Source organism: Qipengyuania pacifica, assembly GCF_019711555.1.
Classification (GTDB): domain Bacteria; phylum Pseudomonadota; class Alphaproteobacteria; order Sphingomonadales; family Sphingomonadaceae; genus Qipengyuania; species Qipengyuania pacifica.
The window spans coordinates 54,731-281,457 of sequence record NZ_JAIGNQ010000004.1; the positions used below are offsets into that span (position 1 = coordinate 54,731).

235 protein-coding genes, 2 tRNA genes, 1 other RNA gene and 1 pseudogene (2 of these 239 running past the window's edge) are annotated in these 226,727 nt (G+C 60.0%); 129 read left to right on the forward strand and 110 right to left on the reverse strand.

The genetic code is table 11. The annotated features are described in order from the left end of the window. Together K3177_RS12860 and cobS are read right to left on the reverse strand one after the other, a co-directional pair. Positions 1-270, reverse strand: the start of a protein-coding gene (locus tag K3177_RS12860; protein ID WP_221598574.1) for a transglycosylase domain-containing protein. Its footprint begins 1,923 nt before the window's first position; 270 of the gene's 2,193 nt are visible here — the first part of the coding sequence; the start codon lies at positions 268-270; its stop codon lies off the left edge, out of view. A gap of 49 nt (positions 271-319) precedes the next feature. Next, positions 320-1,312 (reverse strand): cobaltochelatase subunit CobS, encoded by a 993-nt coding sequence (gene cobS, locus K3177_RS12865; RefSeq protein ID WP_221598575.1) that lies wholly within the window; start codon positions 1,310-1,312, stop codon positions 320-322. Positions 1,313-1,418: 106 nt separating this feature from the next. On the opposite strand from cobS, the gene K3177_RS12870 reads away from it, so the two are divergent. Continuing rightward, positions 1,419-2,264 (forward strand): oxygenase MpaB family protein, encoded by an 846-nt coding sequence (locus K3177_RS12870; RefSeq protein ID WP_221598576.1) that lies wholly within the window; start codon positions 1,419-1,421, stop codon positions 2,262-2,264. Positions 2,265-2,285: 21 nt separating this feature from the next. On the opposite strand, the gene K3177_RS12875 is transcribed toward K3177_RS12870, so the two are convergent. The 3 genes from K3177_RS12875 to K3177_RS12885 form a co-directional block, all read right to left on the reverse strand. Continuing rightward, a complete protein-coding gene (locus K3177_RS12875; protein ID WP_221598577.1) occupies positions 2,286-2,945 on the reverse strand; it encodes a hypothetical protein in 660 nt (219 codons plus the stop codon). Then, the gene (locus tag K3177_RS12880; protein WP_103024332.1) at positions 2,942-3,148 is read right to left on the reverse strand and encodes a helix-turn-helix transcriptional regulator; all 207 of its coding nucleotides are present in this window, start codon (positions 3,146-3,148) and stop codon (positions 2,942-2,944) included. The genes K3177_RS12875 and K3177_RS12880 overlap by 4 nt, the downstream gene beginning before the upstream one ends. Positions 3,149-3,261: 113 nt before the next feature. Next, positions 3,262-3,954, reverse strand: coding sequence for a winged helix-turn-helix transcriptional regulator (locus K3177_RS12885; protein ID WP_247714485.1), 693 nt, complete (start codon positions 3,952-3,954; stop codon positions 3,262-3,264). Positions 3,955-4,184: 230 nt separating this feature from the next. Between K3177_RS12885 and K3177_RS15635 the strand changes: the two genes are divergently transcribed. From K3177_RS15635 to K3177_RS12955, 15 genes and pseudogenes are all read left to right on the forward strand, one after another. Further along, positions 4,185-4,910: a DUF1428 domain-containing protein gene (locus K3177_RS15635; RefSeq protein WP_221598578.1), complete on the forward strand. Its 726-nt coding sequence runs from the start codon at positions 4,185-4,187 to the stop codon at positions 4,908-4,910. A gap of 3 nt (positions 4,911-4,913) precedes the next feature. After that, positions 4,914-5,105, forward strand: a pseudogene (locus tag K3177_RS15380) (thioredoxin domain-containing protein); the annotation flags it as partial. A gap of 61 nt (positions 5,106-5,166) precedes the next feature. Further along, entirely contained in the window at positions 5,167-5,565 is a 399-nt protein-coding gene (locus K3177_RS15385) for a glutathione binding-like protein (protein ID WP_247714486.1), read from the forward strand. After that, the gene (locus K3177_RS12900) at positions 5,558-6,334 is read left to right on the forward strand and encodes a VOC family protein (protein ID WP_221598579.1); all 777 of its coding nucleotides are present in this window, start codon (positions 5,558-5,560) and stop codon (positions 6,332-6,334) included. Before K3177_RS15385 ends, K3177_RS12900 begins: the two co-directional genes overlap by 8 nt. 3 nt (positions 6,335-6,337) lie before the next feature. Beyond that, positions 6,338-6,967: a glutathione S-transferase family protein gene (locus tag K3177_RS12905; protein WP_221598580.1), complete on the forward strand. Its 630-nt coding sequence runs from the start codon at positions 6,338-6,340 to the stop codon at positions 6,965-6,967. Next, positions 6,960-7,439 carry a VOC family protein gene (locus K3177_RS12910; protein WP_221598581.1) on the forward strand — a complete coding sequence of 160 codons (480 nt, stop codon included), beginning with the start codon at positions 6,960-6,962 and terminating at the stop codon, positions 7,437-7,439. Before K3177_RS12905 ends, K3177_RS12910 begins: the two co-directional genes overlap by 8 nt. Positions 7,440-7,443: 4 nt before the next feature. Then, entirely contained in the window at positions 7,444-8,118 is a 675-nt protein-coding gene (locus K3177_RS12915; protein ID WP_221598582.1) for a dihydrofolate reductase family protein, read from the forward strand. After that, a complete protein-coding gene (locus tag K3177_RS12920; RefSeq protein WP_247714487.1) occupies positions 8,118-8,777 on the forward strand; it encodes a glutathione S-transferase family protein in 660 nt (219 codons plus the stop codon). Before K3177_RS12915 ends, K3177_RS12920 begins: the two co-directional genes overlap by 1 nt. An 85-nt stretch (positions 8,778-8,862) precedes the next feature. Beyond that, the gene (locus K3177_RS12925; protein ID WP_221598584.1) at positions 8,863-9,297 is read left to right on the forward strand and encodes a hypothetical protein; all 435 of its coding nucleotides are present in this window, start codon (positions 8,863-8,865) and stop codon (positions 9,295-9,297) included. A gap of 92 nt (positions 9,298-9,389) precedes the next feature. After that, complete coding sequence (locus K3177_RS12930) at positions 9,390-9,590, forward strand: hypothetical protein (protein WP_221598585.1); 201 nt, start codon at positions 9,390-9,392, stop codon at positions 9,588-9,590. A gap of 91 nt (positions 9,591-9,681) precedes the next feature. Then, positions 9,682-10,047, forward strand: a complete 366-nt coding sequence (locus K3177_RS12935; protein ID WP_221598586.1) for a cupin domain-containing protein — start codon at positions 9,682-9,684, stop codon at positions 10,045-10,047. A gap of 193 nt (positions 10,048-10,240) precedes the next feature. Next, entirely contained in the window at positions 10,241-10,399 is a 159-nt protein-coding gene (locus tag K3177_RS12940) for a hypothetical protein (protein WP_221598587.1), read from the forward strand. A gap of 532 nt (positions 10,400-10,931) precedes the next feature. Beyond that, a complete protein-coding gene (locus tag K3177_RS12945; RefSeq protein WP_221598588.1) occupies positions 10,932-11,399 on the forward strand; it encodes a hypothetical protein in 468 nt (155 codons plus the stop codon). Positions 11,400-11,645: 246 nt separating this feature from the next. Further along, positions 11,646-11,858, forward strand: a complete 213-nt coding sequence (locus tag K3177_RS12950; protein WP_103024320.1) for a cold-shock protein — start codon at positions 11,646-11,648, stop codon at positions 11,856-11,858. A 90-nt stretch (positions 11,859-11,948) separates the two neighbouring features. Continuing rightward, positions 11,949-12,164: a hypothetical protein gene (locus K3177_RS12955; RefSeq protein ID WP_196845741.1), complete on the forward strand. Its 216-nt coding sequence runs from the start codon at positions 11,949-11,951 to the stop codon at positions 12,162-12,164. A gap of 80 nt (positions 12,165-12,244) precedes the next feature. Here the strand turns inward: K3177_RS12955 and K3177_RS12960 are convergent, their stop codons facing one another. Then, positions 12,245-14,341 (reverse strand): malate synthase G, encoded by a 2,097-nt coding sequence (locus tag K3177_RS12960; RefSeq protein ID WP_221598589.1) that lies wholly within the window; start codon positions 14,339-14,341, stop codon positions 12,245-12,247. Positions 14,342-14,475: 134 nt separating this feature from the next. On the opposite strand from K3177_RS12960, the gene K3177_RS12965 reads away from it, so the two are divergent. The 4 genes from K3177_RS12965 (at position 14,476) to K3177_RS12980 (ending at position 18,343) form a co-directional block, all read left to right on the forward strand. Next, positions 14,476-15,684: a hydrolase gene (locus tag K3177_RS12965; RefSeq protein ID WP_221598590.1), complete on the forward strand. Its 1,209-nt coding sequence runs from the start codon at positions 14,476-14,478 to the stop codon at positions 15,682-15,684. Further along, complete coding sequence (locus K3177_RS12970; protein ID WP_221598591.1) at positions 15,681-16,697, forward strand: arginine N-succinyltransferase; 1,017 nt, start codon at positions 15,681-15,683, stop codon at positions 16,695-16,697. The genes K3177_RS12965 and K3177_RS12970 overlap by 4 nt, the downstream gene beginning before the upstream one ends. Further along, positions 16,694-17,947 carry an N-succinylarginine dihydrolase gene (locus K3177_RS12975; RefSeq protein WP_221598592.1) on the forward strand — a complete coding sequence of 418 codons (1,254 nt, stop codon included), beginning with the start codon at positions 16,694-16,696 and terminating at the stop codon, positions 17,945-17,947. The genes K3177_RS12970 and K3177_RS12975 overlap by 4 nt, the downstream gene beginning before the upstream one ends. 144 nt (positions 17,948-18,091) lie before the next feature. Then, the gene (locus tag K3177_RS12980; RefSeq protein WP_221598593.1) at positions 18,092-18,343 is read left to right on the forward strand and encodes a hypothetical protein; all 252 of its coding nucleotides are present in this window, start codon (positions 18,092-18,094) and stop codon (positions 18,341-18,343) included. A gap of 54 nt (positions 18,344-18,397) precedes the next feature. Here the strand turns inward: K3177_RS12980 and ssrA are convergent. Together ssrA and mscL are read right to left on the reverse strand one after the other, a co-directional pair. Next, positions 18,398-18,741: a transfer-messenger RNA gene (gene ssrA, locus K3177_RS12985) on the reverse strand. 79 nt (positions 18,742-18,820) lie between these two features. Next, on the reverse strand, positions 18,821-19,297 hold the full coding sequence (gene mscL / locus K3177_RS12990) for a large conductance mechanosensitive channel protein MscL (RefSeq protein WP_221598594.1): 477 nt from the start codon (positions 19,295-19,297) through the stop codon (positions 18,821-18,823). 151 nt (positions 19,298-19,448) lie between these two features. Between mscL and K3177_RS12995 the strand changes: the two genes are divergently transcribed. From K3177_RS12995 to K3177_RS13015, 5 genes are read left to right on the forward strand one after another with little or no spacing between them, the layout of a single operon-like run. After that, complete coding sequence (locus tag K3177_RS12995; protein ID WP_103024312.1) at positions 19,449-20,072, forward strand: LemA family protein; 624 nt, start codon at positions 19,449-19,451, stop codon at positions 20,070-20,072. Positions 20,073-20,083: 11 nt separating this feature from the next. Continuing rightward, positions 20,084-20,926 (forward strand): TPM domain-containing protein, encoded by an 843-nt coding sequence (locus tag K3177_RS13000; RefSeq protein ID WP_221598595.1) that lies wholly within the window; start codon positions 20,084-20,086, stop codon positions 20,924-20,926. Continuing rightward, on the forward strand, positions 20,926-21,600 hold the full coding sequence (locus K3177_RS13005) for a TPM domain-containing protein (protein ID WP_221598596.1): 675 nt from the start codon (positions 20,926-20,928) through the stop codon (positions 21,598-21,600). Before K3177_RS13000 ends, K3177_RS13005 begins: the two co-directional genes overlap by 1 nt. A 2-nt stretch (positions 21,601-21,602) precedes the next feature. After that, entirely contained in the window at positions 21,603-22,148 is a 546-nt protein-coding gene (locus K3177_RS13010; protein WP_221598597.1) for an NUDIX hydrolase, read from the forward strand. 2 nt (positions 22,149-22,150) lie between these two features. Beyond that, a complete protein-coding gene (locus K3177_RS13015; RefSeq protein WP_221598598.1) occupies positions 22,151-22,933 on the forward strand; it encodes an SDR family oxidoreductase in 783 nt (260 codons plus the stop codon). A 105-nt stretch (positions 22,934-23,038) separates the two neighbouring features. Here the strand turns inward: K3177_RS13015 and K3177_RS13020 are convergent, their stop codons facing one another. The 3 genes from K3177_RS13020 to K3177_RS13030 are packed head-to-tail and all read right to left on the reverse strand — an operon-like array spanning position 23,039 to position 23,527. Then, on the reverse strand, positions 23,039-23,260 hold the full coding sequence (locus K3177_RS13020) for a PspC domain-containing protein (RefSeq protein WP_221598599.1): 222 nt from the start codon (positions 23,258-23,260) through the stop codon (positions 23,039-23,041). Next, on the reverse strand, positions 23,257-23,373 hold the full coding sequence (locus K3177_RS13025) for a recombination protein F (protein WP_221598600.1): 117 nt from the start codon (positions 23,371-23,373) through the stop codon (positions 23,257-23,259). Before K3177_RS13025 ends, K3177_RS13020 begins: the two co-directional genes overlap by 4 nt. Before the next feature lie 34 nt (positions 23,374-23,407). Then, positions 23,408-23,527, reverse strand: a complete 120-nt coding sequence (locus K3177_RS13030) for a recombination protein F (RefSeq protein ID WP_221598601.1) — start codon at positions 23,525-23,527, stop codon at positions 23,408-23,410. Between the two features lie 231 nt (positions 23,528-23,758). Here K3177_RS13030 and recF point away from each other — a divergent pair, with 231 nt between their 5' ends. Further along, positions 23,759-24,838: a DNA replication/repair protein RecF gene (gene recF / locus K3177_RS13035; protein ID WP_196845729.1), complete on the forward strand. Its 1,080-nt coding sequence runs from the start codon at positions 23,759-23,761 to the stop codon at positions 24,836-24,838. Here the strand turns inward: recF and K3177_RS13040 are convergent. Continuing rightward, positions 24,835-25,536 carry an arylesterase gene (locus K3177_RS13040; protein ID WP_221598602.1) on the reverse strand — a complete coding sequence of 234 codons (702 nt, stop codon included), beginning with the start codon at positions 25,534-25,536 and terminating at the stop codon, positions 24,835-24,837. The two genes, recF and K3177_RS13040, sit on opposite strands and share 4 nt — an antisense overlap. 47 nt (positions 25,537-25,583) lie before the next feature. Between K3177_RS13040 and K3177_RS13045 the strand changes: the two genes are divergently transcribed. Together K3177_RS13045 and K3177_RS13050 are read left to right on the forward strand one after the other, a co-directional pair. Further along, the gene (locus K3177_RS13045) at positions 25,584-26,273 is read left to right on the forward strand and encodes an ABC transporter ATP-binding protein (protein WP_345725406.1); all 690 of its coding nucleotides are present in this window, start codon (positions 25,584-25,586) and stop codon (positions 26,271-26,273) included. Further along, positions 26,270-28,777: an ABC transporter permease gene (locus K3177_RS13050; RefSeq protein ID WP_221598604.1), complete on the forward strand. Its 2,508-nt coding sequence runs from the start codon at positions 26,270-26,272 to the stop codon at positions 28,775-28,777. Before K3177_RS13045 ends, K3177_RS13050 begins: the two co-directional genes overlap by 4 nt. A 208-nt stretch (positions 28,778-28,985) precedes the next feature. On the opposite strand, the gene K3177_RS13055 is transcribed toward K3177_RS13050, so the two are convergent. Then, positions 28,986-31,652 carry a TonB-dependent receptor gene (locus tag K3177_RS13055; protein WP_196845725.1) on the reverse strand — a complete coding sequence of 889 codons (2,667 nt, stop codon included), beginning with the start codon at positions 31,650-31,652 and terminating at the stop codon, positions 28,986-28,988. A 260-nt stretch (positions 31,653-31,912) separates the two neighbouring features. On the opposite strand from K3177_RS13055, the gene typA reads away from it, so the two are divergent. After that, entirely contained in the window at positions 31,913-33,733 is a 1,821-nt protein-coding gene (gene typA, locus K3177_RS13060) for a translational GTPase TypA (protein WP_221598605.1), read from the forward strand. A 127-nt stretch (positions 33,734-33,860) separates the two neighbouring features. On the opposite strand, the gene K3177_RS13065 is transcribed toward typA, so the two are convergent. Further along, a complete protein-coding gene (locus tag K3177_RS13065) occupies positions 33,861-34,703 on the reverse strand; it encodes an outer membrane protein (protein ID WP_103024302.1) in 843 nt (280 codons plus the stop codon). Between the two features lie 211 nt (positions 34,704-34,914). Here K3177_RS13065 and putP point away from each other — a divergent pair, with 211 nt between their 5' ends. Continuing rightward, entirely contained in the window at positions 34,915-36,396 is a 1,482-nt protein-coding gene (gene putP, locus K3177_RS13070) for a sodium/proline symporter PutP (RefSeq protein ID WP_221598606.1), read from the forward strand. Between the two features lie 40 nt (positions 36,397-36,436). Then, positions 36,437-38,221: a gamma-glutamyltransferase gene (ggt, locus tag K3177_RS13075; RefSeq protein ID WP_221598607.1), complete on the forward strand. Its 1,785-nt coding sequence runs from the start codon at positions 36,437-36,439 to the stop codon at positions 38,219-38,221. A 30-nt stretch (positions 38,222-38,251) separates the two neighbouring features. Here the strand turns inward: ggt and K3177_RS13080 are convergent, their stop codons facing one another. The 3 genes from K3177_RS13080 to K3177_RS13090 are packed head-to-tail and all read right to left on the reverse strand — an operon-like array spanning position 38,252 to position 41,807. Beyond that, on the reverse strand, positions 38,252-40,438 hold the full coding sequence (locus K3177_RS13080) for a TonB-dependent receptor (protein ID WP_221598608.1): 2,187 nt from the start codon (positions 40,436-40,438) through the stop codon (positions 38,252-38,254). Positions 40,439-40,458: 20 nt separating this feature from the next. After that, a complete protein-coding gene (locus K3177_RS13085; protein ID WP_221598609.1) occupies positions 40,459-40,653 on the reverse strand; it encodes a hypothetical protein in 195 nt (64 codons plus the stop codon). Then, positions 40,650-41,807, reverse strand: coding sequence for a PepSY-associated TM helix domain-containing protein (locus tag K3177_RS13090; RefSeq protein WP_196847942.1), 1,158 nt, complete (start codon positions 41,805-41,807; stop codon positions 40,650-40,652). The genes K3177_RS13085 and K3177_RS13090 overlap by 4 nt, the downstream gene beginning before the upstream one ends. Before the next feature lie 165 nt (positions 41,808-41,972). Between K3177_RS13090 and K3177_RS13095 the strand changes: the two genes are divergently transcribed. Then, entirely contained in the window at positions 41,973-42,641 is a 669-nt protein-coding gene (locus K3177_RS13095) for an extensin family protein (RefSeq protein WP_221598610.1), read from the forward strand. Here the strand turns inward: K3177_RS13095 and K3177_RS13100 are convergent. The 7 genes from K3177_RS13100 to K3177_RS13130 all read right to left on the reverse strand — a co-directional run bounded on the left by K3177_RS13100 (position 42,638) and on the right by K3177_RS13130 (position 48,835). Then, positions 42,638-43,279 (reverse strand): response regulator transcription factor, encoded by a 642-nt coding sequence (locus tag K3177_RS13100; RefSeq protein ID WP_221598611.1) that lies wholly within the window; start codon positions 43,277-43,279, stop codon positions 42,638-42,640. The genes K3177_RS13095 and K3177_RS13100 overlap by 4 nt on opposite strands. A gap of 133 nt (positions 43,280-43,412) precedes the next feature. Then, positions 43,413-44,159, reverse strand: coding sequence for a proteasome-type protease (locus tag K3177_RS13105; RefSeq protein ID WP_103024294.1), 747 nt, complete (start codon positions 44,157-44,159; stop codon positions 43,413-43,415). Between the two features lie 22 nt (positions 44,160-44,181). Next, positions 44,182-44,997, reverse strand: a complete 816-nt coding sequence (locus tag K3177_RS13110; protein WP_221598612.1) for a transglutaminase family protein — start codon at positions 44,995-44,997, stop codon at positions 44,182-44,184. After that, positions 44,997-45,941, reverse strand: coding sequence for an alpha-E domain-containing protein (locus tag K3177_RS13115; protein ID WP_103024292.1), 945 nt, complete (start codon positions 45,939-45,941; stop codon positions 44,997-44,999). Before K3177_RS13115 ends, K3177_RS13110 begins: the two co-directional genes overlap by 1 nt. 16 nt (positions 45,942-45,957) lie before the next feature. Beyond that, entirely contained in the window at positions 45,958-47,385 is a 1,428-nt protein-coding gene (locus K3177_RS13120) for a circularly permuted type 2 ATP-grasp protein (protein WP_103024291.1), read from the reverse strand. An 81-nt stretch (positions 47,386-47,466) separates the two neighbouring features. Further along, a complete protein-coding gene (locus K3177_RS13125) occupies positions 47,467-48,234 on the reverse strand; it encodes an esterase/lipase family protein (protein WP_221598613.1) in 768 nt (255 codons plus the stop codon). Between the two features lie 55 nt (positions 48,235-48,289). Then, positions 48,290-48,835 (reverse strand): DUF3617 domain-containing protein, encoded by a 546-nt coding sequence (locus tag K3177_RS13130; RefSeq protein WP_196847937.1) that lies wholly within the window; start codon positions 48,833-48,835, stop codon positions 48,290-48,292. Between the two features lie 97 nt (positions 48,836-48,932). Between K3177_RS13130 and uvrB the strand changes: the two genes are divergently transcribed. The 3 genes from uvrB (at position 48,933) to K3177_RS13145 (ending at position 53,348) form a co-directional block, all read left to right on the forward strand. Next, positions 48,933-51,128: an excinuclease ABC subunit UvrB gene (uvrB, locus tag K3177_RS13135; protein WP_221598614.1), complete on the forward strand. Its 2,196-nt coding sequence runs from the start codon at positions 48,933-48,935 to the stop codon at positions 51,126-51,128. Positions 51,129-51,197: 69 nt separating this feature from the next. Beyond that, on the forward strand, positions 51,198-52,715 hold the full coding sequence (locus tag K3177_RS13140) for a S10 family peptidase (RefSeq protein ID WP_420493676.1): 1,518 nt from the start codon (positions 51,198-51,200) through the stop codon (positions 52,713-52,715). A 54-nt stretch (positions 52,716-52,769) separates the two neighbouring features. Continuing rightward, positions 52,770-53,348: a hypothetical protein gene (locus K3177_RS13145; protein ID WP_103024287.1), complete on the forward strand. Its 579-nt coding sequence runs from the start codon at positions 52,770-52,772 to the stop codon at positions 53,346-53,348. Here the strand turns inward: K3177_RS13145 and K3177_RS13150 are convergent. Continuing rightward, on the reverse strand, positions 53,296-55,401 hold the full coding sequence (locus tag K3177_RS13150) for a protein-disulfide reductase DsbD family protein (RefSeq protein ID WP_345725407.1): 2,106 nt from the start codon (positions 55,399-55,401) through the stop codon (positions 53,296-53,298). The two genes, K3177_RS13145 and K3177_RS13150, sit on opposite strands and share 53 nt — an antisense overlap. A gap of 25 nt (positions 55,402-55,426) precedes the next feature. Here K3177_RS13150 and K3177_RS13155 point away from each other — a divergent pair, with 25 nt between their 5' ends. Then, the gene (locus tag K3177_RS13155; protein ID WP_221598616.1) at positions 55,427-56,641 is read left to right on the forward strand and encodes an FAD-dependent monooxygenase; all 1,215 of its coding nucleotides are present in this window, start codon (positions 55,427-55,429) and stop codon (positions 56,639-56,641) included. On the opposite strand, the gene K3177_RS13160 is transcribed toward K3177_RS13155, so the two are convergent. From K3177_RS13160 to hemC, 3 genes are read right to left on the reverse strand one after another with little or no spacing between them, the layout of a single operon-like run. Beyond that, positions 56,638-57,525, reverse strand: coding sequence for an MICOS complex subunit MIC60 (locus tag K3177_RS13160; protein WP_221598617.1), 888 nt, complete (start codon positions 57,523-57,525; stop codon positions 56,638-56,640). The two genes, K3177_RS13155 and K3177_RS13160, sit on opposite strands and share 4 nt — an antisense overlap. 52 nt (positions 57,526-57,577) lie before the next feature. Beyond that, positions 57,578-58,264 (reverse strand): uroporphyrinogen-III synthase, encoded by a 687-nt coding sequence (locus K3177_RS13165; protein ID WP_221598618.1) that lies wholly within the window; start codon positions 58,262-58,264, stop codon positions 57,578-57,580. Further along, positions 58,261-59,190, reverse strand: coding sequence for a hydroxymethylbilane synthase (gene hemC, locus K3177_RS13170; RefSeq protein WP_221598619.1), 930 nt, complete (start codon positions 59,188-59,190; stop codon positions 58,261-58,263). The genes K3177_RS13165 and hemC overlap by 4 nt, the downstream gene beginning before the upstream one ends. Before the next feature lie 45 nt (positions 59,191-59,235). Here hemC and tsaD point away from each other — a divergent pair, with 45 nt between their 5' ends. From tsaD to K3177_RS13220, 10 genes are all read left to right on the forward strand, one after another. Beyond that, a complete protein-coding gene (gene tsaD / locus K3177_RS13175) occupies positions 59,236-60,264 on the forward strand; it encodes a tRNA (adenosine(37)-N6)-threonylcarbamoyltransferase complex transferase subunit TsaD (RefSeq protein WP_221598620.1) in 1,029 nt (342 codons plus the stop codon). Next, positions 60,261-61,268 carry an NAD(P)H-dependent glycerol-3-phosphate dehydrogenase gene (locus tag K3177_RS13180; protein ID WP_221598621.1) on the forward strand — a complete coding sequence of 336 codons (1,008 nt, stop codon included), beginning with the start codon at positions 60,261-60,263 and terminating at the stop codon, positions 61,266-61,268. The genes tsaD and K3177_RS13180 overlap by 4 nt, the downstream gene beginning before the upstream one ends. Beyond that, entirely contained in the window at positions 61,265-62,770 is a 1,506-nt protein-coding gene (locus tag K3177_RS13185; RefSeq protein WP_196847930.1) for a lipopolysaccharide biosynthesis protein, read from the forward strand. The genes K3177_RS13180 and K3177_RS13185 overlap by 4 nt, the downstream gene beginning before the upstream one ends. Positions 62,771-63,067: 297 nt before the next feature. Continuing rightward, a complete protein-coding gene (locus tag K3177_RS13190; RefSeq protein WP_247714488.1) occupies positions 63,068-64,552 on the forward strand; it encodes a vWA domain-containing protein in 1,485 nt (494 codons plus the stop codon). Positions 64,553-64,576: 24 nt separating this feature from the next. Further along, positions 64,577-65,335: an OmpA family protein gene (locus tag K3177_RS13195; protein WP_247714489.1), complete on the forward strand. Its 759-nt coding sequence runs from the start codon at positions 64,577-64,579 to the stop codon at positions 65,333-65,335. Positions 65,336-65,445: 110 nt separating this feature from the next. Then, positions 65,446-65,931: a hypothetical protein gene (locus K3177_RS13200; protein WP_221598623.1), complete on the forward strand. Its 486-nt coding sequence runs from the start codon at positions 65,446-65,448 to the stop codon at positions 65,929-65,931. A 63-nt stretch (positions 65,932-65,994) separates the two neighbouring features. Next, a complete protein-coding gene (locus tag K3177_RS13205; RefSeq protein WP_234003206.1) occupies positions 65,995-66,357 on the forward strand; it encodes a response regulator in 363 nt (120 codons plus the stop codon). 166 nt (positions 66,358-66,523) lie between these two features. Then, positions 66,524-67,699, forward strand: coding sequence for an acyl-CoA dehydrogenase (locus K3177_RS13210; protein ID WP_221598915.1), 1,176 nt, complete (start codon positions 66,524-66,526; stop codon positions 67,697-67,699). Further along, complete coding sequence (maiA, locus tag K3177_RS13215; RefSeq protein WP_221598916.1) at positions 67,699-68,340, forward strand: maleylacetoacetate isomerase; 642 nt, start codon at positions 67,699-67,701, stop codon at positions 68,338-68,340. The genes K3177_RS13210 and maiA overlap by 1 nt, the downstream gene beginning before the upstream one ends. A gap of 21 nt (positions 68,341-68,361) precedes the next feature. Continuing rightward, complete coding sequence (locus K3177_RS13220; RefSeq protein WP_221598624.1) at positions 68,362-69,372, forward strand: fumarylacetoacetate hydrolase family protein; 1,011 nt, start codon at positions 68,362-68,364, stop codon at positions 69,370-69,372. Positions 69,373-69,413: 41 nt separating this feature from the next. On the opposite strand, the gene K3177_RS13225 is transcribed toward K3177_RS13220, so the two are convergent. The 6 genes from K3177_RS13225 to K3177_RS13250 all read right to left on the reverse strand — a co-directional run bounded on the left by K3177_RS13225 (position 69,414) and on the right by K3177_RS13250 (position 73,963). Beyond that, on the reverse strand, positions 69,414-69,968 hold the full coding sequence (locus K3177_RS13225) for a DUF421 domain-containing protein (protein ID WP_221598625.1): 555 nt from the start codon (positions 69,966-69,968) through the stop codon (positions 69,414-69,416). 4 nt (positions 69,969-69,972) lie between these two features. Continuing rightward, the gene (locus K3177_RS13230) at positions 69,973-70,578 is read right to left on the reverse strand and encodes a DUF1989 domain-containing protein (protein WP_221598626.1); all 606 of its coding nucleotides are present in this window, start codon (positions 70,576-70,578) and stop codon (positions 69,973-69,975) included. Further along, a complete protein-coding gene (gene gntA, locus K3177_RS13235) occupies positions 70,575-71,261 on the reverse strand; it encodes a guanitoxin biosynthesis heme-dependent pre-guanitoxin N-hydroxylase GntA (RefSeq protein ID WP_221598627.1) in 687 nt (228 codons plus the stop codon). Before gntA ends, K3177_RS13230 begins: the two co-directional genes overlap by 4 nt. Before the next feature lie 83 nt (positions 71,262-71,344). Beyond that, entirely contained in the window at positions 71,345-71,779 is a 435-nt protein-coding gene (locus K3177_RS13240; RefSeq protein WP_103024271.1) for a DUF983 domain-containing protein, read from the reverse strand. Between the two features lie 214 nt (positions 71,780-71,993). After that, positions 71,994-73,157 (reverse strand): acyl-CoA dehydrogenase family protein, encoded by a 1,164-nt coding sequence (locus K3177_RS13245; RefSeq protein ID WP_103024270.1) that lies wholly within the window; start codon positions 73,155-73,157, stop codon positions 71,994-71,996. A 44-nt stretch (positions 73,158-73,201) separates the two neighbouring features. Then, positions 73,202-73,963 (reverse strand): crotonase/enoyl-CoA hydratase family protein, encoded by a 762-nt coding sequence (locus K3177_RS13250; RefSeq protein WP_247714491.1) that lies wholly within the window; start codon positions 73,961-73,963, stop codon positions 73,202-73,204. Between the two features lie 115 nt (positions 73,964-74,078). On the opposite strand from K3177_RS13250, the gene K3177_RS13255 reads away from it, so the two are divergent. The 5 genes from K3177_RS13255 (at position 74,079) to K3177_RS13275 (ending at position 78,761) form a co-directional block, all read left to right on the forward strand. Next, complete coding sequence (locus K3177_RS13255) at positions 74,079-75,347, forward strand: acetyl-CoA C-acetyltransferase (RefSeq protein ID WP_221598628.1); 1,269 nt, start codon at positions 74,079-74,081, stop codon at positions 75,345-75,347. Between the two features lie 57 nt (positions 75,348-75,404). Then, positions 75,405-76,460 (forward strand): GTPase ObgE, encoded by a 1,056-nt coding sequence (gene obgE, locus K3177_RS13260; RefSeq protein ID WP_103024267.1) that lies wholly within the window; start codon positions 75,405-75,407, stop codon positions 76,458-76,460. Between the two features lie 75 nt (positions 76,461-76,535). Next, positions 76,536-77,654, forward strand: coding sequence for a glutamate 5-kinase (proB, locus tag K3177_RS13265; protein WP_221598629.1), 1,119 nt, complete (start codon positions 76,536-76,538; stop codon positions 77,652-77,654). Beyond that, positions 77,651-78,562, forward strand: coding sequence for an NAD-dependent epimerase/dehydratase family protein (locus K3177_RS13270; protein WP_221598630.1), 912 nt, complete (start codon positions 77,651-77,653; stop codon positions 78,560-78,562). The genes proB and K3177_RS13270 overlap by 4 nt, the downstream gene beginning before the upstream one ends. A 123-nt stretch (positions 78,563-78,685) precedes the next feature. Beyond that, a tRNA-Thr gene (locus K3177_RS13275) sits at positions 78,686-78,761 on the forward strand. A 179-nt stretch (positions 78,762-78,940) separates the two neighbouring features. On the opposite strand, the gene K3177_RS13280 is transcribed toward K3177_RS13275, so the two are convergent. Then, positions 78,941-79,381, reverse strand: coding sequence for an anthrone oxygenase family protein (locus K3177_RS13280; RefSeq protein ID WP_221598631.1), 441 nt, complete (start codon positions 79,379-79,381; stop codon positions 78,941-78,943). A 346-nt stretch (positions 79,382-79,727) separates the two neighbouring features. Here K3177_RS13280 and K3177_RS13285 point away from each other — a divergent pair, with 346 nt between their 5' ends. Then, positions 79,728-79,964, forward strand: coding sequence for a hypothetical protein (locus K3177_RS13285; protein WP_221598632.1), 237 nt, complete (start codon positions 79,728-79,730; stop codon positions 79,962-79,964). Between the two features lie 1,348 nt (positions 79,965-81,312). Here the strand turns inward: K3177_RS13285 and K3177_RS13290 are convergent. Further along, positions 81,313-81,849 (reverse strand): hypothetical protein, encoded by a 537-nt coding sequence (locus tag K3177_RS13290; protein WP_221598633.1) that lies wholly within the window; start codon positions 81,847-81,849, stop codon positions 81,313-81,315. A gap of 176 nt (positions 81,850-82,025) precedes the next feature. Between K3177_RS13290 and K3177_RS13295 the strand changes: the two genes are divergently transcribed. After that, the gene (locus tag K3177_RS13295; RefSeq protein ID WP_221598634.1) at positions 82,026-82,556 is read left to right on the forward strand and encodes a GNAT family N-acetyltransferase; all 531 of its coding nucleotides are present in this window, start codon (positions 82,026-82,028) and stop codon (positions 82,554-82,556) included. Positions 82,557-82,913: 357 nt separating this feature from the next. Next, entirely contained in the window at positions 82,914-83,333 is a 420-nt protein-coding gene (locus K3177_RS13300; RefSeq protein ID WP_221598635.1) for a hypothetical protein, read from the forward strand. Positions 83,334-83,390: 57 nt separating this feature from the next. Here the strand turns inward: K3177_RS13300 and K3177_RS13305 are convergent, their stop codons facing one another. The 9 genes from K3177_RS13305 to K3177_RS13345 form a co-directional block, all read right to left on the reverse strand. Next, on the reverse strand, positions 83,391-84,146 hold the full coding sequence (locus K3177_RS13305) for a phosphoadenylyl-sulfate reductase (protein ID WP_221598636.1): 756 nt from the start codon (positions 84,144-84,146) through the stop codon (positions 83,391-83,393). Beyond that, positions 84,143-84,568 carry a DUF934 domain-containing protein gene (locus K3177_RS13310; RefSeq protein WP_103024256.1) on the reverse strand — a complete coding sequence of 142 codons (426 nt, stop codon included), beginning with the start codon at positions 84,566-84,568 and terminating at the stop codon, positions 84,143-84,145. Before K3177_RS13310 ends, K3177_RS13305 begins: the two co-directional genes overlap by 4 nt. Next, positions 84,561-86,195, reverse strand: coding sequence for a nitrite/sulfite reductase (locus K3177_RS13315; RefSeq protein WP_221598637.1), 1,635 nt, complete (start codon positions 86,193-86,195; stop codon positions 84,561-84,563). Before K3177_RS13315 ends, K3177_RS13310 begins: the two co-directional genes overlap by 8 nt. Further along, positions 86,195-86,491: a DUF2849 domain-containing protein gene (locus K3177_RS13320; protein ID WP_103024254.1), complete on the reverse strand. Its 297-nt coding sequence runs from the start codon at positions 86,489-86,491 to the stop codon at positions 86,195-86,197. Before K3177_RS13320 ends, K3177_RS13315 begins: the two co-directional genes overlap by 1 nt. Further along, a complete protein-coding gene (cobA, locus tag K3177_RS13325; RefSeq protein WP_221598638.1) occupies positions 86,488-87,246 on the reverse strand; it encodes a uroporphyrinogen-III C-methyltransferase in 759 nt (252 codons plus the stop codon). The genes K3177_RS13320 and cobA overlap by 4 nt, the downstream gene beginning before the upstream one ends. Positions 87,247-87,343: 97 nt before the next feature. Beyond that, positions 87,344-88,411 carry a mechanosensitive ion channel family protein gene (locus tag K3177_RS13330; RefSeq protein ID WP_196847906.1) on the reverse strand — a complete coding sequence of 356 codons (1,068 nt, stop codon included), beginning with the start codon at positions 88,409-88,411 and terminating at the stop codon, positions 87,344-87,346. Positions 88,412-88,413: 2 nt separating this feature from the next. Further along, on the reverse strand, positions 88,414-89,625 hold the full coding sequence (gene metC, locus K3177_RS13335) for a cystathionine beta-lyase (protein ID WP_221598639.1): 1,212 nt from the start codon (positions 89,623-89,625) through the stop codon (positions 88,414-88,416). A gap of 2 nt (positions 89,626-89,627) precedes the next feature. Beyond that, entirely contained in the window at positions 89,628-90,461 is an 834-nt protein-coding gene (locus K3177_RS13340; protein WP_221598640.1) for a sulfurtransferase, read from the reverse strand. 37 nt (positions 90,462-90,498) lie between these two features. Further along, positions 90,499-91,293, reverse strand: a complete 795-nt coding sequence (locus K3177_RS13345) for a hypothetical protein (RefSeq protein WP_221598641.1) — start codon at positions 91,291-91,293, stop codon at positions 90,499-90,501. Between the two features lie 414 nt (positions 91,294-91,707). Here K3177_RS13345 and queF point away from each other — a divergent pair, with 414 nt between their 5' ends. The 3 genes from queF to K3177_RS13360 all read left to right on the forward strand — a co-directional run bounded on the left by queF (position 91,708) and on the right by K3177_RS13360 (position 94,328). Further along, positions 91,708-92,166, forward strand: a complete 459-nt coding sequence (gene queF / locus K3177_RS13350) for a preQ(1) synthase (RefSeq protein ID WP_103024249.1) — start codon at positions 91,708-91,710, stop codon at positions 92,164-92,166. A 15-nt stretch (positions 92,167-92,181) separates the two neighbouring features. Then, the gene (locus K3177_RS13355; RefSeq protein ID WP_221598642.1) at positions 92,182-93,789 is read left to right on the forward strand and encodes a phytoene desaturase family protein; all 1,608 of its coding nucleotides are present in this window, start codon (positions 92,182-92,184) and stop codon (positions 93,787-93,789) included. A 116-nt stretch (positions 93,790-93,905) separates the two neighbouring features. Beyond that, positions 93,906-94,328 (forward strand): response regulator, encoded by a 423-nt coding sequence (locus K3177_RS13360; RefSeq protein ID WP_221598643.1) that lies wholly within the window; start codon positions 93,906-93,908, stop codon positions 94,326-94,328. 21 nt (positions 94,329-94,349) lie between these two features. On the opposite strand, the gene K3177_RS13365 is transcribed toward K3177_RS13360, so the two are convergent. Next, positions 94,350-95,540 (reverse strand): sensor histidine kinase, encoded by a 1,191-nt coding sequence (locus K3177_RS13365; protein ID WP_221598644.1) that lies wholly within the window; start codon positions 95,538-95,540, stop codon positions 94,350-94,352. Between the two features lie 290 nt (positions 95,541-95,830). On the opposite strand from K3177_RS13365, the gene K3177_RS13370 reads away from it, so the two are divergent. Continuing rightward, positions 95,831-96,013 carry a hypothetical protein gene (locus K3177_RS13370; RefSeq protein WP_221598645.1) on the forward strand — a complete coding sequence of 61 codons (183 nt, stop codon included), beginning with the start codon at positions 95,831-95,833 and terminating at the stop codon, positions 96,011-96,013. 9 nt (positions 96,014-96,022) lie between these two features. Here K3177_RS13370 and K3177_RS13375 read toward each other — a convergent pair whose 3' ends face one another. From K3177_RS13375 to K3177_RS13410, 8 genes are all read right to left on the reverse strand, one after another. Continuing rightward, a complete protein-coding gene (locus K3177_RS13375; RefSeq protein ID WP_158246642.1) occupies positions 96,023-96,175 on the reverse strand; it encodes a hypothetical protein in 153 nt (50 codons plus the stop codon). A gap of 44 nt (positions 96,176-96,219) precedes the next feature. Then, entirely contained in the window at positions 96,220-96,486 is a 267-nt protein-coding gene (infA, locus tag K3177_RS13380; RefSeq protein WP_103024406.1) for a translation initiation factor IF-1, read from the reverse strand. Between the two features lie 490 nt (positions 96,487-96,976). Beyond that, complete coding sequence (locus tag K3177_RS13385) at positions 96,977-99,952, reverse strand: sensor histidine kinase (RefSeq protein ID WP_221598646.1); 2,976 nt, start codon at positions 99,950-99,952, stop codon at positions 96,977-96,979. A 46-nt stretch (positions 99,953-99,998) separates the two neighbouring features. Further along, positions 99,999-100,634 (reverse strand): response regulator, encoded by a 636-nt coding sequence (locus tag K3177_RS13390; RefSeq protein ID WP_221598647.1) that lies wholly within the window; start codon positions 100,632-100,634, stop codon positions 99,999-100,001. A 137-nt stretch (positions 100,635-100,771) separates the two neighbouring features. Next, on the reverse strand, positions 100,772-101,407 hold the full coding sequence (locus tag K3177_RS13395) for a M17 family peptidase N-terminal domain-containing protein (protein ID WP_221598648.1): 636 nt from the start codon (positions 101,405-101,407) through the stop codon (positions 100,772-100,774). Positions 101,408-101,712: 305 nt separating this feature from the next. Further along, positions 101,713-102,273 (reverse strand): helix-turn-helix domain-containing protein, encoded by a 561-nt coding sequence (locus tag K3177_RS13400; RefSeq protein WP_345725408.1) that lies wholly within the window; start codon positions 102,271-102,273, stop codon positions 101,713-101,715. A 160-nt stretch (positions 102,274-102,433) separates the two neighbouring features. Further along, complete coding sequence (locus K3177_RS13405) at positions 102,434-103,633, reverse strand: MFS transporter (protein WP_247714492.1); 1,200 nt, start codon at positions 103,631-103,633, stop codon at positions 102,434-102,436. Positions 103,634-103,733: 100 nt separating this feature from the next. After that, positions 103,734-104,546, reverse strand: a complete 813-nt coding sequence (locus K3177_RS13410; protein ID WP_221598649.1) for an alpha/beta fold hydrolase — start codon at positions 104,544-104,546, stop codon at positions 103,734-103,736. 194 nt (positions 104,547-104,740) lie between these two features. Between K3177_RS13410 and K3177_RS13415 the strand changes: the two genes are divergently transcribed. Beyond that, on the forward strand, positions 104,741-105,844 hold the full coding sequence (locus K3177_RS13415) for an NADH:flavin oxidoreductase/NADH oxidase (RefSeq protein ID WP_221598650.1): 1,104 nt from the start codon (positions 104,741-104,743) through the stop codon (positions 105,842-105,844). Positions 105,845-105,850: 6 nt separating this feature from the next. Here K3177_RS13415 and K3177_RS13420 read toward each other — a convergent pair whose 3' ends face one another. After that, positions 105,851-106,747, reverse strand: a complete 897-nt coding sequence (locus K3177_RS13420; protein ID WP_221598651.1) for a LysR family transcriptional regulator — start codon at positions 106,745-106,747, stop codon at positions 105,851-105,853. 118 nt (positions 106,748-106,865) lie between these two features. On the opposite strand from K3177_RS13420, the gene K3177_RS13425 reads away from it, so the two are divergent. Beyond that, positions 106,866-107,564 carry a pirin family protein gene (locus K3177_RS13425; protein WP_221598652.1) on the forward strand — a complete coding sequence of 233 codons (699 nt, stop codon included), beginning with the start codon at positions 106,866-106,868 and terminating at the stop codon, positions 107,562-107,564. 68 nt (positions 107,565-107,632) lie between these two features. On the opposite strand, the gene K3177_RS13430 is transcribed toward K3177_RS13425, so the two are convergent. Continuing rightward, positions 107,633-108,229, reverse strand: a complete 597-nt coding sequence (locus tag K3177_RS13430; protein ID WP_221598653.1) for a TMEM175 family protein — start codon at positions 108,227-108,229, stop codon at positions 107,633-107,635. Positions 108,230-108,241: 12 nt separating this feature from the next. Beyond that, on the reverse strand, positions 108,242-108,829 hold the full coding sequence (locus K3177_RS13435) for an NADPH-dependent FMN reductase (RefSeq protein ID WP_247714493.1): 588 nt from the start codon (positions 108,827-108,829) through the stop codon (positions 108,242-108,244). Between the two features lie 168 nt (positions 108,830-108,997). Between K3177_RS13435 and K3177_RS13440 the strand changes: the two genes are divergently transcribed. The 11 genes from K3177_RS13440 to K3177_RS13490 all read left to right on the forward strand — a co-directional run bounded on the left by K3177_RS13440 (position 108,998) and on the right by K3177_RS13490 (position 118,877). Further along, entirely contained in the window at positions 108,998-109,654 is a 657-nt protein-coding gene (locus K3177_RS13440; protein WP_221598654.1) for a hydrolase, read from the forward strand. A 52-nt stretch (positions 109,655-109,706) separates the two neighbouring features. Continuing rightward, on the forward strand, positions 109,707-109,964 hold the full coding sequence (locus K3177_RS13445; protein WP_221598655.1) for a DUF1427 family protein: 258 nt from the start codon (positions 109,707-109,709) through the stop codon (positions 109,962-109,964). 92 nt (positions 109,965-110,056) lie between these two features. Beyond that, positions 110,057-111,901: an amidohydrolase gene (locus K3177_RS13450; RefSeq protein ID WP_221598921.1), complete on the forward strand. Its 1,845-nt coding sequence runs from the start codon at positions 110,057-110,059 to the stop codon at positions 111,899-111,901. 3 nt (positions 111,902-111,904) lie between these two features. After that, a complete protein-coding gene (locus K3177_RS13455; protein ID WP_221598656.1) occupies positions 111,905-112,336 on the forward strand; it encodes a DoxX family protein in 432 nt (143 codons plus the stop codon). A 73-nt stretch (positions 112,337-112,409) separates the two neighbouring features. Continuing rightward, positions 112,410-113,696: an alginate export family protein gene (locus K3177_RS13460; RefSeq protein WP_247714495.1), complete on the forward strand. Its 1,287-nt coding sequence runs from the start codon at positions 112,410-112,412 to the stop codon at positions 113,694-113,696. Between the two features lie 15 nt (positions 113,697-113,711). After that, entirely contained in the window at positions 113,712-114,416 is a 705-nt protein-coding gene (locus K3177_RS13465) for a YoaK family protein (RefSeq protein ID WP_221598658.1), read from the forward strand. A gap of 98 nt (positions 114,417-114,514) precedes the next feature. Then, positions 114,515-115,477 carry an alpha/beta fold hydrolase gene (locus tag K3177_RS13470; protein ID WP_247714496.1) on the forward strand — a complete coding sequence of 321 codons (963 nt, stop codon included), beginning with the start codon at positions 114,515-114,517 and terminating at the stop codon, positions 115,475-115,477. Positions 115,478-115,598: 121 nt separating this feature from the next. Then, complete coding sequence (locus K3177_RS13475) at positions 115,599-116,027, forward strand: DoxX family protein (protein ID WP_221598659.1); 429 nt, start codon at positions 115,599-115,601, stop codon at positions 116,025-116,027. A 65-nt stretch (positions 116,028-116,092) separates the two neighbouring features. Further along, a complete protein-coding gene (locus tag K3177_RS13480) occupies positions 116,093-116,599 on the forward strand; it encodes a DUF6438 domain-containing protein (RefSeq protein ID WP_221598660.1) in 507 nt (168 codons plus the stop codon). Positions 116,600-116,721: 122 nt separating this feature from the next. Continuing rightward, entirely contained in the window at positions 116,722-117,228 is a 507-nt protein-coding gene (locus K3177_RS13485; protein ID WP_221598661.1) for a Dps family protein, read from the forward strand. Beyond that, on the forward strand, positions 117,225-118,877 hold the full coding sequence (locus K3177_RS13490) for an FAD-dependent oxidoreductase (RefSeq protein WP_221598662.1): 1,653 nt from the start codon (positions 117,225-117,227) through the stop codon (positions 118,875-118,877). Before K3177_RS13485 ends, K3177_RS13490 begins: the two co-directional genes overlap by 4 nt. Before the next feature lie 116 nt (positions 118,878-118,993). Here the strand turns inward: K3177_RS13490 and K3177_RS13495 are convergent, their stop codons facing one another. Beyond that, on the reverse strand, positions 118,994-120,007 hold the full coding sequence (locus K3177_RS13495; protein ID WP_221598663.1) for a hypothetical protein: 1,014 nt from the start codon (positions 120,005-120,007) through the stop codon (positions 118,994-118,996). 787 nt (positions 120,008-120,794) lie between these two features. On the opposite strand from K3177_RS13495, the gene K3177_RS13500 reads away from it, so the two are divergent. The 5 genes from K3177_RS13500 to K3177_RS13520 all read left to right on the forward strand — a co-directional run bounded on the left by K3177_RS13500 (position 120,795) and on the right by K3177_RS13520 (position 125,008). Next, complete coding sequence (locus tag K3177_RS13500) at positions 120,795-121,688, forward strand: 3'-5' exonuclease (protein WP_221598664.1); 894 nt, start codon at positions 120,795-120,797, stop codon at positions 121,686-121,688. Positions 121,689-121,784: 96 nt separating this feature from the next. Beyond that, complete coding sequence (locus tag K3177_RS13505; RefSeq protein ID WP_221598665.1) at positions 121,785-122,693, forward strand: 3'-5' exonuclease; 909 nt, start codon at positions 121,785-121,787, stop codon at positions 122,691-122,693. Beyond that, positions 122,690-123,271, forward strand: coding sequence for a hypothetical protein (locus tag K3177_RS13510; protein WP_221598666.1), 582 nt, complete (start codon positions 122,690-122,692; stop codon positions 123,269-123,271). Before K3177_RS13505 ends, K3177_RS13510 begins: the two co-directional genes overlap by 4 nt. Positions 123,272-123,519: 248 nt before the next feature. Beyond that, on the forward strand, positions 123,520-124,221 hold the full coding sequence (locus K3177_RS13515; protein ID WP_221598667.1) for a hypothetical protein: 702 nt from the start codon (positions 123,520-123,522) through the stop codon (positions 124,219-124,221). Next, positions 124,208-125,008, forward strand: coding sequence for a hypothetical protein (locus tag K3177_RS13520; RefSeq protein WP_221598668.1), 801 nt, complete (start codon positions 124,208-124,210; stop codon positions 125,006-125,008). The genes K3177_RS13515 and K3177_RS13520 overlap by 14 nt, the downstream gene beginning before the upstream one ends. 91 nt (positions 125,009-125,099) lie before the next feature. Here K3177_RS13520 and K3177_RS13525 read toward each other — a convergent pair whose 3' ends face one another. The 3 genes from K3177_RS13525 to K3177_RS13535 all read right to left on the reverse strand — a co-directional run bounded on the left by K3177_RS13525 (position 125,100) and on the right by K3177_RS13535 (position 126,642). Further along, complete coding sequence (locus tag K3177_RS13525; protein ID WP_221598669.1) at positions 125,100-125,615, reverse strand: helix-turn-helix domain-containing protein; 516 nt, start codon at positions 125,613-125,615, stop codon at positions 125,100-125,102. A 376-nt stretch (positions 125,616-125,991) separates the two neighbouring features. Beyond that, the gene (locus tag K3177_RS13530; protein WP_221598670.1) at positions 125,992-126,192 is read right to left on the reverse strand and encodes a DUF6961 family protein; all 201 of its coding nucleotides are present in this window, start codon (positions 126,190-126,192) and stop codon (positions 125,992-125,994) included. Positions 126,193-126,285: 93 nt separating this feature from the next. Further along, complete coding sequence (locus K3177_RS13535; protein ID WP_221598671.1) at positions 126,286-126,642, reverse strand: thermonuclease family protein; 357 nt, start codon at positions 126,640-126,642, stop codon at positions 126,286-126,288. A gap of 238 nt (positions 126,643-126,880) precedes the next feature. Here K3177_RS13535 and K3177_RS13540 point away from each other — a divergent pair, with 238 nt between their 5' ends. From K3177_RS13540 to K3177_RS13550, 3 genes are all read left to right on the forward strand, one after another. After that, complete coding sequence (locus K3177_RS13540) at positions 126,881-127,045, forward strand: hypothetical protein (protein WP_221598672.1); 165 nt, start codon at positions 126,881-126,883, stop codon at positions 127,043-127,045. A 58-nt stretch (positions 127,046-127,103) separates the two neighbouring features. Beyond that, a complete protein-coding gene (locus K3177_RS13545; RefSeq protein ID WP_221598673.1) occupies positions 127,104-127,493 on the forward strand; it encodes a helix-turn-helix domain-containing protein in 390 nt (129 codons plus the stop codon). A 411-nt stretch (positions 127,494-127,904) separates the two neighbouring features. Further along, positions 127,905-128,624 (forward strand): thermonuclease family protein, encoded by a 720-nt coding sequence (locus tag K3177_RS13550; RefSeq protein ID WP_221598674.1) that lies wholly within the window; start codon positions 127,905-127,907, stop codon positions 128,622-128,624. Between the two features lie 244 nt (positions 128,625-128,868). Here K3177_RS13550 and K3177_RS13555 read toward each other — a convergent pair whose 3' ends face one another. Both K3177_RS13555 and K3177_RS13560 read right to left on the reverse strand, forming a co-directional pair. Continuing rightward, positions 128,869-131,142 (reverse strand): putative bifunctional diguanylate cyclase/phosphodiesterase, encoded by a 2,274-nt coding sequence (locus K3177_RS13555; protein WP_221598675.1) that lies wholly within the window; start codon positions 131,140-131,142, stop codon positions 128,869-128,871. A gap of 61 nt (positions 131,143-131,203) precedes the next feature. Beyond that, positions 131,204-132,478 (reverse strand): FecR family protein, encoded by a 1,275-nt coding sequence (locus tag K3177_RS13560; protein ID WP_221598676.1) that lies wholly within the window; start codon positions 132,476-132,478, stop codon positions 131,204-131,206. A 148-nt stretch (positions 132,479-132,626) separates the two neighbouring features. On the opposite strand from K3177_RS13560, the gene K3177_RS13565 reads away from it, so the two are divergent. Further along, complete coding sequence (locus K3177_RS13565) at positions 132,627-134,267, forward strand: ShlB/FhaC/HecB family hemolysin secretion/activation protein (protein WP_221598677.1); 1,641 nt, start codon at positions 132,627-132,629, stop codon at positions 134,265-134,267. Here K3177_RS13565 and K3177_RS13570 read toward each other — a convergent pair. Then, positions 134,264-135,586 (reverse strand): HAMP domain-containing sensor histidine kinase, encoded by a 1,323-nt coding sequence (locus K3177_RS13570; protein WP_247714497.1) that lies wholly within the window; start codon positions 135,584-135,586, stop codon positions 134,264-134,266. The two genes, K3177_RS13565 and K3177_RS13570, sit on opposite strands and share 4 nt — an antisense overlap. A gap of 492 nt (positions 135,587-136,078) precedes the next feature. Between K3177_RS13570 and K3177_RS13575 the strand changes: the two genes are divergently transcribed. After that, entirely contained in the window at positions 136,079-136,345 is a 267-nt protein-coding gene (locus tag K3177_RS13575) for a hypothetical protein (RefSeq protein WP_196847752.1), read from the forward strand. Positions 136,346-137,112: 767 nt separating this feature from the next. Then, entirely contained in the window at positions 137,113-137,469 is a 357-nt protein-coding gene (locus K3177_RS13580; RefSeq protein ID WP_221598678.1) for a hypothetical protein, read from the forward strand. A gap of 796 nt (positions 137,470-138,265) precedes the next feature. Here K3177_RS13580 and K3177_RS13585 read toward each other — a convergent pair. The 11 genes from K3177_RS13585 to K3177_RS13635 all read right to left on the reverse strand — a co-directional run bounded on the left by K3177_RS13585 (position 138,266) and on the right by K3177_RS13635 (position 151,197). Beyond that, positions 138,266-140,062 carry a sensor domain-containing diguanylate cyclase gene (locus K3177_RS13585; RefSeq protein ID WP_221598679.1) on the reverse strand — a complete coding sequence of 599 codons (1,797 nt, stop codon included), beginning with the start codon at positions 140,060-140,062 and terminating at the stop codon, positions 138,266-138,268. A gap of 956 nt (positions 140,063-141,018) precedes the next feature. Beyond that, positions 141,019-142,332: an oxygen-independent coproporphyrinogen III oxidase gene (gene hemN / locus K3177_RS13590; protein WP_221598924.1), complete on the reverse strand. Its 1,314-nt coding sequence runs from the start codon at positions 142,330-142,332 to the stop codon at positions 141,019-141,021. Positions 142,333-142,570: 238 nt separating this feature from the next. Continuing rightward, positions 142,571-142,723 carry a cbb3-type cytochrome oxidase assembly protein CcoS gene (gene ccoS, locus K3177_RS13595; RefSeq protein ID WP_221598680.1) on the reverse strand — a complete coding sequence of 51 codons (153 nt, stop codon included), beginning with the start codon at positions 142,721-142,723 and terminating at the stop codon, positions 142,571-142,573. Then, the gene (locus K3177_RS13600) at positions 142,720-144,843 is read right to left on the reverse strand and encodes a heavy metal translocating P-type ATPase (protein WP_221598681.1); all 2,124 of its coding nucleotides are present in this window, start codon (positions 144,841-144,843) and stop codon (positions 142,720-142,722) included. Before K3177_RS13600 ends, ccoS begins: the two co-directional genes overlap by 4 nt. After that, positions 144,840-145,289: a FixH family protein gene (locus K3177_RS13605; RefSeq protein ID WP_345725409.1), complete on the reverse strand. Its 450-nt coding sequence runs from the start codon at positions 145,287-145,289 to the stop codon at positions 144,840-144,842. The genes K3177_RS13600 and K3177_RS13605 overlap by 4 nt, the downstream gene beginning before the upstream one ends. Then, the gene (gene ccoG / locus K3177_RS13610) at positions 145,286-146,869 is read right to left on the reverse strand and encodes a cytochrome c oxidase accessory protein CcoG (RefSeq protein WP_221598682.1); all 1,584 of its coding nucleotides are present in this window, start codon (positions 146,867-146,869) and stop codon (positions 145,286-145,288) included. The genes K3177_RS13605 and ccoG overlap by 4 nt, the downstream gene beginning before the upstream one ends. After that, on the reverse strand, positions 146,856-147,767 hold the full coding sequence (gene ccoP / locus K3177_RS13615) for a cytochrome-c oxidase, cbb3-type subunit III (RefSeq protein WP_221598683.1): 912 nt from the start codon (positions 147,765-147,767) through the stop codon (positions 146,856-146,858). Before ccoP ends, ccoG begins: the two co-directional genes overlap by 14 nt. Beyond that, entirely contained in the window at positions 147,757-147,921 is a 165-nt protein-coding gene (locus K3177_RS13620) for a cbb3-type cytochrome c oxidase subunit 3 (RefSeq protein WP_221598684.1), read from the reverse strand. Before K3177_RS13620 ends, ccoP begins: the two co-directional genes overlap by 11 nt. Continuing rightward, complete coding sequence (gene ccoO / locus K3177_RS13625) at positions 147,918-148,682, reverse strand: cytochrome-c oxidase, cbb3-type subunit II (RefSeq protein ID WP_221598685.1); 765 nt, start codon at positions 148,680-148,682, stop codon at positions 147,918-147,920. Before ccoO ends, K3177_RS13620 begins: the two co-directional genes overlap by 4 nt. Before the next feature lie 12 nt (positions 148,683-148,694). Next, complete coding sequence (ccoN, locus tag K3177_RS13630; protein WP_221598686.1) at positions 148,695-150,368, reverse strand: cytochrome-c oxidase, cbb3-type subunit I; 1,674 nt, start codon at positions 150,366-150,368, stop codon at positions 148,695-148,697. Between the two features lie 79 nt (positions 150,369-150,447). Further along, positions 150,448-151,197: a helix-turn-helix domain-containing protein gene (locus K3177_RS13635; RefSeq protein ID WP_221598687.1), complete on the reverse strand. Its 750-nt coding sequence runs from the start codon at positions 151,195-151,197 to the stop codon at positions 150,448-150,450. Between the two features lie 93 nt (positions 151,198-151,290). Here K3177_RS13635 and K3177_RS13640 point away from each other — a divergent pair, with 93 nt between their 5' ends. Both K3177_RS13640 and K3177_RS13645 read left to right on the forward strand, forming a co-directional pair. Continuing rightward, on the forward strand, positions 151,291-151,959 hold the full coding sequence (locus tag K3177_RS13640; RefSeq protein WP_221598688.1) for an OmpW/AlkL family protein: 669 nt from the start codon (positions 151,291-151,293) through the stop codon (positions 151,957-151,959). A 97-nt stretch (positions 151,960-152,056) separates the two neighbouring features. Beyond that, positions 152,057-152,416, forward strand: coding sequence for a carboxymuconolactone decarboxylase family protein (locus K3177_RS13645; protein ID WP_221598689.1), 360 nt, complete (start codon positions 152,057-152,059; stop codon positions 152,414-152,416). Positions 152,417-152,755: 339 nt separating this feature from the next. Here the strand turns inward: K3177_RS13645 and K3177_RS13650 are convergent, their stop codons facing one another. Further along, on the reverse strand, positions 152,756-153,385 hold the full coding sequence (locus K3177_RS13650; RefSeq protein ID WP_221598690.1) for a TetR/AcrR family transcriptional regulator: 630 nt from the start codon (positions 153,383-153,385) through the stop codon (positions 152,756-152,758). Between the two features lie 122 nt (positions 153,386-153,507). Here K3177_RS13650 and K3177_RS13655 point away from each other — a divergent pair, with 122 nt between their 5' ends. From K3177_RS13655 to K3177_RS13665, 3 genes are all read left to right on the forward strand, one after another. Further along, positions 153,508-154,527: an NADP-dependent oxidoreductase gene (locus K3177_RS13655; protein WP_345725410.1), complete on the forward strand. Its 1,020-nt coding sequence runs from the start codon at positions 153,508-153,510 to the stop codon at positions 154,525-154,527. Positions 154,528-154,610: 83 nt separating this feature from the next. Further along, positions 154,611-155,009 carry a nuclear transport factor 2 family protein gene (locus K3177_RS13660; RefSeq protein WP_221598692.1) on the forward strand — a complete coding sequence of 133 codons (399 nt, stop codon included), beginning with the start codon at positions 154,611-154,613 and terminating at the stop codon, positions 155,007-155,009. Positions 155,010-155,060: 51 nt separating this feature from the next. Beyond that, positions 155,061-155,801, forward strand: coding sequence for an SDR family NAD(P)-dependent oxidoreductase (locus K3177_RS13665; protein WP_247714499.1), 741 nt, complete (start codon positions 155,061-155,063; stop codon positions 155,799-155,801). A 444-nt stretch (positions 155,802-156,245) separates the two neighbouring features. On the opposite strand, the gene K3177_RS13670 is transcribed toward K3177_RS13665, so the two are convergent. Continuing rightward, positions 156,246-156,992, reverse strand: a complete 747-nt coding sequence (locus K3177_RS13670; protein ID WP_221598694.1) for an SDR family oxidoreductase — start codon at positions 156,990-156,992, stop codon at positions 156,246-156,248. Positions 156,993-157,021: 29 nt separating this feature from the next. Continuing rightward, positions 157,022-157,888, reverse strand: coding sequence for an SDR family oxidoreductase (locus K3177_RS13675; RefSeq protein WP_221598695.1), 867 nt, complete (start codon positions 157,886-157,888; stop codon positions 157,022-157,024). Positions 157,889-157,992: 104 nt separating this feature from the next. On the opposite strand from K3177_RS13675, the gene K3177_RS13680 reads away from it, so the two are divergent. Continuing rightward, positions 157,993-158,898: a LysR family transcriptional regulator gene (locus K3177_RS13680; protein WP_247714500.1), complete on the forward strand. Its 906-nt coding sequence runs from the start codon at positions 157,993-157,995 to the stop codon at positions 158,896-158,898. 995 nt (positions 158,899-159,893) lie between these two features. Here K3177_RS13680 and K3177_RS15390 read toward each other — a convergent pair. Next, positions 159,894-160,079 (reverse strand): SOS response-associated peptidase, encoded by a 186-nt coding sequence (locus K3177_RS15390; RefSeq protein WP_247714501.1) that lies wholly within the window; start codon positions 160,077-160,079, stop codon positions 159,894-159,896. 511 nt (positions 160,080-160,590) lie between these two features. After that, the gene (locus tag K3177_RS13690; protein ID WP_221598696.1) at positions 160,591-160,764 is read right to left on the reverse strand and encodes a hypothetical protein; all 174 of its coding nucleotides are present in this window, start codon (positions 160,762-160,764) and stop codon (positions 160,591-160,593) included. 140 nt (positions 160,765-160,904) lie between these two features. On the opposite strand from K3177_RS13690, the gene K3177_RS13695 reads away from it, so the two are divergent. Then, positions 160,905-161,096 carry a hypothetical protein gene (locus tag K3177_RS13695; protein WP_103022866.1) on the forward strand — a complete coding sequence of 64 codons (192 nt, stop codon included), beginning with the start codon at positions 160,905-160,907 and terminating at the stop codon, positions 161,094-161,096. A gap of 260 nt (positions 161,097-161,356) precedes the next feature. Here K3177_RS13695 and K3177_RS13700 read toward each other — a convergent pair whose 3' ends face one another. Together K3177_RS13700 and asd are read right to left on the reverse strand one after the other, a co-directional pair. Next, positions 161,357-162,589: a cation:proton antiporter gene (locus tag K3177_RS13700; protein ID WP_221598697.1), complete on the reverse strand. Its 1,233-nt coding sequence runs from the start codon at positions 162,587-162,589 to the stop codon at positions 161,357-161,359. A gap of 131 nt (positions 162,590-162,720) precedes the next feature. After that, complete coding sequence (gene asd / locus K3177_RS13705) at positions 162,721-163,572, reverse strand: archaetidylserine decarboxylase (RefSeq protein WP_221598698.1); 852 nt, start codon at positions 163,570-163,572, stop codon at positions 162,721-162,723. A 380-nt stretch (positions 163,573-163,952) separates the two neighbouring features. On the opposite strand from asd, the gene K3177_RS13710 reads away from it, so the two are divergent. Continuing rightward, on the forward strand, positions 163,953-164,564 hold the full coding sequence (locus K3177_RS13710; RefSeq protein WP_221598699.1) for a flavodoxin family protein: 612 nt from the start codon (positions 163,953-163,955) through the stop codon (positions 164,562-164,564). Then, complete coding sequence (locus K3177_RS13715) at positions 164,561-165,082, forward strand: CinA family protein (RefSeq protein ID WP_221598700.1); 522 nt, start codon at positions 164,561-164,563, stop codon at positions 165,080-165,082. The genes K3177_RS13710 and K3177_RS13715 overlap by 4 nt, the downstream gene beginning before the upstream one ends. Before the next feature lie 173 nt (positions 165,083-165,255). Here K3177_RS13715 and K3177_RS13720 read toward each other — a convergent pair whose 3' ends face one another. The 4 genes from K3177_RS13720 to K3177_RS13735 are packed head-to-tail and all read right to left on the reverse strand — an operon-like array spanning position 165,256 to position 170,001. Further along, a complete protein-coding gene (locus K3177_RS13720) occupies positions 165,256-166,044 on the reverse strand; it encodes an SDR family NAD(P)-dependent oxidoreductase (protein ID WP_221598701.1) in 789 nt (262 codons plus the stop codon). Beyond that, positions 166,041-167,234: a zinc-dependent alcohol dehydrogenase gene (locus K3177_RS13725; RefSeq protein ID WP_221598702.1), complete on the reverse strand. Its 1,194-nt coding sequence runs from the start codon at positions 167,232-167,234 to the stop codon at positions 166,041-166,043. Before K3177_RS13725 ends, K3177_RS13720 begins: the two co-directional genes overlap by 4 nt. After that, positions 167,234-167,890: an SRPBCC family protein gene (locus K3177_RS13730; protein WP_221598703.1), complete on the reverse strand. Its 657-nt coding sequence runs from the start codon at positions 167,888-167,890 to the stop codon at positions 167,234-167,236. Before K3177_RS13730 ends, K3177_RS13725 begins: the two co-directional genes overlap by 1 nt. Before the next feature lie 17 nt (positions 167,891-167,907). Next, a complete protein-coding gene (locus K3177_RS13735) occupies positions 167,908-170,001 on the reverse strand; it encodes a catalase (RefSeq protein ID WP_221598704.1) in 2,094 nt (697 codons plus the stop codon). A 318-nt stretch (positions 170,002-170,319) separates the two neighbouring features. On the opposite strand from K3177_RS13735, the gene K3177_RS13740 reads away from it, so the two are divergent. After that, the gene (locus K3177_RS13740; protein WP_221598705.1) at positions 170,320-171,036 is read left to right on the forward strand and encodes a Crp/Fnr family transcriptional regulator; all 717 of its coding nucleotides are present in this window, start codon (positions 170,320-170,322) and stop codon (positions 171,034-171,036) included. A 936-nt stretch (positions 171,037-171,972) separates the two neighbouring features. Continuing rightward, positions 171,973-173,772 (forward strand): sensor histidine kinase, encoded by a 1,800-nt coding sequence (locus tag K3177_RS13745; RefSeq protein ID WP_221598706.1) that lies wholly within the window; start codon positions 171,973-171,975, stop codon positions 173,770-173,772. Positions 173,773-173,778: 6 nt separating this feature from the next. Here the strand turns inward: K3177_RS13745 and K3177_RS13750 are convergent, their stop codons facing one another. Continuing rightward, positions 173,779-174,120 carry a response regulator gene (locus K3177_RS13750; RefSeq protein ID WP_420493677.1) on the reverse strand — a complete coding sequence of 114 codons (342 nt, stop codon included), beginning with the start codon at positions 174,118-174,120 and terminating at the stop codon, positions 173,779-173,781. Positions 174,121-175,243: 1,123 nt separating this feature from the next. On the opposite strand from K3177_RS13750, the gene K3177_RS15600 reads away from it, so the two are divergent. From K3177_RS15600 to K3177_RS13765, 3 genes are all read left to right on the forward strand, one after another. Further along, positions 175,244-175,384: a DUF6471 domain-containing protein gene (locus tag K3177_RS15600; RefSeq protein WP_420493680.1), complete on the forward strand. Its 141-nt coding sequence runs from the start codon at positions 175,244-175,246 to the stop codon at positions 175,382-175,384. Beyond that, positions 175,342-176,193 (forward strand): hypothetical protein, encoded by an 852-nt coding sequence (locus K3177_RS13760; RefSeq protein ID WP_221598708.1) that lies wholly within the window; start codon positions 175,342-175,344, stop codon positions 176,191-176,193. Before K3177_RS15600 ends, K3177_RS13760 begins: the two co-directional genes overlap by 43 nt. Positions 176,194-176,508: 315 nt before the next feature. After that, positions 176,509-177,423, forward strand: coding sequence for a DNA N-6-adenine-methyltransferase (locus tag K3177_RS13765; protein WP_221598709.1), 915 nt, complete (start codon positions 176,509-176,511; stop codon positions 177,421-177,423). Positions 177,424-177,672: 249 nt separating this feature from the next. Here K3177_RS13765 and K3177_RS13770 read toward each other — a convergent pair whose 3' ends face one another. After that, a complete protein-coding gene (locus tag K3177_RS13770; protein ID WP_345725411.1) occupies positions 177,673-178,044 on the reverse strand; it encodes a cupin domain-containing protein in 372 nt (123 codons plus the stop codon). A 133-nt stretch (positions 178,045-178,177) separates the two neighbouring features. On the opposite strand from K3177_RS13770, the gene K3177_RS15560 reads away from it, so the two are divergent. Further along, positions 178,178-178,954: a helix-turn-helix transcriptional regulator gene (locus K3177_RS15560; RefSeq protein WP_221598710.1), complete on the forward strand. Its 777-nt coding sequence runs from the start codon at positions 178,178-178,180 to the stop codon at positions 178,952-178,954. On the opposite strand, the gene K3177_RS13780 is transcribed toward K3177_RS15560, so the two are convergent. Together K3177_RS13780 and K3177_RS13785 are read right to left on the reverse strand one after the other, a co-directional pair. After that, the gene (locus tag K3177_RS13780) at positions 178,951-180,264 is read right to left on the reverse strand and encodes a tyrosine-type recombinase/integrase (protein WP_221598711.1); all 1,314 of its coding nucleotides are present in this window, start codon (positions 180,262-180,264) and stop codon (positions 178,951-178,953) included. The two genes, K3177_RS15560 and K3177_RS13780, sit on opposite strands and share 4 nt — an antisense overlap. A 159-nt stretch (positions 180,265-180,423) precedes the next feature. Further along, positions 180,424-180,513, reverse strand: a tRNA-Ser gene (locus K3177_RS13785). Positions 180,514-180,674: 161 nt separating this feature from the next. On the opposite strand from K3177_RS13785, the gene hspQ reads away from it, so the two are divergent. Then, entirely contained in the window at positions 180,675-181,055 is a 381-nt protein-coding gene (gene hspQ, locus K3177_RS13790) for a heat shock protein HspQ (protein ID WP_221598712.1), read from the forward strand. 16 nt (positions 181,056-181,071) lie between these two features. Here hspQ and K3177_RS13795 read toward each other — a convergent pair whose 3' ends face one another. Then, positions 181,072-181,971: an ABC transporter permease gene (locus tag K3177_RS13795; protein WP_221598713.1), complete on the reverse strand. Its 900-nt coding sequence runs from the start codon at positions 181,969-181,971 to the stop codon at positions 181,072-181,074. A gap of 71 nt (positions 181,972-182,042) precedes the next feature. Here K3177_RS13795 and K3177_RS13800 point away from each other — a divergent pair, with 71 nt between their 5' ends. Continuing rightward, entirely contained in the window at positions 182,043-182,732 is a 690-nt protein-coding gene (locus K3177_RS13800; protein WP_221598714.1) for a GcrA family cell cycle regulator, read from the forward strand. Positions 182,733-182,929: 197 nt separating this feature from the next. Beyond that, the gene (locus tag K3177_RS13805; RefSeq protein WP_221598715.1) at positions 182,930-183,451 is read left to right on the forward strand and encodes a DUF1993 domain-containing protein; all 522 of its coding nucleotides are present in this window, start codon (positions 182,930-182,932) and stop codon (positions 183,449-183,451) included. Here K3177_RS13805 and K3177_RS13810 read toward each other — a convergent pair. The 7 genes from K3177_RS13810 to K3177_RS13840 all read right to left on the reverse strand — a co-directional run bounded on the left by K3177_RS13810 (position 183,441) and on the right by K3177_RS13840 (position 190,136). Then, complete coding sequence (locus tag K3177_RS13810) at positions 183,441-184,127, reverse strand: spermidine synthase family protein (protein WP_221598716.1); 687 nt, start codon at positions 184,125-184,127, stop codon at positions 183,441-183,443. The two genes, K3177_RS13805 and K3177_RS13810, sit on opposite strands and share 11 nt — an antisense overlap. A gap of 73 nt (positions 184,128-184,200) precedes the next feature. Further along, positions 184,201-184,953, reverse strand: coding sequence for a hypothetical protein (locus K3177_RS13815; protein WP_221598717.1), 753 nt, complete (start codon positions 184,951-184,953; stop codon positions 184,201-184,203). Between the two features lie 151 nt (positions 184,954-185,104). Next, a complete protein-coding gene (gene pnp / locus K3177_RS13820) occupies positions 185,105-187,396 on the reverse strand; it encodes a polyribonucleotide nucleotidyltransferase (protein ID WP_103024239.1) in 2,292 nt (763 codons plus the stop codon). Between the two features lie 173 nt (positions 187,397-187,569). After that, positions 187,570-187,839: a 30S ribosomal protein S15 gene (gene rpsO, locus K3177_RS13825; protein WP_103024238.1), complete on the reverse strand. Its 270-nt coding sequence runs from the start codon at positions 187,837-187,839 to the stop codon at positions 187,570-187,572. Between the two features lie 5 nt (positions 187,840-187,844). Further along, positions 187,845-188,843, reverse strand: a complete 999-nt coding sequence (gene truB / locus K3177_RS13830) for a tRNA pseudouridine(55) synthase TruB (protein ID WP_221598718.1) — start codon at positions 188,841-188,843, stop codon at positions 187,845-187,847. After that, positions 188,840-189,532, reverse strand: a complete 693-nt coding sequence (locus K3177_RS13835) for a site-2 protease family protein (RefSeq protein WP_103024236.1) — start codon at positions 189,530-189,532, stop codon at positions 188,840-188,842. Before K3177_RS13835 ends, truB begins: the two co-directional genes overlap by 4 nt. Positions 189,533-189,557: 25 nt before the next feature. Next, positions 189,558-190,136 (reverse strand): thymidine kinase, encoded by a 579-nt coding sequence (locus K3177_RS13840; RefSeq protein ID WP_196847890.1) that lies wholly within the window; start codon positions 190,134-190,136, stop codon positions 189,558-189,560. Positions 190,137-190,253: 117 nt separating this feature from the next. On the opposite strand from K3177_RS13840, the gene K3177_RS13845 reads away from it, so the two are divergent. Further along, on the forward strand, positions 190,254-191,867 hold the full coding sequence (locus K3177_RS13845) for an AbgT family transporter (RefSeq protein WP_247714502.1): 1,614 nt from the start codon (positions 190,254-190,256) through the stop codon (positions 191,865-191,867). Positions 191,868-191,870: 3 nt separating this feature from the next. Here K3177_RS13845 and rbfA read toward each other — a convergent pair whose 3' ends face one another. The 7 genes from rbfA to pspF form a co-directional block, all read right to left on the reverse strand. Further along, complete coding sequence (gene rbfA, locus K3177_RS13850) at positions 191,871-192,269, reverse strand: 30S ribosome-binding factor RbfA (RefSeq protein WP_103024233.1); 399 nt, start codon at positions 192,267-192,269, stop codon at positions 191,871-191,873. After that, positions 192,269-192,679, reverse strand: a complete 411-nt coding sequence (locus K3177_RS13855) for a PaaI family thioesterase (RefSeq protein ID WP_247714503.1) — start codon at positions 192,677-192,679, stop codon at positions 192,269-192,271. Before K3177_RS13855 ends, rbfA begins: the two co-directional genes overlap by 1 nt. Next, on the reverse strand, positions 192,679-195,231 hold the full coding sequence (gene infB, locus K3177_RS13860; RefSeq protein ID WP_221598720.1) for a translation initiation factor IF-2: 2,553 nt from the start codon (positions 195,229-195,231) through the stop codon (positions 192,679-192,681). The genes K3177_RS13855 and infB overlap by 1 nt, the downstream gene beginning before the upstream one ends. A 50-nt stretch (positions 195,232-195,281) precedes the next feature. Next, positions 195,282-195,980: a DUF448 domain-containing protein gene (locus K3177_RS13865; RefSeq protein WP_196847887.1), complete on the reverse strand. Its 699-nt coding sequence runs from the start codon at positions 195,978-195,980 to the stop codon at positions 195,282-195,284. Further along, on the reverse strand, positions 195,961-197,622 hold the full coding sequence (gene nusA, locus K3177_RS13870) for a transcription termination factor NusA (RefSeq protein WP_103024230.1): 1,662 nt from the start codon (positions 197,620-197,622) through the stop codon (positions 195,961-195,963). The genes K3177_RS13865 and nusA overlap by 20 nt, the downstream gene beginning before the upstream one ends. Next, a complete protein-coding gene (gene rimP, locus K3177_RS13875) occupies positions 197,622-198,188 on the reverse strand; it encodes a ribosome maturation protein RimP (RefSeq protein ID WP_103024229.1) in 567 nt (188 codons plus the stop codon). Before rimP ends, nusA begins: the two co-directional genes overlap by 1 nt. 135 nt (positions 198,189-198,323) lie before the next feature. Then, entirely contained in the window at positions 198,324-199,346 is a 1,023-nt protein-coding gene (gene pspF, locus K3177_RS13880) for a phage shock protein operon transcriptional activator (protein ID WP_103024228.1), read from the reverse strand. A gap of 167 nt (positions 199,347-199,513) precedes the next feature. Here pspF and K3177_RS13885 point away from each other — a divergent pair, with 167 nt between their 5' ends. The 13 genes from K3177_RS13885 (at position 199,514) to K3177_RS13945 (ending at position 203,942) form a co-directional block, all read left to right on the forward strand. Continuing rightward, positions 199,514-199,666, forward strand: a complete 153-nt coding sequence (locus tag K3177_RS13885) for a hypothetical protein (RefSeq protein ID WP_221598721.1) — start codon at positions 199,514-199,516, stop codon at positions 199,664-199,666. 2 nt (positions 199,667-199,668) lie between these two features. Beyond that, positions 199,669-200,559 carry a phage shock protein PspA gene (pspA, locus tag K3177_RS13890; RefSeq protein ID WP_397491197.1) on the forward strand — a complete coding sequence of 297 codons (891 nt, stop codon included), beginning with the start codon at positions 199,669-199,671 and terminating at the stop codon, positions 200,557-200,559. A 3-nt stretch (positions 200,560-200,562) separates the two neighbouring features. Continuing rightward, positions 200,563-200,859: an envelope stress response membrane protein PspB gene (pspB, locus tag K3177_RS13895; protein ID WP_103024226.1), complete on the forward strand. Its 297-nt coding sequence runs from the start codon at positions 200,563-200,565 to the stop codon at positions 200,857-200,859. Continuing rightward, a complete protein-coding gene (gene pspC / locus K3177_RS13900) occupies positions 200,856-201,233 on the forward strand; it encodes an envelope stress response membrane protein PspC (protein ID WP_103024225.1) in 378 nt (125 codons plus the stop codon). Before pspB ends, pspC begins: the two co-directional genes overlap by 4 nt. A 23-nt stretch (positions 201,234-201,256) precedes the next feature. Beyond that, complete coding sequence (locus tag K3177_RS13905; RefSeq protein ID WP_103024224.1) at positions 201,257-201,565, forward strand: hypothetical protein; 309 nt, start codon at positions 201,257-201,259, stop codon at positions 201,563-201,565. Further along, the gene (locus K3177_RS13910) at positions 201,565-201,873 is read left to right on the forward strand and encodes a hypothetical protein (protein ID WP_196847886.1); all 309 of its coding nucleotides are present in this window, start codon (positions 201,565-201,567) and stop codon (positions 201,871-201,873) included. The genes K3177_RS13905 and K3177_RS13910 overlap by 1 nt, the downstream gene beginning before the upstream one ends. After that, the gene (locus K3177_RS13915) at positions 201,873-202,187 is read left to right on the forward strand and encodes a hypothetical protein (protein ID WP_221598722.1); all 315 of its coding nucleotides are present in this window, start codon (positions 201,873-201,875) and stop codon (positions 202,185-202,187) included. Before K3177_RS13910 ends, K3177_RS13915 begins: the two co-directional genes overlap by 1 nt. Beyond that, entirely contained in the window at positions 202,184-202,471 is a 288-nt protein-coding gene (locus K3177_RS13920; protein ID WP_221598723.1) for a hypothetical protein, read from the forward strand. Before K3177_RS13915 ends, K3177_RS13920 begins: the two co-directional genes overlap by 4 nt. Positions 202,472-202,506: 35 nt before the next feature. Next, positions 202,507-202,731 (forward strand): hypothetical protein, encoded by a 225-nt coding sequence (locus K3177_RS13925; RefSeq protein WP_247714544.1) that lies wholly within the window; start codon positions 202,507-202,509, stop codon positions 202,729-202,731. Then, a complete protein-coding gene (locus tag K3177_RS13930) occupies positions 202,728-202,904 on the forward strand; it encodes a hypothetical protein (RefSeq protein WP_196847883.1) in 177 nt (58 codons plus the stop codon). Before K3177_RS13925 ends, K3177_RS13930 begins: the two co-directional genes overlap by 4 nt. A gap of 41 nt (positions 202,905-202,945) precedes the next feature. Beyond that, positions 202,946-203,353 (forward strand): SufE family protein, encoded by a 408-nt coding sequence (locus K3177_RS13935; protein WP_221598724.1) that lies wholly within the window; start codon positions 202,946-202,948, stop codon positions 203,351-203,353. A 6-nt stretch (positions 203,354-203,359) separates the two neighbouring features. Beyond that, positions 203,360-203,710, forward strand: coding sequence for a YbaN family protein (locus K3177_RS13940; protein WP_221598725.1), 351 nt, complete (start codon positions 203,360-203,362; stop codon positions 203,708-203,710). A gap of 73 nt (positions 203,711-203,783) precedes the next feature. After that, entirely contained in the window at positions 203,784-203,942 is a 159-nt protein-coding gene (locus tag K3177_RS13945) for a YqaE/Pmp3 family membrane protein (protein ID WP_103024218.1), read from the forward strand. A 36-nt stretch (positions 203,943-203,978) separates the two neighbouring features. Here K3177_RS13945 and K3177_RS13950 read toward each other — a convergent pair whose 3' ends face one another. Beyond that, complete coding sequence (locus tag K3177_RS13950) at positions 203,979-204,497, reverse strand: sterol desaturase family protein (protein WP_103024217.1); 519 nt, start codon at positions 204,495-204,497, stop codon at positions 203,979-203,981. A gap of 52 nt (positions 204,498-204,549) precedes the next feature. Continuing rightward, complete coding sequence (locus tag K3177_RS13955) at positions 204,550-204,975, reverse strand: acyl-CoA thioesterase (protein WP_103024216.1); 426 nt, start codon at positions 204,973-204,975, stop codon at positions 204,550-204,552. A 91-nt stretch (positions 204,976-205,066) separates the two neighbouring features. On the opposite strand from K3177_RS13955, the gene leuC reads away from it, so the two are divergent. The 11 genes from leuC (at position 205,067) to K3177_RS14010 (ending at position 213,345) form a co-directional block, all read left to right on the forward strand. Beyond that, the gene (gene leuC / locus K3177_RS13960) at positions 205,067-206,518 is read left to right on the forward strand and encodes a 3-isopropylmalate dehydratase large subunit (protein ID WP_221598726.1); all 1,452 of its coding nucleotides are present in this window, start codon (positions 205,067-205,069) and stop codon (positions 206,516-206,518) included. Positions 206,519-206,531: 13 nt separating this feature from the next. After that, positions 206,532-206,690, forward strand: a complete 159-nt coding sequence (locus K3177_RS13965; protein WP_103024214.1) for an isopropylmalate isomerase — start codon at positions 206,532-206,534, stop codon at positions 206,688-206,690. Positions 206,691-206,760: 70 nt separating this feature from the next. Beyond that, positions 206,761-207,351, forward strand: a complete 591-nt coding sequence (leuD, locus tag K3177_RS13970; protein ID WP_221598727.1) for a 3-isopropylmalate dehydratase small subunit — start codon at positions 206,761-206,763, stop codon at positions 207,349-207,351. 12 nt (positions 207,352-207,363) lie between these two features. Then, positions 207,364-208,362: an NADPH:quinone oxidoreductase family protein gene (locus K3177_RS13975; protein ID WP_221598728.1), complete on the forward strand. Its 999-nt coding sequence runs from the start codon at positions 207,364-207,366 to the stop codon at positions 208,360-208,362. Positions 208,363-208,429: 67 nt separating this feature from the next. After that, the gene (locus K3177_RS13980) at positions 208,430-208,756 is read left to right on the forward strand and encodes a DUF1476 domain-containing protein (protein ID WP_103024211.1); all 327 of its coding nucleotides are present in this window, start codon (positions 208,430-208,432) and stop codon (positions 208,754-208,756) included. A gap of 5 nt (positions 208,757-208,761) precedes the next feature. After that, on the forward strand, positions 208,762-208,995 hold the full coding sequence (locus K3177_RS13985; protein WP_103024210.1) for a BolA/IbaG family iron-sulfur metabolism protein: 234 nt from the start codon (positions 208,762-208,764) through the stop codon (positions 208,993-208,995). A 34-nt stretch (positions 208,996-209,029) separates the two neighbouring features. Continuing rightward, positions 209,030-209,359, forward strand: coding sequence for a Grx4 family monothiol glutaredoxin (grxD, locus tag K3177_RS13990; protein WP_221598729.1), 330 nt, complete (start codon positions 209,030-209,032; stop codon positions 209,357-209,359). Between the two features lie 358 nt (positions 209,360-209,717). Then, a complete protein-coding gene (locus tag K3177_RS13995) occupies positions 209,718-210,500 on the forward strand; it encodes an NUDIX domain-containing protein (protein ID WP_221598730.1) in 783 nt (260 codons plus the stop codon). Positions 210,501-210,638: 138 nt separating this feature from the next. Beyond that, a complete protein-coding gene (locus K3177_RS14000) occupies positions 210,639-211,649 on the forward strand; it encodes a LacI family DNA-binding transcriptional regulator (protein ID WP_103024208.1) in 1,011 nt (336 codons plus the stop codon). Between the two features lie 237 nt (positions 211,650-211,886). After that, the gene (locus K3177_RS15400; RefSeq protein ID WP_221598731.1) at positions 211,887-212,477 is read left to right on the forward strand and encodes a carboxylesterase family protein; all 591 of its coding nucleotides are present in this window, start codon (positions 211,887-211,889) and stop codon (positions 212,475-212,477) included. Further along, on the forward strand, positions 212,470-213,345 hold the full coding sequence (locus K3177_RS14010; RefSeq protein ID WP_221598732.1) for an endonuclease/exonuclease/phosphatase family protein: 876 nt from the start codon (positions 212,470-212,472) through the stop codon (positions 213,343-213,345). The genes K3177_RS15400 and K3177_RS14010 overlap by 8 nt, the downstream gene beginning before the upstream one ends. A gap of 4 nt (positions 213,346-213,349) precedes the next feature. Here the strand turns inward: K3177_RS14010 and K3177_RS14015 are convergent, their stop codons facing one another. Then, a complete protein-coding gene (locus tag K3177_RS14015; RefSeq protein WP_221598733.1) occupies positions 213,350-214,834 on the reverse strand; it encodes a glucoamylase family protein in 1,485 nt (494 codons plus the stop codon). A 67-nt stretch (positions 214,835-214,901) separates the two neighbouring features. Next, positions 214,902-217,955: a TonB-dependent receptor gene (locus tag K3177_RS14020; protein ID WP_221598734.1), complete on the reverse strand. Its 3,054-nt coding sequence runs from the start codon at positions 217,953-217,955 to the stop codon at positions 214,902-214,904. A gap of 200 nt (positions 217,956-218,155) precedes the next feature. Between K3177_RS14020 and bglX the strand changes: the two genes are divergently transcribed. Both bglX and K3177_RS15500 read left to right on the forward strand, forming a co-directional pair. Then, the gene (gene bglX / locus K3177_RS14025; protein WP_221598735.1) at positions 218,156-220,489 is read left to right on the forward strand and encodes a beta-glucosidase BglX; all 2,334 of its coding nucleotides are present in this window, start codon (positions 218,156-218,158) and stop codon (positions 220,487-220,489) included. Between the two features lie 4 nt (positions 220,490-220,493). Beyond that, a complete protein-coding gene (locus tag K3177_RS15500) occupies positions 220,494-220,616 on the forward strand; it encodes a hypothetical protein (RefSeq protein WP_282099670.1) in 123 nt (40 codons plus the stop codon). A gap of 24 nt (positions 220,617-220,640) precedes the next feature. Here the strand turns inward: K3177_RS15500 and K3177_RS14030 are convergent, their stop codons facing one another. Beyond that, on the reverse strand, positions 220,641-222,695 hold the full coding sequence (locus K3177_RS14030; RefSeq protein ID WP_221598736.1) for a glycoside hydrolase family 97 protein: 2,055 nt from the start codon (positions 222,693-222,695) through the stop codon (positions 220,641-220,643). A 133-nt stretch (positions 222,696-222,828) separates the two neighbouring features. Between K3177_RS14030 and K3177_RS14035 the strand changes: the two genes are divergently transcribed. Beyond that, positions 222,829-224,127, forward strand: coding sequence for a sugar MFS transporter (locus tag K3177_RS14035; RefSeq protein WP_103024144.1), 1,299 nt, complete (start codon positions 222,829-222,831; stop codon positions 224,125-224,127). A gap of 117 nt (positions 224,128-224,244) precedes the next feature. Beyond that, on the forward strand, positions 224,245-226,727 hold the 5' portion of the coding sequence (locus K3177_RS14040; protein WP_221598737.1) for a PAS domain S-box protein. The gene runs 1,414 nt beyond the window's last position; only the first 2,483 of its 3,897 coding nucleotides appear in the window; the start codon lies at positions 224,245-224,247; the stop codon falls past the right edge of the window.

Genomic DNA, 226,727 nt, shown 5'->3' on the forward strand with positions numbered 1-226,727 from the left:
CGCCAGCCATGCGACCAGCAGTATGAACAGGCCGATGATGGCGGCAAGGATGTGGCTGGCCCACCAGCGCTTGCGGCGGCCAAGCCAGTAATCGCGCTGCCACCACCGCCGGCGCCGCTTCTCCTCGGCATCGAGAGCATAGTCGACCCGATCCAGCCGATCGTCCCAGTCGTCGTAATCGAGAGCGTCATGCGTCGCGTAATATCCGCGATGCGGCGGGTGGTCCGCCTCCGGAGCGGATCTGCGCAAAAGGGAATCGAGAACGCCCATCGCCTACTGTGTTAACCCAACAACACAGTCAATGATAGGGGGCGCAAGCTTAACTCTTGCCGACTACGCTTTCGGGCAGGTCCTCGCCGAAAACGCGCTGGTAATATTCGGCCACCAGCATCCGTTCCTCCTCATCGCATTTGTTGAGGAAGCTGAGGCGGAAGGCCAGGCCGACATTCTTGAAGATCGCTGCATTCTCCGCCCATGTTATCACGGTACGCGGGCTCATGACGGTCGAAATGTCGCCATTGATGAAGCCCTGCCGCGACAGGTCGGCAACCTTGATCATGTCGGCAACCAGCTTGGGATCGGTTTCGGGGTTCTTCGCTTCGACGATCTTCTGTTCGGTTTCGGCCGGCAGATAATTCAGCGCGACCACGATGTTCCAGCGGTCCATCTGCCCCTGGTTGATCTGCTGCGTGCCGTGATACAGGCCCGACGTGTCACCCAGGCCAACCGTATTGGCGGTGGCGAACAGGCGGAAATTCGCATCGGGGCGGATCACGCGATTCTGGTCGAGCAGGGTAAGTTTGCCCTGCTGTTCAAGCACGCGCTGGATCACGAACATCACATCCGGGCGGCCAGCATCATATTCGTCGAAGACCAGCGCGACCGGGTGCTGCAGCGCCCAAGGAAGCAGACCTTCGCGGAATTCGGTAACCTGCAGCCCGTCGCGCAGCACGATCGCATCGCGACCGACCAGGTCGATACGGCTGATATGCGCATCGAGGTTGATGCGGATGCACGGCCAGTTGAGACGCGCGGCAACCTGTTCGATATGCGTCGACTTGCCCGTACCGTGATAGCCCTGCACCATCACGCGCCGATCATGTGCAAATCCGGCCAGGATCGCCAGGGTCGTGTCCGGGTCGAAAACATAGTTTTCGTCCAGATCGGGCGTGCGTTCGTCGGGCTTTGAAAACGCCGGAACCTGCCAGTCGATATCGATCCCGAAGGTCTCGCGAACGTCCACGGTAATGTCGGGCGCGGCGAGCACGGTTTTTGCGGATGCGTCGAAGGTCTTGTCGGTCATGTCATTCATCTTGTTGGCGGTTAGACGGATGGATAGGTGGCTGCAAGCAACGAAATCGCTGTGGGCCCCAAGCCGCTCTCGACTCGCCGTCCGCCCCGCCGCATAATCGCCCGCGATGCCACCGACCCCGCTTTCCGAACGTCTGCGCCTCAAGCTGGTCGAGCGTGTACGCGGCGTTTTCAACGATGTCGAAAGCGGCCAGCAGCCGGTGCCGACATCCGATGAAGCGCTGTTTCCAAAGGATTCGCCGATCCGGATGGTCCATGCCGACATCGTCGCCATGATGGTCGGCGGGGTGCGCGGACTTCTGCTGCAGATGCTCCATCCCCATGCGCTGCAGGGTGTGCTCGATCATTCGAACTTCCGCACGGACATGCATGGTCGGCTGCGCCGGACCGCGCGTTTCATCGCTGTGACGACCTTCGGCCATCGGGACGATGCGATGGCCGCGGTCGACCGCGTCAACCGCATTCACGCCAAGGTCGGCGGCACCCTGCCCGACGGCACGGCATACTCCGCTACCGATCCCCGCACGCTCGCCTGGGTCCATGTTGCGGAAGCGACCAGCTTTCTGGCGGCCTATCTGCGCCACGTCCGCCCCGACATGCCCGGCAGCAAACAGGATGAATATTATCGCCAATTCGCTGTGATCGCCCGGGCTCTGGGCGCCGATCCGGTGCCGATCGACCGACGCGAGGCCGAAGCGATCTTTCGCGACCTGCGCGCCGATCTCACCGCTTCGCCGGCGGCACGCGAAATCGCCCAACTGGTCCTGACGCAGAAGCCGCCAGGTTCGCCCCCTGCTGTTCAGGCCCTGCTGGGTGCAGAAGCGGTTGCGCTCTTGCCCCCGTTTGCGCGATCGATGCTTGCGCTGGAACGTCCAGGCCTTGCCGCCATCCCTGCCCGCGCTGCGACCTGGGGCATGGGCAAGACCCTGCGCTGGGCTTTCCGTCAGTCCTGACGGAAAGCCCCCTTCGGGCTGTTACCTGACGCCGAGCATCCCGCGTTTTGCGCACACGCCGAACGTGGCAATGATCAGTATGGCCCAGATCAGCGTCAGAATGTCGATCATCTGGGGCTGCGGCATAAAACCGAAGATCGAAAGCGCCGCCCAGCCGCCTATCAAAAGCAAGACGAGGTAAAAGGCGGTAGATCCCGCCTGACGCGAAACCGTGCGCATCAATTCATCGGAATGTTTCATCGATCGCACGGATGCAAGCGTCACGATCACCAGGAGGACACCTGCCGCGACAGCGCCTGCCATGGGCGCAAGCACAGCACCGGGACCGGTCAGGGCGAGAACTGCGAGCACCCCGCCAAAGGCTAGGCTTCCAATTCCGCTAGCCAAAAGGCTTTGCCTCATTTCACGCAATTCCTCGGCATCCTGAACGTTGAGGAATCGCGCTCCAAGGCGCGGCGACAATGCACCGAAGCCAACGAGCACGCCCATGAAGCCATACAGCATCGCCACCAGCAATGCGATCTCGCGCGAAGGGCCGAGCGAGCCTAGCGCACCGCTATCAATGAGCGTCATCAGTCCAAGCGCCCCGAAAAAGCCGGTCAGCGCGCCGCCGCCGATCATCAGCGCAAGTTTACGCCCCTTGTGCGGGGGCTGGGAAAGGTCTGTCGATGCAATGTTCATGGCTGTGGCTCCCAGTCGTCGATGAAAAGTTCCGGCACCGGCACGCCGAACAGTTTCGACATGCGCAGCGCCAGAGGCAGGGACGGATCGTATTTGTCGGTTTCGACCGCATTGATCGTCTGCCGGGACACACCCAGCCGGCGCGCGAGTTCACCCTGGCTCCAGCCATGTGTTTCGCGAAATTCCTTCAAGCGGTTTTTCAACGACTCATCCTTCTGCCTGACAAGAGCTCTTTACTGTAAAGACTTCTTGTCAGTCAAGACCTCTTTACAGATGCAGGAGCCATAATGCCCCGATCCTTTACAGGGAAAGGGGATCAGCCGATCTTCTCGGGCAGTTCGAATATGTCCATGAACCGCTCCGCCAATTCAGGATCGCCATCCAGACGGATGCCCACGTCGGCCAGTGGCATGCCGACATAGAATGCCCCGGCCAGCGCCGGCCCGTCGGGCGCATGGAAGACCACGTCGCACCCGTCCGCCTCGGTCCGGGAAACCGCCATGGCACCGTCTTCCAGATCGGCCACCAAACTCACATCCGGGAACTTGAAACCCACCCGCATCGCCAGTCCAGCGGCCCTGTCCTTATCGAACATCGTGCGCAGCGACAGCAGGAAGCTGGTGGGCGAGAGCGGCAATGTCGGGTCGTGCTGCGAAGATTGCGCGGCCCAGCGTCCCAATTCCTGGATTAGCGGTTCGGCCGCGTAGCCCCACCGGGTCAGCTCATAGACTCGCGCGCTCGACGGCGCTGGCAGAGTGCGATGGACCAGAACACCCGCCCCCTCGAGCTTTTCCAGCCGCTCGGTAAGCACTTTGGCCGAAATACCGGGCAGATTGGCGCGAAGGGCGGAAAACCGCAGTGCGCCGAACATCAATTCCCTTACGATCAGCAACGACCACCGTTCGCCGACCAGTTCCATTCCGAACGCCGTGCCGCAGGCGTCATTGTACCACCTTCCATGCACATCGGCATCCGGCCGACGCGGTTTAGTTTCTTTTTGTAACTTCATAGTTGCTTTTAGTAACTCACAGGTGCACCAATCGCAAGTCGCGAGTCGGCCAGAGAGGGAGAGGCATCGATGACCCGGAGGAAATTCGCAGACCTGCCAGAGGGGCGCGTCGCGCGACCCTGTTCCAGGCGCCCCCGCACTCTTGGAATAGTCGCGCATGAGGGGCCGTCCGCCAAACCATAGCCAACGATAATAAACGGCCCCGCGCCCCATCCCCGAGGAGAGAGATGATGAGTTATTTCGACGGTTTCGTGCTTGCAGTGCCCACCGCCCACAAAGACAAGTTCATCGCCCACGCCACGCTGGGCGACGCCGTGTTTCAGGATGAAGGGGCCCTTCGCATCGTGGAAGCCTGGGGCGACGATGTGCCCAAGGGCAAGGTCACCGATTTCCAGGGCGCCGTGCAGGCAAAGGACGACGAGACGATCGTCTTCGCGTGGGTCGAATGGCCCGACAAGGCCCACCGGGACGATGTGATGGCGCGTTCGGAAGAGTGGATGGCAGATCCGCGCATGGATCCCGAAAACAACCCCATGCCCTTCGATGGCAAGCGGATGATCTACGGCGGCTTCGACACGCTGGTCGACGAAGGCGATGGCGGCGGCGACTATGCCGATGGCTATCTCGTCCCCGTGCCCGAAACGCGCAAGGAGGATTACCGCGCGCTCGCCGCCAGGATGGCGCCCGTCTTCCGCGGCTATGGCGCCACCCGCGTGGTCGAAGCGTGGGGCGACGATCTGCCCGACGGCAAGCTCACCGATTTCCGCCGCGCCGTTAAGGCGGAAGATGGCGAGAACGTCGTCTTCTCCTTCGTGGAATGGCCCGACAAGGCGACCCGGGATGCCGGTTGGGCAAAAATGATGGAGGAGGATGGCCCCGACGGTGACATGCCGTTCGACGGAAAACGCATGTTCTGGGGCGGTTTCCGGCCCGTAGTCGACCTGCAGGGTAGCTGACGCATGGCCGACCCCGTCACCATCTGGACACTCGACTGGGTGCCCGAAACGCCGCGCGGCTTCGTGCGCGACCTGCGGCTGCGCTGGGCGTGCGAGGAGGCGGGCCTTCCCTATCGCATCGCCACCGTTGCGTTCGACGATCGCGAGACCAACCATCTCGACCGCCAGCCCTTCGGCCAGGTGCCGATGCTGGAGGACGGCGATCTGCGCCTGTTCGAAAGCGGGGCCTGCGTCATCCACCTCGCGCAAAGGCGGCATGCTGATCCCGGCCGATCCCAAGGCCGAGATCGAGGTTCTGCAGTGGATCATGGCCGCGCTCAATTCGATCGAGATGGTGACCATGCCCTGGGTGGTGCTTACATGGTCGGACGAGGAATTCGCCGGCATCACCGGCTGGCTCGACAAGCGGCTGGCGCAGATCGAAGCCGTGCTGGCCGGTCGCGAATGGCTGGTGGGCGACACCTTCACCGCCGCCGACCTCATCATGGCCGACGTGCTGCGCGTCGATCTGGTGCGCAAGCACGGCGATCGCCAGGCAAGCGAAGCCTATGTCCGCCGCGTCACCGACCGTCCCGCCTTCCGCAAGGCGCATGCCGACCAGCTGGCCCATTTCGCGGTCGCCGATGCAAACCGAGAGGAGAAGTCCGATGGCTGACAATCAGGGTGATTTCGTCTGGTACGAACTGATGACCAGCGATGCGGATGCCGCGCAGGCATTCTACGAACCGCTGCTGGGGTGGAAATTCGCCGGCAGCGGCATGTCCGACATGGACTACCGGCTTGGCAGCGCCAACGGCGTGGAGGTAGTCGGCCTGCTCGAACTGACGCAGGACATGATCGGCGGCGGCGCACGGCCGGCGTGGATCGGCTACATCGCGGTCGCCGATATCGACGCCGCGCTGACTAGGCTCAAGGAACAGGGCGGCCAGCTGTTCATGGGGCCCAACCGTCTCGAAGGCGTCGGCCGCATGGCCATGGTCGCCGATCCGCAAGGTGCGCCCTTCTATCTCATGCAGCCCGAAGGCGAAGCCAGCCAGTCCTTCGCCAAATACGAACCGCGCCCTGGCCATTGCGCGTGGAACGAACTGATGAGCGGCGACCGGCAGGGCGCGCACGAATTCTACACCGACCTGTTTGGGTGGGAGAAGGCCGACAGCATGGATATGGGCGAGATGGGATCCTACGACATGTACCGCGCAGGCGATTACATGCTGGGTGCGATCATGCAGAAACCGGACGACATGCCCGCCAGCCTGTGGAGCTATTACTTCCGCGTTCCCGAAATCGAGCCTGCGGCAGACTATGTGCGGTCCAACGGCGGCCAGGTGATCAACGGCCCGATGGAAATCCCGGGCGGCGAGCACGTGTTCAACGCCATCGACCCGCAAGGCGCGATGTTCAGCCTCATCGGCAAAGGAGCTTAAGCCATGGCAGACTATACCCTTTTCACCAATCCGATGAGCCGCGGCCAGATCGCGCGCTGGGCGCTGCACGAGGCGGGCGCTGACTACGATACCCAGCTTGTCGAATGGGACGACAGGCCGCAGGCCCTGCTGGATGCCAATCCGATGGGCAAGATCCCCACCCTCATCCACCACCACAACGGGCACGATCACGTCATCACCGAATGCGCGGCGATCTGCCATTACCTGGGCGCGATGCAGGCCCCCGAACTGACCCCGAAGGCGGAAGAGACGGCGGATTATTTCCGCTATTTCTTCTTCGTCGCCGGCCCGGCCGAACAGGCCATCACCACGCGCGCCATGGGCTGGTCTGCCGAGGATCCGCAAAAGCAGATGATGCTCGGCTACGGCACCTTCGACAAGGCGATGGACACGTTCGAAACGCTGATGACGGGCCGCGATTATGTCTGCGGCGACCGCTTCACCATGGCCGATGTCTATGTCGGCAGCCAGGTCGACTGGGGGCTGACCTTCGGGTCGATGCCCAGCCGCCCCGCGTTCGAGGATTACGCCGCCCGCCTGCGCGAACGCCCGGCCTACAAGGAAGCCAAGGCGATCGACGCCAGACTGATCGAGGAGCGGCAGAATGGCTGACAAGCTCACCACCGTCCTCTGGTTCGATGGCGATGCCGAGGAAGCGGCACGCTTCTACGCCGATACCTTCCCCGACAGCGCCGTGGGCACGATCTTTCGCGCGCCATCCGATTTCCCCGGCGGGAAACAGGGCGATGCGCTGACGGTGGAATTCACCGTCTGCGGCCGCGCGTTTTCCGGCCTCAACGGCGGCGACATGTTCAAGCCCAACGAAAGCGTCAGCTTCATGGTGGTGACCGAAGACCAGGCCGAAACCGACCGCTACTGGGATGCCATCACCGGCAATGGCGGCCAGGAAAGCGCCTGCGGCTGGTGCAAGGACAGATGGGGGTTCAGCTGGCAGATCACCCCGCGCACCCTGCTGCAATCGCAGGCAGCTGGCGGCGAGGAGGCCCGCCGCGCCTTCGAAGCCATGATGACCATGCACAAGATCGACGTCGCCGCCATCGATGCGGCACGCAAGGGGGACTGATCCGATGACACGCAAACTGACCGGCGCCGCCTTCGTCTCGCTCGACGGGGTGATGCAGGCCCCCGGCGGCCCGACCGAAGACCCCACCGGCGGCTTCGACGAAAGCGGCTGGGTCTTCCGCATGGACGACGACGGCATAAACGATACGCTCGGCGCGCTGTTCGGTGCGCCCTACGATCTGCTGCTGGGGCGCCGCACCTACGATATCTTCGCGGCCTACTGGCCCTATGTCGAAGGCGAAAATGCCTTCATGGGCGAATCGCTCACGCAGGCGGGCAAATACGTCCTCACCAGCAGCGACGCGCCGCTCGAATGGGAAAACTCGCACCGCCTGTCCGCCATCGACAAGGTGCCCGCCCTCAAACAGAGCGACGGCCCCGACCTGCTGATCCAGGGTTCGAGCACGCTCTATCCGCAATTGCTGGATGCGGGCCTGCTCGACCGGCTGGTGCTGATGACTTTCCCCATCGTGCTGGGCAAGGGCAAGCGCCTGCTCGATGGCGCAATGTCCGCCGGCAGGCTCAAGCTGGTCGACCACCGCGTCACAGGCAAGGGGACCGTCATCACCACTTACGAGCCGGACGGCACCATCCCGCCCATGCCCGCCAACGCCCCCGAACCTTCCACCAGCGAGCGCGAGATGGCGCGGCGGGCGCGGGTCGAGGCGGGGACCTGGTGATGCCGGCGCTCTACGGCCACCGCTTTTCCTCCTACACGTGGAAAGCGCTGATCCCGCTCTACGCCAACGGCACCGAATTCGAATTTCGCGATGTCGATCCCGGCGCGCCCGATGGCCCGGCCAATATGGATTTCGTGCGCAAGGCCCACCCCGCGGGAAAATTCCCGGTGCTGGCGGACGGCGATGCCAGCGTTATCGAAGCCACCGCGATCATCGAATACCTCGCCGTGCACCACCCCGGCCCGGCCCCGCTCATCCCCGCCGATCCGGCAGAGGCCGCCACCGCCCGGATGATGGACCGGGTGTTCGATAATTACGTGATGGGCACCGCGCAGCTCGTCGTGAACGCCTACATCGCCGATGCGCAGAACCCCGATCCGGAGCAGCTCGACCTCGGGCGCACCGGACTGCTGCGCGCCTATCGCTGGCTCGAAGGCTGGCTGGCCGATCACACCCTGCCGCCCCACGTCAGCCTCGTCACCTGTGCGGCAGCCCCCGCGCTCTTCTATGCCGACTGGGTCGAGCGCATCCCCGAAGATTGCCCCCGCGTCGCCGCCCTGCGCGCCGAAATCCTCGCCCTGCCCCCGGTCGCCCGCTGCATCGACGACGCGCGCCCCTACCGCCACTACTTCCCCCTCGGCGCCCCCGATCGGGACTGACCGCATTCGAGCGTTCCGTTCTGGAAGCAGACGGGCAGATAACGACCCCATTGCGGACCTGCGGTTCATTTGCCAATCAAGGTTTATGAGGCTTGCCGCGATATTTTTAGGTATAACGGTTATTTCAGCTTGCTCTGACAAACCGACAGTCGATGAGCGAGCAACATTGATTGCCGATGCCGAAAATCGGGTGGTCCTGCCAGAAGGCTCTGGGAGCCTCGCGTGTTATAAGCGTGTTTATTCTATCGTGGATGTTCCAAATAGCTATTTCGGAAAGAGATACCTAGTTGGAGAATACCATCTAGCAACGCCTTACATGGGTGAAGCACCCGGAGAGTATGAGCCCGGGGTGAGCTGGCAAGAACGCGAAGATCTAACAATGGGTTTCTTAGATCAAGGGTGCCGAACGCTTTGGTTTCAGTACGCAATAGACGATATTGATCGAAGCGTTCAAGCAGTATGCGCACCCACTATAGATGGGTCAATTCCTGCAAAAGTTGATCCACCCGTGGATTGTTGAGGTCGAGCTTCCGCTAAAGATCGTAATGTCAGTTTCCCACCCCAAAAGCAGTCGCTCTTGTGTAACGAGAGATACTATTTTATTTTGTGCGAATGGATCAGGAAAAGCGCGAGCTTCGTCATCAGTTGAAGAATGCCGAGCAGGAAAAACTCGCGCTTAAAGGCTTGGTGAAACGAGCCGCAGACGAGCTCGATGATCTGGCAGAAGCAGATTGCTCGGAAGAGGCCATTGATAGCGCAAAGGCGCAGGCTGAGCGGTTTCGAAAGGTCATCGACTCCAAATCCGAGCAGTGATGGCTGTCCACCCGCGTCCGCAAGACCGGCGTGTATGATCTTGAGCCAGGGCGTGATCCGGTTTCGACCCTGCGTAATCCCGGAGGTTTGAATGCTATCGCCAACAACGCTTGCCGCCGCATTCGACCGGGTGTCGGAATACTGGTCGCCCAAGGTGATCGGTCAGGTCAACGATCAGCTTCTCAAGGTCGCAAAGCTCAAGGGCGAATTCGTGTGGCATGCGCACGAGGGGCAGGACGAGCTCTTTTACATCGTCAAAGGATCGCTTCGAATCGAGTTTGAGGACGAAGCCGTCGATCTGGAGCAGGGCGACTTCCTGACCGTACCCAGCGGCGTCCGCCACAATCCTGTCGCGCGGGAGGAATGCTGGGTGCTGCTGATCGAGCCAGCTGCAACAAAGCATACTGGTGAAGAGATCACATCGCGCACCCGCAGCCTTCAGGAACAGCTCGGCTAATAGCCGTACGGCTGCCTCGCCCCCAGCACTCCTCGAAATTGGCTACTCCGGTTCCACCAGCCCTCGTCATTCCCGCGCAGGCGGGAATCCAGCTTGGTCCGGCGCGTCATCACCGTCTCGCCAATGACTGCAGCCGTCCCAGCCACAAGTCGTAGGACCCCCTCTCGAACAATCCTATTTCTGCGCTAAATACTTGACTTTCATAAACCTTTTCGGCATAGACCCCGCCGGATCGGGAGGGCGCGAAAGCTGGTGCACCCCCTTCCTTGCCCCCATGGCCCGCGACGGCGGTGTCCGGAAGGGCGACGCGGCCGGTGCGAAAGGCGCGGGCGTCCAGATCGGGATCGGATGACCTCATCCGGATCGCAAGGACACCTCTCCTCCTTCACCGGATGCGGCAGGCAGTACGATAGCGGTTGCGGGGCCCTTTCGCCCGCGCGGACAGCGGCAGGGGCTCCACGCTTTGTAAGGCGAACCCTCCCCGTCGCACCGATTGCCCATGTCGCACTCGAGTATAATCGGGGTTCAGGTTCGTGTTCATGCCTTGCCGCCTCAAGGCTCCGGCAGTGCATGAAATATCCGTGCGATACGGCTTTACCGCCCTGTCGCACGAGGCCCGGCAGGCAGCCACGCGAACCGCGCCGATACTACCCGGCCACCGCCATCCCGCTCCCGGGCTACGCCGCGCGTCTCGCGCAAGGTTCGCCCCGGCCGCGTGATCTTTATCTGTCGCGCTACCGCCTTCGGCTGCTTGAGCGCGTGATACAACAGGCGTCACAGTCCGGGCTCGCCGCCGGATGCTGTCGTGTGTCCGGAAACAACCTCATTGCCGAGCAGCTTGAGATTCGCGCATAAGGAACCTCTGTCACACGCGGGAGGCGCCTATGCATTTCATGCAGCTTCTGAAGTCGCTCGATGAACTTCTCTACGAGGTCATGAGCTGGCTGGTCTTCTTCCCGCTCACGCTCTGGCGAACACTTACGCAGCCCATCACGATGATGGAGTATGCGGACAGCGAACTGCATGATCCCGAAGAACAGCAATATGAGGATGCGCTCAGTCCGCCACTGTTCCTCCTTCTCGCGATACTGATCACCCAGGCCATTTCCATGTCGGTCGACTCCGGCACGAACATCCCGCCGCTCCACTCGCGCGGTCAGGATAGCTGGTGGAACCTCGACGCGGTCGTCGCCACGCGCGACACGATCACGGCGCAATATCGTCTCAACGGGCTCAACAAGCCCAAGCTTTCGATCGACCGCAGAAGCGGACGCATCTCCATCCGGGGGGCCTCCGATTATGCTTTTTCGGGGAGTTGCGACACGGTGGATAGCGAGCAGCGGCGCTTCTGACGGCTGCTCCTTTCCCGCCGCCGATCCAGGCCCGGGAATTGAAATTAGGTAATCCGGCCCGCCCGTGCTACAACGCAGTTGCTGACGTCGAATTATGCGACGGACTTCGGATTTTGACGACCGCCGCTTGCTTTCGATAGCCCCGGCGCAAACCAGACGACGACTTCCTTTCATCGGACGATTCTAAGCACGACCTTGCCGCATGCTGCGGCGGGGCAACCCCATGCGTTCTTGAAAGGAACTATCATGAGCAAGACCGGAACCGTAAAATTCTTCAACACCGACAAGGGCTACGGCTTCATCCAGCCCGACGACGGTTCGGACGACAGCTTCGTTCACATCAGCGCCGTACAGGCTGCTGGCATGAACTCGCTCGATAAGGACCAGCGCCTCAATTACGAAGTCGAAACCGGCCGTAATGGCAAGGCCAGTGCGATCAATCTGTCGGCTGCCGACTAAGCACCTGCCAAGGTCTCTTCCGCGTGCTCGTGCGACCCTGCACGCGGAAGGGGCACCCTACCCGATGACCACACTTTGCGGAGCGCTATCATGAGCCAGACATTCGAATTCTACGATACCCGTGCCCGCGAAGCTGCCGTCGAAGCAGAAGCGGCCACGCTCGACAACGTCAAGGAACGCAGCCTTCGCGCTGAAAAGACCTGGCGCGGCTTGGCCAATCAGGCCCGCAAAGTGAAAGCGGACCGCGAAAGGCACGAGAGCGAACGCCTCGCCGCCCGCCAGCTGGCCGAAAGCGCCAGCCAGTAAACGGCGCCCTATCGGGCCGAGCGCGTCAGCCGGAAGCTTTGTTCCGGCATACGGCCCGCCCCGTTAGCCGACGTTAGCGTCTACCCCGACGCCTTCGCTTTCCGGCGCCAGGCATGCAGCAGCGGTTCGGTGTAACCGCTCGGCTGCTCGACACCCTTGAAGATCAGATCCTTTGCCGCACTGAAAGCGGGACCGTCCTCGTTTTCCAGCAGCGGTCGGTAGAAGGGATCGCCAGCATTCTGGCCGTCGACCTTGGCGGCCATCCGGCGCAGGCTGTCCATCACCTGCTCTTCGGAAATCACGCCGTGCAGCAGCCAGTTGGCGATATGCTGGCTGGAAATGCGCAGCGTCGCGCGGTCTTCCATCAGGCCGACATCGTTGATGTCGGGCACCTTGGAACAGCCGACGCCCTGATCGATCCAGCGCACCACATAGCCCAGCAATCCCTGGCAATTATTGTCCAGTTCCTCGCAGATTTCATCCTGCGACCAGTTCGTGCCGTCCGCCAGCGGAATGGTCAGCAATTCGTCCAGCTTCGCCGCGGCAGGCAGGCCCTTCTGTATCTCGAACACGTCCTCGCGGTGATAATGGATCGCGTGCAGCGTCGCGGCGGTCGGGCTCGGCACCCAGGCCGTGTTCGCCCCGGCGCGCAAATGCCCGATCTTCTCGATCATCATCTGCCCCATCAGATCGGGCGCGGCCCACATGCCCTTGCCGATCTGTGCCCGGCCCGACAGGCCGCATGCCAGACCGATCCCGACATTGCGCGCTTCATAGGCCTTGAGCCAGGCGGAGTTCTTCATTGCCCCCTTGCGCATCATCGGCCCCGCCCGCATCGAGGTATGGATCTCATCGCCCGTGCGGTCGAGGAAACCCGTATTGATGAAGACGATCCGGTCCTTCACCGCGTGGATGCAGGCGGCGAGATTGGCCGATGTGCGCCGTTCCTCGTCCATCACGCCGACCTTGATCGTGTGCCGTTCAAGCCCCAGCAAATCCTCCACCGCATCGAACAGATCGTTGGTGAAGGCGCATTCTTCCGGCCCATGCATCTTGGGCTTCACGATGTAGATGCTGCCGCAGCGCGAATTGCCATGGCGGGCCAGCTTTGCCACGTCCTGCGCGCCGATCGCGCTGGTGACGACGGCATCCATGATGCCTTCGGGGATTTCCTTCCCGTCCCAGCGCATCGCCGGGTTGGTCATCAGATGCCCGACATTGCGCACGAACATCAGGCTGCGGCCGGGCAGCGAATGCTGTGCCCCCTTTTCGTCGGTCCAGACCACATCGCTGGCGAGTTCGCGCGTGACGGTGCGCCCGCCTTTTTCGAAACTCTCCGACAGGTCGCCGCGCATGATGCCCAGCCAGTTGCGATAGGCCACCAGCTTGTCCTCGGCATCCACTGCCGCGACCGAATCCTCGCAATCCGCGATCGTCGTCAGCGCGGCTTCGAAAACGATATCCGCAATGCCGAGCCGGTCCGTCTTGCCGACCTGGCTGTCGGGGTCGACGACCAGTTCGATATGCAGCCCGTTATGCCGGAACAGCGGCCCGCGATCCGTCCTGCCGATGTGCTGTGCCGGATCGGCGAGTTCGATGGCATCGAGGTCTGCGAGATCGGCCCAGCCCCCGCTGGCGAGCGGCACGATCTCGTCGAGCAGCCTGCGCCCTTCGGCAATCACCGCAGCGCCGCGCTCCTCGTCGTAGCCGCCCGGCTTCGCAGGCGCCGCATCCAGCACATCGGTGCCGTAAAGCGCATCGTACAGGCTGCCCCAGCGCGCATTGGCGGCATTGAGCAGGAAGCGCGCATTGAGGATCGGAACCACCAGCTGCGGCCCCGCCATGGTCGCGATCTCGGAATCGACGTTCCGTGTGCCGATGGTGAAATCACCCGGTTCGGGGACGAGATAGCCGATCTCCTGCAGGAATGCGCGATAGGCGCCGCCATCGTGCGGCTTGCCCGCATGTTCGCCGTGCCAGGCATCGATCTGCGCCTGCAAATCCTCGCGCCTGGCAAGCAAGGCGGCGTTGCGCGGCGCGAATTCCTCCAGCAGTGCGGCAAAGCCCTGCCAGAACCCGTCGACATCGCGGCTCAGCGGGCCAAGCACTTCGGTTTCGATGAAATCGGCAAGCTTGGGGTCGGCTTCGATCCCGGCGCGCGTTACGTATTGTGTCATGAAACTCCTCGGGGGCAGATGCAGTCGTGGCAATGTCGGACCCGGGGAGGAACGGCACGGTCTATGCCGCCAGCCGTTGATCAATGCAAGGCGCGGGGTGGACTCGGGCTTGCTCGGGATTAAGGACGTTGCACATGAAACCTGATATTGCACCGCAAGCCCTGCTCGACACGATTGATGCCGATACGATGCTGCGCGAAGTGCAGGACTGGGCGGCCATCAATACCGGCACTGCCAATATCGAAGGGCTGGATCGCATGGCCGGCATCCTGGCCGATGCTTTCAGCGTCCTGCCGGGCGACGTCGAACTGATCGACCCTGCGACCGTAACTGCCATATCCGCAGAAGGGCGCGAATTCGAAAAACCGCACGGGCGGCACATGGTGCTGCGCGTCCGGCCCGATGCGGAACGGCGCTTCGTGCTGACCGGCCACATGGACACGGTCTTCCCCGTCGATCACCCGTTTCAGGAGGTCAGCTGGATCGACGATGACACGATCAACGGCCCCGGCACTGCCGATATGAAGGGCGGCCTCGATGTCATCCTCCATGCGCTGAAGACGTTCGAGACGATGGAGAGCGCCCCGCGGGTCGGATACGATGTGATGATCAACTCGGACGAGGAAACCGGCAGCCTCGCCAGCCGCTCCCTGATCGAGGAACTAGCCCGCGGAAAATATGCCGCGCTCACCTACGAACCCAGCGCCCTGCCCGATGGAACGCTGGCCCATGCGCGCGGCGGTACGGGTAATTATTCGATCACCTTCACGGGCAAGTCCGCCCATGCCGGGCGCAATCCGCACGACGGGCGCAATGCCATCGTCGCCGCATCCGATCTCGTATTGCGGATCAAGGCCCTCGAGGCAGACGACATCACCGTCAACCCCGCCAAGATCGAAGGCGGCAGCGCGAACAATGTCGTGCCCGACCTTGCCATCCTGCGGTTCAACATTCGCCCCAAATCGACCGACGCCATGAACCGGTTCGATGGACAGCTCGATGCGGCTCTCGCTGCCATCGAGGCCGATCATGAAGTCGGCATCCACCGTCACGGCGGGGTGACCCGTCCTCCCAAACCGGTCGATGAAAAGGCGCAGCGCCTGTTCGATCTCGTCAAGGCATGCGGCGCGGAACTCGGGCAGGACATCGGCTGGAAACCGACCGGCGGCGTGTGCGATGGCAACAATATCGCTGCCACCGGCGTACCCGTGGTGGACACTATGGGCGTGCGCGGCGGCGCCATTCATTCGCCCGACGAATTCATGATCGTTCCTTCGCTTCGCGAACGCGCCGCGCTTAGCGCGCTGGTTCTCGCCAAGCTATCTTCCGGAGACCATCTGTGACTTTTCGCCTGCGCGCCGCGCATATCAGCGACCTCGAACACCTCTACGAGATGGCCAAGCTGACCGGCGGCGGTTTCACCAATCTGCCGGCTGATCGCGCAGCACTGACCAAGAAGCTTGAACGGGCGGATGATGCCTTTTCGCGCGATGCCGACGAACTCGGCGACGACCAGTTTACGCTCGTGCTGGAAAATACCGAAACCGGGCAGGTGCGCGGCACCTGTCAGCTTTTCAGCCAGGTCGGCCAGCAATGGCCGTTTTACAGCTATCGCCTCAACACGCTGACCCAGCACAGCCAGGAACTCGATCGCACCGTGCGGGCCGAACTCCTCAGCCTAGTTACCGATCTGGAGGGGTCGTCCGAAGTGGGCGGTCTGTTCCTCCACCCGGGAGAACGCGCAGGCGGGCTCGGCCTGCTGCTGGCACGCAGCCGCTATCTGTTCATCGCCATGCACCGCCACCGCTTCGCCAATCGCATTTTAGCCGAATTGCGCGGCGTGATCGACGATCGCGGCGGCTCGCCCTTCTGGGACGGCGTGGCCGGCCGCTTCTTCGGCATGACCTTTCAGGAAGCCGACTATTTCAATGCCATCAACGGCAATCAGTTCATTGCCGATCTGATGCCCAAGCACCCCGTCTATGTCGCCATGCTGGATGACGAAGCGAAGAAGGTTATCGGCGTCCCCCACCCGTCGGGCCGCGCCGCCATGCGGATGCTGGAGAACGAAGGCTTCGCCGCGGAAGGCTATGTCGACATCTTCGATGGCGGCCCTTCCATGACGGCACGCACCGACAATGTGAAAAGCATCGCCGGGTCCACTCCGGGCCGGGTCTCCGCGACCGATCTCGACATTGGCGAGCGTGCGCTGATCGCCACCGGCACGCTGGGTACGTTCCGCTGCGCCTACGGCATGCGTGAGACAGGCGAGGACGGATCCGTCGCCATCGACGCGATCTGTGCCGAAACACTCGAAGTCGGCGAAGGCGACGAGGTGTGGAGCGTGGCGCGATGAACAAGCTGGTCGAAATCAATTTCGACGGGATCGTCGGACCCAGTCACAATTATGCCGGCCTCAGTCTCGGCAATATTGCCAGCGCCAGCCACAAGGGCAACGCTTCCTACCCGCGCGCGGCAGCGCTGCAGGGGATCGCGAAGATGCGCGGCAATTTGGAGCGCGGGCTTGCACAGGGCTTTTTGCTTCCCCTTCCCCGGCCCAATTTCGGTCTGCTGCGCGATCTGGCGGTAGGCGACGAAACCAACCCGGCGCTCATGGCCGCTGCATGGTCGGCCAGTTCGATGTGGACTGCCAATGCCGCCACCGTCAGTCCCGCGCCGGATACCGGCGATGGCCGCTGCCATCTGACGCCAGCCAATCTGGTCACCATGCTGCACCGCGGCCAGGAATGGCGCGATACGCAGGCGCAGCTGAAGATCGCATTCGGTGATCAGCGGCATTTCGCGGTACACGATGCGGTCCCGTCCAGCTTCGGCGACGAAGGTGCGGCCAATCACATGCGGTTCTGCGACAGTCACGATGCGCCCGGCGTGGAGGTGTTCGTCTATGGCCGCCCCGGCGGGCGCTTTCCCGCGCGCCAGCACGAACAGGCAAGCCGCGCCGTCGCCCGGCTGCATGGACTCGAGCCCCGGCGCTGCGTTTTCATCGAACAGAACCCCGCGGCCATCGAGGCCGGAGCCTTTCACAACGACGTCGTCGCCGTGGCGAACGAGAAGGTCCTCTTCACGCACGATCAGGCCTTTGCCGACCAGATCGACGCTTACGAAGCCATCCGGGCCGTATTCCCCGACCTCCATGTCGTGGAAGTGCCGGAAAGCCAGGTTACTCTCGAAGAGGCGATCCGCACCTATCTCTTCAATGCGCAGCTCGTGACATTGCCCACCGGCGAAATGGCGCTGGTCGTCCCCAGCGAATGCCAGGAAAGCGCCAGCGTCTGGTCCTGGTGCGAACGCATGCTCGCGTCCAACGGTCCGATCCGCCACGTCATCCCCGTCGATGTGCGCCAATCGATGGCGAATGGCGGCGGCCCGGCCTGCCTGCGGCTGCGCGTGGTGGCAGATCCTGCGACGGTCGACGCGCGGTTCATGCTGGACGAGGCGAAGGCCGAACGGCTCGAGGCGGTGATTGCCCAGATGTGGCCGGAAACAATTCAGCCCGATGAAATTGGAACCGAAGCTCTCGCAGCGAAGGTCATCGAAGCGCGCGAAGCCCTGCTGGCCGTATTGTCGCTGGACGAGCTGGCATAATTTCCACCGCCCCAGATTGGGGCGTGCGGATACATCGTCGGGCACTTTTACACTTCTTCGCGCATTAACTAGGCGAACCCGCAGATTCGCGCCGCTGGCACGCGAATTGCATCGCGGGGCGTTAAGAAACGGAGTGAGGCGCGCGTGCTGAAGAAGGTGAAACGGCTGTTCGTGATCAAGACGCGCTTCGAGGCCTATCTGATCATCTTCGCCCTGGCACTTGGCGCAATGACCCGCGGCGCCGATTACACGCTGCAATATCCCGGCGTGGGCGGCTATCTGCTCTTCGCAGCGACATCGGGCGCAGTCTTCCTCGGCGGCGCGAAGATCCTCGACGCCTTGCGCTACGAACGCGAAGCGCAGGAAGCAGTGCCGGGTGAACCCGAGTCCGAATAAAGCCGTTCGATGAAATGGGTGGGGGTTTCTGTTGCTAGCTACCCCCGGAGCCCCGGAATCCGCTTCTGTTGCCCGGTGGGTCCAACCGCGCTTTAGCTTTGTAAGATCAGGGCGTTAGCCCATCAGATTACGCTGCGAGAGCGAGTGCTTCGTTATCGTTGGCACTTGTGTGTTGTGAACAGTTTTACGGGTTACTCAGCCCGGGCGAAAACACTGCCTTTCAGCACACGTCGATCCTAGTTCGGCCCCGTCATAACCCGCCGGAAAAGGCGGTTTGTGGTGGAGCCGCCGGGTACTGCCCCCGGGTCCGTTGTACCTATTACACAGCGCAGTTTATCGCCATATCCGGCCGAAGCCGACAGCCTCTATATAGCGATGCGGAGCTTAATGTGAAGTGAGCGGAGCGCGCCTTTTGCCTTGGCAGTGTCGCGCCCCGCCCTTTCTTCGAGCGTACCCCTTCCGATGCAGGCCCTTGCCCTAGGCCGCGCCGCCATCCTTGCGCAGTTCCGCCAGGATTTTCTTCAGCACGTCGAGTTCGGGATTCGTCGGCACGTCTGCGTTCTTCGAGCTGTCCTCGGTCGCGGCGGCCTTGCGCTGCATGTCTTCGGTGATCTTGTTCACGCTGCGAACGAGCATGAAGAGCGCAAAGGCGACGATGAAGAAATTGATCACGGCGGTGATGAGCGCGCCGTACCCGATCATCGCCACGCCTGCTTCCTTGAGCTGCTCGTAATTGTCGAGCGCGCCTTCATAGCCTTCCGGTATCTCGCCCAGCTGCAGGAACCAGTTGGAAAAGTCGATGTCGCCGAAGATCCAGCCGATCAGCGGCATTATTATCGCTTCGGTCAGCTGCGTAACGATACCGCTGAACGCGGCGCCGATTACGACACCGACTGCCAGATCGACAACATTCCCGCGCGCGACGAACTTCTTGAATTCTTTTCCCAGGCTCATGGCGGTATGATTCCCTTAACCCTTAAAACTGGCGCCTTCCCTGCCATGATGGTTTGGCAGTCACAAGCGGGCGTTAATCTTGAACCGGCGCCATGGTGTGCTATCTAGATAAAGCAGTACGTCCCCCGACTCCCTAAGAAGGATTCTTGAAATGAACCGATTCGCCGCTTTCCGTGCCTCGATCGTCGCCGCCGCTGCGCTGGCGATATCGGCCTGCGGGATCAACTCGGTGCCTGCTGCTGAAGAAACGGCAAAGGCCAAGTGGGCCGATGTGGAGGCCGCTTTCCAGGAACGCGCCAATCTCGTTCCCAACCTCGAACAGATCGTGATGAGTTCCGCTGAACAGGAGCGTGCGACGCTTGAATCGGTCATACAGGCCCGCGCATCCGCCACCCGTCCGGAAATCCAGCTCGATGGCAACGATCTGAGCGACGCGGACAAGATGGCCCAGTATCAGCAGGCGCAGAACACCTTCGGCGGCGCGCTGTCGCGGCTGATGGCCAATGTGGAAGCTTATCCCGAACTGCGCAGCCAGGACAATTTCGGCCGCTTCATGACCCAGATCGAAGGTCAGGAAAACCGGATCCGCGTCGCCATTCGCGACTATAACGAAGCGGTGCGCGCCTATAACACGACGATCCGCACCTTCCCCGATACCATCGGCGCCAACATCATTCACGGTGCAGAACCCATGGTTCCCTACGAAGCCGTGACGCAGGGTGCAGAAGTCGCTCCAACCCTGGACATGCGTTCGGATAGCAGCGCCGCAAACTGAGCGGCACAAACATGCGCCTGTTTCTCTCAGTAATCCTGCCGGTGGCGGCGGCGCTGGGCTTTGCCCTGCCCGCCGCTGCCCAGACCTTTCCCGAACGCGGCACAGCGCCGGTGGTGGACGCTGCGAACATCATCGATGACGCAACCGAAGCCGCTCTGACCGAAAAGCTGGACGCGTTCGAGCAGCGCAACCAGCGTCAGTTCGTGATCGCGACGATCCCCGATCTCGAGGGTTACGACATTTCCGACTATGGCTATCGCCTTGGCCGGGAATGGGCGCTGGGCGATGCGGAGCGTAATGATGGCATCATTCTGATCGTCGCTCCGAACGAAAAGAAGATGCGCGTCGAGGTCGGCTACGGCCTGGAGGGCGTCATCCCCGACGGGCTTGCTTTCGAATATGTCGAAGGGATGAAGCCATTTTTCCGCGATGGCGACTATTCCGGCGGGATTAGCTGGGGTGCAGACCAGATCATCAAACAGCTCGAACTGCCTCCTGAAGAAGCGGCCAAGGTGGCCCAGCAGGTGAGCGAACAGCGCGAAAGCGACGGCGGCTTCCCCATCGGCGCGCTGATCTGGCTCGGCTTTATCTTTTTCTTCTTCGTGCTACCCATGCTGAGCGGGCGCGGCCGGCGGCGGCGTTATCGCAAGGGACCGTGGGGCAATGCCGCACGCGACATCATTCTCTGGGAAGCCGGCAAGGCGATCGCACGCGGTCTCACCGATGACGACTGGGGCGGCGGTGGCGGCTGGGGCGGAGGCGGCGGCTTCGGCGGAGGCGGTGGCTTCGGCGGCGGCGGCTTTGGCGGCGGCGGCGGCAGTTTCGGGGGCGGTGGCGCCTCCGGGGGGTGGTAATGGGCTATCTTTCTCAATCCGATCACAAGATAGTATCCGATGCCGTCGCGGCGGCCGAACTTACCACCAGTGGCGAAATCGTGACCGTTCTGGCCGATCGCAGCGATGGCTATTCGGATGTCGTGCTGGTGTGGGCCGTGGCGCTGGCCTTCACGGCCATGAGCCTGTTTGCGGTGATCCCGCAGCCCTTCATGGATCTGTGGGATTCGCTCGTCGGTGGCTGGATGCACGAATGGACGACCGGTGAACTCGCCAGCATGACCATCGCCCTGGGGCTGGTCGCCTTCACGCTGGGATGGCTGTTGCTGAGCTGGGACCCGCTGCGCTTCGCCCTTACCCCCGGCCCGGTTAAGAGTGCCCGCGTTCACAGCAGCGCAATCAGGCATTTCAAAGTCGGCGCGGAACAGCGCACGCATGGCCGCACGGGCGTACTTCTCTATCTGTCCATGCGCGAACACCGCGCGGAAATCGTTGCCGACCAGCCCATTGCCGCAATTGTGCCGGCAGAAGTCTGGGGCGAAGCGATGGCGGACATGCTGGAAGAGCTCAAACAGGGCCACATCGCCGAAAGCCTGGCCATCGGGGTACGCGACGTCGGCATGGTACTGTCAGAACATTTCCCGCGCGCCGATGACGACCGCAACGAGCTTCCCGACCGACTGATAGAAGTCTGACCATGCCCGTCCCCGATCACGATGCGGACGAGAAGATCGTCTGGCAGGGCAAATACATCACCGCCAAAACGCGCGGTCGATGGGAATATGTGGGTCGTCCCCGCAACATCCGCGCGGCGGTGATCCTTGCCGTCGACGAAGACGACCACGTGCTTCTAGTAGAGCAGTACCGGGTGCCGCTTGGCCGGCCCTGTATCGAGCTACCGGCGGGTCTCATCGGCGACGAGGCTGATTTCGAAGGCGAAGACCCTCTCGTTGCTGCCGGGCGGGAACTGGTAGAGGAAACGGGCTATCGCGCCGATGTGCTCGAAGATCTGGGCACGTTCTGGTCCTCTCCCGGAATGGTCAGCGAAAGCTTCACTCTGGTCCGCGCCAGCCAGCTGGCGAAGGTCGGCGAAGGCGGCGGGGTCGGCGGAGAGAACATCACCGTTCACCGTGTCGCCCTATCCGACATTGCCGCTTTTACCGCCGCCAAACGCGCCGATGGTTGCGGGATCGATGTGCGCGTGCTCATGCTGCTGGGACAGGGAATATTGGCAGGAGAGTGACGATGGCAGGACGGTGTGCAGGCAAGCTGGCACTGGTGACAGGCGCGGCGCAGGGGCTCGGCCGGGCCCATGCAACCCGGCTGGCCGAAGAGGGCGCGCGGGTGCTGTGCACCGATATCAACGGTGATGGCGCTGCCGAAACCGCCTCGCTCATCAATGCGGATCTGGGTGACGGCACCGCCCATGCGATCCGGCACGACGTTACCGATCCCATTGACTGGGAAGCCGCCGTGGACGCTGCGCGCGAGAATATCGGCGGTCTCAACGTCCTGGTGAACAATGCCGGTATCGGCGTGGGCGGCAATATCGAAACCTGCGATTTCGACGATTGGAAACGCTGCTTTGCGATCAATGTCGATTCCATTTTTCACGGCTGCCAGAAGGCGCTGCCGCTGATGCGCGAGCATGCACCCGGCTCGATCGTGAACATTTCCAGCATTGCGGGGCTGATCGCCAGCGACACCATGCCCGCCTACAACTCGTCCAAAGCCGCGGTCTGGATGCTGACCAAATCGATCGCGCTGCACTGTGCGAAGAAGAATATGCAGATCCGCTGCAATTCCGTGCACCCGACCTTCGTCGATACGCCGATCCTCGATGGCACGGCGCTCAATCACAATCTCGACAAGTCTGTATTGCTGGAAAAGCTGGCGCGGCAAATTCCGCTCAAATTCGTGGGCGAGCCCAACGATATCGCCAATGCCGTGGTCTATCTCGCCAGCAACGAGAGCCGCTTCATGACCGGTGCCGAGCTCAAGCTCGATGGCGGCATTTCCGCGATGTAATTCCACGACTGCAGAATCAAGAGAGGGGCCATGCGGCCCCTCCCGGTTCTCTTTGTGTGAGCCACGGCCGGCACGAAAACCGGGACGGTAGGCGCGGGGCCGTGGTCAGTCTGCGATCAGTGCGATCGCCAGGTAAAGCAGGATGAAGCTGCCAAATCCGAGTAGTGTTCCTGCGACGAAGCCGAGGCGGACCCAGGTGGCGTCGATGTCGAAATAGCGCCCGATGCCGGAGCAGACCCCCATCATCTTGCCATTCGTGCGATCGAGCGCAAAGCTCTTGGCTGGACGGACGGCATCGTCCCCTTCGCGGAATTTCAGATTGCTCATGCGATAAGTCCATTGGGCGAGGCAGGTAAGATGGCGGTGGCGAAAAAGAGGGCTGAAAGGGCCAGTGAAAAGGCGGCTGCGAAGAGCTTGTGGCCGTTGTCAGAGTTGAACATGTTTTCCTCCTGAAGAATGTGGGCGGTTGGCCGATCAGGCGACGAGACCGGCGGGGCTTGCGGGGATGATGGCGGCGGCCATGAACATTGCCGAGACACCCAGGGCGAAGACGGCGGCGAGTGCACGGTTGCTGGCATATTCGAAGATGGACATTGTGTTGCTCCTTGATCCTTGGTTCGTTTTTCCCGGACCATCCGGGATGCCAAGTACTTTGCAACGGGTGTGCCAAACTCGAAAAATGACGGAATTCCGTCAATTTTTCCTGAACCATGAGAGCAAACATCGTTCACCAATCCGAAAGGTTGGGGAATTTCCCCAACTGTTGGAAATGATATGTTTTGAAGTGGCGGGCATGGCGACGGCGCGCTATCGAACGCTCACCTCATGGCGCTCGATCGCATCTCCCTGACCGACTTTCGCAACCACGGTTCGACCGAACTGGGCGATACCGCCCAGTTCAATCTGCTCGTGGGCGAAAACGGTGCGGGAAAGACCAATATTCTCGAAGCGCTTTCCCTGCTTGCCCCAGGGCGCGGCCTGCGCCGCGCTGCCTTGTGCGACATGGTCCGCAATGGCAGCGATGCTGGCTTCGGCGTGGGCGCCAGCCTGCTGCAGGATGGTGAAGCCGTACGGCTCGCCACATATTCGGAAAGCGCCAACCCGGGCCGCCGCCGCGTCCGGATAAACGGGGCGGAAAGCAGTGCGACCAGCCTCGGGGAATGGCTCGCGGTGACATGGCTCACTCCCGCCATGGATGGCTTGTTCACCGGCGCCGCCGGCGACCGCCGCCGCTACATGGACCGGCTGGCGCTTGCGCTCGAACCAGCGCACGCCAGTCATGCAGCCCGCTACGAAGGTGCCCTGCGCGAACGCAATCGCCTGTTATCCGATCTGCGAGAGCCTGAGAGCGCCTGGCTCGATGCCATCGAAGCCCAAATGGTTCAGCATGGCTCCGCCCTAATGGCAGGCCGCGCGCGGCTCGTCGAAACACTGGCGGTAAGGCTGGCGGAAATGCCTGCCGAACCGTTCGCTCGCCCCGCCCTTACCTATGCCCCGAGCGCGCCCGATCATTCGGATGGTCTGTCGCAAGCGCTCTATGACAACCGCAAGCGCGACCGCGCCGCACAGCGCACCCTGCTCGGCCCGCATCGCGACGAGCTTGAAGTCATCCACGCAGCCAAGCGGGTCCCCGCTGCGCAAAGCTCGACAGGTGAACAGAAAGCGATGCTGGTCGCCATGACGCTGGCCCATGCCGGGCTGGCGGCACAAGGGCGGGCAGGCTTGCTTTTGCTGGACGAAGTGGCCGCGCATCTCGATCCCGTTCGCCGCGCCGCTCTTTTCGAACAATTGCGCAGCAGTGGAGCGCAGGTTTGGATGACCGGAACCGAGCCAGCCCCTTTCAGCAGCATAGCGACGGAATCCGCCGTCTGGGCTGTAACGGCGGGATCGGTGACGCGCGCCTAGGGCTTCGGCGGTAGCGCCTTTTCCACATCGCCCATGGTATTGCGCACCAGAGCCGCAATTCCATCAGCCGTGGGATGGATGCGGTCGTCGAGGAAGAGGCTATGGTCCTCATAGATGCTCTCGAGCCAGAACGGGATCAAAGCCGCATCGTATTGGCTGGCAAGCTCGCTATACAGGCTGTCGAACTGCTGCTGGTATTCCGGCCCGTAATTCGGCGGCGCCCGCATACCCATCAGCAGGACAGGGATCTCTCGCTGGCTCAGTTCCTGCAGCATCGCTTCGAAATTGGCGCGTGTCTGTCCAGGCTGGATACCGCGCAGCATGTCATTGCCGCCAAGTTCGAGGATGACGAGATCGGGTTTGACCTCCTGCGCATCGAGAGTGAAGGCCAGCCGCTGCAGACCGGCTGCACTGGTATCTCCCGAAACGCCGGCATCGATCACCCGCGCGTTGATTCCGTCCTTGCGCAGTGCATCTTCAAGCTGTTCGGGATAGCCCTCGTTCTCTTCCAGCCCATAGCCTGCGAACAGGCTGTCGCCGAAAGCCAGTATGCGCCTCTCCGGCCCTTCGACAGCGATATCGGCCGCAGGGGTTTGCTGGCTCGCTTCCGCTTCGGTTGATGGCGCCGCATCTTGCGCGCCGCCGCAAGCGGACAGTGCCATGGCGGCGAACAGGATCGACAAATGCCGCAAACGCATCGGCGAGTTTCCTTGTGCAGTTTTTCGCTCCATGCCATCGCAGTACCGTGACGAACTCTCAAGCAGCGATTTCCGCCCGCAACCTCACCCTGACCCTCGGCTCCAGCGATGCTCCCGTCGAAATCCTTCGCGGGATCGATCTCGACATTGCGCGTGGATCGACTGTCGCACTGCTCGGTCCTTCCGGCTCGGGCAAAAGCTCGCTGATGGCCGTTCTTTCGGGCCTCGAGCGTGCCAGCGGGGGAACCCTGGTCGTAGCGGGTGAAGATTTCGCGACGCTGGACGAGGATGCTCTTGCGCATGCCCGGCGCGGGCGCATTGGCATCGTGTTGCAGGCGTTCCACCTGTTACCGACCATGACCGCGCTGGAAAACGTCGCCACCCCGATGGAACTGGCTGGCGAACGCGACGCCCAGGCGCGGGCCAAAGCCGAACTCGAAGCGGTTGGCCTTGGCCACAGGCTGGATCATTACCCGCAGCAATTGTCCGGCGGCGAACAGCAGCGTGTCGCCATCGCCCGTGCAATCGCTCCGCGTCCCGACCTGATCTTCGCCGATGAGCCTACCGGCAATCTCGATGCCGCCACGGGTCACGAAATCGTGGAACTTCTCTTCAACCGCCGCGTCGAAACCGGAGCGACATTGCTCGTCATTACGCACGATCCTGAACTTGCCGAGCATTGCGAGCGCGTGCTGCAGCTCGGTGATGGCCGCATCGCCAGCGACACTGCGGCGTGACCTGGGCGATTGCCTGGCGGATCGCGCGCCGCGATCTCAACGCTCGCTTTCGCGGCTTGCGCCTTCTACTCGTTTGTCTGTTTCTCGGCACGGGAGCATTGGCAGCGATCGGATCGCTGACGGCAGCGATAGAGCGCGAGATCGAAACCAACGGCCGGACCTATCTCGGCGGCGATCTGCAGATCGAACTCTGGCAGCGTGACCTTACCGATGAAGAACGCGCTGCACTCGGTCAGCTTGGCGATGTTTCAGCCGGAACCCGCATGCAGGCCATGGCGCGATTTGGCGAGCAGGCCGCACCGATCGAACTGAAGGCCGTCGATAAGGCCTATCCGCTTTATGGCCATTTGACCCTCGAGGACGGCCGTACGGTGGGCGCTCCAGGTTCCGACGAAGCCTGGCTGTCGCAGGGCGCAGCCGATCGCTTGGGCGTCGCGCCGGGCGACACTATCGACATCGGCACGGAGAAGTTGTCGATCGGCGGGATCATCGCCGATGAACCCGATCGTCTCGGTGAAGGTTTTCAATTGGGTCCGACAATCATCGTGGCAGAGGATCTCCCCATCCGCGCCGGGCTGATCGCGCCAGGATCGATGTATCAGTCCAAGACTAGGGTTCGCTTCACGCAAAGCCGCGATACCGAGGCGGTCGGCGAAGAACTGAAGCAGCAATTTCCCGACGCCGGCTTCGATATCGATACGGCGGACCGCGCTGCACCCGGCACCGACCGGTTCGTGGACCGCATGAGCGAGTTCCTGACGCTTGTCGGCCTCGCGGCGCTGGTTATTGCCGGTATCGGTATCGGAGGGGGCGTCACATCCTATCTCGACGCGCGCAGGCAGGGGATCGCCACCCTCAAGATCCTCGGCGCGACCAGCAATGACATCGCACGTATCTACGCACTGCAAATCGTCGCGGCTACGCTGGCGGGCAGCCTTGCAGGGATTGCCGCCGGCATCGCCATCGTTCCGCTTCTGGCAACGGCGTTGCAGGGTCTCCTGCCCGTTTCCAGCGGAGTGATCATCGATCCCGGCGCGATCTTGTTGGCTGTGGCCTATGGCATGCTGGTGGCGCTGGTATTCGCGGCCCCGCCCTTGCTGCGCGCACGCAATTTCCCGGCCATGGCGCTGATGCGCGCCCGCGTCGCGCCGCTGGCGCGCGATCCACGCGCACTGGCTTTGGTCGGCGGGGGTCTCGCCGCCATCGTCGCCCTCGCCCTGCTGACATCCGACAACCCCATGCTTTCGGGCAGCTTCCTGGCCGGAGCCGCCGCCATACTCGGCCTGCTCGCCTTGCTCGGCCTTGGCATTCGCCGGCTCGCCGCCGCCCTTCCCCGGCCGCGCAACCCGGTCGCGCGCAATGCGCTTGCCAACCTGCATCGCCCGGGCTCATCCACCGGCGCGCTGGTAACCGCCCTCGGTTTCGGACTTTCGGCCTTTGTCCTGCTGGCAGCGGTTCAGAGCGCCATCGACGGCAATATCGCCAAACGCGTGCCGGACCGTGCGCCCGACTATTTCGTGCTCGATATCCCGCGCGACCGGGTGGACGACTTCGAGACGTTGGTCCGCAATGCGGATCCGGGTGCAAGCTGGCGCACGGTCCCTGCACTGCGTGGCTCCGTGCTCGCATTCGGCTCCGAAGGGGCAATGACCCGCACCGCCGATCTGGACGAAATTCCGGATGGTGCGTGGGCCCTGCGCGGGGAACGCGGCCTGACCTATGCCGATCGCCTGCCGGAAGGCAACGAGTTGACCGAAGGCACGTGGTGGGGACCAATGTATGCAGGCGAGCCGCTGGTTTCGGTCGACGAGGATTTTGCCGACGCCGCAGGCCTGAAGGTCGGCGACATGCTGACCTTTGGTGTACTCGGCGTAGAGCGGACCGCCCGCATCGCCAATCTGCGCCGCATCGACTGGGAAAGCATGGGCTTCAACTACGTCTTCGTGCTCAGTCCCAACGCCCTTCAGGATGCACCGCATAATCTCGCGGCGACCGTCGAGCTCAGCCGGGGCACGCCGACCGGCCCACTTCTGCAATCGCTGGTGGCAGCCCTCCCCTCGACTTCGGTGATCGAGGTTGGCGGTGTGCTGGAACAGGCTCGGACCATCCTGGAACAGGTCGGCTTTGCCACGCTTGCCGCGGCCAGCGTCGCGGTCCTTGCCGGTCTTGCCGTTTTGCTGGGCGCCATTGCTGCCGCGCGCGCATCGCGGACGTACGATACCGTCATCCTGAGGGTGCTAGGTGCCGATCGCCGCCAGATCATTGCTATGCAATTGATCGAATACGTCGCCCTGGCGGCAACGCTTGCGGTCGTGGCGCTTGGCATCGGCAGCCTTGCTGCATGGCTGGTCATCACGCAGTTGTTCGAATTCGACTGGCTGCCGGATTGGGGCCAAGTGCTTGCCGTGCTTGGCCTCGGCGTCTTCGTCGTTCTGGCTTTCGCTCTTGGCGCTTCGTTGCCGCTACTGCGTGCCAAACCTGCGCAGGCGTTGCGGGACCTCTAAAAGCCCAGGCGATTCAAAAAAAAGCCCCGCGAGAACGCGGGGCTCTAAGATAAAGCGCTCGGTGCAATGCACGAGCCCTTCGGGTCGCATCTGCGATATATCACGCATCCAGCTGGACTACCGCGTAATGCGTATATGCTGTGCCGAAATGGGACAAAGATAAAGGGGGCCGCGCGGGCCCCCTTCTCCATTCGAATATTTCCCACGATCAGAAGCGATAGCGAACCGTAGCGCCATAAGTGCGTGGCTGGTTGGGATAGCCAGAGATCGTACCCGGCTGTGCAACACCCGGGAAGATCTGCGACAAATAGCGCTGATTGGTCAGATTACGGACAAAACCGCTGATTTCGAACCCGTTTTCGAGCGCGAGGGTCAGCGACCCGTTTACCTGATTTACTTCGCGGCGATAGTTGCGCGCAAGGGCGATCGGATCCGGAGCGTCCGGTACGCCGTCAAGGATCTGAGTGTTGCTCTCGTGATAATAGTCCAGGCGACCAATCAGCAGATTGCCCGTATTGCCGAACTCGTGCGTGTAGGTTGCCGACGTCGCAATGGTGAATTCCGGAACACCGGCGACCTGCTGTCCGGAAAGGTCACCAACGACCGATCCGGGGAAGCTGTCATACTTCGAATCCAGATAGGTCAGTGCGAAGGTGAACACGAGCGGATCGATCGGCGTGAGCGTCGAATCGAATTCGAAACCACGGACCGACTGCGATCCGGCGTTGACCAGCGCGAAACCTGTGCCGGTGAAGGCGTTCGACTGGAAACCGTCGATGGTCTGATCGAACAATGCCAGGTTGAAGGCCATCCGGTCGAAATCGGCCTTGAGGCCCACTTCGTAAACTTCTGATTCCTCCGGAGCCGCGAAGCGCGAACCGGTGGAAAGGTTCGGCACCGCAATACCGGCATCGCGGATCGGCGAAGATGGCGCGAGGATGGTCGAACCGAAAGGACCAGGCGTGTAATCGGCGTTGGTCGGGCGGCTGTCGCGTGACAGGTTGACCGAGCTGGCCTTGAAGCCCGTCGCATAGGTGAAATAGGCATTCACGCGATCGCTGACGTCGTAAGCCACACGAAGCGTATAGCTCAGATTGTCATCATTCGTCCTGCCCGGCTCTACTGCGTTGGGCACCGCCAGGAACGGCGGCAGGAACTGCAGCGCCTGGAGGGGGAGCAACTGGTTACAGGCGGGCGGCGGCGAACCGGCCGAGCACGGCGTGGTCGCAATCGCCGCGATCTGCTGGAAGCCGGCCGGCTGGGCAGCAGCGAACTGCTGGATCACGCCGGGCGTCACCTGTGAGGTGGGGATCTGCAGCGCCTGCGCGATACCGCCAACGATGACAGCATCGACGAAGTTCACATTCGCCAGCGGATCGAAGGAATCCTGACGGAGCGAGAAATCCTTCCTGTCGTCGGTGTAGTTGAAGCCGGCGGTGAGGGTCAGGCGATCCGTCACTTCGAAATCGACCTGCCCGAAGACCGAGTAGGATTCGTTATCGAGCGTGAAGAATTCGCGGGTCGAAGGACCTTCTGCGAAGGTAGCGCCGACCGGAATGCCGAGCTGCGATTCAACGAAGGACAGCGTGCCGGGAGTGCCGCCTCCTGCCAGCAGATCGAAGAACGCGCGCGCATCTTCGCCATTGTCGAGACCGCTGTTCTGCTTTGCCTTCTCGTTGAAGTAATAGCCACCGAGCAGGAAGTTCACCGGACCGTCGAAGTCGGACGCGACGCGCAGTTCCTGCGTGAAGGTGTCGACCGCCTGGTTGCGGAACTCGCTGACCACGGCCGCGCTGGAGAAGTCCACGTCCTGCTGGTTGAATGCGCGCAGTTCGCGATAGGCCGTGATCGACGTCAGCGTCAAAGAGCCGAGGTCGAGGTCGGCCTGGACCGAACCGCCGTAGTTCTCGATGTCGTTGACCGGCAGCGTGTCGAGGAAGGCACGGTCGGAAAACACGTCTTCGACTGCCAGCTGCCCGCCAACGGCGAACAGCAGCGGGACGGTCGGACCGGCAAGAACGTTGCCGGCATAGCAGCACAGTTCGTCGATCTTGGAATAGTCGCCGATCGCGCGAACCCTAAGCGGGCCACCATTGTCGAACAGCAACTGGCCGCGAACGACGTAGCGATCGCGTTCATTGATCTTCTCATCGAGGTTCACGACGTCGACGAAACCGTCGCGCTTGTTGTAGGTGCCGTCGAGAGAGAAGGCGATCGAGTCAGTCAGCGGGCCGGTAATGTCGGCCTTGGCGACGATCTGGTCAAAATTGCCGTAGGTGAAGCTGGCCGAACCGCCGAACTCGAACTGCGGCTCACGGGTAACGACCGAGATGACGCCGGCGCTGGCGTTCTTGCCGAACAGCGTGTTCTGCGGTCCACGCAGCACTTCGATGCGGCTCACATTGGCGAGGTCGTTGATCGAGGATGCCGAGCGCGAACGATAGACGCCGTCGATGAATACGCCGACGGACGGTTCGATACCGACATTGTTGGCGCCGTTGCCGAAGCCGCGAATGATGAAGGTGGTGTTCGCCGAGCTCTGAAGCTGGCTGACGCGCAGCGACGGGGCCACGGTCTGAAGGTCCTGCAAGTCGCGGATTTCCGCACGCTCCAGCGTTTCGCCGCTGGTGACGCTGACCGAGACGGGCGTTTCCTGAAGGGTCTGCTCGCGCTTGGTGGCGGTAACGATGATGACATTGCCGGTCGAGGCATCGGCAGCATCGGGGATGTTGTCGCCGTCGCTGTCGGTCTGCTGCTGGACCTCTTCGAGATCTGTATCTTGTGCCGAAACGCTCGCCGGGATCGCAACAGCGGCTACCCCTGCAAGCATGACGGTACGGACGGTCGCGGTGCGGCCGAAAGCGGTGAATTTCATGAAAGGTCCTCTTCTCTCAAGACGTATCTTGGTACGCTGCGCGGCTCCCAAAAAATGCGCGCATGCAAGGGCGCAACTACCAGACTCCCCCGCCCTCTCAAGCATTTAGCGGACCAACGCCATAGCTGACTCGACGACTGTGCCTTTCGCGTTACACCGCAACACCTTGCCGCATTGCAGCATCTCCGCTAGGGGCGCCACCGAAACAAGCAGTGCCACTGGGCGCTGACGCTACGGCACCCTAATCGAAAGCACACTTCATGTCCCGCGACCTGCGCAACGTGGCGATCATCGCCCACGTCGACCATGGCAAGACCACTCTTGTCGACCAGCTTTTCCGCCAGTCCGGCACCTTCCGCGAAAACCAGCGCGTGGAAGAACGCGCGATGGATTCGAACGACCTGGAAAAAGAACGCGGGATCACGATCCTTGCAAAGTGCACCAGCGTCGAGTGGAACGGAAAGCGCATCAACATCGTCGATACCCCGGGCCACGCCGATTTCGGCGCCGAGGTCGAGCGTATCCTCTCGATGGTCGATGGCGTGATCCTGCTGGTCGACAGCGCCGAAGGCCCGATGCCGCAGACCAAGTTCGTTACCGGCAAGGCACTCGCTCTCGGTCTGCGTCCGATCGTTGTGGTCAACAAGATCGACCGCGGCGATGCGCGTCCCCAGGAAGTTCTCGACGAAGTCTTCGATCTCTTCGCTTCGCTCGATGCCAATGACGACCAACTCGATTTCCCCAGCCTGTGGGCTTCGGGTCGCGATGGTTATGCCAGCGATGACGAGCACGCCCGCGACGGCAATCTCGAACCGCTGTTCCAGTTGATCGTCGACCACGTACCCGCGCCGGGCCTCGATGCGGAAGCGCCTTTCAGCTTCCTCGCCACTCTGCTCGACCGCGATAATTTCATGGGCCGTGTTCTGACCGGACGCGTTCAGTCGGGCAAATTGAATGTCAACGATCCGATCCATGCGCTCGATTCAAAGGGCAATGTGATCGAAGTCGGCCGCGCGACGAAGCTGCTGAGCTTCGATGGCCTCGACCGCGTGCCGGTCGATAGCGCCGAAGCGGGCGACATCATCGCTCTTGCAGGTCTGGAAAAGGCCACGGTGTCGAACACCGTCGCAGATCCGAGCGTAAAGACGCCGATCGAAGCCCAGCCGATCGATCCGCCTACGCTCGCCATGCAGTTCTCGGTCAATGACAGCCCCCTCGCCGGTCGCGAAGGCAGCAAGGTTACCAGCCGCATGATCCGCGATCGCCTTTACCGCGAAGCGGAAACCAATGTCGCCATCCGCATCACGGAAAGCGAAGACAAGGACAGTTTCGAAGTCGCCGGTCGCGGCGAACTCCAGCTCGGCGTGCTCATCGAAACGATGCGCCGCGAAGGATTCGAACTCGGCATCAGCCGCCCACGCGTGCTGTTCCGCACCGAAGATGGTCAGCGTATGGAGCCATTCGAAACGGTCGTCATCGACGTGGACGACGAACACTCCGGTACCGTCGTCGAGAAGATGCAGCGCCGTAAAGCAGAGCTTACAGAGATGCGCCCGTCGGGCCAGGGCAAGACACGCATCACCTTCTCCGCTCCCAGCCGCGGCCTTATCGGCTACCACGGCGAATTTCTGTCCGACACGCGCGGCACGGGCATCATGAACCGCCTGTTCGAGAAGTACGATACCTATCGCGGCCCCATCGAAGGACGCCAGAACGGCGTGCTTATCTCGATGGTCCCGGGTGAAGCGGTCCCCTATGCGCTTAACGCGCTGGAAGACCGCGGCGAATTGTTCATCCGGGGCGGCGCCAAGATCTATGAAGGCATGATCATCGGCGAAAATGCCAAGCCGGACGATCTCGAAGTGAACCCGATGAAGTCGAAGCAGCTGACGAACTTCCGTTCGACCGGCAAGGACGACGCCATCCGCCTGACTCCTCCCCGCGTCATGACGCTGGAACAGGCCATCGCCTATATCGATGACGACGAAATGGTCGAAGTCACGCCCGAAAGCATTCGCCTGCGCAAGGCGATCCTCGATCCGCATGAACGCAAGCGCGCCAAGCGCGCAGCGCAGAGCTAAGCTCTTCGCCGAAGCTACCGCCGGCATTGGCTACGGAAAGTAGCCCGGCGGCACTAGCAAATCGGACATACAAAAAGGGCGGCCGCAGCGATGCGACCGCCCTTTCTATTTTAGCTTGTGACCTGGATCAGAAGCGGAAGTTGAGACCCGCACGGAACGAGTTCACTTCGAGCTGACGTCCGGTCGAACGCAGGTTCGTTTCGCCCGAGTCGAGCAGGAACGGGTTGGTTGCAGGAGCCGAACCGGCGCCGACTACAACGTAATAATCGTCCTTTTCGAAGTGGGTACGAAGGTATTCCACGTTCAGGCTGATGCTGTCGGTCAGGTAGATTTCTGCACCTGCGCCGTACTGTGCACCCCACAGCCACTCATCGCCGTTCACCGGGGTGAAGCTGTTGGCAGTGTTGGTCGTGGTGAATTCGTGATCGATCCGGCCATACGTCACACCACCGGTGGCGTAGAGAAGACCGCGGCCATCACCGGGCGAGATACCGAGGCGTGCGCGAAGAGCGCCAGCATAATCGATCTCACGGGCAATGGTGTAGCTCGCAGGCGTCGTGCTGAACCCGGTGGTGTAATCGGTAGCGTTCGACTTCGAACCTTCCAGCACCACACCGGCTACGAACATGTCGCCGATGCGACGGTCCATACCGATCTTGATAGCGTAGCCCAGTTCCTGTTCGTCGTCGCTGCAGGTCGGCGTAGCCGGACCGGCATTCGGCCGACCGTTGCACAGACCGGGCGAGAACGCATCTGCACCGGTAATGGTGCGTACGACATCGTTGTATTCACCGTCGCCGTCGGTGTCGAAAGCCAGACCTTCGTCCTTGCCATCGTCGATGGATTCGACGCTGAGCGTGCCGCCGACATAGACGCCGTTAAAGTAGTCCGGATTGCTGTCCTGCGCGAAGGCAGGCTGAGCGATTGCGCCCGCCAGAACGGCGGTTGCCAGAAGTGTCGATTTTTTCATTGAGAAACCCTGTAACTGTTTGACCCTGTTGCAACACAGACGCCCGAGGCTGGCCCGCGTTCCCTTGCTAAATGCAGCTTTTCTGAAGTGTCGCTTTCAAGTCACACTCGGGTTTTCGCATCGGCGCGGTATCGATGACGCACAGCGGCGGTTTTCCACCCGAAACCCGTGCAGTGGCCATTGGTCCGCGGTTCTGTTAAAGGGCGCACCCATGCCAACGGGAACATATATTTCACTCGCCTTATATTTTATTCTCATGATCGCGATCGGTCTGTGGGCTTGGAAACGCTCCACCGATACCAGCGAAGGGTATCTCCTCGCCGGTCGCAATCTGCACCCTGCGGTGGCCGCGCTTTCGGCTGGCGCTTCGGACATGAGCGGCTGGTTGCTGCTCGGCCTGCCCGGCGCGCTCTATGCCAGCGGCCTGGTCGAAGCATGGATCGGCATCGGTCTTTTCATCGGCGCACTGGCCAACTGGTTCATCGTGGCGCCGCGTCTGCGCGAACAGACCGAGAGCTACGGCAATGCGCTGACCATTCCGGAATTCCTCGCCAATCGCTTCCCTGATAGGGCCGTGGCGCTGCGGGTCGTGTCGGCTTTGATCGTGGTGGTCTTCTTCGCGGTCTATACCGCTGCAGGACTTGTCGGTGGCGGCAAGCTGTTCGAAACAAGCTTTGCAGGACTGTTCGGCGATGTGGGCATGTCCGATTACATGCTGGGCATCTGGATCACGGCGCTTGTGGTGCTTGCCTATACCATGGTTGGCGGTTTCCTGGCTGTGAGCCTGACGGATTTCGTCCAGGGCCTCATCATGGTCGTCGCGCTGGTTGTAATGCCCTTGGTCGTGATGTTCGGCGAAGGTGGCAGTGCGGGCGGTTCGCTCACGCAGGTTCCTGTCGAAGGCTTTCTCAGTCTTACCAACGGCCTGACCGTTCTTGGCTTCATCAGCGCTGTAACCTGGGGTCTCGGATACTTCGGTCAGCCGCATATTATCGTGCGCTTCATGGCAATCGATACGGTGGCGAAGGTTCGGCCCGCTCGTAACATCGGCATGACGTGGATGGGCGTGGCACTGCTCGGCTCCATCGGCATCGGGATCGCGGGCCGCGCCTTTACGCAGCGCAACGGCATTGTCGTCGAAGATCCCGAAACGATCTTCATCGTCCTGGCGAACCTGCTGTTCCATCCACTGGTGACCGGCTTCCTTCTGGCTGCGCTTCTAGCGGCCATCATGTCGACGATTTCCTCCCAGCTGCTGGTCGCCTCCAGTTCGCTGACCGAGGATTTCTACAAGCTCTTCTTCCGCAAGAATGCTTCCGAACGCGAAAGCGTGAATGTGGGGCGCATCTGCGTCGCTCTCGTGGCGATCGCGGCCATCATCATAGCCAGCGACCCCGAGAGCGAGGTGCTCGGCCTCGTTTCCAACGCATGGGCCGGCTTCGGCGCGGCGTTCGGGCCGCTTATCATCCTGTCGCTGACGTGGGATCGCATGACGGGCACCGGTGCAGTTGCCGGTCTCGTTACTGGTGCTGCCGTTGTCATGGCCTGGATCGCGCTCGGCTGGAATTCGGCCCTGCCGGGAATGAATCAGGGCCTGTACGAGATCGTTCCCGGCTTCATTGCCGCCTGGATTGCAATCGTCATGGTGAGCAAGGCAACGTCGGGAACGACCGAGCGCCCCTTGCCAGCCTGACACGCTTTCTTCACACGTCTCCCAAACGGAGGAGACGAATATGAAAGCGTTACTGGCCGGCGCTGCCGCCCTTGCCCTGACCGTGAGCCCTGCCACAGCGCAGGTCTCCGCGGATAAGCCCTCTGTCGAGCAGCAGATTGGCGCCGGCGGCCGTCCGGTCGGCGCGAACTGGTCGCGCAGTCCGGTAATCGCACAGCATGGCATGGCGGCCACCGCGCATCCCCTTGCCACGCAAGTCGCGCTCGACGTTCTCAAGGATGGCGGCAACGCGGTCGATGCGGCGATTGCCGCCAATGCCGCGCTCGGCCTGATGGAACCCACGGGCAATGGCATAGGCGGCGATCTGTTCGCGATCATCTATGATCCCAAGAGCGGAAAGCTTTACGGCATCAACGGTTCGGGCCGCAGCCCGAAGGGCCAGACGCTCGACCAGCTCAAGCAGAAACTGAACGGCGCCGATGCCCTGCCTCCCTATGGCGCCTTGCCGATTACCATTCCGGGCACGGTCGATGCGTGGTTTGCCATGCACGAGCGGTTCGGCAAGCGTCCGATGGCCGATAACCTCGCGCCTGCCATACGGTATGCCCGCGAAGGCCACCCCATCGCCCCGGTCATCGGAATGTATCTCGACCGGGCGTTCAAGGCCTACTCCGCGCGCGAGGATGAATTCGATTTCTCCAATGCGCGCAAGGTCTGGTTCGCCGACGGCGCCGCCCCCGAGGCTGGGGAGATTTTCCGCAACCCCGACCTTGCCAATGCGCTCGAGACCATCGCCCGCGAGGGGCGTGACGCCTATTACGATGGTGCGCTCACCGATGTCATGGTGGACTATCTTCAGGCTCAGGGCAGCGCCTTCACCCGCGAAGATTTCGCCTCCCATCACAGCGAGTGGGTCGAGCCTGCCTGTGCGGAATACAAGGATGGCTACGAACTGTGCGAATTGCCACCGAACAGCCAGGGCTTTGCTGCTTTGCAGATGGTCAACATTCTCAAGAATATCGACCTGTCGCAGTGGGAGCGTGGCAGTCCCGAAGCGATGCACTATCTCGTGGAAGCGAAGCGCCTCGCTTACGCTGACGTTGCACGTTTCTACGCCGATCCGGATTTCAGCCCGTTCCCGCAGGCCTTGCTATCGGACGAATACGGTGCGGAGCGGTTCGGACTCATCGATCCGGCTCGTGCCACTCCGGAATTCGGACCGGGCGAGCCGAAGCTGGAGGGCGAAGGCGATACCACCTACATGACAGTGGTGGACGGCGATGGCATGATGGTCAGCCTTATCCAGTCGAACTATCGCGGCATGGGCGGCGGGCTGGTTGCGCCCGGCACCGGCTTCATGTTCCAGGATCGCGGCGAACTATTCAGCATCGATCCCGCGCATCCCAATGCCTACGAACCCGGAAAGCGCCCCTTCCAGACGATCATCCCGGCGTTCGTGAAGAAGGATGGCCAGCCCTACATGACCCTTGGCCTGATGGGCGGCGGCATGCAGCCGCAGGGCCATGTGCAGGTACTGGTCAACATCGTCGATTACGGCATGAACCTGCAGGAAGCAGGCGATGCCGCGCGCTTCAACCACGATGGTGGCCCACAGCCGACAGAGGCGCTGAATGGTCCCTTTGCCGACCCGCTCGGCACCCTGTTCGTCGAACCCGGCATTCCCGCCGAAACAGTGGAGCGGTTGCAGGCCATGGGCCACAAGGTCGAAGTGATCGACAACGGCATCATGTTCGGCGGATATCAGGCAATCGCCCGGGATCCCGAAACCGGCGTGCTGACCGGCGCAACCGAAATGCGCAAGGATGGGCAGGCCAGCGGGTACTGATCCCGCCCCGGCCTGCCCCTTCCGGCAACCTTAGAAGTCGATCGAGACCGATCCCCGGAAGGTACGCGGGCGCCCCTGCAGCAGCCGCGCCGTGTCTCCCGATGCGAACGCACTGTATGACGAGCTCCAGAACCGTTCGTCGGTCACATTGTCGACTCCGAAGCGCAGGGTGATCGGCGCGCCGCCCGCTGCAAGCACATAGCGGGCTCCGAGGTCGAGCGTGGTCCAGTCGTCAAGATAGCTGGTATTGGTCACGTTTGCAGCCTGCTCACCCGTATGGATAGCGCGTCCGGTCAAGGTGAAACCGGGCACGAAGGGCACGTCCCATTCGACATTGGCGTTCAGGGTGTAGTCGGGCACACCCAGCGCATCGTTGCCTTCGTTCACGCCTCCAGGGGTGCGCTTGAGCTTCGCATCGACCACCGACCCGCCGGCTATCAGGCGCAGTCCATCGGTCGGCTGGACCGTAAAGAACAGCTCGATCCCACGGTTGCGCTGCTCGCCATATCGGCCGAACCGCAGCTGCCCCGGCACGTCGGGATCAATCGCGAGATAGCTGCTGGGCTGTTCGATCGTGAATAGCGCAAGGCTTGCCTGTACACGATCCAGCCCAACCTTGCCGCCGACTTCATATTGCACGGACCGCGCCGGTGCGAGCGCCTGTCCACCATTGATAACCGGCAATTCTCCCGATCCGGGATTGTCAGGATCGATACCGCTGACAGGCGCGCGGGCGCCGGGTTGCAGCCCCTCGATACGGTTGGCGAACAGCGAAATTCGCTCGGTCGGCTTGACCACCAGGCCGACAACCGGGGTAATCGCAGAGGTGCTGAGCCGGCCCGTGAAGTCACCGGTCACAACGTCGTAGTTCTTCTGCGTGATTTCCTGAAGCCGCAACCCACCCGTCAGCAGGATGCGATCGTTCCAGAAACCGATGGTGTCGGAAGCAAATGCGCTAAGCTGGACCGAACGCGAATTGAGCTTTGGATCGTCCAGATCTCCGCTGGCAAAAGTGCTGACAGGGGAAATGGGCGCGTCCACAGGATCATAAAGATTGGTGTCGTACCCCGCGCGGAAATCGAAGGCGGTACGGAATTGCTGCCAGTTGATATTGCCGCCGAAGTTGATTTCGTGCGTCACGGCCTCGCCCAGTTTGACGCGCAGCCCCGCTTCCACTGCCTCATTGTTGATACGCGCGGGAATGATGGACGGGCCGATCGTGCCAGCACCCGTTTCGGCATCGGTTATGGTGATCCCGCCGTAAGTGCCCTCCTCATTGCCATCCAGCGCGCCGCCACTGACATAAAGCATGGCATTATCGGCTACATCGTATTCGATTCGGGCAAGGCCGAAAATGTCCTGCAGCTCGGTACGGGCGAAAGACGGACCATAATTGAGATCCGCCTCGGGCACTTCGGGAATTGCGCCGTTGCCGATCACTACCTGCGGGCGAAGATGGTTCACCTCATAACGCTGATAGGCGCCATCCAGCGTGACCCGCAGATTATCGGTAGTCCAGTCGAACGATACGCCGCCAACGATTGTGCGGCGAAACTCGTCGTTCACTGCGACATCGCCGCTGCGATAGGCACCGTTGACCCGCACACCGAACTGGTCATTTTCGCCAAACCGGCGCGCAATGTCTGCGCTGCCGCCGAAGTGGCTATCGGATAGATAGCTTGCCGTGACCCGCGTCAGCGGGCTGTCACCTGCACGCTTCAGCTGCAGGCTCACATTGCCGCCGATCCCGGTTCCGCCCGGCGCCGCGCCATTCAGAAATGCGTTCGCCCCGTTCAGCACCTGAACACCCGAATACAGCTCGGGCGCGATCAGCTGGCGTGGGCTGATGCCGTAAAGACCGTTCATCCCGATATCGTCGCCGTAAAGCGGGAAACCGCGGATCACGAACTGTTCCGCTGCATTTCCGAACGCATAGGTAGTCCGGATCGAAGGGTCGTTTTCCAGAACCTCGCCCAACGTCAGCGGTTGCTGGTTCAGGATCAGGCTTTCATCGAATGTGCGCACCACGAACGGTACGTCCAGAGCATCCTTGGCGCCCAGAACTCCCAGCGTTCCGCCCGCGATGACTTCCGTCTGATTGGCCCGCTGGGCGGAAACGACGATCACTTCCTGTGACGTCCCCTCCTGCGCCTGCGCAGGGGCAGCAATGACTGAGGCAATGGCAAGTGCCGGAAGCGGGAGGAGGTGCAGTTTCATCATTGGTTCTTTCATCGGTTCTAGCGGGAAGTACGGCGCACCAGCGCCGCGAAAATGACGGCCGGGGCAATGCCGACCAGAATCCAGGCTAAAAGGTCTCGCGTGCCATCGCCGGTCAGTCCGAGTACGAGTCCGGCGATGGAAGCCACGCCGATCGCAATCGGCCAGCGAAACACCGTGGCAGTGCTCTGACGATGCCGCGTCCTGTGGCTCATGCGCGCATCTCCTTGCGTGCACCAAGGGCGATCTCATCGACGCGGCGGTCGATCTCCCCGCCACGGCGGCGTAGCCAAAGAAAGATGCCGGTCCACAGCACCCAGATCGTTGCCAGCGTCAGCAGCGCCCACAGGATTTTGAGCGGCAAGCCACCATAATCGCCGAAGTGCAGCGGCTTGGACATCATCAGTGCCTGATTAATTGCAGGCATGGTCCGCGCATCCGTGAGTTCGCCCGTCGCAGCATCGACTAGCGCCGGGGTCAGCAGGTGTTCCGTGACAGGGCGGTCGCCCTGAAAGAAAATCGCATAGTGATGACCGGAACTCCACGATCCGCCGGGAAATCCGATAAACTGCGGGTTACGGCCGGGCAGTGCGTCCTGCGCCGCAGCCATGGCCTTGTCGATCGAACCGTAATCTGCGGGCGCCAAGGGCTGCGAACTGGCATAGGCGGCCGTCATTTCCGCAATTTCGCCATTGCGCCACGCGTCCGTCAGCGGATCGGCAAAGGCATTGATCGCACCCGTCGCGCCTACGACGAGCGCCCAGACCAGCGTGACGATACCAAGGAAATTATGCCGATCGAGCCGTTTGACGCGGAGGCTGCGTCGCGTGCGCAGCGTGCCGAACCGCAGTCGGCGCATGAATGGTGCATACAGTACCGTGCCGGATATCAGGGCGACGATGAAGCTGATGCCCATTACGCCGAGAAAAAGCATCCCGGGCAGGCCGAGAAACATGTCCGTATGCAGTTGAAGCAGAAAGTCGAGCAGCGGATTGACCGGCGCAGGCCCCAGCGCTTCGCCTGTAACGCGATCGAGAAATTGGAGATGCATGTCACCGCTTGCCGCATCCGGCGCTGGGCCGGTCGTAACGGTCAGCAGCGGGCTGTCCTGACTGAACGCCATGAACAGAGGGACTTCACCGGGCCGTTCCGCCAGGGCGCGGTCCAGCATCGTATCCAGCGGTAGTCCGCCTTCCGACGAAGCGACGCCCGACAGCGATTTCTCCGTATCGAAGCCCATGGCGGCATCGATCTCGTCGTGAAAGATCAGCGGCAGTCCGCTGACGCACAACATGAGCAGGAACGCCGTCGGGATGAGGCTGCTCCATTTATGGATCAGATACCAGATTCGGATAGTCGTGCGGCTCACGCCCCGCCCGTTACGAACTCATGGCCGGATTGGCAATGATAATCATTTGCAATAGCATGGCGGCGTGTTTGCGTTGCCGAATTTCTACACTTGCGACGATCGGGTGCATCTCTTTTCAAAGTCCGTTAGGACGAGATTAACCATGTCTGGTAAATACTTCCCTCGATGCGATTGCAGCCTGCCTTCTTAGCCTTTCTCCTTCTGACCCTGGCGGGTTGCGGCGCAGTACCTGGTTCCAAGCCGACTGAACGGGTCGGGCGGCAGGCAGGGTCCGTCCCTGTTGCTGTTGCGCGACCCGAAGTTCGCCAGTGCCAGGTCGAATTGGGGCAGACGGGGTCGCGCTTCTCTCCTTTGACGGACAGGTTTTACGGAGCTGGCTGCTCGACGACGAACAGCGTGAGTTTGCAGGGCGTCGGCGGCGACCGAGGCGAATTTACTGTTACCAATCTGGGCGCTGTGGCCTGTCCGCTCGCCAATACCTTTGCCGCCTGGGCGCGGTACGGGGTTGATCGTGCAGCACGCCAGATCCTTGGCAGCCCGCTGGTTCGCATCGAAACCATGGGCAGCTACTCCTGCCGCAATGTCGCCGGAACCGGCCGTTTGAGCGCCCATTCGCGCGCCGAAGCGATCGATGTCTCCGCTTTCGTCTTGGCCGACGGACGCCGTATTTCGGTATTATCGGGCTGGAACGCCTCGCGCCAGGAACGCGAATTCCTGCAGGTAATCCATAAAAGCGCATGCAAGCGCTTCGGTACCGTACTGGGTCCCGATTACAATCGGGCGCATCACGACCACTTCCATCTGGAACATGGAACAGGAAGTTTCTGCCGCTAGGCCGCGTTGGCCCCGATCTCTGGTGTTGGATCGTCACCCAGCCGCGCTTCGAAAAACAGCTTCACCGCCTTGGCCAGATGATCGGCATCGAGCTTCGTCATCATGTTGGCCCGGTGGATTTCCACCGTGCGCGGACTGATATGGAGCTCGCGCGCAATGACCTTGTTGCTGCACCCTTCGGTCAACCAGTCGAGCACCTGCCGCTCGCGCGGAGACAGGTTGGCGATCCTGTCGCGCGCTTCCGCAATTCTGCGCCGTGCCATCACGTGATTGTCGGCATCGGTCAAAGTGCGCGAAATCGCTCGGGTGACCCTCTCGCCGCGCAGTGGCAGCTTCATATAGTCCAAAACGCCCGCCTTGATCGCTTCCACCACATGGGTCGGCCGTGGTTCCTGGGACGTTGCTATGACAGGGATCCAGTACCCTTCGTCTGACAAAGTCTTGAGGACGTACGCAGCGCTTTCGCCCTCCGGATCGTCATAGGCCAGGACTATGCCTGATTGAGGGGGACGCTCCATGAGCTCGGCGACATTAGCATAGATTTCGGAATGAAGCCCAAGACTGTAAATCAGATGAGCCTGCTCCGCCCTGCATCTGCTATTACCACCTACGATATGTACCGTATGTCGTTCGTTCATGATTGACGAGGTGAGGGAATCCGGCACCAACCGTATATCCGTAATATTACGGGTGCGGATTATTACCGAGGCAACAGACCCCTGATCGGGTAATTTTACCTAGTCGATACGCTATAGTAAAACCCTGTTTTCGTTAATCTTCTCGGTAAAAGCTGTAATCGGGCAGGGAATGAAAAGCGTTTTTGAGCGCGTCGCCCCAGCTCGAAGAGATCGCCTGGAAGTACGGATCGTCATGCGTGATGCGATGTTCGTGCTTCGGTTTGAACCCGTTGCGTTCGATCACCTGCAGATCCAGCGGCAAACCGACCGAAAGGTTCGCCTTCAGCGTGGAATCGAAACTGACCATCAGCAGTTTCACTGCATCTTCCATGCTCATCTCCGGATCATAGCCGCGGATGATGATCGGTCGGCCGTATTTGGTCTCGCCGATCTGGAAGAACGGGGTGTCCCGGCTCGCCTCGATGAAGTTGCCTTCGGGGTAGACCATGAACAGCCGCGGCTCCATGCCGGCAATCTGCCCTGCGACGATGATCGACGCCGTGAAGCGCCCCCTGCCCTTCACCCCGTTCGAATCCTGGCGTTCCGCGATGATCGTTCGCAGCAGCTTGCCGATTTCGGTCGCGACCTGGAACATGGTCGGCGATTTGAGGATGATATTGTCCCGCTCGTCCGGTTCCTTCATCCGTTCCTCGAGCTGGCTGATCACCGCCTGCGTACTGGCCAGATTGCCGGCCGTCAGCAGCGTGATGATCCGCTCGCCCGGGACGTTCCAGGTGAACATCTTGCGAAAGACCGAGATATTGTCGACGCCGGAATTGGTGCGCGTATCGCTCATCAGGACGAGTCCCTTGTCGAGCATCATGCCCACACAATACGTCATCTGGATTTTCCTCTCGGCAGGTTTACTGCTGCACTTGCTGCTGCTCTACCGCCACATCGACTTCGAGCACGGTTGACGTGGTGCCGAAACTGATTCCGGTCACAGGCGCGGCATCGCGATAATCGCGGCCGGTTGCAACCCGTACATATCGTTCGTCCGGGCTGATCCCGTTGGAAATATCGAATCCGACCCAGCCGAGTTCATCGACATAGGCTTCCGCCCAGGCATGGCCCGCCTCCTGCTCGACCCGGTCGTTCATCATCAGATAGCCGCTGACATATCGCGCCGGAATGCCCAGCGATCGGGCGATGCCGATGAAGATATGCGCGTGGTCCTGGCACACGCCGTTTGCCGCCGCATAGGCCTCTTCGGCAATGGTCCGCGAATGGGTCGTCCCGGTCTTGTATTCGACCTGGTCGAGGATCGCGCTGGACAGGTGATGCAACGTATCGAGGCGACTTTCGCTGCGCTTGCCCACTTCGCCGGCCAGCTTGCGCATACCGGGGCCCGGCGTCGTCTGCGGCGTCTGCGCAAGAAAGCTCCACAGCGGAAGATGTCCTGCATGGCGCCCGATCACGCCCGCATGATCGTGGGTATCCACCCGCCCGCGGCAGGTGACGGTCACTTCCTGCGCCCCGGTTTCGACCGAGACCAGGTTTACCGTGTTGTGATGCTGATCCTCGTAAACGAACTCGGGATGGGCGTTGTGGTATTCCATCTCCCATTCGAGGATTTCCTGCCCCTGCGTCTGCTTCGGGGTCAGCCGCAGGCGCTGCAGCGCATGAACCACGGGCGTGTCGAAGAGATAGCGAGTCGTATGACGGATAGAGAGGCGCATCAGGCAAGGAACCTGTAATCTGTGGCGATCGCTTGTCCGATCGCGACGTTCGACGCCATGAAGTCGACAAGGAACTCGTGCAGCCCCTGATCGAAGACGTCCTCGATGGTAAGGTCGGCTATTCGCGTATCCGCCTCGCGCATCAGGCTGTTGCTGACGCCTTCCTGGCCGTGCAGCCGGGCCAGCGCTGCAAGATTGGCGCGCAGTTCGGAATGGCAGAACGCCAGGCTGCGCGGGAATCCGTCGTCCAGTATCAGGAATTCGCAGATCCCGCGGGCATCGATCTGTCCGGCGTTGAGCCAGCGATAGGCGCGGTCCCCGGAAACGGAGCGCAGGACCTGATCCCACTGTCCTGTATCAAGGCTCGATCCGACGTAGGAAAGCGACGGTAGCAACAGGTAGTATTTGATGTCGAGGATGCGGGCGATGCTGTCGCCGCGCTCGATGAAGGTGCCGGCCTGTGCGAAATGGTACCCTTCGTCGCGCAGCATGGAACCTTCCATCGCCCCGTGTGCCAGCGTGCCGGCGCGCCGGATGGTGGCGACCGTATCCATGACGCGGTTCTCGCCTACCGGCTTTGCCAGCTGGTCCTTGATCTCCAGCCAGGGTTCGTTGATCGCTTCCCACAACTCGCTGCTGATCGCATTGCGCGCCTGCCGCGCATTCTGGCGAACCTGCCCGAACATGGCAAGGATCGAGGACGGATTGTCCTTGTCCCGAAGAATGTGGTTCCAGGTCTGCATGCCCGTATATGTCGCATGCTTCGCCTCGTATCCGACGCGCTGGCCGGCCGTGGCGATGACCGATCGCCATTCTTCCTCCGCGGTCACCAGATCGCGGGTCAGCGCCATGCGCAGACCGGCATCGAGAAGACGCGCCGTGTTTTCCGCCCGCTCGAGATAGCGGAACATCCAGAACAGGCCGTTGGCAGTCCGCCCTAACATGATGAATACCCGCGCATCAGTCTTTCAGCACCCAGGTATCCTTGGTGCCCCCGCCCTGGCTTGAATTCACGACGAGCGAGCCTTCTTTCAGCGCGACACGCGTGAGCCCACCGGGCGTAATGTCGATCTTGTCCGGGGAAACCAGCACGAAGGGCCGCAGATCGACGTGGCGCGGCACCAGCCCCTTCTTCGTAAAGATCGGGCAGGTCGAAAGCGCCAGCGTCGGCTGGGCAATGTAATTCCACGGCTTGTCGACGATCTTGCGCCGGAATTCCTCGATTTCCTTCTTGGTCGCGGTCGGACCGATCAGCATTCCGTACCCGCCGGAACCGTGCACTTCCTTCACCACCAGCTCGGCCAGATTGTCGAGCACGTATTTGCAGGATTCCTCATCTGCGCAGCGATGGGTTTCGACATTGGGCAGCAACGGCTTTTCGCCGGTATAGAACTCGACGATTTCGGGCATGAAGGAATAGATCGCCTTGTCGTCGGCAACGCCCGTCCCCGGCGCATTGGCGATGGTCACGCCGCCGCTGCGATAGACATCCATGATGCCCGGCACGCCCAGCACGCTGTCCTCGTTGAAGGTCAGCGGATCGAGGAATTCGTCGTCTACCCGCCGGTAAATCACATCGACGGGCTGGTAACCATGGGTGGTGCGCATCGCCACTCGACCGTCGACTACCCGCAGGTCGCTTCCTTCGACCAGTTCGGCACCCATCTGGTCGGCCAGAAACGCATGCTCGAAATAGGCGGAATTGTAGATGCCCGGCGTCAGCACCGCGACGACCGGTTTGCCGCGCGTGCAATCGGGCGCACAGGCAGCAAGGCTCTTGGCCAGGCGGCGTGGATAGTCCGATACCTGCTCCACCGGGACGCGCATGAACAGCTCGGGGAACATGGCCATCATCGTCTCGCGGTTTTCCAGCATGTAGCTGACACCGGACGGCGTGCGGGCATTGTCTTCCAGCACGTAAAATTCATCGGGCCCGGTTCGCACCAGATCGATACCGACGATATGGGTGTAAATTCCGCCGGGCGGCGTGAATCCGACCATGTGCGGCAGCCATGCGGCATTATTGCTGAACAGTCGTTCGGGTATGCGGCCCGCACGGATGATTTCCTGCCGATGATAGAGATCGTGCATGAATGCGTTGAGCGCCGATACGCGCTGCTCGATCCCGCGGGTGAGCTTGCGCCACTCGGCCGCGCTGATGACGCGCGGCACCATGTCGAACGGGATCAGCCGCTCTTCGGCTTCATTCTCGCCGTACACATTGAAAGTGATGCCGGTCTTGCGGAAATTGGTCTCGGCTTCGGCATGTTTGCGCCGAAGCAAGGCATTGTCCTGTCCGTCGAACCATTGGCAATAGCCTGCGTAGGCATCTCTCACGCCGCCATCCGGCTTGCGCATTTCGTCGAAATAATCGGCGCTGCCGGTCATGGGTCCCCGAACTGGATGTGCATGTCGTCCTTGGACAAGACGACGCGAGGGCAGGAAGCCCCCCTTCAAGGGAACAAGTATCTAATCCCTATCCAGTTCCCCCAGCACCGCTTCGACCGCTTCATTTGTCAGCACGAAGCCCATGTGCGAACAGCGCAACGCGCGTGCACGGTCACGCTCCCCCGGCTTGCCGCAGGCAGCGCGCGGATCGACGATCCCGTCGCACGGGCTCCAGAAAGCTACCGTTTCGACGGGGGGTTTCTCATGTACCACGGTATCGATCTCGGGTTCATCGACCCGGTGGCCGGCAATCGCCTGATAGGCACGCCAGCCATTGTTCGCTCGCGGGCTGCCTGAAAACGGCGATCCCATCGTGACGACCTTTGCAACCTTGTCCGGATGGGCCTTTGCCAGTTCGCGCGCCATGACGCCGCCCAGGCTCCACCCGACCAGATAGATGGGCGTGCCGGTCCGGCGATAGATATCGACCAGACGGCGCTCGACCATCTGGAACCGCGCCTGGGTGGCACCGAAATTATAGCCCAGCCCCCATTTCTTGGTGATGTGCCCGGCCTTTTCCAGCTTGCGCGCCATCCACCGCATACGGATGGGATGTGCGCCAAACCCGGGCAGCAACATCACGGTCTTCGGGGTTTGGGCCGCGGGGATCTCCAGCGGCGGGCCTACCAGACGGCGCAACGGTTCGATCGGCCACAGGAATTCCCGCAGCATCAGCTGCCAGCGCGGTCCGCACGCATCGTCGGGGCATGGCTCGGCAGCCAAGGCCCAACGTCGCGCGATTTCCTCGCGGTGCGTGATCACGGTGTCTTTGAACGGTAACGTTGCCATCACCGCGTAATAATGCGCGAAGCCGATTAATGGCTCCCGAATTTCAATTCGTCATTCAAGCGTCGCAATCACCCAGGCGCTGCTGCGAACTTTTCATCGTCATGGTCATGGTCTGACCGTCCGGCCCTTCGCCGTTCATGGTCATGTTCATTTCCGACGATGTTTCGGTGCCGGTTCCCGTCATGACCATGCGGGCCGTGCCCTGTCCTTCCGCCTTGCAGTTCATGACCGCATCGATGCTGCCGCCATCGACATCGAATTTTTCGAATGTGCAATCCGAATTGCTGTCCTGCGCCTGCCGGGCCATTTCCTCGAAGCCCTTGTCCGCTTCTTCCTTGGTCAGGCAGTATTCGTGCGATTGCGCTTCCTTGTCGAACATGCTGCGCATCATGTCCTGTACCTGCTGGGGCGCTCCGGGCATGGATACGTCGACGAATTCTACCGTTGCGCGATACTTGCCCGGCTGCGGCCGGACCATGTCGGCCGACCTTGCGGCTGCCTCTTCCATACTGATCTCGCCATCGCCATCGGCGTCCGCATTGCTGCCTCCACAGGCGGCGAGAGTCAGGCTGGCGGCAGCGGCAATCACGAAACGGCGCATCGAATATTCTCCCGAATTGGTGCCCGAAAGCTAGCAGTCGGATCGCCCTTGGCAAGCACCGTTGCGCCTTGCCCCCATGTTCCCCATATGTGCGCATATGAGTGAACTCGTCATCCGCCGCGGCCTTGAAGAACCCGACACAACCGGCGAATTCGTCCCTCACAAACCTGCCCGCCCGGAAAAGTCGATGGGCGGCAAGAAGTTCAAGCTTGTCAGCGAATATACGCCCGCCGGCGATCAGCCTACTGCGATTGCCGAACTGACTGGCGCCGCCAAGGATGGCGAACAGACGCAGGTGCTCCTCGGCGTTACCGGATCGGGCAAGACATTCACCATGGCCAAGGTGATCGAGGAATTGCAGCGCCCCGCGCTGATCCTCGCGCCGAACAAGATTCTGGCTGCGCAGCTCTACGGCGAATTCAAGAGCTTCTTCCCCGAAAATGCCGTCGAATATTTCGTATCCTATTACGACTATTACCAGCCCGAAGCCTATGTCCCGCGGTCCGACACCTACATCGAGAAGGAAAGCTCGGTAAACGAAGCGATCGACCGGATGCGCCACTCGGCAACGCGCGCCTTGCTTGAACGTGACGACGTGATCATCGTCGCCTCCGTGTCCTGCCTCTACGGTATCGGTTCGGTCGAAACCTATTCCGCGATGATCTTCGACATCAAGAAGGACACGCAGGTCGACCAGCGCGAGCTCATCCGCAAGCTCGTGGCTTTGCAGTACAAGCGCAACGATGCGGCTTTCGCACGCGGCAATTTCCGCGTCCGCGGCGACAATCTCGAAATCTTCCCGTCCCACTATGAAGACATGGCCTGGCGCGTCAGTTTCTTTGGCGACGAGATCGAGGAGATCAGCGAATTCGACCCGCTGACCGGCAAGAAGGGCGCCAGCCTCGACAAGGTGCGGGTCTATGCGAACTCGCACTACGTCACGCCGGGGCCGACGATGAAACAGGCCGCCGAAGCCATCAAGTTCGAATTGCAGGAACGGCTGAAGGAACTGCACGAAGAAGGCCGGCTGCTCGAAGCTCAGCGCCTCGAACAGCGGACCAATTTCGATCTCGAAATGATTGCCGCAACGGGCAGTTGCGCCGGGATCGAGAATTACAGCCGCTTTCTCACCGGCCGCCTGCCCGGCGAACCGCCGCCGACCCTGTTCGAATATCTGCCTGAAAACGCCCTGCTGTTCGTCGACGAAAGTCACCAGACCGTGCCGCAGATCGGCGCGATGGCGCGCGGGGACCATCGCCGGAAGATCACCTTGGCCGAATACGGTTTCCGGCTGCCGTCGTGCATCGACAACCGCCCGCTGCGGTTCAACGAATGGGACGCGATGCGCCCGCAGACCTTCGCGGTCAGCGCCACGCCGGGCACGTGGGAAATGGAACAGACCGGCGGCGTTTTTGCCGAACAGGTCATCCGCCCCACCGGCCTGATCGACCCTCCGGTCGAAATCAAGCCGGTCGAAGATCAGGTTCAGGACTGCATCGAAGAATGCAAGGCGACGGCCGCCAAGGGCTATCGCACGCTTGTCACCACGCTGACCAAGCGCATGGCGGAAGATCTGACCGAATTCATGCACGAAGCGGGCGTTCGCGTGCGCTACATGCACTCCGACGTCGAAACGCTGGAACGTATCGAGCTGATCCGCGACCTGCGTCTTGGCGTCTACGATGTGCTCGTTGGCATCAACCTTTTGCGCGAAGGTCTCGACATTCCCGAATGCGGCCTCGTCTGTATCCTCGATGCCGACAAGGAAGGCTTCCTGCGCAGCGAAACCAGCCTCATCCAGACCATCGGCCGTGCCGCGCGAAACGTGGAAGGGCGCGTCATCCTTTATGCCGATCGCATCACCGGCAGCATGGAACGGGCGATGGCCGAAACCGACCGGCGTCGGGAAAAACAGCGCGAATACAACGAGGCACACGGCATCACGCCGCAGACCATCAAGCGCCAGATCGCCGATATCGTCGCCCATACCGCCGCTCAGGACGGCGTCACCGTCGATACGGGCGATGACGAGCGCAACAATCTCGTCGGCCACAATCTGCGGGCCTACATCGAAGATCTCGAAAAGCGCATGCGTACGGCTGCTGCCGATCTCGAATTCGAAGAGGCCGGGCGCCTGCGCGACGAAATCCGCCGCCTCGAGAATGACGAGCTCGGCCTCGGAGACGAGGAAAAGAAAGCTCCGCGCGTCGGTCGCAGCGATGCCGGGCGTCCGGGAACGCGCAAGACGCGCTACGGAAAGACCCGCTATAAACGGATGGGCGGCAAACCCTGATCGACGGACGTATTTGACGCGGCTTCGCCTCCCCCCTCATAGACTGTCCGACAAGGGGGACCGAACACCGTGACAAAGAACCGTATTCTCGCCGGCCTGTGCGCCGCCACCGCCCTGACGCTGGCGCCGCAGGCCGTCGCTGCACAGGACAGCACCGACGCCGCGGCGGCTGCCGAGCAGCCCCTCACCATCGAACCGCAGGTCCGCACCCGCGACATGACGGGCACGTTCGGCGGGCAGCGCGTTTCCTACAGGGCCACCATCGCCGAGACCGTGCTCAAGGCCGACGACGGCAAGCCGGAAGCGGTCATCGTCACCACCAGCTACGTGAAGCAGCCCCGCGACACCGCGCGCCCCGTCTTCTTCCTCTTCAACGGCGGCCCGGGCTCGGGCTCGGTATGGCTGCAAATGGGTGCCTTTGGCCCCAAACGCGTCGCGATCCCCTCCGACGCGCGTGACGATGGCGCGCCGCCCTACCCGCTGCTCGACAACCCCGACAGTCTGCTCGACGTCGCCGATCTCGTCTTCATCGATCCCCCCGGCACCGGCTTCAGCTATCTGACCGAGGGCACCGATCCGAAGAAGTATTACGGGCTGGAACCCGACGCAGAGGCGGTCGCCAAGGTCATACGCCTGTGGCTCAACAACAACGGCCGCTGGAACAGCCCGAAGTATCTCGGCGGCGAAAGCTACGGCACCACACGCTCCGCGATGGTGGCGCGCGAACTGGAAGGCGCGACGTACAACGATGTCGGGCTTAACGGGCTGATCCTGATCTCGACGATCCTCGATTTCGCAGGACGCGAGCCCACACCGGGCAATGAGATGGCCTATGTGGTCACCCTGCCCAACATGGCGGCGGCGGCCTATTATCACGGCAAGGTCCAGGCCCCCTCGGTCGAAGCGATCGTGGAGGAAGCGCGCCAGTTCGCGATCGGGCCGTTCGCAACCGCGCTGCTCAAGGGACAGGATCTTCCCGATGCGGAACGAGCATCCGTCCGTGCCGAACTGTCGCGCCTGACCGGCCTGTCCGAGCAATATCTGGACAATGCCGACCTGCGCGTGACGGACCAGCGTTTCTACAAGGAACTGCTGCGCGACCGGGGCCTCACCATCGGGCGGCTCGATTCCCGCTATACCGGCCAGGATTACGACAATGCGGGCGAGTACCCTGACGACGATCCCAGCTTCTATGGCATCGATGCAGGCTACACCGCGGCAATCAACAGCTGGGCACGCGACACATTGGGCTTCGAAACCGATCGCGAATACCAGTCCATAGGTCGAGAACCGGGCCGCAACTGGCAGTGGACGCTCAATCAGGGACGCGGTGCCTATCTCAACGTCGCCCCCTTCATCGGGCAGGCCATGCGACAGAACTCCGGCCTCAGGACATTCGTCGCGCAAGGATATTACGATTTCGCCACCCCCTTTTTCGGTGCGGAATACTCCCTGAACCGGACGGGCATTCCGCAGGACCGGGTAGAGTTTCATTATTACGATGCCGGCCACATGATGTATGTGCGCGACGAGGATCGGGCCAAGCTGTCGAGCGATATTCGCGCCTTCATCCGCAGCGGACGCTGAGGATAGCTTCGGCTGGCAGCTTGAACGCCGTCACGCCTGTGTCATAGGCCGAAAATGCGTCGCACACTCGCCCTCCTTCCGCTCGCGATTCTGGCCGCTTGCAAACCGCCGGCTTCGGACGACTATATCGAGCGTGCGAGGATCGACGAGCCCGCCGAGGGCCCGTCGGAACCGATCGATTCCCCCGACACGGACGACGCGATCTGGGCACCGGCCGAAGAAGGCGCACGGCTGCTCTACGGCAATCCCGGCGAACACCCCCTGTTCGCAATCGAGTGCCTCAGCGACGGCACCGAGCCCATGCTCGGCTATACGCGCTTCGCCCGGGCGGATGCCCATGCCAAGGCGATCCTTGCGCTGATCGGCAATGGCCACGTTTCGCGGCTCAATATCGATGCTGTGCAGATCGGCGATATATGGCGCTGGGAAGGCGCCATAGAAGCGGACGACCGGCGGCTCGACGCGTTGACCGGACGGCGCGAGGTAGAAGCGACGGTGCCCGGCGCGGGAAGCGTCATTCTCAATGCGAGTGCGTTGCCCGGCGAATTGGTCGAACGCTGTCGAAATCTTACCGAACCGCTTACTGCGGAGCAGCCGATGCCTGCGCCTTCTTCACCAGAAGATCCGGCGTAAGCACCTGCGGCAACTGCTCGGCATCGCCGCCGGGTTCGTACCAAAGATAAAGCGGCACGCCGGCGGCTCCCTGCTCGTTCAGCATCCGGCTGATTTCCTCGTCGGGCTGAGTCCAATCTCCGCGCATGGCAACGACCCCGGCCTGCTCGAAAGCAGCTCGAGTAGCCTCGCGTTCGATGGCTACACCCTCATTGACCTTGCAGGTGACGCACCAGTCGGCGGTAAACCATACGAACACGGGCTTGCCCGCCGTTCGCGCCTCGGTCAGCGCCGCTTCGCTATACTCGACCGGATCAAGCAGGCTTGCCTCGGACGCCGCCTGCGCTTCGGGCTTCGGCAATACCACTATGCCCAAAGCCATTACGGCAAGCAGCGCCACCATCGCCATTCGCACGCTGCCGCGACCGGTCCGTTGAAAACGGCCGATCACCGCCAGACCCACAAGCACGAGCACGGCCAGCGATGCCACGAGCGCCAGATATCCCGCCCCCCCGATCCGCCACACCAGCCATGCCAAGGCGATTGCCGTGAGGCCCATTGGCAAGGCCATCCAGCGACGGAAGGTTTCCATCCAGCTTCCCGGTTTCGGCAAACGGCGACGGATAGCAGGAACGAAGCCGATCAGCAGAAACGGTAGCGCCAACCCGACGCCAAGTGCGACAAAGACGAGCAAACCATAAATCGGTTGAATAACGAGCGCAGTACCAAGCGCCACGGCCATGAATGGTCCCGTACAGGGTGTCGCGACGAAAGCGGCCAGCAAGCCGGTCGAGAACGAGCCGCCGCGGGACGGCGCTCCGCCCGAAATCGCTACTCCCGGCACTTCGAACAATCCGGCGAAATTGGCGGTGATCGCCAGAGATAGCAAAAACAGGCCGACCACTACGATCGGCTGCTGCAACTGGAATGCCCAACCCACCTGTTCACCCGCCGAACGGAGTAACAGGATTGCAGCCCCCAACCCAGCACAGGCGATCACTACGCCGGCTGTATACGCAAGAGCATCGCGCCGCGCCCCGCGTTCTTCGCCACCGGCCTTGGCCAGTGCCAGCGCCTTGAGGCTGAGGATCGGAAAGACGCAGGGCATGACGTTCAGCAACAGACCGCCTGCCAATGCAGCGAGAAGCAATTGCCAAAGCACCGGTTCCGCATCACCGCCACGGATCGGCTTTGCCCCTTCTAGCGGCACGTCCCCCGGCTTCGCAGTGAAGCGCACTCCGCGACCCTCGCCCAGATCGAGTATGCCGCCGATCGTTGCGGGTCTTGGATCGGCACCCGGGTTGGCACTGCTTGTCTGTGCCAGGCGCTCGATCGGAATTTCTGCAACCAGTAGATTGCCTTCGCTGATGAAAGTTTGCGTCGCGGTGTAAATGGGCCTGTCGCCCTCACCCAGTTCGCCCGTGCCGAGAAAAACATGCAGATCGCCGAGCGCTGTTTCGGACGGAATGGGAATTCCAACACGCAGATGCGTCGCCGTGAATTCGAAATGCGCAGGGCTGTCGAGTTGCGGCACGATAGCGGATTGCCAACCGGCAAAGCGCGGATCAGCCGAAATGCTCGAGGGATCCAGCGAGAGCCTCGCCTGCTGGGGGACGCAAATAGTATCCGTGCAGGCGAGATAGCTCGCCGTAACCGCGATCGGACCGGCCTTGCCCACGTCAGCGCCCGACGGCACCGAAACCGGTACCAGCACGGCGTATTCGCCCTCGTACACGTGGTTCATAAGGCCGCCGATTACCAACCGATGCGGTAAAGGATACAGCGCATCACCCGCCTCCCATCCGTCCGGAAGCTGCCATTCGAGCTGCATACCAAGGCCGGCATCGCCCGGGTTTGACCAGTAGCCGTGCCATTCGGACGTCGATGGTGAAAAATGTAGCGCGACCATCCACGTATCGCCGGGCACCGGCGCACCGTCCGCCGCGATTTCCACCGGCATCCGGTCGCTGCCGGGCCCGCGAATTTGCTGTTGCGCACTGGCCGGCAGCGCGAGCGCCAGCAAAACCAGTATCGCCAGTGCGGCAAGCCGCTCCATAATCCTTGCGTGGGTCACGTCCGCCGCTCTAGGGACACACCCTATGACAGACAAGCGAGACCTGCTGATCCTGGGCGGCGGCCTGGTGGGCATGACACTGGCGATGGCCGCTGCGAAAAAAGGGCTGTCCAGCCATCTTGTCGATCGGGCCGATCCGGCGAGCCTGACCGCAGAAGGTTTCGACGGTCGCGCATCCGCGATTTCCACCGCCAGCTGGCGTCTTTTTCGTCATCTCGGGCTTCACGAAGTCCTTGAACCGCATGGGTGCGACATCGCAGCCATTGCCGTCCTGGACCAGATGAAATCCGGTCGGCTGGACTTCAGGCCTGAACCGCACGAGGGCACGCTGGGCCGGATGTTCGCCAACCGCCAGCTGCGCCTTGCCCTGCACGAAGCGGCAGCGAAAGAACCATTGATCGAATGGCATGCACCAGTTGAAATCGTCTCACGCGAACGGGGCGAGTTCGGCGTGTCGGCCACCCTGGGTGATGGCCGCGTACTCGAAGCAGCCTTGATGGTTGGTGCCGAAGGCCGGGGATCGCCCAGCCGCGATGAGGCAGGGTTCAAGATGGCGAGCTGGGACTACAGCCACCGCGCCATGATCGCCGGCCTGGACCACAGCAAGCCTCATGAGAACGTGGCATGGGAGATATTCTACCCTGATGGTCCGTTCGCTCTGCTGCCTATGCTCGATGGACCGGACGGCCAGCATCGCAGTGCACTGGTGTGGACGGTCGACGAGAAGGATGCGGCGGGTGTATTGAAACTGTCCGATCGCGCCTTCCTGGCCGAAGTCCACAAACGCATGGGCGACCTGCTCGGCGAACTGACGCTCAACAGTGGACGGTCGTCCTATCCACTCAGCTTCCAACATACGGCCAAGATCGTCGAGCATCGCCTCGCGCTGATCGGCGACAGCGCGCATGGTATGCACCCGATTGCGGGTCAGGGCCTCAATCTGGGCCTCCGAGACGTCGGAGCGCTGGTCGAAGTGCTCGACGAGGCGATCCGGCTCGGTCTCGATCTTGGGGATGCACAGGTGCTCAAGAAATATGAAGAATGGCGGGCGCTGGATGCCTTGATGGTCATGGGCGCGACCGACAGCCTGACACGGATTTTCGGTGTACCCGGCAAATCGGCAAGCGCCGTACGCCGTCTGGGCATGGCCGGAATTCAGCGTTCGGGCTGGCTCAAGCGCTTCTTCATGGACGAAGCCCGCGGTATTTCGGGAAAGCTTCCCGATCTGCTCAAAGCCTAGCTTTCGTCAGCGGGGCTCGGCTGTTCGATCCTGTTCCCCGCCCCGTCGCGTAGCCGGCGAGGCTCTAGCACCGCAGCGGTTTCGATAAGATCGAGCGCACGCTGCACAGCGGCATAGCGCTCTGCATCGCGGATCCAACCTTCCGCGCTGCTGGCGCCGGGCAGATTGCGAACCTCGGCAATAGCGGAATCCGTCCGCCCGCTTTCGAGGAACAAACGCGCCCGATCAAGCCGGCGCTGCGGTTGCGGAGACGGCGCGCTTTCCCGGCGCACAACGAATAGCTGCGAAAGTTCCTCGCTCAGGCGCGCAAAGCCGAACTGACCGTTGGTTTCGGAAAGCCGCGGCGAAAGTCCTTCAAGCCGCGCTATCAGCTGGTCCAGCGTAATCGGATTGCGGCTGGTGCGGATGATCGTGTCCACTGCATTGGGCATCGCATCGCCAAAGCGCAATCTCAACTGGTCGGAGAGGTAACCGAGCTCCGCGCCTTTTTCGAGAGCGCGGCGCGTGGCGAAGGCGATCAGCAATCCTTCAGCGCGGGCCGTGTTGCCGGCCGCGGCCTGAGCCTGCAGGTCCAGCCGCGCGAGCCGCTGCTCCGCTGCAGCCAGCCGGCTGTCGATACCGCCCTGCTGTTCGGCAACACGCTGTACCGCTTCCCGTGCCGCCTGACTTGCCGTCGCCTTGGGGGTGGGTACGGGAGACGAAGCCGGACTGGACAGCGTTTGGGGCTTGGATGGGGCGTTACCGGTTGCGGCGGGTGTGCGGTCCGTCATGGAGTAGACGGCATAACCTGCCACGGCCCCGCCCAGCAGGAAACTTGCAAGCACGGCCACAAGCACGGGCTTCGCCGAAGGCCCCTTGCGCCGGGTACTGGTGTAATCGTTCATGTGCTTCCGTTCTGCGACCCACTCGTCCCGCTGACGCGGACCCTCCAGCCCATTACTCGTCGGTCTGGCACAAAGCTCGCGCCAAGGCCAGTAGCTCGCTGTCTCCGGGCGCGTCTGCAATTTCGACGGATCGCCAACCCTCGCCCGCCATTTCCGCGACACGGGGCCCGATCACTGCCAGATCGACCTGTGATCGCTCCATTTCATGGCGGTCGAATTCAACCTGCAGTCGCTCGGCCGCGGCGCCGGAATGCAACGCAACAACGCCGCCCGTGCGCAGCCGCGCGATGTCGTCGTCCGTCATGCTCTGCGGGACAGCTCGATAGACGATCTTCGTCTCCATCCTGATCTTTTCCGGCAGACGCAAGGTTACGCGGTCCTCGCCCGCAAGCCGCAGCAGATGGAGTTCGCGGCCATCCAGTTCGTCCAGCAGGGATTGCAATCCGCCCCGCCCTGTCCGGCCGATCAGAAAACCCGCATTTCGCGCAGCGTCGGCGGTTGCATCGCCCACTGCGTGAACCGGCAATTTGGTCAGCCGGTCGATCTGCTTTCCACCGTGACGGAACACATTGGCACTGCCAACCAGCAGGCCGTCGAACTGTTCGGGATCCGGCACTTCCCAACCGACGGGTTCGACCGTGAACAACGGCGCTCCCGATACATCGAGGCCCATGTCCAGCGCCGTTTTCGAACTGACCGACCAACCCGGCTCCGGCCGAAAGAGAAACAGTGTCTTCATGTCGCTTCCCCGAAATGTTCGGCAACTTCGGGCGGCGCATTGTTCAGCAACGTCCGCGCAAGTTCGAGCGGGGCCTGATCGTCGCCAACCTCGAATTCGGCGGCATCGGCAATACGCACAGTGCCGTCGGGACTGAAGATTGCCGCATTCAATTCGATCCGCCCCGCAGATATCCGCGACAGCGCCGCGATCGGACTGCTGCACGATCCCCCGAGCCCTTCGAGCAGGCGGCGTTCCGCAGCGATTTCCGCATGACTTTTCACGTGATCGATACCAGCCAGCAATTCGCGCGTTCGCGCATCGTCACGCCGGCATTCGATCCCAATCGCGGCCTGCGCTGGAGCAGGCAACCAGACCTGTGGGTCTAGCCGCACGCCTACATCGTCTTCTCCGAGCCGATCGAGACCGGCCGCTGCCAGAAATGTTGCGTGAGCCTCCCCGGCTTTCAATTTCGCCATACGCGTGGCCACATTGCCGCGAATGCCGACTACCGTCACATCCGGGCGCAGATGCAATAGCTGTGCCGCGCGGCGCGGCGCACTGGTACCGACCCGTGCGCCTGCCGGAATTTCGGCTATCGAGGCAGCACCCAGCAATCGGTCCGCCTTGTCCGCCCGAGGCAGGATCGCTGCAATAGCGATGACGTCGGGTCGAATGGTTTCGACATCTTTCATCGAATGGACCGCGGCATCGATACGCTCTTCCACCAGCCATTGATCGAGTTCCCGGGTCCAGAGCGCCTTGCCACCGATTTCGGCCAGGGGACGATCCTGCACCTTGTCGCCGCTCGCCACGACCGGGACCAGTTCGACTGCCGATTCGTCCCAGCCATGAGCGGCGCACAGCCTTGCACGCGCCTCGTGCGCCTGCGCCATGGCAAGCGGTGAGCGGCGGGTTCCAAGTCGGAGAATAGGTTGGACTGGCATAGGGTCCGCTTGCCCTAGCGAGCCATGCCGCTAAGGGAAAGCGGGATGGCACTGGTTCTCGGCATAGAAAGTTCGTGCGACGAAACCGCAGTCGCACTCGTCGACAGCGATCGTCGCATCGTGGCGCAGCGCATCGCATCGCAGGATGCGGAACATGCGCCGTTCGGCGGCGTCGTCCCGGAAATTGCCGCGCGCGCCCATGCCGAACGGCTCGCTCCGATGATCGACGGCGTACTGGCCGATGCCAATATTTCGCTGACGGATTGCGATGCGATTGCCGCCACCGCCGGGCCGGGCCTCATCGGGGGGGTCATGGTCGGCCTGGTCAGCGCGAAGGCACTGGCAATGGCCACCGACATTCCCCTCATTGCGATAAACCACCTCGAAGGCCATGCTTTGAGCCCCCGCCTTGCCGACGAAAGCATCGACTTTCCTTATGCCCTGCTCCTCGTATCCGGCGGCCATTGCCAGATCCTCAGGGTTGACGGCGTAGGCAAATATCGTCGACTCGCCACCACCATCGATGACGCGCTGGGCGAGGCTTTCGACAAGACGGCAAAAATCCTGAAGCTGGGATTTCCCGGCGGCCCGGCGGTCGAGCGCAAGGCGATGGAGGGTAATCCCCGCGCCGTTCCGCTCCCCCGTCCGATGGTCGGCAGCGGCGAACCGCACTTTTCGTTTGCCGGGTTGAAGAGCGCGGTCCTGCGCGCGCACGAAAGCGGCCGGTACGAAGTGGCCGACATAGCTGCCAGCTTCCAGCAGGCTGCCGTGGACTGTGTAACCGATCGGTTGCGTATCGCGCTTCGATCCATGATTGGCGTGGATACGCTCGTTGTAGCAGGGGGCGTCGCCGCGAACGCCACCGTTCGGGGCGCATTGGAAAAGCTGGCAGCCGATCACGGGATGCGCTTCGCGGCCCCGCCGCCAGCACTATGTACCGATAACGCAGCAATGATCGCGTGGGCAGGGATCGAACGCCTCGGACAGTCGGACCCCCTTGATATTTCCGCCCGTCCCCGCTGGCCGCTCGATCCCGACGCAGAGCCGGTACGCGGCGCAGGAGTAAAGGCGTGAGTGGCGGGCAAAACGGTCGCGTCGGCGTTCTCGGAGCGGGCGCCTGGGGCACGGCGCTTGCCCAAATGCTGGCGAGCGATGGACGGAAGGTGCTGATATGGGCTCGCGAGCGAGAACTCGTCGACGAGATCAATTCAGCGCGCTCGAATTCGATTTATCTGCCCACTGCCACCTTGGCAGATACCATCCACGCAACCGGCGATCTGGTCGATATGGCCAAACTCGATGCTCTGCTTGTGGTGACGCCGGCCCAGCATATGAGGAGTGTGCTCGCTGCCATGCCTGCTCACCCGCATGATCTCGTACTTTGTTCGAAAGGCATCGAAGCCGGCAGCGGGCGACTGATGAACCATGTCGCAAAGGATGTTGCCACGGGCAGCGCCATCGCGATCCTGTCCGGACCGACCTTCGCACATGAGGTCGCAGCGGGACTGCCGACGGCGGTAACCCTCGCTTGCGATGGGGGAGAGAAACAGTGGAACCGTATTTCTGCGATGATCGCACGGCCAACCTTCCGCCCCTATTACTCCGATGACATCATCGGCGCGGAAATTGGCGGTTCTGTAAAGAATGTTCTCGCCATCGCCTGCGGCGTGGTCGACGGACTCGGTCTTGGCCAGAATGCACGCGCAGCGCTCATTGCTCGGGGCTACGCCGAAATGCTCCGTTTTGGCGAAGCACTCGGCGCTCGGCCAGAGACCTTGGCGGGATTGTGCGGTTTGGGCGATCTCGTTTTGACTTGCTCATCCACTTCCAGTCGCAACTTCTCGCTCGGCAAGGCGCTGGGGGAAGGCATGAGCGCCGATACTCTAATGGCGGATCGCCGCACCGTTGCAGAAGGTGCCCATACCGCACCCGTGCTCGTCGAACTCGCCGAGCAGCGGGGCGTTGCGATGCCCATTGTCGAAGCGGTGCACAGTTTGCTCACGGGCGGGGCACCGCGCGAAGTCGTCTCCGATCTCTTGTCCCGGCCACTACGGGCAGAACAGGGACCTGCCGGGTGACAGCGGAAAAACCGGACGAAGACCTCTCCGCCTTGGCAAAAGGTGGGCGGCAGAATTTCTTCGGCTTCATTCTGCGCCTTGTCGCGCGTCTGCCGTTCCTCTTCATCGCGGGACGCCTCTACGGCCCGGACGCCCTGGGTCGCTTCGCGTCGGCGCTGGTCGTGGTCGAACTGGTCGCGTTGATCTGTGCGATGGGCGAAAAGCGGGGCCTTGCGCAGCGTCTTTCCGATGGCGAGGGAGTGCATCCGGCGAACCTCGTTTACGATGGGATGCTGCTCGCAGTCCTATTTGCGTCGCTGGCTGCCGTATTCTTCTGGTTCGTCCCTGCTCCCTTATTTCCCAGTGGGGAATATACCGAACTCGATCGGTTCATCGTCCTTGCGATCCCCGGCTACGCGTTGACGGAAATCGTCCTGGCAGCACAGGCGTACAAGTACGATATTGCTACCACAGTTCGCGCACGCGCCGTGGTCGAACCCTGGACCATCTCGATCATGGCAGGGGCGTTCTATTTTGTGCCGTCGATGAGCGAATCCGGACTTTCGATGGCATATCTGGCTTCGATCTACGCGGGCTTGGCTACCGGGCTCTGGTCTTTCTTTCGCAGCTATGGTCCCCCGAAAGAATGGCGCCCCCACCCCACTTATATGAGCAAGATGACCGCGCGGGCTCTGCCACTGGCAACTGCCGATGCGATTGAATGGGGCACTCGGCGCGTCGACATCTTTATCCTTGGCCTCTTCGCGGCTCCTGCCGCAGTGGGCGTTTATTATATTGCACAGCAGGTCGCCAGCCTTCCGCAAAAGCTCAAGACCAGTTTCGAACCGATCCTCGGCCCCGTCATTACAAAGAACCTGAAGACCAAGAACTACAAAGCCATCGCAAGCCAGATCTGTCAGGTTGGTTTTTGGATCGTGGCGATGCAGGCAGGTATCGCGCTCGCACTGGGTGTCCCAGGTGAAGCGGTAATGGGGTTGGTCGGGCCGGAATTCGTCGGCGGGACGGGCGCCCTCGCATTCCTGCTCGCGGCAGAAGTCGTCGCTGCTACCGCTGTCGTATCGGAAGCGGTACTGGTTTATGTCGCTAGAGTGCGCAATTTGTGGATATCGATCGCCACTATTGCACTGCAGGCGATACTGACGGTCGTGCTAATCGAGGCTATGGTCGCTGGCGGCTACGGCGAACCTTTCAAGGCAGCTGCTGCGGCAATTGCGCTCATGCTGGCTCTGGGCACTGCCAGCCTGGTCAAGGCCATGCTGCTGTCGAAAATTCTCGGCCAGCGGATCAACACCTTCCGCTGGCCGCTGGTATGGGCAGCAGCCCCCGCCGTCCTTGTTGGTTGGCTCGCCACGCGATTGCCCGAATGGGCCGAACTGATCATCGGCATCCCTGCAATCCTCGGCGTTTACGGTTTTATTATTTGGCGACGTGGCTTCGGGCCGGAAGATCGTGTCCTGTTCAAGCGAAATCTGGATAAGGAAGAAGCGGCTGCTGCGGATTGACGGCTTTCGTCGCTGACAGGAAACGTTCAGTCCGCATTAACCCCTCGATGATGTAACTTTGTATCAAGCCAACTGTCTTGGGGAGGACATCATATGCGTTTCGCCAATCTTGCCGCCGCTTGCGCTGCTGCCGCACTCATCGCGGGTTGTGCGTCAAAGCAAGGTGGCGAACAAATCGTCACAACCGGCGCCCGTACCGCTGCTACGGATGGCAAACTTCCTCCGCCGCCACCCCCGCCTCCGCCACCTCCGCCATCGCTCATGGCGCCGCAGGCTGTGATAGTTTCCGGCTCTCGAATGGCGCAAGAAACGGCTCCGGATACGACTGAAACATCCATTGCAGACGCTAACTACCGTTATTTTCCGCCGGTGTTCGTTCCGACGCCGCCCAGCCGGGACCAATATGACGGTGACGAGGTCTCGTCGGTCAAGGTTGTAGCCAACGAACCCGTATCCACCTTCTCGGTCGATGTGGATACTGGCGCCTACACCAATGCGCGTCGCTTTATATCGGAAGGAAGCTTGCCGCCCAAAGGCGCGGTTCGGACCGAGGAATTAATCAACTACTTCCGCTACGATTATGAACGCCCGGACAGCATCGCGCAGCCCTTTACCGTCAATACCGATGTCGCTGTAACACCTTGGAACAGCAGTTCACACCTCTTGCGGATCGGGCTGGCTGGCTACGAGATGCCCAAACAGGAACGGCCGGCCGCAAACCTCGTCTTCCTGCTGGATGTATCCGGGTCCATGTCCAGCCGCGACAAGCTGCCGCTGGTCAAGACCGCCATGCGTCAGCTTGCGGGCATGCTGAGCGACAAGGACCGCGTCTCGATCGTCGTTTATGCGGGCGCCGCCGGTCTCGTTCTCGAACCCACGAATGACGAACGCAAGATCAAGGACGCGCTCAACCAGCTGGAAGCTGGCGGGTCGACGGCCGGCGGAGCGGGCATCGAACTTGCCTACCGCGTGGCCGAAGCGAACCGGATCGATGTCGGCGTCAACCGCGTAATCCTGGCGACAGATGGCGATTTCAATGTCGGCACTTCCGATAGGGAATCTCTGATCGAACTGATCGAGAAAAAGCGCGAAACCGGCGTCACGCTATCTGTACTCGGCTTCGGCCGCGGCAATCTGAACGATGCGATGATGGAGCAGGTGGCCAATAACGGCAACGGCAACTACTCGTATATCGACAGCGCGTTGGAAGCCCGCAAGGTCTTGGGCGATGAAATGGGCGCCACGCTCTTTACCATCGCCAAGGATGTGAAGATCCAGGTCGAATTCAATCCGGCAGTGGTCAGCCAGTACCGCTTGGTTGGTTACGAAAACCGCATCCTGCGCGAAGAGGATTTCGACAACGATGCGATCGATGCGGGCGATATCGGCGCCGGCCATCAGGTCACGGCAATTTACGAGGTGGTCCCGGTTGGCGGCAAGGGTTGGATCCCGGCGCGTCGATACGAAGACCAGCCAGATGCAAAGGCCAGCCAACTCGCCGCCGAAGCGGCCTTCATCAAGTTGCGGTACAAACGGCCCGACGGCGACACGTCCACGCTGATCACCAGCACGCTGCCCAGCTCATCTTTGCAGACCACTCGCTCGCCAAGTGGTGATTTCGCATTTGCCGCTGCCGTAGCGGCATTCGGTCAGAAGCTGCGCGGCGATCCCATGTTGTCCGATTTTTCTTATCCGCAAATCGCCGCGCTTGCTGGCGAACAGACCGATTTCTGGCGGCAGGAGTTTGTTCAGTTGGTAAGGACGGCCGACGGGCTGGAATAGCGTCCTTGGCAGGAAGGGCGGATGATGGCTAAGAGCCATGCCATGCCGATCCGCCCATCCCTTGTCATCCTTGCCGGAGCCATATTGACCGGCGCCAGCGCCTATCTGCTGGCCGAACCTATGGCACCCGGCTTCATCGAAGGTCTGGAAACAAAATCGGCGGCCGCTATCGAACAGGCAGGTGGCGGGAAGGTAACTGCCCGGTTTGCAACGGAAAGTGGTCTTCCCACGCGCCATCCCATCCTGTCAGGGGGCGAAACGCTCAACGATTCCACGCGCGCCGATGTCGCACAGGCCGTCTACGCCGTCCCCGGCGTTGGCGGCGTCAGATGGAGTGATGGTTCCAGCAGGGCGGAAAGCCGCGAACAGGTCTATCAACCGCTGCACTGCCAGGAAGACGTCGAAGGGTTGCTGCGCAGCAGATCCATACGGTTCGAGGAAGCCAGCACCGCGCTTCTGCCTGCCAGTCAGGTCCTGATTGACGAGGTGGCCGAAGCGCTGCGACCATGTCTCGGCTCTCTCATCGCCGTGACCGGGCACACCGACCAGCAAGGAAGTGATGAGGTCAATCTGGCACTCAGCGTGGAACGGGCCGAGGTCGTTCGCGAAGCACTGGTTCGCCGCGGTATCCCCCGCGATGGCTTGCGGGCAACCGGAGTGGGTTCGCGCCAGCCCGTCGAAGGGCTGACGCCCAGCGACCCAGCCAATCGCCGCATCGAATTCTCCGTTATTCGCACAGAACCCGTCCGCCCCACCCCGGTCGACACTCCGGGAGCACGCTGACATGCCATTGTGGTTCGAACTCGCTGCCCTGATGATCGCCGCCTACGGTGCCGGGATCGGCATCGGTTGGGTCATCTGGGGCAATCACGACCAAGACGAGGAATAGATCGATGAACGAATTACTCCAGACCTACTGGCCCCTGATCGTTGCCGCACTGCTGGTCGGCTTGGTCATCGCCTGGTACGTGTTCGGTGCTTCTCGCCGCACGCGTGTGACCGGCGCCAGCCGCGATGTGCTGGACGAAGGTGCGGCACCTGCAGAACGTAACAAGGCGCTAATCGACAGCGCGCCTGCCGCAAGTCCGATGCAGCCTGCTGCAGGTGTTCCAACGATGTCGACACCGGCACCATCGGCTGGCGACGACCTCACCCGGATAAAGGGTCTGGGTCCAAAGCTGGCCGCGACGCTGCAAGATATGGGCGTGACCACCCTATCGCAAATCGCGCAATGGGATGACGCAGAGATCGATCGCATCGATGCCAATCTTGGCCGCTTCCAGGGCCGCATCCGCCGCGACAACTGGGTAGACCAGGCTAAATATCTATCTGTCGGAGATGAGGCAGGGTTCGTCGAACGTTTTGGCAAGCTCTCCTGAAATTCGGAACGAATCGATTGGTGTGGTATTCCTTTACTTGGGTCGAACACGAGGAGACCAAGGATGGGACAGCGATTGCGCGTGCTCGTTGCCGAAGACGAGTTCATAATCGGCTGTGACCTGTGTCACACAGTCGAAGAAGCCGGGTATATCGTCGAAGGCCCGTTCGAAGATCTGTCCTCCACTATGCTGGCTTTTCAGAAGAACAAGCCGGACATCGCCATTCTGGACGTTCAGCTCGAAGACGGCATCGTCTACCCCCTCGCCGAGCAGATGATCGCGGAGAACGTGCCGGTGATCTTCCATTCGGGTGAAATGACCCCGGCAGAAGTGGCCCGTCGGTTCCCCAGCGCGCTGGCGTTAGCCAAGCCCTGTCCTCCGGCCGAAGTCATCGATTCGATCCAGCGCGCCACACATCACGGCTAACGGCCGTTTTGTGTTTCCCTGGGCCCCGCCCCGGGCGACGTTCGCTTCGGTGGCTTGATGCGTACGCTCGATGCGCATGCGATCCCGCTGATCGGCCACACCTCTTGCTCCCGCCATGCAACCCTGCCACTGGCAATCGCATAACAGAGGAGATTACATGGCTGGAATGGTGCCGTTTGCCTGGGACGATCCCTTCAACCTCGACGATCAGCTGACCGAGGAAGAGCGGATGATCCGCGACGCCGCCCACGCTTTCGCGCAGGGCGAGCTGCAACCGCGCGTGATCGAGAATTTCAGCAACGAAGTCGACGATCCCGAACTGTTCCCCATGATGGGCGAAGCAGGCCTGCTGGGCGCAACCGTGCCCGAAGAATACGGGGGCGCCGGCGCCAGCTACGTCGCCTACGGCCTGATCGCGCGCGAGATCGAACGCGTGGATTCCGGATACCGTTCGATGGCCTCGGTCCAGTCGAGCCTCGTGATGTTTCCGATCCATGCCTACGGTTCCGAAGAACAGCGCAGGAAATACCTGCCCGGCCTCGCCAGCGGCAAGCTGATCGGGTGCTTCGGCCTGACCGAACCCGATGCGGGCAGCGATCCCGGCGGCATGAAGACGACCGCCAAGAAGGTCGACGGCGGTTATGTCCTCTCGGGCTCGAAGACCTGGATTTCCAACGCCCCCTTCGCCGACGTCTTCGTCGTCTGGGCGAAGAGCGAAGCGCATGGCGGCGGCATTCGCGGCTTCGTGCTGGACAAGGGGATGAAGGGCCTGTCCGCCCCCAAGATCGAAGGCAAGCTGTCGCTGCGCGCATCGACCACCGGCATGATCGTGATGGACGAAGTCGAGGTGGGCGAAGACGCGTTGTTGCCCGATGTGCAGGGCCTCAAGGGTCCGTTCGGCTGTCTCAACCGCGCACGCTACGGTATCAGCTGGGGCGCGATGGGTGCCGCCGAATTCTGCCTGCATGCCGCGCGCCAGTACGGGCTCGACCGGCACCAGTTCGGCGTCCCGCTCGCCAGCAAGCAGCTCTACCAGCTCAAGCTCGCCGACATGGTGACCGAGATTTCGCTGGGCCTGCAATCCTCGCTGCGGGTCGGCCGCCTGATGGACGAAGGCAAGTTCGCGCCCGAGATGATCAGCATCGTGAAACGCAACAATGTCGGCAAGGCGCTGGATATCGCCCGCAAGTCGCGCGACATGCACGGCGGCAACGGCATTTCGGAAGAATACCAGGTCATCCGCCACATGGTGAACCTGGAAACGGTCAACACCTACGAAGGCACGCATGATGTCCATGCGCTGATCCTGGGACGGGCCATTACCGGGATCGCCGCGTTTTGATCCGCCTGCACGGCTACTACCGCAGCTCGACCAGCTACCGCCTGCGCATCGCGCTGGAACTGAAGGGGCTGGATTACGAATACGTGCCGGTGAACCTGCTGACGTCCGAGCAGAAGGGCGCGCCGTTCACCGCGCGCAACCCCTTCGGCTCGGTCCCGCTGCTGGAAGTCGACGGCAAGGACTACGTCCAGTCGATGGCGCAGATCGAATGGCTCGACGAAGCCTTTGCCGATCGCCCGCTGCTGCCGTCCGACCTGCACGATCGCTATATCGCGCGCGAACTGGCCTATGCCATCGCCACCGAACTGCACGCGCCATTGAACCTTCCGGTGCTGAAATACCTGAAGGACCAATACGGCAAGTCGCAGGACGAAATCGGCGTGTGGTATCGCCACTGGCTCGCCCGCACGCTCGCCCCGCTGGAGGCGCGCCTGGCGCAGCTCGGCACGGGCGATTTCCTGTTCGATGCCCCCGGCTTCTTCGAAGTCTGCCTGTTGCCGCAGGTCTACAACGCAAGGCGGTTCGAATTCGATTTTTCGGACATGCCGCACATCACCCGGATCGAAAGCGCCTGCCTCCCCCTGCCGGAATTCCAGCGCGCCCATCCTGACAACCAGTCCGACAATCCCGAGAACACATAAGCCCCGAGAGGAACCCCATCCATGAAGCTCGCAACGATCCAGGACGGCACCCGCGACGGCAAGCTGGTGGTCGTGTCGAAAGACCTCACCCGCTACTGCGCCGCCGACAACATCGCCCCGACGCTGCAGGCCGCGCTCGACAACTGGGACGAAATCGCCCCGAAGCTGGAAGCGCTCTACACCGATGTCGAACACGAGGCGGTGCCGTGCGAGCGGTTCCATGAACGCGAGGCGCATTCGCCGCTGCCGCGCGCCTACCAGTGGGCCGACGGCAGCGCCTACATCAATCACGTCGAACTGGTGCGCAAGGCCCGCGGCGCCGAGGTGCCCGAGAGCTTCTATCACGATCCGCTGATGTACCAGGGCGGCAGCGACACCTTCCTGCCCCCGCGCGCCGACATTCCGCTGAAGGACACCAGCTGGGGCTGCGACATGGAAGGCGAGATCGCGGTCGTCACCGACGATGTGCCGATGGGCGTGTCGAAGGAAGACGCGGCCGGCCACATCAAGCTGGTCATGCTGGTCAACGACGTGTCCCTGCGCGGACTGATCCCGGGCGAACTGGCCAAGGGCTTCGGCTTCTTCCAGTCCAAGCCCGCCAGCGCGTTCAGCCCCGTCGCGGTCACGCCCGACGAACTGGGCGATGCCTGGCAGGGCAGCGTCATCCACCTGCCGCTGATGGTGGACTACAACGGCCAGCCCTTCGGCCGCGCCAATGCGGGCGTCGATGCGACATTCAGCCTGGCCGAACTGGTCGCCCACGCCGCCAGGACGCGCGACCTGGGCGCCGGGACGATCATCGGATCGGGCACGGTGTCAAACCAGGGCCCCGACGGCGACCCGGGCAAGCCGGTGGCCGAAGGCGGCCTCGGCTACAGCTGCATCGCCGAAATCCGCATGATCGAGACGATCGCAGACGGCGAGGCCAAAACCCGCTTCATGGAACCCGGCGACACCGTGCGCGTGGAAATGAAGGACAAGGATGGCCATTCCATCTTCGGCGCGATCGAACAGAAGGTCGTCGAAGCCTGAACATGAATCAGAGCGGGGTCACATGGGCCCCGCTCCCCCAATCATTTCCCGCGAGCGACGTGGCGTTTCAGCGGACCGTGACAGCAGTCTACTTCCTGCATCACTTCTTCGGTCGGTTCTTCGGTACCGGAGATGATCGAAATGTCGCCCGTGCTCTCCAACACCATCGACCGCACGTCCGCCAGGTCTGATATTCCTGCGCTGCGGATCTTGTTGAGAATATCGCTTTCGGACACGCGCGTTTCGGCAAGCGCCCCTTCCAGGATTTTACCGTCATACATCAGCATGGTCGGATCGTTTTCCAGCAACAACTGGAACCTGCGTGATCCGCGCCGCAGCCGCGCCAGAACTAGCTGCGCCACCAGCAAAGCCATTATAGCGCTGAGCGCCTGTACGAGCGCAGTCCATTCGGTAACCGTTGCTGCCGAAGCGAGGAGCGATCCGGTCGCCAGTGTGACGACGAAATCGAAAGCCGTCATCTTGGAGAAAGTACGCAGGCCGATTGTGCGCACCAGCACGATGACCCAGATCAGCGCGATCACCCCCAGTGCCACGCCTCGCAGGATGGCGTCGGGATATTCGGAAAGACCGAACATGGCTTTACGTCACTCCTGCGGTGGGCCGGTCGATAGCGTAATCGATCGGCTTGAAGGTTCCACCACAGGAATCATAAGCGGAACAGGCCGTCAGCCCGATGATCAAGGGGGACAAGGCTCGCATGGAAATGTGGTCTCCCGATTTGGAAACGGGCGGCTCTACCGCCAAGCGTCCGGTCGCGCCGTCGACCGGCACGTTCATGAATAGGTTGAAAGCTGTCGGGATCATGTCCGCTTCGACACCATAGGGCGACAGCGCTTCGGCCAGATTGCCGAAACAGCCGCGATGCACGGGCTTGTCGGCATAGAAATGGCGAAAGGTCGCCTCGCTGCACGGCGTCAGCAGAAAATCGTGCCGCCCGACCGTGTCCTCGACAATTTCGAGCATGGGTTTGGACCGGTTCGACCATAAGCGATTACCCTGCCCCAAGGAGATGGTCTCCTCGTAATCGAAAGTGCGCCCATTCGAGATAACTTCCCGCACATCGTCCGCATTGAAAGCAAGCAGGTCGGAAACCTGGCCACCTTGCGGGTCGACGACAGTCAAGGTTTCGCCCTCCTCCAATCGAAAGGCGACCCCGGAACGCGGGGCAATGCGGTTGGGGTTCATGCAGCCCTCGTGTCGCTGAATGGGCAGACCCAATCCTCATCGACCACCCGCCCGCTATATTGCGCAGCGGGGCTGGCTTCACCGTGGCGTGCCAGCATCGGATTGGGCGAACCGGCCAGCGCAATGTCGCGATCGATGATCGTTTTGCGCATCTTCTCATACCGCCCCTGTTCGCGCAGAGCTTCGAACTGGTCGTGCAAGTTGAAAACCAGTGTCGGAAAGGCAAACCGGCGCGCAACGCGCGATGCCCTCGGATGTAGCCCCACAACGAAATAGGCTTCCCCACCGAAACTGAGCGAGAAGTGTGGATCGTCCGGATCGGAGCTGACACGCGGATCGCGCGGCTGGTCGCACCAGATGTCCTTATCGCTGAGCGACTGGATGCGGTCCCATAGCGCCTGCTCGAACCGTTCCTCGCTCAAGTCTTCAGGCCCTTCGAACACCACCGCAAGGCTCCTCAGTCCGCTTTCGATACGCTCCTCGCGATACCGGTCGCTCCATTCGACCAAGGCGCGGTGAATTTCGAGGTCGTTCCAGGCGCTGGTGATATCGCGAGCATGAACCACGCTCAGATTGCCTTTGGCCAGTGCCGACTTGGCACCGACGCAGGGGAAGCCTGCTTCGCGTATGTGGGTTTCAAGAGCATGCGCACTCGGCGCGTCGGCGGGGGTGACAACTTGCATGATTGGCGAATGTTTGACCGAACGGATCGTTGCATCACCAAATATATATCAATCGCTTTTCATCCATTCGACGTATCGCGACGTCAATCTCTCTCCTCGCGCTGTTTCACCTCGTCTTCCCGCGCATGCATGTCGCGCCAGAGCTTTTCCGTCCCCGCTTCCTGCGCCTTGTTCACGAACTGCGAAGCGACTAGCCAGCCCTTGATAGGGCGAAGCGGCAGAACGCATCCAATGGCCATCAGCGGGATCGCGATCGCAAGCAGGACGATCAGCGGAAGTTCCAGCGAAACCTGCAACCAGACGATGAAGAACAGCAGCGGGAACGCCACGAACGTCAGAGAGAAAAAGGCCGGGCCGTCATCCGGTGACGCGAACCGGTAATCCAGTCCGCACACTTCGCATCGGTCGCTGACTTTCAGCCACGACTTGAACATTTTGCCCTTACCGCATCGCGGGCACAGTCCTTTCCATCCGGATTTGAAAATCCAGGCAGTCTTTTCGCTGTCGTCAAGTTCCATAGATGGTTCCAAAATTCCAAAGGCATGCGGGCGCACACAGAAACCCATGTTCGTTCCCTACCTCAGGATCGGTGTTGCAAGGTCGCCGAACAAGCGAATTAATGTGCATGCAGGTTGCGATAGGAGCACGTCAGCGCGCAAACGAGTTCTTACGCCGCCGGTTTAGAACCCCGGCAGTGTCTCTAATTCGCCGGATCGTCCGTTCGCGCTGCTGCTACATCGATCGGGCGATGACCATCTTCATGACCTCGTTCGACCCGCCGAAAATCCGCGTGATACGGCTATCGCGATACATGCGAGCGATCGGATAATCGTTTATGAAGCCCGCACCGCCATGGAACTGCAGGCATTTGTCGACCACTTCGCCCTGTAATTCCGTGACCCAGTATTTGGCCATGCACGCAGTCGGCACGTCAAGCTCGCGCTTCAGGTGCTTGGCGATGCAGTCATTGACGAAAATCTTCGCTGCGGTCGCGCGGGCCTTGAGGTCCGCCATGACGAATTGCGTGTTCTGAAAATCCCAGATGGTCTGGCCAAAAGCCTTGCGATTCTTGACGAAGTCCAGGGTCGTCTCCAGCGCCTTTTCGATGCCTGTCATGGCACCCATCGCAATGATAAGGCGTTCCTGAGGAAGCTCGCCCATCAACTGGTAGAAGCCTTTGCCCTCTTCCCCGCCCAGCACATTCTCCGCCGGTACGAATACATCGTCGAAAAACAGTTCCGACGTATCGGACGCGTCCAGTCCTATCTTGTCGAGCTTCTTGCCGCGTTGGAATCCTTCTGCGCCTTCGGTCTCGAGCAGCATCAGCGAAATGCCCTTGGCCCGTTCATTGGGATCGGTCTTGGCGACGACGATGATGAAATCCGCGGTCTGGCCGTTGGAGATGTAGGTTTTCGCGCCGTTGATGCGATAGCCGTTCCCATCCTTCAGCGCAGTCGTCGTGACGCTCTGCAGATCGGACCCTACGCCGGGCTCGGTCATGGCAATCGCGCTGACCAGTTCGCCGCTTACCAGCTTTGGCAGATACTTCTTTTTCTGCTCTTCGGTGCCATGCCGCACCAGATAGGGCAGGATCACGGTGTTGTGCAGCGATGCGGCGAAGCCCTCCACTCCGTGCTTCGCCTGCTGGTCGATTACGACCATTTCGTGCCGGAAGTCCCCGCCATGGCCGCCGTATTCCTCGGGCACCGATACACCCAGCAGTCCCGCCTGTCCCGCTTCGTTCCAGAATTCGCGTTCGACCTGTCCATCCTCGCGCCATTTAAGGACACGTTTTTCAGGGGCATGCTGCTGATAGAACTTGCCGACCGCGTCGGCGAAGATCGAGATTTCCTCGTCCTCCATGAATTCAGGCTGGGGTACGTTGATTGCGGGCATTTGTCTGGTCCTCTCCGGATATTGTTATGGCGCGCTGAAGGGTCTTATTTGCCCTTCCAGTTGGGCGCGCGTTTTTCGGCGAAGGCAGCGGCCCCTTCGCGCGCATCTTCCGATATGAATACGGGCGCAATAAGCTGGGTCTGGCGCGTATAGCGCTCATCCATGGGCCAGCCGCGCGACTGCTTGATTACCTGCTTGGACACACGCACGGCTAACGGCCCGTTGGCGACGATGCTGGCGGCCAGTTCCTTCGCCGCCGCAAGTGCCTCGCCGTCGGTTATCCGGTTGATGAGACCAAGCTCATACGCACGGGCCGCATCGATGAAGTCGCCGGTCAGCGCCAATTCCATGGCGATCCGTTCCGGGATCTGGTCGGGCAGCATCATCACCCCGCCCGCTGCAGCCACCAGGCCACGTTTTACTTCGGGGATGCCGAATTTGGCACCCGTATTGGCCACTACCAGATCGCATGCGATCATCAGTTCCAGCCCGCCTGCCAGAGCATATCCTTCCACCGCAGCGATCAGCGGCTTTTCCGGTGGCTTCTGGACGATGCCGCCGAACCCACGCCCTTCGATACTGGGCGATTCCCCGCGCAGGAAACCCTTCAGGTCCATGCCCGAACAGAATGTTCCGCCGGCTCCGGTCAGGATACCGACGCGCAGATTATCGTCGCTGTCGAGCCGGTCCATGGCCGCGGCTATGCCTTCCGCCGCAGCCTTGGTCATGGCGTTCTTCGCCTCGGGACGATTTATGGTGACGATCAGAATGCCGTCCTCCTCGCTCGTCAGGACTTCCTCGGACATCGCGCTCTCTCCCATTGCAAATCGAAACTTGTCTTGCGCCCTTGCTGCGTCACGTTTACGCAAACGTCAACCGGCATTCGCCGCAAGAATCGAAAAGTGGAGAGGAGTTTACGCCATGGCCGAAGCCTACATCATCGATGCCGTCCGGACCCCGCGCGGGATCGGTAAACAGGGCAAGGGATCGCTGGCGCACATGCATCCGCAGCACCTTGCGGCCACCTGCCTCAAAGCCATCAAGGATCGCAACGATCTCGACACCTCCACGGTCGATGACGTGATCTGGTCGGTCAGCACACAGGATGGCATGCAGGCGGGCGATCTGGGCCGCATGGCAGCGCTCGACGCCGGATATGACGTCACGTCCTCCGGCACCACGCTCGACCGGTTTTGCGGCGGCGGGATCACCAGTGTGGCGCTCGCTGCGGCACAGGTGATGAGCGGGATGGAAGACTGCGTCGTTGCGGGCGGCACCGAGATGATGAGCCTCACGGCACAGATGTCCAAGGACAAGATGGCCGCTGGCCTCAAGCCGCCGATGATGGGCAGCTATAACGAACGTCTCATGCGGACACATCCGCAAAGCCATCAGGGTGTTTGCGGCGATGCCATCGCCACCATGGAAGGCTTCAGCCGCGAAGAACTGGACGAGGTCGGATATCGCAGCCAGCAGCGCGCCGCCAAGGCTATCGAGGAAGGGCGTTTCGACAAGTCGCTCGTCCCGGTAACCGACGACGATGGCAATGTCGTTCTCGACAAGGAGGAGTTCCCTCGGCCGCAGACCACCATGGAAGGTCTTGGCGAACTGGAACCCGCTTTCACCAAGATCGCCAACGTCGCGCTCGACAAGGCCGGCACCACTTTCTCCGGCCTGATCAACGCCAAATATCCCGACGTCGATATCAAGCACTTCCATCACGCGGGCAACAGTTCAGGCGTAGTCGATGGCGCGGCAGCGGTGCTCGTGGCAAGCAAGGATTATGCGCAAAAGCATGGGCTCAAGCCCCGCGCGCGCATCGTCGCCACCGCCAATATGGGCGACGATCCGACGCTCATGCTCAACGCCCCGGTTCCGGCGGCGAAAAAGGTCCTGTCGAAGGCAGGCCTGACGACTGACGACATCGATCTTTACGAAATCAACGAAGCCTTTGCCGTCGTCGCAGCCAAATTCGTTCGCGATCTCGATCTCGATTGGGACAAGGTCAATGTGAACGGCGGCTCCATCGCACTCGGTCACCCGATCGGTGCCACCGGTTCGATCCTCATCGGCACGATGGTCGACGAATTGGAACGCCAGGGCAAACGCTATGGCCTCGTGACCATGTGTGCAGCCGGTGGCATGGCTCCCGCCATCATCGTCGAACGGGTCGACGATTTCGTCGATTGATCCCGACCTGACATGCGCGCCCTCGCCTATGGCGAAGAAAGCGGCTAGAGGGCGCGCATGCATTTCCTCGACCAAGCCAAGATCTACCTCAAGTCCGGCGGCGGCGGCCCCGGTGCCGTCAGTTTCCGGCGCGAAAAATACGTTGAATACGGCGGCCCCGACGGCGGTAACGGTGGCAAGGGCGGCGACATCGTATTCGTGGCCGTTCAGGGCCTCAACACGCTGATCGACTTTCGCTATTCGCAGCACTTCAAGGCCAAGCGCGGCAATCATGGCCAGGGCAAGGACCGGACCGGCGCTGGGGCGCCGGATCTGGTTATCGAGGTGCCGGTCGGCACGCAGGTCCTGTCGGAAGACAAGGAAGAGGTGCTGGCCGATTTCACCGAAGTGGGCCAGCGGGTCGTCTTTCTCGAAGGCGGTATGGGCGGGCGCGGCAATGCCAGCTACAAAACCAGCACCAATCGCGCCCCGCGCCAGCACCAGCCCGGCATTCCGGGCGAGGAAATGTGGGTGTGGCTGCGGCTGAAGCTGCTCGCCGATGTCGGCCTCCTGGGCCTGCCCAATGCGGGCAAAAGCACTTTCATCAACCAGGTTTCCAACGCCAAGGCCAAGGTCGGGCACTATGCCTTCACCACCTTGGTCCCCAAGCTCGGCGTCGTGACCCACAAGAACCGCGAATTCGTGCTGGCCGACATTCCGGGCCTGATCGAAGGCGCCGCCGATGGCGCTGGCATCGGGGACCGGTTCCTTGGCCATATCGAACGCTGCCGCGTGCTCATCCACCTGATCGATATTTCGGGCGATGATCCGGCAGAAGCCTACAGCACGGTCAATGCCGAACTCGAAGCCTATGGCGGCGGTCTTGCGGACAAGCCGCAGCTCGTGGCGCTGAACAAGCTCGATCTGGCAGACGACGAACTCGGTCAGGGCTTTGCAGAAGAACTGCTGGCCGCCGGCGCGGACAAGGTTTTCACCATTTCCGGCGCTACGGGCGCGGGGATTCCCGAACTGCTCGACGGCGTGCTGGGCTATCTTCCCGACCGTACGTCGACGGAAACCCACGCCGAAGAAGTGGAAGACGAAGACGATACGGCCGAATGGTCGCCTCTCTGAGCGCGAAGTCGTGCTTCGGGCCCGCCAAGCGAAGCCGGCTTCCGCGTGCCGCTACCTTTGCCTAGTCGGTCGACGATGACCATTGCCGCCCTCGCAGACCTGCGCAACGCGCGCCGCCTTGTCATCAAGGTCGGCTCGGCTCTGCTCGTGCAGGATGGAAAGCCGCGCACACAGTGGCTGGTGACCCTGGCCGCCGAAATCGCGGATATGCGCCGGAACACCGAAATCATCGTCGTTTCCTCGGGCGCGATTGCCCTCGGCGCGGCGAAACTCGGGCTGGCAAAGGGCGGACGCGGCAGTCTCGCCGATGCACAGGCCTCCGCCTCTGTCGGTCAGGTCGAACTCGCCCGCCTGTGGTCCGATGCGCTGGAAGCGCACACGATCACGGCGGCACAAATGCTCGTGACGCTGGGCGATCTGGAAGACCGCAGACGCTACCTCAACGCTTCGGCTACCCTCGCCCGCCTGCTCGACGCAGGGGCCATCCCCGTCGTCAACGAAAACGACAGCGTCGCCACGGAAGAAATCCGGTTCGGCGATAACGACCGGCTCGCTGCCCGCGTCGCCCAGGCAGCAGGTGCCGATGCCGTCGTGCTGCTGTCCGATGTCGATGGCCTGTTCGATCGCGACCCCTGCGAACCGGATGCCACCCTCGTGCCGCAGGTGGAAGGTGTGACGCCGGAAATCATCGCCATGGCCACGGGCGCATCGACATCCGGCCTCGGCTCCGGCGGAATGACCGCCAAACTGCAGGCGGCACGCATTGCAGAACGGGCTGGCATCGCCCTGGCGATCGTCAATGGAACCCACCCCTCGCCCCTTGCCCGCGCCATCGACAATGGCACCGGGACGATCTTCCTGCCGCAAGCGAATGCGAATGCGCGCAAGGCCTGGCTCGGCGGTCGCCTTGCCCCCTCGGGCGTCGTCTCCATCGATAGAGGCTGCATGATGGCCCTCGAAAACGGAGCAAGTGTTCTGGCTGCAGGCATCATCGACATAGAAGGCGAATTCGGGCGCGGCGATCTGGTCGCGGTTCACGGTCCGCAAGGCGAACGCCTTGGCCAGGGGCTGATCGAGTACACGTCGGCCGAATGCCGCACGATCATGGGCCTCAGGGAAGAACAGCAGGCCGACAGGCTTGGCTACGCCCCGCGCGCCGCCGTCATTCACCGCGATCACATGGTGCGAATATGACCGTTTCGCTTACCGGCGCCACCGGCTTTGTCGGACAAGCCGTGATCAATGTCGCAGCGCAGGTCGAAGAGCCTGTTCGCGCACTTACCCGCCGCCCGCAGGCTGAACGCAAACACGTTGAATGGATTGCAGGCGATCTGTCCAACCCCGCCGCTCTCGCGCGGCTGTGTGACAGTACCGATGCCGTCATTCACGTTGCCGGCCTTACCACCACGCCCGATCCCGCCGATTTCGAAGAAGCCAACGTCACCGGAACCGAACGGCTGATCGCCGCGGCGAAAGAGAAAAAGGTCCGCCGCTTCATTTTCGTATCCTCCCTTTCCGCCCGCGAGCCCGACCTCTCGGTCTATGGTGCGTCCAAGGCGAAAGCGGAGCGCCTGGTCGAAAACAGCGGCCTCGACTGGACGATCGTCCGCCCGCCCGGTGTCTACGGCCCGCGCGATGTCGATTATTTCGAAATGTTCCGCAGCGCGCGCATGGGCTTTGTCCCGCTCCCACCCGGGGGCGCCAGTTCGATCATCCATGTCGATGACCTCGCTCGCTTGCTGCTGACCTTGGTCGATGCGCCGCCCGCCCTCGTACGCCGCCAGATATTCGAACCCGACGATGGCCGCGAAGGGGGCTGGTCGCACAAGGAACTCGCAAAGGCGATCGGCGCCGCCGTGGGTCGCCGCGTCTTCGCCCCGCACCTGCCCCGCGCCGTCCTCGAAACCGCCGCGAGGGCCGACCGCCTGATACGCCGCGACAAGGCCCGCCTCACCGCCGACCGTGTAGGCTACATGACCCACCCCAATTGGGTGGCACGATCCAGCCGCAAGGTGCCCGAAGCCGTCTGGTCGCCGCGCATCTCGGGCAAGGCAGGCCTCGCATCGACCGCTGCGTGGTATCGAAAACAGGGCTGGCTCTAACCGCTAGGCATTCCCAGCGCCAGTATGAGCCGACCTGTGGCCGATACTTCGCAAACAGCCGGTTGATGTGTCGCAATGGGGCTGGACTTTTGAAAGCCTTTGCTTGAAAGGCGCTCTCCGGTCGCCGGCTTAGCTCAGTTGGTAGAGCAGTTGATTTGTAATCATCAGGTCAGGGGTTCGACTCCTCTAGCCGGCACCATTTCCCCGCCCTGTGGGGCGTCATCATCAGCGACAGCCCGCCAACGGCCGGTTCCGGCGGTTTCTCAACTATCTCTATCGGCCCTCTTTTTTGGGGGTTCGGACTGTCAGGTTTCGGCCAAATTCTCGGCTGACTTGTCGTCAGCGACTGATCCGGCGAAGATCTGTGGGGATCTGCCGCTACATCGTCGCCATCAAGGCTATCGCGAAAAGCACTGTCGAAGCCAGCCCGAGCAGGCTTCTTATATCGTGAAGGCGCCCCCAGGACACAAGCTGAGCCCTAATGTCAGGGCCTGCCTGTTCTGGATGAACGGCCTGAAGTCGTTTGTTCGTCGGCATGATTGCTATGATGGTAAACGGCCAGTTACCAAGAAGTGCGATGCTTCCAGCGATCCACAACCATTGGGTCGATAAATACCAAGCCGCCACTCCGCATACACCGCCGATAATAGCCAGGCCGGACTGTATCGGTAGCGCTTTCGCGTAGCTTGATTGCCACTGTGTGAGTAGCGGCTTGTCTTCCAGCAACAGGCGCGCCGGGTGTTCGACCAGACTGATATAACTTGCCGCACCGGCAAACAAGGCGGCGGACGCCAGTGCAATGATAGAGAAAAGCGACATTTAGGATTCCTCGGCAGGAGCCGGAGAGACGCGAAAAAACAGCCAGCGCCTCCCCAAACAGGTTGGGTCAACGCCGCGGCTGAGAAGAACCCTGATGTGGGTGCAGGAGCTACCAACCTGCCACTCTATTTTCGGCTGTCGCATAATGGAGAAAATATCACGACCGCTCAAGCCCAATGTCTGCAAGGGCGTCGTTAACAACCGGTCCGCTTTTGTCGCGCTTCCTCGATTATCGGACGGTCAGCTCTCAGGCGCTGTGCGAATGGCCAGGAAGGTCTGCGTCGGGGTGGAAAGCGGACATTGCTTATTTATGGCAGTCAGATAGCGTGCACACGAGAGGAATCGAATGTCAGAAAAAATAGTAACAGCCATGCTCAAAGTGGCCGCCGCACTATCATTGATGTGGTTTTTAGGTGCCGTTTTCACAATCGTTATGGCGCTCTTTAACGGTTCCCCATCGGTAGCAGTAACTGGATTGCGCAACGCGTTGCTCCCCTTTTGCGGTTTCTCCCTCTTCATCGCTCTTATATCGATCAGAAGAAAACTAACTGGAATTGATCGCCCACATAGCGTCGAGGAATAGCCTTGACCGGCCGTCCGATATGGGGTCGTGAGCAGCCGGACTGCTTGTAAGTGCTTGCTCGATCATCGGACTTTCGGCTTTGAAGCGCTGCGACAACTACTGCCAACGTCCGCATTTGGGGTGGTAAGCGGACGTTCGTCTGCTGTTGCACCGAGAGCGCCGACGGTGCCGCTGAGGGCTCGGCCGACTGGACCTTGGCACATCTGTCGCAGGTTCAGACCAGCCGGGCAATTGCGACGGATTGTGGCAGAGGCGGCCTAACCGGGGACACAAAGGTTTACAGAATAGTCCAGTGAGCAGCTTCGTTGCGTGCACGACGCACGATCTTTGCTACGTGACTCTTGAGCAAATGCGATCGAAATTTTTTGATTGGGATGCTAGCAGAATGCGGGTTTAAAACGCGCGCTTTCACTTACTAATTGGCTGTGGTCTCTTTTGGTAGAGACTTACAACCAAGCCCAAATCGGAGCTCGCTGGCGGCGTGAACATGGGGGTAATTAGATTTGGCTAAATTTATGATATTTTGCGCCCTTCTTTTAATGAGTTTTTTTTGGGCATTTTTTGGATCTACTTGGAATGGTGGAGCCTTTGTAGACTCTTACGTGTTCGGTCGGCCTGAATATCCTGAAGAATACATTGCCTTTCTCGTTTCGATGATAATTCTTTATAGTCCTCTCATATTCTTGGCTTATCTTTTGATCGATTTTTTCAAAAGAAAGTTCGGATGCCGCAAATTGATGAAGTAAGGCGCGGTGCGGGACCGAGAATTACGATATCGCCATGAGGTTTCGGTTTGGCGGATTTTTGTTTTCTTCGGTGGCCTTAGCGGCGGCGCGGAGGCTGCCATCCCTATTCCCTTCTCGGCCATTCGCGGAGACTTCAGAAGACCGCAAGTTTATGGTTCTGCCTCCGGATCGGTATTGATTGGCCTAGGCCACTATGTCGGGGGCGGGCCGAACGTCGCGGTTGGTGCAAGCGATGGTCATATACAGAGCCACCTACTAGACTAGAAGCGGGAGGCTTACCCATTTTCGTCCAGGTTGTAACTCTCGCAGGCGGCACTGTAGACTTACGATCCGGCACACGCTTGATCAGCGCCTTGATCGAAAAATTAGGTTCGCCTCAGATCACGCCTCAACTAGACCTGAGATCGAACATCATGAAGGTCCGCTATTGGGCAACCTCTAATGGCCAATGGATGACCGGGATGAGCGCGCTTTGCTGACCGACTGCTTTGGGTCGGTAGCAGCCGGACCGCTTTTATCATGCGTCCTCGATTATCGGACAATCGGCTTTCAGGCGCTGCGACAACCGCTGGGAAGGTATGCATTGGGGTGGGAAGCGGACCCTAGCGAGGGATAGCTAAAAACCGTGCAGCAATTCCACCAATTGCGCCCGCCGCGCAGTAGAACAGCAGTGTTTTCAGCTGGATCAACCAGCCAAATGCCGTCGGCAATCCGTCCCGCGTCACTTGGTATCCATAAGACCAACTGTTGTAGGAGGACCTATCGTCCAAGAAAGTCTGCAAACCGATTGCCAGTCCTAGTAGCAAGAAGATCAGTCCGATGACAGCTCCTGCAATCGAGCCATAGGCGGATGCACTTCTCCAGGAACGTAATGGCCGCGCCTCGGCTACTTGCCAAACGGGCAGGCCCACAAGCAGGCCCATCACGATGGCAATGGGCGCACCAAACAATGCCAAGAACCAGATCGTTTCGAAGAAATGGAGATCGCTCCATTCAAAGCCGAAGAATTGGTGCGCTATGAGTTGAATGAGCAGATCGCTTCCCGCTTCCAACGCGAGATAAGACAGCAAGCCGACCAGTGAGCCAAAAACAAGGCCCAACGTCATGCGGCGCATGCCAAGGGGTTCTGTCTCGTCCATTTTATGCGATGTTTGTACAGTAGCAGGCAATGTCCGCAATGGGGTCGTAAGCAGTCGGCCCGCTTTTATCGTGCGTCTACAATTAGCGGACGGTGACTTTCAGGCGCTCCCATAACACGCGGGAGGGTCTGCAATTAGGGTGGGAAGCGGACAGTCCTGGCGTCATTATCCTGCTCATGATCAAAACTCGTAATCTGAGGCTGGTTCTATGGGGTGAACAGCACCGAGCGGCTTTCGCGGCCATGCATGCTGACCCTGTTGTGATGGCGGATCAAAATGGGCCTATCGATCCCAAAGAGAGCGATGCCAAGTTCGACCGCTATCGCCGTGGATGGATCGAAGAGGGAGTTTCTCGTTGGGCGATAGAGAATAGGGACGGAAGTTTTCTGGGCTACACCGGAGTGGTGCATCGTCTAGATGAGGCCCATCCTCTAGGCGCGCATTTTGAAATCGGCTGGCGTCTTGTGGTGAACGCTTGGGGCTATGGCTACGCGACCGAGAGCGCGCAGGCAGCTTTGCTCGACGCTGTAGCACGCGTTCGGCCGAGCGAGATTCTAACGTATACGAGTCCTGACAACCTGAGATCACAGGCTGTAATGTCGAGACTCAAGCTACGTCGAATGCCGAAACGTGATTTCGTTGTTGAAAAGGCTTCAGGGGGAGTTTGGCAGGGGCTCGTCTGGCAAGCTCATGCGGGTGACCAATGACCGCAATGGGGTCGTTAGCTGAATGATCGCCGTTGGACATAAATCGAGAAATGCCGCCAATCCGCCATTGCTTCCCCGAGAGATTTTTGGAAAGACTTGCATCGCTGACGTCGGCTATGTCGCGAATGACGGAGCACTCGGCCTCGTCGGCGCGCGCGAGGATTGCGGCAATTTGCAGCCACGCTGGCGGAATGAGCACTTCGTCACTGCGCATTACCGATCAGATCCAGCCTCCAACGAGCATACTGCCCATATTTCCCAACGCCGGGCTTTCAGCCTATACCGGCCCTTTCGGGTCGCGACTCGTGAACGGAAACATCCGCCTTCGCCATCGGGTCGCGAACGGAGGATCATTACATGAAATATCTGATTGTGCTCGCCGCAGCGACTGCGCTCGCCGGCTGTTCAAAGCCTGCCGAACAGGAACCTGCCGCGCAAGCTCCCGAAGCTGCTGCAACGCAACCTGCGCAAGTCATGGCCGCCGACGGCCAGCCTGCGCCGGGAACCTACCGTGTCACTACCGAAGGCGGCGTTGTCTTCACGGAAGAACTCAAGCCCGACGGCACATACGTTCAGACCGATGCGGATGGCACCGTGGTCGAGACCGGCCGCTGGGTGCAGAAATCGCCCCAGGACTATTGCTGGACAGTCGACGAACAATATCGTGAGGAAGGCGATACGGGCGCCGAGAAATGCAACACGGAAGCGGTCGGCGCCGATGGCGTCTGGACATCGACCAATGCCGATGGGGAAACGGCGACCGTCGAACGGATGTAACGCCGCGCCCTGGTCTGACGGGTGGCGCCGAATTGCGTGTCGGCGCCACTTGCTGCCTTACAGGAACGGTTCCTCGCCGGGCCGGTGGATACCGCATTCGACCTTGTCCCAGCCGGACCAGCGTCCCGCACGGGCGTCCTCGCCTTCGGCTACCGGCCGCGTGCACGGCATGCAGCCAATGCTGGGAAAGCCGCGCTCCACCAGCGGGTGGCGTGGCAGATCGTGCTTTTCGAAATAGGCGGTGATGTCGTCGGCGGACCAGTCGATCAGCGGATTGATCTTCAGCCGTCCCTGCGCATCGGACGTATCGACTTCGAAACGCGGCAGATTGGCGCGGGTCGACGACTGGAAAGCCTTGCGGCCTGTGAAACTAGCATCGTATTCTTCCAGCGCCTTGGCGAGCGGCCTGACCTTGCGCAATTCGCAGCAGCCATCCGGGTCGTACGACCATCTGAGCCCGCTTTCGTCACGCGTCTTCAGGTCGGCGAGTTCGGGATAGAGATCGATGCGCCTGAACCCCAGCCGGTCGGTCAGTTCGTCCCGATAGGCCAGCGTCTCGGGGAAGTGCTTGCCCGTTTCCAGAAACAGCACGGGCACATTCGGGTCGATCTGCGAAATGAGGTGCAGAAGCACGGCACTCTCCGCCCCGAAGCTGGAAACCACCGCAGTATCGCCAGCGAGGCTACCCTCGATTACCGCGCGCAGCCATTCTTCCGTCTCCGTCCCGCGAAACATGCGGTTGAGGCGAATGGCGTCCTGCTCGGTAAAGCGGGGCCCCGTGTCGAGACGGTCGATGGCGCGCAGTTCGTTCATGAGTGCCGTTTCGCCCAGATCGGCGTCCGCGTGTCCGCAGCCTTCTGGTAGACATCCGGCCAGCGATCGAATGCAGCCTGCACATCGTCCATGTCGAGCTGCTGGTCCGGCTCGAATGCGTCGAAGCCGCAGCGGCGCATATAGGCGAGCTGGTCCACCAGGACATCGCCCACGGCACGCAGTTCGCCGTCATAACCCGCCTCGCGCAGGATGCGGGCGGAGGAATAGCCGCGCCCGTCTCCGAAAGCGGGAAAGTTCACCTCGACCAGCGCCAGCCGCTCGAGATGGGGCACCAGTTCGCGGGCATCGTCGCCCGGTTCGATCCGGACTGCCGATGCATTGGACTGGTCGAGAAAAGCATCGACGGTGACCGCCGGGTGATCGACGGGCTCGTCTTCGCGATAGCGCAACGTATCAGCCATAAAGCGCCTCCTTGAAAGGGTTCATGCCGATGCGGCGATAGGTGTCCACGAAGCGCTCGCCATCCTGACGCTCGCGTTCGTAAACCGTGGTGACCGTCTCAACCGCGTTGACGATGCCATTCTCGTCGAAACCGGGGCCGGTGATCTTGGCCAGGCTCACATCCTCGGCTTCGCTACCGCCGAGCAGGAGCTGGTAATTCTCCACGCCCTTCCGATCGACGCCGAGGATGCCGATGTGGCCCGCGTGGTGATGCCCGCAGGCATTGATGCAGCCGGAAATCTTCAGCTTCAGTTCGCCCAGCGTACCGGTCTTGCCGGTTTCGGCGAAGCGCTCCGATATCCTCTGCGCGATGGGAATCGAACGGGCATTGGCAAGGCTGCAGTAGTCGAGCCCGGGGCAGGCGATGATGTCCTCGACCGTGTCGAGGTTCGGGCTGCCCAGCCCCGCTTGGTCCAGCGCGGTCCACAAAGCATGCAGATCGGCCTTGCGAACATGCGGCAGGACGATGTTCTGCGTGTGCATCACGCGCAGTTCGTCGAAACTGTATTCCTTCGCCAGATCGGCCATCAGGTGCATCTGCTTTGCCGTGGCATCGCCGGGGATCCCGCCCACCGGCTTGAGGCTGATGACGGCAGACACATATCCGCTGGCCTTGTGCGCCACGGTGTTGCGATCCACCCACAGCGCGAAATCGGGATCCGAACGGTCGATATCGTTCGGTGCCGTTTGGTCGGTGTTCGGCGCCTCGAACATACGTATGATCCGCATGAGTTCGTCATGCGGCGGCTCCACGCCCTGCTTGAGCAGATGCACGAACTCTTCCTCGACCTGGCGGGTATATTCCTCCGCGCCCAGCTCGTGAACGAGGATCTTTATCCGGGCCTTGTACTTGTTGTCCCGTCGCCCGTACCGGTTGTAAACCCTTAAGCAGGCTTCACAATATGTCACCAGCTGGTCCAGCGGAACGAACGGATTGATGCAGGGCGCGATCATCGGCGTACGGCCCATGCCGCCGCCCACATAGAACGCAGCCCCCAGCTCGCCCGCATCGTTCTTCACGATGTTGATGCCGATGTCATGCAGCCGCATCGCCGCACGATCTTTTTCGCTGGCGATGACGGCAATTTTAAACTTGCGCGGCAAGTAGCTGAATTCAGGGTGGAAACTGGACCACTGACGCAGCAGCTCCGCATAGGGGCGCGGATCGACAACCTCGTCCGCCGCCGCTCCTGCGAAATGGTCTGAACTGATGTTGCGGATGCAATTGCCGCTGGTCTGGATCGCATGCATCTCCACCTTGGCAAGGTCGGCCAGGATGTCGGCTGCGTCCTCCAGCCTGATCCAGTTGTACTGGATGTTCTGGCGCGTCGTGAAATGGCCGTAGCCGCGATCGTACTTGTCCGAGATGTCGGCAAGTGCATGCATCTGGTGGCTGTCGAGCGTGCCGTAAGGGATGGCGACGCGCAGCATATAGGCGTGGAGCTGAAGATAGAGCCCATTCATCAGCCTGAGCGGCTTGAACTGATCTTCGGTCAGCTTCCCTTCTAGACGTCGGCGGGCCTGATCGCGGAATTCCTCGACGCGGGCATCGACCATCGCCTGATCGTATTGGTCATATTTATACATCAGATCACCCAGTTGCCGATTTCCGGATCGGCAGGCTTGAGAGTCAGGTCGGGACGGACCGTCGGTCCAAGTGCGCGAACGCGCTCCTTGATGTGCGACGGTCGCGGCGAGCCATCGTGCATTTCGGCATCGACGGCGTATGGCACATTCACGCGGCGGGCGGCTTCTTCGCGGCGCGCGATCTCGTCTTCGTTGCCGGACACGTCGACGGCTTCTTCGATATGGATCGACCAGTCTTTACCCGTCCACCAAGTTACCGCTCCGGTCTTGAGATCGTTTCCTGTCAGGAGCCTCATCGCGCAGCCTCCTGTGCTGCCAGCGCGAGCGCAACGTCGTCGCGCGCCGTCACTTCCCCGATCACGATCAGGGCAGGGCTCACGACATTCTCGTTCTCGACCAAATCGGGCAAGCCGGCAAGCAAGCCGCGCAACACGCGCATTTCCGGGCGAGTACCGTTTTCGATGATGGCCAGGGGCATATCGGGAGCAAGGCCATCCTCCATCAGCTTTTCTGCGATCATCGGCGCAGTTTTGACGCCCATGTAGATCACTAGCGTGCGGCCCTTACCGGCCAGCCCTGCCCAATCCTGATCCTTCAAGCCTTTGCACTGGCCCGCAACGAAGCTCACGATGCTCGACGCGTCGCGATGCGTCAGCGCGATCTGCGATGCGGCGGCTGCGCCGTTTGCAGCGCTGATACCGGGCACAACTTCGACCGGGACACCTGCCGCACGGGCAACCTCTACCTCTTCGCCACCGCGCCCGAAAATGAAGGGATCGCCCCCCTTCAGGCGCACGACGTCCTCGCCGGAGCGCGCAAGGCGGACCAGAAGGTCGCTGATCGCTTCCTGAGGAAGAGTATGATGAGACCGGCGCTTCGCAACCGAGATGAGTTCCGCGTCATCACGCGCAAGCGCCATGATCGCCGGATCGACGAGCCCATCGTGCACGATGATCTTGGCGCGTTCGATCAACCGCGCGGCGCGAATTGTCAGCAGGTCGGGGTCGCCCGGCCCTGCGCCGACAAGGTAAATGGTTCCGGTATCAGCCATCGTGGCAAGATGCGGACTAGGGCCCTTTCGCGCCAATCAGAATGCGTGTGCGGCAAGGAAGGGTAGATTTTGAAACCGACGCTGTGCGTGGGGCAATCTATTCTTTTGCCGGAGTGGGCGCGATCGCGCCTTGCCCCATTACTTCGATAAGACGATCGAAATCGGCACTGGAGCGGATATGCAGATCGCGCTGCGGGAACGGGATTTCGATGTCGTGTTCCTTGAAGAGCCACCACAGCTTCTTGAGCACAACACTGCGCACATTGCCGACGCCTTCTTCCGGGTCCTGTATCCAGCAATGAATGACGAAATTGACCGAACTGTCGCCATATTCCTTCATCCAGACTGTGGGCGGCGGCGCGCTGAGTACCCGTTCACAGCTCTTGGCTGCTTCGAGCATCAGCTTTTCGGCAAGATTCATATCGGCTTCATAGCTGACGCCAACCGGCACCTGCATACGGACATTCTTTGACGAGTAAGACCAGTTTTCGACCTGATTGATCATCAGGTTTTCGTTCGGAATGAGATATTCGCGCTGGTCGCGCGTCGTTACCGACACGGCCCGGATGCCGATCTTGCGGATTTGCCCGAAGCTTTCATTGCCCGCCATGTCCGTCACGGCGATCACGTCGCCCGGCTTGATCGATCGATCCATCAACAGGATAATACCCGCGATCAGATTGCCGAAGGTCTTTTGCAGACCGAAACCGATCGCAAGGCCGAAAGCGCCGGAAAACACCGCCAGGGCGGTGAGGTCGATGCCAAGCAGATCGATCGCGAGGAAGAAGGCGATAGCCCACACGATGATCGTGGCGACCTTTTCGACCAGCAACTGCTGGGCGTTGTCCAGCCTCGTCATCCGCCTGACGAGGCGTCGAGCCATCCTGCTGACGAACCAGGCGAATACAAGAACGCCGATGATGACGGAACTGACCATCAGCACATCGAACAGAGAAACTCTGAATTCTCCGAACGACAAGGCCACGGCATCGAGCGTATCGACCACAGACTCCACGGTTTCGCTTCGCGAGCTCAGCGCTTCCCTCGCGCCGTCGGCCGCGTCCAGCCCGCCCTGCTCCTGAGCAGGCTCGGCAAGGCTCCACGCCTGTTCGACGGGAGCCGTGGTGGGTGTCGCACCATCGCTAGGTGGGGTTTCGCCCTGCACGTCTATCCTTCGTTCATCGCCGCAAAACCTTTGGTGAGGTCGGCAATCAAATCGTCCTTGTCTTCAAGACCGATCGATAGCCGGATGGCGAAGCGGTCCTCAAGCCCCCATCCTTCCTTCGGCCATGCCATGGTGCTGCGGATTGGATCGACATCGAACGGCAAGGCCAGGCTTTCGAAACCACCCCAACTGTAGCCGATGCCGAACAATTGCAGGGCATCGATCAACCGGCAACGGGCGGCATCGTCTCGGCCCTTCAATACGAAGCTGAACAGGCCGCAGCCCCCTGTAAAATCACGCTGCCATAGGTTATGCCCCGGCCCTCCCGGTAGCATCGGCGAAAGGACGTGAGCGACCTCGTCGCGATCATCGAGCCATTGCGCAATCGCAAGTGCGGTCTTGCTCTGCTGTTCGAGGCGCACGCCCATGGTGCGCAACCCCCGAAGGGCCAGCGCAGCATCATCGGGGGACACGACATGGCCCAACTGCTGCGCACCGAGGCGCAGGCGCCGATACCATCGCTCCCCTGCAGATGCGGCGCCCATCATAAGGTCGGAATGTCCGCCCACATGCTTGGTCAGCGCGGTGATGGCGATATCGCAACCATGGCCAAGAGCCTCAAAGCCGAGCGACGTGGCCCACGTGTTGTCGATGAGACTGACCGCGCCCTTGTCTCGCGCTATTCGCGTAAGTGCGGGGATGTCACAAACTTCCATGGTCAGACTGCCGGGCACTTCGAGCATCACGGCCCGTGTGCGATCGCAAAACGCCGCTTCGAACGCCTCGAGATCGAGAGGGTCGAAGAAACGATGCTCCACACCGAAGGTCTTGAGCAGTCCCATCGCCGTATTGCGTGTAGGTTCGTAGGCATTGTCGGCGACGAGCAAAACGTCTCGACTGCGCAGAACGGCCAATAGTGCCCCCGCCAGAGCCGCAAGGCCACTGGGGTACAGGACCGTTCCCGCCGCCCCAGGCTCCAGCGCAGTCAACGCCTGTGCCAGAGCCCACTGCGTCGGCGCGCCGCGGCGGCCGTAGAAGAATTGCCCGTCTTCGTTACGAGCTTTTCGCGCCTTGAGGTCGGCGCAATTTGCATAAAGGTGGGTACTTGCGCGCCAAATCGGCGGATTGACGACATTGTCGGCAAAGTCGCCAGAGCGGCCAACCGTTACAAGACGCGTCGACCGCGCGTAGCTGTCGTCATTTCCCCCAGCCATCGCTACTGCGCCGCCCCTTTTTCCTTCGGCGTATCGGCGTCCTCACCCCATTCGAGCCAACTGCCGTCGTAAAGGGCGACATCGTCTTTTCCTGCCAGATGCAGACCATACGCGAGAACGCACGCGGTCATGCCGCTGTTGCAATAAGTGGTGACCGGACCATCCAGATCTACGCCGGATTCCGCGAACAAAGCAGTTATGTCGTCGGGCGACCGGTAGGTTCCGTCTTCAGCGAAGAGTTTGGCGAAGTGCAGGTTCGCCGCCCCGGGAATATGACCTTCCGAACCGCTGCCTTCTTCCCCCGCAAAGCGCGCCGCGTCTCGCGCATCGACGATCTGTTCGGCGCGAGAACTATCGTTTGCGAGCATCTGATCCTTGCCGCGAACGGCGCCAGCTATGGAGGGGGTAGGGAATTCTGTTTGTTCGTAAGTTGCCCGGCCCGCCTCGATGGGCCGTTCTTCCTGTTTCCATCTCGAGAACCCGCCATCCAGAATGGCGACATTCCGGAAACCATAGAGGCGAAAGATAAACCACGCGCGGGCTGCACTTTTTATCTGGCTGTCGTCGTAGAGCACGACGCGGCTCGACGGGGTGATCCCCAACTGCCCCAGGCGTCTGGCAAACTGATCCGCCGTAGGGACCGCCTTGGGAACCTGTGATGCAGTATCGACAAAGCTGGTCAGGTCGAGAAACCGCGCATCCGGGATGTGACCTTCCGAAAAATCCGCAGCCGAATTACGCGGGCTGTCGGGTAAATGAGCCGACGCGTCGAGTATCACCAGGTCGGGAGAGCCGGATTGTTCGGCAAGCCATTGGGTCGAGACGAGACTATGCATTGTCGCCCGGTTAGCGTGCGGATGAAGCGAAGTCGACTCAGGCAAGCTCGCGCTGGGCAATCGGTTCGTAACTGCGCGGGCCTTCATCAAGCCTGAAGGGTTGCACGCGGCCGCCATCCGGCATGCCCTGCCCGACCACGAACGTCTTGAGCACGGCCCCCTCGCCCGGACCGTCTATCCTGACCCGCATCAGCGGAACCAGTAGCGGGTGGCGCCCCTGCCTGATGACATGGGCCTGCGCGAGCGGGAGCTGCACTTGCCCTGTAAGGGTGACGCTTTGCCGCGGAGAGATCCGGGGAACCTCGTGGCGTTTTTCGAGCACCGTGCCATTGGTAGCGATCTGCTGTTCCATCGGCGCACCCGAATGAGCAGAAACCAGGTCTATGCCGATCACGACATCCGCTAGCGAAGCATTGGTACGATTGATCAGCGTCAACCGGTATTTGAGCGTGGCGAAGGCCGCGCTGCGGATGAGCTTTTCGTTTTCGATCCGTACGGACAACGCATCCGCCAGCGGCACCACGTCGACGGACCCCGCTTCGGCAACCAGCGGTCGTTCGATTTCCGGTACGACGGCTTCGCGGCGGCGGTTCCAGATAACAAAACCTGCGCCGAGAAGTGTAAGCAGCGCTACGATGCCGCCTATCGGCAACCAGGGGAGGTCTTCCCCATTGTCATCACTCGTTGCCAGTTGTGCGGGCGGCAACGGCTGCGGCGACGGAGAGGCTGGCGATAAGATTGTAGCGCTCGGCTCGCTCGCCGGCTCGGATGGCGACGGGGTCGGCTGTGCTTCGGCTTGCGGATCTACCGTTTCCACCGTGCGGGGCGTCACGGTTGGGAGAGGACTTGCCTGCGGGGCCTGTCTTGTAGGAACAGGCCGCGGTTCGGAAAGCTGGACCGGCACCGACGGCGCGGGCGCCGAGGACGGGGTTGGTGTCGGTGTCGGGGTATTAACGGCACGCGGACGGATCTCCACGCCCCTCTGCGTATCCGCAGGCCCCTGTGCTTGCGGGGTGGCGCTTGGACTTGGCGCAGGTTCCAACGAAAAATCGTTTACCGACTGGGCGTGCGCCAAGGCCGGTAAAGATGCGACAAGCGCCAGAATGGAAATGCGGGTACGAAGATACATGCGGTTCGTTTCGCGGATTAAACCCGCCACTGTGCGGAGGCGCGCTGAATAGGTACTTAAGCGCACAGTTCCAAGCCCCGGCTTGCGCATTTTCGCGCATCACGGCAGGAGCGCGGCATGAGCGACACACCTTCTCCCAAATTCCTCGGCGTCAGTACTGGCTTGCCCACCTCTCCGGACGAGGCGGAACTCGACTATGTGGCGAACCCGCGCGCAGGCCAGCTTTATCTCGTGCGGTTCGCGGCGCCCGAGTTCACATCACTGTGCCCGGTGACGGGACAGCCCGATTTCGCACATATCGTTATCGATTACGCACCCGGCGAAACAATCGTGGAATCGAAAAGCCTCAAGCTGTTCCTTGGGAGTTTTCGCAACCATTGCGGTTTTCACGAAGATGTGACGGTCGGCATCGGCCAGCGTCTGTTCGACGAAATGAAGCCGCAATGGCTGCGCATCGGCGGTTATTGGTATCCGCGCGGTGGCATTCCGATCGACGTGTTCTGGCAAAGCGGCGCTCCGCCCGAGGCTCTGTGGCTACCGGATCAGGGCGTTCCGTCGTACCGGGGCCGGGGCTGAACCGGAAGAGCGCACATGGCCAGTAGATATGACGCCGTCATCATCGGAGCAGGCCATAACGGGCTGGTATGCGCATTCTATCTCGCCCGCGCGGGGCTGAAAGTCCGCATTGTCGAACGGCGCGATGTCGTGGGCGGTGCGGCCGTTACGGAGGAATTCCTCCCGGGTTTCCGAAATTCCATAGCAAGTTACACCGCCAGCCTGCTGCAGCCCAAAGTCATTCGCGACATGCGACTGGAAGAGCAGGGTTACACCGTCATCGAGCGTCCAATCTCCAATTTCCTTCCGCAGGAAGACGGGGGCTATCTGAAACTGGGCGGCGGGCTGGAACGAACACAGGGCGAATTCCGCAAGTTCTCCAAGCATGATGCCGATACACTCCCGGCCTATTACGATGCGCTGGAAGGGGTGGCTTCGGTTCTCCGCGACCTGGCGCTCAAGAGCCCGCCGAATGTCGGCGAAGGCCTGCGCACACTGATTTCCGGGGCGTCGCAAGGGTGGGGCGTGGCGCGTCTCGACCTCCCGGCCAAGCGCGACATCCTCGATCTGTTCACGAAATCCGCGTCGAGCTTTCTCGGCCAGTGGTTCGAGAGCGAAGCGGTCAAGGCCGCGTTCGGCTTTGACGCCGTAGTTGGCAACTACGCCTCCCCCGACACGCCGGGCAGCGCCTATGTCCTCCTTCATCACGTGTTCGGCGAGGTAAATGGCAACAAGGGTGCCTGGGGCCATGTAATCGGAGGTATGGGCACGATCACGCAGATCATGGCCAAGGTGTGCCGGCAGGCGGGTGTCGACATTCGCCTGGAGGCGCCGGTGTCCGAAGTTCTGGTGGATGGCGATGAGGTCGCAGGTGTACGGCTCGAAAGCGGCGAGGAAATCGCGGCGGCGCGGGTAATCGCCAATGTCGGCCCCAAGCTCCTCTATGGTAAAATGCTGGACGAGAGCCACCAGTCCGAGGATTTCCGCCGCCGTATGCGGGGGTACAAGGCGGGCGGCGGCACCTTCCGCATAAATGTGGCGCTGAGCGAGTTACCGACGTTTACCGCGCTCCCTCAACCGGGTGAGCACCACCGGTCGGGTATCATTCTCGCCCCGACACTGGATTACATGGACAGGGCGTTCCTCGATGCCAAGACCGAGGGCTGGTCCAAGAAACCGATCGTCGAAATGCTCATCCCCAGCACGGTCGACGATAGTCTTGCTCCGGCAGGCCAGCATGTGGCGAGCCTGTTTTGCCAGCAATTCGCGCCCGAACTCCCCGATGGCCGCGATTGGGACGATGAAGAGGATGCTGCAGCCGATACCATAATCGATACGGTCGAGGCGGTCGCACCAGGCTTCCGTGGCTCCATCCTGGGGCGACAGGTTCTTAGTCCCAAAGGGCTCTACAGGAAGTTCGGGCTGGTCGGAGGCGATATCATGCACGGCCACATGAGTTTGGACCAGTTGTGGTCCGCGCGGCCGGTGTTGGGTCACGGGGCCTACAGGGGACCGGTAAAGGGGCTCTACATGTGCGGTGCGGGGACCCACCCCGGCGGCGGGGTGACAGGCGCTCCCGGCCATAATTGCGCACGCGAAGTCATCTTCGACCGCGGCAATTGGCGCAGATTCAAGAGCGTTTAGTGCGTCACCGAGGGACGGCAATGGCTTTTTCGCCTGCTTCAAGTGCTTCAAGATCAATGCATTTCGAATCTTAAAGTCGCCTGGGGAACGTATGCGTACGCGCAGGCGTTCGAGATATGTCGTTCCACAAGGCGGAGGGGCTATCCGAGAAGGATATCGTCCCCATGCAGAACCCCGACACCGTGATCCTCGTGGTCGAGGACGAAATCCTCATACGTATGGATGCGGTCGATCAGCTTGGCGCTCTTGGTTACAGGCTGATCGAGGCGGCGAACGGCCAGGAGGCACTCGATGCGCTGTCAGACGGCAGTGCGATCAATATCCTTTTCACCGATGTCCATATGCCGGGCGATCTCGATGGGGTTATGCTGGCGCGAGAGGTTTCACAACGCCGACCGGAAATCGGCATTATTGTGACGTCTGGCAGAGCCTCGCTCAGCACGGATTCGCTACCGGAAGGTTCGCGATTCTATGCCAAGCCCTACGCGTCGGCCACGGTCCACACAGCGATACAGGAAATGCTGGCGTCGTCGGACTGAATTCAAACCAGTGACAACAATTTAGCGCGGCAAAACAATCGTCACGCGAAGCCCATCGTTGCGCCAGTCATGATCAATGGTCGCACCAAGCTGGCGGATGGTGGAAGCCACCAGCCGGCTGCCGAAGTTCTGGCTTTCGGGTTCGACCGTCGCAGGACCTCCACTTTCAGACCATTCGATCTTCAAACCCTCAGGACCCGTATTCCACTCGATGGAAACGACGCCCGAAGTGTCCTTCAAACCGCCATATTTCGTCGCATTGGTGGCAAGTTCGTGAAAGACCATGGCCAGACCCGACAAAGACTGCGCATCGACCGTTTGATCATCCCCTGCCAAGCGTATGCGCTCATCCACATCGCCATATCCCAGAGGGCTCAATATCGTCGCGAGCAGCGTGCGGATGGATGTCATTTCATCCGAGCGACCCGCCGCATTTCGCACGATGATCAAATCCTGGGCTGACGCAATGGCACGCAATTTGCCATTGACCTTGTCTGCCAGATCGCGGGCGCTGAGCGCTGCCGGCACGTTGAGATTGATGAGACTTTGGGCAAGCGAGAAGGCGTTCTTCACGCGGTGCTGCAGCTCTTCGAGAACAAGCCCCTTCGCCTCTTCGGCGCGATGCCGCATGCGTTCGAGGCGGATCCGCTCGACAGCGATCGATGTTGTGAGCGCAATTGCCTCGATAATCTCGCGGTCGAGATCCGACGGTTGGCGCGGCTCGCGATAGTAATTGGCAAAGGTGCCGAGAACGCTTCCGTCACCTGCTTTGATCGGCACTGACCAGCAGGCTGCCAGACCGTGAGACAGGGCCAGTTCGCGAAAATCGGCCCATAGCGGATCGGTCGCTATGTCCTCGACAAAAACAGGGCGCCCCCGTGCCGCCGCAGTCCCGCACGACCCCTCGCCATCACCGATTTCCATGCCTTCGATGGCGGCGTTGTATTCATCGGGAAGGCTCGGTGCACCGCCCAGTTCGAGATGTTTTCCATCTTCGGAAAGCAGCAGGATCGACGCCAGCATGCCATCGCCGGTCTGTTCTTCAGCCAGACTGACAATGTCGGACAGTATCGCTTCGCGATCGCCCCCCAATGCGACGCGACCGAGAATCTGCTGCTGGCGGCGCCATACTTCTGCCAGATACCTGTCCGACAATGGATCGGTCGCGGAGGGAGCATCGGCGGTTTGCGAATTTTTGATGGCCCACTCCATTCCAAAGTCGACAAAGTAGCAAGTCCAGGAAATTTAACAAGGTATTAGCAGGCCCTCGCCCCGATCACGGTTCCCTGTCCGCCGCTTGGATAGGGGGGCTGGCATTGCCTCAACCCAAGTCCGGGAGAAACCTCTTTCGAGACGCATCAAGAAACTGAAGCATCGATCGAGGCCAACGACTTGGCATGGGTTGGGACCGCGCCACGCTAGGGTTACGGGGTTTCCGTTATCGGAACCGGATTGGCAAAGTGCGCCTTGCTCCAGGCACAGGCTGCCGCAGCACCCAATCCGTGCTGAAAGTCGCTGATGCGACCGGCAATGTGGGACGCCGTGGCCAATTTGGCGAGGCGATCATCATCGTTCGCCGCGCATCCGGCACCCATGAGCGCCCGCTGATGCTCGGCGTATTGATGGTTCAGGTCCATGTCAGTTCTCCTGCTGTGGCGGGAATGCTGGTGCACGGCCGCGAATAAGATGGGCGCTCAGTCAATCATCGTCGCGACGAGACGTCGCAGTTCGGTGGTCGCAATCGGAGCTGGAATGTCTCGCTCACGGCTCACGCTCGGAGCATTGGTCGCGCCATAGCGCAGCGAAAGCTTGGGGCGCGACGCATCGCGCACGTTCATTGTGTTCATTAATTGTGTGCTGGCAGGTTGATCCCGCCACTTTCTTAAAAGTCTCAGCGCCTGTAGCCGCGCTTGCGCGCACCGGCGGGCGCTTGCCCTGGTGTTCGTTCGCGGAAGACGATCCGGCCCTTGCTGAGATCGTAGGGTGTCATTTCGACATGTACGCGGTCTCCAACGACCGATCGGATGCGGTAGCGACGCATTTTTCCCGCCGTGTAGCAGATAATGCGATGCTCATTATCGAGAGTGACGCCGAAACGTCCATCGGGCAGGACCTCGTCGATCGCACCCTCCATCGTAATGAGCTCTTCCTTCGCCAAACAACCATCCTTACGTACAAAAATAATCCGCGCAGACGCATTCCGCAGCGGAGCCAACTTGGATGAAGTGGAACTGGTGCCAACCCCGTGCTTTCGCGCGGCCGGTGGCAATCAACATCCGTCGCAAACGACGTCAGGCAATTTTCATATAACAGCGTGCAAAAAAATTACAATAGGCCGACACTGTGATTATGAAAAATGCTCACGCAAACGCTGGCAGTGTCTTGCTGGGAGTATCCCGACCATTTGAAAAACGGCCTCAGTACCCCACAACAGCTCTGCGAAAGAGCCAAAGCTGATAACGCCTCACAGCTGCGCTGTTCGTGAGCGACACTAGCAAATGCGTGAAATTATGGCGGAGAGGGAGGGATTCGATTTTATCTTAGAATGCGTTAATTTAGCTTCACTTTAATAGATACATCACCCAGCGTTACCCCCACTTATACCCCCGAATTGAGCATAGTTTCTGCTAGATAGTCGAAGGTTCTCATCAACCTTTAAACGGGCTCAAACGAATACCCAAAACGACCCGTGCGCCCAATTCGGCCGAATTCTCGATGCGCAGCCATCCTCCGAAAGCGTTAGCCCTTTCCATCATTCCTTGGATACCGAAATGGCCGGCACGCCCGCTATCGGCAATGACTTCTATCGGAAAACCGATACCATCGTCCGTAATCACAACTGTCTGGTGCGTGCGGCCGCGATCAATCTCTATTGTAACCTCGCTGGCCTGCGCATGGTGGAGGATGTTCGCCAAAGCTTCGGCGACGATTGCCAATACCTGCTCAGCCAGCTCCGGCGCCAGCGGCTCGAGCCTGTCTTGGAACGAAATTGAAACGGACAGACCATCGCTACGATATTGCGCCGCCAGCTCTTCCATGAGTGAAACCAGTTCTCCCGAGCGCTCCCTGGCACGAAGTCCACGAACACGATCGCGAGCCTGAATGATAAGGTCGTCGGCCCTTTCGAGCGCTCGCTCCGCAAGCACGTGCTCCCGCGACCCTGGCGACATTGCATTCGTTGCCGCCTGGAACCGGAGCATGAGGCCCTGAACACCTTGCAAGAGCGTATCGTGCAGCTCTCGTGCAATTCGTTCGCGTTCACCCAGTTGGGCTTCCGCCAGATCACGCGCGTGGCTGCGGTGCTGGCGGACGCGCCAGTTGTAGAGAAGCCAGACAGTCGCCAGTACCAACACGATGCAGAGCAAACGAAACCACGTGGTTTCATAATATTGCGGAGCTATGGAGATGGACAAGCTATCTCCCTGCTTGTTCCAAACGCCATCATTGTTCGCGGCGATGACTTGGAATTGCCACTTCCCCGCCGGAAGGTTGGCATAAAAGGCATCGCGCCGCGTTCCCGCCTCGACCCAATCGCGGTCCACCCCGACGAGCTTATAGCGAAAGATTATCCTCTCCGAGGCGGCGAGACTTGGCGCTACGTATGCGATGCGGACATCTCGAGTGCCGGCAGGCAGTTCGACCCGGTCAACGTCTGCAAAAATACGTCCATTCGCCTCGAGTTTCCTGATCTGGACCGGTGGCGGGAGGCGATTGGTGATGGTCCGCGCAGGATCAATCCATGCAACCCCGAGGTTGTTGGCGATCCAGATTCGGCCGTCACCCCCGCGAGTCAGAGTCGATCCATTGCCATTCTGCTGCGCGACCCCGGGAAGGCCGTCGGCGGCGCTAAACTGCTTGTAACGGAGACGCTTGCCTGGATCGTCAAAAGCAATCTTCAGATCGTCGCAAGTGGTTCGAAGGAGCCCGCGCACCCCGTTTATCCAGACTTCGCAATCCGGCGTCTGCAGGATCCCGCTGATGCCCCTGAGGGCCGGTTCGCGCGCGGCGGAAATCGTCTGGAAGTGCGAACGGCCTAATCTCGCGAGGCCCAGTTCTCCGCCAACCAGGGGCCCGGAGCGACCTTCCGATACGATGGTGATGTGGCCAATTCCCGGGCCCTTGGTCGTTACAGTTTCGAACAGTGGGCCGACGCGACGCAGCAGGTGATCCTGCGCGTAGAGCCAGTCGCTGCTCTTGGTTACGGTATGCGAAAACACGAACCGCCCTGCCAGTTTCTGGTCTGCGAGGCTCGCCGCAACCCAGCCACCTGGACTCAATCGGTAGCCGCCGAAGTTGTCCGCAGTTATCCAGATTTGACCTTGCGCATCCGCACCCCAAGATACGATTTCGCTGGGTGCTGGAGGATATCGTGGGCGAACGATACTGCCTTTCGCGAGCCGAACAATCGAATTCCCTTGCCCGATGACAAGATCCTGCCCGTCGGCTTCCAGAAACCCGACCGGTTCCGGCAATTTTCTCAAAAGTTCGAGATCCCCCTCAGGGACGACACGGTAAAGCATTCTGCCACTCGCGACGTAGACGATCCCGTCGTTTGCTGCCGTCAACCTGAAGGTCCGGGCAGAATCCTCGCCGACTTTCAGGACGGTTACAGCACTAACAGGCCTCAGCCGGTTGAGCCCGACGTTTGTGCCAATCCAAATATTGCCCTCGCGGTCTTCGAGAACAGGCACGGCGACCGGAGAAGTCAGCCCGTCTTCGGGCATGAAGCGTTCGATCATCGGAGCTGCGCCAGGCGAAGAAAGGCGGCCGATCCGGGCCACGCCCCCGCCGAAATTCGTCTGCCAAAGCGAGCCATCGTGGCTGAAGATCATACGATCCGCACGATCGGTCGGGCTGGCCGAGCCGGGAACGACAGCAAAACCGGGCATACCCGCGGCGCGAGTCGTTCGACGTACATCGCCGGAAACCCAGATTTTCCCGTCAGGCGCCTCCGCCAGCCGCGAGACGCCCCGGCTGTTACCTACGACTTCGAATCGAACGCCGTGAGGCCGACGCATAAGGACCTGACTTTCTGTCGCCACCACCACCGTTCCATCGCGCGCCACGAGGACGCTGTAGGCCGTTCCGCCTGAAACGCCTTGTTGCTTGCCGATCCGCTTCCATCGCTTACCATCAAAGTGGAAAAGCCCACCGTGCGTCCCGCTCCGGGCTGCCCAAATCGAGCCGTCCCGATCCTGGGCAAGCTGTTCCACGACCGAATCCGAATGAGAGAAATTGGTCATGCGGCCATCATGAAGGCGGGATATCTCGCCTGTAAAATAACCGATCCAGACAGCCCCATCGGGCGCAATAAGGAGCGCGGTTGCATTGCTTGAAGGAAATTGGCCGGACCGCAGGCGGATTTCCTCGAAGACCAGTCCGTCGAACCGATAAATGCCGGACCCCGAGCCTAGCCATAGGAAGCCATCGGGCGCCTGCGCCAGCGCCCATATATCGGGCGGAGCCCCGTCGACCAAACGCCATGCGCGGTGATTGTAATGCGCGAGCGTGAGATCTTGGCGAGAAATACCAAGTGGCTTTTGCTCGGCATGCATGAGGGTCGGTGCGCAGAGCACCAACCCGACGCTCACCAGCAATGCGAAGACCGCTTTACGCAGGTTCATCGGGACATGCCGCCGGGTACGGAACCGAAGCACACGCGTCCGATCCCTAAATCGCAATCATTCCGCGCCGCGCTGCCAGCGTTACCGCGTGCGTGCGGTCCGATGCCCCTAGCTTGGCGAAGATTACCTTCATATGACCTTTGATCGTGTCTTCGGACAGGCTGAGCCGATGCGCGATCTGTTTGTTGGAATTTCCTTGAGCTACCAACTGCAAGATTTCCCGCTCACGAAAGGTCAGCGCCTGATCTGAGATGTGGACTGCGATCTGACTGGCAACTTCGGCATTCAGATGTTTACCGCCATTGTGCACCGACCTCATCGCATCGAGTAATTCCCGTCGCAGACTATTCTTTAGCAAGTAGCCCGAGGCTCCGGCCCGCAACGCTTCCATAGCACGTGCATCGCCCGAGTAGGTGGTGAGTACTATCAGGCGAGCCTCGGGAAATTCCGACCGGATCTGCCGGATCGCGGCGACCCCATCGAGATCGGGCATTTGAATATCGAGCAACATGAGATCGGGCTGCAGTTCGCGATAAAGCTCAACCGCCTCGCGGCCCGTCGCGGCCTCGCCCACGACTTCCATGTCGTCCTCACCCTCGATGACAGCCTGGACACCTTCACGCAGCATCGGGTGATCATCGGCGACGACGATACGGATGGATGTTTCAGGGAGGCATGACATTGGCGGTCTCTTCGCGCGAACGTTGCTGGCGTCTGTGTACCGATACTTATCGCTTTATCGTCCTTGGTTAAACGGAAACCGTCAGGGCTATTAGCAATCTTCGCGAAGTGTTGTGGGAACAGTAATAGCTCGCTGCATCATCGCACATCGAGCTTGGCGGCGGCCGCCCACAACTGATCGAACGTAATATCGATCCACTCCATGCCTTCGGCGAATATCCACCGGCGAAGCGCGGGTCTGGGTGCATTCGCAGACACGGATTTCAGAGCTTTCCTGGCTCCTGCCAGCGCTCTCTCGGCAGAACCGGCGCTAGCGGTGGATTCAAGTCCGCATTCCTTAAGACAAGGTGCGAAAACGGCGCTCTTCACACCAAGGTGCAGCGCTTCAAGCATGCCGATCGCTGCGGCTTTCTCAGCCACTCCGGAATTCCAGGCATCGGGTTCACCGAGACCGAGAAGCAGGATTGCGCGAGCGGCCAATGGCGGTGGGGGGGAGGAAAGCAGCAGCTTGTCTCCCAACTCGCCCCGATAGAGTTTATTTTTTCGCAAAGCGGAGAGCGCACCGTTCAGCGCCGTTTCGAGATCCGAAAGCGCACCTCCGGAATACATCGCTGCGGCTTGTCGAGTGAACAATCCCACTATGCATAACTCGGCGGCGATCGTCACGAAATTGCCCGCTTGAACCTCGAAACTCACATCGTCGAATAACCCAACAAGCTTGGGGGAATGGGAATCACGCGGAGGCGTGCTTGCGTCAGCATCTGCGTCACCCATACATCAGGTCTACGCGCGTGTGCTCAAGCATTTGGTCGGACCCATGCGTTTAGCCCTGCTTTCCAACGGTCATCGTCGTGGCATGGGCGCATGAAGGAAAGTCAGCTTGGCAGATCGAGGCAAGATTTGGATTTATCTGATCCCTATCCGGGGGCCATGGCTGGCGGCATCGGATTGGACTTGGTTATCTCGATCCCGGCGCGCATCGATTGCCGATGACGCAGAGCCTGTTCGGTACTCAACGCATTTCCTAACTGGACGAGGCTCGCCCGGGAGTATCACCCCTCGCCGAAACTTCTCGAAAATCAGCCAGGTATCTGATTGCCACGTCGCCAGTTCATCGGAGTATCCCCGACCATCTTACGGAACAAACGTGTGAGGTGTGCCTGATCTGCCAACCCGCATGAACATGCAATTTGCGACAATGAGCTTCGCGTTTCGATCATTAGTATCTGGGCGCGTCTGATTCGGCGCCGGATGATGAACGAATGCGCGGTTTCGCCCATGCTAACCTTAAATGTTCGACAGAAGTGCCCTGGGCTGAGATCGATAAGTTGGGCCAGGTCCTCGATTCTCAATGCGTTCTCCAGCTCACTCTCCACGTGCTGGATGACCCGCTTGATCTGCCAACTCGCCAGCCCGCCCTGTGCCCCCGCCTCGTAGCCGGGCCGGCGCTCCGGCAAAATATTCGACAGCGCGGAAGGCACTTCGTCGTCGGTCACCATCTCGGCCAGACACCGCAAGTAATAGCGTGCCAGGCCCGGATCGGCCTCCAGTGAACGCCCGATCCCTACAATCAGCTGTGCCGCAGCCGCAGTCTCGAACGGCCATCCCGTCTGTCGGTTCAGTAGAATTACCTGTTGCACACCTTGCTCCTTGAACAGGTCCGGCGAAGCGTCCGGCTCACAGTTCAAAGATCGCAGGTTTGCTCGAATGGGTGCAGCCCCGGCAGGGGCAAATTGGCCAACCCTTTCGAGTGTTCGCAAACACCAACATAGGGTGGCATCGAGAGTTAAAATGGGGCTTCTATGCCACTCCGCGTGTGATCGCCGCGCGCACAATCGCGCAGACACTCAGCGCGGCACCCAGCAAGCATACGCCGAGCCAGCCGTTAGCACTCCAGGCCCAGGTCGCCAGCGCCGACCCGGATGCACCGCCGAGGAACATGGAGCTCATGAAGATGGTGTTGATGCGCGCCCTGGCGTCGGCCCGCAGTGCATAGATGATGTGCTGGTGGGAAACGAGTGCGCTCTGGCTGGCAAAATCGATGAGAATTGTACCCACCACTAGGCCAATGACCGTTTCCCAACTAGCGAACACGAGCCACGAAACCAACGCCATCGCAGACGCAATCAGGATTACCAGACGTGGGCCGCGGCGGTCGGCTATCCGTCCCGCCAGAGGGGCGGCAAGGACACCGGCAGCCCCCACGATGCCGAACAGGCCCGCCACTTGGGCACCGTAATTGTAAGGCGGTTCGTGCAGATGTAGGGCGAGTATCGTCCAGAACGCACTGAAGGCCGCAAATATGAGAGCCTGCGTCAGCGATGCCCTGCGCAGCGGGGCGAATTCGTGCCAAATAGCACCGAGCGATCGCATCAGAGCGAGATAGCCGAGTTTTCCCTTCGGAAGGCTGTGCGGCAGAATGCGCACCATCACGGCCCCTGCAACAAGCGCGATCGGCACAGCGAACCAGAACATTTCACGCCAACCGAGATGCTGGCTCACAAATCCCGATAACGTACGGCTCAGCAGAATTCCGCACAGTAGCCCTGCCATTACAATGCCCAGTACAGCTCCGCGCCGGTCTGGCCGCGCAAGATGCGCGGCCAGCGGAACGATCTGCTGAGCAACGGTCGAAGCGGCCCCCACGACGAAAGACGCGACTACGAGAGTAATTGCTCCCGGCGCGAGAGCCGCACACACCAAAGCTACGGCCAAGGCGGAGAACTGTATGCCAATCAGCCGCCGCCGCTCGAACAAATCGCCCAGCGGCAAAAGGAACAGAAGGCCCATCGCGTAGCCCAGTTGTGTCGCTGTCGGTACGAGCACCACCGCGCCCTGACCGAACTCGCGTTCGAGGATAGAGAGCATGGGCTGGTTGTAGTAGATGTTCGCAACTGCCACACCGCACGCTGCGGCCATCGCAAGGATTTGCCAACGCGATAGCGGCTCATCGCCATCTTGGGGGCCAAAATCGCTCGCATGGCGGTCATTCACGGTCATGGCAGAAAACCTCAAAACACGGGAAACCGGCCAGCCCATTGTCTGGGCTGGCCGGCTGCGAGGCGCCATCGGGGCGGGACAGGGGCACCTCGACGCAAGATCAATTCTGGAGAAACTCCAGAAGATCAGCATTGTAACGTTCCTGCTCAGTAAACGTCAGTGCATGTGGCGCACCTTCGTAAACCTTGAAGACCGAATGCGGGATCGCGGCATGCGCTGCCTGACCGGAAGTCGCAATCGGCACGACCTGATCGTTGTCACCATGAATGATCAGCGTGGGCATGGTAAAGGCGGCCAGGTCCGGCCGAAAATCGGTCTGCGAAAAAGCGCCGACGCAGTCGAGCGTAGCCTTAAGCGAGGCCATGAAGGCAATCTGCGACATCTGCGCTTGTATTCCTTCGGACACGGCATCTGGTGCCCCGTAGAAAACGGGATTGAAATCAAGAAGGAACTGGGGGCGGTCCTTACGCAGCCCATCGCGAATGCCATCGAATACCTGCAGCTCCACACCGTCGGGATTGTCGTCAGCTTTGATGAAATAGGGCGTCACCGCAGATGTTAGACATGCCTTGGTCACCCGTTTGCCGCCGCTTCGGGAAATGTATCGTGCAACATCGCCGCCGCCCATGGAAAAGCCGACCAGAGTCACGTCAAAGACATCGAGTGTGTCGAGGATGGTTCCTATGTCATCCGCGAAGGTGTCGTAATCGTAGCCGGACCAAGGCTGTCCAGACCGCCCGAAGCCTCGGCGATCATGTGCGATCACGCGATAGCCCTGCTCGGCAAGGAACACCATTTGCTGATCCCACATGTCCGCATCGAGCGGCCAGCCATGACTGAAGAAGACGACCGGGCCACTTCCCCAGTCTTTGTAAAAAATCTCAGTTCCGTCTTTGGCGGTGGCGAAGGGCATGTCGATTCTCCATTGCGATATGGGACGAGGTTTCAGGAGCCTTCTGTGCTATTCACTGAGGATCGGATTGGATCGCTCCGCGCTGCTTTGTCTTAAATTAATGCGAACTTGGGCCACACACCGTGAGGCGCTGGACAAGTATAGGCGGTGCAGCTCAAGGCCCAAGCCCCGAACCCGAAGGAACCAACGTCGTCATGTCGGAACCGAATCTGTTTACGCCAATGTGTGTGGGTGGTCTCTCACTTGCCAACCGCATCGTCATAGCACCCATGTGCCAGTATTCGGCCGTCGACGGGCAGATGACGAGTTGGCATCGTATTCACCTCGGCCATCTTGCACTGTCAGGTGCTGCGGCGCTGACGATCGAGGCGACGGCGGTAACGCCGGAAGGTCGCATAAGCCACGCCGACGTCGGTCTCTGGGATGCCAGAACGCAGCGAGCAATGGCCGACGTTCTCGACGACGTTCGGTACTGGTCCGACATGCCGATTGCCGTGCAGCTGTCCCATGCCGGTCGGAAAGCATCGACCGAAAAACCATGGCTTGGCGGTCAACAAATACCTGTAGAGGACAAACGCGGATGGCAAACCGTTGCCCCCTCCCCGTTTGCCTTTCGCCCCGACCAACATGCGCCGCAGATGCTCTCCAAGAGCGACCTCGCCACTTTGCGCGATGACTTCGGGGCTGCCGCCAAGCGCGCCGCGGATATCGGTATCGACGCCATCCAGCTCCATGGCGCGCATGGATATCTGCTGCATCAGTTCCTCTCCCCGCTAGCGAACCGGCGGGACGACGAATACGGCGGATCTCTGGAGAACCGCATGAGGTTCCCGCTGGAAGTGTTCGATGCCGTGCGCGCGGTATTCCCTTCGGGTCGGCCCGTCACCTTCCGTCTGTCGGCCACCGACTGGGTTGCGGGCGGATGGGATATTGAACAATCGATCGCGCTTTCCAAGGCGCTCGAAGAGCATGGCGCCGATGCGATCCATGTGTCTGGCGGCGGGCTCGATCCGCGGCAGCAGATTTCGCTTCATCCTGGCTATCAGGTGCCTTTTGCCCGAGCGATCAAGCAGGAAGTTGCGGCCCCTGTCGTAGCGGTGGGATTAATCACCGAGCCAAGCCATGCAGAAGCGATCGTGGCAAACGGAGATGCCGATCTCGTCGCGTTGGCGCGAGCGATGTTATATAATCCACGTTGGCCATGGCATGCCGCCGCTGCGCTCGGCGCGTCGGTGGTGGCGCCTAATCAATATCTGCGGTGTCAGCCGCGCGGGCTGCCCGAGCTGTTCGGGCGCTGAACCCGATCATGCGAGCGCGGAGACAAACCGATCGAGAAGCCATGCCCCAGCCGGCCCGGGCGGCGTATCCGAACGGTAGATGGCGTGCAGCGGATAGATTTCGCCGCCATATTCCGGCAGCACCAGACGAACCAGACGGCCATCCGCAAGGTCCTCTTCCACCATGGGCACCGGCATGTTCCCCCAGCCGATGCCCTGTCGCAGCAACGCGTGCTTGGCGCCCAGATCCGCAAGCCGCCATGTACGCGGGCTATGGACCGCGTAGTCCTGCCCCTCGGTGAGCGGAGAACGGTCGGTCAGCACGAGTTGCACATGTTCTCGCGCGGCACCGGCGGAAAGGGGGCCTGGCCGCGCAAGAGGGTGTTGGGGAGCCGCGACGGGTACAAGAGGCACCGCGCCTGCCGCCAACACCTCCAAGCGCTCGCGCCCAACTGTAAGCGGTCCATTGATCGCGAAATTCGCGCTTCCGTCGAGCACCTTGGCCGTAACCGCACCTAGCGCTTCGACATTTAGGCGCAGTGCCACAGTCGGAAACGAAGCTCTGAAATCTTCCAGCACGCGGGCGAGGACGCCGGAGGGCAGCATTACATCGACGGCGATGCTCAGTTCGGCCTCGAGCCCCTGGAGCAGCCCGCGAACCTTGGCCTTTAGTGCGTCGATACCGTGATCGAGGGCGCGGACCTCCGCCAGAATTGCCGCACCTTCGCGCGTCAGTGTGGGCTTGCGTGTCCCGACCCGGTCGAACAGGCGGATCTGCAACTGGTCCTCGAGATTGCCTACGCCGTAGCTGACGACCGACACCGCCCGGTTGAGCTTGCGTCCGGCAGCACCGAAGCTGCCTGTCTCCACGACCGCCAAAAACAGTCGGATCTGATCGAAGGTAGGGGTGCCAGGCTCGGTCATCTATTCAACATTCTCGAACAAATTGGCGTGTTTTATCACAGTTTTTCCGCAATGATATCCGACCTATTTCGAAGTCCGAAGCCGACGCAGATCGCCGGCAAGAAGGAAGGAAATGACCATGATCGAACTTCGACCTTTTCAGGAACTGGGCGGCGCCAATCATGGCTGGCTCGACGCCAAGCACCATTTCTCTTTCGCGAGCTATTATGACCCAAACCGGATGCACTGGGGCGACCTGCGGGTTTGGAACGACGACACGATCGAACCCAAGACCGGATTTCCTACACACCCGCACAACGACATGGAAATCATTACCTATGTCCGAAAAGGCGCGATTACCCATCGTGACAATATGGGCAACGAAGGCCGAACCGAAGCGGGCGATGTCCAAGTGATGAGCGCGGGAACGGGCATAACCCATTCGGAATACAATTTGGAAGACGAAGTGACCCAGATATTTCAGATCTGGATTATTCCGAGCCGCACTGGCGACGCCCCTAATTGGGGGGCCAAACCCTTCCCCAAAGGGGACCGTGCAGGCCAGTTCATCACTCTGGCGAGTGGCGATCCGGCCGATACCGATGCGCTGCCGATCCGGGCCGACGCCCACGTGGTCGGAGCCACACTGGCGAAGGGGAAAACGGCAGAGTACCGCCTCGGCAAAACGCGCAAGGGCTATCTGGTCCCGGCGAAGGGTGCCGTCGAAATCGACGGAGTACGGGTCGGCGCGCGTGACGGCGCAGCCATCGCGGACGTCGATATCATCACGGTGACTGCAATCGAAGACGCGGAAATCGTTCTGGTCGACGTGGCCTGAACTAATAAAAATGGGCGTGGTCCGTTGGGGACCGCGCCCATTTGCCAATTTTCGCACCGAAGCGCAGACTAGCATGGCGGTGTCTTGCGAGACTGGGCTACGATCATCGCTAGACGGTTATCGGGGATCAGCCATGCGCCTGTCGTGAGCGTGTAGCCCACGATGGCCAGCCATGGGTCTACCAGACAAAGCGCAGTGGAAGTGGCGTAGGCGGCGAGGCTGAAGAAGGGTTTGCGGTCCCCCTGAAGCAGGTCGCGCACAGGAGACTGGGCGTCTTCCAGATCGATAATGAAGTGGCGGGTCGCGATCCACGATGCCGAGGCAAGCGTCAGGATCACGCCGTACGCCGCTGCAGGACCGGCTGCAAAGCCGGCGCTGTCGAGCCAGCGGATGGTGAATGGCAGCAGCGAGAGGAAGAACAACAACGCCAGGTTGCTCCACAGAACCCGGGCATCGATCCGGTCTGCGGCCTGCAGCAGGTGGTGATGATTGCTCCAGTAGATGCCGACATTTAGGAAGCTGAGAATATAGGCCAGCAGCAGGGGCGCAACCGCTGCAAGATCGGCTAACGAGTCACCCTGCGGAACGCCAAGTTCCAAGACCATGATGGTGATCACGATCGCGAGAACGCCGTCCGTGAATGCCTCCAGTCTGATCGTCGGCATGATGCGTGCGTCTCAGTAAGGGGGCTTCTTGACCGCGCGCTGGGCTGCAGCGGCATCCATCCACCACTCTAGGTCCGCCGCGAACCGTTCTAAGGCTCGCCCGATCGCTTCGAGGCTCTCTTCCGTCGGCGTTCCATCTTCGGCAAGGCTCTTGCCGATCTGCCCCACCGCGACGGTGCTGGGCACCACGACCATGCCCATCTCGCTCAGCGTCGGGTGCCAGGCGCTCGCAGCGCGGGCTCCCGCCAGCCGTCCCGCCGAATAACTCACGATTCCTGCCGGACGAAAGAACCATTCCTCCAGGAAATGATCGGTCAGGTTCTTTAGGCCCGGCTGAACGCCCCAATTGTATTCGCCCGTGACGAAGACGAACCCGTCGGCGGCCACGATCTTTCGCGCCAAACTGGCCATTGCCGCAGGGGCTTCCCCGGCAGGGTATTCCTTGAACATGCGGTCGAGAATGGGAAGGCCGACCGTGCGGGCATCGACGAGTTCCACGTCATGTCCGCGGTCCGATAAACTGTCGATCAGAAAGCGCGCCAGCCGAATGCCCTGACGATCGCTGCGATAGGAACCATAGAAGACCAGTATCTTGCTCATAATGCCTGCCTAGCGCGCATGGGCACCAGCCGCGAAGCACAATCCGCCCGATAACACCTCGGATGGGCGCTTTGCGTCATGGCTCTTCAGATGATGCGACGATCGTCCAAGAAACTCCCACCCATCCGGGCAAGATTGCTTTCAGATCGAAACCTGGAGGATCTTGTCATGCCCAATGCTTCTGCCACGCCCGGAAAGTCGCTGCTGTCGCCCAGCGATCACACGCTCATCATGATCGACTTCCAGTCGCAAATGGCCTTTGCGACGCGATCCATCGATATCGGCATGCTACGCACCAATGCCGCCCTAGTGGCCGGGGCTGCGAAGGAATTCGGCGTAACGACGATCCTCACGACCGTGGCCGCCGAAAGCTTCTCCGGCCCGATGTTCAACGAAATCACGGACACCCTGCCCGACCACCAGTTGTTCGACCGCACCTCGATGAACACTTGGGAAGACGCAGCGGTGATCGCAGAGGTCAACAATATCGGCAAACCGCGTCTGGTTTTGTGCGGGCTGTGGACCAGCGTCTGCATCGTAGGACCCGTCGCATCCGCCATCGATCAGGGTTTCGAAGCCTATGTCATTACCGATGCCTGCGGTGACGTGTCCAATGAAGCGCACGAGCGGGCAGTAGAGCGCATGATCCAACTGGGAGCGGTCCCTATGACCTCGCTCCAGTATCTGCTCGAACTGCAGCGCGACTGGGCGCGGACCGACACTTACGACGCGACCACCGGCGTCGCGAAGCGGCTGGCCGGCGGTTACGGCCTCGGCATTACCTACGCCAAGACCATGTTCGGCGCGCAAGAAGGCGGGCACTGAGCGACGCCGCGTGCGACCGTCGCGTCGCCCGCGACAATCCCTGGAGATTGTAATGAAGATCTATCTTCTCTCGCTGGGTGCCGGTTTGCTCGTAGGTGTCGTCTATTCGATCATGGGCGTTCGTTCCCCCGCGCCTCCGGTAGTGGCTCTGGTTGGCCTGCTCGGCATTCTTCTAGGCGAACAGATCCTGCCGATCGGCAAGCGCCTATTCGCCGATGCGCCGGTGATCGAATTCGTCAAGGATGATTGCGCCAACCACGTCCTTGGCGAGCTTCCCTCCAACGCAGACAGCAAGGAAGAACCGCAGTGATCTGTGCCAGCCGCAGGAATGTCATCGCCGGGGCGGCTGCGACCGCTGTCTTCTCCGCTTTCCCTCTTAGCGCAAGGACCGCCACCATGCCTATTCGCGACCTCCTCATCGTCAATGCAAAGATCTCCACGCTCGACCGAGAAAACCCGGAGGCGCAAGCCGTGGCGATCCGAGACGGGCGCATCCTCCTCGTCGGATCGGAAGCCGAAGTTCGTGAACGCATTAACGAGGCAGATGTCATCGATGCAGGCGGTCGCCGTCTGATCCCGGGGCTGATCGACAGCCACACGCATGTGATCCGGGGGGGCCTCAACTACAACATGGAACTGCGCTGGGATGGCGTGCCGAGCCTCGCCGATGCCATGGCGATGCTGAAAGCGCAGGCTCTGGTCACGCCGCCGCCGCAATGGGTGCGCGTGGTCGGCGGATTTACCGAGCACCAGTTCGCCGAAAAACGGCTGCCGACGATCGCCGAGATCAATACCGCTGCGCCCGAAACTCCGGTCTTCATCCTCCACCTTTACGACCGCGCCTTGCTGAACGCTGCCGCCCTGCGCGCTGTGGGCTATACAAAGGACACGCCGAACCCGCCCGGCGGAGAAATCGTGCGCGATGCCGCAGGCAATCCCACCGGCCTTCTACTGGCACAGCCGAACGCGACGATCCTTTATGCGACGCTCGCCAAGGGGCCGAAGCTGCCGCCTGAATATCAGCTCAACTCGACCCGCCATTTCATGCGCGAGCTGAACGGTCTCGGCGTAACCAGCGTGATCGACGCCGGTGGCGGCTTCCAGAATTATCCCGACGATTACGAGATCATCGAGAAGCTGCACGAGGACGATCAGCTGACGGTGCGCATCAGCTACAATCTCTTCACACAGAAACCGAAGGAGGAGCTGGCCGACTTCGCCGGTTGGGCCAAGCAGGTCTCGCCCGGTCAGGGGGACGACCATTATCGCCACAACGGCGCGGGTGAGATGCTGGTCTATTCGGCCGCGGACTTCGAGGATTTCCGCCAGCCGCGCCCGGAGATGCCAGTGAATATGGAGACCGACTTGGAGCCGGTCATTCGCCTGCTGGCCGAGAACCGCTGGCCATGGCGTCTCCACGCGACCTACGACGAGACCATTGGCCGTGCGCTCGACGTTTACGAGAAGGTCAATGCCGATATCCCCTTCGACGGTCTGCACTGGTTCTTCGATCACGCGGAGACGATCAGCGATCGCAATATCGATCGGATCGCCGCGATGGGTGGCGGGATCGCCGTGCAGCACCGCATGGCGTTCCAAGGCGAGTATTTCACCGAACGCTACGGCGAGCGGGCGGCTGAGCGCACCCCGCCGATCGCGCGCATAATCGCTGCCGGGATACCGGTGGGCGCGGGAACCGACGCAACCCGGGTCGCGAGCTACAACCCGTGGGTTTCCCTGTCATGGCTCGTCACCGGCAAGACCGTGGGTGGACAGCGGATTTATCCGCCCGCGAACCGGGTCAGTCGCGAGAAGGCTCTCAGCATGTGGACCCATGAAAACACGTGGTTCTCGAACGAAGAGGGAAAGAAGGGCCGCATCCGAGCCGGCGAATTGGCCGATCTTGTCGTCCTGTCGGACGATTACTTCTCGGTGCCCGAGGACGAGATCGTGCACCTGCGCTCTGTTCTGACAATGTTAGGCGGTGTCATCGTCCATGGCGATGGTCCCTTCGCACCTCTCGCGCCAGACCTCCCACCACCCGCACCCGACTGGTCTCCGGTGACGCAGTTCGGAGGTTATCACCAATCCCCCGAAGCGCGTGAGAAGCTGGCCACGGCCTGCGGCTGCGCGTCCTCATGCGGCGTCCATGGGCACGATCACGCAACGGCGCTCGCTGCCTCGGTTCCGGCGCGCGATGCTGCCGGCTTTTGGGGTGTCATGGGCTGCTCGTGTTGGGCGGTCTGATTCATGAGCCAGCCTCGTCCATCGCCTTTGATCATCGCAATCGACACGTTTCTGGCCTGGCCGGTCGCGCTGTTCGTCGCGCGCCTCCTGCTCGTCAGCGCCTATCTGATCGGCGGGGTACAGAAGCTGTTTGACTGGCCCAGCGCGGTCGCCGAGCAAACCCATTTCGGCCTTGCCCCCCCTGCCCTGTGGGCGGGTCTTACAATAGTAATCGAGCTGGTAGGCGGCATCATGGTGCTGTTCGACTGGAAGGGCTGGTTGGGCGCCGGAATGCTGGGCGTGTTCACCATCCTCGCCGCCATAGTGGCCAACGATTTCTGGACCATGGCCGGGCATGATCGCTTCATGGCGACAAACGCCTTTTTCGAACATCTCGGACTTGCCGGAGCCTTCGTGCTTTCAGCGATGATCTCGCGTTTGCATGCGCTGGATTGAGGGCCTCTGCCTTACCGGACTCCTCCATACGCTGCCCGCAGCTGCGCAAGACCCCCTACCCACGCCAACCACCTTGCGATACGACGAGGACTGGAGTGTACTGGCCGCCTCCGGCATCGCTGCCCACGATCCGCTGGACGCGATCAAGTACACCCCTCTGACCGACGACGGAGCGATCTATCTGGTGATCGGTGCCGAGCTTCGCAGCCGCTACGAAGGCTATGCGAACAATCTCACCAGCGAAGAGACGGGGCTCGACGACGGCTATCTCTGGGTCAGATCGCTGCCTTATGCCGACTTGCACGTCGGTCGGGCCCGATTTTTCGCGCAGCCGATCGCCGCATATGCTTTCGGGGTGAAACCTGAGGCAGGCCCGGTCGACCGCACCGGCCTGGATCTTCTGCAAGGGTTTGCGGAAGTTGGCATGGGGGCGGAAGATCGCTTCGTCATACGCGCGGGCCGGCAGTTGGTCTCTCTTGGTTCGGAAAGACTAGTCGGCACGCGGTACGGGCCCAATGTGCCGCGTGCTTTCGACGGTGTACGGTTCGATGCTTCGTATGGCATAGGCAAACTCTCGGTACTGTGGGCGCAGCCAGTCGCACCCGGGCCGCACGACTTCGACGACCGCGCCAACAAGACGCGGTCGATCTGGGCCGCCTACGCGACGCTGAATTTGTCCGCTGGCAAGGCCGACATCTACTACATCGGAACACGCAACGACGCGGCGGTTTGGAACTCGGCGCAGGGTGAGGAAAAGCGCCAAACCTTTGGGCTCCGGACTTTCGCGACGCGTGGCAATTGGCGCTGGAATGTCGAAGCGATAGGCCAGATCGGCCAAATCGGAGAGGACCGCGTCAGAGCCTGGAGTATTGCCAGCAATGTCTCCCGCACCTTTCCGAAGGCCCCGCTTACGCCAACAATCGACGCAAAGTTCAACATCGCCAGTGGCGACAGAAGCCGCGACGACAGCACGCTCGGCACTTTCGATGCACTCTATCCCAAGGGGCAATATTTCGGAGAGCTGACTCCGATTGGCCCGTACAACATGATCAACGCGCACCTTGGTGCGAACCTGCAACCGCTGCCCGACTTAGCGATCGGTGTCGCCGCGAGCGATTACTGGCGGCATCGCCGGGCCGACGGCATCTACTCCGTGCCGGGCGGGCTCTTGCGAAGCGGAGACCTAGGGACGGCGCGGCATGTCGGCTCACAGCTGGAACTGACGATGGACTGGCAACCGACACGGCATGTCGAAGTCTCCGCCTCGGCCTCGACGTTTTGGCCGGGGCGTTTTCTCAATGAGACCGGCTTCAGCCGGAACATCGACATGATCGCCATCGAAGTGACGCACAAATTTTAGGAAGGATGAGGTAACGTGCAGGACGCAAACCAAGATGTGGGCAGTCCGCTGGGCAAGCTGCTGCTGGTCCTGTCATTTACGACGGGCTTGATCGACGCGGTCAGCGTTCTCGGCCTGGGCAAGGTCTTCACCGCGAACATGACCGGAAACGTCGTGTTCATGGGTTTCGCCATCGCGGGAGCGCCCGGCTTTTTCGTATGGTCGTACGTCGCGGCGTTGGCCAGCTTCCTGTTCGGTGCCTTCGCAGCGGGTCAAGGCGGCAAGCGCATGGCAGCTGGCCCTATCCGAAGATGGTTGATCGGCGCCGCGGTATTCGAAACGCTTGCGCTTTGGATCGCGGCTATCATTGCATGGCGCTATGATCCCGCCACACTGACGCCGACGGTCTCGCTCTACGCCATCATCGCGTTGACGGGAATTGCCATGGGCTTTCGCAATGGTACCGTGCGCCAACTAAAGGTGCCCGACCTCACGACCACGGTGCTGACGCTGACGCTGACCGGACTCGCCTCGGATTCCCATTTCGCAGGCGGAAAAAACCCAAACTGGCGTCGCCGGATCATGGCGGTTCTGTGCATCTTGACGGGCGCTGCGATCGGAGCCGTGCTCGTCTTGCATGCGGGTTTGTCGCTCCCGCTCTTTCTTACCGGTGGGGTAGTGCTCGTATCCACGCTTATCTTTTCCGTACACCCTGCTAGCGGGCGTGTGCACACCCCGTGATGCGGGGCTGCGACGGTCCAAATTTGCGCAACCCTCTTCAAGCCCGTCCCACGAAACTCCGATAGTTTGGCGAAGGACTAGGCTTGCAGGAGGAACCCATGGCATTCGAATTTCTTCAACCGACCCGTCGTTCTCTGATGGCGGGATCGCTCACGGCGGCGGCTGGTGTTGCCACGCTGGTCGCAGCCGGGGGAAAGGCGATCGCGGCGACGGGCCTGCAGGACAGCACGAACACCACGGGTACCATCACCGGCAATGGCGGCACCCGCATCTTTTACAAAGACTGGGGCAAAGGACCAGCGGTGGTCTTTTCCCACGGCTGGCCCCTCACTGCTGACGCTTGGGACGGCCAGATGCTGTTCCTTGGTCAGCGCGGGTATCGTGTCGTTGCGCATGACCGCCGCAGCCACGGTCGCTCGGACCAGACCTGGGACGGCAACAACATGGACACCTATGCCGACGATCTGGCAGCAGTGATTGACGCGCTCGATTTGCGCAACATCGTCCTGGTCGGCCATTCGACAGGCGGGGGTGAGATTGCGCACTACATCGGCCGATACGGCACGGGTCGGGTGGCGAAGGTCGTGCTGGTCGGTGCGGTGCCGCCGCAAATGGTCAAGTCGCCGAACAATCCGGACGGCCTGCCGATGTCGGTGTTCGACGATATACGCAAGCAGACGTTCGGGAACCGCTCGCAGTTCTTCCTCGACCTGACAACGCCATTCTACGGCTTCAATAAACCGGGCGCGCCCGGCGGACAGGATGGTCTGCGGCAATCGTTCTGGCTGCAGGGCATGATGGGCGGCATCAAGGGACAGTACGATTGTATCCGTGAATTCTCCGAAGTCGATTACACGCCCGATCTCAAGCGCATCGACAAGCCGACGCTCATTGTTCATGGTGATGCCGACCAGATCGTACCGATAGGGGCCTCCGCGATGAAATCGGCGCAGATCGTCAAGAACGCCCAACTGAAGATCTACAAGGGCGCGCCGCATGGCCTCGCACAAACGCAAATGGACCGGTTCAACGAAGATCTGCTGGCTTTCATCAAGGGATGATCGCTTCAAGATAGTTGAACTGATTGTCGCGATTTATCGCAATCCCCTCAACTAGCGGGACCGCCCATCTTCAGCGGAATGCCGGCGAAGGACGCCGCGCTATTTTTCCGAGGAATTCGACATGAACACTATCGAATCACAAGAGACCCCGAGTGGCACGCTCGTAGGCATTTCCGGCGATGCCCTTGCGACGATCGGTCGCGCTGCGATTGCCGCGATCTTCATCTTGAGTGGAATTTCGAAGATCACCAATCCTGGAGGAACAATCAGTTACATCGAGGCGGTCGGCCTCCCTCTGGCCCCGATTGGCCTGGGACTCGCCGTTCTGGTCGAACTGGTCGGCGGAACAGCGCTGATTGCCGGATACCGCCCGCGGCTGGTCGCCGGTATCTTGGCTTTCTTCTCGTTGGCGACCGCCTTCGCCTTCCATGCGCAGCTGGGTGACCAGAACCAGTTCATTCACTTCTTCAAGAACGTCGCGCTAGCAGGTGGACTTGTCCAGATCGTCGCATTCGGCGGCGGAAAATATGCTATCCACCGTTCACGGTGAAAGTCTTGATCGCGCGGCTCCGCTTCATAGTGGAGCCGCGCAGATTCATTCGAATGGATAATAAAATGAGAAACGCCGTTTTCCTCGGCCTACTGGCGATCACGATCACTGGTGGCTGTTCAACGCCGCATTCTACGGCGGAAACGGTGCCAGTTCGCCAAATCGCGATCGAACGTGGACCCTGCTTCGGCTTTTGTCCTGTCTACAAGGTTGTCGTGACAAACGACGGCGTTGTGCAATTCGATGGTGACCGCCATACCAGAGTGCTGGGGCATCGCGAAAAGCGCATCCAGCCCGCAACGGTACGAGCTATCGAGGCCGCCCTCGCCCCCCTCAGGCCTGCGAGCCCCGGCCAATCCACAGCGCCCTGCGAAACAGTTCCTTCAGATACTGCCAGCACGACGATCCGCTGGAGCGCTGCTGGGGTTGCAGACACCGCGCTGAACTATCGCATGGGGTGTCTCGGCGCCGCGGGCAAAACGGCCGCTGCACGAATCAAGGCTGCACTAGAATTGCTCGATATCGATGACTGGGCCGCGCAGATGACCCGGGATGGCGTTCCTCGCGGTTAACGGCAAATAGTGCGCCAAACCCGTCAATCGACCATCGATTTTCGTCAAACTTGCAGAAGCCTGTTCAAGGAGTTCGCGCCCAGGGGCGTTAGGCTGGGACCCTCATTCAATGGAGGTGACCCATGCCAAAGCTTGACGAACGCCGGAATGACGCGACGGCGCCGCATCCACTCATTGCAGCGCAATCGGCGCAGGAACTCGGTGCCGCGCTCAATGCGATTCTGGCGGATTGCTTCGCGCTCTATCTCAAGACTAAGAGCTTTCACTGGCACGTGTCGGGGCCCAATTTTCCAGACTATCATCGCATGCTTGATGATCAGGCCGGGCAGCTATTTGCCATGACCGATCCGATTGCCGAACGCGTGCGAAAGCTCGGTCGCCAGACGCTGCATTCGATCGGTGCGATTGTACGTTCGCAGCGCGTCCTAGACAACGATGCCCCTTTTGTCCCGCCGCACGAAATGCTCGCCGAACTGCGCGACGACAATCGCGATCTGGTCCGGCGCCTGCGAGAAGTTCATGAACTGGCCGGCGAGGCACATGACATCGCGACGGCCAGCCTCATCGAGAACTGGGTCGACGAAAGCGAAACCCGCCACTGGTACCTCTTCGAGGCTACACGGAAATGAACCCGGCGGGCGATACCGCTGATCCCTACCTACGCAGCGAACATATCTTCCCGATATTGTCGCAGGACCAAGCTGACCGCGTCGAACGCTATGGTCGCCGCACTACACTGGAAGAAGGCGAAGTCCTCTTCGACCGCGGCGACCGCCTTGCTGACTTTTTCCTCGTACGCGAAGGCAGGATCGGCATCTTCATAGCTGGCGAAAAAGGTTCGGAGCGCCTGCTTACCACCCATTGTGCGGGACAATTCACGGGAGAACTGGACCATTTCAGCGCGCGTGCACTGCTGGTTGGAGCCCGTGCGTTGACCCGAACCTGTGTCGTGCGAGTCAGCACCGAAGGATTTCGCCAGTTGATGACGGCACAGCCGGATGTCGGCGAGATCATCATCCGCGCGTTCATACTTCGCCGAATGGGGTTCATCCATCGGGCCGAAGGCGGAATAGTCCTAGTTGGGCACCCACGCGAAAGTGACACTCTCAGACTGGAGCGCTTCTCCATCCGCAATGGCTACCCTATCCGATTGATCGACGCCGATGACGCAGCAGCATACGCGCCATTCGTTGCGCCCCTTGCAGGGGCTCAGAGCCTGCCGGCCGTCGTATTTCCCGACGGTAATGTCATGCACAATCCATCGATCATGGATCTGGCGGACAGATTGGGGCTAACCACCCCGCTCGATCCGGATGACGTGTGGGACGTTGCTATCATCGGTGCTGGACCGGCCGGCTTGGCAGCGGCGACGTATGCCGCGTCGGAAGGGCTACGCACGATCGTGATCGAGATGCTCGCCCCCGGAGGGCAGGCTGGAACGAGCTCTCGGATCGAAAACTATCTCGGTTTTCCAACCGGTATTACCGGCCAGGCCCTCGCGGGCCGAGCGCAGGTCCAGGCCCAGAAATTCGGCGCGCGGATCGCAGTGTCGCGCCGAGCGGTCAAGCTAGATTGTTCAGGTTCACCGCTGAAGGTAGAACTTGAAGATGGACGCGTCGTCTCTTCACGCACGGTCGTTGTCGCCTCGGGCGCGCAGTACCGACGGCTGAATGTCGACGATCTCGACCGCTTCGAAGGCCGCGGTGTCCATTACGCCGCCACTCCTATGGAAGCGACTTTGTGCCGGGATGAAGATGTCGTCGTTGTGGGTGCAGGCAATTCAGCGGGCCAGGCGGCAGTGTTCCTCGCGGGCTTTGCGAAGCACGTCCATATGATAGTCCGGCGAGATGCGCTGGGAGAGACGATGTCGGAATATCTGGTCCAGAGAATCCTTCATTCCGAGCACATAACCCTTTACCTCCAGAGCGAAATAAGCACGCTCGCGGGCGACACCGCACTCGAACGGATTGTCTGGATGTCCAATGCCGACGGAGCGACCACTACAGTCGAAGCCGCCAATCTCTTCGTCATGATTGGCGCGGAGCCGAACACAGGGTGGCTAGAAGATTGCTTACCACTGGACGAGCGTGGTTTCGTACTCACAGGCGCGACCGCAACATCACCTTACGAAACCTCCGTGCCCGGCGTCTTCGCTATTGGCGACGTTCGATCGGGCTCGATCAAACGAGTTGCGGCTAGTGTTGGCGAAGGATCGGTAGTGGTACAACAGGTACACCGTTATTTCCGTGCGCTACAGGGGCTTGAAAGAGTTCAATAAGACAACATTCTGGTAAGCTCGATCTGTGTGGTTACCTGCACGGTGAGCTATTGCCGACCGAAACCGGGCCCTGCTTCCGATGCCAAAAGCCCTTCGAGATACCTCAGCTCCAGCGATCAACTTTTCCAGATCGCATTTTCCTTGAGATGGATCACGCCTTTGTGAAATTCCTCGAGACTTTCGAAGACAGGTCGGCCGAATTCATCTAGTCCGCCTCCCGCTAGGTAAAGGAGCGATGCTTCCTTGAATATGCGAGTCACTTCAGCGTTTTCCTTATCGCGCAACCACGCCCCATGGCGTTTGTTTTTCACAGGTCTCAAACGTTCTTCTGCGACAAGAAATGGCTCGCATTCTCGACTTTCTGCAGCATTCGTTCGCTGACCTTCAATCTCTTCCGGCACGAAAATGTCGAGCATTTCCTCGGCTTTTTCGGCTGCTTCTGTAAGCTCGATTTTGGCAATCCCTTTAGTCTGACAGTGTTGAGCAACGAGATTGATAATCGAGCCCAGCAACGTGTTACCGAGACGCAAATCGTCCCGCTTTACGCTTGCCTTTAGCATCACCGCGATTAGGGGCATCATGAACTTTGGAAGCTTGTATCGCCACTGCTCGCTAACCGTATAGCGGCGGGCCAGCTCGGCCACTAAAACGTTACGTGCTGCATCATGTTCAGCGATCTGACAGGCCAATACAGACCGGATTCGTTCATTCGCTACATAGCTTTGCAACAGCCTTTCATCGCCATCCTGAACCAGTTCGGAGAGCTTTTGAGTAGATCTGATCGTCCCTTCAGAACCGACATCAATTTCTGCGCTGGAGTGACGCATCAGCAGGCTGGGGGGCGCTTTTGTGTCCCGCTCAAGCAACGCCTTTAGGCGAACCGCTACGTCCTTATCCCGCGACATTCGATGCTGCGGCGGAAGCAGAGACGAGAGGTCTGAAACAATCTCGTCAGCCAGAGCTGGTTCGATCTCGAACTCATCCATGAGACGCTTGAGTCTCCTCGCACGCGACCGGGCGTCGCGCCGATCCGCATTGCGATCGGCATCACTACTCGCCGCATCCTTAATTTCCTCGCCGCCATCGGCCACCCCTGGACCTTGATCTTGCGCCGTCTTGTCCTGTTCCACGGTTGCACTCCCATTGAGCCGCACATGGAATGGCTCGCGTCAGGCATTCGTGGCAAGAGATTGAAATTCCATAAATTCATTTCATAGCAATTCACTTAACAGGCGCGATGCGACGCGGGGACACCCGGTTTTTGCCATTTGAAATGATGAGGAATTCCTGAAGAGGCCAACGGCGTCCATCGTTTCAATTTGGCCGCGGCCAGCAACCGCCGACCATGGTCTGCACTGCTGATGCGTGGCAAAATGTTGCCCCTACGACACTGGTCAGCGGTCCGGATTCGTGGCCAAATCAACTGGGAATTTCAGGCGCAATACCTCAAAAAGGGGTGCAAAATGCGACCCCTGTTTGAGGCGCAATACCACAAAAAGGGCCGCACTGACGTCAGCCCTGTTTGAGGCGCAATACCACAAAGTCCTTAGCAGCCTCGCAGCGAAGGACTTTTCCCGCCTTTCCGCCCGTTCCGGGCTGCAAGGGTTAGTTCGCTTCGCTCACACGTCGTCCGGCCACAGCCGCCCTCCTCTTCCCGCCCCCCGTTCGGCCGACGTGTTTTACCCATTCGATAGGCAGAAATCCTGGGCGCCCTGCTTTGCGGACGAACCATCGTCCTTGGGGCAGCGTCGGCGACGCCTTGGAAGAATGCGGACCCTCCGCTGACAGCTGCGGGCCGGCAGGGACTTTCGAACGCCTTAGGAAGACCTGCCGGGTGAACCGGCAGGGTGAAGGAAAAAGGCAATAACGCTCGGCTCCCGCCTCGCCGGTTCGAATACGAACCGAAAGGCAGATTACATGAATACAGATCATCTCAATCCCGAGTTCGAGGAAGCCGCGCAGCGCCTCGAAACAGACCCCCAATTTCGCGTGCTGCGCGAAGTGCCAAAGCCGTTCAGCGAGATGCCGGGAAATGGCGCGCCGCCGGCCGGCAAATGCGTGTGCATCATCGACCTCGAAACGAGCGGCATCGATCCCGACCGGCACAAGATCATCGAGCTCGCTCTGATGATGGTTTTCGTGAGCGAGGATGGCGATGTGCTGGGCCACTTCGGCCCGCTGTCCTGGCTGGAAGATCCACGCGTTCCGCTAGAGCCAGAAATCACCATGCTGACCGGGCTCTGCAATCACCATCTGACCGATCATACAATCAATGACGCGGCGGTCACCGGAATGCTCGAGCGGGCAGACCTTCTGGTCGCTCACAATTGCGCCTTCGAGATTGGCTGGCTCGAGCGGCGGTATCCAGCGCTTAAAGGCAAGCCGTGGGCGTGCTCGATGCGCGATCTTCCCTGGCTGCAATTGGGATTGGATGGCAGAGCACAAACGGCGCTTCTCAACCAGCATGGCTGGTTCTCGTCAGCGCACCGTGCGGCTGCCGATGTCTGGTCGCTTTTCTGGCTTCTGCGTGAGAGCAAATCAGGTTGGCTCAAGGGCCCGCGCCGAACCCATCTTCAACGCCTGCTGGAAGCCGCGGACCAAAAGACGGCATTGGTCGAGGCGCGCGGTGCACCTTTCGCTGCAAAGGAACGCCTTCGAGCCCGCGGCTATTCCTGGCATCCCGCGCCCAGGAAAGTGTGGGCCAAAGAGATCGCTCAGATAGCCGTCGAGCACGAGGAAACCTGGTTTCAGATCGAGGGACTGCCAGCGCCCATCGTGCGCGAGATAACGGCCTGCGAACGGCATCGCTGAGCGCAGCGCCTCACTCAAACTTTCAAACCCGTTTCAATCCCCACCAAGGCCCGCCCACCGGCGGGCCTTGGTGCATCTACCGTAATGAGAAAACCCATGAGCAAGACCACCAACATTTTTGAAGACGATCTGTGTGCCCTGCAGCGCTCGCTCGAGCGTGAGGCGCAAGTCATCATCGATGCCAATTCCAACACCGAGGATGCTGCCGCGATAGGGCGCACATATGTCGTGTGCGATTTCGAATATCGCTTTCGCCGCTCGGCGCACGATGGCTGGGTGTATGGACGCGAGCCGGACGTGGATGATCGCGGAAAGCCAAAGCCGCCAAAAATCCGCTGGCCCTTTCACGACATCGCGGCCGTTTCCTGGATCGTCATGCGGCTTACCAAAGGGAACGATGTTCCTCAGATCGATGGCCCCTTCGTGCTGGGCCTTGATGACCGCAGCGAAAAGGAACTTGTGCAAGCCTTCTTCGATGCATTGCTGGACGCTGGCGGCACCGCACAGCTGGTGACCTGGGGCGGCGAAGTGCGCGACCTTGCGGTGCTGCGTTACCAGGCGTGCCGCTTCGGCCTTCTTATGCCCCTCCAGCTGCGCGGCACGTCGCCGCATTCGCGCGAGCGGACCGATCTGTGCCGTAGTGTCGCGGTGCAGGCCGATCCGGTTCATCTCGATGAATATGCAGCAGGGGCCGGCATCCCTGCAAAACCATCGCCGCCACGCACGATCGGAAAGATGGCCGAGGCGGGCAGATGGGACGAGGTGCGCGACCATGTTCTGGCCGATGTTTTGACCAGTGCTGTCATAGCCCTTCGCTGGTTGGCATCGACAGGCGAGATCGAGTGCCACCGCGAACGCAGCGAGATGGCAATCGCCGACGCTGCCGCAGCAGCGTTTCCCGATAGTCCCTTCCTGCAGCGCGACTTCAAAACCTGGGCGCGCGACCGGCTGCGTGCAGCAGGCATGGGAGGAACCGTTTATCGCATCGAAGAGACCGTATCGTGAGCGGCGAAACGATGCGGCATCCCGCTAGCCTTGCCGTCGTTGCCATCAACCGCACATCCTCTGCGAATATCGGCGGTTCCCATATCCAGGGAGCTGCGATCTTCAGCGTGGTCAAATGCCGCGATTGGGGCGCACGGTTTTCGCTTGAGGCCCGCTCCTTCGATGAGACGCACTCCCGCGCGCACATCATCGACGGGATCGTGCTGCGCTTACCGCGCAAGGCAATGGTCCTTTCGCTAGCGCCTCCACGACCGGAAAAAGCGGCCAGCGATGCGGCCGGCTCGAGCTCAAAACGGCCGCCCGACGACATGGCGCTGATCGAACGCCTTCGTAGTGATATCAAGACGGTCTACTTGCCATGTTCGCGGCGCGAACTGGTCCATGTGTGTGCCGCTTACGACATCGGCGCCTCATCGAAGCGAACCCGGGTACCACCAGGGAGCCGGACGGCGTTCGATGCACAGGCCTTGTGGCTGTACTTTTTGTGGACCCGTTGCAGGCCAAAGGAGCGCCATTGGCTGGCCTCGGGATGGGAAGCGTGGCGCGCGCTCGAGCGGGCACGGGAGATGGCCCGCTGAACCTGCCAGGCACCGGCCCTCGCAAAAGCTGGTTCCAAGGGTGAAAACCGCTTCATGTTTGCAAGAACTGCGAAGATACCAGGGAAGGAGGAAAAGATGACCTGATCGATACCGGGTAAGGAAGCGCTGGCACACGCTACCTTAGCCAAATCCCAAGTGCCGTAATGGTGCGCGCCAGAAGCGCACCAATCCCCAAGCCGCTCGTCCAATCCGGACGGCGGCTTTTTTGCTATCTAAAGGAAACTGTAATGCCCCGTAAGAAGACATCCGGCCGCGCGATTGCGGCCATCAATCCTTCCACCAATCTCCCGGCCTTGCCTGAACGTTTTGCCATCGGCGGGACGGAAGTTCGCCCGGTGCAATTATTCACCAATCCGCACCGCCATCCAGGCGGGCCTGGACCATGGGAAGAAGAACCGGACAAGCTTGCATGGATCCATGCCCCCACGGGCAAGCACTGCATCCTCCTGCGGCAGCCGAGCGGCGAATGGTCCGGCTTCGTGGGCGTCGATCCCGATCACCCGCTATGGGGCTTCCGCTTCGATGCCATTCCTGCCTCGTGTGACCTGCGCGTCCACGGGCGGATCAACTACGGCCAAGAATGCCAGGATGAAGAACAGCCCGAGATTAGCGTATGCCACATCCTAGATGCGGCCATTCGGCAGCGCTCGCGCCGTGCCCCAGGACCCGATGACCAGCATGCCGATAAATGGTGGTTCGGCTTTACAGCTGATCAGGCTGGCGACCTCATCCCCAATCACACCAACCGGCTCGAGCCGGAGGAAGGCGCCGTCTACCGGGACATCGGTTTCATGTATCACGAGGTTACCCGGCTCGCCTGCCAACTCGATGCTCTGGAGGCGCCGGGTGCCAACCTGTCGTCCACTAAATCCATCCCGGGTTCTGCTCGTTCGATTGGCAAGAAGGGAGGGAGTGATGTTCAAGGATGAACCCTATGGCGACCATCGTAATCCCGAGCTCCCCTGGGGTTACTGGCTCACCGTCAATGACGAAGCATCTCCGCCGCTGCTGGACGAACAGGGAAATGGCTGGAGCAGCGTGCGCGAGTATCTCTGGATCGATCGATTAGGGATGGCCAGCGGATCGCGCCACGACCAGGAACGCGCGCTGGAAGTCCTGCTGTCGGTGCTCGTCGCCATCGATCGCCAGGTCATATCCATCGAGGAAAAGGTGATCGATCTCTTCGCCGATTCCTGGCATCTGGCGCGTCAGTTTTTCGGGCTCTGGTTGCAAGGCCAGGGCCTCACGACGAGTGGACTGTCAGGCGGGCTCACCAGCGAAGGTAAAGCTGTACTTAAAATGCTCGCAAGCACGCGATCGAGGGGTGCGGCGCCGATCCCTGTCGGTCTTCCCGTGTTCAAGACATTGAATGGTCCGGACCTGGGCGAGGATCCGGCTATGCGCGAAGCGATCATGGAGCAGTGCGATACCTTTGTCGCCAAGCTTCCATGCCGCTTTGTGCGCAAGGATGTGGCGGGTAGGCCAGCGATCACTTTGACCGGTCCGCCAAGCGGAGACAATGTGCCGTTGGCGCGCACGCTCTGGTCGCTGTCGTTCCCTCATGGCCACGAGCGGGATCGCTTCTATCGGTGGCTCGTCGACCGGATCGACCGCTGGGAAGACTGGTCGGGCCGGGCACGCATGGATGGCGCGCAGGCGCTCAGCGAACATCTTCTGCGGCTTAGCTTCGCAAGCGAAGCTCGAACCAGCGACTGATTTGGGGGCGTCTTTGCGGAGGCGCCCCTTTTTTGTCGCTACCCTCGCCCCTGTGTGGTGCTAGCTCTTCAGGAATGGCAGATCGCTAAACCTAAAAGGCTCGCTTACCGGTATCGCGAAGGAAACCGCCAAGTTTGGAAAGAAAGTGCAGAACTGGATGAGTGAACGAAACCAGTGTGTCCTCATCGAACTCTCTATGACCATCGAAGTAGGAAACTTCGACGTGCCGCCCGCCTTTGAACTGTCCTCGCGTTAGGCGGGACAGTTGCGAATAGGAAATGCCTGTATGTTCCGAAAGTTCGCGGAGCGTTAAGCGCTCTTGCTTGCGACCAGCGTCAAGGGCCTGACCCAGCTCCCAGCACACGTCCGGGTAATCGGGAACGGGGGCCCTTGGCCTGCCATCCTTGTTCGCGACTTCGTCGAGCTCAAGACCCAAAAGGTCCAGATACCTGAAGAGCGTACGAAAAGCCGGCCATTTGTCGATCGTGGTCGTTGCGGCTGAGCGTTTCTCGCCTGATTTCAAGCACAGCTGCAAACTGCTTCGGAGACATCGCCCCATATTCTTCAGATTGCTGTCGGACCTCACATAGATAATGGCCAACATCATATCTGAGCCCCGGACGTCATTCGAGCCGCATTCAAAACATCGCAGGCGCCTTTCGACGGACGCCATCTAATGTGCTTACTTGAACTGCTGGCGATGAATGGAGTTTAATGGAATTTAGCTAATTCGATGATCGATATAGCTAATTGGGCACGAAGGATCCAAGCCGAAATCGCGTAATCATCGCTGATATGAGCCATGCTAAGCACCAGAAAATCACAACCTGGAAGATGTACGGCCGTGATCGCGACCACGTGTGATAAGGGTAGTTTAGCAGGAGCGGGTTTCAGGTTGGTCAGGCTCGCCCGCCAATGAGTGCTGTTAGGATGGAAATTTCCTCGCCCAACCTATTCAGTTCATCACCGACTGGCGTTTCTCCCTAATTCACTGTTGCGGACTTTGCTTCGCGAAGCTGGACATACCGCCGCGCTACTTCGGCCCAGAGCTTCCTCCCGCCATCGTCGCCCCGCTCGACGAAGTGCAGCACCTTTCCGGCGATAAATTGCTCGGCCTCTTCGCCGTGTTCGCGATCGACCCATAGCGCTATGGCCCAGACTTCCTGTTCGCGAGTAACCGTCATGAGAACAGCCCAACCATGACCACAACAAACATCGCGACATGCAGAACCAGCAGCACGGAGAATTCGATCAGCGTGCCTCTCTTTGCGCGTAAATCAACCATTGCTGCACCATGGTTCCCGGCGACCAGACCATGTTCGTGCAAGCCCCTCGGACACCAACTGGTCCCCTATCGAACGGCCTGACCTTTGCAGCGTCGCCAACGTTCGCCCATACCGATCCTGCCCTGTCCGGGCGATCTCGAATTCTCCGGCGTTCAGTAGCTCCACAAGTCTATTCCTGGCGCGCAGCGCCAGTCGTCGCTCATACTCGCACTTGCCGTTTAACTCCGGCGTATCGATGTCCGCAATGCGGATCTTTTCGCCTTCGATCCAAACCGTATCGCCGTCATGGACGCAATTGTCGCGAGGACCGGGGGCACACACGGCAAGGGCAGCAGCAATCAGGAGCATGTCGCCCTTCTACGGGTGCAATGAGCTTTTTCATACTTGAACCGACCTGAACATCTACAGGATGATTGCTAGTCAAGGCTGCCTGCGCAAAGTCCCTCGCAGGATGCCCGGCATGTTAGTGACCCGCGAGCGTTCCTACAGCGCATACACGCTGATTTTATTAGGAAATTTACCTAGGTAATTTTACCGCCGTAGTCGAAGTGGCTTTACGAAGTCTGTGTTGGGCCAAATTGATCCTATGAAACAGACCTCCAAATCAGCTCACAACGACATCGAGTGCTTGGCAGAAAATATCGCGGCATGCCTTGCCGAAGCCGACAGGCTCGGCCTCGACAAGGTTGCGATCGATCTCGACCTTGCTTTGCAGAAGGTGAGGAGGTCCTCAAACTGGATACACCATTGAGGGGGCTTGGGTGGGGATCGCGGCGCAGGCGACGGAGGGAATACACGAGCTAGTGGTAATGGCGCGCAAGGAGCTGGCTCGCCGCCAGTTGCGCCTCAATGCGCTGGATCGCGACTACTTCGGCGAACCTGCATGGAATATGCTGCTTCACCTCTACGTTGCTTCACGCGAAGAGCGGGTGAATATTCTTACAAAGGAAATCACGGCAGCAGCCGACGTGCCCTACACAACGGCGTTGCGCTGGTTGGATCTTCTCGAAAATGTGGGGGAGATCAGTCGATCATCGTCGGATGAAGACGGCAGGGTCACCTTTATTGCCCTAACAGGCGTCGGACTGTCGCGGGTCGAGCGCTCGCTCGCTGCCATGGTTCAGGCCGAACAGACTATCGAGGCGCGTTATGTCCGGGCCACGGCAGAACAACCAACCGCCGAGGCTTTCGCCACCTGAATACCGCCTTCAGGATCGCTCTTTCGAGCGGGTGCGATAGATCATTTTCCTACACGGAACAAATATGGAACAGAGCCGATCATCGAGTCGGAGATAGCCATGATTGTTCTTAGCGCCCCGATGCTCGCTGCGATTGCGAGCATCATCACCGCATTTGCCGCCTTATCTGGTCAGTGCGTCGTAAACCATGAGCTCTAAGCGCCTCGATACGATCGCCGATTACACGCGCCATGGCTACGCGCTGCGGGTGGACTGCAAGGCATGTCGCCACACAGCTGTCCTCAACCCGCTGGAGGTAACCTTGCTGTGCCAGCGGCGCGGTTGGTCAAAGCAAATGGCGGGTGTCGAACGGCGGCTAAAGTGCTCGCGCTGTAGCAGCCGTGAAATACGCATTGGCCCGTCTTTTGGACCGTGAAGGCCGCTTACGATCTCTTTACGCAGGCGCGTTACGTTGGACCGATGCGCAGCCTTCTGGTCCTACTGCTTGTTGCCTTCGCCTTTCCGGCCAATGCAGAGGTCGTCAGCGGGCCAGCACATGCTGTCGATGGCGATACTCTCGTCCTGAACGACAGGCAGGTGCGCCTCGCTGGTATAGACGCACCGGAGCTCGACCAGAACTGCCAGCGTGATGGCCAAGCCTGGGCATGCGGCGAAGAAGCCAAGCGCCAGCTAGATAGCATGATTGGAGGCCAGACGGTGTATTGCCAGGGAGAGGGAGTAGACCAGTATGGTCGGCTTCTCGGAACATGCTCGGCGAACAGGGTGAACCTCAACGCCTCCATGGTCGAGTATGGTTGGGCCACGGCCTATCGCGCCTACAGCGACTACTACCTGGCACAGGAGCATCGAGCACGTTCGGCAAAGGCGGGGATCTGGGGATCGCAGTTCGCCCTGCCCGAGCAACATCGGATAGCAGCGAGAGAAGCGAGCAGACCGGCTGCCACAACTGCAGCAGCAGGCAGAACGAAGAGGCCCTCCTCCATATGCGACATCAAGGGGAACCGCAGTAGGCGCGGTGATTGGATCTATCACCTTCCCGGCATGCAGTATTATGAGCAGACAAGACCGGAAGAGATCTTCTGCTCTGAAGCAGACGCGATCGCTGCAGGATATCGCAGGTCCAAAGTTTAATTGATGAGCGGCCGCTCTTGCGCGGGTTGCTGCCTGTCCGATTTTTAGGTGGGTGAGTGCTGAAAAACTGCCATTCCGCTAGAGACCCGATTGTGGTCTTAGACATTTCGTCAGCTTTGCGCCCTCATAATGGTCATTCGAGGGATTGATGCAGCACCCCAAAAGCGGATGTTCGCTTAACAATGAAAGGTTACCGAGCGTGCCGGGTGCTTTCAGTCGATAAGCAGAAAATTGTCAGTCGCGTTCAGGCCGCAAGTGACGTGTGCGATGTAAGCATTTCCCTTATTTCTTCTGGGCTGGTCGGTCTTCCAATGAAATAGCCCTGAGCAAGATCGCAGCCCGCTTCCCGGAGGAAGGTGAGACAGCTTCGATCCTCGACTCCTTCTGCAACAACTCGCAGACCAAGCCGATGCGCAAGGTCGATGGTCGACTGAACAAGAAGCGCATCGTTTGCGTCCTCATGGGCGTGCTGAACAAAGCTCCGGTCGATCTTAAGTTCGGACAGTGGAAGCTGCTTGAGATAAGTCAATGTCGACTGGCCTGTGCCGTAATCGTCCATCGAGATTGCGATGCCAAGGTCGCGAAAGTGCTGAAGCGCGGCGACAGCGGCGCTAGGATCGTCAATTGTTGCTGATTCAGTCACCTCGAAAATCAAACGTTTCCGCGGAATTCCTGTCTCCGTAAGGATCCGCTTTGCCTTGTCGATGAATTCGTTTGAATAAACCAGCTTTGCAGAAATATTGACTGCAGCGCTCACAACAAGACCACGCTGGCACCAAGCGGCCAAATCATCGATGGTTCTTTGCAGAACATACAAGGTCAGGTCGCATATCCGGTTCGCATCTTCGGCCATCGGAATGAACAGGTCGGGTCGTAACGGACCGCGTTGCGGGTGATTCCAACGTACGAGCGCTTCGACGCTGGTGATACGATCAGTCTTCAAATCAAGCTTCGGCTGATAGACGACCTCAAGCTCACCCAAATCGATTGCCACATCGAGCTCTCCCATGAGGGAGATCTGCCGTTCCACTTCGGTTTGCTCATCAGCCAGATGAATGTGCCAAGGTTCGGCATTTCTCAGAGCCGTCGCAGCGGACAACGCCGCCTCTGCTAGGGCTTGAGGTGCGGCAACGCCAAATGCGATCTGGACATCAACGCGTCGCCCTCCGACCTCGATGGGACGTCGCATCAGTGCATGCAATGCCTTTAGCATTGCCTCCATCTCTCCGGCTTCAAGAGAAGAATGCCAGGCGAGCGTGCGGTCCTCTATTCGATAAACTGTGCTGCCGAAGTTCCCTACGAGGAGCCGCTCGGCAACGCGTTTGAGGAGTTCTTTCGCATTGTGATCGCCCAGAACGCTCGAGAGCGCCGCGAAATTACCAATGATTGCCGTAATGCATGCGGCCGACGCCGGATCAATCTCTCGTTCCATCGACAGACGGTTCGGAAGCCCTGTGTCGGAGTCATGGACGCGCCTATGGTCCAAATCTTTTTTAAGAATTGCCAGCAACTGCGCAGCGCCTGCAAACAATACCGCGACTGCGGCGGGTGCGGCTTCGAGCATCGTGTAAAATGCGAACCAAGAAACGCCGTAGGCACTCACAACTGTGCCCAGCGCTACGGCGCTGCGCGTTGCGGCCTGGCGCATTGTTGTCGCCCGTAGCAACCAGGCGAAGCCTGCGCAGGCTATTGCCATAAGAACAAGCGGGCCTGCGCTGGCAGGTAAAGCCGCAAAGAGAGTTTCAGCTGCAATCGCTTGAACAATGACGCCGGGAATTACGCCATGTTGAGGAACAGCGTACCTGTCGCCCATTTCTATTGCCGTGGCACCGACCAACACATCTTTTCCACGAAGATCGGCTTCGGCAAACCGACCATGCTCGATATCAGAGAAGCTGTGGCGGGGTATGGTCAGAGGATCGATCGACAGATCTAATGGAAAAGGTTGATCGACCGTCCCGGGTCGGCCCGCAATCTGCGCGGACAATGATGGCCGGGGAATGCCCTGCGTAAGAGTGCCCAATGGCATTCGCCGCACGAATCCGTCGCCGTCTGCTGCGATGGAAACCGAACCCAGGATTGCATAATCCCTCAAGGCCGGGATCGGCAGGGCGTCTAGCATCCTTGTGTCGTGCCGAGATGCTCTTTGCGCAAATGTCGGCATGACGATCGTTGGCTTGGCCTCGGCCAGCGCCGCGGCGAAAGCGAGATCCTGCTCTGTTTCAGATGGAGTGGAAAAATCGACGTCGAAGGTAATGCTCCGCACGCCCGCATCCGACAGCCGACTGACAAGTGCACCATAGTGGCGCCGGTCCCAAGGCCACCGGTCTATCTCTGCCAGGCTTGCCGCATCCATCTCGACGACGTGAAGCTGGCCGCTGGCTTCGCGGGAATGGATGCCGAACAGGGAATTGCGCAAAGCATCTTCAGCGCCCTGCAAAAACCCCGAGCCCCACAGTAACATCGCAGCTGCCAGCGATAGTACGCAGATCAGCAGTCGGCCGATAGTGGCGCTCATACCCATCGACCGCATATTGCGAGATGTCGAAAGGCATCGAAGGCGTTAACGATTAGCACGACTAGTCACCCTTGCCGGGGCCGCCGTCCTTGCCCGGACCGCCAGGTTTGTCGTCCTTACCGGGTTTGTCGTCCTTACCGGGCTTGTCATCCTTGCCGGGTTTGTCATCCTTGCCAGGCTTGTCGTCCTTACCGGGCTTGTCGTCCTTACCGGGCTTGTCATCCTTGCCGGGTTTGTCATCCTTGCCGGGTTTGTCATCCTTGCCAGGCTTGTCGTCCTTACCGGGCTTGTCGTCCTTACCGGGCTTGCCGTCCTTACCGGGCTTGTCGTCCTTACCAGGTTTGTCGTCCTTGCCGGGCCGATCATCCGTGCCGGGCAGGCCAGGCTTGTCATCCTTGCCGGGATTTTCGCCGCGGCTCGGTTGATCCGGACCGTTCACGCTCTTGTCGAGCGGAGCCTTGCCTACCGAAACGGACCGGGAGCTTGCAGCCACTTCCGCAACGAGTGCGACAGGGGCCGGACCAGATACTACTCCTGAAGTCGCCTTACCCATATCCGCAGGCTTACTTACAATCGCTGAAGCGATAAAAGGCAGCGCCGACCCCGTAGGACCGCCGCCGCTCTTCACAGGTGTGCTGGTTGAGCGAAGGTCTGCTTGGCTCCCTTTCTCGACATCGCGAGACGCTGGCGCCTGAATGGTGACGGGCTCTACCTCAACCTGCTCCTTCTCTTCGTTCTGAGCCGCAGGACGTGCAGGAGAATCGATCACGATTGACTGATCTCCCGAAATCGACAGGCGATACTTATCGCCAGCTGAAATCATCGCGACGTCGCCGGGCCGAACAAGATCGCGCGCGCCGCCATCAAGCGTAGATACTTCGACGAGTCCTTCGGTGACTTGCAGCGAAGAGCCCTCTGCGCCCACCGTAACCGAAAAGGTTGTGCCCTTCACGACAGCAGCGAGGTAAGGCGTATCAACTTTGAAATGCGGGGTTCCCTTCTTTTCGACACGAAAGATAGCGTTCCCGATTTCTTGGAAGAATTGGGTTATCGAAGAATTCTTGGACTCCTTGGGAATTCGAACACGGCTATTCGAAGCCACAGTCACAAAGTCATTCTGATGAACAAGGACCGCTCGGGCTCTTGCTCCAGTCGCAATCGTGTCGCCTACTTCCACGGTGGCACCGCGCCGTGCAGCGACACGCTTTCCATCCCGATCGACGAACACAGGCCCGCTGACCTCGCTCACCATCCAGCCAGACGACTGCGCAATCGCTTGTGAGCTTGCGCAAATAAGTAGCGCAGCCGTTACACTTCGGGTGAGGGTTTTGATCATGCGTGCGACTCCATTCAATTTGCCAGATGTAACGGAGAGGCTTGGGGCAACGGTTGAGGAACAGGGTTTCTCAGGGATCAAATTTTATGATTTCTAAATCTTTAAGGCGCAGTCCCGCGAGAACTTAATCAGACACTTAGAGGATCCCGTGGGTCGCAATTACCTCGCCATCGCCTCGTTAACATTCAGTTTGCTCGCCGTGCCCTGCTATGGACAGGTCGCGCTCGACCGTGTCGATCCGGGTCGCGCAGAAGAACGCGTGACGAATGAACGTGAAGAAATTCCAACAACAAGCGATCCGCAAATCTTAGAAACTTCCACTGCGTTTCAAACGCAGGATGACGTATTCGTCGGCGCGATCGCTATCGATGGGCTGCACGTCATGGCGCGCGGCGATTTCTCGGATATTGTCGAAAATTACATCGGCCGCACGCTGAGCGGATCCGAATTGACCGAACTAGTCGAGCGGCTCGCAAACCGGGTGAAAGCGAAATTCCCCTTGGCAAGCGTCTATGTCGAGCCACAAAAAATCACTGCTGGTGTGCTTCAGGTCACCATCGACGAAGGCGCAATCGACGAGGTTAGGATCGAGGGGGCGCAAAACCGGTCGGTCGTGGCAGCTCTATCAAAATTAGCATCGGGACAACCGGTCACGGCAGTGGACCTCGAGCGCAGCCTTCTCGTGGCCGGAGATATCGACGGGGTAACCCTGGGCAACGTCCGTGTCATGCGCGAAGAGAACAGAAATATCCTTGTGGTAAACGGCACCTATGAGCGTGTCGGTGGAAGCGTGACATTCGGCAATGACGGATCGAAGCCGCTCGGGCCGCTCGAACTCTACGGACACGTTAGATTCAATGGCCTCTTTGCCCAAGATGACACCTTACAGGTATTTATTCTCGACACAGTGCCTGATGTCGAAGAGCTTGTTTTTGGTCAGGTACGATACGGCAAACGAGTTAGTCGCGAAGGAACTGAAATCTCGGCCACCGGCTCTTTTTCGCGCAGTGCGCCCGGGGCATATCTCGAACCGTTCAATATTCGTGGAGAGAGTTGGACAGTATCGCTAGGGCTTTTGCATCCAGCGGTCCGGCGACAAAATTCGAGTATCTGGATACGCGCGGACGCTTCCCATCGCCAAATTGAGCAAAGTCGTGACGGAGCTCTCGCGCGCCAGGATCGACTGACCACCGTATCAGCTGGCATCTACGGCTATTCACGTCTCGCCGGCGGATGGTTGCGCGCCAATGCGCAGATTAAGCAGGGCCTGGATCTTTTCGACGCAACGCAGCTCGGAGATCCCTTATCGTCCCGCCAGGATGCCGATGGAACCTTCACGACAGCCACGTTCGATATCGGATGGCGAAAGAATGTGGTCGCCGATTTAGGTATTAATGTTGCGGTCCGCTCACAGTTGGCCTCGCAGCCATTACTCATCTCCGAAGAAACGGGACTTGGGGGTGCTAACTTCGTTCGCGGCTACGACTACAGTGAACGGACCGGCGATCAGGCCCTTCTGGCCTACGGGGAACTGAACTATTCCTGGGACAGTCTTCCGGGACCACTAGCTGAGCTGGAATTCTATGGGTTCGTGGATGGCGGTAAGGCATATAATCTTGACGAGGGCTTCGGCGGTGGAAGCCTCTTTTCTTCAGGGGGCGGCTTTAGAGCTGACATCGGTAAAAGCCTCACGGGCGGATTGGAAGTTGCTGTGCCACTATCGGGCGTGCGCTACGATACGGGAGATAGCTCAGCCCGGGTTCGATTTCAGGTCTCTCAGTCATTCTAAGCTGTTGATAGCCACGAATTCGGGAGAAGGATGTGAGCGGTCAAGCCCCCGCAAGGGTTTCGCGAAAACTTCAAAGAGCCATTGAACCTGGTCAGCAATATATGTGCTGTGGGAATCCCGAGGCCGAAGCCGTCGGTGTTTCTCTGCCGGGCTTGATCGACGCGGAAGAACGGTTCCAATAATGATGGGAATTGATCCTCGTCCACCCCAGGGCCTTGATCGATGATGTCTATCGTATAGCCGCTTTTACCGACACGGACCGCAACCTCAGCCGAGCCAGCAAACTGAACGGCATTTTCTATCAGCGCATTGATTGAGCGCTTGAGGGGCTCTTTGAATGTCTTGATGACGATATTCGTCATACCGATCAACGTAACTGCTTCTCCGTAGCGGCTCGTTACGTCCACCAGCAATTCGCGGAGATTGACCTCTTCAGGATCGCTCTGAAGGAGTTGTGCGCCAAGATAGCTTTCGAGGGAATCCAGCAATCGGACCATCTCGTCGACGCTTTGGTCATGTATGCCGACGAGTTCCTTGTCTTCAATCATCCCAGAAATCGTTTTAAGTCTGGATAGCGGAGTGCGAAGATCATGCCCGATCGCCCGATACGATTTGGTCTGATCACTCAAAATACGATCAATTCGTTCCTGCATCGCGTTCATTGCGTGCGCCAGGTCCCGAAGGTCTCGAGGCCCCATTTCAGCGACCTGGACCTTGCCCCCCTGACCAATTCGCTCGGCCGCATCAGTAAGGCTGCGCAACGGCTTCGCAACCAGATACAAGAGCGCCAGACCGATGGCCAGAAATGCAGCCGTGGTCAGTGTAGTGAGAACCATGGCTCGCCAGGCGACTGGCCACATGCTCGTTATGTCCCGCGAGACGAAGTTGAGCCAGGTACCATCGTCCAGCTGCAAGGAGCCCTCCAGATCGCGGCTGCTTTTGTCCGACAGGGATGTCGATAGATGGAGGGGCCTTCCGGCCAACGACGGCTCCCATGCTATGATATCTTCGCCGATGCCGGACAGCATTTGATCACCGCTCGAACCTTCCACGTTCGGCGCCGGCGATACGTCAACAGCGAGGTATCGCGTAGTCATGTTTGCCGCCATCTGATCGGGCGCAAGTTTGTGCATTCTCTGCCCCACGACGAGAAGTTCGGCGACGCGCCGTGCATGGTCGTCCTGAAGCGTCTGGCGATCAATAAGTTGATAGAATACGAGACTGCCGGCGAGTTGGATGATGCCAAGAGCCAAAAATACGGCGGCGACATAAACCCCAAATCCGTGAGCCTTAAAGCTGCCTATCGGTGAGCGTTTCAAACCTCTTCATCCATTACAAGCCATTCTGGCTACAGTTGCGAGAGTCCTTCGCAAGCTTTTTAGCGGTGAAGAAAATTATAAGAACACTTGCGCCTTATATTCTGGTGAAAAATTTCTCAGCAAAATAGCACTATGAGCCGAACGTCTGTTCTGCGCTACCTATCTTCGCAAGCCGAGAGTCCGCGGTCGACCTCATTCCAGTCGGTCTGCTCGGCGTTCAATCCCGTAAGCCTTCCAATAAGTCCGCGCTATTACTTACGGTTATGAATTCCCGTGAAGCTCGGCTTACAATCTCTATATTGGAAATGAGGCGACAGGCCATCCACGTTTGAATGCGACCCGGCGTGGTAGAGGAAGCCCCCTTTTTGGTCTGACGTCTCACCAAACATCCCCTGATTTGCGTATGATAGCTAGTTGGGCTCAGCATCCAACTTATTGACTGAGTCCACTTCGTGTTTATCGCGTTTGCCGCTTAAGCCATAAGGTGATGCGATGAAGAAAAGGCTACAACAGCTCGCCGAGCACGCCCAGCAGGTTGCTGATTGCGCCAATCGCGCCATCGAAAGCTCGTCTGCGGCGACAGAGATGAATGCGCTCAATGATGCCATGATGGCCTATCGGAGCGCCGCAGTCTTTTATCTAACCCATCCCTCAATTGCCGACTACGTCCGTGCAGATGCCAGAAAACACAGTCCGGAAACACGTGAGGCGATTGAAAGGATCGCCGATCTGATCGACAGGCTCAATGAGCCTGATTAATCGTCGCTAATTGGCGGTCCGCTTACACTTTTTAGTGATCACGGGATTTGCGCTGAGGTCGGATACTGCTCCTTGGAAAATGAATTGCTAACCAAAAAAAGCCCCACCGAGAGGTGGGGTCTTCAAGGAGAAGGCGTGGAAAAATCCAAGCCCTCCGGGTCGCAGGAAAGACAATACGCCATCCGGATGGTAAACATTGTAACGTCGCGACATATGCGAATGTGAGTCACATTGGGGCTCATCCTTGTGTAATTAAACGGGTGACTCCATATCTCAATGGACGAGGATTCAGATCACGGTCCATTAACTTGGTGTCGATGTGAGATATGCTCTGCTGCTGGCGAACGGGGCGAAGGGCTGCTTCGCGCCCTCATTTCGGTCGTTAGACCGACCGCCCACGGCACCCGAAAGCGGCCGTAGCCGGCGGACATTGAGTGATTTCAGCTTTTGGTGCCTCCCGTCCGGCCTCTGGGTGTCGCAATGGGGTGGAAAACTGACGTTAGTCGAATACGAGGCTATCCCGCCCCCTACCTCTTCACCCCGACACCATGAACGCGGATTGTGATTTCCGGTGTCCACCTGAGAAGGCGCATTCAATTTTTAAACCAACCAATTTTGCTGTCGATATTACCGAGGGAAGCAATCTCTGTGTAAACCGCGTTTAGTAACATCGAGTTCGTTTTTGGACTTTAGCCTTGGCCTGTGCTTTGATGCTTTCACTAAGTAACTCTATAGTCGCAACGCTTTTATAATTGTGCGCGGGGACATTGATCGGTGGAGGACGGAGGTCGCAACACCTGCTCAAACTCAATCAACCAAATGCACTTATCAAGGCACAGACCTTGTTGAGCATGGCGTTGGCTTTTGGCGTATCAGAGTGTGTCAGCCGCGAGGGATCGCATTCCGATGAATATGATGCGGGTTTCGCACATCGCTACACAGAAGGAGGAGCTGAATACGAAGCTAAGATCGTTGCAGCGCAAAAAGCGCTGAAAGCAGCAGGTATAGATGTGACGATTCCACGACCACCAGCGACGAAGAAATCAATCCAGCACGTCCATGTTGCTCACGCTGGCCAAGTCGACTGTTCAAAAGATCTGCCGATTGCCTGGCATGCCAAGTAGAGCTTCGCCTCTTAAGATCAGGAATGCATCCATATTAATGCAGACGCCATGCTTCGATTCTAGCAGTTAGATATGGCCAAGAGTTAATTTGCCATGTTTATTCGTCATCCGACCAAGGACCAGCTCCTACCAGACGATGTCGAACTAGAAGCCGACTGGATCAGGCACGATGGGTCACAACGCGTAACATCTGAGAGCGACCATCCATTAATCCTATTGCGTGACGGCACGATCTTCAGGCCGATTTCTCAACTTCCGAACAAATGGATGGCATTTTACAAAATGTGTCGGTGGGAATGGCAAGGTCGAGATCCAAACGCTTTCGACGTGATAGCTTATCAAATATTTCAGTGAAGTGGTTGTTAAGGCAGGTTGCTGATCAGCGACGACCAGGTGCTGGGCTCCGACCGAAGCTTCTTTGTTTTGCAGATTGGCCAGCACCGCAATGAGGTCATCGACCTTACTGAGCGCGTGAATAACCGTATACCTAAGCCGCCGGGTCCCGCTGCGCCGTCGCTCCAGCGAACTACTGCTGAGGCCAGCCTTGGCACCTACGTTTGATATGCTCTCTGGGAGATATGTTAGGTATCGAATCTGTTTGGCATGCCGGCGGAAATGGCTTGGAACTCAGGCTGGGATTGTCGGCAGACTTGGCATTAAACCTTGTTTAAGTTCTCCATTTCGTGTTCACGCTGAATTTTTTCTGATCCCTGATTAACACTGCAAGGCGAGCGCATTGGCTGGCGCAGGTCCGAGTTGGTATGGGATCAGAAGGCGTAAAGATAGAATAGCGCCGTTACGCAGCTAGTCTGAGAGTGTTTCGTCCCTCCCGCTTGGCTTTATAAAGAGCCTGATCCGCGCGCTGAAGCAGACTCTCGACGCTTTCCATATGTGTTAGTTCAGCCACGCCGACACTGATCGTGACCGCCGGCGTGTTTGCGACATCCTCAATTGCGACGCGGACACGTTCGGCAATCACCATCGCAGTTCCTGAATTCGTGTTTGGTAGAACGATGATAAATTCCTCTCCCCCAAACCGTCCTACCACATCACCTACACGAACCGCGGCAGTCGTGGTCTTCGCTACACGCTTCAGCACGTCGTCGCCGGCCTGATGTCCGAAAGTGTCATTGACCCGTTTAAAGTAGTCTATGTCGAAAAGCGCGACCGATACCGGGTTTCCTTCGCTTTTCGATGTCGTCACGGCCCTTGTTAAATCTTCTGTGACGCGGCGACGATTAGGGATTTGCGTTAGCTGATCAGTCTCCGCCAGGACTTTTGCCGTGAAAGCAGCTTCTTCAGCCCTCTTGCGTGCCTCAATGATGGCGAATTCGTGGGTGACCTGTTGTGTCACGTCTTGGACTATCCCGAACAGCCCTACCCGATCACGATCGCTTTGGTGATCGAGTTCTCCGCGGGAGCGCACATAGCGGACCTGCCCGTCTGGTCTGATGATGCGGGCCCTGAATTCAAAGCCCTGGCGATCCTCAATAGCTTTCTCAATATGGTCGGTCACTACGTGGCGATCGTCAGGGTGATACGCGTCGATCGCCGCCTCTAAGGGTGGTGGAATGCCTTCCTCGAGACCAAAAATAGTGAACACGCCGCGAGACCAACGGATAGTTTGAGTATCGACATCGAGCCACCAATGTCCAAGATCTGCATTATCCTCTGCGAGTTGAAGCAAACGTTTTTCTTCACCGAGACGGGCAAGAATGCGGTCGCGTTCGGCAAGCAGGGCCGCGATCGGCAATGAAGCTGCGAACAAAGTCAGCAAGTAGAATTGGAAATAGAGGCTTTTGCCACGTAGATTGGTGCCGAAGGATGTTTGGGTTGGGGTCCATATATCGAAGGAAAGCCCCCCCACGCAGGCAATGACTAAGATGCCCCCCGCCGCTCCTAAAGGACCCAGCCGCGAAGCAGCGGTTAGAACTACGAACATCTGCAGAAAGAGCATCGTTGCATCAAGGTGGTAAAAGGTCACCCACGATACCGTCCCTATAAGAGCAAAAATCGCTGTTGCCTCAATGACCTTTGAAGGCACAGTGACGATCCCGCGATTCCTGAAAGCTCGGTGAGCGACCATCAAAAGCGGTGTCACAATCAGAATACCTAGAAGGTCGGTGGAGAACCACGAAAACCAAAACTCGGCTGATGCCGCCGCGGTAACAGTGTTAGCTATCGTTGCGCTACACGCACATCCAAGTAATGCGGCAACTGAGAACCACATCAGGTGCTGAGGTGATGAAAACGATAGGCGCCGCGCGAGCTTCACCTTTAAAATCCAAGCAATCGCAAGAGGCTCGAACATGTTGGCGGCTGTATACCCTGCAGAAATTGCCAGCGCACCGTTATCAATCACATTTGCAGCGAGACTCCCCAGCCCGGCCGAGAGAACGTGGGGGTAAGCGGAAGAATTTTTCCTAAGTAATAAGACCGCAAGCAACAATCCGCTCGCAGGCCAAATGATGGCAATGCTGTTAATTCCGTCGACCATGCGCAGCGTTATCAAAGCCGCGGTAAAATAGCCCAAACCGGTAAAAAGAGGCCTGAGAAGGGCTATGTTTCGGGGGTTGGAACGGGGGGAAATCATGGCCTTGCTCTAACTGCGAATGGTTAACCGTGGTTTCGTTGCGAGCACCATTTGACCGTACTTCCACGTATGCAGATATTGATGATCAATTCGGCTTTTCGATGGCGGATCAGCACGAACATGCGGAAGTGACGTAGACGCGCTAGTGCTGAACGAGATCCCTCGACAAACATTAAAAAAGGCCCCACCTGATGGTGGGGCCTTGAGTTGGGAACACGGGAAATCCCATGCCCTTCGGGTCGCAAGAAGCACCTTAAGGGCCCTTCGAATCTGGCATTGTAACTAGGCGACAGGTGGACACATGTCTCAGAATAAGACGCGCCCTGTTTTGTAAGATTCTTATGGTTGCAGGATTTTCTGCTGATCAGCGGTTTCGTGTCAATTGTTCTGATTGAAATAGAACGCTTCGTTAGGTGCACCTCCTGTACCAGGGGCCGGGCCCGGATCCGTAGGGAAACAAGAGGCACACGCGAGCGATCTTGGCGAAGCCGTGCGTGAAAACACGTCGCAAAACGACTTACTTACCAATCTAAGATACTGAAAAGAGAGACCTAGCATAGTGGACCGTAGGAATTGGCAAAGCCCTCAAAACCTACGTTTTCGGCCGAAATTCAACGTCCGCAACTAGCATCACATAGGAATGATCGAAGAAATTAGCCCCGCTGCTTCCAGCGGGGTCTTCTACATTCGCAACCGCTGCCATGTCGGAAGCATTTTTTCTGAGTACACACGAAATGAAAAGCATTCCCGATGCTGACTTACGAAGCTACGTTTGATCGACTGATCCTATAAGCGGAAAACTCCCAAAAGCTAAGAGTCCGCTTTGCGCCCTCATATCGGCCATTCCATCCATCGTTGCGATTGCCCGAAAGCGGACGTTCGCATGGTCGGCAATCTGCCATGCTTGGATTCTTTCCACTACCGAATGCGGCCGTCTGGTTATGCTATTCGAATAGCTAAACCGCCGAGCTGAATACTCGACCTCGCGGCTGCCGATAGCGATCGAATATCGCCGCGATGGTCCGCGCATAGGGCAAGCCTTCGGGCAGGATATCGAGCCATTGCCGGCCAACCGAAGCAAGCCCGCGGTCGAGGAATGGACGCAATGCCTCGCTCGCCTCCCGCATCAGGCAGGCACCGAGTTGCGCGCGGCCCTGGCAAAGCAGTTGTTCGATCACCGCCGCGCGATAGCGGTCGTCGGCGGTGCGCCTGATGCCGCGATTGGCTGCGAGCTGATCCTGCGAGGCGATCATCCGATAACGCCCGCTGTTCTTTTCGTTTTGCGCAAGCAGGTGCGGGAAACTGCTGATGGCCGATGCGCCGAGGCCGATCAGAATATCGCTCGGATCGTCGGTAAAGCCTTGGAAATTGCGGCGCAGCTTGCCCTCGAATGACGCCCGCGCCAGCGGATCGCCTCCGGGCTTTGCAAAATGGTCGAATCCGATCGGGGCGTAACCGCTAGTGCCGAAATAGGCGTAACCCATCGCGGCCATGGCGAAGCGCTGGCGCTGGTCGGGAAGGTTGCTGTCGTCGATGGCTTTCTGCCGCGGTATGATATGCGGGACATGCGCGTAACCGAACAGTGCCACGCGGTCGGCGCCGAGCACGCGGGTGCGTTGCAAGCTGTCCTCGAGATCGTGCATTGTTTGGCCGGGAAGTCCGTACATTAGGTCGAAATTGAGCGAGGTAACGCCCGCATCCCGCAACCAGTCGACCGTCTGGACAATGCAGTCTTCAGACTGGACGCGCCCGATGGCTTCCTGGCAATGGGTCGCGAACGTCTGGACACCGAGGCTGGCACGTTCGATGCCGACCCGCTCGATCGCCGCAGCCCATTCACGCGTCATCGTGCGGGGGTCGAGTTCGATGGATATAGTCGGATCGGGCGCTGCGAAGTTGAAGAATAGCGCATCGACCAAGCGCTGGAAATCATCCGGGTCGAGAGCGTTGGGGCTTCCGCCGCCAAACGCGATCCGCCTGACGCGGGTCGATGGCGGGAGGAGCGATGCGACGTGGGCGATCTCGCGATGGAGAGCATCGAGGTAGGATTTCAGCCGCTGACGCCGTCCCGCCGCTGCCGTGTTGCAGCCGCAGTAAAAGCAGATTTTCTCGCAGAACGGGATATGAATGTAGAGCGAGACGTCGCCCTCTGCGTGGCGCAGGGCCTGTCGGTAGTGGTCGGGATCGAGCTCACCGAATTCCGCAGCGGTGGGGTAACTCGTATAGCGGGGCACGGGCTTTGCGAGGAGGTCGGGGTAAAAGGTCCACATGGCAGCCCTGATGGGCCGGCGATGAAGATCGGTCATTGACCCAGATCAAATCTCTTGCGGCACGATCCGGTATGGCAAGCCTTTGCGTGGCAAGGCGGATCAGGAGGCGACTTGCGCTTGATCGGGATTTCCACGAATCCACCGCCGCATAGCTTGGCCGTGATTTTTGTGTCGGCGGCAGGCAGTGGTCCCATCGCCAACGGCAGGAGGGCGCACAGCGCGGCAAGCGATGCGAGGCTCATGGCTCGTCTTCTTCGTCGTCGATCAGGATGCGCCGGGCAGCACCGTCCAGGTCCTCGAACTGGCCCCTCCGCATGGCCCAGAAGAACGCCGCAAGACCCAGCAACCCCAGACCGAGTGCGATCGGGATCAGAAAGGCCAGCCCACTCATTGCGCAGCCTTGGAGAGGCGGAGCGAATTGCCCACGACAACCAGCGAACTCAGCGACATCGCAACTGCGGCAATGAGCGGAGTGACCATGCCTGCCAGTGCCAGAGGTACCGCAAATACGTTGTAGATTATCGCGAATGCGAAGTTCTGGCGCACGATGACCATGGTCTTGCGGGCTACACGCACGGCCAGCGCCACCGGCATGAGCGCCCTGCCAAGAAAAACCGCGTCGGCTGCCTGCTGGCTCGCATCGCTGGCGCTTCCCGGCGCTATCGATGCGTGGGCCGCGGCCAGAGCGGGCCCGTCGTTTATGCCGTCACCGACCATCAGCGGCTTGTGCCCTTCGGACTTTAGCCCTTCGAGTAAGCGCAGCTTGGCATCTGGAAGCAGTTCGGCTTGCGCGGCGATGCCCAGCTTCGCGGCTATCGCCTCAACGGGTCCCACCCTGTCGCCCGATATGATCGAGCCCCCCACGCCCTCGCGGTGCAATGCGGCAAGTGCCTCTGCGGAATCTTCGCGCAGCGGGTCGGTGAAGGCGATATCGATCGTCTCATCGCCGATCCTGAGGCTGGTTGCAATGTGGTCGCCGGCATTCTGCGGGCGAACGAGCGCGACCTGCGTGTCGCCGCTGCGCGCCAGGATACCGACGCCGCTTTCTTCGCGCAGCTGGGACAAGGCGGCAGGCGCGATCCCTTCCGCTTCGAGCGTCTTCGCTATTCCCTTGCTCAGCGGGTGCCTGCTGCTGCGCGCCAGCGCGAGCGCGACCGAGGCCTGATATGTGGTGAGGTGGCCGAGTTGCGGTACCAGCTCGCCCAGCGTCAGCGTACCCGTCTTGTCGAACAGGGCTATATCGACTTCCGCCAATCGCTCGAGGGCACTTCCGTCCTTGACCAGCAATCCGCGTTTCGCGAGCGCACCCGAAGCCACCACCTGCGCGGCCGGCACGGCAAGTCCCATGGCGCAAGGACAGGTGATGATGAGCACGGCGATCGCGATGATCAACGACTGGTGCCAGCCGGCCCCCGCGATCATCCACCCTGCAAAGGCCAACAGGGCGAGCGAATGGACCGCCGGAGCGTAGAGACGGGACGCACGGTCAGCGATGCGGACATAGCTGCTCCGTAACTGCCCGGCCTCATCCATCAGACGGGCGATTTCAGCGAGCGCAGTGTCGGACGCTGCCGCCGTTACCCGCACCTGCACCGGATTGCCGAGGTTGATAGCGCCCGCGTTGACGAGATCGCCCGGTCGCACCCCCTCGGGTGCGCTCTCTCCGGTGAGCATGGCGTTGTCAAGCGTGGTCGATCCGTCTTCGATCACACCATCTGCCGCCAGCGCCTCTCCGGCCGCCACCAGCATCAGCATGGCGGGTTCAAGATCTTCCGCGGCCAGCCTCCGGTGCGCGCCGTTGTCGTCCAGGACCGTCGCGCTCTTGCCCATGCGCGAGAGAAGCGCGCCGATACCTGCACGCGTCTTGTTGCGCATCACCGCATCGAGCGCGCGCCCGGCAAGCAGGAAAAACAGCAGCATCACTGCGCCGTCGAAATAGGCATGCTCCCCTCCGGTCATCGTCTCGGAGATGCTCAGGCCCGTTGCCAGCAGGACGCCGATCGAGATCGGCACGTCCATGTTGGTGCGGCGGTGACGCAGGGCCATGGCAGCGCTTTCAAAGAAGGGGCGGCCGGAATAGGCGACGACAGGCACGGCGATCAGCGCGGACAGCCAGTGAAACAGCTCACGCGTCACTCCGCCCGCGCCCGACCACACGCTGACCGACAGGAGCATGATGTTCATCATGCCAAAGCCCGCCACGGCGAGAGCGCGCAACAAGGCCTTGCTCTCCCGATCGTCGGTTGCCAGCGGGTTGGCGGCGACACTCTGGGCTTCGAACCCGATCTTCTCGATCGCTTCGACCAGATCCTGATCGCTCAGGCTCTCATGGTGCCGGACCGCGACCCGCTTGGATGAAAAATTGACCCGCGCCGCGTCGACACCGTCGATTTCCGCCAGCCCGTGCTCGATCTTCGCGATGCAGCCGGCACAGCGCATGCCCGGAACCGTAAAGCGGCTGTCCGTGAGCCGTGCTCCATCGATCGATCCTCGGGCGAGCGGAGCGTTCATTGCAACTCCGTTTCTTCGACCCAGCGCGTGTCGCCATGCTCGATTGCGAGGCGTGCGATCCAGCGGCCGGACGGCAAGGTATCGGCCGAGGTATAAGTCTCGTCAGCGAGCCTCTCGAAAGTCATCGCACGATCCTCGGGCTGGCCAAGCGGCCTGCGCAGACTGGCCGACAGCTTTGCGTTGCCCGGAACGCCCGTGGTGGTCACGATCAGCCGCCCATCCTCGGCGCGGGACAGCTCCGCCGAATAGCCCAGTTCTTCGGCAGCGCGCGCGTCCTCCAGCCACCCGTTGAACTTCTGGCTCGCGACGTAGGAGTTTTCGACCACGACGCCTCCGAACCCGCCGACAGCCAGCGATGCCATGTAGAAATTGACAGCGATCACGATCGCGAAACCGCCAACCAGTATCGCGGCCATGTGTTTACCGGTGAAGGGACGCTGCATCATTCTGCCTCCGGCGCATCGAAGCGGGTCTGGACGGTATCCGTCTCCCGCTGCGCATCGAGCGAGGTGACACGGAAGGTAAACTGCTGCGATGCCGCACCTTCGGGGACGGCGACATAGGCGCGCACCTGCCGCACCAGATCGGCCGGAACCGTTACCCTTTGCACAGGTGAAGCCTCGCCTCGCCCGATCGTGTCGGTCCACATCACACCTCCGGGCAGCCCCTCGACCGCGATTTCCATATCGCGCGGGCGGCTTTCCATATTGCGCAGCTTGAGCGTGTAGGAATTGCGCACCGAACCATCCGACAGCAGCATGAAGGGCGGGTTGCGATCGGGAGCGACGGTGAGTTCGGTATGGCTGCGATTGCCCAGCGCAAACAGCAACGCGCCGCCGATGCCCGCCCAGATCATGAAATAGGCGATCGTGCGTGGACGCATGAGCGTGCGCAGCGGCGATTTCGGCTCACCTCCCGCCGCCTCGCGCTCGCAGTCTTCCAGTGTCGCATAGTCGATCAGTCCGCGCGGGCGGCCGATGTCCTTCATGACCTTGTCGCAAGCATCGATACATAGCGCACATGTGATGCACCCGATCTGCGGACCCTCGCGGATGTCGATACCGGTGGGGCAGACCTGCACGCATTGCACACAATCGATGCAATCGCCGAACTGACCCGGATTCTTCTGCGCTTTCTTGACGCTTCCGCGCGGTTCGCCCCGCCAGTCCTTGTAGGTGACGATCAGCGATTTCTCGTCGAGCATAGCGGTCTGGATGCGCGGCCAGGGGCACATGTAGATACAGACCTGCTCGCGCATGAAGCCGCCCAGGGTGACAGTGGTCAGCGTGAGTATGGCTACGGTGATATACGCGACAGGTGCCGCCTCGCCTCGCCAGAAATCATGCACGAGCGTGGGCGCGTCGGCGAAATACATGATCCAAGCGCCACCGGTCCAGAAACCGATCACGAGGTATATCGACCATTTGAATGCCCGGCGCATGACCTTGCCCCAGGTCCAAGGTGCCGCATCGAGACGCACGCGCGCGTTGCGGTCCCCGTCGACGAAGCGGTCGACATGCTGGAACAGGTCGGTCCACACCGTCTGCGGGCAGGCATAGCCGCACCACGCGCGGCCAACCGCGCTGGTGACGAGGAAAAGCCCGATCCCCGCCATGATCAGCAATCCGGCGACGAAATAGAATTCGTGCGGCCAGATTTCGATGCTGAACATGTAGAAGCGCCGGTTGGCGAGATCGACCAGCACCGCCTGGTCGGGCGCATAGGGACCGCGGTCCCAGCGCAGCCACGGCGTTACGTAGTAGATGCCAAGCGTGACCAGCATCACCAGCCACTTGAACCGCCTGAAGGGCCCGTCGATCCGCTTGTTGTGCACCGCCTTTCGGGGTTCGTACAGTCGTTCGGGCAAGTGCTCGCGAGAGGGTTCGTGTGGCTCGTGGCGGCGCGTGGCCGCTTCGGGCTCGGCAAACGCGCCGGAGACAGGCTCGTTGGTCTTGGTGACGCCGTCTTCGACGACTACCGACCAGTCGCGTCCGCCTCCCGGCTTGGGGTCGTCAGGGTTGCTCATCGACCGCTACCTCGGGATCCTTGGCGACCTCGATGAAGTCTTCGCCACCCCCAAGCGAATGGACATATGCGGCCAGCATCTTGACCGTCACCGGATCGAGACGACCTTCCCACTTGGGCATCATGCCCATGCGCGGGTCGAGTATCTGGCGCTTGATCGCTTCGCGGCTGCTGCCCCGTAACCAGATCGCATCATTGAGACGCGGGGCGCCGAGCTCGCGATTGCCGCCGCCGCTTGCACCATGACAGGCCACGCAATTGTCGGCGTAGAGCTGCGCGCCCACCCGATTGCTTTCGGCCTTGCCGCTGAGTGAGAGGACATGGTCCACCAGCTTGTCCAGCTGCGCATTGTCGAATGCACCGGCAAAAGGCGGCATCTGGCTGGTGCGCGTGTTGTCGTCGCCCGGCTGCCGGATGCCATGCGTCAGCGTGTAGTGAATGGCTTTCATGTCGCCGCCCCACAACCAGTCGTCGTCGTTGAGGTTGGGATAGCCCAGCTCTTGGCTACCGCCCGCACCAGAACCGTGACACTGCACGCAATTGACGCGGAATGCCGCTGCCCCGCCGGCCACGGCCTGTTGCAGCAATTCGCTGTCCTCACCGAGCCGCTCTATCGGTGTGCGGTTCAGCTGTTCGCGAATGCTGGTGCGCGCCTGATCGGCCGAAGTCATTTCTTCGGCCAGCTGGCCGCGACTGGTCCAGCCGAGGACGCCTTGGGTCGCCTTGTCGATCATCGGCCAGGCTGGATAGGCAATGACGTAACCGATCGCGAAGACGATAGTGAGGTAGAAGGTCCACAGCCACCAGCGCGGCAGCGGCGTATCCAGCTCCTCGATACCGTCCCACTCATGGCCGACGGTTTGGGTGCCGGTTGGCTGGTCGATGCGCTTATTCGCCATCGTCTTGTCCTTCGAAGATCAGAGTTGCAGCCTGGTGGTTGCGCTTCTTGGCACCCGGCCGGAAAGGCCAAGCGCACAGGCCCACGAACAGGATCAGCATTACGACAAGCGCGTAGCTGTCCGCAAAATGGCGCAGGGTTTCGTAAAAGCTCACCGGCCCTTCTCCTCGGCAAGTTCCTCCAGCCCCGCTGCGCTTTCGAAATCGACCAGCGTGCCCAGCATCTGGAGATAGGCGATCAGCGCATCCATCTCGGTCAGGCGATCGGGATCGCCATCGAAATCGCGGATTTGCGCCTTGGGATAGCGGGCGGCGAGATCACCCGGATCGGCGTCGGGATCGGCCTGTGCGAGCATGTCCGCCCGGGCATTTTCCAGGTCTTCGTCGCGATAGGGGACGCCCACACGCATCAGCGCAACCATGGTCGCTTCGGGATCGCCGATCTCGAGATCGGTTTCCTTGAGGAAGCCGTATTGCGGCATCACGCTTTCGGGCACCACGCTCTGCGGATCGGTGAGGTGCTGGACATGCCATTCGTCCGAATAGCGTCCACCTACACGCGCCAGGTCTGGCCCCGTGCGCTTCGAGCCCCACTGGAAGGGATGATCGTACATGCTTTCCGCCGCGAGGCTGTAATGGCCGTACCGTTCGACCTCGTCCCGGAACGGGCGGACCATCTGGCTGTGGCATACATAGCAGCCCTCGCGAACATAGATGTCACGGCCAGCCTGTTCGAGCGGGGTGTAGGGCCGCACGCCTTCCACCTGCTCGATCGTGTTTTCGAGATAGAACAGCGGCACCAGCTGGACGAGACCGCCGATAGCGACAGTCACGAAGGTACCGATGGCAAGCAGGGTGATATTGCGTTCGAGCCGCTTGTGGCCCGTGACGGTTTCTTCGACGATGGGATCGGTCATGATTGCTGGATCCTATTCGGCCGGAACGGCACTGGGCTGGTTGACGATGGGGCGGTCGGCTTCCGGGTCGTAGGCCGCGTCGCGCAGGGGCGCTTCGTCCCGCAGCTTGCCGGCCAGCGTCATCCAGATGTTGTAGGACATGATCAGCGCACCGCCGAGGTACATGAGCCCGCCGACTGCGCGCATGACATACATCGGGAACATCGCCGCGACGCTGTCGGCAAACGACCAGACGAGGTAACCGTCGGGGCCGTATTCGCGCCACATGAGGCCCTGCATGATGCCGGCGACCCACATGCTGGCAGCGTAGAAAACGATGCCGATCGTCGCGAGCCAGAAGTGCCAGTTGATCATGCGCAGCGAGAACATCCGTTCGCGCTTCCATAGGCGAGGGACGAGGAAGTATACGCAGGCGAAAGTGATCATCCCGTTCCATCCCAGCGCGCCAGAATGGACGTGCCCGATGGTCCAGTCGGTGTAGTGCGACAGCGAGTTCACGCTCTTGATCGACAGCATCGGACCTTCGAAGGTGCTCATGCCGTAGAAGGCGAGCGCCATCACCATCATACGGATGATCGGGTCGGTGCGGACCTTGTCCCAGGCACCGTTCAGGGTCATCAGCCCGTTTATCATACCGCCCCAGCTCGGCATCCACAGCATGATCGAAAAGACCATGCCCAGCGTCTGCGCCCAGTCCGGCAGTGCGGTGTAATGGAGGTGGTGCGGACCCGCCCAGATGTAGAGGAAGATCAGCGACCAGAAGTGGATGATCGACAGGCGGTAGGAATAGACCGGGCGCTCGGCCTGCTTCGGAACGAAGTAATACATCATCGCCAGGAAGCCCGCGGTCAGGAAAAAGCCGACTGCGTTATGGCCGTACCACCACTGGGTCAGCGCATCCTGCACGCCCGCCCACACCACATAGCTTTTCGCGCCGAGCAGGCTGACGGGCATAGCCAGGTTGTTGACGATGTGAAGCATGGCCACGGTCACTATGAAGGCGAGGTAAAACCAGTTCGCGACGTAGATGTGCGGCTCTTTGCGTTTCGCGAGCGTACCCACGAAGACGATGAAATAGGCCACCCAGACGATGGTCAGCCACAGATCGACATACCATTCAGGCTCGGCATATTCCTTCGACTGGGTGACGCCCAGCAGGTAACCGGTCGCCGCCAGCACGATGAACAGCTGGTAGCCCCAGAACACGAAGCGGGCGAGGCCGGGGAAGGCGAGCTGCGTGCGGCAGGTGCGCTGGACAACATAAAAACTGGTTGCCAGCAGGGCGTTGCCGCCAAACGCAAAGATCACCGCGCTCGTATGCAGCGGGCGCAGGCGGCCGAAATTCAGATAAGGCTCGAAATTGAGCCACGGGAAGGCGAGCTGCGAGGCAATGAATACACCTGCCAGAAGGCCTGCCAGCCCCCAGAACATCGTGGCTATGACGCCCCAGCGGACCGGATCGTCGTCATAACGCGATGGACCTTCGGGCATCTTGAAGAAACCCTGTGCCTTGCCCATCGGATCGAAGCGCGATGCGCTCAGCCAGATCATCACAAAGCCCAGTGCGGCGATGATCCAGGCGTGAGCAGCAAATCCGCTGTCCGCTGCACCAAGCGCCGCCGCCATCGCGACGAGCATCACAAGGAACCACAGGCCCACCCGGCCCAGCGCAGTCTCCGCTTGCATAGAATTCTCCGTCCTTTTGTAGGTCGTTAGGCGGCCGGGTCGCGATCGGCATTGACCCAGATCAAATTTCGAAAAGAAATCACGCCGCCTCGCGCAGGAACCCCGCACGATCACGCAACAGCGATGGTTCGAGGAGGACGATGCCGGAGCGCCCCATCGTCTCGATGACCCGTTCGTCCCTCAGCCTCGTCAACTGGCGACTAACGGTTTCGATCGTCAGCCCCAGGCTTTCGGAAATGTCGCGCCGGGACATGGGCAGGTCTAGCCAGACGCCTCCATCCTGCTCGGCACCGATGCGTTCGGCCATTGCCAGAAGGAATACGGCAAGCCGTTCGCGCGCATTCTTGCGGCCGAGCGCGATCGTCTTTTCGCGGCAGCGCCGCAGCGACAGCGTCGTGTTTTCGAGGAGGTATTGCAATACGCACGCCTCACCCGCTGCCAGAGCAAGGAAATCCGCCGCATTGAAGGTCAGGATGTCGCTGTCTCGAAGAGCGCTGACCGAATAGGAATAATTGTCGGGCTCTGGGACCGTGAAGACGTCCCCAGGGAAATGGAACCCGACGATCTGGTCGCGCGACTGCGAGGCGTGAGCGACCAGCTTGGTCGCACCCCGCGCGAGGAACACGATCTGCTGTCCTCCCTCCGCCAGTTCCAGCGATGTCTCGCGCGCAAGCTGGCGCAGGCTCGCCAGCAATCGGAAACGCAAATGCACGGCATCGGTCAGGCGGGCGGGAAGGACCCGGCGGGCGAACAGGTCGAAGGCGTCGGCAAACGTAATCATGCGGGTTGGATGGCGCGCAGCCGGATGGATTGCCTTGATCCAGATCAATGCCGGGCGATTTCCGCATCCCTAATCCGGCATTCGACGCCGCAAGAATCCTGGGTCGCATCGTGCGACCGCTGCGGCGCGAAGGATGGTATGATGAAAAAGTTGCTCGTGGCTGCGCTCACAAGTGCGGCGATGCTCGCAACCCCTGCGATGGCGCAGGACGACGAAGGCAATGTCCAGATCAAGCTGCTCGGCACCTATGTGGTGCCCGATGGCGAGATCAGTTCGGTCAATACCGATATCGTCGGCCTTCCCGCAGACACGCAAACCGAAGCCAGCGACAATTTCGTGCCTACGCTGGCAATCGAGTATTTCGTCAGCCCCGAATTCTCGATCGAGACGACCTGCTGCATGACGCAGCACGACGTCGATGCAGTCTCGGGCCTGACCGGCGCCGAACTCGTTTCGGACGGCAAACTCATCCCGGCTACTTTCACCGCCAAATACCACCTGAACGCGGGCGATGTGAAACCCTATGTCGGAGCGGGCGCGACCTACTTCTGGTGGGTAGATGCAGAGCCCGGCGCGGACACGATTCCTCTCGGTGTTACGCGTACGACCCTGTCGGACGAGTTCGGCTTTGTCCTGCAGGCAGGTGTCGACGTCGCGTTCGGAGACGGCGGCATGGGCCTCACGCTGGACGCCAAGCGCTATTTCGTTGGCACGACCGCACGATGGTATGCTGGCGATACGCTGGCCATCGAGACCGAGCACGATCTCGATCCCTGGGTGTTGAGCGCGGGCGTCAGCTACCGCTTCTGACCGCGTTGGATGAGGCGTCCTTAGAGAGAGCGGACGCCTCGTAAGGCCCCCGGCAATTCCTCCCGCAGGGGGTCATTCACTCCACGAAGGACAAGACATGTCACACACGACGTTCAAGGATTGGCCCGCAATGGCCGCCGGACTGATCCCGGCGATCAAGGAACTCCACAAAAGTGTGCCCGGGGTGATGAAGGCCTTCCGCGAGATGAGCGGCGCGGCGCATGAAGGCGGCGCACTCGATTCCAAGACCAAGGAATTGCTCGCGGTTGCGATCTCGGTCGCAGTGCGCTGCGATCCCTGCATCACCTATCACGTCGAGGGCGCACGCAAGCACGGCGCGACACGCGAGGAGATAGCCGAAACTCTCGGCCTCGCGATCTACATGGGTGCCGGACCCAGCGCGATGTATGCAGCCCAGGCCCTCGAGGCCTACGACCAATATACTGATCAAGCATGAGGCAAGCAGCTCTGTGGCTTTGCTGGTCTCGCCCCAGAGCTATTGGCAGTGGTACGGATCGAGTAGATTTTGCCTGATGACAGGTAGGCCTATAGGAAGCTCCGAAAGCCGACCTTCCGCAATCGGCCCATTCTCTGCTGTTCGGAGGAAGACCGCAAAACTGGTATATCGTTGCGCAGACCATTTGCGTGCTTGTTTTGCAATCAATGCCTTTGCTGTTCCGGAGATCGGACCCGGCCGAATGAGGGCGAGTTCGGCGCCGAGAAGGCTTCGGGGCTGCACAGAACGTGGTGGGCCATCAACTTCAGCGGTTTGACACGCCTTCGCATCGCTCCGGCGTCAGGTCGCCGACCTGTCGGCGCACTCCGTAGCGCCTTTGGTTTTCAACGCAGTGGGCCACGTGGCCATCGCTTGGCGCGCAACCGATAAGAGCTTGTCTCGGGAGAAGCCGGCTTTGGCCTGTACTGCCATACCGTGCACGACTGCAAGAATGTAGGCGGCCAGCGCTGAGGGGTCGGCGCCGGCGGGCAGGTCGCCCTCCGTCTGCGCCTGTTCGAATCTTTCACGCAGAGCCTGCTCGCCCGATGCGCGCCATTCGATCAATGCGCGCTGAACCGATTCCGAACTGTCGGAGCCTGCGAGGGCGCCGTTAATTCCGAGGCATCCCGGACGGTCGGCGAAGCGGCTGATCAAATCGACGGCACCTTCTAGCACGCGCGAAACCACCTCATGAGACGTCGGCGCATCTAGTGCCTCCCACACATAGTTTCCGTAAGTTGCGCCGTATCGATCGAGCGCCTGAAGGAACAGCGCTTCCTTGTTACCAAAGGCCGCGTAGAGCGCTGGGCGCTCGACGCCGGTCGCGCTTACAAGGTCGGCGTAGGACGTACCCTCGAAACCCTTACGCCAGAAAAGGCCGATCGCCGCTTCCAGAGCGACCTCGGCATCAAGCTTGCGTGTTCGTGGCATCAGATAGATCCGACCAGATTCATAACGAGCATTATATAGACATTGACACCTCCTGTCGAGTTAAGTAACGACCGTTACGTAACAAGCGTTATAGCCTGTAAATTATATTAGGAATCATGATCGTGACGTCATCGAACCGGAAATACACATTGGCAGCCCGCCCTCAGGGCGCTGCCAAACTGAGCGACTTTGAACTGGTGGAAGATGCGGTCCCCTCAATCGGCGAGGGTCAAGTGCTGTTCCGCAACACCCTGATCTCGATCGACCCGTATCAGCGTAACCTGATGGGCAACGGTTCGTCGGAATGGCCGGCAATCGAGATCGGAGATCCGATGGGCGGACCGACCGTGGGCGTCATCGAGCAAAGCCGCAACCCTGATTTCTCGGTAGGGGACTACATTCAGTCGTGGTCCGGTTGGCAGGACTATGCCGTGTCTGACGGCTCCGACCTGCGTAAGCTCGATCCCCAAGAAGCACCGCTCTCGACAGCGCTGGGGCCGCTCGGACTGACCGGCTTCACCGCCTGGTACGGTATGACCAAGGTCCATGACTTTAAGCCTGGTGGCACGCTGGTCGTTACAGGTGCAGCGGGCGCAGTCGGCTCTACTGCGGCGCAACTGGGCAAGCTGCGCGGGATGCGCGTCGTAGGCGTCGCCGGTGGTCCCGAGAAAACGCGTTATCTCAAGGAGGAGCTCGGCCTCGATGACGCAATCGACTATAAGGCCGCCGACTTTGAGGAGCAGGTTGCGCGTGCTTTGCCGAACGGCATCGACGCGTTCTACGAGAATGTCGGCGGACCGATATTTCCGGTGCTGATGGAGCACTTCAATACCGATGCGAAAATGACGCTGTGCGGTACTATCTCCGACTATAGCGACACCGAGTTGCCGGAGGGAACCAACTATCTGCCGCGGCTCATCACCATCATCCACTACCGGTTTTTGAGCATCAAGGCGTTTGCCACGCCATACGTCATGGACACTTTCCCCGAGTTCCTCGCGGAAATGATCCCGCTAATTACCAGTGGGAAGATCAAACACCGAGAAGAGTTCGTCGACGGATTCGACAAGCTGCCGACCACTTTCCTCACCCTCTTTGATGGCAGCCATAGCGGCAAGAAGCTGATCGTCCGCAACGACTGACGCCGCCGCCCCCATCGGCGTCGGGTATTACCTCCCCCGCAATGCCCGGCGCCGAACTCCCATTCTTTCGAAAGATAAACGCGATGAGCATCCAAGATAACAAACAGCTCGTGCAGGATTACATGGCCAACTTCGGCCGCTCAGATATCGACGGCTTGCTGGCGATGATGACCGACGATTTCACCTGGACGATCGTCGGCAAGCCGCACCTCTCGCCCTTTGTCGGCACCAAGTCCAAGGTCGAGATCGCCGAGCTTTGGCACGGCTTATACGAGGCGCTCGACGGTCCTTTGACGATGTCGGTGACTGGCATGATCGCGGAGGGCGACCAGGTTGCGACCGAAGTAGTGTCGGATGGCCGCACTCACGATGGCAAGCTGTATGCCAACGCCTACCACTTCGTGATCACCCTGCGTGACGGCCATCTGGCAGCCGTCCGAGAGTATACGGATCTTGCACACGCGACAGAGATATTCGGCTGACCGGCGACAAGCGGTGCTTGGCCCACACTTTAGAATGAGAAGAGAATGATAATGCCTTATCTTGAAGGTAAGCGCGCCTTGGTTACGGGCGGCTCGCGCGGCATCGGTGCCGCCATCGCAGTCGCGTTGGCCGAGGCCGGTGCGGATGTGGCGATCAGCTACGAACATGCCGCCGATCGCGCGCAGGGTATCGTCGCGAAGATCAAGGCAAAGGGTCGACGTGCACTCGCGGTCCAGGCGAGCGCCGCCGACCCCACCGCCGTACGCGCCTTGGTCGATAAGACCGCAGAGGCATTCGGTGGACTCGACATTCTCGTAAACAACGTCGGCACCTCCCGGGTCGGACCACTTGCCGAGATGTCACTGGAAGACATCGACACGCTTCTGAATGTCAATCTTCGCGGTGCCATCCTCACCGTACAGGCGGCAATCCCACTACTGAGCGATGGCGGGCGCGTTATCTTGATTGGCTCCAACGTTGCCGAACGTGTGCCATTTCCGGACCTCACACTGTACGCAACGACCAAGTCTGCGCAGCTCGCATTGACACGCGGCCTCGCTCACGAGCTCGCGCCTCGTAATATCACCGTCAACGTCGTTCAGCCCGGCCCAATCGATACCGAGCTCAACCCTGCCGATGGTCCGGCCTTCGAGCTCAACCGTGGGTTCACCGCACTCAAGCGCTACGGCACTGTGGACGAGATTGCGGCGGCAGTGGTGTTTGTGGCGAGCCCCGGTGCTGCCTTCATGACCGGATCTGCGCTAACCGTTGACGGCGGCTTCAACGCCTGACCTGCGGCTTTTGCCGCCGGTATCGGTTACCGGGCCGTCCCGTTTGAGGGTGCGGCGATGCAGGGCTGGCCCTTGCGGCGGTGTTCATCCTTTCGAGGAACCGCCATGCAGCCGGGCTGAGAGAGCCGTGCCCGAATGTCTGAACCCGCCATATCATGTTTCTATCGTCGACTAATGTTTTGTTACGCAGTTCTTCACTAGCGTTCACGTTTAGAACGTCTGTTTGGTCTCGTTCCATCCCAAGGACAGACCCCTCGCGGCCCAAATCATGCTGTTTCAGGATAACCATGGAAGCGGACGCTTTTTGAGGAAATAATAACGGCGGCGCAGGGCAGCCGGAAAATCACTGCCGCTCTGACGGATCAGCACGGTAGGCGACATATCCTCACCGATTATCGAACGCGTGAAAGGCTGGCGGTCATCTTCGCGACCGCCAGTTTTCGGCTATTTGGCTTGCGATAACGCCACTGCGTCAGGACCCGCCGGCAGGCTCGCAGATGTGTTTGGGTTGGTCACTGCTTCCCAAACCGCTTCTGCGACGTCGTCGGCGGAAGTGACCGGCCCGGTATCGGATTGCCAACCCGCGAAGATGCGCTCGGCAAGCGGCGCGTAGGGTTCCGGAATTGCGCCTTTCATCCGGTTGCTTGCATTTTCTATTAAGCTGGTGTCGGGCGCGCGACCGGGCAGAACGGTGCGGACACGAATGCCGAAGGATTCTAGCTCCATCGCCATGCTGTCGCTCCACGCATTCACCGCCGCCTTGCTCGCCGTATAGATCGAAAGCAGCGGCAGCGAGCCGTAGGTCACCGACGAGGTGACGTTGACGATAGTTCCATTCCCGCGCTCCCGCATCTGCGGTAGGACGGCTTGCGTCATGGCGATCGTGCCCAGCGTGTTCGTTTCGAACAGTTCGCGCGCAACCGTGATAGGTGTGCCTTCGACCGCGCCGAGCAACCCGATACCCGCATTGTTGACCAAGGCATCGATCGGCCCCGCCGCTTCGATGGCTCGCGCGATGCTCTCCGGATCCGTGACGTCGAGGGCGATCACCCGGATGCGATCGGTTTGCAGCAGAACATCTTCGCGCTGCGTGCGCATGGTTGCGACGACATCCCAGCCCCGCTCGGCGAAAAGTCTGGCAGTCGCCAGGCCGAAGCCTGACGAGCACCCTGTGATGAGTATGGTGGACATGGAAGTATCCTTTTGTTTCTTGGAGGGCGTCACGCGGCGGCCAGCGCCTCGGCCGTTTCGCGGTACTGATGCAGCGGGCGGCCGAGCATCGCGGTCAGCCGGTCGGTATCGCCAGCCTCTGGAATCATCCCATGGCTGACATAGCGCTCTGCCATCAGGCGCATTTCATAGGCCTGCCAAGCAGGCATGAACCCGGACATGTTCTGCTCGAACCCGCTGGGATCATCACCGCCATACGCGACTTGACGGCCCAACACCTCAGACCAGATGGCAGCTACGCGTTCGCCTGTTAGGTTCTCAGGGCCGACCACATTGATCGTCTCGATCGGCAGCGGACCATCCGCATCGTGGCGGCGAACCAGCTCAATCGCAGCGACCTCGCCAATGTCGCTTGCATTGACCATGGCGACGCCCTTGCCGCCGATCGGCATCGGATAGATGCCGTGGTTCACGATGACATCCTTCACCATTGCTTCGTTATCGATGAAATATGTCGGGCGCAGGATCGTGGCCCCGAAATCCATCTGCTCTAGCATCCGCTCCGTCCCGCGCTTCACCGCAAAATGCGGCACGTTCACGGCCCCCTCCGCGTCGAAGACCGAGAGATAGACGATGCGGTCGATCCCCATCTCCCGTGCGACGTTCAGTGTGACGATCGCCTGCGTAAACTCGTCGCCGGTCACGGCATTGAGCAGGAACAGCGTCGATACGTCCGACATGGCCGAACGCAGCGCATCGAGATCGAGCAGGTCGCCCTGCGCTACCTCGACGCGGTCAGGGAAGTCGGCTTTAGACGAGTCCCGGGACAGAACCCGGGCGGGCGCATCGCGCTTGACCAGCTGGTCGACGACATGGCGGCCGACGCGGCCGGTGGCTCCAGTAACAAGAATGGTCATGATAGTGTCTCCTCGAAAATGCCTTGTTGACGAGGAGAATGTGGTCGATCCATACGCGGTCCACTAGCCGCATAGTTTGAACGCGCCGTCTCACAGGTGGAACGATGATGGACCTGATTGCACTTGCCGACTTCACGCTGGTTGCGCGCCATGGCGGCTTTGGCAAAGCCGCCCGCGCCGCGAACCGGCCGAAGGCGACGCTGTCGCGACGGGTGGCCGAACTGGAGGCGAGCCTTAATCTGCGCCTTTTCGATCGTGGTCCGCGCGATCTCAAGCTGACTGAGGAAGGGCGCGCCCTGTCCGAACGCGCCGGCGCGTTGCTGGCCGAGCTCGAGGAGACGACCCGGTCCATCGCGTCGGGCAGCGATCAACCCCGGGGAACGCTGCGGATCAGCGCGCCGCTATTATTCTCTCAGACCGCGATGGGCCGTCTGGCGGCAGAGTATGCCGCGAAATATCCCGAAGTGCGCCTTGAGGTGACGAGCGAAGACCGGCCCGTCGATATGATCGAGGAAGGCTATGACCTTGCCATAAGAGTCAATCCAGACCCCGATGAAGCGTTGGTGGGCCGCGCGTTTCTTAAAGACAGGCTGGTGGTGGTGGCTGCGCCGACTTTCTCCCGGCCCGATCGCGGGCCGGTGCGGGCCTTGGTTCGCGGTAACGACAGGTCGGACCAATGGTCGATGGAAACGTCGTCGGGGCGCGTCAGTATTCCGGTCGAGCCGGTGCTACGCTTCTCTTCTCTCGTTATGATCCACGACGCGGTCCGTGCCGGGGCCGGCATGTCCCAGCTTCCAGTCTCACTGGTCGCTGGTGATCTGGCGGCAGGCCGCCTTGTAAAGTGGGGAGAGATTGAAGGGTCGGACGTCGCGCTCTGGGCGCTCTACCCATCTCGTCGTCTCCTGAGCGCCAGAGTTTCCGCCTTTCTTGAATTGCTCGGATCGGCTTTCCCAATGGCGGCGCCTGAGGAACTGACGGCCTACGTCGATATGCAATCGTTTCGCAATTGAGGGCTGTGATTGACGGTCCGGCGCGCTCTCCCATTGATCATAATCGGATGGTTCGAACTACAGCACGAGCGGCTGAATTGAACAGTTGAACGCTGGCAGCGGACAGTCCGCTATCGGCCCAAAAGCCGTCCGGCAACTGTTGGCGAAAGCTGCCGGACGGCTTTGCGCCCTAATTTCGGTCATTGGGGGCGGTATCCGAGATGCCCGAAAGCGGACATTTGCCGATTGCGGGCGCTATTCGATGGCTAGTGAATAGCTCGAATACAATCTAACGGCCCGGGCCGGAGTTGTTCTTCTATCGGCATTTGGAGGACAGGCGGTTCGATAACTCCGGTCCGCGAATTCTACATGCCGTCGGGGGCAATGAAAGTTCCCACAACACGTCTGGCATAGAAGGATATGTGCAACAGACGGCGTTCCGCGGTGTCGGCTAATACCGCCGAATCTAAACAATCATGTGCGTCGTACACTGGTGAGCAAGCAGCATCACCTTCGTCATTCAATCCCACGATGAGCCATCACATCGAACGGGCTTGGATCCCGACCTTTCCACTCCCAACGGCACATTTCGTAGAATGGGACCCATTTATTAGGCAACGGTGAGATCGGTCGGAAAATCGTGCCATCGCGCAAAAGAATTAGCGATCGATCACCGTCCGGCAACACCCGTCTCGCCCCATCATGGCGGACCCAATCGTCTTCCAGTTTGATATCATCTGGCAACATGTGCACCATGGTCGGATGACGAATAAACATAGCGGATGAATCCTAGCTAGAACCACATTATATCGCGCGATGCAGATCAGGTACAAAACCTCAGCCTTCACCGGATTTCGGATCGCTTCGGAGTGTCTTGGCAGCCCAGGGACTGCACCTGTTCCAAGGATGAACCCTTTTGGCAAACCTGCCACCTTGACGGAAATGCCCCAGTAAGCCGGCTCCGCGCATCGAGTGTTTTGGACCCACAGCGTTGTCTAGGCTGCCAATTTCCGCTCCTACTGCGCTGACTTACGAAACCACGGCTCGTCGGTGCGATTGATGGTGAGGTCGCCTGCCCATGCCGTGCACAGCGCCTTTGCATTTTCTGACGCGCCATTCTGCCACGTGTCGTAGTCGTCAGGGTTGAGAATTACCGGCATGCGGGTGTGGACGTAAGCCGCGTCGCCCGCGGCATCGGTCATCTCATAGACCGGACTTCACCATTCGCAATTACCGCGCCAGGATAGCCGGGGTAAACTTCCGTGCTGAAGTTTGCACCTGTTGCCGCGTTATTGGCGGAGAACCACTTCGCCACCTCGTCGATGTTCTTTGACATACGGTAGAGATTGCACATCGCGCTGGCTCAAGGCGACGAACAAGTCCCGTCATCAATCATACAACGCCCGCATCATACCCAATCCGCTAAAGCGAAACCTGACTGGCCCCTCGCATCCTTCGGTCAGGCGACATACCGATCGCTTGTTCCATAGGTCGTAATCACGACCCTTGATGGCGGCCAGCGCTTCTAGATCGATATCTTTCCACTTCTTGCATTGGCCAGCACAACACGCCCGAACGGTCGCGCCTGCGTCTATCAAGGCCCCGAGGTTCTCGGTCCAGGCTGGCCGGAGAGGTGCGTTCTTTCCCATGGCGGGCGTAGAACATGATGAGAACGATTCGGGAAGTTGCTCTGATGATATTGGGATGCCTCAGCTAGGTCGGCGTTTCTTCACGATCTGGATATTCTCCCGGGGTCGCTGTGCCTTGGTTTTTCAGAGCCTGGCTGTTCTCTTCCGATAACTCCGTGTTCGACGTGCGAGCGTCTTTGTCAGATGATTGCTCTTTGGCTCCACCTTCATCCAGACGTTTGTGATCCTCTTCCATCATGGGTGCTCTCCGGAATGCTGTGTTTGCACAAGGGGGGCCCGATTGGCCCGCCACTACGCGATTAAATATTAGCGGCGGTGCCTACTGGCTGCTCCTGTCGATGGCTCGGAGCCTCGCGAGAGATCTTTTCCACCCGGCGTATGGCCGCTTCGCTGAATCTGGCCTTGATCTTCGTCAAGACGGCCGTCTCGATGGTCGGCTTCGCGAAGGCGCGTCTGCTTGGGTTCTCCTGGAAAGTCGTCGATGTTTTTCAGATCATCATTCGCATTATCGTTTTTGCGCTCACCCATGTTTATTCCTTTCTTAAAAACCCCATCTGCCTGGGGTCTTGAAGAAGCGTGTGAACGACATCGATTGTTCCGGTGAGCGCAATAACTTCGCGGCGCCGGCCGATTCCTCGCCTTGGCGCTGCTGGCGGGCGGCGAAGCCGCGCGTCCATGAAGCAGTCGATCACCTTGCCGCTCGTGGATACGTAGCATCAAGCTGGAAGGGAAAGAGCTTGTCAGAGCGCCGCGGGCCATACCGGATTAGTCGCGGTCAGGATTACGTAACTACGCCAAAGAACTGGACAGCGGCGACGCTTTGGAACGCGTCATTTTTCCTCGATCACTCGCTCCACAGCAAGACCTGCGGTCAGACCATGAACCAAGGTCGAAACGACGATCGTAAAGGCAATGGTCGCCCACAGCGCTCCCTCGTTGACAAGCTCGACATGGTGCCCGGCATAGGCGAGGTAGTAGATGGATCCGATCCCCCGCACGCCGTAGAATGCCATTACCGCGCGTGCGCGCCATCGCAGACCAAGTCCCGAGAGCGCGAACCACGCGGCAACTGGTCTGACGACAAAGATCAGGGCAACCGCGACGATCATCTCCGGCCATCCGAGATATGGCCATAGGCTCGGCAGTGCTGCGCCCAGCGCCACGAGTAATAGAGCGGTAAGCGTGTGTTCGATGGATTGGGAGAAATCGTGCAATCGCTGGTGAAAGTCGTTTTCGGATTCTTCCCGCCGTAATACCAGGCCAGCGACAAATGCTGCAATGAAGCCGTATCCCTCGATCAGTTCGGTCAGCCCATAGGCAAGGATCACGCCAGCGAAGGCTACGAAGCCTGTCTGGGTTTTCGAAAGGGCATTTCCTTCGGGCCAGTCGAACAGCGACTTGCCCAACAGCCAGCCCACAGCAGCACCACCCGCTGCACCGACGATCACGCGATAGAACACGTCCCGCAACGCCCACTCGGTGAACACACCGACGCTCAACGCGCCCGCGGTTGCGATCAATATTCCCAGATGGACGAATGGGAATGCCAGCCCGTCGTTGAGACCTGCTTCAGTCGTTAGCGCGAATTGAACCTGATGCTCACCGCCCTCTGTCGGGCGACCAACCTGCACTTCACCTGCAAGGACCGGATCGGTGGGCGACAACACTGCTCCGAGCAAAAGCGCCCCTGCCAGGGTCATGCCAGCGGCCTGCCATCCAACCAGTGCGAGTGCCAGGATCGTGAGCGGCATGGCAATCACGAGCAGCCGGAACGTTGGCTTCCACAAATCTCGACCGACAAGCCGGTCAATTCGCAGACCAGTCCCGAACAGACCGAGGATGACGCAAATCTCGGCTGCCTTCTCCCAAATTTGCGGAGACTCCACGGGATTGATGGCGTCAGGCATGCCAGGCACCCATGCGAACGCGGCAAATCCGCCAAGGACGAGAAGAGCCGAAGCGGCAGGTTCGCGGCCAGAAATAAAACGTGGCGACCAGTAGGAGACGATGATCGCCAAGCCAGCCGTGGCGAGCAACACGTGATAGGGATCGAAGCCGAACATGATACCCTCACTTGCTCTGGACGGGTGGAGCACCTCCCCCGTTCAACGGTAATGGGCTTTCCGGAAGGGCAAAGCAAACGAGGGGGTAAAATATTGCGTTAGTGGGGCGTCGCGTTGAACTGATCCAAGGCTTAACGTGCTTCGTTGCCCATGCACTCACCCAGTCGAACGGACCGTTCCGGTATCCATGTTTCGTTGAAGCGGATGGCGTTCTTCCGAAACAGGGTAATCACTGTCGATCCAAGTAAAAACCGTCCCATCTCCTCGCCCTTCCGCAGGCGTATGGATTGGTCGCTGTATGTCCATCTATTTTGCAATCCGGTACGTTTGGGATTGACGATGCCATGCCACACAGTCGCCATGCTGCCGACTATCGTCGCCCCGACAAGCACCATCACAAAAGGCCCATGCTCTTCGGAGTGAAATTCGCAAATCACCCGTTCATTACGCGCAAAGAGCCCCGGCACGGAACGTGCTGTCGCCGGATTGACGGAAAACAGACTGCCTGGGACGTAAACCATTTGGACCAGAGTGCCGGTGCAAGGCATGTGTATGCGGTGATAATCGCGCGGAGAAAGGTACAGGTTGGCGAAGCAACCGTGGTGAAACTGGTCAGCGAGCACGGCATCGCCGCCCAGCAGTTCCGTCACTGTATATCTGTGACCTTTGGCCTGGATGATGTGGGCATCGTCGATGGCACCGAGTTTGCTGATAGCGCCATCGACTGGCGAGACGAAGTCCGCATCTGCCAGGGGTCGGCTCCCGGGCTTCAGTGGCCTAGTGAAGAAGTCGTTGAAGCTTGCATAGCTCGCAACATCCGGGGTCAAGGCCTCCTCCATGTTCACGCCGTATTTCTTGACGAACCATCGGATAAGTCTCGTCGTGTGCGACCCGGCAGTCGCCCGGGCGACGCGACCAGCGAACTCGGTGACGATGCGCTTGGGAATGAGATATTGCATGAATGCATTGTTGCGTTGCGTCATACCGAACCTCGTTTAGCTCTTAAATCATGCGCTGGATGGTCGGGCTGCGCAGTGCCGACCACTCAACAGTGTATCATCGCAGCAGGAGTTCCGTGATTGCAAAGGGAACGGGCAACGAGGCAGAAACGTTCACTGTCCAAATGCTTACAGTGAACTTCAGCAATGTTCGCGGCGGACGCGCGAGCGTCGTGGGCGCGATGCCGAAATGCAGGGAACGCGACAGACGCGCTATTGCCCAGGCTCAGGTCTTATCGCCCCTTTAACGCGTTGGTACCCGAAAGACCGTGGTAAGAGATACATGTGCTGTCGAAAAATAGCGAACCGGAACTTTGAACCCACTGAAGCAGCGTTAGTCACCCAGCGAATGAGAGAGTATTGGAATGGTTAAACTCAAAGCAATCGCTCTAAATGGGTCGCTAAAGGCCTCTTCGAACGAACAATCTTCGACCGACGCGCTCATCAACCTCCTTGCGGAAAAATTCTCCGGCATGGAGATCGAAGTTAGTCCAACGATCCGTCTCGTTGATCACGATATCAAGCCCGGCGTAACCTCTGATGAAGGTAGCGATGATGCCTGGCCTGAAATTCGAGATGAAATCCTGGCGCACGATATCCTCATCTTCGGGACACCAATCTGGATGGGTCAGATGTCAAGTGTCGCGAAACGTGCGCTGGAGCGCATGGATGCTTTCGTTGAGGAAACAGATGATCAGGGGCGCATGCCAAGTTACTCGAAGGTGGCTGTTGTCGCGGTTGTCGGAAACGAGGATGGCGCGCATAGCGTCGCAGCGACTGCCTTTCAGGCACTTAACGATACCGGCTTCACTATCCCAGCCGTTGCGGCGTGTTACTGGGTTGGTGAAGCTATGGGATCTGTCGACTTCAAAGATCTGAAATCCACACCTTCGAAAATCGCCGAAACTGCCGCAATGGTGACTTCAAACGCTGCGCATCTCGCACGGCTGCTGAAAGCGGACAACTATCCTGGTTGAACAAGGCAATGACAAAACACGCATTCGCCACCTTGGTGCATGATCTGGGCGAGCTTTTGCTGCCGGGCCATTTCAAGATCGCGACGGCGGAGAGCTGCACCGGCGGAATGCTTGCATGCGCAATCGTGTCGGACGTTGATGCAAGCTCCATCCTGGAGCGCGCCTTCGTCGTTTATACGGTCGATGCAAAGTGTGACATGCTTGGGCTGGAGCGGGACCGCGTTGAAGAATGCGGGGGCGTTGCAAAAGATGTAGCGATAGCCATGGCAAGATCCGCGTTACAAAAAAGTGGCGCGGATCTTGCCGTCGCGATTACTGGCTTCGCTGGGCCGCGAGAAGGCGATGAAGAGGTTGGGCTGATCCATATTGCTACTGCATATGCGCAAGGGGTCTGCCACAAGGCTCTCCATCTTGGCGACATTGGTCGAAAAGCAGCGTGCGAGCAGGCTGTCGCGGCAGCTCTCGAAATGATGATTGAAGTATCGCGCGCCTTCTTCGCGGCACGAACCTCTGCCTAGCGCAACGGTGAACCGTCCAAAATTCCATCCCGATGCTTAATTGCGACCGAACGGGCGCGTGGCTGCGATCTCGCGGTATCAATTTGCTCTAGCGAGACTGGGAAAGCGGGAGTTCATTACTCGCGGTTTGAATCCAGACGAGAGCGACGGACCAACGACCGCGCCCGATCGTGTCAGGGCTTAGCCAGGTGGCGGTGCATCTGGGCAACTAACTCTTCCGGGAGAAGGTCCGCGAACAAATCCTGAATTTTGTTCATGATTCCGCTGACCTCCTGAGTATCGCCCTTCAGCAGTGCGTTGTACCCATCGCGTGCTACCTTGGCAGGGTCGGCCTTGTCCTTCATTTGACCTGCGCGTGTATCCTCCATGCCCGCGCGTTCGAAAAATTGCGTATCGGTAACTCCCGGCATCAGGCAGGTGACAACAACGCTCGTGGATTTGAGCTCGTTGGCTAATCCGACACAAAAGTCGTTTATGAAGGCCTTGGTGGAATTGTAGACAAGCTGATACGCTCCAGGCATATCGCCAGCGATCGAGCCGGTTACGAGTATCCGGCCCTTATCGCGCAGCACCATACCGCCACCAATCCTATGAATGAGCGAAACGGTGCCCGTTATATTGGTGTCGATAACATGAGCGATCTCGTCCCACTTCTGGGTAAGGAAGGCTTCCCCCAGACCATGGCCGGCGTTAGCCATTAATCCGTCTACCGTTCGGCTGCCGATCTTTTCGATAACGCGATCGATGCCGTCCACGGTGGCCAGATCGACCTCCAGGGTCTCAACTTCCGATGCGCCGCATTGCTGAACAACCCTTTTTGCGTCGCCCAGGTCTCGATCAGCGACCAGAAGCAACGCCGCGCCGTCCTGCGCCGCGAGCTTGGCTAATTCCAAGCCGATGCCGCTCGATGCTCCTGTGACGACGTAAAAACCTGAAAGCTTTTCGACGGAATTCTTGGTCATACGCCTGCCTGCCTTTCCATGCCGGGCTTAAGGATCACCTTTGTCCATGTGTCCTGTTCTTCGCGGAAGCATTTGTAGCCGCGCGCCGCGTCTTCGAGCGGCAACCGATGCGAAATCAGGAATGTCGTATCGAGCGTGCCGTCCTCGATCTTTTCGAGCAGATCCTTGGTGTAGCGCTGGACGTGGGTCTGTCCGCTGCGAACCTGGAGTCCCTTCTCCATCAGCGCACCAAGCGGGAATTTGTCGGTCATCCCCCCATAGACGCCGGGGATCGACACCCGGCCGCCCGGACGCACTGCCAGAATGGCCTGCTTCAAGGCGCTCGCACGATCGGCGCCAATGCCGACCTTCTGTTTGGCGATGTCGATCATGTTATCGATCGCGAAGCCATGCGCTTCCATGCCGACAGCGTCGATCACCGCGTCGCAGCCCATTCCTCCCGACATTTCCATCAGAGCTTCGCGCACGTCGGTCGTGCGGAAATTGATGACTTCTGCGCCCAATTGCTTCGCCAGTTCGAGCCGGTGAGGGTAATGATCTATCGCGATCACCTTGCTTGCCCCCATCACGATCGCAGACTGTATCGCGAATAGACCGACCGGGCCGCAGCCCCATACAGCCACGGTGTCGTCGTGCTGGATCTCGGCATTTTCTGCCCCCATCCAGCCAGTTGGGAGGATGTCGGAAAGGAACAGGACCTTCTCGTCTTCAAGATGATCGGGTATCACGATCGGCCCGACATCGGAGAATGGCACGCGGACATATTCCGCCTGTCCACCCGAATAGCCGCCGGTCAGATGCGAATAGCCGAACAGCGCGGCCATCGGGTGGCCGTACAGTGTGGCGGACATGTCCTGCTTTTCGGCCGGGTTCGAGTTCTCGCACGCGGAGTATTGCTTGATCTGGCAGTGGAAGCAGCCGCCGCAGCTGATCGTGAAGGGAACGACCACGCGCTGGCCCTTCTTGAGCGTGCTGTCCTTGCCAGTTTCCACGACCTCACCCATGAATTCGTGGCCGAGCACATCGCCCGGCGCCACGCCGGGGATGACGCCATCATACAGGTGCAGGTCCGACCCGCAGATCGCAGTCGAGGTGATTTTGAGGATCGCGTCACGCGGATTGATGATTTCTGGATCGGGCACGCTGTCCACGCGGACGTCGTGCGTTCCGTGCCATGTGAGTGCGCGCATTATGCGTTCTCCTGCTGTTTTGCTTTACGCGTTTCGTTTTTCCGATGCGCGGACGTGGCAATCTCGCCGGTTTCCATCAACATCTTGAAACGCTTGAGGTCGTGCCGGGCCTGGACTTCGGGTTCGCGCAGGAAGGCCTTGGCGATTCCCCGTCCGATGGCGCCGCCCGGTGCATCATATTCCATCCGTAGGGAGACGCGGGTGCCGCGATCGCCGGGTGCCTCGATGAAGGTCACCTCACCGGTAGTCTCGATATCCGAACCCTCGACCGATGCCCAAGCAATCCGTTCGTTCTCGACAGCGTCGGTGATCTCGGTCTTCAGATCCACCATTGTCCCGGCGGGCGCTTTGATTGTCCAGGTGGCGCGGTCCTTCGCACCACCCTCCTTCGTGATCTGCTCGACGTTCTCCATGAACTCGGGCAAATTTCCGAAGTCCCGCCAGTAGGCATACAGCTCGGCGGCGGGCCTGCGGATAGTGACTGTGCGACCCACAAGCGCGTGTTCGCCGTGGTTCTTACGGCGGGCCATTTTCGGCGCATTGTCGCTTCCGCCCTCATGCCGGCGGGACAGGAAAGCCCCGAAGGCGACAGCGCCCAGCGCAACGCCCGCCGCGGCGACACTTCCCGCAATCCCGATTTCTCGATTGTTTTTCATGTTGGTGTCCTTTCCGCTCAGTCCTGCTTTACGCTTTCGCGGTCCCAGAAACGCAGTTCGCCGCACGTCTCGATAAAGTCGCTTGCCGCGTCCTTCCCGGACGAGACATCTACGAAGCCGTCGTCCATCCAGTTCCACACGCCCGCCGTCTCGAAGAGCGGTTTCACTGCCGGTACGTAGGCGACGAACTTCGCATGGGCGAAAGCGTCGTTGACGAAGTCGATGCTTGGCTTGTCGGTGTTGTAGCGCTTGGCCGATGCTTCGCTCATGACCACGGCCACAGCGTCGTAGACCACCGAGGGACCGCCATCGATCTTCTGGTCGGCTTCCATCATCCTGCCGTCGGACAGCTTGGCACCGGCCACGTGCGGTGCGACGATTTCGACAATGCCACCGGCGCCAGTCGCGGCGTCTTTCAATGCCTTCACGACATCCGCGTCTGCGCCATCGGCAATATAGATGCCTAGCTTGCGGCCCTTGAAATTACCGGGGCCATTCTTGTGGATCGAAAGCGCGGGACTTTCTCTCAGATCGGTGATCGGGTCGCGCGCCGCCGGTACCTTTTCGGGCAATTCTGGAAGACCGATCCCGTTGGCAACCTCTTGCGCCAGGCCTTCGTCGATATGCCGCAGATGGCCAACCATCCGCTTGCGAATGCTCATTCGGCCGACCTTCGAAAGCTCGAAGGTCAGCGCATTCGCCATATGAGTCTGTTCAATCGGAGTCTGACTGACATAGAACTGACGTGCCTGACTATAGTGATCGGCGAAGGTTTCGCTACGCACGCGCAGCTTGGGGCCTTCGACCGGAGCTTCATAGCTCTGGAAACCCTTCATCGGGCAGGCGCGCGGTCCGCGCTCCTCCCCGGCACCATCGCCCTCGCCCCAGCTATTGGGCTCGTAATTCACGCGGCCCTTGGGATTGGTTATCGCCATGTGGCCGTCCTGCTGGAAGTGGCGCACCGGGCACTTGGGCGCGTTGATCGGCAGGTGGGTGAAGTTGGGGCCGCCGAGCCGCTTCAGCTGCGTGTCGAGATAGCTGAAATTGCGGCCTTGCAGCAGCGGATCGTCCGAATGGTCGATCCCCGGTACGAGGTTCTGCGTGCAGAACGCAACCTGCTCGGTCTCGGCGAAGAAATTGTCGACATTCGCGTCGAGCGTCAGCGTCCCGATGATTTCGACCGGCACCTCTTCCTCGGGAATGATCTTTGTCGCGTCGAGCACGTCGAAATCGAACTTTCCGGCGAATTCCTCGTCAAACACCTGGATGCCCAGCTCCCACTGGGGAAAGTCGCCCACATCGATCGCATCCCACATGTCGCGACGATGAAAATCGGGGTCCATCCCGTTGATCTTGAGCGCCTCGTTCCAGACTACCGACTGGAGACCCAGCTTCGGCTTCCAGTGGAACTTGACGAAGTGGCTCTCACCCTTCTCGTTGACCAGCCGGAAGGTGTGGACTCCGAAGCCTTCCATGAACCGGAACGAGCGCGGGATCGTGCGGTCGGACATGATCCACATGACCATGTTCATCGATTCCGGACTGAGGCTGATGAAATCCCAGAAATTGTCATGCGCGGTCTGCGCTTGCGGGAAGCCGCGATCGGGCGCGGGCTTGGCGGCGTGGATCAGGTCGGGGAATTTGATCGCATCCTGGATGAAGAACACCGGGATGTTGTTGCCAACCAGATCCCAATTGCCTTCCTGAGTGTAGAACTTGGTTGCAAATCCGCGCACGTCGCGTGCCAGATCGGGTGAGCCCTTATTGCCTGCCACGGTCGAGAAACGCGTGAAGGTCGGCGTCTTGACGCCCTCTTCGTTGAAGATGGCCGCGCGAGAATATTGCGGTATGGCTTTTGTCAGTTCGAAGTGTCCGTGAACGCCGTAGCCGCGCGCATGCACGACGCGTTCTGGAATGCGTTCGTGATCGAAGTGAAAGATTTTCTCTCGCGCAATGTGATCTTCCAGAAGTTGGGGACCACGCTCACCAGCAGTGAGCCAGTTTTGATCATCAGCGATTGGATGACCTTGGGCCGTAGTCATTACATCAGCTTCGGTCTGAGGTTTCTGACGGTTTGCACCACCATCAGAAAGTTCGAATTCATTTGCCATGGTCCCTACCTTTCACCGTCACTCTCAATTCCAGTACCGGTGAAGCCAATCGATGATCCGTGATCCAACAAAGGTTAAGCCTATTTATGAAGCATCCTTCCATCGCACTGTAGGCAAAGCTGCGATCTTTATAGCAACTGGTTAAATGCTAGTGGTAATACCTAGCGCTCGGCACTTACCCTAAACTTGAGCACGATTTGCGCCCGTTTCTTGACGGGTACAAAACGACATAAAAAAGGTTAGTTAGCGGCCAATCCCGCTAGGAATCAGGGCGTTCACGCGCAATCAGACCTGCCATTGGTGGGAGAGATGATAGTCATGTGCCCGGAACTTTATTCAGAGTGCACCTTGCGCACTGAATTAAGCGCTGAAGTCCTGAGCGCGTTAGAAGAAGCCACGAGTGACGTTATAACGATCGAGGCTGGGAACGATCTGGTCACGTCAGGTGAGGCAGTGTCGCATATCCATTACCTCCTGCGTGGAACTGTCGTGCGTTACAGGGAGGATAAGAAGGGGCATCGACAAGTGGTTGGCATCGGGCTGCATGGCGAGTTTCTCGATGTCGATAACTTCCAGCTTCGAGTGCCGAATTACAGTATGCGTTCGCTGGATAAGGCAGAGGTTGCCAAAATTCCGCTTGATGGTCTCGCTGCGCTTCTTTGCCGCTTTCCCGATATGGTTCGCATCCTTTGGACCTCCACGGTCAGCGAGGGTATAGCACTTCAATATTGGATTTTCCGTATAGGGAGGCTGCGTGGCGAGGGACGCATTGCGCATTTGATATGTGAACTGGCCGAGCGCCTCAGGCAGTACGGACGGTTTGAAGGCGGTGAGCTTAACCTGCCCCTTCGGCAGTGCGATTACGCAGAAGCTTGCGGCATGACGCCTATTCACGCCAATCGATGCTTTGCCTCACTTCGCGAGCGCGGCTTGGTAGATGTAAAGCAGACTCGATCCATTCACGTTCTCGCCGAGCCAGAGCTACGCAAACTTGCCATGTTTAGCGCATTACCGATTAATAGTGTGGAGAACTAATCGCGCAATGCCGAAAGACTGCAGCCGATATACGAGAGAGATTTGTGCACACCCAGAACTACCCGCGTAAACGAGCTATTGCGCAGCGAAGTCGCAATAACAGGATGGATCACATTGAGATCGCGAGGAATTCTAATAAATAGTCCCGTGAAACGGTTTTAAAATTCACATTGAACATAGACCGTATGGGTAACTTTTATTAACCCTGTTGGTGTTGCGCGTGTGCAGGTTGAACTGTGAAAGTTGCGTCTGTTTTTGAAGGGATTCAAAGTAGCCGCTTTTAGTATCAATTTTGCCACTGAAATTTCTCGAGAGGAACGACCAATGCATCAATATTGCCTGGTAACGAGAAATGCGGGTGGCGATCAGGTTTCTAAAATCGAATTCGAGTGCCTCTCCATAGCTGGTGCCCTTGATCAAGCTAAGACCAGATTGCATGGGAGCAAGGCTGAGCTTTATGAGGATGGGCGACCGGTCTGCTCAATGGAATTGGTGGCCCATACAGGGGCTTGGCTTATTGGCAGTCCTAAGATTTCTGCGTATTTTGCCAATCTCTGAATGAGCTGTTGTACAATACGACCTGCAACTACCATGCTGCATCCCGGCAAACCGATCTGCGACTTTCTTGCCCGCTGGTATAGTCCGCGTTAGTTTTTCTTGCGCCAAAATCGGACAGTCTCTTTCCGGCCCAGTTCCTGCCAGTCGGCAATGCGCCCCAAAATTCGTCATCAAGGGGCTGGTTGCTGCAGTCAGTAAGCTATCCCCAATCATGTGGGCGAGAAAGAAATCAGAATGGTCAGAGAGTCCGATAATCCGAAATTTAACAAAGCGTTTGGCCGTATTAGATTGCTCGCTTTATGGGCGAAAGAATCGCTATTCCCATATCCGAGGTTGGCGTAGGCTCGGTTTGCCCGCAAGACGAAAGCGTGATTCAGCATGCCTGCAGTTGATGACAATACCGGTATGGGTTCGCGCCAGGCGCCCGTCACGACAGCTGAAACCGATCCGCAACTCGATGACATCGCCCTGCTCGCGGCACAGATTTGCGCCGCGCCCGTCGCCCTTTTGGGCGTGCTGGAAAACGATGATCAGGTGCCACGCGCCACCCTAGGTATCCACGCTAAGACAACGCCTCTCAATGAGTTAATCTGTCAGCACACGATCGACACCGGCGGTCTACTGGTAATTTCCGATCTTGCAGAAGATAGGCGCACGAAGACGCACGCGCTGGTCACGGCAAAACCGTCTCTCCGCTTCTATGCTGGTATGATGCTCGCCGACAAATCTGGCACCCCCTTGGGGTCGCTTTGCGTAATGGATTACGAGCCGCGCCCAGGCGGCCTCACCACGGAGCAGGAAGCGGGCCTCAAGGCTCTTGCGCGGCAGGCGATGACACTATTGTCCGTCGAAAGCGAACGTTCGCGCGCACGCACCGTCTTCGACAGCGCGATAGACTATGCGATCATCGTCATGGATCTCGATGGAACGGTGGTGGACTGGAGCGAGGGCGCGCAGCGAATACTCGGCTGGGATAGAGACGAGATGATCGGGCGCGATGTCGATGCCTTCTTCACCCCAGAGGACCGTGAAGCCGGCATCAGCGACAAGGAAATGCAGAGCGCGCGCGAAAAAGGGCGCGGCATGGACGAGCGCTGGCACCTGCGGAAGAGCGGTGAGCGCTTCTGGGCCAGTGGTGAAATGATGCCGCTGAGACAGCCGAGCGGAAAGCTCGAAGGCTATGTCAAAATGCTTCGTGACCGGACGAAGGAACGCGTGGCGGAAGAGCGCTTGGAGATGGCGCTTGCATCGTCCGGGGCGGTTGGGCTGTGGGACTGGATGGTCGATAGCGACCTTCTGCACGGTGATGCCAACTTCGCGCGCCTCTATGGGCTCGACATCGACGAGACCAAAGCCGGTCTTACCGAAGAGCAGTATCAGCGTTACGTCGTCGCAGATGATCTCGAAGCGCTTCGCCGCGACATTCGCGAGGTGTTCGAGGCGGGCGCAGACTTTCTCGTCGAATACCGGTTGGACATTCCCGACCTTCCCCTACGCTGGGTCGAATGCAAAGGGCGGATGCTGTATTCAGCAGACGGCCAACCAGTGCGATTTTCTGGCACGGCGGTTGATATAACCGCCCGCAAACTGGCCGAGGAACAGCGGCATTTGCTGATGCAGGAATTGTCGCACCGGGTGAAGAACACCTTTGCGGTAGTTCAGGCAATCGTTTTCCAGACCTTGCGCGGCATCGATCAGAAGGTCATCGACGCTTTGCAGAGCCGCCTCGCCGCACTCAGCCGTGCTCATGAGATCCTGGTCCAGACGAGCTGGTCCTCGACCTCCATCGACGAACTACTTGATCGCGTCCTGCGGTTCGAGGGCGATGAAAGCCGTTTCGTCTTCGACGGACCCGATCTCGTCATCGGTTCGCGCGCTGCTCTGTCGCTCTCAATGCTGCTTCACGAACTCGCGACAAATGCGGTCAAACATGGATCTCTGTCCGTGTCGGTTGGAAAGGTGTTCCTGAGCTGGAAGCTGCGGGAGGAAACTTTCTGTCTTGAATGGAAGGAAACCGGTGGCCCGCCCGCCATTAACTCGGAAAGCAAGGGGTTCGGATCAAAACTGATCGCGATGGGCATTGCCGGCACACGGGAAGTCGATCTGGATTATGCTCCGGAGGGGCTGACGGCTCGCTTCGAATGCCCGCGCGAAACGCTGGAATTCGATCAGGGTTGACATGGCTTAGTCGCTAATAGCCTGCATCGCGGCAACCAACCGTTCAGGCTGGACAGGTTTGTCCAAAATGGCTCTCGCATAGTCGCATGTGCTGCATTCTTCCGGCGTGGAGGTCACAAAAATAACCGGAATGTCGCCCAAAGCATCACGAATGCGCGCGACCGCATCGGGGCCTTTGCCGCCTTTGCCTAAATTGACATCAGACAGGATTAGATCGGGCACTTGGCTCATCGCGGATGCCATCGCCGTAGCTTCGGAATTAGCTATGTTGGTGGTATCGGCTCCGTTCGTTTCGGCCATCCAGGCTATGAAATCGGCGAAAAGATATTCGTCTTCGATGATAAGCACGTGACACATAATTCAGACCCTTCGTGAGGGTTAACGATCAATACCAGCTTTCGATGCAACGGCTCGTCGCAAGGCCATCCGTTCCTAACCATGCTCTCTCCGAGATACTTCACGTCCCAAGACTTTTGACAGTACGATGCGAAAGGCAGCTATTCCGCAGTCAAAAAGTCCAAGCGGACCGCCTGCAAACGGCCCAAATACAGCCGCTCAGCAAATTGCTCGCTACGTCCGCTTCGCACCCTAATCGCGGTCATTCCCTGCTCGAATGAAGTTGCCGAAAGCCGGGCCGTCAACTTTGTACCTGCCCTTAGGTTTGCCATTGAGTCCTAGACGAAGCAGATATTGGTAATTCGGAGCCCCGTAGTCGGGTTTATCGAATACTTCTGTAAGGGCATCCGAATATTTGATATGCTATCACGTCGAAAGCGTCTCGATTTCGGCCTTCCCACTCCCAGCGACACATATTGTAAAATACCATCCATTTGTTCGGAAGTGGAGAAATCGGTCTGAAGATCGTGCCGTCACGCAATAGTATTAATGGATGGTCGCTTTCCGATGTTACGCGTTGTGACCCATCGTGCCTGATCCAACCGGCTTCTAGTTCGACATCGTCTGGTAGAAACTGGTCCTTGGTCGGATAACGAATGAACATGGCAAATTATCTCTCGGCCATATCTAGCTGCTAGAATCGAAGCATGCCGTCTGCATCATTTTAGATGCATTCCCGATCGTAAGAGGCGAGGCTCTACTCGGCATGCCAGGCATTCTGCAGTTTCTTTAAGCAGTCGACTTCCCCAGCGTCAGCAACATGGATGTTTGGCATTGCTTTCTCCAATGCAAGCGTTGCGACTACAGAGTTAATTAGCGAAAGCGTCAAAGCACAAGCTAAGGCTAAAGTCTAAGAACGGACTCGATGTTACTGAACGCTGTTTACTCATTGAAGGCGGGTTTTGGGCCAAACCATAAACCAGAATTCTTTTTCTCAGCGGGGCGATGTTTCGCTTATAGTGATATTCGCAATCACAGGAGGCGGTATGTCCGCAGTCAAAGAGAAGGAATGGGAGGACCGCGTTAAGGCCTCCTGAAGGCCGAGCTAAAGCGCCGGATTGTCACCTATGCCGAACTGGTAGGAAAGCTCGCAGACGTAGGTGTTATGGACTCTGAGCCGAATATCAGAAACAAGATTAGCCGGGGTAAATTTACAGCGGTGTTTCTTGTTCAATGTCTAACAGCGATAGGGGTAAGCGATCTGAGGCTTGGCTAGGAATTGCCCTCGCACTTGCCGCTATAGTCGGCGGGGTCATCTTTTGGGACGCGTCAAAAAATGAGGCGATTAGCCAAGTCGAGGCCGAAGATCGTGCCAGAGATTACGCTGACTCCGCAAGGGAAGATATAGCCCCCACCTGTATTGCCCTTAAACTCTCCGCTGCGGACTGCGCGGATAAAGCAGAAGATCGCTACCGCCCAGAGCAACGCCAAGAATACGATCTTGCTGCCCAACGCACTATGTCCGCCTGGACGCGTGCCATGGGCCTTGCCGCGCTTGTAGGTATGGCCGTTGGCATATTCGGACTTGGTCTGATCTGGCGCACTTGGGATGCTACGCGTGAAGCCGCCAACAGCAGCGCCAAAACATTGCTAGCGTTTATAGCCAAAGAGCGCGGAATACTTGAGCAGCGCGATGGATTTCGAACCACAAGCCTTGTCGATTTGAGCGAAGGCATTTCCGTGGAATTCGAGAATATTGGATCTGCCCCGTGCACTTTGACGAAAGTCCAGTGGTCGTTCACGAAAACTCCCGAATGGCCAGAAAACTTTAATCATTCTCTGAAGACCAAAAGGGTTATCCCGCCCGTGAAAAAATGCGGGACGCCATGTTTGGCGTTCGACATAAGACCTGAAGCTGGCCGGCCTATCTACCTTATTGGGACTGCTAAATATGAAACTTTGGATTGTGAAGGATTCGAAACCCACTTTGGCCTGATTGTGTCCTACCAGCCTGACGATGGCTATGGGCCTGAACGTTGGCAAGCTGTCAGGATATTCATAAGAAACCGCCCGTTTGACACCTAACGTCCCGCAAACGATGACAGCCGCCATTATCAGAGCAGACAATCGCCTACGCATTGTTGCGCTTGCTACATAATGCCGCTTTTCTGCTTTAAGAAACAATTAACCCCTGGGGCTGTAGGGGATGCGTGTCCGTCAAGAACGGATGAAATTCGCGACCTGCGTGCTGGATAGCATCCACGCCGGTGACCTGAATTAGTGTCGCGTCAACCTTAGGACCTCGCCTTTGGCGAGATCCGTTGGCGTTTGAGGTCACCAAATGATCCTAGTCGAAAATCGCTGCCCAAGCGGTGGTCTCGCTCGCCTTGCGAGGGAACCATGGCAAAGAAAGCCGACACAAATTCCACCAATAACCGCGCCAAATTCGATCTCCCTACTGAGCTCAAGGAAACCCGTGAGGGCCTCGGTTTGACAAGGGCGCAACTAGCCCGCCTTATTGGAGCCGAAGAAAAGCAAGTCCGTCGCGTCGAGAACGGCGAGGGCCGAGCGGACATCATGATCCGGATGATGAATGCTCTGAAGATCGAACTGACCGGCCTTGCGGCGGGACCCCTTCTGCACGCTCGCCTTCGCGCGACGCGCGAGATGAAACGAGGGTGGTCGATAGACCGCTTGGCACATAAAACCGGTGTCTCCGCCCAATCGATCGAAATGCTGGAGGAAGGAGAAGGGAGTGTTCGCGACCTCCTTTTTATTCTGAAGGCGCTCGCGCCACGATTCAACCGTCGCGGAGGAAAAGGCGGAGCAGATGCAGACAAGGACAGCCGGTTTACCGACGAGAAGACGGCTAGGAGTCTAGAGGAAGCGTTTGGAAGGGTCAGCCTCGATCCTTGTGCGCATCCCGATAGTTCGATCAACCCGATCGAGGGCTACTTCAAGCAGCAAGGACAGGATGGATTGGCTCAGCCGTGGCTCGGGAACTTCGTCTACGTCAATCCGCCCTTTTCGCAATTGGGAAAGTGGCTCGACAAGGCTCTTGATGAATATGAGAAGGATAAAATCGCGGTTCTGGCCTGCCTTATACCTACCCGTACGGATACACGCTTCTTCGCGCAGGCCCTTCAGATGGGAGCTTCTGTTTTCTTCTTCGGAGGGCGTTTGAAGTTCAGAAAACCGGACGGAACCATCGAGGCATCGAAGATAACAACCATGCTGGTCGTGTTGGGATCTACCGAGAAGCAACGGAATAAATTCCAAGAATTGTGTGAGGGAGTTTGGGTTGCGGCGAGGTAGAGCGTAAGGGAGTCGTTGGACGGCCCGGTCGAGCGCGATCCTCGCATTAACCGAATGCTACCGAAAACGCTGTGATTAGACTTTGCACTTACTTTTGCATTTCAGGTGACCCGTTAGCGTGATTGCCTCGGTTCGGCAGGTCGACCGGAGCCGAGCCGGACATGTGCCGGATCGTGCCAAACGGGTTCTAGCTCTTTCCAGATTGCGGGCTGCCGGAAAGCCGATAGAACGCGCTTATTACCGGTCGCTTCAGCCCCGCGAAGTCTTAAGGGAATCGAGCAATCCGTCATCCGCGCTTGAACACACGCCTAAGACGACCGCTTCGTCGCAACCCTTGGCTGCGACATATGCATGGCCCATGCTTGAATCGAGATAGATGCTCTGCCCCTGCTCAAGAACGAGTGGATCGTAGAATTCGGAGTGCACTTCGATTGCGCCCTCGATGACATATATGAACTCTTCACCGTGATGTTTGACGAGGTCGCCGAACTCGGAAGCGCTCTCGGCCAGCCCCGACGGCTTGGAGAATTCGCGGACCGGAGTTATCGAACTGCCTGTCCTCCAATGCCGATAGAAGAACAACTCCGGTCCGGGCCGTTCGATTGTATTCGAGCTATTCACTAGCCATCGAATAGCGCCCGCAATCGGCAAATGTCCGCTTTGGGGCATCTCGGACACCGCCCCCAATGACCGAAATGAGGGCGCATAACGGTCATTTCATTGCTGAATTTCTGACCGCTGCTATTCTCCTCATGTGAGCAAAGCGATTCATCCTTGGTCCCCTTATGAAGGCCGGACCGATTACGTCTCAAGTGGTCGTAAGACCCTCACGTCAGCTTTCGCAGACCTCGTTAAGTGCCGCGCTGGTTTTCCGCCAACTGAGTTACCGGAGATCTTCACAGCGCCTGAAGATGACGGCGAGAACGATGCTGCCCGGGATCTGGTCAGACTAAATGCAGAGCTATTTGCGCATCTGTTCGCAACAGGAAAGCTTGCCAGCTTCGCAAGACCTTTGGGTGGCGGAGAAGTAGTACCTCTTTCTGAGGAACTTTGGGAGATCGATGATCCCCTGCCTCGATTTGCTACCGGCGCATTCAACTTTGATCGATGGTGGGACGCCGATACAGAGCCAACACACCGGATATTTGTCGATGCCAAGCAGTTCGACCATTGGCTTGCAGACCTCAAGCCCCTTGGGCCGTTGACCAATCGTCAGGTTGAAGCGATCGTCGATCCTCAGATACGAGCAGCCCGGTCGGCTTCGATACAAGCGAGCACAAACAAGATCGACCACGGGATGCTGGAAGATCATGAAAGCGGTCTGGTCCCCGATTCGCCAGGCGTTGGACCAGCTCTCATGACACTTAAAGAAGTCTGCGATTTGACCCGGAGAAAATCCTCCACGATCTACAGCGACATGAACAAGGGCATCTTCCCAGAGGCCGTCAAACTTGGCTCGAGCAGTAGATGGCTGAAGGCCGAGGTGCTTGCTTACATTGCTGAACAAGCTGGGAAGCGAAGCAAGAACTAACGCCGCTTGCGGCGCGGGCTATTAATGATCTCCGCACACGGGATCGCGCCTTCCATGATCATGTCGGCCCAGCGTTGCGCAAGTTCGCGTCGCCGCGGCATGTACGCGGCTCGGTTGTACCGTAGCTCGCTGGCACTCATACCTTTTGGAGAATGGGCGAGCATCAGATCGACAATCATCCGATCGGCCAAAAGTCGTACATCTGAACCGAGTGCGCGTTCGGCCTGCTCGTTCATGATGGTCGAGAAGCTGGAACGCCAGCCATGCGGCACATGGCGTCCTTTATATCCTTCGCGATTGTACAGATAGCCGATCGCATTCTCGCTGATGGGCTTGAGGCCTGACCGTGCACCTGGAAAAACGAACGACGAGCGTCCTGTCAGCCAGCGCACAGCGCGTAGTGCTTCCACCGCTTGGGATGAAAGCGGGACGGGATGCTCGAATGCCTCATCGCTGCGAAGATGAAGCTCTTGCTTGATTTTGTCCGCCGGCACTTTCCAGAGCGCATCGCTGCTGTCCGCATTACCGTTTGCCCAATCGATACCAGTAATATTGTCCCACTCCATGAAACGCACCATGCCGGGTCTTTGCGCGGTTAGGGCTAGCAGACGGGCAGCGAGGCGGTTGACCGGGGAGGCACCAGCTCGATCGACATCGCAGATCATGGTACGGATGGATCCGACATCGAGCAGGGCAGGATAACGCTTCGGTGGCGGCAGGGGCTTCAACGCATCGTTAATATCTGCTGCGGGGTTTTCAAGCTTCGCGCCTTCTGCATTTGCGTAGCTATAGATCGCGGCCACGCGCTGCTTGATCCTTCGGGCGGTTTCGATTGCGCCGCGGCTCTCGATCTTACGCAGAATAGATAGCAGCAGGGGCTTGTCGATCTCGGCCAAGGGCACCGATCCTAGATGCGGAAAGACATCACGTTCCAAGCTTGTGATGACATCTTTGGCATGGACGGGTTTCCACCGTTCGATCTGGAGAGCGTGCCAATCGCGCGCCATCTCTTCAAATGACTTTACCGGATCGCCTGTGCCAACCAACCGGCTCCGTCTTGTAGCGTGACGGGGGTCGCGTCCCTCGCGTAAAATTCTTTTCGCGTCGTCCCGCTTCTCACGAGCATCGGCCAATGAAACCTCGGGGTATGTTCCGAGCGTCAGCAGTCGCTCCTTCTTTTCGAAGCGATATTTGTAACGCCAGCTTTTATGTCCGCTGGTCGATACGTGCAGATGTAGCCCACGGCTATCGGTAAGCTTATACGCTTTGTCTTGTGCCGTCGCCGCGCGCACTGCCTTGTCCGTGAGCATCCAATACCCCCATGGAGATCATTTCCTTACCCCCAATTTACCCCCACTTGCGTTTGGTTGGGGGTAGATGAGGTTGGACAGTATAGGAGTCGCAAACGGCGGAAATGTAAAGCTTTCCGCGTGAAACTGGATGGCATTGGAAAAGCCTGAAAAGGCTAGTGGCGGAGAGGGAGGGATTCGAACCCTCGATACGGTTGCCCGTATACCGCATTTCGAGTGCGGCGCATTCGACCACTCTGCCACCTCTCCGCATGTCTCGGGTGCGCTTTCGGGCACAAGGCCCCGGTCGAAGCGAGGGCGCCGATTAGCCGAGCACCCCACCCTTGCCAAGCCCTTTTCACGAGAATTCGGGGGATCGTCCGCCATTCCCCATTGTAAGGGCCGCGAATTATCCCATATCTGCTAGTCACATGGATCGCACACAATACTTTTCCGCCCAAGCTGGACGCACAATCGACGTTCCGCGTCGTGTAAAAAGCCGCTTCGCCATCGGCGATGTGGTTAAACACCGCGTGTTCGATTTTCGCGGCGTGATCTTCGATATCGATCCGGTCTTTGCCAATAGCGACGAATGGTACGCAGCTATTCCCGAAGACATTCGCCCCGATCGCAACCAGCCCTTTTACCATCTGCTCGCAGAAAGCGATGACAGCGATTACGTCGCCTATGTCAGTCAGCAGAATCTGGTGACGGATTCGATCTCTGGGCCGGTTTCGCACCCCGATGTGCACCAGTATTTCGAACAGTTCGAAAACGGTCGCTATCGCATGCGTCGCAGCATGACGCACTGATGATCGATCGTTACGATCAGTTCTTGATCTTCCAGCCTGATACAAGAAGCCGGTAAGTCACGAAGGCCAGCACCGCGTTCAGCGCCAGAAGGCCGAGCCCAGCCAGCATTACAGCCGTTCCATCGCCGATATCGCTTTGCCCGAGGAAGCCGTAACGGAAGCCTGAAATCACGTAAAAGAACGGATTTGCCCGGCTGACGGACTGAAACGCGGGCGCAAGCCGGTCGATGATGTAGAACGTGCCCGAAAGCATGGCGAGCGGAGCGATTACGAAATTCGTGACGGCCGCGTTGTGATCGAATTTTTCGGCCCAGATCGACGCGACCAGACCCAGCAGCGAAAGCATCAGCGCCCCCATCAGGCCGAACCATACCACCGCCCATGGGTGAGCCATGGCAAGGTTGACGCCCGGATAAAGCAGCATGGCACCAGCCACTACGAAGCCCACGGCAACCGCGCGCGTCATTGCAGCGCCGACGATCCCCGCCATCAGTTCGCCTTCGGACAAGGGCGGCATCAGTAGGTCGATGATGGTTCCCTGGATCTTGCCAGACAGCAGCGAGAAGCTCGAATTGGCAAAGCCATTTTGCATCATTGCCATGGCAATCAGTCCCGGCGCGACGAAGGTCGGGAAGTTCACTCCCAGCACTTCGCGCCCCCCACGGCCGAGCGCTACCGAAAATATCACGAGAAAAAGCAGCGTTGTGATCGCTGGAGCCCAGATTGTCTGCGTCTGGACCTTGAGAAACCGGCGTATCTCCTTAATATAGAGACTCCACAGGCCAATCCCGTTGATCCCCCGGATCACCGGGCGTCCCCGCGGCGGAAAACGGCCCTCCCCTCCGGCATGGTCCTCTACGAAAGAGGCGTCCGGGTGCTCGTTTTCGGGCGATGCGGGCTGGGCTTGATCCACCATGAGGCCGCGACTAGGCCCAAGCGTCCCAGCTTGCAAGCTGAGGCGTCAAGACACGAGATACAGGACTGCAGATGAGCTGGACCGACGAACGGATCGCAACGCTGAAGAAGATGTGGGAAGGTGGATCTACCGCCAGCCAGATTGCCGACGAACTTGGCGGCGTCAGCCGCAACGCGGTGATCGGAAAGGCACATCGCCTCGGCCTCAAATCACGTCCGTCGCCAGTCAAGGCGAACGAGAAGAAGAAACCTGCGGTGAAGGCCAAACCCGCTGCACCCAAACCGGTCGCAAAGAAGCCGGTAAAGCCTGCAGCGAAACCCGCTCCGGCCGCTCCAATTGCTCCCGCAAAACCTGCGGCGGCGCAGCCGCCAGCGCCCGATGCCTCAATCCCGTCCCAGCCCCTGCCCAACAAGTCTTCGGACCTACCCAAGATCGTTTCGGTGGGTCCGGGCGGTTTTCTCCGTCAGGGCCCGGGCGACCAGCAGGCCCCTATCCCGCCGGCGCCGCCCCGCCGACTGGTGCCGGCCAAACCAAGTGCGGAGATCGCCGACAAGACGAGCCTGCTGGATCTGTCGGACAAGGTATGTCGCTGGCCCATGGGTCACCCTGGCGAGCCCGATTTCCACTTCTGCGGGGAGTCCGTAAATCCCGGCTTCCCCTACTGCGTCGAACATTGCGGCCGGGCGTATCAGGCACAGCTTCCGCGAGGCGCGCGCCGTCCTCCTCCGCCCCTGCCCTTCGGCGGACCGCGCGTACGCTGATCGACTGTCCGAACTCCTCGCCTTCTCCTTCATCCGCGATGCGGAGAAGGCGAGCATAGTTTCACGACCTATCGAAAGGGGCCCGAACATCTGCCGGGTCGGACGCTGGCGTTTGGCCAATTTCGAAATGCCTCATTGATGCATATGTGACACGTCAGTTAGACGTCGACACGAGCGAACAAGAGAGGATCCAGTCGATGCCACTGTCACTTCACGCCGCCTATGTGCCCAGCGCCCTCCAAATGCTTGGGACAGCCAAGCATCTAGTCGATACGGCAGAACAATGGTGCGACGATCACGGCCATGACCATGCCGACATCACCGGCGCTCGGATCGTCGATGACATGCTGCCCTTTTCCTATCAGATAAAGAGCGTTGCCGAACATACGAAAGGGTCGATCGAAGGTCTACGCGCCGGCGTCTATTCCCCCGACCTGTCGCCGCCACCTGCAAGTCTCGGCGATTTGCGCACCAAGCTGTCGCAAGCGACCGAATTCATGAACGGCCTGACCGAAGAGGACATGGAAGGGTTCATCGGCCAACCCATGCGGTTCGAATTCAAAAGCAACCGAATGGATTTTACCGCTGAAGACTTCCTGCTGAGTTTCAGTCAGCCGAACTTCTATTTCCACTGCGCCACTGCCTATGACATCCTGCGCATGAAAGGCGTCCCTGTCGGCAAACGCGACTTTCTGGGGCGAGTGAGGATCAAGCCCTAGTCTTACGGGCAAACCAGATGGTGTGCCGCGGGCCCTTGTTATTGGGCCTTGCGCGCACTTCGCGCACCTCCACGTCGAAACCGCTTTCCTTCAGGCGCATGGTGAACCTGTGATCGGGAGCAGCAGACCAGACCGCAAGAATGCCGCCCGGCTTCAGTGCGTCGCGCGCCTTGCCGAGCCCCGTCTTGCTGTAAATACGATAATTGGCATCGCGTACGATCCCGTCGGGGCCGTTATCGACGTCGAGGAGAATGGCATCATATTTGGCGCTCGTTCCGTCGTTCGCGTCGTCAATAAGGGCGGCGACGTCACAAATCACGACGTTCCCGCGGCGATCCTGAAGGCTATCGCCCGTGAGATGGGCTAGCGGACCTTCAGCCCATTCCAGTATTTCCGGCACGACTTCGGCAACGGTGACGGTGCCCTTCTCCGGCAGGCCCGCAAGTGCCGCGCGATAGGTGAAGCCCATTCCGTAGCCGCCGATGAGGATACGCGGAGCCTGCGCATCGAGTTCGGCCAATGTGAGCACCGCAAGCTGTTCTTCGGAGAACTGCATGCGCGTACCCATGAGTTCGTCCCTGCCGAGCATGATGACGAAATCGCGCCCGTGACTAACGAGCGTGAGTGTTTCGCCATCGGGTATGTCGGCAGTGGCGATCGTTTCACGCGGCAGCACATTTATCTCCGGAAAGGTCCCCGCCCCTAACCCAAATCATGCTCGCGTCAAACTCAAGGCGTCATTCGTACGATCAGTGCCCGCTGTAAGCGTCTTCGCGCCAGTCGCCGCGTTTGACTTCGCACCACTGGACGGGGGACGATGTCCGCTGATCTCCAATTTCAGGAATAAGGGTGTAGCTCACCTGACGGCAGGTGCGGTCCGAATAGGCAGTGGCTCCGCTCACCAAGACATAGCCGCGTTCGCCATTATCCTTCCACATGCGAGCCTTTCCGCTTTTCAGGGCCCGCACGGTCGTACGCCGCACTGCCGACTTGTCGGGGCCGGCGAAGGGTATCGCAACCGGTGCGCTGGCCGGCGGCGGGCCCAGCAGGATGAAAGGACCAGGCGACGCCTCTGACTTGCCGGACTTCGCCGTCTTGCCAGCTTTGGGTGTTGTCGTAGCATCATCTTCATCGATCGCCGCTGGTTCTTCGGCTTCGACGGTCGAGCGGAAGAAATCGGCAACGGTCCCGCCGGACAGAATGCCGCCCGAGCCTTCTTCGCTTTCCGTTACAACATCGCTATCGGCTGCACCGGCCGGATTGGCGTACATGTGCCACCCGTAGAGGCTGGCCGCCAGCAATAGCGCTGCCAGCGTCAGCAGAACGAGCAGGAGATTGTGCCGGTCCAGGCGCTGCGTTTCGGCAAGTTCCTGTTCGGAATAGCCCCGCTCGCGAAGCGTCGCGATCCGTTCAGACTGACGATTGCGTTTCGGGACTTTTGTCAAAGCAGCACTGCTCCACCCCGCCGCATGTTCATCCATGCTGATGACACCAACTCGCATGCGAGCACTCACATCCTTCATTATCATGTAGAAGTCGCAGTGTCATTTATCACGGTTAAAAACGGGTTAATTCATCATAACCAGGCACACTTAAAGAAAAGGGCCGAGAGGTCTCCCTCACGGCCCTTTCCCGAAAGTTATTGTGGAAGGATCAGTCCTTCAGGAAGTCCGGAACGTGGGCTTCGCCGCCACCGTTGCCGCCATCGCGATCGCGACGCGGACCACGGTCGCCGCCGCCGCGGCCACCACGGCCGCCACGACGATCGCCGCCGCCGCCACCGCCGCCACGCGGACCACGGTCACCGCGCGGTTCGCGCGGCGGACGAGTGTCTTCCAGCTCTTCGCCGGTTTCCTGATCGACGACACGCATCGACAGGCGGACCTTGCCACGCTGATCGATCTCGAGGACCTTGACCTTAACTTCCTGGCCTTCGGACACGACGTCGGTCGGCTTCTCGACACGTTCGTTCTTCATTTCGCTGACATGGACGAGACCGTCCTTGCCACCCATGAAGTTCACAAAAGCGCCGAAGTCGACGATGTTGACGACCTTGCCGTTGTAGATCTTGCCGACTTCCGCTTCTTCGACGATGCCTTCGATCCAGGCCTTGGCGGCCGCGATCTCGTCGGCGTTCGAAGACGAAATCTTGATCACGCCTTCATCGTCGATGTCGACCTTGGCGCCGGTTTCGGCGACGATCTCACGGATCACCTTGCCGCCCGTGCCGATGACGTCGCGGATCTTCGACTTGTCGATCTGGATGGTTTCGATACGCGGAGCATGCTTCGAAACCTCGTTGCGCGAACCGGTCAGAGCCTTGTTCATTTCACCGAGGATGTGCGCACGACCGGCCTTTGCCTGTTCGAGCGCCTTCTGCATGATTTCCTGCGTGATGCCGGCAACCTTGATGTCCATCTGCATCGTGGTGATGCCGGCTTCCGTACCTGCAACCTTGAAGTCCATGTCGCCGAGGTGATCTTCGTCGCCGAGAATGTCGGACAAAACGGCAAAATCATTGCCTTCGAGGATCAGGCCCATCGCGATGCCGCTCACCGGACGTTCGATCGGAACGCCGGCATCCATCATGGAGAGGCAGCCGCCGCAGATCGTTGCCATCGAGCTCGAGCCGTTGGACTCGGTAATGTCGGACAGCACGCGGATGGTGTACGGGAAATCGTCATGGGTCGGCAGCACGTTGTGCAGCGCACGCCAGGCAAGCTTGCCATGGCCGGTGTCGCGGCGCGACGGGGCACCGAAACGACCGACTTCACCGACCGAATACGGCGGGAAGTTGTAGTGCAGCATGAAGCGTTCGTACGACAGGCCTTCAAGACCATCGATCATCTGCTCGCTGTCCTTGGTGCCAAGGGTGGTCGAACACAGCGCCTGCGTTTCACCGCGGGTGAACAGCGACGAACCGTGCGCACGCGGCAACACGCCGACCATGGCTTCGATCGGGCGAACCTGATCGAGCTTGCGACCGTCGATGCGGGTGCCGTCCTTGAGGATGGCGCCGCGGACGATTTCCGCTTCCAGCTTCTTGGTCAGCTTGATCGCGGTCATGCGCTGCTGGCCGTCGAATTCATCCGAACCGTAATGCGCCTTGACCTTGTCGCGGGCGGCATTCAGCGCGTCCGAACGGGCCGACTTGTCGGTCTGCTTGTAGGCAGCTTCGATGTCTTTGCCGATCATCGCCTTGATGGCCGACTTCATGTCTTCATTGCCATCCTGCGAGGCAACGTCCCACGGATCCTTGGCGGCCTGTTCGGCCAGGTCGACGATCGCATTGACGACCGGACGGATGTTGTCGTGTGCGAAAGCAACGGCACCGAGCATTTCTGCTTCGGTCAGTTCCTTGGCTTCCGATTCAACCATCATCACTGCATCGCCGGTGGCGGCAACGACGAGATCGAGACGGCCGTCGTCGGCCAGGGCCGAGGTCTGCTTCGGGTTGAGAATGTATTCGCCATCCTTGAAGCCGACGCGGCAGGCACCGATCGGGCCCATGAAGGGAACGCCTGAAATCGTCAGGGCTGCCGAAGCGGCGATCATCGCCAGAACGTCGGGCTCGCATTCGCCATCATAGCTGAACACCTGCGCAATGACGTTGATTTCGTTGTAGAAACCTTCGGGAAACAGCGGGCGGACCGGACGGTCGATCAGGCGGCTCGTCAGCGTTTCCTTTTCGGTCGCACCGCGCTCGCGCTTGAAGAAGCCACCCGGGATACGGCCGGCTGACGAGAATTTTTCCTGATAATGGACGGTCAGCGGGAAGAAGTCCTGACCTTCCTTCACGCTCTTGGCGGCCGTGACCGCACAGAGCACAACGGTTTCGCCATATGTGGCGAGGACCGCGCCGTCAGCCTGACGGGCAATGCGGCCGGTTTCCAGAGTGAGGGTCTTTCCGCCCCACTCCAGCGATACGGTTTTCGTGTCGAACATGTATTTTCCTTGATGACCCGCACGGCCTTATTGCGATGCGGGGCCTACTGTGCCGGGTATTCCGTCCCGGTCCGGTACGAGGCTTTCGTCGCCTCTTTTCTCCGCCCCAGCGCCGGATTGCGCGGAAGCCGGATAAACAAAGGGGCGACCTGAGCCGCCCCTTTGAGAAACTCTTACTTGCGAAGACCCAGCTTCTGGATCAGCGCGTTATACCGCTCGACATCCTTCTTCTTGAGATAGGCGAGAAGGTTGCGGCGCTTGTTGACCATCATGAGGAGGCCGCGACGCGAGTGGTTGTCCTTGTGGTTGGACTTGAAATGCTCGGTCAGGTTGCGGATGCGTTCGGTCAGGATGGCGACCTGAACTTCCGGAGAACCCGTATCGCCCTGGGCGACGGCATTGTCCTTGATGATCTCTTGTTTCTTTTCGGCGGTAACCGACATACTTCTTACTCCGCGACATCCGGTAGGTTGAACCCCCGCACGACCTTCGCCGTACCGCCGCTGAGTTCCATCAAGGCCACCGGCACATCGTGCAGTGTCGCAAGGTGGAGCCCGTCGGCATGGGGCAGTTCCGAAAGTACCCGGCCCTGGCGGACCGCCTGCGCGCTATCGGGATCGAGTTGCAAGGCCGGGATGTCGTCCAGCCCCGCCTCGAGCGGCAGGAGGAGGTTTTCAATGCGCGCGCCCTTAGCGACTTCCTCCAGTTTGTCCAGCGAAATCGCCTGTTCTTCGGTGAACGGGCCGGCCTTGATGCGCCTCAGATAGGTGACATGCCCCAGCGTTCCAAGCGCGCGTGCGATATCCCGTGCAAGCGAGCGGATGTAGGTGCCCTTCGACACATGCGCCACGAGTGTGATGCTGTCTGCCAGTTCCAGCGGGGCTTGCGGATCGTAAGGATCGGGGCGGCCGGCGGTGGTGGCAAAAGCGGACCGCAATTCACCATCTTCGCGGTTACCTTCCAGGTCGAGTGAGTACACCGTAACGGCGCGTGTCTTCATCTCGACCTGTTCGCCGGCCCTCGCCCGATCGTAAGCCCGCTTCCCATCGATCTTTACAGCCGAATAAGCGGGCGGAACCTGATGGATATCGCCTGTGAAATGATCAAGCACTGCTGGAATCGCAGCCATCGGCGGGCGTCGGTCGGATGTTTCGATGACCTCGCCTTCGGTATCCAGCGTATCGGTTTCCTCGCCGAACTGGATGGTGAAGGCATAGATCTTTTCGGAATCGAGCATGCGACCGGCGAGTTTGGTCGCTTCACCCAGAGCGATGGGCAGCACCCCTTCGGCCAGCGGATCAAGCGTACCGCCGTGACCGACCTTGGTCTTAGCATAGCCGCCCTGCCGCAGCACACGCTTGACGGCCGAAACGGCCTGCGTCGAGCCAAGGCCGCGGGGTTTGTCGAGGATCAACCAGCCATGTGACGGGGGTTTGGTGCCGCTCATCCGGCGATACCGCGGGCCATCCACTCGGCAATCTCGAAATAGCGCTCCTGCAGCCACAAGACCGGCGGCAGCACGGTGTTCTCGATCAGGCCACTGTTCGGAAAGGCCCACGTCGCTGCGATCAGGATGATGAAGAATAGCATCCCCATCGATTGCAGCTTTTGCCAGTTCGCCGCCCATTTGGGCGGCAGCAAGCCGCCAACAATATGCGATCCGTCGAAGGGGGGGATCGGCAAAAGATTGAACAGTGCCAGGAATACGTTGATCAGGATGAACATCCCGCCTGCCGACAGCAGCCAATCCGGCGGCGTTCCGCCCGATGCGATGATGGTGCCCGAGACTGCGCCGAATACCAGCGCCCCGATGAAGGCCAGAACAAGATTCGTGGCCGGCCCTGCTGCTGCCACGGCTACCATTCCGAAACGTGGATCGCGCAGCCGGTCGCCGCGAACCGGCACCGGTTTCGCCCAGCCGAATATCGGCCCGCCGAACAGGGCCAGCGCTCCCGGCACCAGCAGCGTACCTATTGGATCGACGTGGCGGATCGGATTAAGCGAAAGGCGCCGCTGTTCCTTGGCGGTCGGATCGCCCAGAGCAAGCGCAGTCCAGCCGTGGGCAACCTCGTGAAAGACAATGGCGATGATCAGACACGGGATCAGAATCACCGCTAGCAGAATGGTTTCAGTCATGGCGCTCTAGATAGGGTGGGCCTGCCTAGCGCGCCAGCGCTTGGCGGAAATGCTTTCGGCACATGGCGACATAACGGTCGTTGCCGCCGATTTCCGTCTGTGCACCCTCGATCACGGCGTCGCCTCGCGCATCGACGCGCAGGTTCATCGTCGCTTTGCGACCGCAATCGCAGACGGCTTTCATCTCGATCAGCGCGTCTGCCAAGCCCAGCAATGCGGCCGACCCTGCAAACAGTTCGCCCTGGAAATCCGTACGCAGGCCGTAACACAGGACAGGGATGCCCGCATCGTCCGCCAGCCGGGCAAGTTGCCAAACCTGATCCTTGGTCAGGAATTGCGCTTCGTCCACCAGTACACAGGCGATCGGGCTTTCCGAATGATCGGCAAGAACGCGCGTTTCGATATCGGTGTCGACCTCGAACCGGTGGGCATCGCTCGATAATCCGATCCGGCTGGAGATCGCGCCGAAGCCCGGCCGGTCGTCGAGAGCCGCAGTCCACAACGACACGCGCATGCCACGTTCGCGATAATTGAATGCAGCCTGCAGAAGGGTGGTGCTCTTGCCCGCATTCATACTGGCATAATAGAAATACAGCTTGGCCATCGACTGGCTCTAGCCCTTGCGGCACCACCTGTTAAGCACGGTGTCAGAGAGGATGATCATGATCATCCATCCAACGAAGATGGTATTCAGGGATTTTCGATGGCGGAAGCAGGAGCGATGGCAATACCTACCCAGACCGGCATTCTGGGATGGGTCGAACGGACAGGCAACAAGCTGCCCGATCCAGTCTTCATTTTCTTCTATCTGATAATTGCCCTGGTACTTTTCTCGGTCGTTGCGGCGATGTCCGGCATCTCGGCAATGCATCCCACTGCGCTCGACGAGGTCACTGGAAATGCGCAGAGGATCGAGGCGGTAAGCCTGCTTTCGCCCGAGAATATCCAGCGCCTCTGGGTCGAAATGCCGACAACGTTCACCCATTTTCATCCCCTGGGCTACGTCCTCGTGGTCATGCTGGGCGCAGGGGTGGCGGAACGTTCCGGCTTCTTCGCCGCAGGCATGTCGAAGGCCGTGAAGAGCGCACCCAAGACGGTGCTGACGCCGGTAGTCGCGCTGGTCGCCATGATCGGCAATCATGCCGCCGACGCGGGCTATGTCGTGCTGATACCGCTTGCCGGAATCCTTTTCGCAGCAGCCGGTCGCCATCCGCTTGCCGGCATCGCGGCCGCTTTTGCCGGCGTCTCAGGCGGGTTTTCCGCGAACATCTCGCCGGGCCAGCTCGACGCTTTACTGTTCGGCATTACGGAAGAAGCCGTCGCCGCCAGCGCCCTTGATCCCTCCTGGACCGCCAACATTGCCGGCAACTGGTTCTTCATCAGCGTGATGACAGTCGTTTACCTGCCAATCATCTGGTACGTCACCGACAAGATCATCGAGCCGCGCTTGGGTCCATGGACTGGCGGCGCGACCGCAGGTCGAAGCGCTGACGATGCCAGCCCGGACCCGGCCGGGGAGACCGGCGAACTCGCCTCCAGGGGACTACGCCATGCAGGGCTTGCGGCGTTGTTCGTGGTCGGGCTTTGGCTCTTGATGGTGTTCGCCCCGGGAACGCCCCTGATCGATGAAGCAGCTTGCGAAGCGATCCCCGCGGCAGATTGCTCCATCCACGCGCAGCTGGCGCCTCTATATCGCAGTCTCGTTGCCGCTTTCTTCCTGCTCTTCCTGCTCACAGGCTGGGCCTATGGCCGCGCGACCGGAAGCATCAAGAGCCACCGTGATCTGGTCGAGATGATGGCCGAATCCATGAAAGACATGGGCTATTACCTCGTCCTTGCCTTCGCCGCAGCGCATTTCGTGGCCATGTTCGGCTGGTCCAACCTGGGTCTGATCAGCGCCGTTCACGGCGCGGCGGCGATCGATTCCACCGGCCTTCCCCTGCCGATCGTGCTTGGCCTGATGGTCGTCTTCACCGGATTGCTGAACCTGTTCGTTGGCTCCGCCAGCGCGAAATGGGCACTGCTTGCTCCCATCCTCGTACCCATGCTGATGCTGCTCGGCATCAGCCCGGAAGGTGCCACTGCTGCGTACCGCGTTGGCGACAGCGCGACCAACATCATCACGCCGCTGATGGTCTATTTCCCGCTCATCCTGGTGTTCGCCCAGCGCTGGCAGAAGGATTTCGGCCTCGGCAGCCTGACTGCGATGATGCTGCCCTATTCGATCTGGTTGATGGTCTCGGGCACAATGCTGATCGTGCTGTGGTTCTATCTCGGCATCCCGCTCGGGCCGGATGCCCCGGTAGCCTATGTCATGCCCGCCGCGATGCCGTAGCGATCAGTCTTCGTCGTCGAGGTCGCGTGCGACCTTGGGATCCGACAGCAGCTTTTCGATCCGATCGGCTTCGTCGAAGCTTTCGTCGGGTTGAAAGCTCAGCTTCGGCGCGAATTTGAGGCCGAGCCGCTGGGCGACTTCCTTCTGGAAGAAAGCCGTATTGGTACGCAGCGCCTTCAGCACGGTCGCCTCGTCTTCGCCCAGCAACGGCTTTACATAGGCCTTCGCGTTGCGCAGGTCGGGCGTCATGCGCACTTCGGTGACCGCGATATTGCTTGCCGAAAGCACGTCGTCATGCGCCTCCCCGCGCGCGAGCAGTTCGGACAGGATATGCCGCACCCGCTCACCCACCTTGAGGACGCGAACCGATTGCTGTTCGGGGGTGGACTGCTGGCGGACCATCACTTCTCTCCGGTAGGACGTGGGGTGGGAATGGCGGTGCTGGTCGACCGGGCGAGAAGCCGGTTCTCGCCATCGAACAGTTCGCCTTCGAGGAAAATCACCTTGCGCCCGCGCCGCACCACCCTGCCCTTGCCGATCAACGGGCCAGCCGGGACGGGCCGCAGCAGGCTCATGGAGATTTCCAGATTGAGCGGTGCTTCCTTCTGATCGGTGGCCCAGACATGTGCCCAGCCCATCACCTCGTCGAGGAAACCTGCGACCAGGCCGCCCTGCACGCTGCCGCGCGGGGTGATGAAGGTTTCAGGAGCAGTGAAGCGGAGCGTGATTTCCTCACGCTCCGCATCGAAATGATCGAATTCGACGCCCATCAGTTCCGCATGGGCCGCGCCCAGAGCGTGTTCGGACGCCATTACAGGGTACGCTCACGCTCCTCGACTTCGAAGACTTCCAGCTGGTCGCCAGCCTTGATGTCGTTCGTGTCGGCAAGCACCACACCGCATTCCAGACCGGCGCGGACTTCGTCCACATCGTCCTTGAACCGGCGCAGCGAGGCGATGGTCGTGGCCGAGACGATGACATCGTCCCGCGTGAGGCGTGCATGCAGCCCCTTGCGGATGACGCCTTCCTCGACCAGCAGGCCCGCGGCCTTGTCCTTCTTGCCCGAACGGAACACTTCCTTGACGGCGGCACGGCCGACGACATGCTCGATCCGCTCCGGACCCAGCTCGCCTGCCATCTCCTTGGCTATTTCCTCGGTCAGGTGATAGATGACGTCGTAATACTTCATCTCCACACCGTCGCGCTTCACCAGCTCGCGTGCCTTGGCATTCGGGCGTACGTTGAAACCGATGATCGGCGCGTTCGAGGCAGCGGCCAGTGTCACGTCGCTTTCGGTGATCGCACCCACGCCTGCATGCAGCACGCGGACCTTGATCTCGTCGTTCGACAGATTGTGCAACGCAGAGGTGATCGCTTCCACCGAACCCTGCACGTCGGCTTTCACCAGCACGGGGAATTCGATGACATTGGCGGCCAGGTTGTTGAACATCGTGTCGAAACTGGTCGGGGCCAGCGCCGTGCGCTTTTCCGTCGCCTTTTCCTGACGATATTCCGCCACTTCACGCGCACGCTGCTCGTTTTCGACCACGGTCAGCACATCACCCGCACTCGGCACGCCGCCAAGGCCCAGGACCTCGACCGGCATAGAAGGCCCGGCCTTCTTGATCTGCTTGCCCTGATCATCGACGATCGCACGGACACGGCCGCTCTGCGTACCCACGACGAAGGTGTTGCCACGCTCCAGCGTACCACGGGTCACAAGCACGGTCGCTACCGGGCCGCGGCCCTTGTCCAGCTGCGCTTCGATCACGGTGGCCTCGGCCATACGATCGGGATTGGCCCTCAGTTCGAGCAGTTCGGCCTGCACGCTGATGGCTTCGAGCAGCTTGTCGAGGCCGGTCTTTTCCTTGGCCGAGATTTCGACATCCTGCACATCGCCCGACATCTTCTCCACGATCACTTCGTGTTCGAGCAGGCGGTTGCGGATGTTGTCCGGATTGGCTTCCGGCTTGTCCATCTTGTTGATCGCCACGATCATCGGAACGCCGGCAGCCTTGGTGTGATTGATGGCCTCGATTGTCTGCGGCATGATGCCGTCGTCGGCGGCCACCACCAGCACCACGATATCGGTGATGTTCGCACCGCGCTGGCGCATCTGGGTAAAGGCAGCGTGGCCCGGCGTGTCGAGGAAGGTGACCAGGTCGCCGCTCTTCGTCTTCACCTGATAACTGCCGATATGCTGCGTAATGCCGCCGGCTTCGCCCTTGACGACATTGGCGCCGCGAAGCGCGTCCAGCAGGCTGGTCTTGCCGTGGTCGACATGGCCCATGATGGTGACGACCGGAGGGCGCGCCTTGAGCGTTTCTTCCGGATCGACATCTTCGTCGGCCGCAATATCGACGTCCGCTTCGGACACCTTCTGGATGGTATGACCGAACTGTTCGACGAGCAGTTCCGCCGTATCTTGGTCGATCGTCTGGTTGACCGTAACCATCATGTCGAGGTTGAAGAGTTCCTTGACGAGATCGGCCCCCTTCTCACCCATACGCTTGGCCAGCTCGCCGACCGTGATCGCCTCTGGGACGATAACGTCGCGTACCTGCTTTTCGCGCGGCTTGCTCGAGCCACCGCCCTGCATCCGGCGTTCCTTTTCACGGGCACGCTTCAGTGCGGCGAGGCTGCGCGCACGGCGACCTTCGTCCTCGTTGAGAGCCTTCTTGACGGTCAGCTTGCCCGAACGGCGCTTGTCCGGCGTTTCGGCCTGCGCACCGCGGGCGGGCTTTTCTTCCTTCTTCTTGCGCTCGGGCTTCTTGATTTCGGGTCGCGCGACCGGTGTGAATCGGCGCGGGGCCGGCGCAGGCGTTGCAGACGACGCTTCCTCTGCCGGTGCCTCTTCGGCAGCCGGTGCCGGTGCTTCGGGCTCCTTCTCGGCCTTCTCTGCCTGTTCGACCTTCTTCGGCTCTTCGGCGGCCTTCTTGGCCGCTTCTTCCTCGGCCTTGCGGTTTTCTTCCGCCCGCTTCTTCTCGTCTTCTACTGCCTGCCGGGCCTGCTCTTCCTCGCGCTTGCGCGCTTCTTCGGCCTGGCGCAGCCGGTCTTCCTCGGCTTCGCGCTGAAGCCGGGCGACACGTTCCTGCGGCGTCTCGTTCGACGGGGCAGGCTTCTTCTTGACCTCGGGCTTTGCAGCCGTCGGGGTCGGCGCAGGAGCCGGCGCGGGCTCGGGCGCCGGCGGCGGAGGTGGCGGCGCAGGCGGCGTCTCGCCGGGCTTAACAAGCTTGCGGCGGCGCTTCACCTCGACCGCCACCTTGTTGGTGCGGCCGTGGCTGAAGGTCTGCTTGACCTCACCCGGTTGCGCGCCCTTCAGGGTAAGCGGTTTGCGGGCTGGTTTCTTGTCGTCGTCGCTCATTCTTGCTCGTTTCTCTTCGTATCAATCGTTCAATTCGTCGCTGGCGCTCGCTAACGCGGCGCCATACCGGCAGGGAATTCCTGTCCCAGATAATGCATGAGGCGCGTCAGGGGCTTGATGACCCTGGTAGCCGATGCATCCTCGGCCAGCGCCAAATGGACGACATTGTCGCGGCCCAATGCCACAGACAAAGCGTTCCGGTCCAGAGGCAGTTCGAGGCCCCGTTCTCCGGACCCTTCCGCCTCGCGTCCGACCCGCCAGGCCTGATCCAGCTTCTTGCGCCCATCTTCGCTTGCATCGCTGGCGTGCAGCAACAGGACCACGGCCCCGCCGCGCGCCGCCTCGGCAATGCGCTGCGTACCTAAGATAAGACCTCCGACGCGCATTTCGAGCCCCAGTCGGTCCAGCAGCACGCGCGTCAGCGCATCCTGCACCATCTGGGGCAGCGTCTCGGGAATTTCCAGGTCGCCCGTCTTGAAGGCGCGCGACAGCCCGCCCTTCAGCTTGCCATTGGCCAGCGCCGCTTCCAGACCGGCGCGGTTTTCACCGACCCAGGCCCCGCGACCCGGCGCCTTTTCCTGCGCATCGGGCAGGACAAGGCCGGACGGCGAAACCGCCAGCCGCACGAGTTCCTCGCGCGGGCCGGTCTGCCCTGAAATGACGCAGCGCCTTTCGGGCTCGGAAGCTTTCCGTGCCTTGGGCGCTTCGACGATGTCGGAACTCAGGCTCTCATTGGGTGGAGTCCGCATCGGCGGCCTCCTGCTTGTCGGTCGTCTCGGCAGGTGCCGGAGCTTCCTCTTCGTCTTCGAACCAATGGGCGCGGGCAGCCATGATGATCTCGTTGCCCTGCTCTTCGGTCAGGCCATATTCGCCCAGCACGCCGCCCTTGTCCTGCTCGCGGACCGAAGGACGCCGCATCGGCGGACCGTCGGCATTGTTGCGGCGACGCGGAGCTTCGCGCTTCTTCTGGATGAGTTCGTCGGTGGCAAGATCGGCCACGTCGTCCAGCGTCTTGAGCCCTGCCTTGCCCAGCGTGACCAGCATGGCCTCGGTCAGGTGCGGCAGTTCGGCCAGCGCGTCTTCCACGCCCAGTTCGCGGCGCGCCTCGCGGTGCGCTGCTTCCTGGCGATCGATGGCTTCCTGTGCGCGGCTCTGGAGCTCTTCGGCCAGATCCTCGTCGAAACCTTCGATGCCTGCCAGTTCTTCCAGCTCGACATAGGCGACTTCTTCGAGTTCGGCGAAGCCTTCGGCAACTAGCAGCTGCGACAGCGTTTCGTCGACGTCGAGTTCCTCTTCGAACATCTTGGAACGCTCGGCAAATTCCTTGCTCCGCTTTTCCGAGGCTTCTTCCTCGGTCATGATGTCGATCTGGTTGCTCGTCAGCTGGCTGGCGAGACGCACGTTCTGGCCGCGGCGACCGATGGCCAGCGAAAGCTGGTCGTCGGGCACGACGACTTCGATGCGGCCATCTTCCTCATCGAGAACGACGCGGCTGACGGTGGCGGGCTGCAGCGCATTGACGATGAAGGTCGCGCCATCTTCCGACCAGGGAATGATGTCGATCTTCTCGCCCTGCAGTTCCTGCACGACGGCCTGCACGCGGCTACCTTTCATACCGACGCAGGCGCCGACGGGGTCGATGCTGCTGTCGTGGCTGATCACGCCGATCTTGGCGCGGCTGCCCGGATCGCGGGCGGCTGCCTTGATCTCGATGATGCCGTCGTAGATTTCGGGCACTTCCTGCGCGAACAGCTTCTTCATGAAATCGGGGTGCGCGCGGGACAGGAAAATCTGCGGACCGCGGTTGTTGCGTTCCACCTTGGTGATCAGCGCACGCACGCGTTCGCCGACACGGGCGGCTTCGCGGGGGATCTGCTGGTCGCGGCGGATCACGCCTTCGGCGCGTCCCAGGTTCACGATCACATGGCCGAATTCGACCGATTTGATCACACCGGTGATCACTTCGCCTGCGCGATCCTTGAATTCATCGAACTGGCGCTCGCGCTCGGCGTCGCGGACCTTCTGGAAGATCACCTGCTTGGCACTCTGCGCGTCGATCCGGCCGAGATCGACCGGGGGAAGCGGATCGACGATGAAGTCGCCGATCTTGGCGTCGTCCTGCAGCTTCTGCGCAGCCTTCAGGTCGACCTGCTTGAAGTAGTCTTCGACTTCCTCGACCACTTCGACAACACGCCACAGGCGCAGATCGCCGGTCAGCGGATCGAGCTTGGCACGGATATCGTTTTCGGCGCCGTAGCGGTTACGGGCAGATTTCTGGATCGCCTCTTCCATCGCTTCGATGACGATCGCCTTGTCGATCATCTTTTCCGAAGCGACCGAGTTTGCGATCGCGAGGAGTTCAGCCTTGTTGGCGGAAATGGCGCTGGCCATCAGTCGTCTGCCTTTTCTTCTTCGGTTTCGACAATTTCGTCGGCACCGCTCGTGTCGAGCGGCTGGGTGGCGGCAATAAGTTCGTCGGTCAAGACAAGCTGTGCCGAATGAATCTGGTCGCGGGGAATGGAAACTTCCCCTGCCTTGCGGTCATCGATCGTGACCAGGTCGCCATCGATGCCCTTGAGCGAACCGCGCAGATTGCGCTGGCCGTCATATCCCTTCGCCATGGAAATCTTGGCTTCGTGCCCTGCCCAATCGGCGAAATCCTTCGCTCGGGTGAGCGGGCGGTCGATGCCCGGGCTCGACACTTCGAGATGATAGGCGCCCGCAATCAGCACTTCGCCTTCTTCTTCCAGCGCGTCCAGCCGTTCGGACACGCGGCGCGACAGGGCCGCACACTGATCGATCACGAGCTGGCCCGTCGCCGGGTCTTCGGCCATGATCTGCAGCGCCTCGCCGCCGTCGCCGGCTTCGGACGGCATCATCTTGACGCGCACGAGATCAAATCCGAGCGCCTTTGCCTCGGGTTCGATTACTTCGGTCAAGCGTACCAGGTCGGCCATTCAGTCTCCATTTGCACATGCCAGGCGACAATGGGGTTTCGTGCCGGCCCCTTGCGGCGCCAGCCCCTCCAGTGTCGCGACAATGTCGGGATGCGCAGCCAGATAGGCGCGAGTCTTGCGAAAAGCAAGCGGCGATCAGCTATCGTCCGCCAGCGCGTGCTTCTTTATACAATGGCGCAACTGATCGTAACTCAGCCCCAGCGCCTTGGCTGTCTGCCGCTGGTTCCAGCGATGCTTGCCCAGCGCATGCTCCACTATGGCGCGCTCATGCGCATCCACGGCCGAACGCAGATCGTCCACATGATCGAAATCAGGCGGGCGGTCGGCGGGCGCATTGACTTTCGCAGCCGCTTTCTCGGCCCGCGGTTCCGGCGACACGGGCTTCCAGGGGCTGTCGAAGGGATCGAAAACCACGTGCCCGATCGGCTCGCTCCAGTCGTCCCAGCGATAGATAGCGCGTTCCACGACGTTGCGCAGTTCTCGCACATTGCCGGGCCAGTCGTGCTTTTCCATTTGTTCGGCGACATGGGGCGCGAAGCCCGGCCAGCCCTCCCAACCCAGCTCGGCAGCCATGCGGCGGCCGAAGTAATCCGTCAGGACATGCACATCCCCTTCGCGCACGCGCAGGGGCGGAAGGGTAATGACTTCGAAACTGAGCCGGTCGAGCAAGTCGGCGCGGAAGTCGCCGCGCTCCGCTTTTCTGGGCAGGTCTTCGTTGGTGGCCGCGACGATACGGACATCGACCCGCGTCGGACGACTCGATCCGATGCGCGTCACCTCGCCATATTCGACTGCTCTCAACAGCCTCTCCTGCGCACCCATCGACAAAGTGCCCAGTTCGTCGAGAAAAAGCGTCCCCTTGTCGGCTTCCTCGAACCTGCCCGCCCTTGATCTGGTAGCACCGGTGAAGGCCCCCGCCTCGTGCCCGAAAAGCTCGGCCTCGATCAGCGTTTCCGGCAGCGCGGCGCAGTTCATGGTGACCAGTGGCTCGTCCCATCTGGTAGAAAGGCGATGCAGACGTTCCGCGATCAGTTCCTTGCCCGTGCCCCGCTCGCCAATGACGAGCACGGGCCTGCGCATTGGCGCGGCACGGCTGGCCCGCTCGACTGCGTCGAGGAAGGCTCCGGATTGGCCTATGAACTGGTTCTCCCGCTCCATGGACCAATATATAGGAAAATACCCCAAGGATTGGCAACAAAAACCATCACCTCTCTTATACGGTGCCTCGCAACGCTCGGAAATCCGCCGTTTTCCGGGTTTGGCACGCCCTTTGCTGAACAAGGGATAACAGCAATCGGTCACCTGACCCAAGGGAGGCACCCCGCATGTACAACATCAACTTCTTCCGCAGCCAGCTCGGGCAAGCTGCCATCGCGAGCATCGCGGCCATGGCCACCTTCGTCGTGCTGAGCTCGCATATCACGGTCACCACCCCCACCCCCACCGTGGCCGCCTACGAACAGGTCGAGATCGCATGACCCTGCCCCCCGACCACGATCCCTTAGGGCCGGAGCGCCACTCCCCCGACAGTCCCCGCGGCAGTGATGCCGACGGCGCTTCGGCCCGCCCCCGCTTGTCGCGGATCGAGGAAGAGGTAGAACGGCTGCGCCGGTCACCGACACCGACCCGCGACGCCGGACGGTCCAGAGGATCGGACTTTTTTGCCAATGGAGCACCTTTAATGGGCATTTTCAGCCGCACCCGCGACATCATCGCCGCCAACTTCAACGACATGCTGGACAAGGCGGACGACCCCCAGAAGATGATCCGCATGATCATCCTCGAGATGGAGGAAACGCTGGTCGAAGTCCGCGCGAGCGCCGCTCGCACGATTGCGGACCAGAAGGAGATGCACCGCCACACGGTCAAGCTCGACAAGCTTCAGGCGGACTGGAGCGAGAAGGCCCAACTCGCCATCTCGAAGGACCGGGAGGATCTTGCCCGCGCCGCTCTGGTCGAAAAGAAGAAGGCGGTGGACATGAGCGAGCAGCTCAAACAGGAGATCGCCGTCCTCGACGATGCGCTGCGCGCCTACGAGCAGGACATCCAGAAGCTTCAGAACCGCCTTCGCGAAGCGCGGAGCCGCCAGACGGCGATTGCCGCGCGCCTCGAAAGCGCGGAGAACCGCGTCAAGCTTCGCAGCCTGATGACGAACGAACGGGTCGACGATGCACTTTCGCGCTTCGATCAGCTCGAACGCCGCGTCGACTACGCCGAAGGCCGCGCCGATGCGCTGAGCATTGCCGACAAGTCGGACAAGCCCAGCCTGGCCGACGAAATCGCCGCCCTGGAAGGTGCCGACGCGATCGACGACGAACTCGAACAGATGAAAAAGGCGCTCGGCAAGAACGGCGCGAGCAAGGAGGACTGATCCGTGGAAGAGATTTTTGCAATCGTGGCCATTTTCATCGGCCTGCCGTGGATCATCCTCCACTACATCACGAAGTGGAAGACTTCGGCGACCATCACGACAGATGACGAAGCCCTGCTCGAGGAACTCTACAGCCTCGCAAAGCGGCTGGACGACCGCATGGATACGGTCGAGCGCCTCGTAGCGAGCGACAATCCGGACTTTCGCCCCGCCCGCCTCGTTCATGACAGTGAACAGGATAACCAGCAGCTGCGCGAACTCGAGCAGTTGATGGCCGAGAAGAAAGGAAGCCTGAAATGAACAGCCCCCGCACCACGCTTTACCGCGACAAGCAGAACGCGAAGTTGATGGGCGTATGCTCCGGCATTGCCGACTATACCGGCGTCAATGTTTTCTGGGTCCGTCTCGGCCTGGTCGGCCTGACCTTCATGTCCGGTGGTTCGACTATCCCGTTCTACTTCATTGCCGGCCTGCTGCTGAACAAGAAGCCGTCACATCTCTATGTCGACCGCGAAGAGCAGACCTACTGGCAACGTGTTCGCCAGAACCCGAAGCGCACTGCCCGCGAAATCCGCGCGCGAATGAAGGACGTCGATCGCCGCCTTGCTGATGTCGAAACCTACTATGTCAGCAGCAATCCGCGCCTCAACGCCGAGATCGAACGGCTACGCTGAGCAAACAGAGGGGGAGAAGCAGAATGGAAAACATCGGCGTTTTCATCCCGATCATCGCCCTGATGATCCCGATCGTCGCGATCTGGACGAAGCACCAGCAAAAGCTGGCTGAAATGAACGTCAAGACCACTGCGCAAGCCACTGCAGAAAAGGCCGCGCAATACGCCAGCAAGGTCCACGACCTTGAAGACCGGGTGCGCGTGCTCGAACGTATCGTGACCGACAAGGGCTACGATGTCGCCACCCAGATTGAGGCACTGCGCGATCAGCGCACCGTCGAAGGAGCCGACAGCGGGGTGCCGCTGAGCATCAAGACAGGGGAGAAGGCATAATGGAATTCCTTTCCGAAACAACGATCATCGCAGGCGTCGGCATCATGACAGCCGGGTGGCTGATGACGACATGGATGCGGATCAAGAATGGTTACCCGCTCGAAAACAGCTGGGGTAAGGCAGTCTATCCAAAGAACGACCAGGCCGTCGAACGGGTCAAGTTGCTGACGCAGGAAAACGCTGAACTGCGTGCCGAACTCGGTTCGCTTAAGGATCGCCTCGGCAATGTCGAACGGATCGTGACCGACAGCGGCTATCATCTGACGCACGAAATCGACCGTCTGCGTGAAGGCAGGGAAACCAACTGATGGATCCCGACCTGATCCTTGTCTTCGGTTTCATTCTGGTGATCCTGATGTTGGCGTTGCCCTTCGCCTACATAGTGAATCAGCGGGTCCAAGCGCACGAGGAGCGTAAGCTGGAACTGCATGCCCGCGCCGAAGAAGCGAAGGCAGACCAGGCGCGGTTTGCCAATGGTGATTATTCAAAGATGGAAGAACGGGTTCGCGTTCTCGAGCGCATCGCTACTGATGGCAATCATGTGCTCGCTATCCAGATCGACGAACTAAGAGACCTTCACCAGATCGATGACCGAACAGCTTCGCGTGAGAATGCATCATGAGTTTCTGGACTGCAGTTGTGATAATCGTGGCGCTCATAGCCTTTGCCGAAATGGTGAAATCAAAGCATCGCCATGGTTCAGGACTGGGCGACGACCAGTCGGAGCGCGGGCAGCATCAGACGTTTGATCGCAGCGAAGAGCGCCGCGAATTGGATGAACTGCGCGAGCGCATCAAGGTGCTCGAGCGGATAGCGACTGATAATAATTCGCTCGATGCGCGCGAAACGAAGCGCATCTCTGCCGAAATCGAGGCTCTGCGCGAAAAGCAGACCGATAGGGACTAGTTGAAGGAGGACATGAGGTGGTGTTCGAACCGACTATGATAATCGCAGGAGCCTCGCTGGTCGGATTGACCATCGTCGCTAGCGTGCTGCTCCGGGCCTGGCAGGGCTGGCTTGCTCTCAAGCGCCAGGAGCTTGAACGACACTACGCGCCTGATGACGAAAAGGCCGGATCATCGCTCGGCGCGGCGCGCATTGAGATTTCCGACCTCAAGGAACGCATCAAGAAGCTCGAGGCGATCGCCAGCGGAGTGGACCTTTGAGCGTCGTCAGGACCGACGCCGCACGGGCCGGTATCGGCCTCGGCAGCGCAATTGCCGTGGCCATCAGCTGGAGCTTGCACAAGTCCATCGTGTGGGCCGCCATTCAAGGCTTCTTTGGCTGGTTTTACGTTATCTACTATGCGTTTACCCGGCCCGGCGGTTTGTCAGGTTGAGGTACATGGACGGCTGCCGCCCAGCCCGCTAAAGGCGCGCCATGCGCACGATTTCCGATATTGCAGAAGAATACGAGTTTCTCGAAGGCGACGAACGCTACCGCCTGCTGATCGAGCTGGGTCGCGACCTTGAGGAAATGCCGGGAGCGCTCAAGACAGATGCCACGCTGGTGCGCGGCTGCAGTGCCCAAGTATGGGTTTATCCAACCGGTGATGAAGGAAAGCTCCATTTCCTGGCCGACAGCAATGCCGCAATCACCAAGGGCATCGTCGCTCTGGTCATAGCGGCCGTGCAGGACAAGCCGGCAACCGAAGTCGCGGAAATGGACATCGATGCTGCACTCGCCCCTTTCGATCTGAAAAACCAGTTGTCGAGCAATCGCACGCAGGGTGTGCCGAACATGATTGCCCTAGTGCAGGAACATGCCGCGCGGATTGCAGCGGGGTGATCTGACGTGAGACGGCCGATTTTCAAGGGTCTGGGTATTTTCGCAGTCGGTCTCGGTGCCATAGGGGCGGTGCTACCGATCATGCCGACAGTCCCTTTCCTGCTACTGGCGGTCTATTTCTTTGCGCGATCGAGCCCGGAACTCGAACAGAAAATCCTCGATCACCCCCATTGGGGACCACAGGTGAAAGATTGGCGCGACCGCCGTGCCATAAGCCGATCTTCCAAGACGATGGCCATCGGCGCCATGGCAGCGGGCGCAGTGTTCACCTGGTACACCCTCGGCCATCCCTGGTACTGGATTTCCATCGGGATTCTTGTCTTCTGCGGCAGTTGGATAGCCACCCGGAACGAGTGACCTCTGGAACTGCCCCGTCGCCGATCGGTTGGTAATGCGAACGACGGAAGGGCATCAAAAGGACATTTTTTCCATGGCAATTCTCATTCTCATCGCCACGATCCTGCTTCCCCCCCTGGGTGTCGCTGCAAAGCATGGACTGGGCGGTAAAGCGCTGCTGAACCTTGTTCTAACTTTGCTGGGTTATTTCCCGGGGCTGATCCATGGCCTTTACGTGAACTACGCTAAGTAACCCATTCGCCAACGGTTTATGAATTGCGCCGGGGCCTCAGGCTCCGGCGCTTTCGCGTATGATCGCGATACCCGCTTCACGCTGCCGCCGGAGTTCTGCCTTGAGCCTCGCAGGATCGCGAGCCAGGACAAATCCGAAACTCACCCCGCCTTCCTTACCCACAGTCGCGTGGTGCAGCTTGTGCGCCTGCACCAAGCGCTTCGCATAGCCACGCTTTGGAACCCATTGGAAGTAACGTTGGTGGACCAGGCCATCATGCACCAGCGTATAGATGATTCCGTAGAACAATATCCCTAGCCCGATCCATGTGCCCGGCCACCACGCGCCCGATCCCAGCACCATCGGGCTGCCGATGGCGAACATGGAAATGCTTGCCACTGCGCCGACGATTGCGAAAAGGTCGTTCTTTTCCAGCAAATTGTCATGAGGCTCGTGGTGGTCGCGATGCCACGCCCAAGCGAATCCGTGCATGATGTACTTATGGCTCGCCCATGCGACCCATTCCATGGCCAACACAGTTGCAAAGACGATAAGGGCCGGGGCGAGGAAATCCATGCACCCGATATAGTGTCATGCGCCCGGCAGGCAAAGCCCGCCTGCGTGAGGACTATTCGGCAGCGTAAGGTTTCTGCTTGCGCGGCATTCCGAAACAGCGCTCTGCAACGTCGCGATCGATGCGAGCGGGCCGATGGCTGTCGGCATCGATGCAGCACCACATGCTTTGCACTTCGGCCAGAACCTCTTCGCCGCGACGGATTATCGTATTGTAGAAGCTACGGGCACCCGCGATCTTTTCCAGCACGGTTTCCGCGATGACATCGTCATGCAGAAACGCTGGTCTGCGATAGGTAATCTCATGTTTGAGAGCGACCCATGCCTTGGTTGCGACCTCTTCTGCAGGAGCCAGCTTCTGCCAATGCGCAAGCACTGTATCCTGAACCCAGTTCAGATAGCGGGCATTGTTCACGTGGCCCATGAAATCGATATCATCGGGAAGGACTTTGATCGGGAAGAAAAATGGCTTTGCTGACATAAGTGTCAATAGAGCAGAGAAAGGTTAAGTTTGGAAGACTCTGGATTTGCCTTTTTGCGGATACGGGCTGCTTGGCTCAAGGTTCACCGCTATGGCCAGCAAACCGCGCACTCTTTACGAAAAGATTTGGGATCAGCATGTCGTCGATCGGCTCGATGACGGGACTTGCCTGATCTATATCGATCGTCACCTCGTCCACGAAGTGACCAGCCCGCAGGCATTCGAAGCCCTGCGGCTGGCTGGTAGAACCGTACGGCGCCCCGACCTTACGCTTGCGGTCCCGGATCACAATCTGCCGACCACGAAGCGGATTGCTGCAGACGGTTCGCGCCTGCCGATCGAAGATACACAAAGTGCAGCGCAGCTCGCCGCCCTTGAACGCAATGCGCCTTCCTTCGGAATCGACTATATCGATGCTACCGCGCCCGAACAGGGTATCGTCCATGTCGTGGGCCCCGAGCAGGGCTTTTCGCTGCCAGGCACCACCATCGTTTGCGGCGACAGCCACACCGCCGCGCACGGCGGGATCGGCGCCTTGGCGTTCGGTATCGGGACGAGCGAGGTCGAGCATGTGCTCGCGACCCAGACGCTACAGCTTCGCCCTTCGAAAACCATGGAGGTACGGGTGGATGGAATGCTCGGTCCGGGCGTTACTGCAAAAGACCTGATCCTGCATATTATCGGCATCATCGGAACCGCAGGAGGTACCGGACACGTCATCGAATATCGCGGCCGTGTGTTCGAGGAAATGAGCGTCGAAGGGCGGCTTACCGTTTGCAACATGAGCATCGAAGGCGGCGCACGCGCAGGCCTAATTGCGCCTGACGAAAAGGTTTTCGAGTATCTTCGCGACCGTCCCTATTCGCCGCGGGGCAAGGATTGGGATAACGCGGTCACCTGGTGGAGGTCGCTCGTCACCGATGAGGGCGCCTATTTCGACAAGTCGGTCGTGATCGACGCTGCGAATGTTCAACCAACCGTAAGCTGGGGGACCAGTCCTGAAGACGTGGTGGCGGTAGGCGGGTGCGTCCCCTCCCCCGACAGTTTTGCCGATCCATCAAAGCAGGATGCGGCGCGCAAGAGCTTGGATTACATGGGCCTGACCCCCGGGACGCCGATCGAGGATATCGCGGTAGAAAACATCTTCATCGGCAGCTGCACAAACAGCCGGATCGAAGATCTGCGTGCCGCGGCCGAGGTGTTGAAAGGTCGCAAGAAGGCGCCAAACGTGCGGTGGGCAATCGTGGTCCCGGGTTCCGGCCTGGTCAAACGCCAGGCCGAAGACGAAGGGCTTGACCGGATCTTTACCGATGCAGGCTTCGAATGGCGCGAGCCGGGCTGTTCCGCCTGCCTGGCGATGAACCCCGACAAGGTACCGCCGGGGGAACGCTGCGCTTCCACCAGCAACCGTAATTTCGTCGGCCGCCAAGGCCCCGGATCCCGAACGCATCTGGTCAGCCCGGCAATGGCTGCTGCCGCCGCCGTTACCGGGCGGCTTGCCGATGTCCGTAACCTCGCCCCTTGCCAAGACGGTGCGGCCTGACCATTGAGAACTCATGACCAAGAAGATCACCGGAAAAGCCGCCATTGCAAGCGCGATCGGATCGGCCGCCATTGCTGCCGCGATGCTTTACGCCAACAAGCGCAAGGAGCGGAAAAACCAGCCGCAGCGCCCCGGCCCCATACCTTCAGGCGAGACGCCCGAAACCGATTAGTCGACCGCTTCTGGAGGGAGCTTCCCATGCTGCGCAGCATGACATTGGCGACCATGCCGGGTGGTGGAGGATGAAGGCCGTTTCCACCATCGAGGGGCGCGCCATTCCGTTGGGCCTCAAGAACGTCGATACCGACGTCATTATTCCTGCCCACTGGCTCAAGACCGTAAGCCGCGAAGGGCTTGGTGCAGGTGCATTCGAAACCATCCGCGCAGCGCCCGGGAATCCTTTCGATGTCGAGGATTTCGCTAACGCCCCCATTCTCATCGCGGGCGACAATTTCGGTTGCGGATCGAGCCGCGAACATGCCGCCTGGGCCATGCTGGACATGGGGCTGACGGCGGTGATCGCACCCAGCTTTTCCGATATCTTCGCCGGCAATGCCTTCAAGAATGGTATTCTGGCAGTCGAGCTGCCGCAGGATCAGGTGGACCGGTTGCTGGAGGTTGCCAAGGATCAACCGATTACGATCGACCTGGAAACTCAGGTGGTCACGACCCCCTTTCAGGACCGGTTCGAATTTCAGATCGATCCGTTCCGCAAGCGCTGCCTGCTCGAAGGTCTAGACGAGATCGGCCTGACGCTGGCCAGCGAGAGCGCTATTGCAGCGCACGAGATAATGCGCCGGGGCACCGCGCCCTGGCTTGATAAAACAAAATAGGAGAAGATCAGCGTGAAAGCAGTCCTTTCGAAGGAGACCGGTGGCCCTGAGACCCTCGTTGTCGAGGAGATTGATACCCCTACGGCTGGCTCGGGTGAGGTTCTGGTCAAGGTCGCTGCCTGTGCGATCAATTTCCCCGATACGCTGATCATCCGCGACATGTACCAGTTCAAGCCCCCTCGCCCCTTCGCGCCAGGTGGCGAAATCTCCGGCACCATCGAAGCACTGGGTGAAGGGGTTACCGATTTCGCCGTAGGTGACCGGGTGATGTGCGGCGTCGGCAACGGCGGCCTGCAGGAAAAGGTCGTCGTTCCGGCAACCAAGCTGTTCAAGGTGCCCGATGGCATCGATCTGGTAAAAGCCAGCGCGCTACTGATGACCTACGGCACAACGATCCACGGGCTCAAGGATCGCGGTGATATCAAGGAAGGCGAGACGGTTCTCGTACTCGGCGCCGCCGGCGGCGTTGGTCTCTCGGCCGTCGAACTCGCCAAGGCGTATGGCTGCCGGGTCGTGGCTGCCGTCTCCACCGAGGAAAAGGGCGAGGTTGCCAGAAAGCACGGCGCCGACGAAGTGGTAATCTATCCTCGCGCCCCGTTCGATAAGGACACGTCCAAGCAGCTGGCGAATGACTTTAAGGCGGCCGTAGGCCCTGATGGCGCCAACATCGTATATGATATCGTGGGCGGCGATTATTCCGAGCCGGCTTTGCGCGCGATCGCCTGGAAAGGACGTTTCCTGGTCGTCGGCTTCCCTGCCGGCATCGCGAAAATGCCGCTCAATCTCACCCTTTTGAAGAGCTGCGACATCCGCGGTGTATTCTGGGGCGCATTTGCCGCGCGCGAGCCGAAACGTAACGAGCAGAATATTCAAGAGCTCTTCGATCTCTGGAAAGCCGGCAAAATCGAACCGCTGGTGAGCGAGACATATCCCTTGGAGCGGGCGCACGAAGCGATCGCCAAGCTCGAGAACCGCGGAGCGATCGGTAAACTCGTCGTTGTAATGGAATAAGCGCCCTTGCAGGCCGGTGGGGCCACGCCTATTCCGGCCCGCAAGATTCCATCCCGAGAGGACTGACATGACTGATTTTAAAGATCGCGAACGCGGCGAAGAAGCCAAGTTTGCCTTCGACGAGGAAAATGCCTTCAAGATCGCTGCACGCCGCAATCGTCTTGTTGGCGAATGGGCTGCCGGGCTCATGGGCCTCACCGATGAAGAGACCGACGCCTATAAAAAGGCTGTCGTGCAGGCCGATTTCGAAGAAGCTGGCGATGAGGACGTCATCCGCAAGCTTCTGGGCGATCTGACTGCGGCCGAATGCGATGTCAGCGAAGCCGACATTCGCACCAAGTTGGAAGAATGCTCCGTCGAAGCGCGGCGGCAGTTCATGAGCGATCAGGGCTGAATGTAATGCCCATGGCCGCAGACGACATCGTCACGCTGATCGAAGAAGCGCTTCCCGGCGCAGTCGTGGAAATGCGCGATCTGGCGGGCGACAATGATCATTGGGCCGCCAAGGTTACGGCGCCGCAATTCGCCGGGCTGACGCGTGTCAAACAACACAAGCTGGTTTATGATGCGCTGGGCGGGCGAATGGGGGGCGAACTGCACGCCTTGCAACTCACTACGCAAGCCCCCACCTGATCTCGCATACCGAATTTAGACAAAGGACGGACCAATGTCCGATACCAATCAGCGTATAACCGATATTGTCGGCGCCAACGATGTCGTGCTCTTCATGAAGGGCACCCCGCTTTTTCCGCAATGCGGATTTTCCAGTCGCGCGATTGCCATCCTCGACCATTGCGGCGTCGCTTATGACAGTGTGGACGTGCTGCAAGACATGGAAATTCGTCAAGGCATCAAGGCCTTTTCCGACTGGCCGACCATTCCCCAACTCTATGTGAAGGGCGAGTTCGTGGGTGGTAGCGACATCATGATGGAAATGTTCGAAGCAGGCGAACTCCAGCAGATGATGGATGAGAAGCAGGTCGCCAAAGCATCGTAGCATCTTACTACCTTCAGCAGCCTTTCCAGCCAGTAACGCACTGGCTTTTGTGAAAGTAAGCCGATCTCACTCCAATTGCAGTTGTAGAACGGGAAAGGCCCGTCCGGTGGGAAACCGGACGGGCCTTTTTTCTTAGCGACGCAGGGTTAGGAGACCGTGGGTTCAGCGTCGCCACAAAGACGTGATCGAGACACGGGACATAAAGCATGGGATGTGCCAAAATTCAGGCACGGGCGGTTGTTCTGGCCTTTCGTTGGTTAATGGGCATTCCGCGGCATTGCCTTCTGTAAAGTTTATCGACACCGGACATCCGGCTTTAGCCCTTGGCAATGGTCGCAGTCACCGTCACAACATCAGCATGAACGAACCAACCGATATCGGCGCCGACGGCATTCCAGCAGCGACCGTGGTCATTTTTCGCAATTCGTCAGAGGATGGCCCGCCTGAGATTTTGATGACGATCCGATCGCGCGAAATGGTTTTTGCCGGCGGCATGGCCGTCTTCCCGGGCGGACGGGTCGACCCGGCAGATTTCGACCTCGGGGCAAAGATTGGCGGTCGCCTCGATCCAGACGAAGCTGCACACCAGATCGCCGTTGTACGCGAAACGCTTGAAGAAACAGGGTTGGTCATCGGACTGACCGGCGAAATCAATGCCGATAAAGCGCGCGCCGCGCGGAAGTACCTCGAAAAGACCGGTGAGCTCGAACCGGTTCTCGAACATTTCGGATGGGAACTCGATCTCGATCAGTTAGTGCCGTTTGCCCGCTGGTATCCAAAGAATGAACGCATCCCGCGTGTCTATGACACACGTTTCTACCTAGCCGACATCGGTACAGGCGCGGTCGAAATAGAGGCGGACCTTTCCGAAAATACGCATCTTTTCTGGACTACTGCGCAGGGCGCGCTCGATTCTGCGGAAAGGGGAGACATCAAGGTAATCTTCCCGACCCGCCGCAATCTGGAGCGCCTCGCCCTGTTCGAAAATTTCGCCGCGGCGAAGGCACAGGCCGAAGCCATTCCCGTGAGAACGATAACTCCCTTCATTGGCGAAATGGATGGCAAGTCGTGGCTGCACATTGGTGAGGATCTGGGATACCCCGTGACGGGCGAACCGTTGAATACGGTAGCAAGAGGGTGACGTTAGGTGCTCGCTCTTCCGGACTCTTTCGTATGGCGTTGGCAATTATCGACGGTGCTTGTGGCCAAATAAATGTTTCCGCTCTGCGACAGGTGGAGTTGTAAGGCAGTTCGGGTAAGATAGGATTATGGGGGACGCATGGTAACGATACGCGACGTTGCGAAAGCCGCAGGCGTGTCGGTTGCCACCGCATCGCGCGCGCTCAATGGCATGTCCATCGTCACAGCAAAAACGCGCGAAAAAATCGAAGCTGCAGCGACCGCGCTTGATTATGTTCCACACAGTGGCGCGAGAAGCCTAACCAAGCGCAAGACCGATACGATTGGGGTTATTCTACCGGATTTATTCGGCGAGTTCTTTTCCGAAATCATTCGCGGTATCGACCTTGTCACCCATCGCGCCGGCAAGAGCTTGCTGCTTGGCAATATGCATGGGAGTGCCGAAGAAACTGCACAAGCGATCCGGGCGATGCGTGGCAGAGTTGACGGACTGCTTGTTATGCCACCGAACTCTCGTGCCGATACTGTAGAGGCGGTGACGCGCGATATCCCCACCGTACTGCTTAACGCCCAAGGAACCGATGACGTCACTCCCTTTGTATCGGTAGACAATTATACAGGCGCGCGGTTGGTCACGGACCATCTCATCGATCGCGGAGCACGCAATATAATTCACATCGCGGGTCCTGCTAACAATCGCGATGCGCGCGAGCGACAGCGGGGATATTGCGACGTGCTGGCGGAGCGCACCGGCAATGGAAGCCCATTGATATTGCCGGGCGATTTTCGCGATGATGCGGGTCGCGAGGCCGCCCGCCTGCTGCTTACCAGCGGCATTACCTTCGATGCCGTGTTTGCCAGCAACGACATGATGGCGGTCGAATTGATGAGCGAGTTGCGCGTGGCCGGTCTTCAGATCGGTAGCGATATTCTTGTCGCGGGGTTTGATGACATTCCGCTTGCCCGGCATGTGACGCCGGGCCTCACGACAGTTCATTCCGACATTACACGTGTGGGTTCGACGGCCGCCGAACTGATGCTGCGCATGATGGAAGGCGAGACGCTGGAACGGGATCAAAGTCTAATCATCGCCCCCACCCTCGCGATCAGAGGATCAAGCGGAGGAGGAGCCGGAACGGCTCGTACCTGACGAATTGACCCCATATCGAGAACTCGAATAGGACGAACTTATTTCTATTTTCGAGTTTCTTGGAGAAAGATCGCGATGACCCGGTTCGGACGTTTTGCCGTGCTGCTAACTGCAGCATCAATGGCCACGGCTTGCGCGAGTATGCCGGGTCCAGCGCTCGCTGATGCGGTACCCGTGATCACTGGACAACACCCGCAACAGAGTCTGGAGGCAGGAGGCTACCCGTACCAGTTGTTTGTGCCCCGTTCATACGATTCCGAAGCCAAATGGCCATTGATGATTTTCCTCCACGGCTCCGGGGAGCGTGGATCGGACATCGCGAAGGTCAAGGTTCACGGACCGCCCAAGCACGCGGACATGGATCCAGACTTTCCCTTCATTCTCGTCTCCCCATTGCTGCCTGCGGAAGAAGACTGGGATGTTTCGAAGCTGGAAGCGATCCTCGATCATATTGTGGAGACGATGCCGATAGATGAAAATCGCATCTACCTCACCGGTTTGAGCCGAGGTGGGCGTGCCACATGGCGGTGGGGAGCCGAGCGGCCCGATCTCTTTGCGGCACTAGTCCCGGTGGCTGGGCAAGGTGATCCGGCGACCGCCTGTGAACTGGTTGATGTACCAATCTGGGCATTGCATGGCGATCGGGACGATGTGGTCATTCCTGAGGGAAGTTTTGCGATGGCGCGCGCGATCAGGGCGTGCGGTGGCAATCGAAGCAGGCTGACAATCTATCCCGACCTTGGTCACAACGCGTGGGACCCCGCCTATGCGGATCCCGAACTCTACCTCTGGATGCTTTCGCAGCGGCGGACTGATGCAGATGACTAGACTATATGCGGCGCTGGTGCTGATCGGCATGTTGCTGATCGCCGGCTGCATGCACGCGCCGACCGCCAAGACAGAGCGCGAAGCGCAACTTGATGTGATGACCTATAACATCAGGCTCGATCTGGCATCGGATGGGCCCAATGCCTGGTCAGAGCGACGCACGCTCGTGCGCGATCTGATCCGCTATGAAGCGCCGGCAATCCTCGGCATGCAGGAGGTATTGCTTCCCCAGAAGCGCTATCTGGAAAAAACACTTCCTGCCTATTCTTTCATCGGAGTGGGCCGGGATGATGGGGAAGAAGCTGGCGAGTTTTCACCACTAGCGTGGCGGCGCGATATGTTCGAAATGACCGACAGTGGTACCTTCTGGCTGTCTCCCACACCGGATGTTCCAGGTAAGGGTTGGGATGCCGCCTACCCGCGCATTGCCGCGTGGGCCATTCTGGAACGCCGCGATGGTCGAGGAAAGCTCCGCGTTCTCAATACGCACTTCGATCATGTCGGCGCGGCCGCCAAGGTCAACGCAGCGAAACTCATACTGAACTGGATTAACGCCGGCCCTGGAAAGGGCTTGCCGACGATCGTGATGGGCGACTTTAACTCCGACCCGGACAGCGAAGCCTATCAGGTCCTGACTTCCGGCGCGCTTGTCGATAGCCGCAGCGCAAGCATCGCCCCTCCTTACGGACCGCCGGGCACTTTTACCGGCTTCGACATCACCCAGGATCCGCGCGCGGCGGTCGATCACATATTCCTGTCACCTGGCATTCTCGTTGATCGATTTGCGGTGATCACTCAGCACTGGGGTGGCCGCCTGCCATCGGACCACTATCCGGTAAGTGTGGTTCTGCGACTGCCAGACAGTTAGAGCCTTACCGTTCGGGATCGTCCAGCCAGCCGCCGGAGAACCCGGCCCGCTCCAGGCCGCGGCGGATGTGCGGGTTCTTACGCATCGTCGCCCATACGAGGCCAGTGCGCTGGTTTTCCAACATAGCCAGGATCGGGCCCTGGTCGATGCCGAGATGATCGCGCGCGACCCAGCCTTTGACCGTATCGGTATCGCCCGTTGTCGAGCCGGCGTCCACGAACGTAAAGCTGGGGTTGATGGCGTCCTTGAAGCCGTAGTCCGTGTAGAGGCGGTCGCCGTACTTGGCCTTCATGCTCATCAGCGCCGGGATGGTAACCTCAGGCGCGAAGGGTATCGACCCGCCCGCTGCTGTCGGGACGATGGTGCCGTCATCGACCACGCGAATGGCACTGACGCCGCGCGCAGCATAGGTCAGGAAGGTGCGGGACTTGCCGTTAACGGTGTACTGGCCCGCCGATGAAGCTGGCCCGTCTGACGCAGTCCACCCCCAGATGCTGGCGCTGTAATCCTTCCAGTCATTGGGATTATCGGCACCATAGGCCCGCTGGCTCAACGTGGCGCGCCGGCTATTCTCGAAATAGTCGATGCCCTTCGAACGCATGAAGTCATCCTGGATGCCGCGAAAATCGATCCAGACGTGGCTGTACTGGTGCCCGAACAGAGGCTCGAACTGGAGATATTCGTAACCGTAGTAGGTGCCCCAGTCCTTCTCGAGATCCATGGCCCAGGCCTGATCCCAAGCTTCCTTGCCAACGGGATGTGTGGGGGATCCTGCTGCCAGTATGTAAACCAGCATGCCTTCGTTGTAGCCGATCCAGTCGTGCGTACCAAAGTCGCCCCCTTCCCCGCGCTCGGGGTACCACCCCATGGCGATCGCCTTTCCGCTCCCGCCATTGGCTGAAGGAATGGTGCTGTTTTCGCGCTCAACGAAAGTCCAGTCGACCCGCCGGTAGATCTTCTCCGCGAGATCGCGGATATCGCGTTCCACGGCTGTGTCGCGATCGAAGTAGCTTTGAGCGAATAGAACGCCGCCGAGGAGTAGCGCGGTGTCGACTGTAGAAAGTTCGGTATTGCCGCGCCGCGTGCCATCTTCGTTATTCAGAAAATGGTAGAAGAAACCCTTGTGACCGCTCGTTCCGCTGACCGCGGGCCCTTGCGGGGCATTCCAGTAAAATTCCAGACAATCTCGCGTACGCTGGGCAGCATCGTCGCGCGAAACGTAGCCACGTTCAGCACCGACGCCAAAGGCGGTCAGGGCATAGCCTGTCGCAGCGATTGAGGAGAACGGGTTGCTGGGCCACCGGTCCGGCGCCAGGCACCGCTCGGTATCGGTAGTATCCCAGAAATACCGAAATGTGCGCTGAGTCAGATCTTCGGAGAAAGCAGCCACATCGTTCGATGCGGGGCCAGAAGACGCAGGCGGATCGAAATTGGCGCAGGCAGCGAGGGTTAAAGACAGGGCGACAGCTGAAGCTGCGGAAAATCTCATGATAAACTCAAATCGTTATGATGTGCCGCACCGGGAGGACAGTGCGGCACACCTTGTTGCGACCCGATTAGAAGTCGAAGCCTGCAGAGACCTTGATCGTCCTCGGGAAACCATCGGTGCTGTAGTTATTGAAGTTGCGCGCTCCAGTCACCGCGTCGAAACCGTTGTAATTGCGATCATCGAACACATTGAGCACGTCTGCGCGCACCCACAGGCGATTGTCGTCGTTGATCAGACCGATGTTGAAATACTTGGTCAACGAAAGGTCGAATTGTCGAAAACCCCACAGATCACCATTTGCATCGTTTTCGACTGCCACGACATCGCGGGAGTTCGGATCACCAGCTACGGAGACGAAAGCCTGCTGATAGGCTGGCGATGCAATCTGGAACTTGCTGCCGAGCGTGAAGTCCAGCGGCAGATCCACGGTACCCGCCATAACGAAACGATGCTTGCGTACGCCCGCCGACCGGATAACGGGATAATCGTCGAAAGATGGGAAATCGAGCGAGAAATATTCGCCAAACTTCCGGTTTTCTTCGGCGAGCGTGAAGGTGTAGGTCGCATCGATCGACCACGGTGACTGCTCCGTGTAACGCTTCCCAAACTTAAGATACGCGGAATCTGCATCGGTGTTGATGCCGTTAGTACCAATTAGAATAGCGCCATACGGACTTGGCGGAGTACCGAAAGGCGAGTCCGGATTGCCTTCGGACGGAAAGAAGCTTCCGTCCGGGCGACGATTACCGAGCAGATATCCAAATCCATCGCGGCTGGCGATATGCCGATATCCGACCTCGAGATTGAGGAGATCGAACGTGCTGCGAACACCCAGGCTGAACTGGTCCGAATACGGCAGCTTCAGATCGTTATCGATAAAGCGGAGCTCGCCGCCAGCACCCGGAGGTGCTCCGTCGATTAGCTGCTGACGCCCCGCTTCTGTCAGATAGATCGGGTCAAACGGAATACAGGTTGGACTGGTGTCGCATTCGCCGCGCGGGTCACCCGCGTTCTGGAATCTGAATGTACGCCCGAACGATGCGCCCTGAACCAATTCCTGCTGGATGAAATCGAACTGGTTACGATCGTAGGAGCGACCGTATCCCCCGAAAAGGACGAACTGGCCATCCGGATCCAGCCAATAGGAAAACCCGATCCGTGGCTGGATCGCGCCGTAGAAGACCTTCCTCTCGGTTCCGGTCGAGATATAGTCGTTAATATCGTAATTGGCGTTGATCAGGTTCGGGTAGTTTTCCGGCTGCACCGCCGCAACCCGCGCCGGGTCGTGTACATAGTTGAGGAAATCGGGCGTCCGCTCGAAATCCCAGCGAACGCCGAGATTGAGCGTCAGCCGATCCGTGACATCCCAGTCGTCCTGAATGTAGGCGCCAAACTGGAAAGTCTCCGAATTGAGCGACACATCGTCGCCCGGCACGATCGTGCTAAAATTCAATTCATATGGAATGGCGTCGTTGAAAGCGCCGCTGTTTGGTGTCGTGGGATCAGCGGGGTTGTAAGAGACGTTGTATGTGTATTGAGGATTGAAGCTGTTCTGCTGGGTCGAGTTGAGAGTGACCCACTTAGCCTTTACGCCGGCTTTGATTGTATGCCGCTCGAAGCCCGTCCAGGTGAAGTCGTTGGACACCTGCCAGCCATCCTGACCCTTGTCCTGGAAATTTCGACCGCCTCCAGTCTGCAGGATGGTATCTTCCCGCCGGACGCCGTCTTCCACAATCTCTGCGCGGAATATGTTGCGCGGTTCGAGCAGGAACGGGCGCGGGTTCCACGTCACGTCTTCATACGTGATCTTGAAGTCGTTGATGAAATTGTCGGAGGTGTGTTCCCACCGCGCGAGACCGCGCCATTCCTTCACGCTCGTGACTGTGCGCGTGCTGTAGGCAGCCGTACCGCTACCGAAATCTTCACCATCCTCGTCGCGATACTTGACCGAAACCTGAAAGAGGTCGGAATTATTGGGCGTGAAGTCCAGTTTTCCGAAATAGAGGTTTTCGTTGAATATCTCGCTGAACGTACCGAACGCACCCTGATATTCGCCGGGGAAGAAGCCCGTGGACAGATCGAGGCCGGGCGTCACGTCGCGCGGCGTGATGATCTCCTTGCCTTCATACGTGCCGAAGAAGAACAATTTGTCGCGGATGATCGGCCCGCCCAGGGTACCGCCATACTGCAGATCCCTGCTTTCGGTTTTCCCTTGCGGATTTTCCCCGAACAATTCGATCGGGCGTGCAGCCCGCAAACTCTGGTTGGTGAAATCGATGAAACCGGACCCATGGAACTCGTTGGTGCCCGACTTCGTGATAGCCGTGATTGCGACCGATCCGACCTGGTCGAATTCCGCCTTGTAGTTGGAACTGATGACGCGATATTCGCCGATCGCCGCCTGGGGGAACGGGTTGCCTTGCGTTGAATCCTGTCCGGTTACGCCGCCTCGGAGAATATAGTCTTTCTGGCTCACGCCATCGATGAACACATTCACCGAGCTGCTGTTCTGGGCACCGCCCTGAAGCCGGCGGTCGCCGCCAAACCCGTCGATGAACTGAACGCCCGGCGCAAGATCGGCAAAAGCCAGGAAGTTGCGGTTAGTCTGCGGGATCTGTTCGATCAGCCGCTGGGAAATATTGATGCCGACTTCGCCGCCTTCCAGCGTACGAATGCGGTCGCCCGTCACCAGAATGACATTGTCGCCAGCAGCAACATCGTCTGCACCATCATCGGCGGCTGCGGGTGCTTCCGTTGCGGCGATTTCGCCCACATCGAAGTTCAGGACAGCATCCTGCGCCACCGACAATTGGAAGGTGTCGGTCTGAAGCACACCGTCGGGCGTGGTAACTTCGAGACGATAGGTTCCCGCCGCGAGGGACGCGAAGTTATACCGCCCGTCGGCAGCAATCGTGGCGGTGCGGGTCACGCCCGTATCCACTCTGACCGCAGCAACCTGGGTGGCGCCGCCGGTAATCTGACCGCGTAGCGATGCATTGGATTCCTGCGCATGCGCCGGCGCAGCAAGGCCGATCGCCAGCGCACCCATGGCGCTACCGTGCACAAGAGCCAGAGCCATGCGACGAGCGACCGCCGAACGATTCATATGCGGAAACTTCATCGGTAATTCCTCCCCAAAATCGCGGTCTCGGCTCGACCGCTCAGGCTCGCGGCATTGCCTGCCGCGTAACCGAATCGACATTTGACGAGCGATGTTGTAACCGGTTTCATGATCGATGTATAGACAGATCGGAAGAGGCGATTCCCTTGGGACGGCTCTTCATCGTGAATATAGTCAGAAGTCCAAATGGGAGGAATTACATGCGTTCATTGCAGCGAGGTGTGCTTGCGGGCGTCAGCGCGCTGGCACTTGCCGGTTGCGCCACTACGGGCGTGGCATCGGCACCCCCGCCATCCTCCAGCGCTTCGTCCACCGCAGTGCCGATCGAGCCCGCCCAGCCATCCTGGGCCGCGCGCGATGCAGAAATGGACGCCTTTCTCGATGATCTGATCGGGCGGATGACTCTTGAAGAAAAGGTCGGCCAGCTGACGCTGCTCACCAGCGATTGGGAATCGACCGGTCCGACCATGCGCGAAGGCTATCAGCAGGATATCGCAGCAGGGCGCGTGGGATCGATCTTCAATGCCTATACCGCAGATTATACGCGCGAACTGCAGCGGATGGCTGTCGAAGGCACCAGGCTGAAAATACCGCTGCTGTTCGGATACGATGTGATCCACGGCCACCGCACCATCTTCCCGATCTCCCTCGGCGAAGCGGCGAGCTGGGACATGGATGCAGTCGAGAAATCGGCCCGCGTATCGGCCGCGGAAGCGTCAGCCGAAGGGATACACTGGACTTTCTCCCCCATGGTCGATGTATCGCGCGATGCCCGCTGGGGCCGCGTTTCGGAAGGCGCCGGGGAAGATGTCTACCTTGGCAGCAAAGTCGCCAAGGCACGCGTGCATGGCTACCAGGGCGACGATCTGAGGGCCGTCGACACGGTTCTGGCAACCGCGAAACACTTTGCTGCTTACGGGGCAGCCCAGGCCGGCCGCGACTATCACACGGTCGATATCTCCGAACGAACACTGCGCGATGTCTACCTCCCGCCTTTCAAGGCGGCAGTCGATGAAGGGGTCGCAACCTTCATGACGTCGTTCAACGAATACGACGGCGTGCCAGCCAGCGGCAGCAAATTCCTGCTTACCGACGTCTTGCGCGATGAATGGGGCTTCGATGGCTTTGTCGTCACCGACTACACCTCCATCAACGAGATGGTCCCGCATGGTTACGCCAAGGATCTCGAACAGGCTGGCGAACAGGCGCTCAATGCCGGCGTCGATATGGACATGCAGGGCGCCGTGTTCATGGAAAACATGGTGAAATCGGTCGAAGAAGGCCGCGTGAGCCAGGCGAATATCGACCGCGCGGTGCGCCGCGTGCTCGAAATGAAATATCGCCTCGGACTGTTCGAAGATCCCTACCGCTATGCGGACGAGGCGCGGCAGGAAGCAACGCTGTACAAGCCCGAATTTCTCGAAGCTGCGCGCGACGTAGCGCGCAAATCGATGGTTCTGCTCAAGAACGACGGCAATGTGCTCCCGCTGGCCGCCGATGCGGAGCGAATTGCCGTGATCGGCCCGCTTGGGGACAGCAAGACCGACATGATCGGCAGCTGGTCGGCAGCCGGTGATCGCGAGACCCGACCGGTCACCGTGCTTGAGGGCATGAAGGCCCACGCCGGAAACGGTGTCACGGTCCAGTACGCGAAGGGCGCGAGCTACGAGTTCGGCGACGAAGGCAAGACCGATGGTTTTGCCGAAGCGCTCGCGCTGGCGAAATCGTCGGACGTTGTCGTCGCGGTCATGGGCGAAAAATGGGACATGACGGGCGAAGCTGCCAGCCGTACCTCGCTCGACCTGCCGGGCAATCAGCAGGCCTTGCTCGAACAGCTCGTTGCAACGGGCAAACCGGTCGTGCTGGTGATGATGAGCGGTCGCCCCAATTCGATCACCTGGGCAAACGACAACGTGCCCGCCATTTTGCATGCGTGGTATCCGGGCACGCAGGGCGGCCATGCGGTCGCAGATGTGCTGTTCGGTGATTACAACCCTTCGGGCAAACTGCCGATCACCTTCCCCATCAATGTGGGCCAGGCGCCGATCCACTACGACATGAAGAACACCGGCCGCCCCATTGAACTGGGGGAGCCGGGCGCAAAATACGTTTCGCGCTATCTCAATACGCCGAACGATCCACTGTACCGCTTCGGTTATGGTCTCAGCTACACGACCTTCGGCTATTCGCCGGCAACGCTGTCGGCTTCGTCGATGGGACCCAAGGGTTCGATCACCGCAACTGCCACGATCACCAACACGGGCACGCGCGCAGGCGAAGAGGTAGTGCAGCTCTACGTGCGCGATCTTGTCGGATCGGTTACCCGGCCGGTGCAGGAACTGAAGGGCTTCGAAAAGATAGCGCTGCAACCGGGTGAAAGCCGGACGGTATCCTTTACGTTGCGGCCCGAAGACCTCGCGTTCACCCGTGCAGACATGTCGCATGGCTGGGAACCGGGTGAATACCGACTCTGGATCGCGCCTTCATCGGGCGCGAAGGCGAGTACTCCGGTAACCTTTACCCTCACGGAGTAATCGCATGAACCTTCCCGGCCTCCGTGCCCCCCCAACCCTCGCGCTGCTCGCATCCATTGCCCTGACGAGCTGTGCGGCGGTCGAGGCCGGGAAGGTTCACACTGCTGCGGCGGGGAAGGTTCGCTAAGGCACGCGGCCGGACGTCGCCGGCCTAGCTTGCCGGACGGAGAGATAGGGCAAAGCCCCCGCCCGCTTCCATCGCTAGCGTCAAAGTGTCGCCGCCGATGATCTCGCGTGTTTCTCGAACCATGGCAAAAGGATCGCCGTCGATCCCGCCGCCCTTGCCGTCACGCCAGATTTCTGCGGTGTAGCGCTTGCCCTTTGGCAGAAAAGACAGATCGATCGGGATTTCGCGGCGTTCGGCATCCGTAACGCCGCCCACCCACCAGTCTTCACCGCCGCGATGCTGGCGCGCGACGATCGCGTATTCGCCGATGTCGCCCGCCAGGACGCGCGTCTGTTCCCAATCGACCGGGACCTGTTCGATAAAGGCCAGCGCATCGGGATGCTTCGCGTAGTTTTCCGGCAGGTCGGCCGCCATCTGGAGGGGCGAGTAAATCACCACGTAATCGGCTAGCTGGCGGGCCAGCGTGTTAGGGATGGCTCGGCCGTCGCGGCCTTCCAGACTGACGATGCCCGGCGTCAGGTCGAACGGACCCGAGAGCATGCGGGTGAAGAGCAAGGTCGGTTCGTGCTCGGGCGGATTGGGCGGCTGACCCCAGGCGTTGTATTCGGTCCCCCGCGCACCTTCACGGGTGACGAGGTTCGGGTAGGTCCGCCTGAGGCCCGTATCCTTGATGGGTTCGTGGGCATTGATGGCTATGTGGTGCTCCGCGGCCCGTTCAGCCACGTGGACGTGATGGCGGGCCATGTATTGTCCGTCATGGTATTCCCATTGCTCCGTCCCATCGGGATCTTCGCGCAGGACGCCGCCGGCGTCCGCGACATAGCCGGTTTTTACCGAATGAACGCCATAGCGCTGGTAGTAATCGAAAGCCTTTTCGAGCTGGCGTTCGTAAAGCCCTGCATTCCCTGCAGTTTCATGGTGCCCCATGATCTCGACGCCCTTTTCGCGCGCGTATTTCGCGATGCGGTCCATGTCGAAATCGGGATAGGCTACGGCGAACTGGAAATTGCGTCCGCTCTCGCTCCACCAGCCTTCGTTCCAGCCTTCTACAAGGACCGAGCCGAAGCCATGGTCGGCTGCGAAATCGATGTATTCGAGTACGTTATCGGTGGTCGCGCCGTGCTTGGGCCCCGCGTTCCAGCTCCATTTGTCGAGATGCATTCCCCACCAGATGCCAACGTATTTCTGCGGTTTGACCCAGCTGACATCGCCCAACCGGTTGGGCTCGTTGAGGTTGAGAATTATGTCCGCGGCCGCATAAAGCGCCGGCGCGTCCTCGCCGATCAGGATGGTCCGCCACGGCGTTTCGAAGGGCGCTTCCCGCCGGACCTTCCAAGGCTGCGAGGATGGAGCGAGGCGGGTGCGGAAGCGTTGGTGGTCGATGCGTTGCAGCCAGAAGGCCGAATAATCGATCAGCGACGCTTCGTGGAGCGCGATGTGAAGGCCGTCCGAGCGGCGGAAAGTGATCGGCGAATGGGCCGTGCCGACCTGATTGGCCGGGGTGTGATTGTAGAGATATTCGTAACGATTCCATTCACCTGCGGGGATCCACCAGGCTTCCGCATCGCCGGCAATCGCGAACTCGGTAAGCTCTTCATCGATCATCACATCGGTGAGCTGAGGCTGATCGGGAAAGGCGAAGCGGAAGCCCAGACCGTCGTCGAACACCCTGATAGTCATGTCAATCGAGCGTTTGATCTTGCCCTGTTCGGTCAGCCGAACACGCATTTCATTGTGTTTATCGACGACCAACCGGCTTTCGCCCCAAGGCTGTTCCCACGTTTCGTCTGCACTGGAGCGCACCGGATCGCCGAGCGTGATGCCGCTGCCCCACTTGCCCGCGCCGCGAAGCAGGAAACCCAGTTGCGAGGCATCAATGACCGGCGCCCCGTCGCGGTCGACGGAATAGGTCGGCGCGCCGTCCACTGTGGTCAGCGCAAAGCAGAGCCGCCCGTCGGGCGAACATTGCCGATGCGAGACATCGTCCTGCGCGGCAAGGCCGCCTGCTGGAACGAGCACGAGGAACAAAGCGCCCAAGGCCGCCCGTCCACCACGATTGCGCAAATATGACCCGATCATCTCTACCTCCTGAAACGAGGGCTAGGCGTTCGCACGGCGCGGGGCCAGAAATTTCGTGCAACCGGTTACATTCTTGGCTATCCGATGGCGGATAAGGCCCGTCGGACGGGGCACACCTGGGAGGAATGTAGAGATGGCACTGGCCCCTGATGTTGCAGCGAGCACGGATCCTGCGGCGGTTGTCGAGGATGGCGAAGGGATCAAGGCGCCGGGTCTCAACTATTTCGTCTTCGGCCTGTTCTTCATCTTCGGCGGCATCACGTCCCTGAACGATGTGATCATCCCCAAGCTGAAGGAGCTGTTCACGCTCAACTACACGCAGGCCATGCTGGTGCAGTTCTGCTTCTTTGCCGCCTATCTCGTGATCGGCATCCCGGGTGCCAAGCTGGTCAAGAAGCTGGGCTACATGCGCGGCGCAGTGGCCGGCCTTTTGACCATGATGGTCGGCTGCCTGATGTTCATTCCCGCCAGCCAGAACGCCACCTACTGGGTGTTCCTGCTTGCCCTGTTCGTCCTTGCCAGCGGCGTGGTGATCGTCCAGGTCGTCGCCAATCCGCTGATCTCGCTGCTGGGGCCGCAAAGCACGGCGCACAGCCGCCTCACCTTTGCCCAGGCCTTCAACTCGCTGGGCACCTGGGTCTTCCCGCTGATCGGCTCGGTCGTCATTCTGGGCAGCCTTGCCAATATCACTGCCGATCAGCTCTCGGGCGCCGAGCTTACCGCCTATCGCCAGGCGGAAAGCGAAGCGATCTGGCAGGGCTATCTGGGTGTTGCCGCCCTCATCGCGCTGGTCGCGCTGGCCGTCTGGCTGTTCCGCAATCGCCTGCAGGGCGAAAAGCACGAGGCATCGAGCGGCTTTGCCGGTCTCGACCTGCTGAAGCGCAGCCGGTTCGGCTTCGGCGCGCTGTGCATCTTCCTCTATGTCGGCGCGGAAGTGTCGATCGGGTCGATCATCATCAACTACCTTGCCGAAGATCGCGTGCTGGGCCAGCCGGAAAGCGTGATCGGCTGGATGATCAGCCTCTACTGGGGCGGTGCGATGGTGGGCCGGTTCATCGGCTCCTACTTCCTGCGCCTCTTCTCGCCCGGCAAGATCCTCGCCTTCAACGCGACCGGTTCGATCCTGCTGATCCTGATCAGCGCCAACAGTTCCGGTACGCTGGCCGCCTACAGCCTCCTTGCCGTGGGCCTGATGAACTCGATCATGTTCCCCACGATCTTCTCGCTCGCCTGCGAAAAGCTCGGCTCGCGCGCGGCGGACGGATCGGGCATCATCAATGTCGCGATCTTCGGCGGCGCGGTCGTCCCGCTGCTGTTCGGCGTCCTCGCCGATACCACCGGCAGCCTCCCCCTCGCCCTCACCCTCCCCGCCATCTGCTATGCCATCATCGCCAGCTTCGGACTCTTCGCGCGAAAACCCGCAACAGCGTGACCGCAAGGGGGCGGCGGTGCGGCGCCCCCTCCGGAAAAACAGGTAGCGGCCGCCTGCCTGGCCGTTAACCAAAGTGAGGCACAGCAGCCGGAATTCTACCGATGGAATTTCCGGAATATGGCCAGACCCAATCGCAATGACCTGATTGCCATCATCGCCGTCGCGTGCCTGTTCGCGATGCTGGCATATCTGGGCATGACGCTGATGCGCGCAAGCGAACGCATCGCGCTGCTGTGGATCCCGAACGCCGTGGTGGCAGCCCTGCTGATCCGCAGCCGGTCGGACAGCCGTGTCTATTTCATCCTGGCCTGCGCCGCGGCGGATCTGGCGGTGAACCGGATGATCGGGGACGGATGGAGCATTGCCATCGCCCTGTCGGTGGCGAATGCCGCGGAGATCGCCGTGATCGTCTGGGCGATGCAGACGTGCTGCGGCAAACATCCCGACGTCAACGATATCAGGACGCATGGCTGGTTGCTGGTATCCGCGCTGAGCGGCGCCGGCGTTTCGGCCACCATTGCCGCGCTGGCATTGTCCGGGGGCGATGCAGCGACGTTCTTCCAGCAATGGGAGAGATGGGTTCTGGCCGACGGGCTGAGCCTGCTGATCATTCTGCCGCTTGCCCTGATCGGGATTGACGCGTGGCGTGAACGCCGTTTGCCGCCCAGGCATAGCCCGGCCGAATGGGCTTCGATGATTGCGATCGTCATCTGCGGCAGCATCGTCGTCTTCGCCCAGTCGCAATATCCGTTTCTCTTCCTGGCATGTCCGCTGGTCCTTTATGCAGCTTTCCGGACCGGGATGAACGGAACGGCCATAGCCGTGCTGATCGTGACCGCAATCGCATCGATTGCCACGTCCCTGGATACCGGGCCGATCACGCTGGTGCGCGGGTCCATCGAAGACAAGCTGTTCGCTTTCCAGATCTTCCTCGCCAGCAATTTTGCGATCGGCCTGCCTGTCGCCGCCATGCTGGAAGGGCGCATCCGCGACCGGGACCTGATCCGCCAGAGCCGGGACGACAAGCAGGAAATCCTCGATCACATCCGCGAAATCATCTTCCGCACGGATGAGAACGGTCGGTGGACCTCGCTCAATCCCGCATGGGAAGCGCTGACGGGCTATACCGTCGAGGAGTCGCTGGGCTGGCCCACCACGAAATTGCTGGTGCCCGAGGATTTTGCAGCGGCAGGTCAGATCTACCCCGCCCTCGTGAGCGGAGAGCTTCGCGAAACGACCCTGACCCAGCGTTTCATCGATAAATGGGGCGCCTGCAGACATATCGAGGTCAGCATCCGGCGAGCAACCGACGAGCGCGGACGATTTTCCGGGACAATCGGAAATATCCGCGATGTGACCGAGCAGATACGTCAGGAAAAGGCCCTGTCGGATAGCGAGAAGCGATTCCGCACCCTTGCCGAATCCGCCCCCATCGGGATTTTCCAGGCGAACGGTCAGGGGCAATTGACCTTCATCAATCCTTCCTGGGCGAACAAGGTCGGCAAAACCGTCGACGAAATGCTTGGGCGTGGATGGGTCGATGCGCTGGCATCGCTCGAGGCGATACAGGCCGACCCGCCGTTCAGGGGTTTCGAACCCGGCATGGTCCGGCGGCGTACCCTGGAATTTCGGGCGCCGGACGGATCGAGCCTGTGGATGGATACCTACAATACGGCCGAGTTCGACGAGAATGGTGCCGTGACCGGATATTACGGCGCGGCTGTCGATATCACCGAGCAGAAAGAGGCGAGCGAAAAGCTGGAGGCCAGCGAAAGCCGCTTTCAGGCCCTGGCCAATCTGGCACCTGCGGGCATATTCCGCACCGATACCGAAGGCCGCTGCACCTATGTCAACGCGGCGTGGCTGCGTCTTTCCGGGCTGGAACCCGATGAATGGCAGGGCGACGGCTGGGCCCGCGCAGTACATCCCGAGGATCGCGACAGGGTGCATGCGGAATGGACCGGTGCGGTCGAAAGCCGGACGGAATGCCGTCTGGAGTTCCGCTGGCTTCATGGCGACGGGTCGATCGTGTGGGTCGACACCATCGGACGGCCCGAATTCGACCAGACCGGACAGGTCACCGGCTTCATCGGCGTGAACATCGACGTGACCGAGCATCATGAAGCCATCGCCGCCCTGGCCCGGCGAGACGAGCAACTGACCCTGATCACCGAAAACATCACCGATGCGGTGGTGCGTCTCGACCTGAAGGGGACCTGCGTTTACGCCTCGCCATCGGCTAGGGATCTGTTCGAACTGCCGCTGAGTGCGCTGATCGGATCCAACCTGCTGACCGGATTCCATCCGGACGACGATGCGAGCGTTCATGACGCTTTCGCCGGATTGGCAGATGGCAGCAGGAAACGTGCGCTGATCGCGTTTCGCGCGGCTTCGGTGGACGAGCCCGAGACCTATCGCTGGATGGAGGCCAATTGCGCGCCCGTGCACGATCATCGCACCGGGCGGCCGGTCGAAATCATCGCCTCCATCCGCGATGTATCGCACACTAAGAAACTCGAAGCCGAACTTCGCGCAGCCAGGTTGGCGGCGGAAGATGCCGCCACGGCCAAATCCGCGTTCCTGGCGAACATGAGCCACGA

Bases quoted from the DNA above. Each gene is read 5' to 3' on its own strand.
- K3177_RS13645 (WP_221598689.1), top strand. From the start codon at position 152,057: ATGTCACACACGACGTTCAAGGATTGGCCCGCAATGGCCGCCGGACTG.
- K3177_RS13695 (WP_103022866.1), top strand. From the start codon at position 160,905: ATGGCCGCTTCGCTGAATCTGGCCTTGATCTTCGTCAAGACGGCCGTC.
- K3177_RS13805 (WP_221598715.1), top strand. From the start codon at position 182,930: ATGCCACTGTCACTTCACGCCGCCTATGTGCCCAGCGCCCTCCAAATG.
- K3177_RS12965 (WP_221598590.1), top strand. From the start codon at position 14,476: ATGAAACCTGATATTGCACCGCAAGCCCTGCTCGACACGATTGATGCC.
- cobS (WP_221598575.1), bottom strand. From the start codon at position 1,312: ATGAATGACATGACCGACAAGACCTTCGACGCATCCGCAAAAACCGTG.
- K3177_RS13200 (WP_221598623.1), top strand. From the start codon at position 65,446: ATGAACGAATTACTCCAGACCTACTGGCCCCTGATCGTTGCCGCACTG.
- K3177_RS13585 (WP_221598679.1), bottom strand. From the start codon at position 140,062: ATGATTTCCCCCCGTTCCAACCCCCGAAACATAGCCCTTCTCAGGCCT.
- K3177_RS12960 (WP_221598589.1), bottom strand. From the start codon at position 14,341: ATGACACAATACGTAACGCGCGCCGGGATCGAAGCCGACCCCAAGCTT.
- K3177_RS12925 (WP_221598584.1), top strand. From the start codon at position 8,863: ATGAGGCTTGCCGCGATATTTTTAGGTATAACGGTTATTTCAGCTTGC.
- K3177_RS13280 (WP_221598631.1), bottom strand. From the start codon at position 79,381: ATGTCGCTTTTCTCTATCATTGCACTGGCGTCCGCCGCCTTGTTTGCC.
- K3177_RS13535 (WP_221598671.1), bottom strand. From the start codon at position 126,642: ATGCTCCTGATTGCTGCTGCCCTTGCCGTGTGTGCCCCCGGTCCTCGC.
- K3177_RS13375 (WP_158246642.1), bottom strand. From the start codon at position 96,175: ATGAACACAATGAACGTGCGCGATGCGTCGCGCCCCAAGCTTTCGCTG.
- K3177_RS13455 (WP_221598656.1), top strand. From the start codon at position 111,905: ATGAGCCAGCCTCGTCCATCGCCTTTGATCATCGCAATCGACACGTTT.
- pspC (WP_103024225.1), top strand. From the start codon at position 200,856: ATGAACAGCCCCCGCACCACGCTTTACCGCGACAAGCAGAACGCGAAG.
- K3177_RS12875 (WP_221598577.1), bottom strand. From the start codon at position 2,945: ATGAACATTGCATCGACAGACCTTTCCCAGCCCCCGCACAAGGGGCGT.
- K3177_RS13395 (WP_221598648.1), bottom strand. From the start codon at position 101,407: ATGGGTGACGCAGATGCTGACGCAAGCACGCCTCCGCGTGATTCCCAT.
- ccoN (WP_221598686.1), bottom strand. From the start codon at position 150,368: ATGCAAGCGGAGACTGCGCTGGGCCGGGTGGGCCTGTGGTTCCTTGTG.
- K3177_RS13710 (WP_221598699.1), top strand. From the start codon at position 163,953: ATGGTTAAACTCAAAGCAATCGCTCTAAATGGGTCGCTAAAGGCCTCT.
- K3177_RS14010 (WP_221598732.1), top strand. From the start codon at position 212,470: ATGACTAGACTATATGCGGCGCTGGTGCTGATCGGCATGTTGCTGATC.
- K3177_RS13255 (WP_221598628.1), top strand. From the start codon at position 74,079: ATGGCCGAAGCCTACATCATCGATGCCGTCCGGACCCCGCGCGGGATC.
- K3177_RS13305 (WP_221598636.1), bottom strand. From the start codon at position 84,146: ATGAACGAACTGCGCGCCATCGACCGTCTCGACACGGGGCCCCGCTTT.
- K3177_RS13025 (WP_221598600.1), bottom strand. From the start codon at position 23,373: ATGTTCAACTCTGACAACGGCCACAAGCTCTTCGCAGCCGCCTTTTCA.
- K3177_RS13965 (WP_103024214.1), top strand. From the start codon at position 206,532: ATGACCAAGAAGATCACCGGAAAAGCCGCCATTGCAAGCGCGATCGGA.
- K3177_RS13480 (WP_221598660.1), top strand. From the start codon at position 116,093: ATGAGAAACGCCGTTTTCCTCGGCCTACTGGCGATCACGATCACTGGT.
- K3177_RS13600 (WP_221598681.1), bottom strand. From the start codon at position 144,843: ATGAACGCTCCGCTCGCCCGAGGATCGATCGATGGAGCACGGCTCACG.
- bglX (WP_221598735.1), top strand. From the start codon at position 218,156: ATGCGTTCATTGCAGCGAGGTGTGCTTGCGGGCGTCAGCGCGCTGGCA.
- K3177_RS13295 (WP_221598634.1), top strand. From the start codon at position 82,026: ATGATCAAAACTCGTAATCTGAGGCTGGTTCTATGGGGTGAACAGCAC.
- K3177_RS13125 (WP_221598613.1), bottom strand. From the start codon at position 48,234: ATGGCAACGTTACCGTTCAAAGACACCGTGATCACGCACCGCGAGGAA.
- K3177_RS13650 (WP_221598690.1), bottom strand. From the start codon at position 153,385: ATGCCACGAACACGCAAGCTTGATGCCGAGGTCGCTCTGGAAGCGGCG.
- K3177_RS13225 (WP_221598625.1), bottom strand. From the start codon at position 69,968: ATGTTCGGTCTTTCCGAATATCCCGACGCCATCCTGCGAGGCGTGGCA.
- K3177_RS14030 (WP_221598736.1), bottom strand. From the start codon at position 222,695: ATGATCGGGTCATATTTGCGCAATCGTGGTGGACGGGCGGCCTTGGGC.
- rpsO (WP_103024238.1), bottom strand. From the start codon at position 187,839: ATGTCGGTTACCGCCGAAAAGAAACAAGAGATCATCAAGGACAATGCC.
- K3177_RS13470 (WP_247714496.1), top strand. From the start codon at position 114,515: ATGGCATTCGAATTTCTTCAACCGACCCGTCGTTCTCTGATGGCGGGA.
- K3177_RS13385 (WP_221598646.1), bottom strand. From the start codon at position 99,952: ATGAACCTGCGTAAAGCGGTCTTCGCATTGCTGGTGAGCGTCGGGTTG.
- K3177_RS13030 (WP_221598601.1), bottom strand. From the start codon at position 23,527: ATGTCCATCTTCGAATATGCCAGCAACCGTGCACTCGCCGCCGTCTTC.
- pspF (WP_103024228.1), bottom strand. From the start codon at position 199,346: ATGGAGCGGGAGAACCAGTTCATAGGCCAATCCGGAGCCTTCCTCGAC.
- K3177_RS13955 (WP_103024216.1), bottom strand. From the start codon at position 204,975: ATGTCAGCAAAGCCATTTTTCTTCCCGATCAAAGTCCTTCCCGATGAT.
- K3177_RS13925 (WP_247714544.1), top strand. From the start codon at position 202,507: ATGATAATCGCAGGAGCCTCGCTGGTCGGATTGACCATCGTCGCTAGC.
- K3177_RS13475 (WP_221598659.1), top strand. From the start codon at position 115,599: ATGAACACTATCGAATCACAAGAGACCCCGAGTGGCACGCTCGTAGGC.
- K3177_RS13935 (WP_221598724.1), top strand. From the start codon at position 202,946: ATGCGCACGATTTCCGATATTGCAGAAGAATACGAGTTTCTCGAAGGC.
- K3177_RS13360 (WP_221598643.1), top strand. From the start codon at position 93,906: ATGTCGTTCCACAAGGCGGAGGGGCTATCCGAGAAGGATATCGTCCCC.
- K3177_RS13210 (WP_221598915.1), top strand. From the start codon at position 66,524: ATGGTGCCGTTTGCCTGGGACGATCCCTTCAACCTCGACGATCAGCTG.
- ccoS (WP_221598680.1), bottom strand. From the start codon at position 142,723: ATGAGTGGGCTGGCCTTTCTGATCCCGATCGCACTCGGTCTGGGGTTG.
- K3177_RS12920 (WP_247714487.1), top strand. From the start codon at position 8,118: ATGCCGGCGCTCTACGGCCACCGCTTTTCCTCCTACACGTGGAAAGCG.
- K3177_RS13300 (WP_221598635.1), top strand. From the start codon at position 82,914: ATGAAATATCTGATTGTGCTCGCCGCAGCGACTGCGCTCGCCGGCTGT.
- K3177_RS13240 (WP_103024271.1), bottom strand. From the start codon at position 71,779: ATGGAACTTGACGACAGCGAAAAGACTGCCTGGATTTTCAAATCCGGA.
- K3177_RS13525 (WP_221598669.1), bottom strand. From the start codon at position 125,615: ATGATGTTGGCCATTATCTATGTGAGGTCCGACAGCAATCTGAAGAAT.
- K3177_RS15500 (WP_282099670.1), top strand. From the start codon at position 220,494: ATGAACCTTCCCGGCCTCCGTGCCCCCCCAACCCTCGCGCTGCTCGCA.
- K3177_RS13145 (WP_103024287.1), top strand. From the start codon at position 52,770: ATGCGTCGCACACTCGCCCTCCTTCCGCTCGCGATTCTGGCCGCTTGC.
- ggt (WP_221598607.1), top strand. From the start codon at position 36,437: ATGAAAGCGTTACTGGCCGGCGCTGCCGCCCTTGCCCTGACCGTGAGC.
- K3177_RS13730 (WP_221598703.1), bottom strand. From the start codon at position 167,890: ATGAAAAACAATCGAGAAATCGGGATTGCGGGAAGTGTCGCCGCGGCG.
- K3177_RS13910 (WP_196847886.1), top strand. From the start codon at position 201,565: ATGGAATTCCTTTCCGAAACAACGATCATCGCAGGCGTCGGCATCATG.
- K3177_RS13665 (WP_247714499.1), top strand. From the start codon at position 155,061: ATGCCTTATCTTGAAGGTAAGCGCGCCTTGGTTACGGGCGGCTCGCGC.
- K3177_RS13720 (WP_221598701.1), bottom strand. From the start codon at position 166,044: ATGACCAAGAATTCCGTCGAAAAGCTTTCAGGTTTTTACGTCGTCACA.
- K3177_RS13320 (WP_103024254.1), bottom strand. From the start codon at position 86,491: ATGAGGCTCCTGACAGGAAACGATCTCAAGACCGGAGCGGTAACTTGG.
- K3177_RS13065 (WP_103024302.1), bottom strand. From the start codon at position 34,703: ATGAAAAAATCGACACTTCTGGCAACCGCCGTTCTGGCGGGCGCAATC.
- K3177_RS13530 (WP_221598670.1), bottom strand. From the start codon at position 126,192: ATGACGGTTACTCGCGAACAGGAAGTCTGGGCCATAGCGCTATGGGTC.
- K3177_RS13515 (WP_221598667.1), top strand. From the start codon at position 123,520: ATGCCCCGTAAGAAGACATCCGGCCGCGCGATTGCGGCCATCAATCCT.
- pnp (WP_103024239.1), bottom strand. From the start codon at position 187,396: ATGTTCGACACGAAAACCGTATCGCTGGAGTGGGGCGGAAAGACCCTC.
- K3177_RS13000 (WP_221598595.1), top strand. From the start codon at position 20,084: ATGCGCCTGTTTCTCTCAGTAATCCTGCCGGTGGCGGCGGCGCTGGGC.
- K3177_RS13660 (WP_221598692.1), top strand. From the start codon at position 154,611: ATGAGCATCCAAGATAACAAACAGCTCGTGCAGGATTACATGGCCAAC.
- ccoO (WP_221598685.1), bottom strand. From the start codon at position 148,682: ATGACCGATCCCATCGTCGAAGAAACCGTCACGGGCCACAAGCGGCTC.
- K3177_RS13575 (WP_196847752.1), top strand. From the start codon at position 136,079: ATGAAGAAAAGGCTACAACAGCTCGCCGAGCACGCCCAGCAGGTTGCT.
- hemC (WP_221598619.1), bottom strand. From the start codon at position 59,190: ATGCCAGTCCAACCTATTCTCCGACTTGGAACCCGCCGCTCACCGCTT.
- K3177_RS13690 (WP_221598696.1), bottom strand. From the start codon at position 160,764: ATGATGGAAGAGGATCACAAACGTCTGGATGAAGGTGGAGCCAAAGAG.
- K3177_RS13005 (WP_221598596.1), top strand. From the start codon at position 20,926: ATGGGCTATCTTTCTCAATCCGATCACAAGATAGTATCCGATGCCGTC.
- K3177_RS13120 (WP_103024291.1), bottom strand. From the start codon at position 47,385: ATGACCGGCAGCGCCGATTATTTCGACGAAATGCGCAAGCCGGATGGC.
- uvrB (WP_221598614.1), top strand. From the start codon at position 48,933: ATGAGTGAACTCGTCATCCGCCGCGGCCTTGAAGAACCCGACACAACC.
- K3177_RS13980 (WP_103024211.1), top strand. From the start codon at position 208,430: ATGACTGATTTTAAAGATCGCGAACGCGGCGAAGAAGCCAAGTTTGCC.
- K3177_RS12870 (WP_221598576.1), top strand. From the start codon at position 1,419: ATGCCACCGACCCCGCTTTCCGAACGTCTGCGCCTCAAGCTGGTCGAG.
- hemN (WP_221598924.1), bottom strand. From the start codon at position 142,332: ATGTGGACCTTTTACCCCGACCTCCTCGCAAAGCCCGTGCCCCGCTAT.
- K3177_RS13670 (WP_221598694.1), bottom strand. From the start codon at position 156,992: ATGTCCACCATACTCATCACAGGGTGCTCGTCAGGCTTCGGCCTGGCG.
- K3177_RS13640 (WP_221598688.1), top strand. From the start codon at position 151,291: ATGAAAAAGTTGCTCGTGGCTGCGCTCACAAGTGCGGCGATGCTCGCA.
- K3177_RS13445 (WP_221598655.1), top strand. From the start codon at position 109,707: ATGAAGATCTATCTTCTCTCGCTGGGTGCCGGTTTGCTCGTAGGTGTC.
- K3177_RS13765 (WP_221598709.1), top strand. From the start codon at position 176,509: ATGGCAAAGAAAGCCGACACAAATTCCACCAATAACCGCGCCAAATTC.
- K3177_RS13245 (WP_103024270.1), bottom strand. From the start codon at position 73,157: ATGCCCGCAATCAACGTACCCCAGCCTGAATTCATGGAGGACGAGGAA.
- K3177_RS13885 (WP_221598721.1), top strand. From the start codon at position 199,514: ATGTACAACATCAACTTCTTCCGCAGCCAGCTCGGGCAAGCTGCCATC.
- K3177_RS13420 (WP_221598651.1), bottom strand. From the start codon at position 106,747: ATGACCGAGCCTGGCACCCCTACCTTCGATCAGATCCGACTGTTTTTG.
- asd (WP_221598698.1), bottom strand. From the start codon at position 163,572: ATGACGCAACGCAACAATGCATTCATGCAATATCTCATTCCCAAGCGC.
- K3177_RS13290 (WP_221598633.1), bottom strand. From the start codon at position 81,849: ATGGACGAGACAGAACCCCTTGGCATGCGCCGCATGACGTTGGGCCTT.
- K3177_RS12910 (WP_221598581.1), top strand. From the start codon at position 6,960: ATGGCTGACAAGCTCACCACCGTCCTCTGGTTCGATGGCGATGCCGAG.
- K3177_RS13390 (WP_221598647.1), bottom strand. From the start codon at position 100,634: ATGTCATGCCTCCCTGAAACATCCATCCGTATCGTCGTCGCCGATGAT.
- K3177_RS13095 (WP_221598610.1), top strand. From the start codon at position 41,973: ATGCGATTGCAGCCTGCCTTCTTAGCCTTTCTCCTTCTGACCCTGGCG.
- K3177_RS13800 (WP_221598714.1), top strand. From the start codon at position 182,043: ATGAGCTGGACCGACGAACGGATCGCAACGCTGAAGAAGATGTGGGAA.
- grxD (WP_221598729.1), top strand. From the start codon at position 209,030: ATGTCCGATACCAATCAGCGTATAACCGATATTGTCGGCGCCAACGAT.
- K3177_RS13950 (WP_103024217.1), bottom strand. From the start codon at position 204,497: ATGGATTTCCTCGCCCCGGCCCTTATCGTCTTTGCAACTGTGTTGGCC.
- K3177_RS13085 (WP_221598609.1), bottom strand. From the start codon at position 40,653: ATGAGCCACAGGACGCGGCATCGTCAGAGCACTGCCACGGTGTTTCGC.
- leuC (WP_221598726.1), top strand. From the start codon at position 205,067: ATGGCCAGCAAACCGCGCACTCTTTACGAAAAGATTTGGGATCAGCAT.
- K3177_RS13680 (WP_247714500.1), top strand. From the start codon at position 157,993: ATGATGGACCTGATTGCACTTGCCGACTTCACGCTGGTTGCGCGCCAT.
- K3177_RS13105 (WP_103024294.1), bottom strand. From the start codon at position 44,159: ATGACGTATTGTGTGGGCATGATGCTCGACAAGGGACTCGTCCTGATG.
- K3177_RS12885 (WP_247714485.1), bottom strand. From the start codon at position 3,954: ATGAAGTTACAAAAAGAAACTAAACCGCGTCGGCCGGATGCCGATGTG.
- truB (WP_221598718.1), bottom strand. From the start codon at position 188,843: ATGAGCGGCACCAAACCCCCGTCACATGGCTGGTTGATCCTCGACAAA.
- K3177_RS13995 (WP_221598730.1), top strand. From the start codon at position 209,718: ATGAACGAACCAACCGATATCGGCGCCGACGGCATTCCAGCAGCGACC.
- K3177_RS12955 (WP_196845741.1), top strand. From the start codon at position 11,949: ATGAGCCAGACATTCGAATTCTACGATACCCGTGCCCGCGAAGCTGCC.
- K3177_RS14015 (WP_221598733.1), bottom strand. From the start codon at position 214,834: ATGAGATTTTCCGCAGCTTCAGCTGTCGCCCTGTCTTTAACCCTCGCT.
- proB (WP_221598629.1), top strand. From the start codon at position 76,536: ATGACCATTGCCGCCCTCGCAGACCTGCGCAACGCGCGCCGCCTTGTC.
- K3177_RS13080 (WP_221598608.1), bottom strand. From the start codon at position 40,438: ATGAAACTGCACCTCCTCCCGCTTCCGGCACTTGCCATTGCCTCAGTC.
- K3177_RS13270 (WP_221598630.1), top strand. From the start codon at position 77,651: ATGACCGTTTCGCTTACCGGCGCCACCGGCTTTGTCGGACAAGCCGTG.
- K3177_RS13110 (WP_221598612.1), bottom strand. From the start codon at position 44,997: ATGCGCCTCTCTATCCGTCATACGACTCGCTATCTCTTCGACACGCCC.
- K3177_RS13735 (WP_221598704.1), bottom strand. From the start codon at position 170,001: ATGGCAAATGAATTCGAACTTTCTGATGGTGGTGCAAACCGTCAGAAA.
- K3177_RS13205 (WP_234003206.1), top strand. From the start codon at position 65,995: ATGGGACAGCGATTGCGCGTGCTCGTTGCCGAAGACGAGTTCATAATC.
- infB (WP_221598720.1), bottom strand. From the start codon at position 195,231: ATGAGCGACGACGACAAGAAACCAGCCCGCAAACCGCTTACCCTGAAG.
- K3177_RS13815 (WP_221598717.1), bottom strand. From the start codon at position 184,953: ATGCGAGTTGGTGTCATCAGCATGGATGAACATGCGGCGGGGTGGAGC.
- K3177_RS13555 (WP_221598675.1), bottom strand. From the start codon at position 131,142: ATGAGCGCCACTATCGGCCGACTGCTGATCTGCGTACTATCGCTGGCA.
- K3177_RS13835 (WP_103024236.1), bottom strand. From the start codon at position 189,532: ATGACTGAAACCATTCTGCTAGCGGTGATTCTGATCCCGTGTCTGATC.
- rimP (WP_103024229.1), bottom strand. From the start codon at position 198,188: ATGGCCGACCTGGTACGCTTGACCGAAGTAATCGAACCCGAGGCAAAG.
- K3177_RS13855 (WP_247714503.1), bottom strand. From the start codon at position 192,679: ATGGCGTCCGAACACGCTCTGGGCGCGGCCCATGCGGAACTGATGGGC.
- putP (WP_221598606.1), top strand. From the start codon at position 34,915: ATGCCAACGGGAACATATATTTCACTCGCCTTATATTTTATTCTCATG.
- K3177_RS13760 (WP_221598708.1), top strand. From the start codon at position 175,342: ATGTCTAACAGCGATAGGGGTAAGCGATCTGAGGCTTGGCTAGGAATT.
- K3177_RS13160 (WP_221598617.1), bottom strand. From the start codon at position 57,525: ATGAACGATTACACCAGTACCCGGCGCAAGGGGCCTTCGGCGAAGCCC.
- K3177_RS13560 (WP_221598676.1), bottom strand. From the start codon at position 132,478: ATGATCAAAACCCTCACCCGAAGTGTAACGGCTGCGCTACTTATTTGC.
- K3177_RS13435 (WP_247714493.1), bottom strand. From the start codon at position 108,829: ATGAGCAAGATACTGGTCTTCTATGGTTCCTATCGCAGCGATCGTCAG.
- K3177_RS13415 (WP_221598650.1), top strand. From the start codon at position 104,741: ATGTCGGAACCGAATCTGTTTACGCCAATGTGTGTGGGTGGTCTCTCA.
- K3177_RS13355 (WP_221598642.1), top strand. From the start codon at position 92,182: ATGGCCAGTAGATATGACGCCGTCATCATCGGAGCAGGCCATAACGGG.
- K3177_RS13340 (WP_221598640.1), bottom strand. From the start codon at position 90,461: ATGCATAGTCTCGTCTCGACCCAATGGCTTGCCGAACAATCCGGCTCT.
- K3177_RS13905 (WP_103024224.1), top strand. From the start codon at position 201,257: ATGGAAAACATCGGCGTTTTCATCCCGATCATCGCCCTGATGATCCCG.
- K3177_RS13915 (WP_221598722.1), top strand. From the start codon at position 201,873: ATGGATCCCGACCTGATCCTTGTCTTCGGTTTCATTCTGGTGATCCTG.
- cobA (WP_221598638.1), bottom strand. From the start codon at position 87,246: ATGGCTGATACCGGAACCATTTACCTTGTCGGCGCAGGGCCGGGCGAC.
- K3177_RS15635 (WP_221598578.1), top strand. From the start codon at position 4,185: ATGAGTTATTTCGACGGTTTCGTGCTTGCAGTGCCCACCGCCCACAAA.
- ccoG (WP_221598682.1), bottom strand. From the start codon at position 146,869: ATGAGCAACCCTGACGACCCCAAGCCGGGAGGCGGACGCGACTGGTCG.
- K3177_RS14000 (WP_103024208.1), top strand. From the start codon at position 210,639: ATGGTAACGATACGCGACGTTGCGAAAGCCGCAGGCGTGTCGGTTGCC.
- K3177_RS13780 (WP_221598711.1), bottom strand. From the start codon at position 180,264: ATGCTCACGGACAAGGCAGTGCGCGCGGCGACGGCACAAGACAAAGCG.
- K3177_RS13505 (WP_221598665.1), top strand. From the start codon at position 121,785: ATGAGCAAGACCACCAACATTTTTGAAGACGATCTGTGTGCCCTGCAG.
- K3177_RS13840 (WP_196847890.1), bottom strand. From the start codon at position 190,136: ATGGCCAAGCTGTATTTCTATTATGCCAGTATGAATGCGGGCAAGAGC.
- K3177_RS13405 (WP_247714492.1), bottom strand. From the start codon at position 103,633: ATGACCGTGAATGACCGCCATGCGAGCGATTTTGGCCCCCAAGATGGC.
- K3177_RS13430 (WP_221598653.1), bottom strand. From the start codon at position 108,229: ATGCCGACGATCAGACTGGAGGCATTCACGGACGGCGTTCTCGCGATC.
- nusA (WP_103024230.1), bottom strand. From the start codon at position 197,622: ATGGCCAGCGCCATTTCCGCCAACAAGGCTGAACTCCTCGCGATCGCA.
- mscL (WP_221598594.1), bottom strand. From the start codon at position 19,297: ATGAGCCTGGGAAAAGAATTCAAGAAGTTCGTCGCGCGCGGGAATGTT.
- K3177_RS13425 (WP_221598652.1), top strand. From the start codon at position 106,866: ATGATCGAACTTCGACCTTTTCAGGAACTGGGCGGCGCCAATCATGGC.
- K3177_RS13115 (WP_103024292.1), bottom strand. From the start codon at position 45,941: ATGTTAGGGCGGACTGCCAACGGCCTGTTCTGGATGTTCCGCTATCTC.
- K3177_RS13725 (WP_221598702.1), bottom strand. From the start codon at position 167,234: ATGCGCGCACTCACATGGCACGGAACGCACGACGTCCGCGTGGACAGC.
- K3177_RS12935 (WP_221598586.1), top strand. From the start codon at position 9,682: ATGCTATCGCCAACAACGCTTGCCGCCGCATTCGACCGGGTGTCGGAA.
- K3177_RS13100 (WP_221598611.1), bottom strand. From the start codon at position 43,279: ATGAACGAACGACATACGGTACATATCGTAGGTGGTAATAGCAGATGC.
- obgE (WP_103024267.1), top strand. From the start codon at position 75,405: ATGCATTTCCTCGACCAAGCCAAGATCTACCTCAAGTCCGGCGGCGGC.
- K3177_RS12930 (WP_221598585.1), top strand. From the start codon at position 9,390: ATGGATCAGGAAAAGCGCGAGCTTCGTCATCAGTTGAAGAATGCCGAG.
- rbfA (WP_103024233.1), bottom strand. From the start codon at position 192,269: ATGGTCCGCCAGCAGTCCACCCCCGAACAGCAATCGGTTCGCGTCCTC.
- K3177_RS13015 (WP_221598598.1), top strand. From the start codon at position 22,151: ATGGCAGGACGGTGTGCAGGCAAGCTGGCACTGGTGACAGGCGCGGCG.
- queF (WP_103024249.1), top strand. From the start codon at position 91,708: ATGAGCGACACACCTTCTCCCAAATTCCTCGGCGTCAGTACTGGCTTG.
- K3177_RS13230 (WP_221598626.1), bottom strand. From the start codon at position 70,578: ATGAACCCCAACCGCATTGCCCCGCGTTCCGGGGTCGCCTTTCGATTG.
- K3177_RS13020 (WP_221598599.1), bottom strand. From the start codon at position 23,260: ATGAGCAATCTGAAATTCCGCGAAGGGGACGATGCCGTCCGTCCAGCC.
- K3177_RS13220 (WP_221598624.1), top strand. From the start codon at position 68,362: ATGAAGCTCGCAACGATCCAGGACGGCACCCGCGACGGCAAGCTGGTG.
- K3177_RS13985 (WP_103024210.1), top strand. From the start codon at position 208,762: ATGCCCATGGCCGCAGACGACATCGTCACGCTGATCGAAGAAGCGCTT.
- K3177_RS13040 (WP_221598602.1), bottom strand. From the start codon at position 25,536: ATGCGTTTGCGGCATTTGTCGATCCTGTTCGCCGCCATGGCACTGTCC.
- K3177_RS13920 (WP_221598723.1), top strand. From the start codon at position 202,184: ATGAGTTTCTGGACTGCAGTTGTGATAATCGTGGCGCTCATAGCCTTT.
- K3177_RS13310 (WP_103024256.1), bottom strand. From the start codon at position 84,568: ATGGCTGATACGTTGCGCTATCGCGAAGACGAGCCCGTCGATCACCCG.
- K3177_RS12915 (WP_221598582.1), top strand. From the start codon at position 7,444: ATGACACGCAAACTGACCGGCGCCGCCTTCGTCTCGCTCGACGGGGTG.
- K3177_RS15385 (WP_247714486.1), top strand. From the start codon at position 5,167: ATGCTGATCCCGGCCGATCCCAAGGCCGAGATCGAGGTTCTGCAGTGG.
- leuD (WP_221598727.1), top strand. From the start codon at position 206,761: ATGAAGGCCGTTTCCACCATCGAGGGGCGCGCCATTCCGTTGGGCCTC.
- K3177_RS13285 (WP_221598632.1), top strand. From the start codon at position 79,728: ATGTCAGAAAAAATAGTAACAGCCATGCTCAAAGTGGCCGCCGCACTA.
- K3177_RS12900 (WP_221598579.1), top strand. From the start codon at position 5,558: ATGGCTGACAATCAGGGTGATTTCGTCTGGTACGAACTGATGACCAGC.
- gntA (WP_221598627.1), bottom strand. From the start codon at position 71,261: ATGCAAGTTGTCACCCCCGCCGACGCGCCGAGTGCGCATGCTCTTGAA.
- K3177_RS13500 (WP_221598664.1), top strand. From the start codon at position 120,795: ATGAATACAGATCATCTCAATCCCGAGTTCGAGGAAGCCGCGCAGCGC.
- K3177_RS13250 (WP_247714491.1), bottom strand. From the start codon at position 73,963: ATGTCCGAGGAAGTCCTGACGAGCGAGGAGGACGGCATTCTGATCGTC.
- K3177_RS13795 (WP_221598713.1), bottom strand. From the start codon at position 181,971: ATGGTGGATCAAGCCCAGCCCGCATCGCCCGAAAACGAGCACCCGGAC.
- K3177_RS12950 (WP_103024320.1), top strand. From the start codon at position 11,646: ATGAGCAAGACCGGAACCGTAAAATTCTTCAACACCGACAAGGGCTAC.
- K3177_RS14035 (WP_103024144.1), top strand. From the start codon at position 222,829: ATGGCACTGGCCCCTGATGTTGCAGCGAGCACGGATCCTGCGGCGGTT.
- K3177_RS13155 (WP_221598616.1), top strand. From the start codon at position 55,427: ATGACAGACAAGCGAGACCTGCTGATCCTGGGCGGCGGCCTGGTGGGC.
- K3177_RS13440 (WP_221598654.1), top strand. From the start codon at position 108,998: ATGCCCAATGCTTCTGCCACGCCCGGAAAGTCGCTGCTGTCGCCCAGC.
- K3177_RS13865 (WP_196847887.1), bottom strand. From the start codon at position 195,980: ATGCGGACTCCACCCAATGAGAGCCTGAGTTCCGACATCGTCGAAGCG.
- K3177_RS12995 (WP_103024312.1), top strand. From the start codon at position 19,449: ATGAACCGATTCGCCGCTTTCCGTGCCTCGATCGTCGCCGCCGCTGCG.
- K3177_RS14020 (WP_221598734.1), bottom strand. From the start codon at position 217,955: ATGAAGTTTCCGCATATGAATCGTTCGGCGGTCGCTCGTCGCATGGCT.
- K3177_RS13545 (WP_221598673.1), top strand. From the start codon at position 127,104: ATGGCGCGCAAGGAGCTGGCTCGCCGCCAGTTGCGCCTCAATGCGCTG.
- K3177_RS13485 (WP_221598661.1), top strand. From the start codon at position 116,722: ATGCCAAAGCTTGACGAACGCCGGAATGACGCGACGGCGCCGCATCCA.
- metC (WP_221598639.1), bottom strand. From the start codon at position 89,625: ATGGCTGGGGGAAATGACGACAGCTACGCGCGGTCGACGCGTCTTGTA.
- K3177_RS13195 (WP_247714489.1), top strand. From the start codon at position 64,577: ATGGCTAAGAGCCATGCCATGCCGATCCGCCCATCCCTTGTCATCCTT.
- tsaD (WP_221598620.1), top strand. From the start codon at position 59,236: ATGGCACTGGTTCTCGGCATAGAAAGTTCGTGCGACGAAACCGCAGTC.
- K3177_RS13190 (WP_247714488.1), top strand. From the start codon at position 63,068: ATGGCGCAAGAAACGGCTCCGGATACGACTGAAACATCCATTGCAGAC.
- K3177_RS13055 (WP_196845725.1), bottom strand. From the start codon at position 31,652: ATGAAATTCACCGCTTTCGGCCGCACCGCGACCGTCCGTACCGTCATG.
- K3177_RS13845 (WP_247714502.1), top strand. From the start codon at position 190,254: ATGGCAATACCTACCCAGACCGGCATTCTGGGATGGGTCGAACGGACA.
- K3177_RS13165 (WP_221598618.1), bottom strand. From the start codon at position 58,264: ATGAAGACACTGTTTCTCTTTCGGCCGGAGCCGGGTTGGTCGGTCAGT.
- recF (WP_196845729.1), top strand. From the start codon at position 23,759: ATGGCGCTCGATCGCATCTCCCTGACCGACTTTCGCAACCACGGTTCG.
- K3177_RS13745 (WP_221598706.1), top strand. From the start codon at position 171,973: ATGCCTGCAGTTGATGACAATACCGGTATGGGTTCGCGCCAGGCGCCC.
- K3177_RS13130 (WP_196847937.1), bottom strand. From the start codon at position 48,835: ATGCGCCGTTTCGTGATTGCCGCTGCCGCCAGCCTGACTCTCGCCGCC.
- K3177_RS13675 (WP_221598695.1), bottom strand. From the start codon at position 157,888: ATGACCATTCTTGTTACTGGAGCCACCGGCCGCGTCGGCCGCCATGTC.
- K3177_RS12945 (WP_221598588.1), top strand. From the start codon at position 10,932: ATGCATTTCATGCAGCTTCTGAAGTCGCTCGATGAACTTCTCTACGAG.
- K3177_RS13945 (WP_103024218.1), top strand. From the start codon at position 203,784: ATGGCAATTCTCATTCTCATCGCCACGATCCTGCTTCCCCCCCTGGGT.
- K3177_RS13700 (WP_221598697.1), bottom strand. From the start codon at position 162,589: ATGTTCGGCTTCGATCCCTATCACGTGTTGCTCGCCACGGCTGGCTTG.
- K3177_RS12905 (WP_221598580.1), top strand. From the start codon at position 6,338: ATGGCAGACTATACCCTTTTCACCAATCCGATGAGCCGCGGCCAGATC.
- hspQ (WP_221598712.1), top strand. From the start codon at position 180,675: ATGGATCGCACACAATACTTTTCCGCCCAAGCTGGACGCACAATCGAC.
- K3177_RS15390 (WP_247714501.1), bottom strand. From the start codon at position 160,079: ATGACCGATGCCGCGGGCGACGCGGCTTACGTCCACACCCGCATGCCG.
- K3177_RS13740 (WP_221598705.1), top strand. From the start codon at position 170,320: ATGTGCCCGGAACTTTATTCAGAGTGCACCTTGCGCACTGAATTAAGC.
- K3177_RS13605 (WP_345725409.1), bottom strand. From the start codon at position 145,289: ATGATGCAGCGTCCCTTCACCGGTAAACACATGGCCGCGATACTGGTT.
- K3177_RS13410 (WP_221598649.1), bottom strand. From the start codon at position 104,546: ATGCCCTTCGCCACCGCCAAAGACGGAACTGAGATTTTTTACAAAGAC.
- ccoP (WP_221598683.1), bottom strand. From the start codon at position 147,767: ATGGCGAATAAGCGCATCGACCAGCCAACCGGCACCCAAACCGTCGGC.
- typA (WP_221598605.1), top strand. From the start codon at position 31,913: ATGTCCCGCGACCTGCGCAACGTGGCGATCATCGCCCACGTCGACCAT.
- K3177_RS13540 (WP_221598672.1), top strand. From the start codon at position 126,881: ATGAAACAGACCTCCAAATCAGCTCACAACGACATCGAGTGCTTGGCA.
- K3177_RS12975 (WP_221598592.1), top strand. From the start codon at position 16,694: ATGAACAAGCTGGTCGAAATCAATTTCGACGGGATCGTCGGACCCAGT.
- K3177_RS13010 (WP_221598597.1), top strand. From the start codon at position 21,603: ATGCCCGTCCCCGATCACGATGCGGACGAGAAGATCGTCTGGCAGGGC.
- K3177_RS13315 (WP_221598637.1), bottom strand. From the start codon at position 86,195: ATGTATAAATATGACCAATACGATCAGGCGATGGTCGATGCCCGCGTC.
- K3177_RS13490 (WP_221598662.1), top strand. From the start codon at position 117,225: ATGAACCCGGCGGGCGATACCGCTGATCCCTACCTACGCAGCGAACAT.
- K3177_RS13520 (WP_221598668.1), top strand. From the start codon at position 124,208: ATGTTCAAGGATGAACCCTATGGCGACCATCGTAATCCCGAGCTCCCC.
- K3177_RS13365 (WP_221598644.1), bottom strand. From the start codon at position 95,540: ATGGAGTGGGCCATCAAAAATTCGCAAACCGCCGATGCTCCCTCCGCG.